Source organism: Variovorax sp. GW821-FHT10D07, assembly GCF_059415325.1.
Genome location: NZ_JBWKMZ010000003.1, coordinates 284,951 through 506,295 on the forward strand (window position 1 = coordinate 284,951; position 221,345 = coordinate 506,295).

Consider the following 221,345-nt stretch of genomic DNA (forward strand, 5'->3'; position numbering starts at 1 on the left):
TGCCCGAGCCGATCGACACCACCGCGACGAGCAGGAACACGCGGTCCCAGTTGCCGCCCGCGGCCAGCACGGTGCCCAGCGGCACGAACAGCGAGGCGGTGCCCTTGGCGGTGTACATGGTGCCGGCGTTGCCGGCGGCGTTCTTGATGCCGAAGGTGTCGGCCACCAGCGCCGGGAAGATCGAGTAGATCTCGCCCCAGAACAGGAACACCAGCGCCGCGAAGGTCATGAAGGCCACCGGCTCGTGGCCGTACTGGCGCAGGCCCAGCAGGGCCAGGCCCTCGCCGATGAAGACGATCAGCATGGTGTTCTCGCGGCCGATCTTGTCCGACACGAAGCCGCACAGCGGCCGCGTGAAGCCGTTGGCCAGGTTGTCGATGGCCAGCGTCATGGTCAGCAGCGGCATCGACAGGCCGAGGAAGTGCATCGGCAGCTTGTCGATGTGGTAGTCCTTGGCGATCGGGCCGATCTCGGCCGTGGCCATCAGGCCGCCCGCGGCCACCAGCACGAACAGCAGGTAGGTGAGCCAGAAGACGGGCGTCTTCACCATGCCGGCCGGCGTGTAGTCGACCTTGGTCATCACCAGCCGGGTCTGCGCCACCACGCCCTTGGGCACGAAGGGCTTCACCATGAACATCGCCATCACGAAGATGCAGGCGCCCTGCAGGATGCCGAAGTACAGGAAGGTGTGCTCGTAGCCCGAGGTCTGGATCATGTTGGCGATCGGGATCACGGTGAGCGCCGCGCCGGCGCCGAAGCCGGCGGCCGTGAGGCCCGCGGCCAGGCCGCGACGGTCGGGGAACCACTTGAGCGCGTTGCCCACGCAGGTGCCGTAGACGCAGCCGGCGCCGATGCCCGAGACCACGGCCGCGACGTAGAGCGCGCTCAGGCTGTCGGCGTAGGCGTTGATGATCCAGCCGCAGGCCGCGAGGATCGCGCCGCCGGCGATCACCGGCCGCGGGCCGAAGCGGTCGACCAGCCAGCCTTCGATCGGCACCAGCCAGGTCTCGACCACGACGAAGACCGAGAACGCGATCTGGATCGCGGCCAGCCCCCAGTGGTGCTTGGCCTCCATCGGCGCGACGAACAGGGTCCAGCCGTACTGGACGTTGGCGATCATCGCCATGCAGACGATGCCCAGCGAGAGCTGGATCCAGCGCGTCGCGGGATTGCGGGTGTTGGGGGTGGATGCCGAGGCGGAGCGCGGCGCGCTGCTGCTCTCGACGGCGATGGGCGAGGGAGTGGTCATGACGAACCTGTCCTTTGTCTCTGGGCGAGTCTGTAGTTATGGAAGGTGCTCGGAGCCTTCGCGTGGAGGGCTTCCGAAACGGTTTCCACTGTCGGAGCGTTCGCCTCAAAAACTCTTGACGTGCGTCAATTTCATGCCGATGGCGGCATGCTCGTTCTCCCTTATTCGCTGTCGTGAATGGATCGCCGCGCGCGCATGCATGCGCTTCGCCTCAGCGCAGGAACACGTGCTGCATGAACTGCTGGATCGGGTACTGCACCACCGTCTGCACGCGCGCGGGCAGCTCGAGCGGACGCATCAGCATCTTGAGCGTGGCGCCCGGGCTCAGGTGGGTGCGGATGGTGCGGTTCATGGTGGCGCCGAGGCCGCGCACGTAGGCGGCATCGTCGGCGCGCTCGGGCGAGCGCGCGCGCACCACGTGGCGGATCGCGCAGTCGGCGTCCTCGCTCTTGAGCTCCAGCGTGCGCCGGCCGATGGTGCCGAGCACGCGGAAGCGGCCCAGCCGCTCCTGCTCGCGGTAGCGGCGGAAGAAGCGGTAGAAGTGCTTGTAGTGGTTGACCTCGTCGGTCGCGATGCGCGTCGCGAGGTCGTGCAGCACGGGCTCGTCGGTGCTGCGCGCCATGGCCTTGTAGTAGGTGGCGGTGCCGGTCTCGACCACGCAGCGCGCGCTCATCTCGAGGCCGCGCGTGGGCGCCAGCAGCTCGACCTTGCAGTAGGTGGCGTACTCCTCGAGGAAGCCGCGGTAGGCCTGCTCCCAGGGAAACTCGGGCCAGACGTACTCGACGTAGGCGCGCAGTGCCTTGCCGTGCTGCAGCTCCTCCTGTTCCCACTGGGTGCTGAGCCAGGCGGTGACTTCCTCATCGCCACGAAAGAAATCGACCAGGTTGTGGGTGTAGAGGTCCGACCCGCTTTCGATGAAGGAGGCGGCGGCCACCAGGTAGAAGAGGTTCTCGTCGGAGCGCACTCTGTCGAGCGCGATGCGCGAGAAGTCGAGGTCTTCGATCGTCCAGTGCGCTTCCACCTCGTGGCTTGCCATGCGTGTTCCTTGATTCATGTCCAGATGAATAGGAGGAGCCCGGCCGGTTTTGGTTCTCGTCGGTCGCCGGATTCGCGTCAGGGCGCATATTAGCCCCGTGTCCGGGAGCGTGCAGGGCGGGCCGTCCGGGGGCGTGGGGGCCGGCCGCGGGGGATTGCATCCGGGCGGGCCGCCCGGCGGGCGCCAAACCTATAATCGATTGTTCAAGCAAATCAAGCAGTTAGGCCGGTTCGCCGCAGTGGGTTCGACATGAGGGTCGCCATCGCCGCGCCGCCCTCGACAGAAGACGAATCCAAAGATGAGCCAGCCCACATTCACTGTCGCGGACATCCGCAAGACCTTTCTCGATTTCTTCGCCTCCAAGGGCCACACGGTGGTGGCCTCGAGCCCGCTGGTGCCGGGCAACGACCCGACGCTGATGTTCACCAACTCGGGCATGGTGCAGTTCAAGGACGTGTTCCTCGGCGAAGACAAGCGCCCCTACGTGCGCGCCGCCTCGGTCCAGGCCTGCCTGCGCGCCGGCGGCAAGCACAACGACCTCGAGAACGTGGGCTACACCGCGCGCCACCACACCTTCTTCGAGATGCTGGGCAACTGGAGCTTCGGCGACTACTTCAAGCGCGAATCGCTGCACTGGGGCTGGGAGCTGCTCACGCAGGTCTTCAAGCTGCCGCCCGAGCGCCTGCTGGCCACCGTCTACCACGAGGACGACGAGGCCTTCGACATCTGGACCAAGGAAATCGGCCTGCCGCCCGAGCGCGTGATCCGCATCGGCGACAACAAGGGCGGCAAGTACAAGTCCGACAACTTCTGGATGATGGCCGACACCGGCCCCTGCGGCCCGTGCTCCGAGATCTTCTACGACCATGGCCCGCACATCCCCGGCGGCCCCCCGGGCAGCCCCGAGGAAGACGGCGACCGCTTCATCGAGATCTGGAACCACGTGTTCATGCAGTTCGACATGCAGCCCGACGGCAGCGTCGTCAAGCTGCCCGCGCCCTGCGTCGACACCGGCATGGGCCTCGAACGCCTGGCGGCGATCCTGCAGCACGTGCACAGCAACTACGAGATCGACATCTTCGACGCGCTGATCAAGGCCGCCGCGCGCGAGACCGGCGAGAAGGACCTCGCGAACAACTCGCTCAAGGTGATCGCCGACCACATCCGCGCCACCGCCTTCCTGGTGGCCGACGGCGTGATCCCGTCGAACGAGGGCCGCGGCTACGTGCAGCGGCGCATCATCCGCCGCGCGATCCGCCATGGCTACAAGCTGGGGCAGAAGAAGCCCTTCTTCCACAAGCTGGTGCCCGACCTCGTGAAGTTGATGGGCGAGGCGTACCCCAAGCTGGTGGTTGACGAAGCCAAGATCGCAGAGACATTGAAGGCCGAGGAGGAGGGATTCTTCCGAACCATTGCCAACGGCATGGCGATCTTGGAGGGCGAACTGCACCAAGGTGTGACGACGCTTTCAGGCGAGTTGGCTTTCACCTTGCATGACACCTTCGGCTTCCCGTTGGATTTGACTCAGGACGTTTGTCGCGAGCGCAACGTGTCCGTGGATGAAGCGGGCTTCTGGGAAGAGATGGAGAAGCAGAGGAAGAAGTCGCGTGAAGGCGGGGACTGGGTACAAGAGCGCAAGGTTGAGTACACCGGTGCTGGCAATGTCTTTACTGGCTACGAACATCTGGAAGAAAGCGCGAAGGTCCTCGCCTTGTACTTCGAAGGCTCCTCCGTCCAGGAACTCAAGGAAGGCCAACCCGGCATCGTGGTGCTCGACACCACTCCGTTCTACGCCGAGAGCGGCGGTCAGATTGGTGACCAGGGCTTCATCTCGGCCGAAGGCGTGCAATTTGGTGTCAAAGACACGCTCAAGATCAAGGCCGACGTCTACGGCCACCACGGCACGCAGACCCAGGGCACGCTCAAGGTCGGCGACAGCGTCAAGGCCGCGGTCGACGGCGCGCGCCGTGCCGCCACCATGCGCAACCACTCGGTCACCCACCTGATGCACAAGGCGTTGCGCGAGGTGCTCGGCGGCCACGTGCAGCAGAAGGGCTCGCTGGTCGATGCCGACAAGACGCGCTTCGACTTCGCGCACAACGCGCCGGTCACGCGCGAGCAGATCCTCGAGATCGAGCAGCGCGTGAATGCCGAGATCCTCGCCAACGCCGCCACGCAGGCGCGCGTGATGGACATGGAATCGGCCCAGAAGACCGGCGCGACGATGCTGTTCGGCGAGAAGTACGGCGAGACCGTGCGCGTGCTCGACATCGGCTCGAGCCGCGAACTCTGCGGCGGTACGCACGTGACGCGCACCGGCGACATCGGCCTGTTCAAGATCGTGAGCGAAGGCGGCGTGGCCGCCGGCGTGCGCCGCGTGGAAGCCATCACCGGCGCCAATGCGCTGGCCTACCTGCAGGACCTCGAATCCACCGTGCACAGCGCGGCCGCCACGCTCAAGGCGCCGGCCGCCGAGCTGCAGGGCCGCCTCGGCCAGGTGCTCGAGCAGATCCGCGCGCTCGAGCGCGAGGTCGGTTCGCTCAAGGGCAAGCTCGCTTCCTCCAAGGGCGACGAGCTGCTGGCGCAGGCCATCGAGGTCAAGGGCGTGAAGGTGCTGGCCGCCAAGCTCGACGGCGCCGACGCCAAGACGCTGCGCGACACCATGGACAAGCTCAAGGACAAGCTCAAGAGCGCCGCCATCGTGCTGGCCGCGGTCGACGGTGCCAAGGTGCAGCTCGCGGCCGGCGTCACGGCCGACGCGATGGGCAAGGTCAAGGCCGGCGAGCTGGTCAACTTCGTGGCCCAGCAGGTGGGCGGCAAGGGCGGCGGCAAGCCCGACCTGGCGATGGCCGGCGGCACCGATGCCGCGGCGCTGCCCGCGGCGCTGCAGTCGGTGCAGGCCTGGGTGAGCGAACGCCTCTGACCCCGGCGCTCTCGCGATGAACGACACGGTGCCCGGCGAAGTCCTCGTGATGGGTGCGGGCACCATCGGCTGCTTCGTCGGCGGCAGCCTCGCGGCGGCCGGCGTGCCGGTCACCTTCGTCGGTCGTCCGCGCGTCCTGCAGGCGCTGGCCGCGCAGGGCCTGGCCCTGACCGATCTCGAAGGCCGCAGCCACCGATTGCCGGCTGCCGGCCTGCACCTGATCGACCGCGTCCCCAGCGGCATCAAGCCCGCGCTGGTGCTGCTCAGCGTGAAGAGCGGCGCCACCGCCGAGGCGGCGGCCGAGCTGGCCTTCGCGCTGCCCGCGGGCACGCTGGTGGTCTCGCTGCAGAACGGCGTGTCGAATGCGGCGGTCGCGTCCGAGGCCGGTCCCACGCTCAACGTGGTGCCGGCGATGGTGCCCTACAACGTCGCCGAGCTCGGCCCCGGTGCCTTCCACCGCGGCACGCCGGGCCGGCTCGCGGCGCGCGACGACGCGGCGCTGCGGCCCTGGCTGCCGGTGTTCGAGCGTGCCGGTGTGCCGCTCGACCTGCATGCCGACCTGCGGCCGATCCAGTGGGGCAAGCTGCTGATCAACCTCAACAACCCGGTCAATGCGCTGTCGGGCCTGCCGCTGCGCGAGCAGCTGATGCAGCGCGGCTACCGGCGCTGCTTCGCGGCGCTGATGGACGAGGGCCTGCGCGTGCTGCGCCAGGCCGGCATCGCGCCGGCCCAGGTCACGGCCGTGCCGCCGCGCCGGCTGCCGGGCCTGCTGCGGCTGCCCGACTGGCTGTTCCGCATCGTCGCCGCGCGCATGCTGCGCATCGACGCCAAGGCGCGCTCCAGCATGGCCGACGACCTCGCGCTCGGACGGCGCACCGAGATCGATGCGCTCAGCGGCGAGATCGTGCGGCTGGCCGAGGCCTGCGGGCTCGAGGCGCCGCGCAACGCGCGCATGGTCGAGCTGCTCGAGGCCTGGCCCGAGGCGCGCCAGCGCTTCTCGGCACGGCAGTTGCAAGACGCTTTGAAGCTGTAAGTCGGCCGCTGTACCCTCGCGGCATGCCGGCTTCGGCAGCGGGAGGTCTTCGATGCGGGTTCTGGTCCTGGGCAGTGGTGTCATCGGCACCTCGGTGGCGTATTACCTGGCGCGCGACGGCCACGAGGTGACGGTGCTCGAACGCCAGCCGGCGCCGGCGCTCGAAACCAGCTTCGCCAATGCGGGCGAGGTCTCGCCCGGCTATTCGGCGCCCTGGGCCGGGCCCGGCGTGCCGCTCAAGGCCGTCAAGTGGATGCTGATGCAGCACAGCCCGCTGGTCATCAAGCCGATGCTCGATCCCGCCATGTGGCGCTGGGGGCTCGCGATGCTGCGCAACTGCACGCAGGCGCGCTACGAGGTCAACAAGGCGCGCATGGTGCGGCTGGCCGAATACAGCCGCGACTGCCTGAAGGCGCTGCGCGCCGACACCGGCATCGCCTACGACGAGCGCATGCAGGGCACGCTGCAGCTGTTTCGCAGCCAGCAGCAGCTCGACGGCAGCGCCAAGGACGTCGAGGTGCTGAAGGCCTCGGGCGTGCCCTACCAGCTGCTCGACCGCGACGGCTGCGTGGCGTACGAGCCCGCGCTGGCCGCGGTGCGCGAGAAGTTCGTCGGCGGCCTGCGGCTGCCGGGCGACGAGACCGGCGACTGCTTCAAGTTCACGCAGGCGCTCGCGGTGCTGGCCGAGGGCCATGGCGCCAGCTTCCGCTTCGGCGTGAACATCGAGGCCATCGAGCACGACGGCGGCGGCGTGACCGCGGTACGCACCGACGCCGGGCGCTTCGTCGCCGACCGCTACGTGCTCGCGCTCGGCAGCTACTCGCCCGCGCTCGCCAGGCCGCTGGGCATCGACCTGCCGGTGTATCCGGTCAAGGGCTTCTCGATCACGGTGCCGATCGCCGATCCGGCGGGCGCGCCCGAATCCACCGTGATGGACGAGACCTTCAAGGTCGCCGTGACCCGGCTCGGCGAGCGCATCCGTGTCGGCGGCACGGCCCAGCTTTCGGGCTTCGACCTGCGCCTCGATGCCGGCCGGCGCGACACGCTCGAGCACGTGGTGACCGATCTCTTCCCGCGCGGCGGCGACGTGGGCACGGCCAGCTTCTGGACCGGCCTGCGCCCGATGACGCCCGACGGCACGCCCGTGATCGGCGCCTGCCGCCTGCCGAACCTGCTGCTGAGCACGGGCCACGGCACGCTGGGCTGGACCATGGCGGCCGGCACCGGCCGCGTGATGGCCGACCTGGTCGGAGGGCGCGCGCCGGCGATCGACATGGAAGGCCTGACGGTCGCGCGCTACGGCGGCTGAGCGGCGCCGGTACGACGCACGGGCAGGGCGGTTCCGGAAGGAGCCGCCCTGTTTTCGCATGGGCAAAGCCGACTAGGGTTTCTACCTAGTTCTGAAGTTGTCTCGTTCGTTATCCTTCGTGGCGTTCCATTAATAAATCGTTGTTTCATTAGTAAAACAAACAGCGATTCACCCGAACCCCACGAACCCATGCCCCTCACTCGCCGCCACGCCCTTGCCGCCGCCGTCTGCGCGGCCGCCGCCAGCGCCACCGGGTCCGCCTGGGCCGATGCCTATCCGGCCAAGCCGATCACGCTGGTGGTCGCCTACCCGGCCGGCGGCGACACCGACGCGCTCGCGCGGCTGTTCGCCGAGAAGCTCGCCACGCGCGTCGGCCAGCCGGTGCTGGTCGACAACCGGCCCGGCGCCAGCGGCATCATCGGCAGCGCCTTCGTGTCGAAGGCCGCGCCCGACGGCTACACGCTGCTGCTCGCGCCCAGCACCTTCTCGATCGCACAGCTGGTGCTCAAGACCGGCGGCACCTCGGGCTACGACGTGCTCGCGGGCTTCACGCCGATCGTGCAGACCGGTAGCCAGCCGCTGTTCCTGGTGGCCGGTGCCGGCAGCGGCTTCGCGAGCCTGAAGGACGCGGTGGCCGCGGCCAGGCCGGGCAAGCCGCTCGGCTACGCGAGCCCGGGCAGCGGCTCGCCGATGCACATCCTCGGCGAGATGTTCGCGCGCGCCTCGGGCGCCAGCCTCGCGCACGTGCCCTACAAGGGCGTGGCGCCGGCGGTCAACGACGTGCTCGGCGGCCACGTGCCCGTCACCTTCATCACGCTGGGCCCGGTGGCGCCGTACTTCGCCAACGGCAAGCTGCGCGCGCTGGCCGTGGCCTCGGCCCAGCGCACGCCGCTCGCGCCCAACGTGCCCACGCTGGCGGAGCAGGGCTACAAGGACGTCGAGGTGACCGCCTGGAACGGCCTCTGGGGCCCGCGCAACCTGCCGCCGGAGATCGTGAAGACGCTCAACGGCCACTTCAACGAGATCCTCCGCATGCCCGAGATCGTCTCGCGCATGGCCGTGCTCGGCACCACGCCGGTGGGCGGCGAGGCCGAGGTGCTCGGCAAGACCAATGCCGCCGACTACGCGCGCTTCGGCAAGGTCATCAAGGAGCTCGGCATCCAGGCCGACTGAACCCGCCATGACCGAACTCAAGACCACTGCCGATCCCGCCAGCCTGCAGGCGCTGCTGGCCGAACTGCCGGCCAACCTGCTGGCCGGCCGCCGCGTGCTCGTCACCGGCGGCGCGCGCGGCCTCGGCCTCGCGTTCGCGCAATGCATCGCCGCGGCCGGTGCCGGCGTGGTGCTGGCCGACATCCTCGGCGAGCAGGCCGAAACGGAGGCCAAGGCGCTGCGCGACGCCGGCCGCCAGGCGCATGCGCTGGCCATCGACCTCGCGGACCCCGCCTCGATCGAGGCCGGCGCCGCCGAGGCGATCCGGCTGCTCGGCGGGCTCGACGGCCTGGTCAACAACGCCGCCATCACCAACTCGGGTGGCCGCGACGCGCACCAGCTCGAGATCGACATGTGGGACCGCGTGATGGCCGTCAACGTGCGCGGCAGCTGGCTCATGGGCCGCGCCTGCCGCGCGGCGCTGGCCGACAGCGGACGCGGCGCCGTCGTCAACCTCGCCTCCGACACCGCGCTGTGGGGCGCGCCGAACCTGCTGGCCTATGCCTCGAGCAAGGGCGCGGTGATCTCCATGACGCGCTCGCTGGCGCGCGAATGGGGCAGCGACGGCATCACGGTCAACGCCGTGGCGCCCGGCCTCACGCTGGTCGAGGCCACCGAGTACGTGCCGATGGCGCGCCACCAGAAATACCTCGAGGGCCGCGCCATCCCGCGCGAACAGCAGGCGGCCGACGTCTGCGGCGCCACCGTGTTCCTGCTCTCCGGCCTCGCGCGCTTCGTGACCGGCCAGTTGCTGGCCGTCAACGGCGGCTTCGCGATGCACTGAATCCCTTCCTCTTCGACCCAGGAGTCCCACACCATGAGCGATCTGTCCGAACAGCAAAAGATCAACGATGCCGGCAGCAACAGCCTGGCGCAGCCCGCAGGCAGCAGCCTCGCCGAGTGGATGGACAGCCGCATCGCGCGCTATTCGACCCGCAAGTACGACTGGGACGCGCTGAAGTTCCAGGCCGATTTCGATCCCAAGTTCCGCCGCGCCCAGATGCGCTACGTGGGCACGGGCGGCACCGGCGTCGCCAAGGACGTCAACACCGTGCCGGCCGAGCACTTCACCTTCTCGACCATGGTGATCCCCGCCGGCCACGAAGGCCCGCCGCACCTGCACACCGACGTGGAGGAAGTGTTCTTCCTGATCCGCGGCAAGCTCAAGGTGGTGATCGAGAAGGACGGCGAGCGCTTCGAGACCATCATGACCGACCGCGACCTGATCTCGGTGCCGCCCGGCGTCTACCGCGAGGAGATCAACATCGGCGACGAGGACGCGCTGATGTGCGTGATGCTCGGCGCCAAGAAGCCGGTGACGCCGACCTATCCGGCCGACCACCCGCTGGCCAGGATCAAGCGTTGAGCGCGACGGCCATGCAGACCATCGACATCCAGGCCTCGATGCCGCCCGCCGCCGAGCTGGCGCGGCTTGATGCGCGCTTCGCGGCCCGCGAGGTCGCGGTCGCGGGCGGTGCCCTGGTGTCGGTGCGCGAACGCGGGCAGGGCCCGGCGATCGTCTGCCTGCATGGCATCGGCTCGGGCGCGGCCTCGTGGCTCGAGGTCGCCGAGTTGCTCGCACCCGAAGCGCGCCTGATCGCCTGGGATGCACCGGGCTACGGCGCATCGACGCCGCTCGAGGCCGATGCACCGGTGGCCGCCGACTACGCGGCGCGCCTGGGCGCCTTGCTCGATGCGCTGCGCATCGAGTCATGCGTGCTGCTCGGCCATTCGCTCGGCGCGATCGTCGCCGCCGCGACCGCGCGCCGCGATGCGCGCATCCGCCGGCTGCTGCTGGTCAGCCCCGCCATCGGCTACGGCGCCGCGCAGCGCGCGGAGGCGCGCGCCAAGGTCCGCGCCGAGCGGCTCGCCACGCTCGAGCAGCTCGGCATCGCCGGCATGGCCGCGCAGCGCGCGGGCCGGCTGGTGTCCGACCAGGCCAGCGAGCTCGCGCGCCAATGGGTGCGCTGGAACATGGCGCGCCTGAACGACCGCGGCTACCGCCAGGCCGTCGAGCTGCTGTGCAACGCCGACCTGCTGGCCGAGCTGCCGCCGCCGATGCCGGTGCGCGTGGCCTGCGGCGCGCTCGATGCGGTCACGCCGCCGGCGGCCTGCGAGGAAGTGGCGCGGCGCTGCGGCGTGGCGCTCGAATTGGTGGACGATGCGGGCCACGCCGGCTATGTGGAGCAACCGCGGGCCGTCGCCGCGCTGCTGCGCGAATCGCTCGCGCACTGAGCGCCATCACCCCCTATCCAACCAAGGAAATCAAGAGACATGGCCACCAACGACAACGACGCGATGGACGAAGGCGCGGACCGCTACAACGTGCCCGCGCTCGAGCGCGGACTGCGCGTGCTGTGCGAGTTCAGCCGCGAGAGCCGCACGCTCTCGGCGCCCGAGCTGGCGCGCCGCTTCGACCTGCCGCGCTCGACCGTGTTCCGCCTGCTCACCACGCTCGAGAACATGGGCTTCCTCGAGCGCGCCGAGGGCGGGCGCGACTACCGCCTGGGCCTGGCCGTGCTGCGCCTGGGCTTCGAATACCTGGCCTCGCTCGAGCTCACGCAGCTCGGCACGCCGCTGCTCAACCGCCTGTGCGAGGAGCTGCGCACGCCCTGCAACCTGGTGGTGCGCGACGGCCGCTCGATCGTCTACGTCGCCAAGGTCGCGCCGCCCACTCCCTTCGCGAGCTCGGTCACCGTGGGCACGCGGCTGCCGGCCCATGCCACGGTGCTGGGCCGCATCCTGCTGGAGGACCTGACCCTGCCGCAGCTGCGCGCCCTCTATCCCGAGGACAAGCTCGAGACCTTCTCGCCGAGCACGCCGAAGACCGTCAACGAGCTGTTCGACATGGTGCAGGCCGACCGCCAACGTGGCTACGTGCTCGGCGAAGGCTTCTTCGAATCGAACATCTCGACCATCGCCGCGCCGGTGCGCGACCACGGCGGCCACATCGTGGCGGCGCTGGGCGCCACCATCACCTCGGGCCACATCGACGAGAACCGCATGGACGAGATGGTGCAGCGCGTGCGCGGCACGGCCGACGAGATCTCGGGCCTGCTCAACTACTCGCCCGCGCGCGCCGCCAAGGTGGTGCCGCTGCGCAGCGCCTGAGACCCATGGCCGCTTCTTCTTCCTCCTCCTTCTTCTTCGCCACCGATGCGCTGGCCGGCCGCGTGGCCGTGGTCACGGGCGGGTCGTCGGGCATCGGCCTGGCCACGGTCGAGCTGCTGCTGGCCTGCGGCGCCGCGGTCGCGCTGTGTGGCCGCAATGCCGAGCGGCTCGATGGCGCCGTGGCCGGCCTGCGCGCGCGCTTTCCCGAGGCGCGGCTGTTCGCGCAGTCCTGCGACGTGCTCGACGCCGCCGCGGTGCGCGCCTTCGCGGCCGCCAGCGAGGCCGCACTCGGCCCGGCCTCGATGTTGGTCAACAACGCGGGGCAGGGCCGGGTCTCGACCTTCGCCGACACCGACGACGAGGCATGGACGCAGGAGCTGCACCTGAAGTTCTTCTCGGTGATCCATCCCACGCGCGCCTTCCTGCCGCAGCTCGCGGCGCAGCGCGCCGTGCTCGGCGACGCCGCCATCGTCTGCGCCAACTCGCTGCTGGCGCGCCAGCCCGAGCCGCACATGGTCGCGACCTCGGCCGCGCGCGCGGGCCTCTTGAACCTGGTGCGCTCGATGGCGACCGAGTTCGCGCCGCAGGGCGTGCGCGTCAACGGCATCCTGATCGGCCTGGTCGAGTCGGGCCAGTGGCGCCGCCGCTTCGAGGCGCGCGAAGACAAGTCGCTGGACTGGGCCGCCTGGAGCGGCCAGCTCGCGAAGACCAAACACATCCCGCTGGGTCGCCTGGGGCTTCCGACCGAAGCCGCGCGCGCGATCCTGTTCCTTGCTTCCCCCCTCGCTTCCTACACGACGGGCAGCCACATCGACATCTCCGGAGGCCACTCCCGCCATGCATAACCCCCAGAACAACAACAGCCCCGTGACCGTGGGCGCGGTCGTCGCCGCCTTCCTCGAGCAGTGCGGCGTCAAGGCCGCCTTCGGCGTGATCTCGATCCACAACATGCCGATCCTCGATGCCTTCGCGCAGCGCGGCACGATCCGCTTCGTCTCGGCGCGCGGCGAGGCCGGCGCGGGCAACATGGCCGACGCCTATGCACGCTCCACCGCGAGCCTGGGCGTGTGCATCACCAGCACCGGCCCGGCCGCGGGCAACATCGCGGGCAGCCTGGTCGAGGCGCTGACCGCCGGCGCGCCGCTGCTGCACATCACCGGGCAGATCGAGACGCCCTACCTCGACAAGGGCATGTCGTACATCCACGAGGCGCCCGACCAGCTCACCATGCTCAAGGCGGTGTCGAAGGCGGCGCTGCGCGTGCGCAGCGTCGAGACCGTGCTCGGCACGCTCAAGCGCGCGGTGCAGCTCGCGCTGACCGCGCCCACCGGCCCGGTCAGCGTGGAGATCCCGATCGACATCCAGTCGGCGCTGACCACCATGCCGGCCGACCTGTCGCCGCTGCCCATCGAGCGGCCCGTTCCCTCGGCGGCCGGGCTCGACGCGCTGGCCGCGCGGCTCGCCGCCGCGAAGCGTCCGCTGCTGTGGATCGGCGGCGGCGCGCGCCATGCCCGCGCCGCGATCCAGCGGCTGCAGAAGCTGGGCTTCGGCGTGGTCACGACCACGCAGGGCCGCGGCACCGTGCCCGAGGACGATGCCGGCTCGCTCGGCGCCTACAACATCCAGAAGCCGGTCGAGGCCTTCTACCAGAGCTGCGATGCGCTGCTGGTCGTCGGCTCGCGGCTGCGCGGCAACGAGACGCTCAAGTACGAACTCAAGCTGCCGCGCCCGCTCTACCGCATCGATGCCGACGCGGCCGCCGAAGGCCGCTGCTATGCCTCCGAGGCCTTCGTCTGCGGCGACTCGGCGCTCGCGCTCGAGGGCCTGGCCGATCGCCTCGAGGCGGCGGGCTACCGCGCCGATCCGCAACTGCTGGTCGACCTGCGCGTCGCGCACGAGCAGGCGGTGGCGACGCTGCGCGACGGCCTCGGCCCTTACGCCGAACTCGTGCGCCGCCTGCAGTCGGCGGCCGGCCGCCAGTTCAACTGGGTGCGCGACGTGACGGTCTCCAACAGCACCTGGGGCAACCGCGAGCTGCGCATCTTCGAACCGAGCGCCGGCGTGCACGCCACGGGCGGCGGTATCGGGCAGGGCATGCCGATGGCGATCGGCGCGGCCATCGGTGCCGCGGTCACCGGTTCGGGCCGCAAGACCTTCTGCCTGGCCGGCGACGGCGGCTTCATCCTCAACCTCGGCGAGCTGGCCTGCATGGTGCAGGAGAAGGCGCCGATGGCCATCGTGCTGATGAACGACCAGAGCTACGGCGTGATCAAGAACATCCAGGACGCGCAGTACGGCGGCCGCCAGTGCTATGCCGAGCTGCACACGCCCGACTACGAACTGCTGTGCCGGTCGATCGCGCTGCCGCATGCGCGCGTGAAGGACCTGGCCGAGCTGCCGGCGCGGCTCGACGAGGCGCTGTCCACCGACGGCCCCTTCCTGCTCGAGATCGACATGCTGTCGATCGGCGGCTTCAAGACCAGCTTCGCGGGCCCGCCGACCAACACGGTCACGCAGATTCCCGCGCTCGGCACGGCCAAGTGACAGTAGAAGTGACAGCGAGCGAGGCCCGATCCATGACCGCCCCCACGCGCATCGCCCTGGTCGGCTGCGGCGCCATCGGCACCGCGGTGCTCGAACTGCTGCGCGACGACCCGGCCCTGAAGGTGACGACGATCGTCGTGCCCGCCGACGGCGCCGAAACCGCGCGCCAGGCCGCGCCCGGCGCGCAGGTGCTCGCCGCGGTGCCGGCCGAAGGCATCGACCTCGTGGTCGAGACCGCGGGCCATGCGGCCATCGAGCAGCACGTGCTGCCGGCGCTGGAACGCGGCACGCCCTGCGTGGTCGCCTCGGTGGGCGCGCTGTCGGCGGCCGGCTTCGCCGAACGGCTCGAGGCCGCGGCGGTCGCGGGCCGCACCCAGGTGCAGCTGATTCCGGGCGCCATCGGCGCGATCGACGCGCTGGCCGCGGCCCGCATCGGCGGCCTGGCCAGCGTGCGCTACACCGGCCGCAAGCCGCCGAAGGCCTGGAAGGGTACGCCGGCCGAGCAGGGGCTCGACCTCGATGCGCTGGCGCAGGCCACCGTCATCTTCGAGGGCAGCGCGCGCGAGGCGGCCTTGCTCTATCCGAAGAATGCCAACGTCGCGGCCACCGTCTCGCTCGCGGGGCTGGGGCTCGACCGCACGCAGGTGCGGCTGATCGCCGACCCGGCCACCGCCGAGAACGTGCACACCGTCGAAGCCGAGGGCGCCTTCGGCAGCTTCGAGCTGACCATGCGCAACAAGCCGCTCGCGGCCAATCCCAAGACCTCCGCGCTGACCGTCTACAGCGCCGTGCGCGCGCTGCGCAACCGCGTCGCGGCGCTCGCCATCTGAGCCATCCCATGATTTCTTCCGAACTTCTTCCGATCTGCATCGCCGGCGAATGGCGCCTGGGCGGCGGCGACATTTACGAGAGCCTTTACCCCGCCACCGGCGAACCGATCGCGCGCCTGCGCGCCGCGAGCCTGGCCGACGTCGAGGAGGCCATCGCGGGCGCCGACCGTGCCTTCCGCACCAGCGGCTGGGCCCAGCGCCTGCCGCACGAGCGCGCCACCGTGCTGCACCGCGTGGCGCAGCTGATCCGCGACGAGGCCGAGTCGCTGGCGCAGAAGCAGCGCCTCGACAACGGCAAGCCGATCAACGAGACGCGCAACCTCGTGGCGAGCGCCGCGGGCACCTTCCAGTTCTTCGCGGCCGCGCTCGAGACGCTCGAGGAAAGCATCACCCCGTCGCGCGGCGCCTTCGTCACGATGAGCGTGCACGAGCCCATGGGCGTGGTCGCGGCGATCACGCCATGGAACTCGCCGATCGCGAGCGAGGCGCAGAAGCTCGCGCCCGCGCTGGCGGCCGGCAATGCGGTGGTGGTGAAACCCGCCGAGGTCACGCCGCTGATGGCGCTCGAGCTGGCGCGCATCTGCGAACAGGCCGGCGTGCCCAGGGGCATCGTCAGCGTGCTGCCGGGCCGGGGCTCGGTGATCGGCGATGCGATCACCAAGCATCCGCTGGTCAAGCGCGTGTCCTTCACCGGCGGCACCACCACCGGCAAGCACATCGCCCACATCGCGGCCGACAAGATGATGCCGGTGTCGCTCGAGCTCGGCGGCAAGTCGCCGACCATGGTGCTCGAGGACGCGGACCTCGACCATGCCGTCAACGGCGTGCTCTACGGCATCTTCAGCTCGTCGGGCGAATCGTGCATCGCGGGCTCGCGGCTGTTCGTGGCGCGCGGCATCTACGACGAGTTCCTCACGCGGCTGGCCGAGGGCGCGAACGCGTTGCGCGTGGGCGACCCGGCCTCGGAGCGCACGCAGATGGGCCCGCTGATCACGGCGAAGCACCGCGAGGGCATCGAGCGCTACGTGGAACTCGGCGTGTCCGAGGGCGGCCGCATCCGCACCGGCGGCGTGCGTCCGCAGGGCGCCGGCTACGACAGCGGCTACTTCTACCGGCCGACCATCATCGAAGGCCTGGACAACCACGCGCGCACCAGCCAGGAGGAGATCTTCGGCCCGGTGCTGGTCGCGATGCCCTTCGACGACGAGGCCTCGCTGATCGCGCAGGCCAACGACAGCGTCTATGCGCTGGCTGCGGGCGTGTGGAGCCGCGACTTCAAGCGCGCCTGGAAGCTCGGCCGCGCGGTACAGGCCGGCACGGTCTGGGTCAACACCTACAAGCAGTTCTCGGTCTCCACGCCCTTCGGCGGCTGGCGCGACAGCGGCCTGGGCCGCGAGAAGGGCCGCGAAGGCATCTTCCAGTACATGGAGCAGAAGAGCATGTACTGGGGCACCAACGAACAACCGCTCGCGTGGGCGAACTGAACAGAGGCCACACCATGAGCGTTCTAGGCATCGACCAGATCACCTACGGGGCGGACGACCTGCCCACCTGCCGCCGCTTCTTCGAGGACTGGGGCCTCGCGCTGAAGTCCGAGGCGCCCGGCGAACTCGTCTTCGAGTGCCTCAACGGCTGCCGGGTCGTCGTTGCGGCGTCGAGTGACGTGAACCTGCCGCCCGCGATGGAAGAGGGCCCGACCCTGCGCGAGGTGGTGTGGGGCGTGGAGAGCGAGGCCGACCTCGAGCGCTACGCCGCCGCCATCGCGAACGATCCGGGCTTCCTCGACGCCAGCATCGACGGCGCGCGCCGCATCGGCTGCATCGATCCCAACGGCCTGGCCGTGCGCCTGCAGGTGAGCCGCAAGCATGCCGTCGAGGTCGACTGCGGCGCGATGAACACCTGGAACACCAAGCCGCGCCTCAACCAGCCGGCGCCGATCTACGAGCGCGCCACGCCGATCGAGGTCGGCCATGTGGTGTTCTTCGTCGGCGACGTGAAGGCCACGAGCGCCTTCTATGCCGAGCGCTTCGGCTTCGTCGGCTCCGACAGCTATCCGAACCGCGGCGCCTTCATGCGCTGCGCGCCCGACGGCGGCCACCACGACCTGTTCCTGCTGCAGATTCCCTCGGGCAAGCGCGGGCTCAACCATGTGGCGTTCACCGTGCGCGACATCCACGAGGTGTTCGGCGGCGGGCTGCACTTCTCGCGTCAGGGCTGGGACACGCAGCTCGGCCCGGGCCGGCACCCGGTCTCCTCGGCCTACTTCTGGTATTTCAAAAACCCGGCCGGCGGCCTGATCGAGTACTACGCCGACGAGGACCAGCTCACGGCCGACTGGCAGCCGCGCGAGTTCGAGCCGGGCCCGACGGTGTTCGCCGAATGGGCGGTCGATGGCGGCCTCGACGGCCACACGCGGCGCCAGAAGAACGCGGAGGGGCCGAAGGGCGCCTTCCTCACCGAGAAGAAATGACGGTTCCGATCACCATGCAACGACGCTTCTCCCTCTCCCTCCTGTTCGCGGCGCTGGCTACCATCGCCTTGCCCGCGGCTGCGCAAAGCGATGTGCACAAGCAACTGGCCGCCGAGCGCTTCACCATCGTCTCGCCGTTTCCGCCCGGTGGGCCGGTCGACACGCTGGCGCGCATGCTGTCCGACGGCCTCGCCAAGCGCTATGGCCAGGCGGCCGTGGTCGACAACCAGGTCGGCGCGGCCGGCAACATCGGCATGGAGAAGGTCAAGCGCGCCAAGGGCGACGGCCACACGCTGCTGGTGATCCCGGCCGGCAACGTCACGATCAATCCCACGCTGATGCCGAACTTCCCGTTCGACATGCAGAAGGACTTCGTGCCGATCACCATGCTGGCGAAGGCGCCCAACGTGCTGGTGGCATCGCCGGCCTCGGGCATCAAGAGCGTGAAGGAGCTGGTGGCGCAGGCCAAGGCCAAGCCGGGCACGCTGTCGTATGCCTCGCCGGGCGTGGGCAGCGGGCTGCACCTGGCGGGCGAGCTGTTCAAACAGCAGGCCGGCATCGACCTGCTGCACGTGCCCTACAAGGGCACGCCGCCCGCGCTCAACGACGTGCTCGGCGGCTCGGTGCCGCTGATGTTCAGCAACCTGCCCGCGACCCTGCCGTTCATCGGCAACGGCAAGCTGATCGCGCTCGGCGTGACCGAGGCCGTGCGCAGCCCCGCCGCGCCCGACATCCCCACCCTGGCGGAGCAGGGCATCCAGGGCGTGGCCGTGACCTCGTGGTACGGCCTGATGGCACCGCGCGGCACGCCGGCGGCGGTGGTCGACCAGCTCGCGAAGGACGCGGCCGAGATGCTGGCCCAGCCCGAGGTGCGCGAGCGCCTGAAGGCGCAGGGCATGACCGGCGCCGCGATGAAGCCGGCCGAGTTCGCCGCGCACATCCGCGACGAGACGGCCGTCTGGGCCCGCATCGTCAAGGCGCGAAACATCGTGGCCGAATGAGCCGCGAACAAGAAGGAAGAGACACACACCCATGAACACCAGCGAATCCACCATCGGCATCGTCGGCGCCGGCATCGGCGGCCTGGCCGCCGCCATCGCGCTGCGCCGCGCCGGCCACGACGTGGTCGTGTTCGAGCAGGCGAAGCAGTTCGCGCGCGTCGGCGCCGACATCAACCTCACGCCCAACGCGGTGCGCGCGCTCGACGGCCTCGGCGCCGGCGAGGCGGCCCGCGTGACCGCCGCGCGGCCCTCGCATCGCATCAGCCGCACCTACGACAGCGGCGAGGAGACCTCGCGCCTCGAGATGGCCGAATCGGCCGAGGCACGCTACGGCGCGCCGCAGCTCACGATCCACCGCGCCGACCTGCTGGCCGCGCTGGCCCAGATGTTCCCGGCCGAGCGCGTGGCACTGGCCAGGCGCGCCGAGCGCATCGCGGCCGACGAGGGCGGCGTGACGATCTCCTTCACCGACGGCAGCGAGGCCCGCGTGGGCGCGCTGATCGGCGCCGACGGCATCCACTCCTGCGTGCGCAACGCGATGTTCGGCGCCGAGAGCCCGCGCTTCACCGGCATCGTGGCCTACCGCGCCGTGGTGCCGGCCGAACGCGTGGCCGGCCTGCCGAACCTCGGCGCCTTCACCAAGTGGTGGGGGCCGAATCCGCAGAGCCAGATCGTCACCTTCCCGCTCAACCGCGGCAAGGACATCTTCATCTTCGCGACCACGCCGCAGGACAGCTGGCAGCTCGAATCCTGGACCGCGCCCGGCGACGTGGACGAGCTGCGCGCGCAGTACACGGCCTACCACCCCGAGGCGCGCGCGCTGCTCGATGCCTGCGACACGGTGCTCAAGACCGCGCTCTACGAACGCGACCCGATGCCCGCCTGGGCGCGCGGCCGCATGGCGCTGATCGGCGATGCCGCGCATCCGATGCTGCCGTTCATGGCGCAGGGCGCGGGCATGGCGATCGAGGACGCGGTGGTGCTCGCGCGCCATCTCGAGGGCGTGGCCATGGACGGCATCGCCGCCGCGCTGGCCGACTTCGAGACCGCCCGCATCGAGCGCGCGAGCCAGGTGCAGCTCGGCTCGCGCGGCAACAACTGGCTGCGCGAGGGCGACAACGCCGACTGGGTCTACGGCTACGACGCCTGGACCGCGCCGCTGGCGACGCCCGCGATGGCCTCGATGGCCGCGACCGTTTGAAGAATTCCACCTCACCCACGGAGGACCCCATGCCACAAGACCGCTACCTGCAACCGCACCAGGCGCGCCAGCGCCCGGCCACCACCTACGAAGACCTGCTGGGCGACGTGATCGAACGCGCCTTCGCCGACGGCATCCACGACCTGCCGGGCCTGGTGCAGCGGCTCAACGACAGCGGCCTGGCCACGCCCGGCGGCCTGGCCTGGACCGAGGCGCTGTACCGCAAGGAAATGGCCACGCTGGCCGGCTGAGGAGACACCCATGAGCATCGCCATCCAACCCGTTTCCGCAGACCCGGTCGACCACCTGCTCGAGATCGGCCTCAAGGACCTCTGGTATCCGATCTGCCCCTCGCACTTCATCAAGGAGAACCCCGTCTCGCTGCGCCGCCTGGGCCGCAAGCTCGCGCTGTGGCGCGACGGCGAGGGCGTGCTGCATGCGCTCGAGGACCGCTGCCCGCACCGCGGCGCGCCGCTGTCGCAGGGCGTGGTGCTCGGCGACCGGCTCTCCTGCCCCTACCACGGCGTGGAGGTGCGGCACGACGGCGTGGTCACGCGCGTGCCCGGCAGCCCGGGCTGCAAGCTCGAGGGCTCGAAGGCCACGCGCCACTTCCACGTGCAGGAGCGCGCGGGCGCGGTGTTCCTCTACAACGCGAAGGAGCCGGTCGACGTGCCGCCGCCGCTGGTGCTGCCCGAGCAGCTGACCGACGACGCCGAGTATTCGAGCTTCCTCTGCTACACCGAGTGGAAGGGCGACTACCGCTACGTGCTCGACAACGTGATGGACCCGATGCACGGCACCTACCTGCACAAGCAGTCGCACTCGATGGCCGAGGGCGACTCGAGCGCCAAGTTCGGCATCCGGCCGACCGACATCGGCTTCGTGTTCGAGAAGGAAGGCCAGCGCAACGTCAACTTCGACTGGACGGAATGGGCCGACACCGGCATCCACTGGATGCGGCTGGAGATCCCGTACCCGAAGACCGGCGGCCCCGGCGGCAACTTCATCATCGTCGGCGCCTTCTCGCCGATCGTGAAGGGCATGACCGCCACCTTCTTCTGGCGCGTGCGCAAGCTGGCGCCGGGCTGGCAGCGCGACACCTGGCGCTTCCTCTACCGCAACCGGCTCGAGGCGCGCCACTGGCACGTGCTCGAGCAGGACCGCGTGATGCTCGAGGAGATGGAGGCCGACGCCAACCAGCACGAGAACCTCTACCAGCACGACCTGGGCATCGTGCGACTGCGCCGCCACATGCGCAACCTGGCGGTGGCGCAGCTCGCGCAAGCGGCCGAGCCGGTCACCGCCTGAGCGAGGAAGCGATCGCCATGTCTTCTCCCACGCTGAACGCCCTCGTGCACACGATGCGCTACGAGGCCGACGGCATCGTGAGCGTCGAGTTCCGGCCGGCCACGCCCACGGTGGACTTTCCCGCTTTCGAGGCCGGCTCGCACATCGACCTGCACCTGCCCAACGGCCTGGTGCGCAGCTACTCGCTGTGCAACCCGGCCAGCGATCGCCAGCGCTACGTGGTGGGCGTGCTCAACGACCGCAAGAGCCGCGGCGGCTCGCGCTATGTGCACCAGCAATTGCGCGTGGGCATGACCCTGCCGATCTCGGCGCCGCGCAACAACTTCGCGCTCGAGGAGGACGCTCGGCGCTCGGTGCTGGTGGCCGGCGGCATCGGCGTCACTCCCATCTGGTGCATGCTGCAGCGGCTCGCGTCGCTCGGGCGGCCGGTCGAGCTGGTCTATTGCGCGCGCAGCCGCAAGGAAGCGGCCTTCGTCGAGGCCATCGAGGCGCTGGCGCGCGAGAAGGCCATCGAACTGAGCTGGCACTTCGACGACGAGCAGGGCGCGCCGCCCGATCTCGCGCAGCTGCTGGCAGGGCGCGGCACCGACAGCCATTACTACTGCTGCGGACCCACGCCGATGCTCGATGCCTTCGAGCGCAACTGCGAGCAGCTGGGCTATGCCAACGTGCACATCGAGCGTTTCGCTGCGGTCCACGTGGAGGCACCGGCCGCCACGCAAAGCTGCGTGGTGGCCTGCGCGAAGAGCGGGCGCGAGGTCGAGGTGCCCGCGGGCAAGTCGATCCTCGACAGCCTGATCGATGCCGGCCTCGACCCCGACCACAGCTGCAAGGAAGGCGTGTGCGGCGCCTGCGAGACGGCCGTGCTCGAAGGCGAGATCGACCACCACGACGGCATCCTCACCAAGGCCGAACGCGCGGCCAACAAGACCATGATGATCTGCGTGTCGCGCTGCAAGGGCGCGCGCCTGGTGCTCGATATCTGATTCCCCTCCCAGGCCTCAGGCCAGAAGAAAAACCACCCGAGACATTCCATGAAAAAGTACTTGCTCACGCTGGTTTCGATCAGCGCGGCTGGCGGAGCGCTGGCCCAATCCTCCCTCACGATCTTCGGCGTGGTCGACGCCGCCGTCACCTACACGCGCGGCAGCGGGCCCGGCGCGGGCAGCAAGACGCAGCTCACGAACAGCGGCAACATGTTCAGCCGGCTCGGATTCCGCGGCACCGAGGACCTCGGCGGCGGGCTGTCGGCGGGCTTCTGGCTCGAGATGGGGCTGCAGAACGACAGCGCGCTGGGCTTTCCGTCGAACTCGAACAACCAGGCCAGCGGCAACGGCACGCCCGGCGTGCTGAGCTTCAACCGCCGCGCCACCGTGAGCTTCGCGGGACCCTTCGGCGAGATCCGCCTGGGCCGCGACTACGTGCCGGCGTTCTGGAACACCGCGATCTACGACCCCTTCGGCACCGGCGGCGGCATCGGCGCCAACCAGCTCTACTTCTCGGGCCTGGGCGGCCTCACGGCGCCGACCGGCACGCGCGCCTCCAACAGCGTGGGCTACCTGCTGCCGGGCGGCCTCGGCGGCTTCTACGGCCAGGTGATGTACGCGATGGGCGAGAACGAGTCGACCTCGGTGCTGCCGGGCACGCTGGTGTCGAACAAGCGCGACGGCAACCACGCCGGCCTGCGCGTGGGCTATGCCGACGGCGGCTTCAACATCGCGTTGGCGACCGGCAAAACGCGCTACGCGAGCGGCGACCTGCGCGTGACCAACCTCGGCGCCTCCTACACCTTCGGCCCGTCGCTGATGAATTTCAAGCTCACGGGCGAGCTCTACGGCGAATCGAAGGGCAGCACCGATGCCAAGGGCGCGCTGATCGGCTTCCACCTGCCGATCGGGCCCGGCGAGATCAAGGGCTCGTATGCGCGCTACCGGCTCGAGCCCTTCGGCGCGCTGCGCAACCCCACCTCGTCGAAGCTCGCGCTGGGCTACGTGCACAACCTGTCGAAGCGCACCGCGCTCTACGCCACGGTGGCGCGCATCAGCAACAGCAACGGCGCGGCCGCGGCCCTCACGGGCGCGATCACGGCGCCGAACCGGTCCTCGAGCGGCACCGAGTTCGGCATGCGCCACATGTTCTGAGGGCCGCATCGCGCGCCCGGAAAGTCCCATGCGAAGCCAGAGCAAGAACCTCCGCTGGTACGGCGTGATCACGCTGTTCCTGATCGTCGCGATCTCCTACGTGGACCGCATCAACATCGCGGTGCTGATCACCGACGCCGACTTCCTGCGCCACGTGGGCATCGCGCCGGACGACCGGGTGCGCCAGGGCTTCCTCGCGACGGCCTTCATGCTGGGCTACGGCATCTCGGCCTTCGTGCTCACGCCGTTCTGCTCGGCGCTGTTCGGCGTGCGGCGCAGCCTGATCTTCGGGCTGGTGCTCTGGGGCGTGGTGACCTGGGCCTCGCCGCTGTTCCACAGCTACGGGCTGCTGCTGGCCTCGCGCGTGCTGCTGGGCGTGTCGGAGGGGCCGCTGTTCTCGCTGGCCTCGTCGTACATCAAGGCGCATTTCCGCGGCGACGAGAACGGCAAGCCCAACGCGATCGTCAACATGGGCACCGGGCTCGGGCTGGCGCTGGGCTTTCCGCTCGTGGGCTGGCTGCTCGCGCAGTACGCCTGGGACACCTCATTCCACGTGCTGGGCGTGCTCAACATCGTGCTGGGCATTCCGCTGGTGCTGGCCTTCGTGCGCATGCCGGCGGGGCAGGGCGATGCGATAGCTCCGAAGTCCTTCGGCGACGCGATGGCGCGCGTGGGCGGCATCGTGAAGGGCGCGCTGCAGACGCGCCACCTGTTCCTGATCACGCTGCTGACCTCGGCCGCGCTGGCCTACCTCTGGGGCAGCAGCAACTGGCTGCCGACCTACCTGCGCGAGGCACGCGGCTTCTCGCTGCGCGAGATGGGCTGGCTGGCCTCGCTGCCGCAGTACGCGACCGTGCTCGCGGTGTTCGTGGGCGGCGTGCTGGTCGACCGGCTGGGCCGCGCGCGCGTGCCCTTCATCTTCATGGGCGCCAGCGCGGGCGTGGCGCTGTCGGTGCTGCTGGCGATCAGCGCGCACGATCCCTACGTGGCGGCCTGCTGCCTGGTGGCGGCGAACTTCTTCTGGGGCCTGCAGAGCCCGGCGATCCCGAGCACGGTGCAGCACTGCGCGCGGCCCGAGCACACGGCCAGCGCCTTCGGCGTGACCAACGGCGTGGGCAGCCTGGTGGCGGGTTTCATGCCGGTGCTGATGGGCGGGGTGATCGGCGCGCTGTCGTCGGCCGGCGCGGCGGGCCATGGCGCCGGCGGTGGATCGGCGGCGGGCTTCTTCGCGGGCTTCGCGCTGCTGATCGGCACCCAGGTGGTGGTGTTCGGCTGCGGGCTGGCGCTGTGGCGGCGCGACCGCGCACCGGCCGTGGCCGGCCGCGCCGAAGCCGTCTCCCGGGCGTCCTAGCCCGGACCGGGATCAGGGCGCGACGCTCGCGCCCTCGATGCCGTGGCGCTGCAGCGCCTCGGCCACGAAGCCGCTGGCCTTCATCTCCTCGACGAAGGCCGCGAGCAGGGCCTGGGCCTCGGCGCCGCGGCTGGCCGGCGTGCCCATGGCCTGCTGGATCACCATGAAGCGGCCCGGCAGCAGGCGCACGCCCGAGGAGCGCTGCGCCTCGGTCTCGAGCAACTGGCGGATGCCGGCCGCCACGTCGACCTGGCCCGCGCGCAGCGCCGAGAGCACGGCCTGCGCGCCCTGCACGCGCACCAGCTCGGCCTGGTGGATCTCGCGCGTGAGGAACAGGTCGTAGGCGCTGCCCGCTCCGACCGCGATGCGGTGGCCGGGCGTGTCGACCTCGGCGTTGTCCTGCAGCTCGGAGCCGTCGCGCACCAGGTAGCTGCCCTCGATCAGCACGTAGGGCGCGGTGAAGCGCAGGCCCTCGCTGCGCGCCGGGTCGATCGCGAAGAAGCCGATGTCGGCGCGCTCGGCCCGGACCGCGTCGACCGAGGCCGCGGCCTTGTCGAACACCACCAGCTCGACGCCCACGCCGAGGCGGCGCGCGAACTCGTGGGCCAGGTCGATCGACACGCCGACCGGCTGGTAGCTCACCGGGTGCTTGTTGGCGAGGATCGGGTTGCCGAGGTTGATCGAGGCGCGCAGCGTGCCGCTGGGCGCGAAGGCGGTGACGAGGGCGGGGGAGATCTGGGTCATGGCAGTCCGTCGGAGGGAGGCGCGCGAGCGGCCGGCGCGGCCCTGGAGTTTACGGGCGCGGCGCCGGGCCCGCCGGTCGCCTGCCGTCCGGCGCGCCCGGGCGGCCGAAATTCCTACTTGGGCTGAAGGTTCTCGCTCACCGGATGTTCAGCCCTATCGCGTAGGCTCGCTGCATCCGAAAAAAATACCGAGGCTGTCGCCCATCGTGCCGATCTCCACCTTTCTCGTCGAAGACAACCCCCTCATCCGCCACAACCTGATCGCCGCCATGGAGGACGAAGCCGACATCCTGCTGGTGGGCACGGCCGCCACCGAGGCCGAGGCCATAGAGCGGCTCGACGCCTGCGATCCGCCCTGGGAGCTGCTGGTGGTCGACCTGTTCCTCGAGGAAGGCTCGGGCCTCGGGATCGTCAAGCGCTACCGCGAGCGCCGCGCCGGCCAGCGCGTGGTGGTGCTGACCAACTACGGCACCGACGACATCGCGGGCTGGGCGCGCGAGCTCGGCGCCGACGCGGTGTTCGACAAGTCGGCCGGGCTCGACGACTTCTTCTCCTTCTGCGCCGGACTCGGGGCCGAGGCCCCGGGCGCGCGCTGATGGCGGCGCCCGGACCGGCGGCCTCCGTCGCGCTGCAGCCGCTGCGCGAGGCCACGCGCGAACTGCACCACGCGCTCGACAGCCGGCTGCGCATCGGCGGCGAGGACGCCACGCTGGCCGACTATGCCGAGCACCTGCGCGCGCTGCGGCCCTGGCTGGGGGCCGTGCGGAGCGCGCTGGCGGCCTCGGGCGTCGCGGCGCTCGAGGCGGTGGCGCGGCAGCTCGCGCTGCGCCTCGAGGCGCTCGAACTCGACCTGCGCGATCTGCGCGATGCGCAGGCGGCCGGGCCGGCCACGCCGCCCGCCCTGCCGGACAGCGCGGCGCTCGCCGCGCAGGCCACCGACCCCGGCTTCGCCTGGGGCCTGGCCTACGTGGTCGAAGGCTCGCGGCTCGGCGGCAGCGTGATGCACCGCCGGCTGGCGCCGCGGCTCGCGCCGCATCCGATGCGCTACTTCGCGCCCGTCGGTGCCGAGGACGGCACGCCCGCGCACTGGCGCCGCTTCGTCGCCCAGCTCGGCGAGGCGCTGCGCGACCGCGCGGCCGTGCAGTCGGCGCAGCGCGGCGCGGTGGCGGGCTTCGAGGCGCTGATGCCGTGCTTCGGCCTCGCGCGCGACGGCGGAACCGCGCCGTCCCCAAGCCGCGCCGCCAGCCTGCATGCCGGGTAGGAATCGGCCGACGAAGCGGCCCCCGGGGCCGCTGGCATGATCGATCCGACCCCGATTGATCCCCCTCCAACCCCGTGCCGGCCGATCCGGCCCCGTCCTTCCCTTCGAAAGTGTCAGCACTTCCCACGTCCTCGAACCCTCACCAGCCCGCTGCCGTTTCCGGCTCGCCGGACGCGGCCGACCTGACGAGCTGCGATCTCGAGCCGATCCGCGTGCCGGGCTCGATCCAGCCGCACGGCCGCATGCTGGTGCTGGCGGCCGAGGGCCTGGAGCGGCTGGCCTGGAGCGACAACTGGCCCGAGGGCGAAGCCGCCGCCGCGGCGCAGAGCCTGCGCGGCATGGCGCTGCCGGTGCTGCAGCCCGGCGCCTCGCCGGTGTCGCTGGGCGCGTTCGAGATCGACGGCCGCCTGTTCGACGTGGCGGTGCACCGCACCGAACAGCACCTGATCGCCGAGTTCGAGGCCGCGAAGCCGGCCGCGGGCAACGAGGCGCCGATCTATGCGCTGAGCCGCGTCCTGCTGCCCGCGCTGCAGCAGGCGCGCGACGTGGACGAACTCACCGGGCTGGTCGCGCGCGCGATGAAGCAGCTCACGGGCTTCGGCCGCTGCCTGGTCTACCGCTTCGATGCCGCGGGCCACGGCGAGGTGCTGGCCGAGGCGGCCGACGCGGGCTACGACAGCTACGTCGGCCACCACTTCCCGGCCTCCGACATTCCGCAGCAGGCGCGCGCGCTCTACCTGGTCAACCACTTCCGGCTGATCGCCGACGCCAACTACCGCCCGGTGCCGCTGGTCTCGAGCGACGCGGCGCTGGCGCCGACCGGCATCGACCTCTCGCAGGCGCAGTTGCGCAGCGTGTCGCCGATTCACCTCGAGTACATGCGCAACATGGGCACCCTGGCCTCGATGTCGGTGTCGATCGTGGTGCGCGGCCAGCTCTGGGGCCTGATCTCCTGCCACGACCACGACCCGCGCTTCCTCGACACCGCGACCCGGCTGGCCTGCGAGCACATGGGCCAGCTGCTGTCGATGCAGATCGACGCCAAGCAGACCCACGGCGAGGTGGCCGACCGGCTCGAGCTGCGGCAGCTCACGCTGCAGACCGTGTCGCAGCTCGCCGACAGCGACGCCACCCTGCGCCGGCTGGTCGAGGAGGGCTCCCTGCTGTTGCGCGTGGCGCGCGCCACCGGCGCGGCCGTGGTGCTCGACGACGCGGTCTGGACCGTGGGCGACGTTCCCGACGAAGCGCGGGTCCAGGAGCTCGCGCATTGGATCGCCGGGCTCGGCGTCGAGGTCTACGACAGCGATTCGCTGGCCGGGCATTTCAAGCCCTTCGCCGACTGCGAGGCGGTCGCGGCCGGCGTGCTGGCGATCTCGATCTCGCAGGTGCACCGCCACCTGATCCTGTGGTTCCGGCCCGAGATCGTGCAGACGGTGCAATGGGCCGGCGATCCGCGCAAGCCGATGGTGCCGAATGGCCAGCGCATGCATCCGCGGCTGAGCTTCCAGAGCTGGGTCGAGCACATCCGCGGGCACTCCAATCCCTGGTCGGCGGCCGAGGTGGGCGCGGCCGTCGAGCTGCGCCAGGCGCTGATCGGCATCGTGCTGCGGCGCGCCGAGGAACTCGCGGCCGTGGCGACCGAACTGGGCCGCGTGAACCGCGAGCTCGAGGCCTTCTCGTACACCGTCTCGCACGACCTGCGCGCGCCCATGCGCCACATCGCGGGCTATGTCGACCTGGTGACCCAGACCGAGGGCCAGCAACTGACCGACCGCGCGCGGCGCTACCTGGGCCACGTGAAGGACGCGGCGGCCTTCGCGGGCCAGATGGTCGACGCGCTGCTCGACTTCTCGCGCATGGGTCGCGCCGCGCTGCAGAAGCGCACGGTCGACACGCCCTCGCTGGTCGAGGGCCTGGTGCGCGAGCTGGTGCGCATCGAGCCGGCCCGCGCCATCGAATGGCGCGTGGAGCCGAACCTGCCGCCGCTGTACGCCGACCCGCTGCTGCTGCAGGTCACGGTGCGCAACCTGCTGGCCAACGCGGTCAAGTACTCGCGCACCCGCGAGCCCGCCGTGATCACGGTGCGCGCGGTGCGCAACGACGCCGGCACCGGCCTCGAGGTCGAGGACAACGGCGTGGGCTTCCAGATGAAGTACGTCGACAAGCTGTTCGGCGTGTTCCAGCGGCTGCACCAGGCCGAGGAGTTCGAGGGTACCGGCATCGGCCTGGCCAACGTGAAGCGGATCGTGGAGCGGCATGGCGGCACGGTGTGGGCGCGCGGCGAACTGGGCGCGGGCGCCTGCTTCGGCTTCGTGCTGCCGGGCGCGGAGGCGGATGGAACGAATTCGAGCAACGCAACTGACGGAGAAGAGGATGCTTAAGCCGATCCTGCTGGTCGAGGACGACAAGCGCGACCTGGAACTGACCCTGGTGGCCCTGGAGCGCAGCCAACTGGCGAACGACGTGGTCGTGCTGCGCGACGGCGCGCAGGCGCTCGACTACCTCAAGCGCGAGGGCGAGCACGCCGATCGCGCCGAAGGCAACCCGGCCGTGATCCTGCTCGACCTGAAGCTGCCCAAGGTGACCGGCCTGGAGGTGCTGCAGGAAGTGCGCGCCTCGGCGACGCTGCGCAGCATCCCGGTGGTGATGCTGACCTCGTCGCAGGAGGAATCGGACGTGCTGCGCAGCTACGAGCTCGGCGTCAACGCCTATGTGGTCAAGCCGGTGGCTTTCGACCGGTTCGTCTCGGCGATCGCCGACCTCGGGGTGTTCTGGGCCGTGCTCAACGAACCGCCGCCGGGGTCGCTCAAGGCCACCCGGCGCCATGAGTAGCGGCACGGCTTCCACGACGGCCCCCGACATCCTCGTCCTCGAGGACTCGCGCTTCGACGTCGAACTGTTGACCGAGGCGCTGGTCGCCGCGCTCCCCGGGGCGCGCGTGACCGTGGTGTGCGACGAGGAGGGCTTCACGGGCGCGCTGGAGAGCGCGCGCTACCAGCTGATCCTGTCGGACTACGAGCTGCCGGGCTTCTCGGGCGCGCATGCGCTCGAGATCGCGCGCGCGGTGGCGCCGCTCACGCCCTTCATCTTCGTCTCGGGCGTGATCGGCGAGGACAACGCGGTCGAGCTGCTCAAGCGCGGCGCCACCGACTACGTGAGCAAGGGCCGGCTGGCGCGGCTGCCGGTGGTGATGGAGCGCGCGCTCAAGGAGGCGGCCGACCGCGAGGCCAAGCAGGCGGCCGAGGCCAAGCTGCGCGTGGCCCACGAGATCTTCGGGGCCGCCGAGTCGCGGCGGCTGGCGCTGATCGAGCTCAGCGACCGCATCCGCGACATGGACGGCATCTGCGAGATCGCCTACACCGCCTCGCAGATGCTCGGCATGCAGCTGCAGGTGGACCGCGCGGGCTACGGCGTGGTGAACAAGGCGGCCGAGACCATCGAGATCGAGCGCGACTGGACCGCGCCCGGCGTCAAGAGCCTGGCCGGCACGCTGCACTTTCGCGACTACGGCAGCTACATCGACGACCTGCGCCAGGGCACGACGGTGGCCTTCGCCGATGCCCACGACGACCCGCGCACGCGCGCCACCGCCCATGCGCTCGACGGCATCGGCGCGCGCGCCGTGGTCAACATGCCGCTGACCGAGCGCGGCGGGCTGGTCGGGCTGCTCTATCTCAACCACGGCAGCGCGCGCGCCTGGTCGCGCGACGAGCTCGACTTCACGCGCGAGGTCGGCGAGCGCATCCGCTCGGCGATCGCGCGGCGCGAGGCGCAGCTCGAGCTGCAGGCCTTCGCCGAATCGTTGGCGCGCGAGGTCGAGGTGCGCACGCGCGAGCGCGACCGCACCTGGGAGCTGAGCCAGGACCTGCTGGCCGTGGCCAACGGGCAGGGCAGCTTCGAGAGCGTGAATCCCGCCTGGGAGGCGGTGCTCGGCTGGAGCCGCCAGGAGCTGATGGCGATGCCGTTCCGCCAGCTGGTGCATCCCGACGACCTGGCCGCGACCGAGGCCGAGCTCGCGCGGCTGGCCAAGGGCGAGCGCACGCGCGGCTTCGAGAACCGCTACCGCGCCAAGGACGGCAGCTACCGCTGGCTGTCGTGGACCGCGGTGCCCGAGGGTGGCCTCAACTACTCGGCCGCGCGCGACATCACGCAGCAGAAGGAGCGCGCCGCCGAACTCGACGCGGCGCGCGAGCAGCTGCGCCAGAGCCAGAAGCTCGAGGCCGTGGGCCAGCTCACGGGCGGCCTCGCGCACGACTTCAACAACCTGCTGGCCGCCATCGGCGGCAGCCTGGAGCTGATGCGCCGGCGCGGGCTCGAGGGGCGGCAGGCCGACCTCGAGCGCTACATCGGCGTGGCGCACGGCGCGGTCAAGCGCGCGGCCGCGCTCACGCACCGGCTGCTGGCCTTCTCGCGCCGGCAGACGCTGGAGCCCAAGTCGGTCAACCTCAACCGCCTCGTGAACGGCATGGAAGACCTGCTGCGCCGGACCCTGGGCCCGGGCATCGCGCTCGAGAACGTGGCCGCCGTCGGCCTGTGGAACGTGCATGCCGACCCGAGCCAGCTCGAGAACGCGCTGCTCAATCTGTGCATCAACGCGCGCGACGCCATGCCCGAGGGCGGAACGCTGGTGGTCGAGACCGCCAACCGCTGGGTCGACGCGCGCACCGCGCCGGCCCGCGACCTGCCCGAGGGCCAGTACGTGTCGCTCACGGTCAGCGACAACGGCGTGGGCATGAGCGCGGAGGTGGCCGCGCGCGCCTTCGATCCCTTCTTCACCACCAAGCCCATCGGCATGGGCACGGGGCTCGGCCTGTCGATGATCTACGGCTTCGCCAAGCAGTCGGGCGGGCAGGTGCGCATCTATTCCGAGGTCGGCCAGGGCACCTCGGTCAGCATCTACCTGCCGCGCCACGACCGCACGGAGGAGAACACCACGGAGGCCGAACAGGTCGAGACCGCGCCGCGCGCCGACCGCGGCGACACCGTGCTGGTGGTCGACGACGAGGCCTCGCTGCGCATGCTGATCGTGGAGGTGATGCAGGGCCTGGGCTATGCCACGCTCGAGGCCGGCGACGGTGCCGATGCGCTGCGCATCCTCGAGTCGAACCAGCGCATCGACCTGCTGCTGACCGACGTCGGCCTGCCCGGCGGCATGAACGGCCGCCAGGTGGCCGATGCCGCGCGCACCCTGCGCACCGGCCTCAAGGTGCTGTTCATCACCGGCTATGCCGAGAACGCCGTGCTGAGCCATGGCCACCTGGCGCCCGGCATGCACGTGATGACCAAGCCCTTCGAGATGGATGCGCTGGCCAAGCGGGTCAAGACGCTGATCGAATCGCGCTGAGGGCAGGGATGTTCGCCCGCCGCTAGGATCGGCGGGTCCTTCTCGCATCCTCCTGCATCCTCCTCGGCGCCATGACCCAACTCTCGCCCCTGCTGCTCATTGCCGGCGTCTACCTTGCCGTGCTCGCGAGTCCGGGCCCCAACTTCTTCATCCTGAGCCAGATGGCGCTCGACGGCCGGCAGCGCGAATCGCGCTACGTGGTGCTGGGGCTCACGACCGGCTCGATCTTCTGGGTCGTGCTCTCGCTCGCGGGCATGTCCACCCTGATGGCGCACCACCCGTGGCTGGCCTCGGCCGTGCGCTTCCTCGGCGCGAGCTACCTGGTCTGGTATGGCGGCAGCCTGCTATGGCGGGCCGTGTCGCCGCCCGCGAAGACCGCGGCGGGGAGCGCCCGCCGCGCGCCCGCGGACACGCGCCGCGATGCACGCAGCGCCTACCGCGCCGGCCTGCTGACCGGCATCACCAACCCCAAGGGCGCGGCCTTCTGGACCAGCGTGTTCGCGACCCTGGTGCCCGCGCAGGCCGCGGGCTGGTTCTATCCCGCCACCATCGTGATGGTGGCCGTGCTCTCGCTGCTGTGGCACTTCGGGATCACCGTGGTGTTCGGCGCCGAGGCGATCCGCGCGCGCTACCTGCGCGTGGAGCGCTGGGTCGATGGCGTGGCCGGCGGCATGCTGGTCATGCTCGGCGTGCAGCGGATCGTCGCCCGGTAGAGCCTCAGGTCGCAGCCGTCTCCGGCAGCTTCGCGACCACCTTGATCTCGAAGTCGAAGCCGTAGAGCCAGGTCACGCCGATCGCGGTGGCCGTGGGATGCGGCGCCTCGCCCCAGAACTCGGCGAGCACCAGGTTCCAGATGCGCTCGAACTTCGAGGCCGGATCGACGATGAAGATCGTCACGTCGATCACGTCGGCGAAGCTGGCGCCGGCCGCCGCGAGCACGGCATTCAGGTTCTGGAAGGCCAGCCGGACCTGGGCCTCGAGCTCGGGTTCGGGCGAACCGTCGGGCCGGCTGCCGACCTGGCCCGAGACGAACAGCAGGCCGTTGGCGCGCACGGCCGGCGAGTAGCGGTGGCGCTCGTAGAGCGCCTGGCGGCCGGCGGGGAAGACGACATCGCGTGCGGAGGACATGGGATTCACTTTCTTCGATGGTTGCGGATGCAGTGAATCTAGGTGTTCGCTCTTTGCGGATAAACGGGCAAGACGCACAATGACTGTTTGGTAATCCCAAATAATCAAACGACGACATGGACCGTTTCGATGCGATGCAGGCCTTTGCGCGCGTGGTGGAAGCCGGCAGCTTCACCAAGGCGGCGCAGACCCTGCACATGAGCAAGACCACCGTGACCCAGCTGGTGCAGCAGCTCGAGGCACGGCTGCGCGTGAAGCTGCTGCACCGCACGACGCGGCAGGTCAAGGTCACGGCCGATGGCGCGCTCTACTACGAGCGCGTGGTGCGCCTGCTGGCCGATCTCGAGGATGCCGACACCAGCCTGGCCAGCGCCTCGGCCTCACCCAAGGGACGGCTGCGCGTCGACGTGCCGGCCCCGCTGGCGCGGCTGATCCTGGTGCCGGCGCTGCCGGCCTTCCATGCGCGCCATCCCGAGATCCAGCTCGACCTCGGCGTGAGCGACCGCGTGGTCGACGTGATCGGCGACAACGTCGACTGCGTGCTGCGCGGCGGCGAGCTCACCGACTCCTCGCTGGTGGCGCGCCGCGTGGGCGACCTTCGGCTCGGCGTCTATGCGGCGCCCGGCTACCTCGCGCGCGCGGGCACGCCCGTGCATCCACGCGAACTCGAGGACTCGCACCACCGCATCGTCGGCTTCCTGCGCTCGCGCAGCGGCACGCTGGCGCCGATCGCGCTGTCGCGCGCGGGCGAGCAGTTCGTGCCGCAGGGCCGTTACGTGGTCGCGCTCGACGACGGCAATGCCTATGCCGCGGCCGGCGTCGCGGGCATGGGCGTGCTCTGGCTGCCGCGCTACATGGCCGCACCGCACCTCGCCGGTGGCGAGCTGGTGCCGCTGTTCGAGGACTGGGAGGTGGCTTCGATGCCGCTGTACCTGGTGTTCCCGCCGAACCGGCACCAGAGCGCGAAGCTGCGCGTCTTTATCGACTGGGTCGACGAGCTGATGGCGAAGCATGCGCCGCTCGCCGTGGCGGGCGGCGCCTGACGCGGCGCGCGCCTCAACGCGAAGCGAGCGGCTCCAGTCCCGTCTTCGCGATCGTCGGCGCGCTGGCCGGCGAGTTCAGGTAGCGGATCAGTTCGCGTGCCGCCTCGGGCTGCGTCGACGCGGTGGCGATGCCGGCCGAGAACACGGTCACCTGCTGCACCTCGGCCGGCAGCGGGCCCACGTAGTCGATGCCCTCGATCGGCAGCAGCTCGCTGACCTGCTGCAGTCCGAGCGCGGCGTCGCCGCGCGCCACCACGCTGCCCACGCGCTCGCTGAGGATGCGGCGGCTCTTGGGCTTGACCTGGGCCTCGAGGCCGAGCTTCTTCAGCAGCTCGGTCTCGTAGTAGGTGCCGCTGGCACTGGCCGAATAGGCGATCGACGGCGCCGCGAGCAGGGTGCGCTTGAGCGCCTCGACGCTCGAGATGTCGGGCCTGGGCGCGCCCTTGCGCACCGCGAAGCCGATCGAGGAGCGCACCAGGTCGACCTGGCTGCCGGCCCGCACCTGGCCCTGCGCGACCAGCGCATCGAGCGCGGGCCGCGCCAGGATCACGACGTCGGCCGGCTCCTGGCGCGCGAGGCGGCTCGGGATGGAGTCGTTGGCATTGCCCATCGAGGCGCCGTAGGCGGTCTTCACCGCGCGGCCGCTGGCGCGCTCGAAGCCGGGGCGCAGTTCGTTGTAGGCGGCGGTGAAGCCGCCCGAGGTCATCACGTGGAGCTCGGGCTTCGGTGCCGGGGCATGGCCGGCGGGGCTGCCGCAGCCCGCGAGCGCGAGCCCGAGGGCCGCGCCGAGCAGGGCGCGGCGCGTGAAGGCCGCGAGGCGGGGGCGCTGGATGGTCATGGTGTCTCCTGTGTCGATGTCGCGCCCGCCATCGTAGGAGTCCTGCCTGTCAATCCGCCGTCAGCGCAGCGCGGGTCTTCACCGAGGCCGTGGCGCCCGGCTCGATGCCTTCGCGCGCGAGCGGTAGCCGCACCGTCACGAGCAGGCCCGGGCCGGGCCGCGTTTCGCCGAGCACGATGCTGCCGCCGTGCGCCTCGGTGGCCGAGCGCACGATCGCGAGGCCCAGGCCGCTGCCGGTCTGGGTCTGGTCGGGGTCGCGGAAGAAACGGTCGAACACGCGCTCGCGCAGCTCGGGCGGAATGCCCGGGCCATGGTCGGCCACGCTCAGCTCGGCCTGCGCGCCATCGCGCCGGATGCCCACGGTCACGGTCGATCCCGGTGGCGCGTACTTGGTGGCGTTGTCTATCAGGTTGTCGATCATGGACACCAGGCTGTCGCGATCGCCGGCCACCGGTGCCGGGTCGTCGCTCAGCAGCTCGACCTCCACGCCGCGCGTGCGCGCGAGCACCGACAGCGTGGCCAGCCGTTCCTGCACCAGATCATCGAGGCGCAGCAGCGCGGGGCGCGGCGCCGACACCTGGGCCGCGCTGCGCATCAGGTGCAGCAACTGGTTCACCAGCCGTTCGGCGCGCGCGCTGGCGCTGACCATGCGCGCCATCAGCTCGTGCTGGCGCGCGGGCGGCACCGTCCCGGGCTGCGCCTGCAGGCCCTGCAGCGCCTCCACGTTCACGCGCAGCGCCGCGATCGGCGTGCGCAGCTCGTGCGCGGCATCGGCGATGAAGCTCTGCTCGCGCTCCATGCTCGCGCGCAGCCGCTGCATCAGCGCGTTGAAGTTGTCGACCAGCGGGCGCAGCTCGTCGTGGCGCGTCTGCGTGGCGAGCGGCGCGAGCTCGCGCACGTCGCGCGACGCGATTTCGCGCGCCACCTTGCGCCAGGGGCGCAGCGCGAGCCGGATCGACAGCCAGGCCGGCAGCAGCAGGAAGGGCACGCTGATCACCAGCGGCAGGATGTAGTAGCCGCGCGAATGGAAGGTCAGCCACATCTGCGGGCCGGCCGGCAGCACCAGCGCGACCCGGGTGGCGCCGTCCTCGCTTTCCAGCGAGCGCGTGCGCCACTGCTTGCCCTGCGCGGTCACGTCCTCGGGCACGCCGAGGCGGCTGTTGGCGATGTCGGCCGGCACGCCGTCCGAGTGGTAGACCAGCCGACCGTGCTGCCACACCAGCAGGCTCGGCGAGAGCGAGGGATCGTTGTCGCTGCCCATGGTCTCGCGCAGCGCGATGTCCATGCGCTGGAGGCTCTCGGCCAGCGCGGCGGGGCGGTCGGCCAGGTTGTGCGCCACCGACAGCACGCTGCGGTGCGAGGTGTCGACCATGCCCATGTCCTCGGTCAGCGAGGTGCCGAGCACCAGGCCCACCGCGATGCTCCACAGCAGCGTGAGCATCGCCACCTGCGCCAGCATCAGCCGGCGCACCAGCGTGGGCCGCAGCAGCCGACGCCAGCCGCGCGGGGCGTCGGAGGCCGCCGCCGTGGCCGTCAAGACGGCGTTCCCGGCAGCTTCAGCGCGGCCTGGTCGATCACGTAGCCGATGCCGCGCACGGTGCGGATGTAGCCGTCGCCGATCTTGCGGCGCAGGTTCGAGATGTGGACCTCGAGCACGTTGCTGCCATGGGTCTGCCAGGCCGGCAGCACCTGCTGCTCGAGCATGCGCCGCGTGATCACGCGGTCGGTGCGCTTGATCAGCAGGCTCAGCAGCTTGAACTCGCTGCGCGACAGGTCGACCGGCTGGCCGTTGACCTGCACGCGCTGCGTCGGCTCGTGCAGCCACAGGCCGCGCACCTCGAAGGTCACGCCGTCGCTGCCGTAGCTGCGGCGCGCGAGCGCGCGCACGCGCGACAGCATCTCGGCGAGAACGAAAGGTTTCACCAGGTAGTCGTCGGCGCCGTTGTCGAGCCCGAGCAGGCGGTCGTCGAGCGCATCGCGCGCGCTGAGGATCAACACCGGCAGCCGCGATTCGGCGCGCCGCACGTGCTGCAGCAGGCCCAGGCCGTCGCCGTCGGGCAGGCCCAGGTCGAGCAGCAGCAGGTCGCAGCCCTCGCCATCGAGGATGCGCTGCGCGTCCTCGATGCGGCGCACCCACACCACCTCCATGCCCTGCGTCTGCAGCGCCACCCGGATGCCGGTCGCGAGGTCGAAATCGTCTTCCACCAGAAGGATCTTCATGAATGCAATCTAACCGGCGAAGCTGAAGGAATTCCTAATACTTCTCGATCGGGCCCGAAAGGTGCAAGGCGCTGCAAGACGCCGAATCTTCAGCCGATCTTCATCTGCGCCGCCCACGATGCCGCAGGCTCGCGCGTTGCTCACCGGCCGGCCCGTGCCGGCATGGCATTCCCCCCGTCTTCCTTCGCCTCCCGACGATGTCCCTCGACGCCACTTCCTTCCTGCCGCATTTCCGCTCGCCCCAGGCCCATGCGGCGCTCTCGCAGTCGTACGACCGCGTGCTCGCGCACTGGCCGGTGCCGGTGGAGTCGCGCCATGTCGACACGCGGCGCGGCCGCGCCCATCTGCTGGTGTGCGGCCCGGCCTATGGCGTGCCGGTGCTGCTGCTGCATGGCGAGGGTGGCAATGCCACCACCTGGGTCCACATGGCCGGCGTGCTCGCGGGCGCGCTGCGCGTGTACGCGGTCGACATCGTGGGCGATGCCGGCCGCAGCGAGGGCCGCCGGCCGGCCAGCGAGGACGACTACTGCGACTGGCTCGAGGACGTGCTGATCGGCGTCGGCCGGCCCAAGGTGGGGCTGTGCGGCGTCTCCTTCGGTGCCTGGCTCGCCGCCGCCTACATGCGGCGCTCGCTGCGCCGCGTCTCGAAGCTCGCGCTGCTCGCACCGCCGCGCATCGGCCCGCGGCGCGTCGTCCCCGCCGCCTGCGCGCTGCTGGCACGGCTGTGTCCCACCGACGGCAACCTGCGCCGCCTGCATGCACTGAGTTCGTCGCCGCGCGCCTGCCCGCTGCCCGAATGGGCGCTCGAGGACCTGCTCGTGCGCTGGCGCAGCCAGGGCGCCGGACTGCCGCGCGCCGCCGGCCTTAGCGACGCCGAGATGCGGCTGCTGCCGGCCGGCACCCGCGTGCTGCTCGGCGAGGACGATGCGCTGCATGCCATCGACATCGCGAGCCGAAGGTTGCGCGTCAATGCGCCGCGCGTGGAGCTGATGGTGGTGCCCGATGCGGGGCATGCGATCGAGTTCGATCAGGCGCAGCGCGTGGGGCAGATATTGCTCGACCACTTTCGGGGGCGGGGGTACGTGCTGTAGGTCGAGGAAGAGCGCCGGCGCCGTCGCGACCCTGCCTGGCCGTCGCCGCTAATCAACGGCGCAACCCCATCCGTCTCAGAAGAAGAGATACCCCGACAGATTGGCCATGTTCCGGGCATCGTCGATGCCTCGGTGCGGCGTACCTTCGAAAGGCAGACCGACGCGCCGCAGCGCCTGCTCGAGTCCGCAGGCCTTTCGCAGGTTGAGGCTGCTGGCAAAGCGTGTCTTGATGTTGATGTGTTCTTCGCCGAAGGGGTAGGGCACGTCGTGGTACGAGCAATCCTGTTGCAGCTGGTATCGGTCGTAGTCGCCCCAGCTGCAGAACACGGGCGAGTCGAAAGCCTGGATCCAGGCCGCGAATCGTTCGAGAACCGCGGGGAATGGATCCGCGGCCTCCACCTTCTTTTGCGTGATGCTCGTCAGGCGTCTGCAGAAGTCGGTGAGGACCGGGTGTCGGGTGGGCTTGACGAACGACTGGAACTCGCCGCGCAGATCCGGCCCGTTCTGCCAAAGGGCCACTGCACCGATCTCGATGATCTCCATTTCCTCGCGGGGCACCTCGTTCCGGTCCGAGCAGGTGGCCTCGAAGTCGACAATGATGTAGGTCACACGGCTCCTCGGGACTTCTTGTTTTCTCAGGCGTATCGGGCCTGCGGGTCGGATGAATTCTGCCGCATCGAATGTGCGTCGTCCTTCATGGCAGGTCGAGAGCAACCACCAGTTCACAGGCCCGGCCCGGATCGACCGGCGCATCACGGCCAAGCCGCAACCTCGCCATCAGCACCGCGAGTTCGAAGCGGATCACCGGCTTGGAGCCACTGAGCTCGGTCGATGCCTTGTCGGGGTGGGGATGGCGATAGAGCTCGAAGAGCGCGCCGAATTCATCGCGCGCAACCCGCGGGTCTTCGAGTTCCTTGTTGCCTTGCAGTCGCGCGACGTTGGCCAGCACGTCGTGCATCCCGATCGTCGCGGCGTGGTGCCAGCGCTTGCGGCTGCGCAGCGCCGAGAGCGCCAGTTCCGGCTCCTCGCCCACCAGCGCGATGCGCGCCGCGTCCAGCGCGTAGCCTTCGGCGAAATACGCGTCGCTCGAGTTCTCCCGCACGCTTCGCAGCGCCAGCTCGCAGGCCAGCAGCAGCCGGTCCTTCTCGAGGTGGCCGGTCTTCAGCCAGCGCGCATAGGTCTCCGCGCGTTCGAGCTGCAGGTGGCAACTGGCCGGCTGCGGCCTCGCATCGCACAGGCCATCGATGCGCACGCGCTGCGCGATCTGCAGCGCACGGTCCAGCAGTGCCTCGCAGGTCTGCGGTTCCTTGGCGACGTACTTGAGCATCAACGCCAGCTCGAGATCGAGCTCCACGTCCAGCGCTGGCAGCGCGCTCTTCGCGAGATGTTCGACGCGGTCGAACCCGGGCGCCAGAAGCACGGCCATTCCACCCGGCTGACGCGCATAGGCGCGCTGCCATGCGGCGGCGACGGTTTCCGAAGAGGCGTCGGCGGGCTGGCCGAGCACCTTCCTGAGCCAATGCAACATCTGAATCGTGCTTCCCGTTCGGTATGCGGTCCTCGACTCATCCAGGTCCGCGGATCGCGCGAATTCTGCCGCACCGATCCGCGCTGTCGAAAGACTGCATCGCAAGCCACGCCGCGCTCATGCGCGAACCAAAGAACGCATGTCTTGCCATTGATGCAACTGTGCTGCAGCAACGATTCTGCATCGCAAGTGTTGGCTGCGCGCATCGATGCACTCGCATCGCATCGCCGCGTTGTGGGGTCCATCTTCGTACCCCACGAAGCATCGCGCGGTCTTGACTCCATTCGTCGTATGACGCGCGAACAATTTGAGAGGGAAAAGTTCCGCGCTTCGTTGACGCACGGGGGGAGCGGCAGTTAGAACTGTGCGCACTCGATGGAGGGAGAACGCGTGAAGATATCGAACACCAAGCGCACACACTCCCGCCGTTGCGTCCTCGCTGCCGATCGCCTCGTGGCCGGTGCGGGAAGACGCAAGGCGGCCGATGGGTCCATGCCGATCGCGGCCTCGGCCCTCGCCCGTCGCGTGCATCGCACGCGCGCCCTGCGCTGAATCGAACGTCCCGGATCCTGGTGCGATTCATCCTCTGGCTGCCCCGCGCATCGTCGGGTATGCACATCCTCTTGCGCACACCGAATCCGCCGATGCCGCGGATCCTCGGCCCGCCGCATCGATCGCCGGTGCGGTCGCACGCGGCACGCGCTTGCCGCGTCCACTGAAACCGCTGCTCATGGCTGGCGCTGCCTGCCTGTCGAACGATCGGTTCGACGGGAGGGCGGGGTCTTGCCGCTGCGCGAGTCTTTCACCCCCTTAACCCGCGCGCGTTCCATGCATGGCCGGCCACACGCCGGCAGGTGCAGGACGGCGCATGTCCCTACAAGAGGCGATCATGAAGAAATTTCTCAAGCCCGCAGTCCCGTACTTTGCCATCGGTGCAGTGACCCTTGCCGCGCTCGTGGCTTGCGGTGGCGGCGGTGGCGGCACGCCATCGTTCGGTGGCACCGGCGCCGCGCTCGACACCGGCAACGTGGTGGCGCAGAACGGCAATGCCGACGCGCCCGACGATGGCAATCCCCAGGCCGCGCCCGACTCGGCCGCGAGCAACAACATCGATCGCTCGGCCCAGCCGATGGAGCTGCCCGACACGGTATGGCCGAAGAACTACAAGCTGTGGTTCCGGCCCGATGCGGCGCTCAAGACCTTCACGGGCCGTGGCGATGTCGAGATCGAGGTGCTGAAGCCGGTCGATGCGATCGTGGTGGCGGCGCACGACCTCAAGTTCGCCAACGGGCGCACCACGCTGCGCAAGCTCTCGAGCCCGGGCGAGGCGATCGCGCTGATCCCCACGCCGCAGACGCGCGGCGACTTCGTGCAGCTGCGGCTCAACGACGGCCAGATCGCCAAGGGCAAGTACCTGCTGCACATGGAGTGGGACGGCAAGATCCAGTTCTCCGACGCCGAGTACTGCCCGCCGGCCGAGATGATCAAGAACCCGCTGTGCTCGGCCGCCACCGGCGTGTTCAAGGTCGGCCTCTCCACGCCCGAGGGCGTGAGCAGCGATGCCATCGTGACGCAGGGCGAAACCAACTTCGCGCGCCAGTGGTTCCCGGGCTGGGACGAGCCCGCGTTCCGCCACACTTTCGAGATCTCGGCCGAGGTGCCGGGCGACTGGAAGACGGTGTCGAACGGCGCGCAGAAATCGCAGACCCGGCTGCCCGACGGCTACCAGCTGGTGTCGTTCGAGAAGACGCCCTCGATGCCCATGTACCTGACCTTCTTCGGCGGCGGCAAGTTCGACATCCTCGAGGACAGCTTCAAGAGCCCGCTCGACGGCAAGACCATGCCGCTGCGCTGGTTCACGCCGCCGGGCCGCTCGACCTGGGCCACCTTCGCGATGGAGTGGACCAAGGTCGCGATGGACTACTACTACAAGTACACCGGCATCCCGCTGCCCTTCGACAAGTTCGACACCGTGGCCGCCAACGACAGCTACGACAACAAGCCCAACACCGGCTTCGGCGGCATGGAGAACTGGGGCTCGATCTTCGAGTTCGCCGACTCGGTGCTGACCAAGCCCGGCGACACGCCCACGCTCTATTCGGTGACGGTGGTCACGCACGAGGTCGCGCACCAGTGGTTCGGCGACCTGGTCACGCTCGACTGGTGGGACAACGTGTGGCTCAACGAGTCGTTCGCGCGCTGGTTCGAAAGGCGCACCACGATCAAGTTCCACCCCGAGTACTACAGCTTCTCGGACTACGTGCTCGACAAGCACAGCGTGATCGTGGCCGACCTCAAGAACACGGCGGTGCCGGTGCAGCGCAACCTCAACGACGCGGGTTCGTTCGGCTTCATCAGCCCGTCGATCTTCGTCTACAACAAGGGCAGCCATGTGCTCGAGACGATCCAGAACTACATCGGCGAGGAGGCGATGCAGAAGGGCCTGCAGATCTACCTGAAGGACTATGCCTATGGCAACGTCACGCCCTCGCGGCTGTGGAGCTCGCTCGAGAAGGCGACCGACAAGAAGGTGAGTGCGATCGGCGACAGCCTGATCCGCCAGACCGGCGTGCCGCTGCTCACGGTCGACGCGCAGTGCGCGGGCGACCGCACCTACGTGTCGATCACGCAGGAGTCGTTCCCGAACCAGAACCAGTACCCGGCCTCGACCTGGACCGTGCCGGTCACGCTGGCCTATGGCGACGCGATGGCGCAGCGCAAGACCTTCGTGATGGACAACAACCGCACCAACCTCGAGCTGCCGGGCTGCACCGCGGTGCTGGCCGGGCCGACCGGGCAGGACTACTACGTGAGCAACTACAGCGCCGCCTCGTGGAGCGCGCTGCTCGCGCAGGCGCAGAACTTCGCCGACAACAAGCCGCTGCTGCTGAACATCGAGCGCGATGCCTTCCGGCTGCTCGGCGTGGGCCGCATCACGCAGGCGCAGTACGACCAGATCAAGGGCGTGCTGAACCTGCCGACCGCGCTGCTGGCCAAGACGCAGGAGAGCCAGCAGAAGATGGCGGCGGTGGACGCGGGCGCCAAGGAGGAGTACCCGCATGCGCTGCGCTTCCAGGGCAGCCTGAAGCTGCGCGAGAACCTGAAGCGCTGACGGCCTGAACCCACCGGGCGACGCGCCCGGTGGGCCACGCATCTTTCACCGGAGACCATCGATGAGGACATGGAACAACGCACTGCGCGCGCTCGCGTGCATCGCCTGCGCGCTGCTGCTGGCCGCCTGCGGCGCGCGCGGCGGCCCCGAGGCCGAGCTGGTCGGCATCTATGCCGTGAAGCAGGGCGGGGCGCTCAAGGAACTGATCAAGATCGAGCGCAAGGACGGCCGCTACGTGCTGCGCGACAAGGTGCGCACGCCCGAATGGAGCGAGCCGAAGCTGCAGCTCGCGCCGGCCACGCGCGACGACTGGCAACGCATCACCACCGACACCGCGCAGACGGCCTTCGTCGGCATGAAGAGCGAGCAGCTCGCGCTGTTCAAGGTGCCGCCGGGCTGGGAGAAGAACGGCTTCCGGACCTCGACCGGCTACTTCCTGTTCTATTCGCACGGACCGGTCGAGGCCTACAAGCTCTGAGCGCCGCCGTGCGCCAGCCGGTTCAGGCCGGCAATGCGAAGGTCGCGACCGCGGTCGCGAGCGTCTGGCCGGTGGAGGCCAGGTCCATGGTCACGCGCGCGAAGGCCAGCGAGCGGCCGGAGCGCACCAGCTCGGCATGGGCGAGCACGTCCTCGCCGCCGCCCGCGCGCATGAAGGTCATGTGCAGGTCGACCGTGGCGATCGGGCGGCGCCCGCGACCGTCGGTCCAGATCGCGAAGCACATCGCGCTGTCGGCCAGCACCGAGAGCGCCTGGCCGCCGAAGATGTTGCCCTCGCGCGTGGCCTGCTCGCCGGCCGGCATGCGCAGCGTGGCCTTGCCTTCGCCCAGCGATTCGACGCTGACGCCGAGGCTGCGCACGCAGCCCGGCAAGGCGGTGGCGAGGACGTCCCTGGCTTCTTCGAGGGTGAACGCGGTCATGGCTGGAGGTCTTTCCGTGGTCGATGCGGTGGAGGGGCGCCGCGCGCCGGCGCGGCGAAGGCCGGCAGCGTACCGCACCGGCGCGCCGCGATCGATTCCACGAAAGAGATAGTCAGCCGCGTGCCGATGCGAGGAAGGCCAGGATCTCTTCGCCCAGCCATTGCTCGCCGCTGTCGAAGTGGGCCATGACCGAGACGTGGTTGTGCCCGGGCACGCTCAGGTGGCGCGGCGCGCTGCCCTGGGCCTTGGCCATGCGCCAGGCGAACTCCGTCGCGTAGACGTCGAGCAGCGGGTTCTCGTACTCGGCATGCACGACGAAGGTGGGCAGCGCCAGCCGGTGGGCATGGGCCATCGGCGACCGGCCCTCGTAGGCCGCGGTGTCGTCGCCGAAATAGGCGCGCACGCCGGCCGCGTTCGGGTTCTCGGGCCGCGCGTCGGCGCGCAGCCGCGCCGACACCAGCACCAGCGCGCGCAGATGCCGGCCCATGAAGCCGAGCGAGGGATCGCAGGCATAGCTGGCCGCATGCGTGCCGCCGGCCGAATGCCCGATCAGGCAGATCGCATGGGGATCGCCGCCGTGCTCGGCCGCGTGGCGCGCGACCCAGTCGCAGGCCGCTGCCACGTCGAACGCGCCCTGCGGATGCATCGCCTCGGGCGCGAGCCGGTATTCGACGTTGATGCCCACGCAGCCCCGGCGCGCGAACCAGCGCAGCACGTTGCCGTACATCGCGGCATTGATGTCCTTGGCGCCGCGCACGAAGGCGCCGCCGTGCACGAACACGATCACCGGCGCGGCCCGTGCGCCGCGCGGCCGGTAGACGTCGAGCACCTGCCGCGGATGCGTGCCGTAGGGCAGGTCGTGGACGATCTCGCAGCCGTCCGCGGGCGCGGCCAGCAGCAGCGGCAGGTAGGCGGCCTTCACGCGGTCGCCGGCCGCGCGGATGTCGGCCTGCCAGGCCGGGCCGGTCTCGCGCAGCATCCGGTCGATGGCTTCGGAGCGTCCGTCGGGGCGCATGCCGTCTTCAGTCGGCACGGAAGGCCGAGGCCTCGACCTCGATGCGCCAGGCCGGCTGCGCGAGCGCCTGCACCACGAGCAAGGTCGAGGCCGGGCGCGCCTCGCCGAGGAAGCCGGCGCGCACCGGGCCGAGCCGCGGCAGGTCGGCGGCGTCGGTCAGGAAGGTCGTGACCTTGACCAGGTGCGACACGTCCATGCCGGCCGCGCGCAGCACGGCCACGAGGTTGGTCCAGGCCTGCCTGGCCTGCGCCTCGAAGCTCTCTGGCAGCGTGCCGTCGGCTGCGGTGCCGATCTGGCCCGCGATGTGCAGCCAGCGGCCGGGGCCCTGGGTGACGATGCCGTGGCTGTAGGCGCCGACCGGCGGCGCGACGTCCCCGGGTGCGAGGCGGGTGGCGGCGGTGTGCGTCATCAATGCACCGCGCCGTCGAGTTCGGGAATGAACGGGATCTCGACGCCATAGGCGCCGATGTCCTCGCGGATCTTGTCGACCCCGCGCTTGATGATGCCCATCTCCTCGTCGGGATGGGTGGCGCCCAGGCCGTGGTCGGCCGCCAGCGCGCGGTTGCGGCCCGAGCGCCGGCGTTCGTCCTCGGGCAGGTTGACCACCGCGTAGACGCCGTTGAGCAGGCTGCCGCGCAGCTTCTTCGCCACCTTCTCGCCGATGGTGCGCTTCTCGTCGGCCGGCAGCTCGCTGAAGAAGCGCCGCATGATGATGCGGCCGAACTGGATGTGGCGCGCCTCGTCGCGCAGGATCAGCCGGCAGGCCTCGCGGATCGAGCCGAAGCGCGCGTTCTCGTAGCGCGCCTGCAGCAGTTCGCCCGAGAGCTGCTCGAACAGCGTGTTGACCGAGAGGCCCGCGAAGAAGCTCATCGCCTTCTCGTCCTTCTCGTCGTGGAAGCGCGGAATGATGTCGCGGAAGTAGTCGGCCCGCGGCGTGGGCTCGTAGGCCGCGAGGTGCTCGGCGATGCGGAAGCTGGCCTCGTGGTGGCGGAACTCCTCGGCGATGAAGTTCGTGATGTGCTGCTTGATCTCGAAGGGCTGGTGGCCAAAGATCGCCTCGCGCAGCCGCTCGGCGCCATAGGGCGTGGCGCCATGCTCCATCCAGGCGCGCAGGCTCCACCATTCGGCGCCGGCCTGGCGCACCTCGGGCGGCAGCTCGGCCTCGCGCAGGTCGCTGTAGTCGATGTCGGCCACCGGGTCCCAGGCCAGTTCGCGCGCCTGGGTGCACAGGCGCCAGACCTCGGGGTATTCGACCTTCGAGACCACGGGATAGGGGTTCGGCACGGAAGGGATCTCTTCGAGCAGCGAGGCTTGCATGGGCGGTGTCCGTCGTGGGTGGGGGAAAGGCCATGCTAGGAAGCCCGCGCTCATACATCCAATACTGTTTAAAGTGGCTCGTCATTCGTCGCAGCTATCTCCACGCCCATGTTCGAATTCAGACAACTGCGCCAGTTCGTGGTGCTGGCCGAGGAACTGAACTTCGGCCGCGCCGCGATCCGGCTCCACATGTCGCAGCCGCCGCTGAGCGTGGCGATGCGCAACCTCGAGGAGCAGCTCGGCGCGGTGCTGTTCGACCGCAGCCGGCACCACGTGCGGCTCACGCCCGCGGGCCAGGTCTTCCACAAGGACGCGCAGCGCCTGCTGCAGCAGGCCCAGGCGGCCGGCGAGCGCGCGCGCCGCGCGGCGCAGGGGTTGGAAGGTTCGCTGCGGCTCTCGTTCGTGCCGAGCGCCGCGCTCGACGTGCTGCCCGCGATCTTCAAGCGCTTCCAGCACGACTACCCGACCGTGCAGCTGCGCCTCACCGCCGAAACCACCGCACGCCAGCTCGAGGACCTGCGCAAGGGCGAGGTCGAGCTCGCGCTGGTGGTGGGCCCGGTCTACGAATCGCGCGGGCTGGTGCTGGTGGACCTGCAGGCGCAGAAGTTCGTGATCGCCGTGCCGCGCAGCCATCCGCTGGCGGCGCAGCGCTCGGTGAAGATCGCGGCGCTGGCGGCCGAATCCTTCATCTCATTCCCGGCCGCCGAAGGCGCGGGCTTCGTCGCCGCGCTGCTCGGCGCCTGCCAGTCGGCGGGCTTCCTGCCGAAGGTGGTGCAGGAGGCCGCGCAGATGCAGTCGATCCTCACGCTGGTCGCGGGCGGCCTGGGCATCGCGCTGGTGCCGGCCGCCATGCGCGTGCTCGCGATGGCCGATGTCGCCTTCCTCGAGATCGCGGGCTCGCGGCCGCCGCCGACCTACAGCCTGGTGTTCGCGCATGCGAGCGGCAACGACAACCCGGTGGTGCAGTCGTTCCTGGCGGTGGCGAAGAAGGCGGTGGAGGGGGCGGGGCGCTGAGCCCGTTCGCCTCAACCCGGAATATCCGGCTCCACCAATTGCGCCAGCGCCACCAGCGACTCCTGCCAGCCCAGGTAGCACATCTCGACCGGAATCATCTCGGGAATGCCTTCCTGCACGATGGCCACGTCGGTGCCGCAGGACACGGCGGTCAGCGTGACGGTGGTCTTCATCGTGCCCGGCAGGTTGGGGTCGTCGAAAGTCGCGTCGTAGGCCACGCGCTGGCCCGGCACCAGCTCGAGGTACTTGCCGCCGAACGAGTGGCCATGGCCCGAGCTGAAGTTGGTGAAGGACATGCGCCAGCTGCCGCCGACCACCGGCTCCATCTGGTGGACCTTGCCGGTGAAGCCGAAGGGCGGCAGCCAGCGCTCGAAGGCGCCGGGCTCGGTGAAGGCGCGGTAGAGGCGCTCGGGCGGGGCGCGCAGCACGCGGTGCAGACGGACGGTGTGGGTAGCCATGGTGTGTTCTCCTGGTGAAGTGGTGCGGAGGACGGCCCTCCATTGACACGACGGATGAGCCTGCGGCACATCGACATGGGGCGACAAATATTTTTCGCGACGGCTCAGCGCGCGTTCGGATCGAAGAGCGCGGCGATGAAACGCCAGACGAGGCGGCGGATCTCGATGAGCAGGAAGAGGGCGATGCCGCCGATGGCGAAGCCTATGCCCTCGTTGGCGTGGCCGGACATCCACGCGATCAGCCCGACGATCAGCAGCACGGCGCAGACGATGCGAATCCCGTTGTGCTGGAGCCGGGCCACCTTCTGCTGCTTGCGCGCCTCGTGCTCGGCGCGCTCGATCTGCGCATGGAGGTCGGCGGTGGTGGCCTGCACTTCCTGGCGAAGCAGCGTCGGGTCCCGGCCGCCCAGCACGGTGCGCAGCGCATGGCCGGCCTCTTCAGAGAGACTGTCGCCGCGGGTGACGAGCAGATACGAGAGTTCTTCGTCGCTCATCCTGGCGTAACGGTCGAGAAAATATGCGGTCTGTGCCTGGTCCAAATGCGGGGCCCTCCTGCCGGCAGATTACCGCAGGACCGTGACCGCGGGCCCGGCGGCGGGTGCCGGGCTTTCGCCGGCGTGATGGCTATAGCCACCGGTGATTCATTTCATATATGAACGCCGGCCAGTGAACGTATTGGACAGACCGCCGCCCCCGTTCGCACCATGCGGTTCCCAACATGGAGTCCCCCGATGAATCTCCCTCGCACGCTGCTCGCGGGCCTGCTGCTCCTTGCCGCCGGCATCGCCGCGCCGGCCCTGGCCCAGGGCTTTCCCGATCGCCCGGTGACGCTGGTCGTGCCCTATCCGGCCGGCGGCTCGGCCGACATCCTGGCGCGCACGGTGGGGCAGAAGCTGGCGGCGCAGCTCGGGCAGCCGGTGGTGATCGAGAACAAGGGCGGCGCCGGCACGGCGATCGGGGCGCGCTTCGTCGCGGAAGCGAAGCCCGACGGCTACACGCTGCTGCTCGGCACGGTGAGCTCGCAGGCCATCAACCCGGCGATGTCCAAGGTCGGCTACGACCCGGTGAAGGACTTCGTGCCGGTCAGCGCGCTGGCGTCGATCCCGTTCGTGCTGGTGGCCCATCCGGGCGCGCCCTACGGCAGCGTGGCCGAGCTGCTCGCGGCGGCCCGGCAGGCGCCGGGATCGATCAGCTATGCATCGGCCGGGCCCGGCACCTCGAACCACCTGGCCGGCGAGATGCTCGCCTCGGCCGCGAAGCTCAAGCTGCTGCACGTGCCCTACCGCGGCAGCGCGCCGGCGCTGGCCGACGTGCTCGCGGGCCACGTGCCGCTGATGTTCGACCTGCAGACCACCTCGCTGCCCAACATCGCGACCCACAAGCTCAAGCCGCTGGCCGTGACCGGCAGCCGGCGCAGCCCGCTGCTGCCCGAGGTGCCCACGGTGGCCGAGAGCGGGCTGCCGGGTTTCGAGGTCAGCGCCTGGTTCGGCGTGTTCGCGCCCGCGAAGCTGCCGCCGCCGGTGCGCCAGCAGCTCTCGGCCGCCATGGCCAAGGTGCTCGAAGACCCGGCGCTGGCGCAGCGGCTGCGCGACATCGGCGCCGAGCCCGATCCGCGCAATGCCGCGCAGTTCACCGCCTATGTCGCCGAGGAGGCCGGCAAGTACGCGGCGGTCGTGAAGACCGCGGGTCTCGCGCCCTGACCGCTGCCTGACGAGCGCGCCCGCGGGCGCGCCGAAATGGCCGATACCGGCGAGAATCCGGCCGCATTCACTGCCGCCAAGGTTCCCGTGTTCCAACGCCTTTCCATTGCCGTCCGCACGATGGCCTTCGTGGCCGCCGTGTGCCTCGCGCTCGTGGCGCTCGACGTCTGGCACAGCTGGGAGTCGCGCACGGCGCTGCTCGAGCAGATGGGCGTGGCGACGGCGAACCTCTCGCGCGCGCTGGCGCAGCAGGCCGACGACACGATCAAGCAGGCCGACACGGTGCTGATCGGCGTGGTCGAGCGCCTCGAGAACGACGGCGCGGGCCCGGCCCAGGTCGAGCGGCTGCGCCGGGTGCTGGCCGCGCAGGCGGCCGAACTGCCGCAGATCGACGCGCTGCATGTCTACGACCAGGACGGCAACTGGGTCGCGAACTCGCGCGCGGTGCCGCCGCAGAACCTCAACAACGCGGACCGCGAGTACTTCGTGTTCCACCGCACGCACGCCGACCGCGGGCCGCACATCGGCATTCCCGTGAAGAGCCGCACCAGCGGCAAGCTGCTGATCCCGGTGTCGCGCCGCATCGACCATGCCGACGGCAGCTTCGCGGGCGTGGCGCTCGCGAGCATCGACGTCGACTTCTTCCTCCGCTTCTACGACAGCCTCGACATCGGCAAGGCCGGCGCCGCGGCGCTGATCCTCGACAGCGGCACGATGATGGTCCGGCGGCCCTACGGCCCCGAGATGGTGGGGCGCGACATGCGCGACTCGGAACTGTTCCGCGCCTACAAGGCCAACGGCCCGGTCGGCACCGCCTACATCAAGTCGGCGCAGGACGGCGTGCTGCGGCTCAACAGCTTCCGGCGCCTCGACAACTACCCGCTGTTCGTGGGCGCGGCGCTGTCCAAGGACGAGATCCTCGCCGGCTGGTGGAAGGACACCTTCTGGCATTCGGGCGGCGTGCTGGCGCTCAGCGCCGTGGTCGCCTTCGTCGGCCTGGGGCTGGTGCGCCAGATCGAGCGGCGCACGCGCACCGAGGCCGAGCTGCTGCGCGCGCGCGACGCGCTCGAGGCGCTCAACAAGACGCTCAACACGCTGGCGATGGAGGACGGCCTGACGGGCCTGGCGAACCGGCGCCAGTTCGACGTCACGCTCGACACCGAGTTCGGCCGCGCGGTGCGCAACGCCAGCACGCTGGCGCTGATCCTGCTCGATGTCGACCGCTTCAAGGAATACAACGACATCTACGGCCACACGGCCGGCGACGAATGCCTGCAGAAGATCTGCCGCACCATCGCCAACGTGGCGGCGCGCCGGCCCGGCGACCTCGCGGCGCGCTACGGCGGCGAGGAGCTCGCGGTGCTGCTGCCGGGCACCGACGTCGAGGCGGCCGCGCTGCTGGCCGAGCGCATCCGCGCCGCGGTGCGCGCGCTCGAGATCGAGCATGCCGGCACCGCCGACGGCTTCGTCACCCTGAGCGCGGGCGTCGACGCGCTGCGGCCCGAGGCCGGCAGCGTGCAGCCCAAGGAGCTGGTGCGCGGTGCCGACAAGGCGCTGTACGTGGCCAAGTCGGGCGGGCGCAACCGCGTGTGCACGAACGCGGAGCAGAAGGCCTAGCGCGAAAACGTCGTCATGCGTCAGCCTGCGCATGCAGCCAGGCGGCGCCTTGCGCATGGAGACGCTCCAGCGATGCGCTGCCCGGTGTGGGCAGGTCCGGTGTGATGCTTGCGCCATTCGCGGCCTGCAGATAGGCCAGGTGGCGATAGCCTTCCGGATGCGCCGCGAGCCGCCGCGGGTCCAGCATGATCGTGCGTGCGGGATCCAGCACGTCGAGCCGGTCCTTCTCGTAGATGGGCACGCGGTGCAGGATGCGCCACTGCCCCTGGTGCCGGACGAATTGATCGTGGAAGCGCCCGTGACAGGTCGCGTCGACCTCGATGCCATCCAGCCGCGCGCGCACCATGAGGATCATGCGGGTCTCCACCAGCGCCCGGTCGCCGTCGATCTCGATGCTTGCGGCGCCGATGAAATGCTGTGCGCGCGAGCCGCTCGCCGCCGCGGCGATGGAGCGCTCGACGAATTCGGTGGCGCTGCCCGCGAACCACGTCGTCCGCATCGTCGCGCCGGGCGCGAAGCAGGCGCGCAGCCGATCCCAGCGGCCGGTGTCCCGTGCCAGCCCCCAGTCCTGCACGACCTGGACCATGGCGGCACGGTCGAGCAAGTTTGACAGCTGCGGGTCGATGTAACTCGGTGAGCGGCCTTGGCCCATGGGGGTCTCGGGGTTCTGGGGTTGCTTCAAGGATAGGACTCCAGGGTGATCGCGAAAGATGAGTGGCTGCGTCCGGAACTGTAGAAGTGCATCGCAGCAAGCGGGAGATGACAGAAATGCGCGAATGCTGCGCGATTCGCATCGCCTGCCTGGCGCACCGCTCGGCGATGCTGCCGTGGCATCGGGGCGCTGTTTTTTTCATCTGTTCCCGGGCGGTCAGTATTCCTAGGATCGCTGAAGCGGGAGGGCGTGGATGTCGCGTCAACGTCCTTGATCGCTGGTCTCATCCTGAGGAGAGTCGTTTGAGTTTTACTGTCGAAATACGTCCGAGCGGGCGTACGTTCCAAGCCCAGGCTGGCGAATCGATCCTCGGCGCAGCCATCCGGGCCGGCGTCAATCTGCCGTACAGCTGCCGTGTCGGCATCTGCTCGTCCTGTAAATCGCGTGTGGCGAGCGGGACGATCGACCATGGATCGATCACCGAGGCCCACCTGCCCACGCCAGAACGCCAGAGCGGATTCACGCTCCCATGCCTCGCGAGGGCCGCGTCTGACCTCGTCATCGAGGCGTGCGAAGTCGAAGGCCTTCTCTCCGCGGAGCCGCGAAGCTATCCCGCGCGAGTGGTGGGCATGAGGCGCGTGGGGCCCGATGTGATGATCGTGACGCTGCGCATGCCGATGAATGAGGTCTTGCCATTCCGGGCCGGCCAGTACGTGCAACTGCAGCTTCCAGATGGCTGCACTCGCAGCTATTCCATCGCAAACAGGCCGGACGCGCACGAGATGCCGCATCTGGAATTCCATATTCGCCATGTGCCGGGCGGCAGTTTCACGGACCGTCTCTTTCGTGGCGGCATCAAGCTGCGCGACATGGTGCGTCTGGAAGCGCCCTGGGGCACCTTCTTCCTGCGCGACGCCAACCGACCCGCGATCCTGTTGGCCAGTGGAACGGGCTTCGCTCCGATCAAGGCCATCGTCGAGGATGCCATTCACCGGGGGGACCAAAGACCCCTGCATATCTACTGGGGGGGGCGCCAGCGTGCCGACCTCTATGGCGACGAGATGGCGCGCAGGTGGGCGCGGGACTGCGGCCATATCCACTACACACCCGTGCTTTCGGCATCTTCGGATGGCGACTGGCCGGGCCGCACCGGCCAGGTCCACAGGGCCGTGATGGAGGACTGGCTCGACCTGTCCGGTGCCGAGGTGTACGCATGCGGTGCGCCGGCCATGGTGGCCGCGGCCCGGCGCGATTTTTCCAACCACTGCGGTCTCTCGGCCAGCGACTTCCATGCGGATGCCTTTCTCTCTTCGATCGAGAAGGCCTCTTTCGAAATCCAACAGTGACCTTCCACTCTCATCACACCAACCCTATGCAGATTCCACAACCCGCCAGCGTCCCCCCTCCGAACGAGCGCGCCGTGATCCAGCCCTATGTGATGTCCCACGGGACGCTGGAAGTCGCCGACTTGGCCGTATCACGCCGCTTCTATGAAGACTTTCTGGGGCTGGAGTGCGTGCGTCATGCCCGGTCAGCCATGGCGGTGCGCTGCGGCCTGCGCTTTCACGTGATCTGCGTGCAGGTGGGCGAGCGTCTCAACCCCATGGGGCTGCTTAACCACTGGGGTCTGGACGTCGGTAGCCGGGAGAGCGTCGACGCGGCCTATACAGCCACATTGGCGATGAAGGATGCCTACGGAATCCGGGCAGTGACCGAACGCCAGAGCCAGCATGGCGTGTATGCGTTCTATCTGCAGGACATCGACCACAACTGGTGGGAGATCCAACACTACGAAGGCTTTCAGCACGACGACATCTTCGATTTCGGAGATCGCTTTCCGGAGTAGATGCCGAAAGGACGCCGATGGCGCGAGGATCCCCCGGGGTATCGATTCAGTCTGGGGTGATGTTGGCCGCCTTGACCACCTTCTTCCACCGAGCCAGGTCGCCTTGCATCAGGCTCTGGAGTTGCTGCGGCGTTCCGGTTCTCACCTGCAATCCCTGCCGCGAGAGTTCGGAGCGAACCTCGTCGGTATTCATTACCGCCACGAAGTCGGCATTCAGGCGCGCCACCAGCGCGGGCGGTGTACGTGCGGGTGCCAGAACCGCATACCAGGCGTCAATGGCGTCCACGTCGCCGAAGCCCTGTTCGCGAAATGTTGGCACCCCTGGCGCCTGGCTGCTGCGTTGTTCACCGGTCACTGCCAGCAACCGCATCCTGCCGGCCTGTACCTGTGTGCGTACCGAGGGCAACGAAGCGAACATCAGGTCAACGTGGCCGCCCATCAGGTCTGTGAGCGCGCCCGCGATTCCTTTGTAGGGCACGTGCGAAAACGAAACGCCCTGCGAGGACTTCAGCAGTTCCATTGCCAGGTGGTGCGGTGTGCCGCTGCCGGGCGTGGCGTAGTTCAGACGGCCAGGATGGGCCTTGCCATGAGCAATCAACGACTTCATGTCCGTCACCGGCAGGGCCGGGTTGGTCACGAGGGCCAGCCTGGCATCGGCGAGCTTGCCGATCGGTGCGAAGTCGCGCAGGGCATCGTAAGGAAGATTCCTGTAGACCGCTGGCGTGATGGTGTGGGTGTTGATCGTCATCAGCAGGGTGTGGCCATCGCCGTCGGCCTTGGCTGCGTAGGCCGTGCCGAGATTGCCGCTGGCGCCCGGGCGGTTGTCTACCACCACGGGCTGGCTCCAGCGCGTAGCGAGCCGTGGGCCGACGATGCGCGCGATAGTGTCGCTGCCGCTACCGGACGTGAAAGGCACTACCAGCGTGACGGGCCGCGACGGAAAGGACGGTGCATCCGCGGCGAGCGTGGGTGACGTCGCGCCGAGCATGCAGGCCAATGCCAGAGCGACATGGCTCTCGGGATTCACACCGCGCCCTTCGGCGTCGCCGGTGGCAACTTCAACAGCCGCTCGGCATTGCGGTACGCGACCTTCTCGCGATCGCTTTCGGCGATCGGAAGATGCGAGAACCAGCGCACCGCTTCCATATTCGATTCGAAGGGATAGTCGACCGAGAACAGGATGTTGTCCCATCCCATCACGCTGGCCGTGCACATGAGTTCCGGTGTGGAGAACACCCCTGAGGTGGTCACGCTGAAATGGTCGATGAAGGTGGCGCGCACCGATTTCTTCAGGTGCGGCGACTTCGGCGTGAGCCGTCCGTCGGCACGCCAGAGCGCAAAGGGCAGCAGTTCGCCCATGTGCCCGATGATCATGCGCAGGCCCGGAAAGCGGTCGAACACGCCCGACAGGATCAGCCTCAGCACGTGCGTGGCGGTTTCCACCGCATAACCCCACGAGGCGAAGCCCAATTGCGGATAGTCCTTGTAGTAAGCGTCGAACACTTGCGGGTGCGGGTTGGACGGGTGCAGATAGATGGGAACGTCGAGCGCTTCGGCCGCTTCGAAGATGGGCCAGAAGCGTTGCTCGTCCAGGTAGGCGCCGCGAGCGTGGCCGTTGATCATCGCGCCCTTGAATTGCATGCGCTGCACCGTGCGTTCGAGTTCGGCCGCTGCCGCTTGTGGCGCGCCGGTGGCCAGCGTGGCGAAAGCCGCAAGCCGCGTGGGATGGCGCGCGACCGCTTCGGCGAGATGGTCGTTGGCCGCTTGGGCCAGCGACGCGGCCTGCGCGCCGTTCTCGATCTCCTGCGCGCCAGGCTTGGTGTGCGATAGCACCTGCACGTCGATGCCTGCGCGGTCCATTTCCGCGATGCGCATGTCGCCCAAGTCGTGCAGCCCGGGCACGCGTGACGGCGACTGCAGGGCGCGGTCGGTGTCGTCGTAGGTCTCCAGCAGCCCATCGAACAGGAAATGCTCCTCGAGCGCGATGAGCCGTACGGGCGGCGGGGTGTAGATCTGAGTGAGCTGCGGGGTTCCGGATGGAGCGGTGCTCATGGGGTCTCCTTGTCGCGCCTCGGGTGCGCATTGGGTGGTCGTTCGAAGCCGCGGTGAGCGGCTGCTCGGGGTGGGTGATCAAGTCCTTGGGCGCGCATCGTAGGAAGGCGCCGCCGCCCGAAAAAGATGCTGGAAATGCGGCAACGATGCTGGAAGCGCATCGCTTGAAACCTGGCGGGTTCAGAACAGGTGTCGCATGCCGATCTGAAAGCCTCGGACATCCTGGCCGGCGATGGGAAAGCCGCTTGCGCCGATGTCCTGGCGAGCGGGCAGGAACACGATCCTCGAGCCGTCGTTCCAGATCTTGGAGACATTCGTATAGAGCAAGGTCCGCTTCGACAGGAAGTGGGAATAACCGAGCGTGAGCTGCGTCGCTCGCGTGGTGGCGGTGATGTTGTTCCTGCTGTAGCCCATGCGGACCTCGCCGGTGGCAACGGGCGCCACGGCACCGACCATCCAGCCGTCGATGTCCGTGAGCCGTTGCGCATGGTTCGTCTGGTAGTAGGCCATGATGCGGACCACCTTGAAGTCGTAGGAGGCGCCGAGCACCGTCGTGCGCGACCACAGGCTCGGTTGTGTCGCCGGCAATCCGACCGACGCGGCGGAAACCTTCAGGGCGTCGTGGGTCATTCCAAGCCACCATGGGCCCGCCTCGTATTCCAGGCCGAGGCTGCGCGTCTTGCTCAGGGCAGCACCTTCGGAAAGACCCAGCATGGCCCGCAGCATGAAGCCGCGCCATCTCGGGCTGGTGTACGCAGCCGAGTTGTTCTGAACCACCTGGTAGCCGCGCGGCCCACCCTGGAACAGGGCCACGACGTTGCCGAGTTGCGCGCGCTCGAAGGGACTGACCTTGAACGTGAGCCTGACATGCGGTGTGAGGTGGGACCCCAGGGTGAGCGTGCCGAACCTGTCGCTCTGCAGGCCCGCATAGCTGTCGCGATTGAAGTAGAACTCCTTGTTGCCCTGTGCCCCGGAGTCCACCTGGAATTGGCTTTCCATCTTGAAGAGGGCGCGAAGGCCCGCGCCGAGATCCTCGGTGCCTCGCATGCCCCAGTGGGACGAGTCGCTGGAAACGGTGCGCACGCTGGCCCGGTTCGGGCCGGAGAAGTGCAGCGAGTTGATGGAAGCGTCGAGGCGTCCATAGAGCGTGACGCTGGATTGCGCGAAGGCGGCCGATGTGCTGAGCGCGCATGCGGCGATCGCGCGCCTCCTGAGTTTTTTCATGAAGTCTCCCGAATTCGAGTCATGGGGTTTGCGGCGTGGCGCGGTGACGCCATGCGAACGCCCGTGGAATCTAGGCAGCATGAAATCGAACCAGAAGATGACAACTTCTTCTCAGCGATAGCACGGCCGCATCGCATGCGTCGGTTGGCTTCGACGATCCGCGCCGATGCGCACAGCGGCGATGCGAATCCGTTATCGCAGTCGGATGTTTTTCATCTTCTGCGGGTTCGGCTCGATTCCTAAGATCTGGAGACCGGACGTGGGCTGCTTGCGGCCCGGCGGACGGAGGACACGGCCCACATCGATGCCTTCGATGGCATCAACGATACGGAGACAGACAGTGACCCATGCGATGCGATGGCGCCGGGGATTTCCCCGGCACGGTTTCTTGACCCTGATGGCGGCCACGGTGCTGGTGGCTCTCGCGGTGCCCGCGCCTGCATCCGCGCAGGATGCTTCGAAGCGGCCGGTGCGGGTCGTTTCCGCGTTCCCCGCCGGAACCGGTCCGGACGTCGCCATGCGGCTTCTGGGCGAGCAGGTCGCCAAGCAGGGCGGCAGGCATTTCGTGATCGAGGCGATCCCCGGTGGCAACGGCGTGATCGCCGTGTCGGCGCTCAAACGCGCACCTGCCGATGGCAACACCTTGCTGCTGGTCAGCAATGCCCACCTCAGCATCGTTCCCGCACTGATGCCGAACGCGCCGTACAGCGTACAGCGCGACATGGTGCCGGTGGCGACGCTGTACAGCGCGCCGTTCTTCCTGGCGGTGAGCGCGAACAGCGGCTTCCGCAATCTGCAGGAGCTGCTCGCCAAGGCAAAGGCCGAGGAGCGCGGCGTCAGCTACAGCATTGCGTACTTCGGCGCGGCCCAGCACCTGGGCATCGAGGTGCTTGGCAATCTGGTCGGCGCAAGGATGCTCCCGGTTCCATACAAGGACGGGGGGCTCACATCGGTGGCCAAGGGGGAGGTCGACTTCAACATGACGGTCCTCAATTCGGTGCAGCCGTTCGTCGAAGCCGGCAAGGTGAGGGTCCTGGCGGTGTCGTCGCTCCAGCGTTCCGAACTGATGCCCGATGTGCCGACCGTGCAGGAGGCGGGAGGCCCCAAGGGATATCAGGCGGAAACCTTCGTCGGCCTGATGGCGCCGCGCGGCACGCCGGCCTCGGTGATCCAGGAGGCCAACGATCAGATCGCGCGCGCGTTGCGCTCGCCCGAATTGATCGAACGCTACAAGCGCGCTGGCGTGAGTGTCCTGTCGAGCACGCCCGCACAGATGTTGACGCTGATGCAGGACGACGCCGCGCGGGTCGCCGAGCAGGTGCGGCGCACCGGCATCAAAGTCGAATGAATCCGTCCGTTACTTCTTTATTTTTCTTCACATGCACACCAATCCATCGTTCAAGCTTCTGACGTACTCGCTCGGAGATAGCCGGCCGCCGCGCGCGGGCCTTCTGGTCGGCGAGGATGTTTTTGACGCGGCCCCCCTTCTTGGCGACGGGACTTCCCATGGCGGCGTCGACGTGTTGGCGCTGCTGGAGGACTGGGCCGTTTCCCTGGCCGCCATTGCCCGCTACCTGAAGAGCGGCCCGGAGCCCACGGCCGCGTTGGGCGACGTGGTGTTGCATGCGCCGCTGCTGTATCCCGGCACCGTCTACTGTGCCGGCGCAAACTACCGTGACCACATGCAGGAAATGGCGCGAGCCGCCGGCAGACCGAGTGCCGTCGATCCCAAGGCGGCTGGCAATCCTCCATGGCACTTCGTGCGACCTTCGCGTGGCTGCGTGGTGGGACAGGGTGCCACCGTCGTCGCGCCGCCGGGATGCGCAAAACTGGACTGGGAGGCCGAACTCGGCGTGGTCATCGGACGCAAGGCGAGACACGTGCGCGTGGACGACGCGTTGAGCTTCGTGGCGGGCTACCTTCCGGCCAATGACCTTTCCGCGCGCGACCTGTTCCGGCGCCCGAACGCCGAAGCCGGGACGCCCATGCATTTCGACTGGATGGGGCAGAAGGGGTTCGAGGGCGCCTGTCCCATCGGCCCCTGGATCACCCCCGCAGCCGAGGTCCCCGATCCGCAGAACCTGGCCTTGCGGCTGTGCGTCAATGGCGAGATCAAGCAGCAGTCCAACACCTCGGAGATGATCTACTCGGTCGCCGAGCAGATCGCCCATCTTTCGAAGCTCGTGACCCTGTATCCCGGAGACCTGCTCTTGACAGGAACACCGGCCGGTGTGGGTGCAGGACGCGGCGAATTCCTCGCGCCGGGCGACACGATGACGCTGGAGGTCGGCACCTTGGGAACCCTGGTGACGCACGTGCGCGGCTGACACAGGGCGTGTTGCGGGCATTCGCAAACGCGCACCGTCGCGATCCCGCTTGCTCGCCCCTGACGATGGCCAGGCCTGGCCATCGAAACGGCATTGGCGGGAAACGCGTCAGCGCGCGAGCGGCTGCACATGCAGCGCCGCGCGCCGCACCATGTCGCAGAAGTACTGCGCGGCCGGAGTCAGCGGCAGACCGGCGCGATGCACGAGGCAGATCGGTGCAGCGGCCAGGGGATCCACCACGTCGATGGTCTGAAGAAAGCCGCGGAACAGCGGTGTCTGTGCCCATTGCACCGGCAGCATCGCCAGCAGATCGGTATGGGCCACGACGAAGAAGAACGTGAGAGCCGAATGTCCCTGGATGACCGAACGGGGCTCAGGGAGGCCCTGCTCCCTGAAGATGAGGGTGAGCTCATCCTCGGGGTGGTGCACGCCCGACATCGTGATCCACTCGGCATCCGCGATCTCGCGCAGCGAGCGCGCCCCGGCCAGCGGATGCCCCCGGCGCCCCAGCACGACGCGCTTGTTGTCGAAGAGCTTCTCCACCGCCAGCTCGCTGGTGGGCTTTTCGGGGACCGGCCCGATGTAGAGATCCATCGTGCCGCCGATGAGTTCGAGCTGGACCCGCGGCAGCACGGCGTCGACAACCTCCAGCTTCACCGCGGGAAAGCGTTGCCGGAACGCGGGCAGCGAATCGGCGAGCAGCGCCATGTGCGCGACGCCGGACAGGCACATGCGGATGTGCCCGTGAACAGCACCCTTGAGCTGATCGATCTCCTCCTTGGCCCGAGCGAGTTCGCTGCGCACGGACCGCGCACGCCGCAGAAGGACATCGCCCATCGTGGTCAGCTGCACGCCCTTGGCGCGGCGCTCGAACAAGGTGGCGCCGAGCTCGCGCTCCAGCTCCTGGATGCTGCGCGTCATGGCCGGTTGCGCCAGGCCCAGGTGGCGTGCGGCGGAACGCAAGCTGCCGTGCTCTGCGACTGCGAGGAAGTCTCGAATGGAATTGATCTTCACGTGGGCTTTGCCGGTGATGCGAATTGGCTATCGTTTTGCCGATTTTCTGGAGTTTTGATATCGATCGACCATTGGAGCTATCCCGCATCGGCATGCCGTAACTGCACCGGCGTCTTGCTTTGCAATGCCTCCGATCGCCTTCGACACACAAGGTCGGCCGCTGTGCTTGTTACGGTCGACGTGTTGGTGAGCCTTGCATTTCGTCGAGGTGACTGCCGTATGAGAACTTGCGTATTGCTCGATCCCGCCAGGTGGCGCGCCCTCGCGCGGCGCTCTACGATCGCGCATCCCGCGCGCCGCGATCGCATCGCCATCCGGTGCGCCGCCCAACCCAACAACAGGAAAAGAACAAGCCATGTCATTCGCCGAAGTCGCCTTGCCCGAGCAGCTCGTGCGCGCGCTCGATGCGCAGAGCCGGATGCCGATCACGCGGATCGGCGAGGCGCTGGTCGCGCTGGGCATGATCACCGGCGACCAGCTCGCCGCCGGGCTGCGCCAGCAGCGCCGCGAACCATTGGTGCCGCTGGGCGAGACGCTGGTGCGCATGGGTGCCGTGAGCCGCGGCCAGCTGCAGACCGCGCTGGTGCGCAAGATGGGCTATCCGCTGGTCAACCTGCATGTGTTCCCGCCCGCGGCCGAGGCGCTGCGCAAGGTGGGCCACGCGGTGGCGCGGCGGCTGCAGGTCATGCCGCTGATGCTGCACGAAGGGCGGCTGGTGATCGCGATCGACGATCCCACGAGCCGCTATTCGGTGATCGACGAGGTGCAGTTCGTCGCGCAGATGAAGGTGATCCCGGTCGTGGGCCAGTGCCTGGACCTCGACAGCGTGCTGGCCGCGGCCTACGAGAAGATCGGCGACGTGGCCGACGGCGGCGGCGGCGGCGCGGCCAATCTCGACCCGATGCGTCCGCTCGAGTTCGACATGGCCGGCACCAGCGAGCTGCTGCAGACGCTCGAGAAGGAGGGCCCGGCGCCGGCGCCCGCGGAGTCGCCGATCGAGCAGTCGGACAACTCGCTGGTGCGCATGATCAACAGCATGATCCAGGAGGCGCACCGCGACGGCGCCTCGGACATCCACATCGAGAGCTACCCGGGGCAGGAGAAGACGCGCATCCGCTTTCGCCGCGACGGGCTGCTCTACACCTACCTCGAGCTGCCGCCGAGCTACCGCAACGCGATCGTGGCGCGCGTGAAGATCATGTGCGACCTCGACATCAGCGAGAAGCGCAACCCGCAGGACGGCAAGATCAACTTCGCCAAGTACTCGCCGCAGCACAAGATCGAGCTGCGCGTGGCGACCATTCCCACCAACAACGGCCTGGAAGACGTGGTGATGCGGATCCTGGCCTCGGCCAAGCCGCTGCCGATGCAGTCGCTGGGCCTGTCGCCCGACAACCTGCGGCGCCTGACCCACGCGGTGGAGCGGCCCTACGGCATGGTGCTGTGCGTGGGGCCCACGGGCTCGGGCAAGACCACCACGCTGCATTCGGCGCTCATGCACATCAACACGCCCGAGCGCAAGATCTGGACCGCCGAGGACCCGGTGGAGATCACGCAGAACGGGCTGCGCCAGGTGCAGATCAATCCGCGCATCGGCTGGACCTTCGCCAAGGCGCTGCGCGCCTTCGTGCGCGCCGATCCCGACGTGATCATGGTCGGCGAGATCCGCGACGAGGAGACCGCGAAGACCGCGATCGAGGCCTCGCTGACCGGCCACCTGGTGCTGTCGACCCTGCACACCAACAGCGCGCCCGAGACCGTGACGCGCCTGCTCGACATGGGCATGGACCCGTTCAACTTCGCCGACTCGCTGCTCGCGGTGCTGGCGCAGCGGCTGGTGCGCCGCATCTGTGGCCACTGCGTGCGCAGCGCGCCCGCGAGCGAGGAGGCGGTCGAGGAACTGCTGGCCGACTACCTGCACGCCTTCCCGGCCGAGGAGATCCCGGCGCGCCGGCAGGCCACGCTCGATGGCTGGCTGCAGCGCTTCGGCCGCGACGGGCGGCTGCACCTGCACAGCGGCGCGGGCTGCGAGCACTGCGCGAAGACGGGCTTTCGCGGCCGCGTCGGCATCCACGAGCTGATGACGGTCTCGAAGGAGCTGCGCCGGCTGGTGCAGAGCGGGGCGCGCGCCGAGGAGCTGCTGCAGGCGGCGCTGAAGGAAGGCATGCGCACGCTGCGGCAGGACGGCATCGAGAAGGTGCTGGCCGGCCAGACCACGATCGAGGAAGTACGCGCGACCAGCAACGCCTGAGAAGGGCGCCTTAGTCGAATTGCCCGCTGGCCAGCGCCGCGGCTGCCGCGCGCGTCTCCACGCCGAGCTTTTCGAAGATGTGCTCGAGGTGCTTGTTCACCGTGCGCGGGCTGGTGCCGAGGATCTCGCCGATGTCGCGGTTGGTCTTGCCCTTGGCGAGCCATGACAGCACCTCGGTCTCGCGCGGCGTGAGCGCGGCCTCGGCCAGCCGCGCCGACGAGGCGCCGCCCGCGCCCTCGCGCTGCACCGCGAACAGCAGCATGGTCTCGCCCAATGCGGCCGCGCCGAGGTTGCGCACCGACAGCCGGATGCCGGCCGCCGTGACCACGCCCAGGGTGGCGCCGGGCGCCAGCGCGGCCTCGAGCGCGCGCGGCAGCAGGCCCGGCGCTCGCGCCTCGCCCAGCGCATGCAGCCACAGGCCGGCCTGCGGCGAGCGCCAGGCGACGCGCCCGCGCGCATCGACGAAGACCACGCCCATGCCGGCCACGTCGACCGCGTCGCGCGCCATGCGCGTGATGCGGGCGTTGCGCGCATGGGTGTGCAGGCGCGCCAGCACCTCCTGCGCGCGGATCGGCTTCACCACGTAGTCGACGCCGCCGCATTCGAAGCCCTCGACCACGTCGGCGGTTTCCGAGAGGCCGGTCATGAAGATCACGGGGATGTGCGCGAGCGCCGCGTCGGCCTTGATGCGGCGGCAGGTCTCGAAACCCGAGAGGCCGGGCATCATGCCGTCGAGCAGGATGGCGTCGGGCACCACCAGTTCGAGCCGCTGCAGCGCCGATTCGCCGTCGGCCGCCACCAGCACGGTGTAGCCGCTGGCCTCGAGCGTGTCGCACAGCATGCCGAGGCTGCTGGGGGCGTCGTCCACCACCAGCACCACGGGGCGTTCGGCTTCAGGAAGGGGAGGCGAGGGTGTCTGCATCTTCGGCGAGGGCCTTGCGGAGGGAGTCGAGTTCGAAGCGCGCGACCATGCCGCGCAGCCAGGTGCAGGTGGCGGCCGCGCCCGGCGACTGGGCGGCCAGCCGGTCGAGCGCCTGGTGCAGGCCGCGCACGTGGCCCATCTGCACCAGCCGCATCAGCTCGGCGCGGTCGTCCTCGCCGAGCAGCAGCCGCGGCGGGCGAACGGGTGCGAGCTCCTCGTCGGCCCGCGGGCGCAGCGCGTCGGCGGCATCGAGCCATTCGAGGCCGAGATGCCGCTCGAGCGTGGCGATCAGTTCCGACTCGATCACCGGCTTGCCCACGAAGGCCTGGCAGCCCGCGGCGCGCAGCCGCTCGGCCTGGTTCTCGAACATGTTGGCCGAGACGATGATGATCGGCAGCGCATCCAAGCCCGAGGCCCGCACCAGGCTCGCGGTCTGCCAGCCGTCGAGGTCGTCCATGCTGAGGTCGAGCAGGATCGCCGAGGGCAGCTCCTCGCGCAGGCTGTCGAGGCACTCGGTGCCGCTCGCGGCCTCGCGCACCTCGAAGCCCAGCGGCGCGAGCATGCCGGCCAGCATCTGGCGCTGCACCGGCTGGTCGTCCACCACCAGCAGCGTGCGGCGCTCGCCGAGGTAGCCCGACACCGGCTGGCGCAGCGCGCCGGCCTTGGCCTGCGGGCCGGGGTCGGCCACCGCGCGCAGGTAGACGCGCACGCTGAAGGTGCTGCCGGCCGAGGAGGTGGCGGCCAGCTTGAGCTCGCCGCCCATCAGCGAGGTCAGCAGGCCGGTGATCGTGAGGCCCAGCCCGGTGCCGGGCTCGCCGCGCCGGCGCCCGGCCGCGCCGCGCTCGAACGGCAGGAAGATGCGCTGGTGGTCCTGCGGCGCCACGCCGATGCCGGTGTCGATCACGTCGAAGCGCAGCACCTCGCGGCGCGCGTCCACGTGCAGCGTGACGGTGCCGCTGTCGGTGAAGCGCACGGCATTGGTCAGCAGGTTGATGAGGATCTGGCGCAGCCACTTGGCGTCGGCATGCACCCAGGGCGGCAGCCGCCCGGCGTGGGTGTAGACGAAGGCCAGGCCCTTGTTCTCGGCCTGCGGCCGCACCATGTGCACCACCTGGTCGAGGAAGGCCGGCAGCGCCAGCGGCGCCGGCTCGAGCTGCAGTCGGCCGGCCTCGATGCGCGCCAGGTCGAGCAGGCCGTCGATCAGGCCCAGCATGTGCTCGCCGCTGCGGTGGATGGTCTGCACCGCCTCGCGCGGCGGCAGCGCGGCGTCGCCCTTGAGCAGGATCTGCGAGTAGCCCAGGATGCTGTTGAGCGGCGTGCGCAGCTCGTGCGTCATGCCGGCCACGTAGCGGGTCTTGGCCTGGTTGGCCGCCTCGGCCGCCTCCTTGGCGGCCTGCAGCGCGGCATCGGTGCGCTGGTGGGCCTCGATCTCGAGCGTGAGCAGGTGGTTGTGGCGGTTCGATTCCTCCTGCGCCATCTGCCGGCTCTCGCTGCCCAGCACCACCCACCAGGCCGCCACCGCCGCCACCAGCGACAGCAGGGTGAAGACCTTGAGGAAGGCGTCGCGCAGCCGCGGGTCGACCGCGCTGGCGCCGGTGATCGCCTCCTGCGCATAGACCACGCCCATCACCGTGGCCAGCAGCGCCACCAGCGAGGCCGCCACCATCAGGTAGTGGGCGACGCGGAAGTTGAGCCGCGCCGACAGCGCTGGCGGCAGCAGCGACTGCAGCCAGCCGCTCATCTGCTCGGCCGCGCGCGAGTCGGTCTTGCAGCGGTCGTGGCAGCGCGACTCGAGCGTGCAGCACAGCGAGCAGATCGGCGCGCTGTAGGCCGGGCAGTGCGCCATGTCCTCCGACTCGAAGCCGTTGTCGCAGACCGAGCACTTCACGATCTGCCCCGGCGTCCAGTGCGCGATGTCGCGCCGCGCGAGGTAGTAGCGCCCGCGCGTGCGCCAGGCCAGCAGCGGCGAGACCGCGAGCGCGGTGGCCAGCGCGATGAAGGGCGAGAAGGAGCGCGCCCACTGGCCGATGGCGCCCGAGTAGGCCAGCATCGCGAGCGCCGCCGCCACCAGCGTGGCGACCAGGCCCACGGGGTTGATGTCGTAGAGATGGGCGCGCTTGAACTCGATGGTCTTCGGGCTCCAGCCCAGCGGCTTGTTGATGACCAGGTCGGCCACCAGCGCGCCGACCCAGGCGATCGCGATGTTGCTGTAGAAGCCCAGCACGTGTTCGAGCGCGGCGAACACGCCCAGCGCCATCAGCAGGATCGCGATCACGACGTTGAACACCAGCCACACCACGCGGCCCGGATGGCTGTGCGTGAGCCGCGCGAAGAAGTTCGACCAGGCCAGCGAGCCGGCATAGGCGTTCGTGAGGTTGATCTTCATCTGCGAGACCACCACGAACAGCACCGTGATGCCGAGGATCCAGGCCGGGTCGCGCAGCACGTAGGCGAAGCCCGTGAGGTACATCTGCGTCGGCTCGATCGCGTGGTTGGCCGGGATCTCGTGCTGCAGCGCGAGGAAGGCCAGGAAGGCGCCGCCCATCATCTTGAGCATGCCCGGCACGATCCAGCCCGGCCCGGCCACCAGCACCGCGGTCCACCAGCGCGCGCGGTTGGCGGCCGTCTTCTCGGGCAGGAAGCGCAGGTAGTCGACCTGCTCGCCGATCTGCACCACCAGCGAGAACGCGACCGTGGCGGCGGCGCCGAACATCAGCGGATCGAAGCCGCTGCTGTTGGAGACCCGGCCCACGAGGCCGGTGAAGTCGGCATAGAGCTCGGGCTTCTTCACCAGCACCGCGACGAAGGGGCAGACGAACAGCACGATCCAGATCGGCTGCGTCCACAGCTGCAGCCCCGAGATCAGCGTGATGCCGCGCGCCACCAGCGGAATGATGACCAGCGAGGACACCAGGTAGAGCAGCCACAGCGGCCAGTCGAGGTACATCTGCAGCGCGAGCGCGAGGATGGCGGCCTCGAGCGCGAAGAAGATGAAGGTGAAGCTCGCGTAGATCAGCGAGGTGAGGGTGGAGCCCAGGTAGCCGAAGCCGGCGCCGCGCGTGAGCAGGTCCATGTCGACGCCGTGGCGCGCCGCGTAGTAGGAGATCGGCAGGCCGGTGAGGAAGGTGATCAGCCCCACCACCAGGATCGCCCACAGCGCGTTCGAGAAGCCGTAGCTCAGCGCGATCGCGCCGCCGATGGCCTCGAGCGCGAGGAAGGACGTGGCGCCGAAGGCCGCGTTCGCGACCCGGAACTCCGACCACTTGCGGAAGCTGCGCGGCGTGTAGCGCAGCGCGTAGTCCTCCAGCGTCTCGTTCGCGACCCAGGCGTTGTAGTCGCGTCGGATGCGGAAGATCTTCTGCCCGCTCACGGAATTGACGGAAGGCATCGGGGTGTCTCGTGGAGACGGCGACGGCGAGGGGATCGGCGGCATGGTGCAGCTGCATTGCAAGAAGCGCTCCGTGCCCGCCGTGCGCCCCCCGGTCCGTCGTCGTCGGTCCCGCGAGTCTGCGGGCAGGCGATGCGCAGGCCGCTACGTTGAATGACGTATTCGCGCAGCGGCCAGTGATTTCTAAAGTTCCAGCCATGGTGCCAGCCGCACCGTCCGATGCACTTCGATGGTGCGCGGCCTGTACTTTCCTCAACCTGCTGGAGTTCTTCGATGTCGCGTGATTCCGATCTTTCCCTCGATGCCCTGGCATTGCGTCGCCGCCGCCTGCTGCAAGGCGCCGCCGCGCTGCCCGTGATGGGCCTGAGCGGCCTGAGCTTCGGCCAGGGCCAGTTCCCCACGGCCAAGGTCAACACCACCAAGCTCGCCGTGACCGACACCGAGGTGACGGTGGGCCAGCTGCATTCGTCCACCGGCACGATGGCGATCTCGGAGACCGGCTCGATCCAGGCCGAGCAGCTCGCGATCGACCAGATCAACGCGATGGGCGGCATCCTGGGCCGCAAGATCAAGGTCATCAAGGAAGACGGCGCCTCCGACTGGCCGACCTTCGCCGAGAAGTCGAAGAAGCTGCTGGTCAACGACAAGGTGGCGGCCGTCTTCGGTTGCTGGACCAGCGCCTCGCGCAAGGCCGTGCTGCCGGTGTTCGAGAAGGAGAACGGCCTCTTGTACTACCCGACCTTCTACGAAGGCCTGGAGCAGAGCAAGAACGTGATCTACACGGGCCAGGAAGCGACGCAGCAGATCATCTGGGGCCTGGACTGGGGCGCGAAGGAGAAGAAGGCGAAGACCTTCTTCCTCGTCGGCTCCGACTACATCTGGCCGCGCACCTCGATGAAGATCGCGCGCAAGCACATCGAGAACTTCCAGAAGGGTTCGGTCAAGGGCGAGGAGTACTACCCGCTGGGCCACACCAACTTCAACTCACTGATCAACAAGATCAAGGTCGCCAAGCCCGACTGCATCTTCGCGGCGGTGGTGGGCGGCTCGAACGTGGCTTTCTACAAGCAGCTCAAGGCCGCGGGCATCACGGGCGACAAGCAGTTCCTGCTGACCCTGGCCGTGACCGAGGACGAGATGACCGGCGTGGGCGGCGAGAACTTCGCGGGCTTCTACTCGTCGATGAAGTACTTCCAGTCGCTCGACAACGAGAACAATAAGAAGTTCGTGGCCGCCTTCAAGGCCAAGTACGGCAAGGACGCGGTGATCGGCGACGTGACGCAGGCCGGCTATCTCGGCCCGTGGCTGTGGAAGGCCGCGGTCGAGAAGGCCGGCAGCTTCGACGTCGACAAGGTGGTGGCCGGCTCGCCGGGCATCGAACTCAAGACCGCGCCAGAAGGCTACGTGAAGCTCGACGCGAACCACCACCTGTGGAGCAAGGCGCGCATCGGCCAGGGGCAGCCGGACGGGACCTTCAAGGTGGTGGCGGAGTCGGCGGAGCTGATCAAGCCGGACCCGTTCCCCAAGGGCTACCAGTAATCCCCAACTGCCTGCCTTCTTGCCTTTCTCCCTCCCCCTCTGGGGGAGGGCAGGGGTGGGGGCAAGCGGCGTCACCACCGCGCACGCCGCATGCCCTCATCCCGACCTTCCCCCAGAGGGGGAAGGCGCCAACACCCCAACACCTGGAACTGTCGCCATGACGCTGTCGGACATGTGGAACATCGGCCTGATGCAGGGCTTCGCGGGGCTGAGCCTCTTCGCGGTGCTGCTGCTCATGGGCCTGGGGCTCGCGATCATCTTCGGCCAGATGGGCGTCATCAACATGGCGCACGGCGAGTTCATGACCATCGGGGCCTACTCGGTCTTCCTCGCGGCGCAGGTCACCGAGCACCTGGCACCGGCCTTCATGCCGTACTACTTCCCGATCTCGATCGCGCTGGCCTTCGTGTTCGCCTTCATCGTCGGCTGGCTGGTCGAATGGGCGCTGATCCGCCATCTCTACAAGCGGCCGCTCGACACGCTGCTCGCGACCTGGGGCGTGAGTCTCGGGCTGCAGCAGATCTTCCGCACCTTCATCGGCCCGAAGGAGGTGAGCCCGACCTTGCCCGAGTGGCTGATGGGGTCGTGGACGCCGCACGAGGGCCTCGACATCCCGATCAACGGCATGTTCGTGCTGGTGCTCACGGCACTGGTCACGGGCGGCGTGCTGATCGCGCTGCACCGGAGCCGCTGGGGCCTGCGGGTGCGCGCCACGGTGGCCAACCGCGTGATGGCCAACGCCACCGGCATCGACACCAAGAAGACCGACCGCCTGACCTTCGCGATCGGCTGCGGCATCGCCGGCGTGGCGGGCGCGGCCTTCACCACCATCGGCTCGACCGGGCCGACCTCGGGCTCGCTCTACATCGTCGACGCCTTCCTGGTCGTCACCTTCGGCGGTGCGGCCAGCCTGCTGGGCACCGTGGTCTCGGCCTTCGGCATCGCGCAGACGCAGTCGGTCTCGGAGTTCTTCATGACCGGCTCGATGGCCAAGGTGCTGACGCTGTCGCTGATCGTGCTGATCCTGATGATGCGCCCCCAGGGCCTGTTCGCCGTCAAGGTACGTCGCTGACTTTCGCTTTCCCGGAGAACTCCCGATGAATTTCCTCAAGGCCTCGATCCAGCGCTACCAGCTCGGCAGCCTGCTGCTGCTGGTGCTGCTGCTCGCGGTGGTGCTGCCGCTGTCGCTCGACATCTTCCGACTCAACCTGGTGGGCAAGTACCTCACCTATGCCTTCGTCGCCGTGGGGCTGGTGATGGTGTGGGGCTACGGCGGGGTGCTGAGCCTCGGGCAGGGCGTGTTCTTCGGGCTCGGCGGCTACGCGATGGCGATGTTCCTCAAGCTCGAAGCCTCCGATCCGGTGTCGACCAAGATCCAGTCGACGCCCGGCATTCCCGACTTCATGGACTGGAACCAGATCACGGCGCTGCCGGCGTTCTGGCTGCCGTTCAAGAGCCTGCCGCTGACCTTGATCCTGGTGGTGGCGGTGCCGATGGCGCTGGCCTGGCTGATCAGCTTCGCGATGTTCAAGCGCCGCGTGGGCGGGGTCTACTTCGCGATCATCACGCAGGCGGTGGCGCTGATCCTCACGGTGCTGATCATCGGCCAGCAGGGCTACACCGGCGGCGTGAACGGCATGACCGACCTGAAGACGATGCTGGGCTGGGACACGCGCACCGACAGCGCGAAGTACATCCTCTACTACGTCTGCGTGGCGCTGCTGGTGGCGGCCATCGTGCTGTGCCGCTGGGTCCAGACCAGCAAGCTCGGCACCTTGCTGCTGGCGATGCGCGACAAGGAGGACCGGGTGCGTTTCTCGGGCTACGACGTGTCGAACTTCAAGGTCTTCACCTTCTGCCTGGCCGCCGGGCTCTCGGGCATCGGCGGCGCGATGTTCGCGCTGCAGGTGGGCTTCATGTCGCCGAGCTTCGTGGGCATCGTGCCCTCGATCGAGATGGTGATCTTCTGCGCGGTGGGCGGCCGCATGAGCCTGGTGGGCGCGGTCTACGGCGCGCTGCTGGTGAACGCGGGCAAGACGCTGTTCTCGGAGAGCTTCCCGGACCTGTGGCTGTTCCTGATGGCGGGGTTGTTCATCGGCGTGACGATGGCCTTCCCGATGGGCCTGGCGGGCCTGTGGGAAGAAAAGATCCGCCCGTGGTGGAAGTCGCGCCGCCAGGCATTGCGCGAGGCCGCGGTCAAGCCGCCAGCGGTGGCTTCGGCTCCCGTCGCGCCCACACCCGAGCCCGAACCCACGCTGCCCGAAGGCGTGGGCAGCCAGCGCGCCTGAACCGGAGACCGACCATGAGCAACACCGACTTCGCACTCGCCGTGGAAGACCTCAGCGTGTCCTTCGACGGCTTCAAGGCCATCGACGACCTCACGCTCTACATCGACCGCAACGAGCTGCGCGTGATCATCGGCCCGAACGGCGCCGGCAAGACGACGCTGCTCGACCTGATCTGCGGCAAGACGCGCGCGAGCAGCGGCAGCATCAAGTTCAAGAACACGGAGCTCACGAAGATGGCCGAGCACAAGCGCGTGCGGCTGGGCATCGGACGCAAGTTCCAGACCCCCTCGATCTACGAGAACCTCAGCGTGTTCCAGAACCTCGAGGTGTCGTTTCCCAAGGGCCGCTCGGTGTTCGGCGCGCTGGCCTTCCAGTGCGACGACGAGGTCAAGGCACGCGTGCAGGCCGTGGCGACGGAGATCGGCCTGGCCGACCGGCTCGACACCGAGGCGGGCCTGCTGAGCCACGGCCAGAAGCAGTGGCTGGAGATCGGGATGCTGCTGATGCAGGAGCCCGAGTTGCTGATGCTCGACGAACCCATCGCGGGCATGAGCGCGCGCGAACGCGAGCTCACGGCCGAGCTGCTCAAGCGCATCTGCCAGAACCGTGCGGTGATCGTGATCGAGCACGACATGGCGTTCGTGAAGCAGATCGCGCACAAGGTGACCGTGATGCATCAGGGAAAGATCCTGGCGGAAGGGCCAATGGAGAAGGTGCAGGCGGATCCGAAGGTCATCGATGTTTATCTGGGGCATTGATGAGTTTTCTCGTTGTGTCGAGTGCTCATCGGTTGGGGCGGGCTCACGCCGACGGGGTACTCCCCTCCGCGAATGTCCCCCGGCCTGCGGCCTCCTCCTTTATTTCGCTGCGGGGAGTACCCCGCCGGCGCGCGCCAGACGCGCAGCAGTTAATCGGCCGGCACAACGACTGCGCCTCCGTGCACAGGGCAGTGGGTGCTTCCCGCAGCGAAATAAAGGAGGAGCCGAAGGCGGGGGACATTCGCGGAGGGAAGTACCCGCTGTCCTCTGCACGCGCCCCGAACCGTCGTGCTTCGAACAGCAGCGCCCCCCAAAAAGAACACGCAGGAACAAAGGCCCAACAATGAGCAACATCAACCTCAAGGTAGAAAACCTCCACGTAGCCTACGGCCAGAGCGAAGCCCTGCATGGCATCTCGTTCGAAGGCATGGCCAACGAAACCGTCGCCATCATGGGAAGAAACGGCATGGGCAAGACCACGCTGTTCAAGAGCCTCATGGGCGTGCTCCCCTTGAAGAGCGGCCGCATCGAGGTGGCGGGACAGGACGTCTCGCGCGATGAAAGTTTCAAGCGCGTCGCCAAGGGCATCGCCTACGTGCCCCAGGGCCGCATGATCTTCCCGACCCTGACCGTCGAGGAGAACATCGAGACCGGCCTCGAGAACTCGAAGACCCGCCGCATCCCCGAGGAGATCTACGCGCTCTTCCCCGTGCTGTGGGACATGCGCCGGCGCAAGGGCGGCAACCTCTCGGGCGGGCAGCAGCAACAGCTGGCCATCGCGCGCGCCCTCGTCACCGATCCCAAGGTGCTGCTGCTCGACGAGCCCACCGAGGGTATCCAGCCTTCGATCATCAAGGACATCGCCAAGGCGCTCAACGAGATCCGCAAGCTGCGCGGCCTGACCATCGTCGTGTCGGAGCAGGTGCTGAGCTTCGCGATGGACGTGGCCGACCGCCTGTTCGTGATCGAAGGCGGGCGCCTCGTGCACGAGACCGCGCGCGACAAGACCGATGTCGAGCGCATCAAGGCCTATCTCTCTGTTTAACCACAACCCCAACCAGGAGCCACTGCAATGACGGACACGCTGATCAAGGTCGATCTGACCAAGTCGCCCACCGAGAACGAGATGATCCACAACCGCTGGCACCCGGACATTCCGATGGCCTGCTGGGTCAATCCCGGCGACGACTTCATCCTCGAGACCTTCGACTGGACCGGCGGCTTCATCAAGAACAACGACAGCGCCGACGACGTGCGCGACATCGACCTGAGCACCGTGCACTACCTCTCGGGCCCCGTGGGCGTGAAGGGCGCCGAGCCCGGCGACCTGCTGGTGGTCGATCTTCTCGACATCGGCGCCAAGCAGGACAGCCTCTGGGGCTTCAACGGATTTTTCTCGAAGAAGAACGGTGGCGGTTTTCTCACCGATCATTTTCCCGAGGCGCAGAAATCGATCTGGGACTTCAAGGGTATGTTCACCAGTTCGCGCCACATCCCCGGCGTGAACTTCGCGGGCCTGATCCATCCGGGCCTGATCGGCTGCCTGCCCGACAAGCCCATGCTCGACATGTGGAACGAGCGCGAGAAGGCGCTGATCGCCACCGACCCCGATCGCGTGCCGGGCCTGGCCAACCCGCCGTTCGCGGGCACCGCCCACATGGGCAAGATGACCGGCGAGGCGCGTGCCAAGGCCGCGGCCGAGGGCGCGCGCACCGTGCCGCCGCGCGAGCATGGCGGCAACTGCGACATCAAGGATCTCTCGCGCGGCTCGAAGGTGTTCTTCCCCGTCTACGTCGACGGCGCGGGCCTCAGCGTGGGCGACCTGCACTTCAGCCAGGGCGACGGCGAGATCACCTTCTGCGGCGCCATCGAGATGGCCGGCTGGGTGCACATGAAGGTCTCGCTCATCAAGGGCGGCATGGCCAAGTACGGCATCAAGAACCCGATCTTCAAGCCCAGCCCCATCACGCCGCAGTACAACGACTACCTGATCTTCGAGGGCATCTCGGTCGACGAGAGCGGCAAGCAGCACTACCTCGACGTCAACGTGGCCTACCGCCAGGCCTGCCTCAACGCCATCGAGTATTTGAAGAAGTTCGGCTACTCGGGCGCGCAGGCCTACTCGATCCTCGGCACGGCGCCGGTGCAGGGCCACATCAGCGGCGTGGTCGACGTGCCCAACTCCTGCGCCACCCTGTGGCTGCCCACGGGCATCTTCGACTTCGACATCAATCCCAACGCCACGGGGCCGGTGAAGATGATCGACGGCAGCATCGACATGCCGCTGTCGCCCGACCTGCGCTGAGGCATTGAAGAAGGAAGCCGCATGCCCACCTACGACTACGACTGCGGGCGCTGCGGCGGCTTCGAGGCGCTGCGCCCCTCGGCGCTGCGCGACGAGCCCGCTGCCTGCCCCGACTGCGGCGGCGCCTCGCCGCGCGTGCTCGCGGCCGCGCCGCGCCTCGCGCTCATGGCGGCCGACACGCGCCTCTCGATGGCCACCAACGAACGCGCGCGGCACGAGCCCGCGAGCTCGCGCGACTACGCGCGATTGCGCCATCCATCGGGCTGCGGATGCTGCTCGACGAGTGCGCGCCGCGGTGCCACGGTGACCGCCTCGAACGGTGCCAAATCGGCACCGTCGCGGCGGCCGTGGATGATCTCGCATTGAGGATTCGGCAAGATTTTATGCATGCGTCATGCGCATGCAAAGAATGCGGGAAAGTAGTGCTTTCGACCAATCTCCCTCTGAAAAGGGTCGATTCAGTGTCTCACTCGCATGCGTGAAACTTGCCCAAAACTTTCTGGATTGTTTCGAAACGGCGAACGCCGTGATTCTTTTTGCGGTGATTCAAAAGGGTCGAACAGGATCAAACTTCTCCTCACGGACAAACCACCGTTCAACCTGAAGGAGATACCAAATGACCGCCTCGAAGATCCTCGCCGCCGTTGCCGTTGCCCTGCTTGCCGCCACCGGCGCACAAGCCGAAACCTATGACGGCGTCCACACCGTGCACTCCACGGTCTCGCGTTCCGAAGTCGCATCGCAAGCCGTGGCAGCCGCCCGTGCCGGCGATGCCTACAGCGAAGGTGCCACCGCCGGTGCGCAACCCTTCAGCTCGACCGCCGACCGCGCGACCATCCGTGCCGAAGCCGTTGCCAAGGCCCACGATCCGCTGCAAAGCCTCGACCGCCGCGCCTTCTACCGCGACGAAGTGCCGCAAGCCTACAAGAAGCCCAGCGTGTCGTTCACGCGTCAAGCTGGCCTCTGATCAGCCACGATGCCAAGCCGGTGCGACAGCATCGGCCGCGTGAAGGAAGCGAATGAGGAAAGGGCCTGCGGGCCCTTTCTTCGTGCGTGGTGCCTTCGTGCGTGGTGCGACAGCGCGCCGCTCACACCAGCGTCTCGCCTTCCTCGAGCACGCCCGCCTTGCGCAGTGCCGCGTCGAGCCAGCTGGCCGCCGTGTGGCCTTGCCTGATGGCTGCGATGCGCGCGGCTTCGTCCTCGACCTTCTTCTGCGCCGCGCGAAGCAGGGTGTCGACTTTCTCCCGCTCGACCACCACCACGCCGTCGGCATCGCCGATCACCAGATCGCCGGCACGCACGGCCACGCCACCGACCGACACCGAGTGCCCGATGCGCCCCGAGGCCAGCTTGGTCGGGCCGTTGGGATTGGTGCCGACCGAGAACACCGGGAAGTCCATCTCGTCGATCTCCACGCTGTCGCGCACCGCGCCGTCGATCACCACGCCGGCGATGCCGACCTGGCGGCAGGCATTCATCATGATCGTGCCCATCAGCGCCGCGCTGCGGTCGCCCTTGCCGTCGATCACCAGCACGTCGCCCGGCTGCGCGAGCGCGATCGCGGCATGGATCATCAGGTTGTCGCCGGGCCGCACCTCCACCGTGAGCGCGCTGCCCACCAGCTTCATGCGGTGGCGCAGGGCCTCGATGCGGCCGTGCAGCGCGCCGCGGCGGCCCGCGACGTCGGCGAGGATGGCCGGCTGGAAGGCCGCGGCGCGGCGCAGCAGCTCGGGGGATACGCGCGCGAAGTCGCGAACGATGTCGGGATGCGGGTTCATGGTCTGGTGTTCTCTCATTCGGCCTTGACGTCGGCGTCCTTCACCACGCGGCCCCATTTGCGCTTGTCGGCCGCGAGGAAGGCGCGGAACTGCTCGGGCGTGCTGCCCACGGGCTCGAGGCCGTCGGCCGTGAGGCGCTTGGCGATCTCGGGCTGCGCGAGCACCTTCGCGATCTCGCGCTGCAGGCGCTCGACCACGGCCGGCGGCGTGTTCTTCGCCGCGCAGATGCCGGCCCAGGTCACGGGCTCGACCTCGGTGACGCCGGCCTCGGCCACGGTCGGAATCTCGGGAAAGGCCGCGAGCCGGCGCGGACTGGCCACGGCGAGCGCACGCAGCTTGCCGGCGCGTGCGTACTGCATCGAGCTCACGGGCTGGTCGAAGATCATCGAGACCTGGCCCGCGATCAGGTCGGTCATGGCCTGGCCCGTGCCCTTGTAGGCCACGTGCACGATGTCGATGCCCGCGCGGCTCTTGAGCATCTCGCCCGCGAGGTGGCCGCCGGTGGCCGTGCCCGAGGACGCGAAGTTGATCTCGCCGGGCTTCTGCTTCGCGTAGGCGACCAGCTCCTTCACGTTCTTCACCGGCAGGCTCGCGTTGACCAGCAGCATGTAGGGCGCATTGACGACCTGCGTGACCGGCACGATGTCCTTCTCGGGATCGAAGGGCATGCTTTTCAGCACATGCGGCTGGATCGACAGCGTGCCCGTGGTGCACATCAGCAGCGTGTGGCCATCGGCCGGCGCGGCGAGCATGGCCGAGGCCGCGATGTTGCCGCCGGCGCCGGGACGGTTGTCGATCAGCACCTGCTGGCCCAGCCCCTCGGCGAGCCTGGGCGCGATCAGCCGCGCCACCACGTCGTTCGAGCCGCCGGGCGAGAAGCCCACGAGGATCTTCACGGGCTTCGATGGAAAGGTGTCGGCCGCGCTCGCGGTGGCGGCGCCGAGCCAGGCCGTGCCCGCGGCCACGACCGGCAGCAGCGTGAGAAGGGAGCGGAGTTTCATTGCGGTTCCTGGTGAAGCGGTTGGCCCGAGAGTTCGGCGCGGGCGCGCGCGATGCGCCGGCAGCCTTCGAGCAGCTGCCCGGTGCCGGCGGCGAACGAGAGGCGGAAGTGCGTCGGCACGCCATAGGCGCTGCCCTGCAGTGACGCGAGGTCCTGCGCGTCGAGCAGGTGCATCACCCAGTCGTCGCTGTCGGCGATCGTCGTGCCCTGGGGCGTGCGCAGCCCGAACAGCGCGCTGCACGAGGCGAAGACGTAGAAGGCGCCGTCGGGCACTTCGCAACGGATGCCGTCGATGGCATTGAGCGCCTCGACCACCGTGTCGCGCCGCGCGCGGTAGGCCTGGCGGTTGGTGGCGATGCTGTCCTGCGGCCCCGTGAGCGCCGCGATGGCGGCCGCCTGCGCGATCGAGTTCGGGCCCGAGGTGCTCTGCGACTGCAGCTTGACCATCGCCTTGATCAACGCCGCGGGCCCGGCGCCGTAGCCGATGCGCCAGCCCGTCATCGCATAGGCCTTGGAGACGCCGTTCACAGTGAGCGTGCGCTCCTGCAGGTCGGGCGCCACCTCGGCGAGGGTGGCGAAGGGTGCGTCGCCGTAGACCAGGTGCTCGTAGATGTCGTCGGTCAGCACCCAGACCTGCGGATGGCGCCGCAGCACCTCGGCCAGCGCCAGCAGCTCGGCGCGCGTGTAGGTGGCGCCGCTCGGGTTGTTCGGCGAGTTGAGCATCAGCCAGCGCGTGCGGCCGGTGATGGCGCGCTCGAGGTCGGCGGGCTGCAGCTTGAAGCCCGCCGCGGCCGGGCCGTCGACGAACACCGGCACGCCGCCGGCCAGCCGCGCGATGTCGGGGTACGAGACCCAGTAGGGCGCCGGCACGATGACCTCGTCGCCGGCCGCCACCGTGCACATCAGCGCATTGAAGATCACCTGCTTGGCGCCGGTGCCGACGATGATCTCGCCCGGCGCGTAGCGCAGCCGGTTCTCGCGCAGGAACTTGCCCGCGATGGCCTCCTTGAGCGCCGGCGTGCCGCCGACGTCGGTGTAGCGCGTCTGGCCCTCGGCCATCGCGCGGATGGCGGCCTGCTTGATGTGTTCGGGTGTCTCGAAGTCGGGCTCGCCGGCGGTGAGAGCGAGGATGTCCCGGCCCTGCGCGCGCAGCTCGCGCGCCCTCTGGCCGGCCATGGAACTCGGAGAAGGCTGGATCCGGTTCAGTCGTGGTGCGATGTGAAGCATGCGGCCAGTATCGAAGTGCCTTCGCCGCGGGACAAACGAGTAATCGGCGTGGCGCGGTATTCCTTTTTTTCCTGGCCGGTGGCGGGCGTACATTCCGCCGCATGAACTTCACCTTCAAGCAGCTCGAGGCCTTCCTGTTCAGCGCCAGGCTCCAGAGCTTCAGCGCCGCGGCGGTGAAGCTGCACACCACGCAGTCGGCCATCTCCAAGCGCCTGGCCGAGCTCGAGGAGTCGCTCGGCGGTCCCTTGCTGCACCGTACCTCGCACGGCCTGGAGTTGGCGCAGGCCGGCCGCGAGCTGCTGCCGCTGGCGGAAGAGGCGCTGCGGCTGTGGCAGCGCATCGAGCACGACATCAGCCTCGACAAGACGCTGCGCGGCAGCTTCCGCGTGGGCGTGACGGAGCTGATCGCGATGACCTGGCTCACGCGGCTGATCCAGCTGCTGCAGAAGCTGCATCCGCAGGTGACGATCGAGCCGGTGGTGGATGCCGGCCTCACGCTGTTCGAGCGGCTCGAGGCCAACAAGCTCGACCTGACGATCATGCCGGGCACCTTCTGGGGCCAGGCCTTCGAATCGGTCAAGGTGGGGCAGGTCGACCAGGCCTGGATCGCGAGCCCGCGGCTGCGCATTCCGCAGCGCGCGCTGAAGCCGCACGAGTTCGCCGACTACCCGGTGATCGAGCAGCCCGCGGGCGCCTCGAAGAACCGCTTCTACGAGGCCTGGCGCGCCGAGCACGGCTTCCGCTTCGGCAAGGTCATGCTGACCAACAGCACGACGGTGCTGCGCGAGCTGACGATCAGCGGCTTCGGCATCAGCCAGCAGGCGCTCGACTACGTGCGGCCCGACATCCGCAGCGGCCTGCTGCGCATCGTGCGCAGCGACCCGATGCCGCCGCCGCTGGTCTACAGCGCCGTGCACCGGTGCGACAACGCGAGCCCGGCGCTGGCGCGCATCGTCGAGCTGGCCGTGCAGACCTGCGACTTCAAGCTGCGCGCGAGCCAGCACGACGTGGCGCCGGCGGGGCCCGCGCGCGGCGCGGGCACGCGGCAGCGCGCGCTGCGCCCGGGCGCGAAGAAGCCCGTGAAGGCGGCCCGGCGCTAGGATCCGGGCGGGATTTTAGAAATATACGCATTGCGTATAAACTCGCGGCCCATGAACATGCCGCAGCAAGTGCTACTCCGCGACGCGATGCGTCAGCTCAACATGACGCGCGATGCCTTCGCCGAGCGCATCGGCAGCCGCAGAAGGGCGCTCGACGCCTGGCTGTTGCCCGACGAGTCGAACGAATTCCGGGCCATGCCCGAGGTGGCGCGGCGCTTCGTGAGCGAGATCCTGGCCTCGAGCGGGCGTCCCGGTGAATATACGCAGAGCGCACAGGATGGCGCGCTGCGCCGGTCGCTCCATGTCGACGGCGCGCAGCACCTGCTGTCGGTGGCCCAGTTCGACCGCGAGGCCATCGACGAGCTGTTCCGGCTCGCCGACGTGATGCAGCCGATCGCGCGCCGCCGCAAGGTCAGCCGCGTGCTCGAGGGCGCGGTGCTGGCCAACCTGTTCTTCGAGGCCAGCACGCGCACGCGCGTGAGCTTCGGCGCGGCCTTCTGCCGGCTCGGCGGCTCGGTCTGCGACACGACGGGATTCACCTTCTCCTCGATGGCCAAGGGCGAATCGATCCGCGACACCAGCCGCGTGATCAGCGGCTATGCCGACGCGATCGTGGTGCGCCATCCCGAACAGGGCTCGGTCGCCGAGTTCGCGCGCGCCACCAACGTGCCGGTCATCAACGGCGGCGACGGGCCGGGCGAGCATCCGAGCCAGGCGCTGCTCGACCTCTACACCATCCAGCGCGAGTTCTCGCGCCTGGGCAAGCTGGTCGACGGCGCGCATGTCGCGATGGTCGGCGACCTCAAGTACGGCCGCACCGTGCATTCGCTGATCAAGCTGCTCGCGCTGTACCGCGGCCTGAAGTTCACGCTGGTCGCGCCACCGCAGCTCGCGATGCCGGCGGAGATCGTGGAGCTGGTGAGCCGCAACGGCCACGTGGTGGAGACGGCCACCGCGCCGGCGCAGGCGCTGGCCGGCGCCGACGTGGTCTACGCGACGCGCATCCAGAAGGAGCGCTTCGCGCACGACGAGGTGCTGGAGGGCTTCGACCAGGCCTTCGCGATCGACCGCGCGCTGGTCGATGCGGCGTGCAGGAAGGACGTGGTGCTGATGCATCCGCTGCCGCGCGACGGCCGCCCGGGCTCGCACGACCTGAGCACGGATCTCGACAACGATCCGCGGCTGGCGATCTTCCGCCAGACCGACAACGGCATCCCGGTGCGCATGGCCATCTTCGCCACGCTGCTGGGCGTGGACCGGCTCGTGAGCCGCTCGATGCGCGACGCGGCCTGGACGCCGCCCTCGCACATCGGCCCCGACGACAGCAGCTTCCACGGCCTCGACTGAGGCTGGCGCGAAACCGCCATCGAGCGCGGGTAAGCTCGCCGCCCATGAAGCGCAACACCACCGCCAAGTCCACCAGCGTTCCCCCCGCCGCGAACGGCAAGGCCCCGGCCACCGATGCCTCCGGCGGCGCCCCGGTGTTCGCGGTGCTCGCGCGCATCGAGACCCTCTGGTCCTCGCTCGGCCCGGTGGGCCAGCGCATCGCCGACTTCATCGTGAAGAACCCGCGCGAGGTGGTCCACATGTCGGTCAGCGAGGTGGCCGAGCGCACCGGCTCGAGCGAGGGCAGCATCGTCGGCCTGTGCAAGAACCTCGGCGCCACCGGCTTCCAGCAGATCAAGATCGCGCTGGCGCAGGAGATCGTGCGGCCGGTGCAGTTCATCCACGAGGACCTCGATCCGCAGGACGCGGCCGAGGCGGTGATCCGCAAGATCTTCCAGAGCAACGTGCAGACCCTGCACGACACGCAGGCCACGCTCGATGCCGGCTCGATGGAACGCGCGGTGAAGCTGCTGCGCGACGCCGAGCGCATCGAGATCTACGGCATCGGCAGCTCCGCCACCATCGCCGAGGACGCGCACTACCGCATGCTGCGCATCGGCCTCAACGCGAAGGTGGTGGTCGATTCGCACGTGCAGGCGATCAGCGCCTCGCTCACCGACTCGCGGGTGGCGGTGCTGACCATCTCGCACTCGGGCAGCACGCACGAGACCGTGACCGCGACGCGGCTGGCCAAGGAGGCCGGCGCCTCGACCGTGTGCATCACCAACTTCGGCAAGTCGCCGATCCAGGCCTTCTCGGACGTGCTGCTGTTCACCATGGCGCGCGAGACCAACTTCCGCACCGAGGCCATGACCAGCCGCCTCGCGCAGCTCGCGATCATCGACGTGCTGATCGCCTGCCTGGCGCTGTCGGACTACGACACCTCGGTGCGCACGCTGCGCCAGACCTTCGACGTGCTGTCGCTCAAGCGGTACTGAGGCGGCTGCGCTCGGGCGGCCGCGCGGGCAGGGCGGTCACCTCGGCCGTGGCGCGCGGCAGCAGCAGGCCGGCGACCGAGGGCGCCACCGCCTCGGGCGCGGCGCCCACCAGCAGGCAGGCCATGCCCAGCCGCGCGGCGCCCGCGGCATCGGTGGCCGGGTTGTCGCCGATCACCACCGTGCTCGCGGGCTCGGCGCCCAGGCAGCGCAGGCCTTCCTCGAACAGCAGCGGCTCGGGCTTGCCGACGATGCGCCAGGGCTGCACGCCGCTGGCCGTGAGCACGGCCGCGAGCAGCGAGCCGGTCTCGGGCACCACGCGGCCGTGCGGGCCCGGATGGGTGGCGTCGGCATTCGTGACCACCAGCCGCGCGCCGCGCAGCAGCTCGTTGGCCACCGCGCCCAGCCGCGCATGGCTGAAGCGCATGTCGAGCGCGAGCAGCACGAACTCGGCCTCGGACGCGACCAGCCGGAAGCCGAGCGCGCGCGCATGGCGCTGCAAGGCGGGCGTGCCCACCACCATCAGCCGCGCCGTGGGGTGCTGGCGCGCGAGCAGGCTCACGGCGAGCTCGCCGGCCAGCACGATGCGCTCGGGCGGCGCGCGCAGGCCGAGCCGGCGCAGCCGCAGCGCGAGGCCCTGGGCGGTGTGGGTCGAGTTGTTCGACACGATCGCGAAGCGGCCCTCGAAACGCTCGAGGAGTTCGGCCGCGCCGTCGATGGCCTCGTTCTGGCGCACCAGCGTGCCGTCGAGGTCGAGCAGCAGGTGACGCGCCTGCGCGAGCGGTGTCAGGTCCGCTGCCGCGGGGCCTCCCGGCGCCCGGGTCTGGGTTGCGATGTTCTTCATGGATCTCCGGTTCGGGCCATCGGGGGAGCGGGGGTGCTGGCCGTGCGGCGGGATTGTATTGAACATTGCTCAGTCGTTTGCTAATTTTCAAATGAGCTTATTTCATTTGCTTGTCATCTTCGACTTCTAAAGTTCAACGCAACCGAGCGAGGCACTCGCCCGAGAAACGCCCCCGAACCGAAGGAACCGATCATGAAGAAACTCCTGGCCATCGCCGCCGCCGCCGTCTCGTTCAGCGCGCTGCTGGCCCTCCCGTCCCATGCCCAGTCCGTGGCCGACGGCTCGCGCGAACATCCGCTGCGCGTGCTGCTGATTCCCGCCGACGGCGGCACCGAGTCGGGCACCAAGGCCGACTACGCGCCGGTGTTCAACGCCATCACGCGCAGCACCGGCCTGAACTTCGACCTCAAGGTCGGCCAGTCGTACGGCGCCGTGGTCGAGGGCATGTGCAACCAGCTCGCCGACATCGCCTTCTTCGGCCCGGTGTCGTACGTGCAGGCCCACAAGCGCGGCTGCGCGCAGCTCTTGGCCGTGGGCGTGGAGAAGGGCGCCTCGGTCTACTACGCCGGCATGTTCGCCAAGGCCAATGCGCCGATCGCCTCGATCAAGGACCTGAAGGGCAAGCGCGTGGCCTTCGGCGACGTGAACTCGGCCTCGAGCTTCACCTTCCAGATCGCGATGCTGCTCGACGCGGGCATGGACCCGGCCAAGGACCTGTCGGCGATCCGCATGACCGGCAGCCACGCCAGCAGCCTGGCCGCGCTGGTGCAGGACCAGGTCGACGTGGCCTCGCTCTCGTTCGACTCGTACGAGAAGGCGGTCAAGCAGGGCGCGGCCGATCCGAAGACCATCAAGGTGATCGCCAAGAGCATGGCCATTCCCTATCCGCCGCTGGCGCTGAACTCCAAGCTGCCCGAGGCGCTGAAGACCAAGCTCAAGGACGCCTTCCAGACCGTGAACAAGGCCCCCGGCGTCACGCCCGACATGATCCGCGGCTACGGCGGCGGCAAGATCGACGGCTACGACACCAAGTTCTCCGAGGAGGAGTTCAACGTCGCCGCCGAGAAGCTGGGCCTGCTGACCGACGACCTCAAGGGCCGCATCCTCGCCAAGGCGGCCGAGCGTTGATCGCCGGCGATCGCACGCACGCCGCAGAGCCCGCCGCCGGAAGCACGCCCATGCTGCAGTTCGAATCGGTCGCCATGCGCCACCCCGACGGCACGCGCGCGCTCGGCGGCGTTTCGCTCGAGGTGCCCGCGGGCCAGTTCTGCGTGGTGCTGGGCGCCTCGGGCGCGGGCAAGTCGACCCTGCTGCGCACCGCCAACGGCCTGGTCGTGCCCACGCAGGGCACGGTGCGGGTCGAGGGCGTGCGCATCGCGCCGGGCTCGCTGGCACGCGTGCGTCCGCGCATCGGCATGATCCACCAGCAGTTCAACCTGGTGCTGCGCTCGAGCGTGGCCGAGAACGTGCTCGCCGGCGCCTTGCCGGCCCTGGGCACCTGGCGCGCGCTGCTCGGCCTGTTCACCGACGCGCAGCGGCGCAAGGCCTGCGAACTGGTCGAGTCGGTGGGCCTGGGCGAGGAGCACCTGCTGCGCCGCGTGAGCGAGCTCTCGGGCGGCCAGCAGCAGCGCGTGGGCATCGCGCGCGCCTTTATGCTCGATCCGCCGCTGGTGCTGGCCGACGAGCCGGTGGCCAGCCTCGATCCGCAGACCAGCCACGACGTGCTGTCGCTGCTGCGCCGGCAGGCGCGCGAGCGCGGCACCACGGTGCTGTGCAGCCTGCACCAGATCGAACTGGCCTGCGAGTTCGCCGACCGCATCGTGGCCTTGCGTCGCGGCGTGGTCGTGTTCGACGGCGCGCCGCGGACGTTCCAGCCGCAGGTCTTCGATGCGATCTACGGCCGCGGCGACACCGCGCCCGAGTCCGTGCCCGCGGCCCGGCCCTCGATGGCCGGCGAGCCCGAGGCGGCGTTGCCGCTGCACGCTGGCGCCCTGGAGCTCGCGCAATGAACACGATCTCTTCCTCCTCTTCCGACGCGCGCGCGTCGCGCCCGGCCTCGGCCTGGGACCTGCCGCGGCCCTTCGGCACCCGCACGCTGGTCGTGCTGCTGCTGGTGCTCGTGGTGGGCTTCTTCGCGGGCCAGCGCGTGGAGATGGGCCGCATGCTCTCGCTGACCGGCGAGGGCGTGCTCGCCGCGGTGGGCCTGCGCGACAACTCGCAGGTGCTCTCGGGCCTGGGCTCGATCGCGCGCTCGCTGTTCCCGCCGCAGATCTCCGAGCAGACCGAGGTCGCGCGCATCGAGGGCTTCGACCGCAACCGGCTGCCCTGGTTCTCGCGCGTCGAGACCCTCGAGACGCACGAGCCCAAGCTGAACCCCGAGACCCTGCAGATGGAGGACCGCGTCGAGCGTCGCGAGGTGCTGATCGAGCCGCTGGGCTACCTGTGGCACGTGGCGGTGAAGATGCTCGAGACCTTCGAGATCGCGGTCTGGGCCACGCTGATCGCGATCGTGCTGAGCGCGCCGCTGGCCTGGTGCAGCGCGAGGAACTACGCGCCCAACCGCCTGGCCTACGGCCTCGCGCGCAGCGTGGTCGGCCTGTTCCGCGCGGTGCCCGAGCTGGTGAGCGCGCTGTTCCTGGTGCTGGCCTACGGCTTCGGCCCGATCGCCGGCGTGCTGGCCCTCGCGCTGCACTCGGCCGGCTTCCTCGGCAAGTTCTACGCCGAGGACATCGAGACCGCCGACGACAAGCCGCAGGAGGCGCTGCGCGCCATCGGCGCCAACAAGCTCAAGGTGATGCGCTTCGCGGTGCTGCCGCAGGTGATGCCGCAGTTCATCGCCTACACGCTCTACGTGCTCGACCGCAACGTGCGCATGGCCACCGTGGTCGGCCTGGTCGGCGCGGGTGGCATCGGCCAGGAGCTCAAGGGCCGCTACGACATGTACAACTATGCGCATGTCGGCACGATACTGATCGCGATCTTCCTGACGGTGCTGGTGCTCGACCGCATCGCCGCCCGGCTGCGCAGCCGCTATGGCTGAGCCCTGAGTCCCCCGCGGGTACCGCGTTCGCGGCGCCCGCCCCCCATTCCCGCTTTCTGTCCGAACTCTCGCGCGGCTTGTCCGCCGCGCGGAGCGGCTTCGGCCGCGCCTTTGTCTCCCACGTCCCTCGATTCGAAAGGAACCCTCATGAAAACAGCATCTTCCCGGTACGGCCTCGCTGCGGCAGGCCTTCTCCTGTGCCTGAGCCTCGCCGCCTGCGGTGGCGGTGGTGGGGGCGGTGGCCTGCCGATCCTGCCGCCGGGACAGACCCCGCCGGCCGGCGACGGCAACAACGGCAACGGCAACAACCCGCCGCCCCAGCCCGCGCTCAAGTGCGCGCCCTGAGTCCGCGCCTTCCTCCAGAACTCCCTTCGCCCCTGCGTTGAAAGAACCCCCCATGAACACCACCTCCCGTCGCGATTTCTTCCGCAAGTCGGCCGGCGCCATCGGCGCGGCCTCGGCCCTCACCATGCTCCCGCCCGTGATCCGCAAGGCCCTGGCGGTCGAGGCCGCGGTCGACACCGGCTCCATCAAGGACATCAAGCACATCGTGATCCTGATGCAGGAGAACCGCAGCTTCGACCACTACTTCGGCACGCTGAAGGGCGTGCGCGGCTTCGGCGACCGCTTCCCGCTGCCGCTGGCCAACGGCAAGTCGGTGTTCTTCCAGCCCAACACCACCGCGGGCGCGCCCGAGATCCAGCCCTTCCGCCGCGACTCCACGATCGCCAACGCGCTGATCGGCTCGGGCGCGCCGCACAGCTTCCCCGACATGCAGGGCGCCTGGGCGCAGGGGAAGATGGACCGCTGGATCCAGTTCAAGAACCAGGTGACGATGGGCTACTACCTGCGCGAGGACATCCCGTTCCAGTTCGCGCTGGCCGATGCCTTCACGATCTGCGACGGCTACCACTGCTCGATCCTCACCGGCACCGATCCCAACCGCATCGTGTTCTGGTCGGGTTCCAACTTCAATCCCGAGCTGCGCAAGAAAGGCATCAACAGCACCGACACCGATTCGGAACCGGTCAACTCGCGCTGCTGGCCGAGCCCGTCGAACTGGATCGCGGGCAACCCGCAGGAAGCCGACGGCACGGGCCAGAAGAACGCGACCACGGGTGCCTACAACTACAAGTACGTCAACAATGCGTTCAAGTGGGACACGCTGCCCGACGTGCTGCAGAAGAACGGCATCAGCTGGCACATCTACCAGAACATGAACAACAACTGGACCGGCGCCATGAACGGCTGCCTGGCGTTCCAGAGCTTCCGCACCGCGCAGCCCGGCTCGCCGGTCTATCAGCACGGCCTGACCGGCGGTCCCGCCGCGGCCGACGGCGCCACCAACTTCCTGGCCCAGCTCAAGCAGGACGTGATGAACGACACCCTGCCGCAGGTCTCGTGGGTGCTGCCCACGCAGGCACTGGCCGAACACCCGGGCAGCAGCGAAGGCGTGGCCGGCGCGGCCGACTTCATCTCCGACGTGCTGAGCGCGCTGACCTCGAACCCCGCGGTCTGGAGCAAGACGGCGCTGTTCGTGACCTTCGACGAGAACGACGGCTTCTTCGACCACCTGGCGATGCCCGCGGTGCCCTCGTACGACGCCAACGGCAACCTGATGGGCAAGTCCACCGTGCCGCTGGACGGCGAGTACTTCGACGCCTCGGTGGGCAGCTACCTCAATGCCGCCGACACCGTCAGCGGCAAGATCCGCCCCTGGGGCCTGAGCTCGCGCGTGCCGATGTACGTGGTGTCGCCGTGGAGCAAGGGCGGCTGGGTCAACTCGCAGGTGTTCGACCACACCTCGATGGGCCGCTTCCTCGAGAAGCGCTTCGACATCACGATCGACGCCATCAGCCCCTGGCACCGCGCGGTCTGCGGCGACCTCACGAGCTGCTTCGACTTCGTCAGCCCGAACGACCCGGTGGTGCCCAAGCTGCCCGACACCAGCGGCTATCCCGCCATCAACACGGCGCAGAAGGCGCTGGGCAACACCGGCGTCATCACCAAGGCGCCCGTGCCCGCCACGCCGCTGTTCCAGGAGACCGGCACGCGCTTCTCGCGCGCGCTGCCCTACGAGCTGCACACCAGCGCGCGCGTCGAGGCGCGCGGCCTGGTCTCGCTGATCTTCAGCAACACCGGCGACCAGGGCGCGGTGTTCCACGTCTACGACAAGCTGCACCTGGACCGCATCCCGCGCCGCTACACGGTGGAAGCCGGCAAGCAGCTGCAGGACTACTGGGACACCGGTGCCACCGACGGCGGCAAGTACGACCTCTGGGTCTACAGCACCAACGGCTTCGTGCGCAGCTTCAGCGGCGACGCGATGGCCTTCAACGCGGCCGCCTTCAGGCCCGAGGTCCAGGTCTGCTACGACCCGGCCGCCGGCGACGTCTACGTGAAGGTGCACAACAACGGCAGCATCGACGGCGAGGTGACCGTGCAGTCGAACGCCTACCGCACCGACGGCCCCTGGACCCTCAAGGCGCCGAAGGGCGACATGGGCACGCTGCACTGGGAGCTCAAGGACAGCGGCCACTGGTACGACTTCACCGTGACCGCCGGCAACGCCGTGCGCCGCTTCGCGGGCCGTGTCGAGACCGGCAAGCCGACCGTGAGCGACCCCGCGATGGCGATGCACCTGCAGGCCTGAGCGCGCTTCCACCCCAACGAGGAGAAACACCATGAAGAAGAACAAGCGCATGCCGCGCGGCGCGAGCCTGCTCAGCGCGTCGCTGGCCCTGGCCGCGATCTGCGGCCCGGCCCTGGCCCAGACGGTGCCGGTGGTCTGGGATCCGGCCAAGGCCAACCTCGGCGTCGGCACCGATGCCGGCACCACGGTCGGCGGCAGCAACAACACGGCCGTCGGCACCAAGGCCGGCACCAAGGTGACGGGCGACGACAACCTGGCCGTGGGCCAGAACGCCGGCGCCGGCGTCACCGGCAGCAACAACCAGGCGATCGGCGAGGGCGCGGGCAACACGGTCAACGGCAGCGGCAACCAGGCCATCGGCCAGAACGCCGGCAACAACGTGACCGGCCCGACCAACCAGGCCATCGGGCAGGGCGCCGGCAACAACGTCACCGGCACCAGCGACATCTCGATCGGCCTGGGTGCCGGCAACAACGTCAGCACCAACTGGAACCTCGCGATCGGCAACAACGCGGGCACCAACGTGTCGGGCGGCAATGCCAACGTCGGCATTGGCTTCGAGTCGGGCCAGAACGTCAAGGGCGGCTGGAACCAGTCGATCGGCCGCAGCGCGGGCGACAACGTCACCGGCGACCACAACAACGCCACCGGCTTCCATGCCGGCAGCGGCGTGACCGGCAGCGACAACAACGCCACCGGCACCAACGCCGGCATGACCGTGACCGGCAGCAACAACAACGCCATGGGCAACGGCGCCGGCAACAAGGTCACGGGCAGCGACAACACGGGCATCGGCACCAATGCCGGCAGCAACGTGACGGGCAGCAACAACGTGTCGCTCGGCGAGGGTGCGGGCAACAACGTCGGCACCAACTGGAACCTGGCGATCGGCGAGGGCGCGGGCAGCAACGTGTCGGGCAAGAACGCCAACCAGGCGATCGGCTACTACGCGGGCACCAACGTCAACGGCGGCTGGAACCAGACCATGGGCCGCAGCTCGGGCCAGAACGTGACCGGCGACTACAACAACTCGACCGGCTACGCGGCCGGCTCGAACGTGACCGGCAGCCGCAACGACGCCACGGGCCAGAACGCCGGCCAGAACGTGACCGGCAACGACAACGAGGCTTACGGCACCGGTGCCGGCAGCAACGTCAAGGGCAACGGCAACCAGGCCTACGGCACGGGCGCGGGCAACAACGTCAACGGCAGCAACAACCTGTCGATGGGCCAGGGCTCGGGCGCGGGCGTCACGGGCGTGGGCAACCAGGCCTCGGGCATGCAGGCCGGTGCGGGCGTCTCGGGCAACAACAACATCGCCACCGGCCAGGCCGCGGGCGGTGGCGTGCAGGGCAGCAACAACGTGGCCTCGGGCACGATGGCGGGCCAGGCGGTCAGCGGCAACTCGAACCTCGCGCAGGGCAACAGCGCGGGCCAGCACGTGCGCGGCAACGACAACATCGCGATCGGCTCGGGCTCGGGCGCCTACGTGAGCGCCAACCAGACCGCCTCGATCGGCGCCGGCGCGCGCGCCAGTGCCGACAACTCGCTGGCCATCGGCACCAATGCGCAGGCCTTCGAGGACTCGGGCGTGGCGATCGGCAACGGCGCCGTGGTGAACCATGCGAACAGCGTGGCGCTCGGCGCCGGCAGCGCGACCACGCGCGGCGCGCTCAGCAACTACACCGCGATCGGCATGGCCGGCGTGCAGTCGTCGATGGGCGAGGTGGCGCTGGGCAACCGCCAGATCACCGGCGTGGCCCCGGGCAGCGCGCCCACCGACGCCACCAACGTCGGCCAGGTGCAGGGCATGGTGAAGGAGGGCGTGAGTCAGGCCAATGCCTACACCGACACCGTGGCAGCGCAGGGCCTGCCGGTCGGCAAGGCCTACACCGACCTCACGGCCGCCCGCCTGCAGAGCCAGATCGACGACACGGCCCGCCGTGCCTACGCCGGCATCGCCAGCGTGGCCGCGATGGAGGCCGCGCCGATGGTGCCCGGCAAGATCAGCTATGCCGTGGGCCTGGGCAACTACCGCAGCGAGAGCGCGATCGGCGGCTCGCTGCGCCACACCTCGCAGGACGGCCGCTACAGCGTCACGCTCGGCGTGGGCGCGAGCAGCTCGGGCGTGGTGACGCGCGTGGCGCTCACGGGCGTGTTCGACTGAGGACGGTGCCGGCGGGCGCAGGGGCTCTGCTATAACGCAGCGGCCCTGTTCAACCCGCCGCATCCCTCATGCACAACCCGTCGCTGACGCTGCTCAAGTGGATCTTCATCGCCGTCGGCCTGGGCCTGCTGGTCATCGCGATCGTGGTGCCCGACGAGGCCAAGTGGCTGCTCACGCTGCTGGGCCTGATGTTCACGGGCGTGGGCGGCGGCATCCTGTTCGTCGGCGAACGCAACGCGAAGCGCGCGGCCTGGCTGCTGCAGCACGGCCAGCGCATCGATGCCGAGCTGCGCGAGGTCGAGCTCAACACCTCGTTCCAGGTCAACGGCCGGCATCCCTACCGCGCCATCGTCGAGGCGCGCGCCGGCTTCGGCCGCGAGCTGCGGCAGTTCCGCAGCGCCAACATCTGGTTCGATCCCACGCGGCACCTGAGCGGGCGCCGGATCGCGGTCTACGTCGATCCCGCGAATCCGAAGCGCTACCACGTGGACCTGTCGTTCCTGCCGCCGCGCGGCTGAGCTTCAGCGCACTTCAGCGAACCAGCGCGAAGCGCGCGTGCAGTCCGCCCACGGCCGAGGGCGACACCCACAGGTCGAAGTCGCCGGGCTCCACCGTGGGCCGCAGGTCGCGGCCGATGAAGGCGAGGTCGGCCGCGCGCAGCGCGAACTCGACCTGCACCGAGGCGCCGGGCGCGATGCGCAGCTTGCGGAAGTCCTTGAGCTCGCGCACCGGCCGCGTCACGCTCGCGGTGCGCTGCGCGATGTAGAGCTGCACCACTTCCTCGGCCTCGCGCTGGCCGGTGTTGGTGACGGTGGCGCGCACGCGCAGCGTACCGTCCGTCATCGGCAACTGCTCGCTGTCGAGCGCGACGCCGTCGTAGCGCACCGGCGCGAAGCCCAGGCCGAAGCCGAAGGGATAGAGCGCCTCGTTGGGGGCCTCGATGTAGCGCGTCTTGAAGGCGGTGCCGGGCGCGTCGGGCGGCAGCGGCCGGCCGGTGCGCTTGTGGGCGTAGTAGTAGGGCACCTGTCCCGCCGCCTGCGGAAAGCTCACCGGCAGCCGGCCCGAGGGATTGAAGTCGCCGAACAGCACGTCGGCGATCGCGTGGCCGGTCTGCACGCCGAGGAACCAGGTCACGAGGATCGCGCGCGCATCGCGCACCACGGGCGGCAGCGCCATCGCGCGGCCGTTGCTCAAGAGCACGACGATCGGCTTGCCGGTGGCCGCGACGGCCTCGGCCAGCGCCTGCTGCACCAGCGGCAGGCCGATGTCGGCGCGCGAGCGCGATTCGCCCGACATGCGCTCGCCCTCGCCGATGGCCAGCACCACCACGTCGGCCTGGCGCGCCGCGGCCACCGCGGCCTCGATGCCGCCGGGCAGCAGCGACTCGACGTTCGAGCCGCGCGTGACCGTGAGCGAGGCCGCGTCGCCGAGCGCGGCGCGCAGGCCCTGGTCGATGCCCACCGGCGCGCTCTGGCCCGGGAACAGGCTCCAGGCGCCCAGCAGGTCCTGCGTGCCCGAGGCGAAGGGGCCGATCAGCGCGACCCGGGTGCCGGTCTTCGCGAGCGGCAGCAGCGCGCCCTCGTTCTTCAGCATCACGATGGAGCGGCGCGCGCTCTCGCGCGCCAGCGCGATGAAGGCCGGGTCCTCGGCGCGCTGCGCGGCCGGCGGGCCGTCGAGGCCGCGCATCGGCTGGTCGAACAGGCCGAGCCTGAGCTTGGCGTACAGCACGCGGCGCACCGCATCGTCGAGCCGCGCCATCGGCACCTCGCCCGCGGCCACCAGGCCCGGCAGCTCGCGCATGTAGAGGCCGCTCTGCATGCTCATGTCGGTGCCCGCGAGGAAGGCCTGCTTCGCGGCCTCGCGGCCATTGGCTGCGTAGCCGTGCGCGATCAGTTCCTCGTCGGCCGTGTAGTCCGACACCACGAAGCCCCGGAAGCCCCACTCGCCGCGCAGCACGCCGGTCAGCAGCGCCGGGTTGGCGGTCGAGGGAATGCCCGAGATCTCGTGGAAGCCGCTCATCAGCGACAGCGCGCCCGCGTCGAGCGCGGCGCGGAACGGCGGCAGGTAGACCTCGCGCAGCGTGCGCTCGGAGATGTCGACGGTGTTGTAGTCGAGCCCGCCCTCGGCCGCGCCGTAGCCCGCGAAATGCTTGGGCGTGGCGAGCATGGCATCGGCGCGCGACAGGTCGTCGCCCTGGAAGCCGCGCACGCGCGCGGCGGCGAAGCGGCTCGCGAGCAGCGGGTCCTCGCCCACGCCCTCGATGCCGCGGCCCCAGCGCGCATCGCGCGCGATGTCGACCATGGGCGCGAAGGTCCAGCGGAAGCCGTCGGCGCTGGCCTCGACCGCCGCCGCGCGCGCGGTGCGCTCGGCCAGCGCGGGTTCCCAGCTCGCGGCCTCGGCCAGCGGCATCGGGAAGATGGTGCGAAAGCCGTGGATCACGTCGGCACCGAAGATCAGCGGAATGCCCAGGCGCGATTCCTGGACCGCGATGCGTTGCAGCTCGCGCTTGCGCGTCAGGCCCTCGTTGTTGAAGAGCCCGGTCACGCGGCCCGCGCGCACCTCGTCGGCCTCGAGCTGCGCATTGCGCCGGTTGGCCTGCGGGTTGCCGGGAATGTTGGTATCGGCCGGGCCGTAGAGGCTCAACTGGCCGACCTTCTCCTCGACCGTCATGCGCGCGATCAGCGCCTCGATGCTCGGATCGGTGACGGCCGGGACGGGGGCTTGGGCGAAGGCGAGGAGGCTGGCGAGGAGACCGAGGGCAAGAAAGAGGAGCGGGGCTTTTTTTCCGACGTGCATGGGCGCCCATTCTGCAGACATCGCCCGCCGCGGCCGCAAGCGGGTTTCCGCCCTGCCCGTAGGGCGATGTCCGACCCGCCCGCGCGGGCTCCCAGGGCTATTCGGCCGTCGCGCCCGACTCCTTCGCGACCTTGACCCACTTGGTGGTCTCGCTGCCGATGAAGGCCGCGAGCTCGGCGGGCTTCATGCGGCCGGCCGTCACGCCCTGTTCCTCGAAGCGTTTGACCACGTCGGGTTGCTGCAGCGCACGCGCGAGCTCGGTGTTGAGCCGCTGCACGATCTCGGGCGGCGTGCCGTGCGGTGCCATGAGCGCGAACCAGGTCGTCATGTCGTAGCCCTTGAGGCCGGCCTCGTCGAGCGTGGGCACGCCGGGGTAGGCGGGCGAACGCGCCTTCGTGGTCACGGCCAGCGCATGCACCTTGCCGGCCTTGACGTGCGGCGAGGCCGAGGGGCTGGTCTCGATCGCCATCTGGATCTGGCCGCCCATCAGGTCGGCCATCATCGGCGCGCCGCCCTTGTAGGGCACGTGCACGATCTCGGTCTTCGTCATCGCGCGGAACAGCTCGCCCGAGATGTGCTCGGTGCTGCCGTTGCCGGCCGAGCCGAAGTTGACCTTGCCGGGATTGGCCTTGATGTAGGCCACGAGTTCGGCCACGGTCTTCGCGGGCACCTTGTCGTTGACGATCAGCACGTTGGGCGTGGAGGCCACCAGCGCCACCGGGTCGAAGTCGCGCTGGAAGTCGTAGGCCAGCTTCTTGTAGAGGCCCGGCGCGATCGAGTGCGCGATGGTGGCGAGGAACAGCGTGTAGCCGTCGGCCGGCGCCTTGGCCGCGAGGGTCGCGCCCACGGTGCCACCCGCGCCGCCGCGGTTGTCGACGATCACCGGCTGCTTGAGCGATTCCGACAGCTTCTGGCCCACGGTGCGCGCGACGATGTCGGTGGTGCCGCCGGCCACGAAGGGCACGACGAGGGTGATGGGCTTGCTCGGCCAGTCGGCGGCGAGCGCGGGCAGGGTGCCCGCGGCCAGCAGCAGGGTCGCGAGGGTGGTGCGGAGGAAGGCTTGTCTTTTCATGGTCGTGGGGGTCTTGGTGTTGTTGTGAAGAGGGTGGTCAGGCCACGCGGTTGCGCAGCGGCAGGCCGGCGTTCCAGCGCCGCAGGTTGTCGAGGAAGAGGGCGGCCACGCGCGCCTCGTTGCCGTCCGAATGGCCGGCCGTGTGGGGCGTGACGATGACGTTCGGCAGCGACCACAGCGGCGAGTCGGCGGGCAGCGGCTCGTGCGCGAACACGTCGAGGTAGGCGCCCGCGAGCGCGCCGCCGCGCAGCGCCTCGATCAGCGCGGCTTCGTCGACCACCTCGCCGCGCGCGACATTCACGAGCCGCGCGCCCGGTGGCAGCAGCGCGAGCGCGGCGGCATCGACGAGCCCGCGCGTGCGTTCGGTCAGCGGACAGGCGAGCAGCAGCCAGTCGGCACGCGGCAGCACCTGGCCGATGTCCTCGAAGCGCACGCTCTCGACGGCGGGTGCCAGCGGCGCATCGGCACTGCTGCGCACCGAGACCACGCGCAGCCCGAGCGCCGACAGCAGCGCGCCCAGGCCCTGCCCGATCGGCCCCCAGCCCACGATCACCGCGGTCTGGCCCGCGAGGTCGCGCGGCAGCCCGCTGCCCACGAGCGGCGCCCAGGTCTTGTCGCGCTGCGCCGCGAGCAGTTGCGGAAAGCGCCGTGCGAGCATCAGCACGCCGGCCAGCGCGGTCTGCACCACCACGCCCGCATTGGCGCCCGAGGAGGTCGTGACCTCGACGCCGCGCGCGCGCAGCTCGCCGTACACGGGCCGGTCGGCGCCCGAGGAATGGGCATGCACCCAGCGCAGCGAGGGCGCATGACGCAGCGCATCGTGGAAGCGCCGGGTGTGCGGCAGCAGCTCGTGCTTGGTCGACAGGCCCGTGACATCGCGCGAGACGAAGGCCACGTCGGCATCGGCGCCTTCGGCCACCACCACGTGCGCGCGGCCGGCCAGTGCTTCGGCCAAGCCGGTGCCGGCCTGAAGCGCGGCGGCCTCGGTCATCAGGATGCGCAGTGGCCCGCTCATTCGGCCGTCGCGCCCGACTCGCGAACGATGCTCTTCCATTTCTCGTACTCCTGCCGCGTGAACCTGCCGAACTGCTCGGGCGTGCCGCCCACCGGGTCGGCGCCCTCGCGGATCATCTGCGCTTCTAGCGAGGGCAGCGCGTCGTTGACCGATTTGTTGAGCAGCGCGATCACCGGCGCGGGCGTGCCCTTGGGCGCGAAGAAGCCGAACCAGGAGCCGGCCGAGAAATCGCCGAAGCCCTTCTCGGCCACGGTCGGCACGTCGGGCAGCGAGCGCGAGCGCTTGAGGCTGCTGACCGCGATGGCGCGCAGCTTGCCCGCGCGGATGTGCGGGATCACCGAGGGAATGGTCGCGAACATGAACTGGATGCGTCCCGCGAGCAGGTCGGTGAGCGCATTGGCGCCCTTGTAGGGCACGTGCAGCGTGTCGGCGCCGATGCGCTTGCCGAGCATGTAGCTCGACAGGTGCGAGGAGGTGCCGATGCCGGTCGAGCCATAGTTGAGCTTGTTCGGGTTGGCCTTGGCATAGGCGATGAATTCCTCGAGCGTCTTCGCGGGCACCTCGGGGTTCACCACCAGCACGTTGGGCACGTCGGCGATCTGTACCACGGGCACCAGGTCGCGCAGCGGGTCGTAGGGCAGGTTCTTGTAGAGCGTCTGGTTGACGGCCATCGGGCCCACCGAGTTGACGATCAGCGTGTAGCCGTCGGCCGGCGCGCGCACCACGAACTCGGTGCCGATGTTGCCGCCGCCGCCGGGCTTGTTGTCGATCACGAAGGGCTGGCCGAGCTTCTCGGACAGCTGCTGCGTGACGGCGCGCGCGAGGATGTCGGTGGTGCCGCCCGCGGTGAAGGCGACGACCACGCGCACGGGCTTGGCGGGATAGGCGGCCTGCGCCTGCGCGCGCGGCACGGCGCCGAGGCCGGCGGCCAGCAGCAGGGCCGCGGCCAGGCCCAGCAGTCGTCGCGGCAGGAGGGAAGGCTTGTCTCGTTTCATTCTTGTGATCCTCTGGGTGGGGATGGGCTCTACACGGGCGGGGGAAAGTCGTACAGCGCGGCCGGGTTGTCGACCAGCACGCGCCGGCGCTGCGCCGCGTCGGGCAGCCAGCGCGCCAGCAGGTTCAGCAAGGCGCCGTCGTCGGGCACCTGCTGCGCCTCGAAGTAGTTGATGTGCGGCCAGTCGCTGCCCCACACCACGCGCTCGGCATTGGCCTGCAGCAGCGCTTCGGCGAAGGGATCGATGTCGGCGTAGGGCGCGCCCATTCCGGTGTTGCGGTCGGCGCCCGAGATCTTGGTCCAGGCCTTGCCGTCGGCCAGCAGCCGGCACAGCGTGCGAAAGCCCGGGTCCTCGATGCCGCGCGCGGCCGCCATGCGGCCCATGTGATCGATCACCAGCGGCAGGCCCAGGCGCAGCAGGCGCGGCGCGAGCTCGACCAGGTCGGGCGCGTGGATCCAGATCTGCGCATGCCAGCCGCGCTCCGCGAGGCGCGGCGCGAGTGCCTCCAGCACCTCGATGCCCACGCCGTTGCGATAGACCGCATGGCCGTCGCGCTGGAACAGGTTGAAGCGCACGCCGCGGATGCCCGCCGCATGCCAGCGGTCGAACTCGGCGTCGCCGGTGTCGGCGCGCGGCACGGCGATGCCGCGCAGGCGCCCGGGGTACTGCGACAGGGCTTCGAGCACCGCGCCGTTGTCGGTGCCGCTCGCGCTGCCGGTCACCAGCACGCCGCGCGCGAGGCCAAGCCGGTCGAGGTGCGCGATGAAGGCCGCGCCCGGGTACTCGGCGGGCGTGTAGCTGCGGTCCTCGGCGAGCGGAAAGCGTGCGTAGGGACCGAAGACGTGGGCATGGCTGTCGCAGGCGCCGGGCGGCAGCGAGAAGGCCACGGGTGCGAAGGCATCGTGAGGGGGCAGGCAGGGGCGGGTCATGCGGCGTGCCTCCTCAGTCGACCTTGAGCTTGCCGCTCTTCGCGAGCAGCCGGGCGCCTGCGTCTTCCTTCTTCAGCGTGGCGAGCCACTCGTCGGGCGAGGAGGCCTGGCCGGGGCTGCCGACGGAGATCAGGCGGCGCTTCACGTTCTCGTCGGCCAGCGCCTTGCGCAGCGCGGCATTGAGCGCCTGCACCACGTCGGCGGGCGTGCCGGCCGGCGCGAGCAGGCCGGTGGCGGTGGTGGCGTCGAAGTCCTTGAGGCCGGCCTCGCGCAGGGTCGGCACGTTCGGCAACGCGGGGTCGCGTTCCTTCGACATCACGGCCACCGCGCGCAGCATGCCCGACTGGATGTGGGCGGCCGAGCTCGTGAGCTGGTCCACCACCAGGTCGATCTGGCCGCCCAGCAGGTCGGTGAGCGCCGGGGCCGAGCCCTTGTAGGGAACCGTGTTGAGGCTCAGCTTGCCGGCCTGCTCGAGCTGCAACAGCGCGATGTGGTTGGTGGTGCCCGGGCCCGCATGGCCGGCCGTGACCTGGCCGGGCTTGCCGCGCGCGGCGGTGAGCAGGCCCTCGATGTCCTTGTACGGACCCTGGCCGCGCACCGCGATCACCAGCGGCGTGGTGGCGGCGAGGCCGATGGGCGCGAAGTTGTCGAGCGCGTAGGTGGTCTTCGTCATCAGCGGCAGCACCACCAGCGCGTTGGGCGTGCTGACCAGCAGCGTGTAGCCGTCGGGCTGCGCGCGTGCCACGTAGGAGGCGCCGATGGCGCCGCCGGCACCGGCACGGTTGTCCACGATCACCGACTGGCCCAGGATCTGGCCGAGCGCGGGCGCGAGCGTGCGCGCGACCACGTCGAGGTTGCCGCCGGGCGCGAAGGGCACGACCAGCGTGACGGGCTTCTGCGGGAATTTCTGCGCGAAGGCGGGCAGGGCGATGGCTGCCGCGAGCATGGCCAGCACGGCGGGGAACAGTCTTCTTTTCATCGGGTGTCGTCTTGGTTCTTCGGGGGAGGCGGGGGCTTCAGTCGCGGAAGCCCGGATCCATGCGGTCGAGCTTGCGCAGCAGCGCCGGCCATTCCATGAGCCCGTAGGGGCGGCGCGTGCCGGGCTGGTAGTTGTTCCAGGTCTCCTCGAGCACGCTCTGCGGCACGGCCTTGAGCGGCGTGTTGCACGACATCGCGCCGATCTGCGCGCGACAGGCCAGCTCGAGCCGGTGCATCCAGTTGAAGGCCTCGCCCACGCTGCGGCCCACCACCAGCGCGCCGTGGTTGCGGAAGATCACGGCCTCGCGGTCGCCCAGGTCCTCGAGCAGCGAGGCCTGCTCGGCGGTGTTGAGCACCACGCCCTGGTAGTCGTGGTAGCCGATCTTGAGGAAGCGCATCGCGGTCTGCGTGAGCGGCAGCAGCCCGCATTCGAGCGAGGACACGGCCATCGAGGCCCAGCTGTGGGTGTGGATCACGCAGGCCACGTCGGGCCGCGCGGCATGCACCGCGCTGTGGATCACGTAGCCGGCCTTGTTGATGCCGTAGTTCAGCTCGCCGAAGTCGGGCGAGGACAGGATGTTGCCGTCCTGGTCGACCTTGATCAGGCTCGAGGCGGTGATCTCCTCGTACATCATCCCGTAGGGGTTGATGAGGAAGGCGCCCTTCTCGCCGGGCACGTGCGAGGAGATGTGGTTGGCCATCATGTCGGACATGCCGTAGAGGTCGACCAGCCGGTAGCAGGCGGCGAGGTCGATGCGCGCCTGCCATTCGGCGGGAGAGCACTGGTCCTTCATGGAGGGGATCTGGAGCACGCCAGGGTTGGTCATCGCGGAGGTCCTTTCTTCGATATCGGGTGTGGGTTCAGTCGGCGCCAAGCTGCAGGCGGCTGGGCAGGCGCTTCTCGATCGCGAACTTCAGAAGCGCCGCGCAGCGGAAGATGCCGTGCGCGAACTTGCCGTAGGGCAGCGTGAGGAACAGCGCCATCACCACGCCCAGGTGCACCGCCAGCAGCAGCGCCATGAATCGCGTGTCGCGCCAGGCCAGCAGCGCCAAGCCCGTGAGGCTGGTCAGCAGCAGCAGCGCGATGAAGCCGCGGTCCATGGGCCGCTGCGCGACGTCGCCATGGGCCGGGTCGCGCCGCAGGTTGAGCCACAGCAGGCCGATCGGGCCGACCACCAGGCCGATGCCGCCCGCGGTGCCCAGCAGCACCGGCAGGCTGGTCAGCGCATAGGGCGCATGCAGGTCGAACAGGTAGTGGTAGAGCGTGGCCACGCAGGTCGAGGCGAAGCACAGCATGAAGCCGTAGAAGGTGAAGTGGTGGAAGCGCCGGCGCCACAGCGTGAAGCGGTCGTCCTCGTTGTTGCAGCCCTCGCCATGGCCGCCGCCGAGGTACTTGAGGCGCAGCGCATCGTGCGCCGCTTCCGCGCTCGCGGGCCCGCGCACGCCCGCCATCGCCGGCGCGTTGCCGGGGTCGTTGGCCGGCGAGACCTCGCGCCAGAAGCGCCGCACGCCCAGCGCCAGCGCGAGCAGCACGAACAGCGACACCGCGCCGAACAGCAGCGCGAGGAAGTTGTGCGGGAAGATCGCGTAGAAGTTGCCGGCCAGCGGCTCGTGCAGCAGCGAGCCGCTCATCGCGACCGCGAGCACGAGGAACAGCGCGAGGCCGCCGGCCAGGGCCAGCGCGACCGTGAGCCCGGCCTTCTCGTAGAGCGAGCCCATCGCGGCGGGCCAGGCGTAGTCGTGGTAGGTCTGCATGCGCACCTGGGCCATGGCCTGCGGCACGTTGACCGCGAACTCGTGCGGCGGCGCGTACTGGCAGGCATGCAGGCAGGCGCCGCAGTTGTGGCAGAGGTTGGCCAGGTAGTGCGTGTCGGCCTTGCCGAACTCGAGGCGCCGCGTCATCGCGGGGAACACGGCGCAGAAGCCCTCGCAGTAGCGGCAGGCGTTGCAGATCTGCAGGATGCGCGCGACCTCGCCCTCGGGGGCGGTCAGCGGAAGGGCGGGCTGGATCGGGATCACGCGCGACGGGGTGGCGCCGATGCCGTCCGCATCGGCACGCGCGCGGGCGACGAGATCAGTGAGCTGCTGCAAGGGCGGTCTCCGGGGAATTCTTCGAAATGTTCTTGGCGGCCTTCGCTGCCTGCGTGCCGGCGATGCGGCCGAAGGCCGTGCCGATGCTCATGCCGACGCCCGCCGTGTAGCCCTTGCCGAGCACGTTGCCGGCCATCATTTCGCCGGCCACGAACAGGTTGGGGCTGGGCCGGCCGCCGAAGCGCACGGCCGCGGTCTTGTCCACCTTCAGGCCCAGGTAGGTGAAGGTGATGCCGGGGCGCACCGGGTAGGCGTGGAAGGGCGCGGTGTCGAGCGGGCGCGCCCAGTGCGTCTTGGCCGGTGCGAGGCCCTCGGTGTGGCAGTCGTCGAGCGCGGTGTGGTCGAAGCGGCCGACACGGCAGGCGGCGTTGTAGTCCTGCACGGTGCGCACGAAGGTGGCTTCGTCCAGGCCGATCTTCTGCGCGAGTTCGCCGAGCGTGTTCGCCTGCGTGCCGGTGAACACCGGCGGCATGAAGCGCCCGACCGCCTTCTGGTCGATGATCGACCATGCGATCTGCCCCGGTTGCTGTGCCACGAGCCGGCCCCAGATCGCATAGCGCTTGGGCCAGAAGTCCTCGCCCTCGTCGTAGAAGCGCCGTGCTTCGCGGTTGACCACCACGCCGAGCGACACGCAGTCGATGCGCGTGCAGATGCCGCCGTCGTAGAGCGGCGCGCGCGCGTCGATGGCGACCATGTGGCCCTGCGAGGGATCGCCGATGCTGTCGGCGCCCGCGGCGATCATGTGCTTGAGCAGCACGCCCTGGTTGAAGCGCGTGCCGCGGATCAGGAAGTTGTCGGCCGGCCATTCGCCGCGCTCGTTCCGGCCCCAGGCCTCGCGCAGCCATTCGCGGTTCGACTCGAAGCCGCCGGCCGCGAGCACGCAGCTCTTCGCCGCGATGCGTTCGCCGGCCTCGGTGCGCACGGCCACGAAGCGCTCGCCGTCGAGCTCGACCGAGGCCACGGGCGTGTCGTAGCGGATCTGCACGCCGAGCCGTTCGGCACTGCGGAAATAGGCATTGACCAGCGCCTTGCCGCCGCCCATGAAGAAGGCATTGGTGCGCGCCACGTGCAGTGCGCCCGACAGCGGCGGCTGGAAGTGCACGCCATGGCTGCGCATCCAGTCGCGGCAGCTCGACGAGGCGCGGATCACGAGCCGCGCGAGGTGCTCGTCGGTGAGGCCGCCCGTCACCTTCAGCAGGTCCTGCCAGTACTCCTCTTCAGGGTAGGCATCGACCAGCACGTCCTGCGGCGCGTCGTGCATGCAGCGCAGGTTGCGGGTGTGCTGCGAATTGCCGCCGCGCCATGCCTTGGGCGAGGCCTCCAGCAGCAGCACCGAAGCGCCGGCCTCGCGCGCCATCAGGGCGGCGCACAGCGCGGCATTGCCGCCGCCGACAACCAGTACGTCTATCACTCGTGGGTCTCCTTGGAATCCAGGAGACTTTAGGCAGCGCGGCCTTCACGCGAAAGGCCGGATGAGGCAACGGGTGTTCAGTTTTCGAGAAGACTGGCGCCGGTCCAGCGGCCGTCGCGAACGAGGCTGCGCGCGGTGTCGGCCACCACCACGCGCGTGGCCAGCGCGGCCGGCGAGAGCTCGTCGTCCGACAGGCTCACGAGCAGGTTGCGCCGGCCCACGTGGGCATCGGCGATCTGCGTGAGCTCGAGGTCGTCGCGGTCGTGGCGCGCGGTGGCGGCGCCGGGCTGCACGGTGGCGCCGTAGCCGGCGCGCACCGCGTCCATCAGCAGCGCGAGGCCGTCGACCTCGGCCACGATGTTCGGCTGCACGCGCGCGCGCAGGAAGGCCGCCATCAGGGTGGCGCGCAGGCCGTGGCTGCCGCTTGGCAGGATCAGCGGCACCTCGGCCAGCTGCGAGAGCCGCACCTTGGTGCCCATGGGGCGCCTGGCGAGCGTGGGCGAGGCGACCACGAAGAGCTTCTCGGCCAATAGCGGCGAGACGCTCCAGCGGCGCGGCGTGTCGGTCTGGAACAGCACGGCCAGGTCGAGCTGGCGCGCATGCAGCATGGTCGTGAGATGGCCCGACAGCGCCTCGACCATGTGCAGCCGCACCTCGGGATAGCGCTCCTGCATGGCGCGCATCAGCGGCACGCCGAGCACGGTGGCGGTGGTGGGCGCGAGGCCCACGCTGACATGGCCCGACAGCCGCGCCTGCTGCGCCGCGCGCACCGCGTCGTCGGCATGGCGCAGCGTGAGCTGGGCCTGCTGCAGGAAGGCCAGGCCGGCATCGGTGGGCGTGACGCCCGTGGAACTGCGCTGCAGCAGGCGGGTGGCGAGCTCGCTCTCGAGCCGGCTGATCTGCTGGCTCAGCGCCGAGGTGACCACGCCGAGCTCGACCGCCGCGCGGCCCATGCTGCGCAGTTCGCAGACCTTGACGAAGTAGCGCAGTTGCCTCAGTTCCATGCGCGCATCATCGCGCAGGCGCCACCTCGCTCGCGCGGCGGCGCAGCAGCAACCATCCGAACAGCGGGGCGGTGACGTACATCGCCACCGAGTACACCGCGGCCGGCAGCGCGAGCTGGAAGCTGCCGAGCACGCTGACCGCGACGAAGATCGCCAAGGTGGAGTTGTGGATGCCGATCTCGTAGCTGATGGCGGTGGCCAGCGGCTTCTCGAGGCCCGCGGCGCGGCTCAGGTAGTAGCCCGCGAGCAGGCTCAGCACGTTGAACAGCACCACCGGCAGGCCGATCTCGGCGAAGGTGGCGGCCATGGTCTTCCACTCGTTCGCGATCGCCAGCACCGTGACCACCGCGAGCACCACGCCGCTGAAGATCTTGGTCGGCTTCTCCATGCGCGCCGCGAAGCCGGGCCGGCGCGAGGCCACGAACATGCCGATGGCCACCGGGATCAGCACGATGGCGATCACCTCGACCAGCTTGCGCGTCTGCAGCGGCACCACCTGGCCGCTCTGCGCGAAATGGTTGATGGCCCAGTTGGCGATCAGCGGCAGCGTGACGATCGACAGCAGCGTGTTGACGGCCGTGAGCGAGATGTTCATCGCCACGTTGCCGCCGAACAGGTGCGAGAACAGGTTGGCCGAGATGCCGCCGGGCGAGGCCGCGAGCAGCATGAGCCCGATCGCGAACACCGGCGAGAGCCCGAAGCCCACGATGATCGCGTAGCAGGCCAGCGGCAGGCCGATGACCTGCAGCAGCAGCGCGATGGTCACGGCCTTCGGATGCCGGAACAGGCGCCGGAAGTCGTCGAGCGAGAGCGACAGCCCGAGCCCGAACATCACGAGCGCGAGCGCGCCGAACAGGAAGCGGGTCACGATGAGCGTGGCGTCCATGGGTCTTGTCTCCTCATTCGTCGTTCTAAAAAAATGGCTGCCGGCCCCCGTCGCGCGGGTGCTGGCAGCCTGGGAAACCGGGGTCGACGCGTCTTAGTTTTTGTAGCTGTCGTCGATGCGGTCGAGTTTGCGGATCAGCGAGGGCCAGACGAACATGCCGCCGAGGCCGCCGCTTTGCACCTTCATGGCCTGGCCCACGCCTTCGATGATCTGCGGGTTCACGTGCGTGAGTTCGCTGCCGCCCGATTGGGCCGCGATCTGGATCTGGCAGGTGTTCTCGAAGGTGTACATCGAAAGGAACGCGTCGGCAATGGTCTTGCCGCAGGTCAGCAGGCCGTGGTTGCGCAGCATCAGGAAGTTGGCGTGGCCCATGTCGGCCTGCAGCCTCGGCTTCTCGTCGTCGCGGAAGGCCACGCCCTCGTAGTCGTGGTAGGCCAGCGAGGCCAGCACGAAGGTCGACTGCTGGCTGATCGGCAGCACGCCGTTCTTCTGCGCGCTGACCGCGATGCCGGCCTTGGTGTGCGTGTGCAGCACGCACTGGATGTCCTCGCGCGCCGCATGCACGGCGCTGTGGATCACGAAGCCGGCCGGGTTCACGGGGTAGGGCGAGTCGATGATCTTGTTGCACTGCTGGTCGACCTTGACCAGGCTCGAGGCCGTGATCTCGTCGAACATCAGGCCGTAGGGATTGATCAGGAAGTGGTGCTCGGGGCCGGGCACGCGCGCGCTGATGTGGGTGAACACGAGGTCGCTCCAGCCGTACAGCGCCACCAGGCGGTAGCAGGCGGCGAGGTCGACGCGCAGCTGCCATTCCTCGGCGGAGACGAGCTTCTGGACTTCGGATTGGGTGGTGGCGTTCATGGTGTGGGTCCTTTGGAGGTATGGGTTCAGGCCGTGGCCGGCTCCTTCAGTGCCGACTTGTAGATGCTCTGCTTGGGCTGCGCCATCACGCGCCGCAGCAGCGGTTCGAATTCGGCGATCGGCAGGGTCTCGGCCTTCGGGTCGAAGGCCGGGTTGTCGTAGAGCGCGCAGAACTCGGCCGTGCGCTCGTAGTAGGGATGGTCCTTGAAGTTGTCGCGCATGTCGCGGTCCAGCCCGATGTGGTGGAAGAAGTAGTGGCCCTGGAAGATGCCGTGGTTCTGCACCATCCAGTGGTTGGCCTCGCTCACGAAGGGCTTGAGGATCGCGGCGGCGATGTCGGGGTGGTTGAAGCTGCCGAGCGTGTCGCCGATGTCGTGCAGCAGCGCGCACACCACGTACTCCTCGTCGCGGCCGTCGCGCAGCGCGCGCGTGGCGGTCTGCAGCGAGTGGGTGTAGCGGTCGACCGGAAAGCCGCCGTAGTCGCCCTCGAGGATCTGCAGGTGCTTGATCACGCGCTCCGGCAGGCCGCGCGTGAACTGCATGAATTCGCCGCCGATCAGCTGCCAGTCCTCGCGCGTGCTGTCCTGCATGGTCTTGAAGCTTGCCCGTGCATTCATCGTTGTCGTCTCCGGTGGGTCTCTCGTTCGTGGGTGAGGGCACTGTAGACCCGGGCTTGACGCTCAACTGTCAAGAATTTGACAATTGAGGCTGCTGGTAAACCCCGCCCGCGCCTGTCGCCGACTTGTCTCGCGCCATCGGCCTCCACCTTTTTCCGGCCACCGCCGCACCGCATGTCCGCTCCCGCCAAACCGCGCCTGTCCGCCGCCCATCGCGCGGCGATGGAGTCCAACCCCTGGTTCATGAGCATGCCGCGCGCGCAGCGCGAGAACCTGCTGGGCGCGGCCGAGCTGATCCACCTGCGGCGCGGCGCCATGGTGTTCCGCCAGGGCGATCCGGTGATCGCCGACGGCGGCTTCTTCGGGCTGGCGGCGGGCACCATCAAGATATCGTCGCTGCGCCAGGACGGCCGCGAGGCGATCCTCGCGGTGCTCGAGCCCGGCAACTGGTTCGGCGAGATCACGCTGATCGACGGCTCGCCGCGCACCCACGATGCCACCGCGCTCGAGGCGCTCGACCTGCTGGTGATTTCGCCGCAGTCCTTCGGCCTGCTGATGCGCGACGTTGTGTTCGCCAACGCGATCGCCGCCATGCTGGCCGCGCGCGTGCGCATGCTCTACGGCCTCGCCGAGGACGCCACGCTGCGCAGCCTGCGCGCGCGCGTCGCGCACCGCCTGCTGGTGCTGGCGCGCGGCGATGCCACGCAGTCGCAGCACACGCGCCAGCGCGTGGCGCTGCCGCAGGAGGCACTGGCGATGATGCTCGGCGTGACGCGCCAGACGCTGTCGAAGGAACTCAATGCGCTGGCGGGCGAGGGCGTGGTCGCGCTGGGCTACGGGCGCATCGAGCTGGTGTCGCTCGACGCGCTTCAGCAGCTGGTGCGTGCCGGCTGAACGCGCCGGCCCAGCAGCGCCACCGAACAGGCCGCCGCGACGACGATCGCCACGGCCACGGCCATCACCGCGAAGAAGGCCTGGTCGAAGGCCGTGTGCGCGAGCGCCACCAGCTGCGTGCCGATCTGCGTGGGCAGCGTCTCGGCCGCGAGCAGCGCGCCGTCGATGCCGTCGCGCGCCGAGGCCGGCACCGCCAGAGTGTCGGGAATGGCCAGCGTGGCCGTGTAGGTCGACGAGAGCACGCTGCCGAGCAGCGCGATGCCGAGCACGCCGCCCAGTTCGTACGACACCTCCTCGATCGACGCCGCCATGCCCGCGTGTTCGGCCGGCGCGTTGTTCATGATCGCGTTCGAGGCCGCCGTGATGGTCGCGCCCACGCCCAGGCCCAGCAGCACCAGCACCGCGAGCTTGAGCACGCCCGTGGCATCGACGGCCAGCGCCAGCCCGCACAGCGAGAGCGCGGTGGCCAGCAGGCCGCCGAGGATCAGCGGGCGCGAGCCGGTGCGCGACAGCACCATGCCCGCGAGCGGCCCCGCCACGAAGGCGGCGAGCGGCACCGGCAGGATCGCCAGGCCCGCCTGCAGCGGCGAGAGGCCGGTCACCAGCTGCAGCCGCTGGCTGAACACCAGCTCGACGCCGATCAGCGCCACCGAGGCCACGATGGCCGCGATCACGCCGCCCGAGAAATACGGGTCGCGGAACAGCCGGAAGTCGACCAGCGGGCTCGCGCTGCGCCGCTGGCGCCGCACGAACAGCGCCATGGCCAGCAGGCTCGCGGTGGCGCTGATACCCATCGCGAGGCCCGAGGGCACGGGCTTGGCGAATTCCTTGATCGCGAGCACCAGGCAGACCAGCGCCACGAACACCTGCACCGAGCCGATGACGTCGAAGGGCTTCGGCTGCGCGGTGGCGCCCGCGCGCCGCCCCGGCAGCAGCCAGGCGCCGAGCACCAGCGCGAGCACGACCACGGGCACGTTGATGAGGAACACGGAGCCCCACCAGAAGTACTCGAGCAGCACGCCGCCGACCACCGGGCCGAACGCGGCGCCGCCCGAGGCGACCGAGGCCCAGACGCCGATGGCGACCGCGCGCTCGCGCTCGTCGGCGAAGGCGAGCCGGATGATGGCCAGCGTGGCCGGCATCATCATCGAGGCGCCCACGCCCAGCAGGCCGCGCGCCGCGATCAGCGCCGCGGGGCTGCCGGCATAGGCGGCGCACAGCGAGGCCGCGCCGAAGACGATCAGGCCCGCGAGGAACATGCGCTTGTAGCCCACGCGGTCGCCGAGCGCGCCCATGCCGAGCAGGAAGCCCGACACCACCACCGTGTAGGCGTTGACGATCCAGAGCTTCTCGGACGAGGAGGCCGCGAGGTCGTGCGTGAGCGTGGGCAGCGCCGTGTAGAGCACGGTCATGTCGACCACGATCAGCAGCAGCGCCATCGAGACGATCACCAGCGTGATCCATTTCTTGAACACGGTATTCATCGCTCAGGCCTCCAGTTCCTTGAGCATCGTGACCGAGACCGGCATGCAGCCGCGCGCCTCGAAGAAACGGTGCGCGCCCTGGTTGCCGATGCCGCTCTCGAGGAACAGGCGCGCGATGCCGCGCTGCCGCAGTTCGGCGCAGACCCAGTCGAACAGCTGGCCGCCGACGCCGGCGGACTGGAACGGCGCATCGACCACGAGGTCGTCGAGCGTGGCGAAGGCGCGCGCGGCGCGCCGGGCCTCGTCGACGGACACCAGCGCGATCGCGGCCAGCGCATCGCCGGCATGCGCGGTGGCGATCAGCGAAGCGGCCGTCGCCGGCGGCAGCACGAGCGTTTCGCGCAGTTCGGCGCGCAGCACTTCGGGCAGGTCGCGGCGCCATTCGCCGGGCGCGACGGCGCGCGCGCCCTGCAGCTCGGAATGCGAGATGTAGCGCGGGCTCAGCTGGCGCATGAACAGCGCGGCGATGGCGGCTTCCTGCGCGGGGTCGTGGCACCAGCGCAGGGTCAGGGGGGCGGTGTGGATGCGGGGCATCGCGAGACGGGAGATCGGCATACGAACGGACTTCTCTTTTCAGGGACGGGGCGAGGTCGCCTCGCCTGGACCGCCGATCTTGCTTCAATAGAATGGATGAATAAAGATGAAACCCATCTGATAAATAGATAGAAGAGGCCGTGCCATGGAATGGACCGTCGACCAGCTGCGCCAGTTCGTCACCACCGCCGACTGCGGCTCGTTCTCGGCGGCCGCGCGCCGGCTCGGCAAGGCGCAGTCGGCCGTGAGCACCGCCATCGGCCTGCTCGAGGCCGACCTCGGCGTGGCGCTGTTCGATCGCTCGCGACGCAATGCGCAGCTGTCCGAGGCGGGGCAGGTGCTGCTGCTCGAGGCGCGCGAGCTGCTGCGCCAGGCCGAGCAGCTCGACCAGCGCGCGCGTTCGCTGCACGACGGCAGCGAGGCCGCGCTCTCGATGGCCTTCGACGAGGCGCTGCCGTACACCGCCATCGCCACGCTGTTGCGCGAGATCTCGGTGAAGTACCCGAGCCTCGAGCTCACGCTGCTCAACGGCACCGCCACCGAGGTGGCCGACTACGTGGAGCAGGAGCGCGCGAGCGTGGCCTTCCATTTCGACCGCGGCCCGGCGCGCGCCTGCTTCGAGCTGCGCCGCATCGGCAGCGTGCCGCAGGGCGTGTTCGTGGCGGTCGACCATCCGCTGGCCGATGGCCGCACCGTGCGGCGCAAGGACCTGGTCGGGCACCGGCAACTGCTGATGCATGCGGACGATGTGCACGAGGTGGCCTACAGCCCGCGCGTCTGGCGCTCCGACAGCTTCTACAGCACGGCCGAGATGGTGGCCGACAAGCTCGGATGGGCCGTGCTGCCCGTCAACATCGCGCACTACGAGGGCTACCGCCAGGCCCTCAAGGAACTGCCGTGCCCCGCGCTGGCGCTGCCGCGGCTGTCGGTGCGCATGCTGTGGCTGCAGGGGCGGCCGCTGGGCGCCACCGCGCGCTACGTGCAGCAGCGCTTCGCGGAACTGCTGCTCGACAGCACGGCCTGAGCCGCCGCGCGGCTTCGCCCCGACCTTCCTGAACCGATGCATTCCGCCCGCGGGCGGCGGCCTGCGCACGCCTGTCCGGTGGCATGGCTCTTGCGAAGAAGTCGCCCGATGGGAAACTTATTCACCAAATTTGGGCAACTCCTGAAACGGGATTTACCCCTGAAGCGGTGGATTTAGCTTCTCAGGGAAAGCGATATGTTTCCCATTGGGAAACAAAACTAATCTTCGCGCAGCTTCACCGCCCGTGCACGAAAACGGGCAACCCACGCCGCCGCCGCCCTCGAGGCGGGCGGTCCACGTCAGCAGAGCCATCAACCTCGCATCGGAGAGCCACCACCATGAATCACCCCGCCAATCCCGCGCTGGCCCAGGAGGGACGGTCGGCCGAGACCGACAGCTCCGAAGTCAGCCGTGTCGTGTTCGCCAGCTCGGTCGGAACCATCATCGAGTGGTACGACTTCCTGATCTACGGCACCGCCGCCGCGCTGGTCTTCAACAAGATCTTCTTTCCCGCCGACGACCCGCTGATGGGCACGCTGGCCGCCCTGGGCAGCGCGGCCGTGGGCTTCTTCGCGCGGCCTTTCGGCGGCGCGGTGTTCGGCTACTTCGGCGACCGGCTGGGCCGCAAGTCGATGCTGCTGCTGACGCTCGCGATCATGGGGCTCGGCACCTTCGCCATCGGCCTGCTGCCGACCTACCAGCAGATCGGCGTCTGGGCGCCGATCCTCTTGATCGTGCTGCGCATCGTGCAGGGCATCGGCCTGGGCGGCGAGTGGGGCGGGGCGGCGCTGATGGTGCTCGAGCATGCGCCGAAGCGCCGGCGCGGGCTCTGCGGCAGCCTGGTGCAGGTCGGTTTCCCGATCGGCCTGATCCTGTCGGCCGGCGTCTACTCGATGGTGTCGACCTTGCCCGAGGAGGACTTCATGGCCTGGGGCTGGCGCGTGCCCTTCCTGCTGAGCGTGGTGCTGGTGGCGCTCGGTGCCTTCATCCGCACGCGGGTGTCGGAGTCGCCGGTGTTCCTCGAGATGAAGGCCAAGAAGGAGATCGCGCGCAACCCCTTCGCCGAGGCCGTGTTCCGCGACCCGAAAAACTTCCTGATCGCGGTGGGCCTGAAGATCTGCGAGGTCTCGTGGGTCTACATGCTCACGGTGTTCATGGTGGTCTACGCGACCAAGAACCTCGGCCTGCCCAAGGAGATGCTGCTCAACGCGATCATGGTCGCGGCGGCGATCGAGGTGGTGACGATTCCGCTGTTCGGCTGGCTGTCGGACATCATCGGCCGCCGCCCGTTCTACTTCGCGGGCACGCTCTTCACCATCGTCTTCGCGTTCCCGCTGTTCTGGCTGGTCGACACGCGCGATCCGTGGATCATCATCGCCGCGACCGCGGTGGCGCTGAGCTTCGGCCACGGCCTGATGTTCGGCCCGCAGGCCACCTACTTTCCCGAGTTGTTCGGCGCACGCGTGCGCTACACCGGCGCCTCGTTCGGCTTCCAGGTGTCGGCCGCGCTCGGCGGCGGGCTGGCGCCGATCCTCGCCACCCTGCTGGTGGGCAAGCTCGGCGGCACCGCGGGCGTGTCGATCATGCTGATCGGCCTGGCCTGCGTGACCCTGGTGGCGGCCTTCTTCGCGCACGAGACGCGCGACGACTCGGTGCGCAACTTCTGAGCGCGGCCGCATGACCTTCGTCGTCACCGAAGCCTGCATCGCGTGCCGCTATGGCGAGTGCGTGTCGGTGTGCCCGCAGAACGCCTTCCACGAAGGACCGAACTTCGTGGTCATCGACCCGCGCGCCTGCGCCAACTGCGGCCTGTGCGAGATGGTGTGCCCGGTGCAGGCGATCCATCCCGCGGCCGACCTCGCGCCCGACCAGCGCGACTGGATCGCGCTCAATGCGCGGCTCGCGGCGCAGTGGCCGGTGGCGGTCGACACCCAACCGCTGGCCGATGCCGACGCGCATGCCTTCGACACGGCCAAGCGCGAGCGCCTGATCCTCGAACCATGAACCCCAACGCCTTTTCATCCAGAACGAAAGACCCGCGAATGCACATGACCTTCCTGCTCTACGAGGGCATCGAGCCCGTCGACCTCGCCGCCATCGGCGTGGTCTCGATGGCGCGGCGCGTGATCCCCGAGCTCGGCTACCAGACCGTGTCCTTCGACCGCGCGCCGGTCACGCTCGCCAACGGGCTGCAAGTGCTGCCGAACAGGAGCTTTGAGGAGGTGCGCGAGGTCGACGTGCTGCTGGTGCCCGGCGGGCCCGGCTGGCGCGCTGCTTCGCAGGACGCGCGCGTGCTCGAATTCGTGCGCCGCGTGGCGCCCGAAGCGCTGGTCTGCTCGGTCTGCACCGGCGCGATGATCCTGGCCGAGGCCGGCGTGCTCGACGGCCTGCGCGCGACCACCAAGTTCGAGGTGGTGCCGCCCGAGACCTCGCCGCTCGATGAGCTGCGGCAACGCTATCCGGCGATCCGCACCGAGCCCGCGCTCGTGGTCGACAACGGCCGCGTGGTCACCGGCGGTGGCGTCACGCTGTGCATCGACGCCGTGCTGTACCTGATCGAGAAACGCTTCGGCCCCGCACCCGCGGCCGAGGTGGCCCGGATCATGGAGTACGGCGCCGCGCGCGAGGCCAACCTGTTGCGCTTCGCGGCCTGAGCGCTTTCGATTTCAAAAAGTTGTCCAATGGGAAACTTCGATCTAGAATCGAATCCACCCGCTGCGGCGATGTCCCCCGTCCCCCACCCATCCATTCATCCACAGGAGTCAAACACCATGTCCGCCGTCTTCAAGGAACGCCTCTCCGGCAAACTGCAACCCACCCTCGGTGGTTCCGTCTACGTCGATCCCGCCACGCTCGAATGGCGGCCCTCGCAGTTTCCGAAGATCCAGATGAAGGTGCTCTACCGCAACGACGCATCGGGCGAGATGACGGTGCTGCTCAAGTGGGAACCCGGCGCGGTGCTGCCGTTCCACAAGCATCCCGAGATCGAGCAGAGCTGGGTGCTCGAGGGTTCGTTCTCGGACCACGACGGCATCTGCCGCGCGGGCCAGTTCGTCTGGCGCCAGCCGGGCTCGCTGCACGAGACGCGCTCGGACGAGGGCTGCACCATCCTCGCGATCTATCGCAAGCCCAATGTGTTCTTCAACGCAGCGGGTTTCGAAGCCGACAAGAACTGAGTTCTTCCCGCGCGGTGCCGGCCATCCGGGCAACCGGGTGTGCCGGCGGGTAAACCGGTTCCGTTAAATTCGGAGCATGGTTGCTTCAAAGAAAACCGTTCGCGCGCCCAAGCGCGCGGCGGCCCCCGCCGCTGCTGCCGTTGCAGCGGCCCCCGCCGAGGTGCCGGCCCATGTGGACCTCGGCGTGCGCCTCAAGCAGCGGCGCCTCGAGGCGGGCCTCACGCTCGCGGCGCTGGCCGAGCAGGCCGGCTTCGGCAAGGCCTATCTCTCGCGCATCGAGAGCGGCCAGAAGGTGCCGCCGATCGGCTCGCTGGCGCGCATCGCGAGCGTGCTGGGCATCGAGGCCGCGAGCCTTCTCACCGACAACACGCATGCGCAGCAGAGCTGGCGCGGCGTGAGCCTGGTGCGGCATGCCGACAAGCGCCCGACCGTGATGGGCGGCAGCGCCTTCGGCTACGACTACTTCGCGCTGACCGACGCCACCACCGACCGCGCGCTGCAGCCCTTCCTGTTCACCTTCCCCGACAAGGTCGACAAGTTCGTGTTCTTCGAGCACGAGGGCGAGGAGATGATGCACGTGCTCACGGGCCGCGTGGAGTGGCAGGTCGGGGTCGACAAGTTCATCCTCGAGCCCGGCGACACGCTGCATTTCGACGCGCGCATCCCGCACCGCGGGCATGCGCTCGCGGGGCCGGCCACGGCGCTGGTGGTGATCTATTCGCCCGTGGGCTACCACCCGAACCTGGCCTGAAGCCTCAGCGCAGAACGCGACCGTCGGCCGAGATGCTGATCAGGTCGATGCTGCGCACGTTGTCGCGCAGGCCGGGGCGCAGGTTGATGCGGAAGCCGCCGACGTCGTAGTCGGTCATCGCGCTCATCACGCGCTGCAGGCTCTGCGGCGTGAAGCCGCGGCCCGCGCGGCGCACCGCCTCGCCCACGGTCTTGGCGGCGATGAAGCCCTCGAGGCCCTCGTACGAAGGCGCCTGGTCGGAGTTGTCGACCGCGGCGCGGTACTCCTTGACGATCGGGATCGCCGAGGGCCGCGGCGAGGGCACGACCTGCGAGATCACGATGCCGCCGATGTCCTTGCCGAGCTCGGCGTAGAGCGGGTCGATGCCCACGATCGAGAAGGCCATGAAGCTGCCGGTGTAGCCGCTCTTGCGCAGCGCGCGGATGGCATTGGCCGTGGTGCCCGAGAGCGACACCAGCACGATGGCCTGGGGCGAGGGCTTCTGCACCGCCTTGAGCGCATCCTCGAGCGGCTTGCCGCCGCCCGCGGGCACCAGAGCGGTGGCGACCAGCGGCGGCAGCTTGAGTTCGCTCACGGCCTGCTGCACCGCCGCGAGGCCGGCATGGCCCATCGCGTCGTCGTCGCCGACCAATGCGATGCGGGTCTGCCCCACGGTGGCGCACTGGCGCACGATCTTCAGTGCCTCGTCGATCATGCCGGGGCGCACATGGAACACGTTGGGATGCGCGGGGCCGCGCAAGGTGTCCGAGGCCGCGAAGGGCGCGAACAGCAGGCTGCCCTGCTGGGTGGCGACCTCGGCGCCGGCATTGCTGCTGGCGGTGCCGACGAAGCCGAACAGCATGTCGGCCTTGTCGCGCGACAGCAGGGTGCGGGCGTTGGCCGCCGCGCGGCTCGCGTCGTAGCCATCGTCGAGCTGCAGCAGCTTGAGCTGCAGGCCGCTGGCGGCATTGCGTTCGTTGAAGTCGCTCACCGCGAGCCGGCTGCCGGCCGCGAAGGCCAGGCCGATCTCGCCGGCCGTGCCGGTCAGCGGCACCGACTGGCCCAGCAGCACCACGCGGGCGCCGCCGGCCGCGGCCGCGCGGGTGGTCTGCGCGAACGCGCGCGGCCCGGCCGTGCCCAGGGCCCACAGGGCGCCCGTCTTGATCAGCCACTGTCTGCGTGCGTCGTTCATCGGACACCTTTGCTCAAAATAGTAAAAAAGTGTAGCAATTTGGATGCCCGGCGGGAAGTTTTGCGCACTGCAGAATCGCTGGCATGAACAAGATCGCTGTGCTGGCACTGGGATGTGCCGTGGTGGCCGGTTGCACCGACCTGGCCCGGAACAGGGCGCCGGAGACGCCGGAGGCCGGTTTCTCGCAGGGCGGGACCGGGGCGCCCGTGCTGGAAGTCGCCGCGCCGCCCACGATCGCGCCCGCGCCGATGGCCGATCCCACACCGTCGCGCCGGCCGGCGCCGGTGTCCGACGCGCGCGTGCTGCAGCGCTCGATTCCGGGCTATCCCTCGCAGCTGGCCGAGCAGGGCGTGGCGGGCACGGTGGTCGCGGCCTTCGACGTGAACCCCGAGGGGCGCGCCGATCGCATCCGGATCGTCAGCTCGCCGCATCCGCTGCTGTCGCAGGTGGTGACGAAGTCGCTCGAAGCCTGGCGCTTCGAACCGGCGCGCGACGCGAACGGCCAGGGCCTGCGCAGCGCGATGCGGCTGCCGTTCCGCTTCGTCGTCGAAGACTGAGGAAGGGGCGCCGCGCTCAGGCGCGCTCGAACACCAGGTCCCAGACCCCGTGGCCCAGCTTGAGGCCGCGGTTCTCGAACTTGGTCAGCGGCCGGTAATCGGGCTTGGGCGCGTAGTCGGCGGCGGTGTTGCGCAGCAGCGGCTCGGCCGACAGCACCTCGAGCATCTGCTCGGCATAGGGCTGCCAGTCGGTGGCGCAATGGATGTAGCCGCCGGGGCGCAGGTGCTGCGCGAGCTTGGTCACGAACTCGGCCTGGATCAGCCGGCGCTTGTTGTGACGCTTCTTGTGCCAGGGATCGGGAAAGAACACGTGCACGCCGGCCAGCGTGGCGGGTTGCAGCATGTGGTCGAGCACCTCGACGGCATCGTGCGCGCAGATGCGGATGTTCGGGATGCTCTGCTCGCCGATGCGCTTGAGCAGCGCGCCCACGCCGGGCTCGTGCACCTCGCAGCAGAGGAAGTTGGTGTCGGGCCGCACGGTGGCGATGTGGGCCGTGGCCTCGCCCATGCCGAAGCCGATCTCGAGCACGGTCGGCGCCTCGCGGCCGAAGGCCGCGGCCAGGTCCAGCGTCTCCTCGCGGTAGGGCAGCAGGTACAGCGGGCCCAGCTCGGCGAAGGCGCGTGCCTGGCCGTCGGTGGTGCGGCCGCCGCGCTTCACGAAGCTCTTGAGGCGGCGGTGCAGCGGATGGGGCGTGGTGCTGTCGCCTGCGTCGTCGGCGGCGGGCGGAAGGTCGTGGGACACGGTGTCGGGAGAGGTCATTGCGGCCGCGAATTGTAGAGAGCGCGCCATGCGGGCACCCAGCCGGCCAGCGCCTCGGCGCACGAAGCACCTGCGGCCGGGCCCAGGCCGAGCACGCGCGCCGCGGCCTCGAGCGCGGCGCGCGCGGCCTCGGGCGTCGCGGTGTCGAAGGCCGCCGCGCCGTTCTGCTTCGAGAGCTTGTGGCCGTCGGCGCCGCGCACCAGCGGCGTGTGCAGGTAGCGCGGCGTCGGCAGGCCGAGCGCGCGTTGCAGCAGGATCTGGCGCGCCGTGTTGTCGGCCAGGTCCTCGCCGCGCACCACGTCGCTCACGCCCTGGTCGGCATCGTCGACCACCACCGCGAGCTGGTAGGCCCAGGGGCCGTCGGCACGGCGCAGCACGAAGTCGCCGACCTCGCGGCCCACGTCCTGGCCTTGATCGCCCAGGCGGCGGTCGGTCCAGTGGAGCTCGCCCGGCGCCGCGGCCTCGAACTTCTGCGTGGCGAAGCGCCAGGCGCGCGCGGGCTTGCCGTGCAGGCCGTCGCGGCAGGTGCCGGGGTAGACGCGCTCGCCATGGCGCTCGTGCTGCTGGCCCAGGCGCGCGAGCGCGGCGTCGATGTCCTTGCGCGAGCAGCCGCAGGGGTAGGCGAGGCCGCGTTCGCGCAGGCGCGCCAGCGCGGCCTCGTAGCGCGCGGTGCGCGCGGTCTGCCACACGGGTTCCTCGTCGGGGATCAGCGCGCAGTCGGCCAGCTGGCGCAGGATGCGCTCGCCCATGCCCGGCAGGCAGCGCTCGGTGTCGGCGTCCTCGATGCGCACCAGCCAGCGCGCCTGCGGTCCGCGCGCGCGCACGTCGAGCCAGCTCGCGAGCGCGGCGACCAGCGAGCCCGCGTGCAGCGGGCCGGTGGGCGAGGGAGCGAAGCGGCCGACGGGAGGCATGAAGAACAGCAGGGGCCGCGGCCGGCCCCGGAACGCGAACTACAGCGCCGCGAGCGCGAGCGACAGGCCCGAGACGAAGGCGTCCTCGACGCGGTGGCCGATGCACCAGTCGCCGGCCACGCCGATGCGCGCCTTGGCGTCCCACAGGTGGCTCTGGCCCACCGGCACCTGGGTCTGGGCCTCGGTCCAGCACAGCGCCTGCGCATGGGCCGGCGTGGCATGGATGCCGGTGATCTCGGAGAAGGCGCGCAGCAGCTTGGCCTCGATGCGCGGCGCGTCGTCGCGCAGGTGTTCCTGCGACCAGGTGGCGCTGGCCTGCAGGGTCCAGCGCTCGATGCGTTCGCGCCCGGGCTTGGACGATTCGCGCGCCAGCCAGGCCACGCGGTGGTGCGTGCTGCGCGCGGCATTCCATTGCGGGCCGAGGTGCGACATGGTCGGCTGGTTGGCCTGCGGGAAGGCGATCATCAGCGTCCAGCACGGCGCGATGCGCACCGGCTCGACCTGGCGGCTGATGCTGCGGGACAGCTTGCCGTCCTCGAGCAGCGCGCGGGCGCGCGAAGGCGGCACCGCCAGCAGCACCGCGTCGAAGCCCGAGTACACGCGCTGCGAGTCGCCGGCACCGGCGGTGCGCAGCTGCCAGCGCGCGGCATCGAGCGCGTCGGGCTCGATGCGCGTGACCTGCGTGCCGGTGACCAGGCTGTCGCCCAGCGGCCGGGCCCATTGCGCCACCAGCGAGTCCATGCCGGGCTGGGCCACCCAGTGCGATTCGAGCGAGGGCAGCGCGGCCTCGGCCACGCGGCCGTGGGCATCGAGCACGCGCACGAGGTTGGCGCTCCAGCGCCGGCACAGGCCGGGCACGGTCTCGAGCGCCAGCGCGAAGCGCGCGTCGCGCACGGTGAAGTACTGCGCGCCGCTGTCGAAGCGGCCGAAGGCGGTGTCGACGCTGGCCATGCGGCCGCCCGCTCCGTCGCCGCGCTCGAACAGCGTGACGCGGTGGCCGGCCTGCACCAGCGTGCGCGCGCAGGCCACGCCGGCCATGCCGGCGCCGACGACGGCGTAGTGGCGCGGTGCGGAGGCGGCCGTGTCGGGGGCTGTGTCGGGGGAAGGGGCCGGGGTTCGGTGGCGGTCTGCCTTGGCGCGAGGACGAGTGGTCATTGCTGGACCCTTTTCTTGTGACGAGGTGAAGACGGTGGATGCTGCGCCGACTCTAACCCGGTCTTCGCGCGCGCCGCAGCCACCCTGGGGCAAACGACGATGCGCGCCGCGCGGGCATCAGCGGCCGCGATGGCGTTCGAGCAGCGCGAGCCGCGTGCCCTCGTGCTCGAACTGCGCGAGCCACCATTCGAGCGCGCGCCCGGGCTTGCCGGCCGCGCGCACGCGCCAGGCGCAGTGCATGGTGCCCAGCGGCGGCTGGCGCTCGGTGCGGCGTTCGACCAGGTGGCCGGCCTCGATGTAGGGCCGCGCCATCGGCTCGGGCAGGAAGCCGCCGCCCAGGCCGTGCAGCTGCGCCGCGAGCTTGGCCTGCATCGTCGGCACCGTCAGCACGTCCTGCCCGCCGACCAGGTTGACCGTGAGGCCGGGACTGCTGCGCGCCGAGTCGGCCGCGGCCACGGCGCGGTACTGGCGCAGCACCGCGTCGCTCAGGGGCTCCTCGAGCCGCGCGAGCGGATGGTGCGGCGCCATCGCATAGACGAAGCGCAAGGTGCCCAGCGGCCGGCTGCGCAGGCCGGTGGCGGTCAGGGCCAGGCTGGCGGCGTCGAGCACCGCGCCGATCGCGAGGTCGGCCTCGCCGCTGGTCAGCGCCTCGATGGTGCCCAGCAGGGTCTCGTCGCGCAGCTTCAGGCGGGTCGGCGGCTCGAGCGCGAAGAAGGCGGTGGCGAGGTCGAGCAGCGGATCGCGCGCGATCACGCTGTCGACCGCGATCGTGAGCATCGGCTCCCAGCCGGTGGCCACGCGCTTCACGCGGTTGGCCACGGCGTCGATCTCGCCGAGCAGCCGCGCCGCCTCGCGCAGCAGCTCGGCGCCGGCCTCGGTCAATTTCGCCTGCCGCGCGCTGCGGTCGAACAGCAGCACGTCGAGCGCATCCTCGATCTGGCGCACGCGGTAGCTCAGCGCGCTGGGCACCAGGTCGAGCGCGCGCGCCGCCGCGGCGAAGCTGCCGGTGTGGGCCACGGTCTGCAGCATGGCGAGCGCATCGGGGGTCAGCACGTCGCGGGGGCTGGGCATGGTCGCGGCTCCATCATTCAAAAAATTTGAATGATGCCATCAAAGCGCGGCGCTTTTCCCTCGGGGGCGCGGGCCTAAAGTTCTTCCCATCCGCTGCGCATCCGGCGCGGCATACGAAGAAGGCCGAAGGTTTCCCCCACGGGGCCCGGCCCAAGGAGTCCGACGATGTTGCAAGTCCGTAAATCCCAGGAACGCGGTTATGCCGACCACGGCTGGCTGCGGTCGTTCCACAGCTTTTCCTTCGCCAACTACTACGACCCGGCCCACATGGGCTTCGGCAACCTGCGCGTGATCAACGAGGACCGCGTGGCCGCCGGCGCCGGCTTCGGCACCCATGGCCACAAGGACATGGAGATCATCAGCTACGTGCTCTCGGGCGAGCTGGCGCACAAGGACAGCATGGGCAACGTGGAATCGATCCCGCCCGGCGACGTGCAGCGCATGAGCGCCGGCCGCGGCGTGATGCACAGCGAGTTCAACCACAAGGCCGACGAGACCACGCACTTCCTGCAGATCTGGATCCAGCCCAACGTGCGCGGCATCGAGCCGGGCTACGAGCAGAAGCGCTTCGATGCTGCCGAGAAGCGCGGCAAGCTGCGCCTGGTGGCCTCGCCCGACGGCGCCGACGGCTCGGTGACGGTGCATGCCGATGCGCGCCTGTTCGCGGGCCTGCTCGATGGCGACGAGACCGCGAGCCTCGCGCTCGATCCGAAGCGCAAGGGCTACGTGCACCTGGTGCGCGGCGAGCTCGAGGTCAATGGCCGCAAGCTCGCGGGCGGCGACGCCGCGCTGCTCGAAGGCGAATCGCAACTGACGCTGGCCGCCGGCAAGGACGCCGAGGTGCTGGTGTTCGACCTGGCCGCCTGAGCGGTGTAGAAGGGGAGGCGCCCCGTCCGCGGGGCGCGTCTTCCTGCTCACCCTCCTTGTTTTTCACGTTTCCCGATCCACAACCACAGAGGAGTTCCCAGCAATGACCACCACCACCGCAACCCCCAACGGCGCGCAGGACACGCTCGCGCTGATCGGCCGCATCCTGATCGCCTACCTGTTCATCCCGGCCGGCATCGGCAAGCTCATGGGCTTCGGCGGCACCGTGGGCTACATCACCTCGGCCGGCCTGCCGCTGCCCGAGGTGGCGGCCGCGGTCGCGATCGTCATCGAACTCGGCCTGGGCATCGCGCTGCTGCTGGGCTTCAAGACCCGCTGGACCGCGATCGTCATGGCCATCTTCACCGTCGTGACCGCGCTGTTCTTCCACAAGTACTGGGCCGTGCCCGATGCGATGAAGATGATGCAGCAGATCAACTTCAACAAGAACATGGCCATCGCCGGCGGCCTGCTCGCCTTCGCCGCCTTCGGCCCGGGCCGCTTCAGCATCGACAAGCGCTGAGCCGCGCCCACCCATCCACCACGAGGAGCAACCGAACATGGCCAACATCGTCATCGTCTTCCATTCCGGCTACGGCCATACCCAGCGCGTGGCGCAGGCCGTGGCCGACGGCGCCGGCGCGCAACTGCTCGCCATCGACGCCGACGGCAACCTGCCCGAGGGCGGCTGGGAAACCCTGGCCGCGGCCGACGCGATCATCTTCGGCTCGCCCACCTACATGGGCGGCGTGAGCTGGCAGTTCAAGAAATTCGCCGATGCATCGTCGAAGGTCTGGTACACGCAGGGCTGGAAGGACAAGCTGTTCGCCGGCTTCACCAACAGCGCCACCATCAACGGCGACAAGGTCACGACCATGACCTACCTGTGGACGCTCGCGATGCAGCACAGCGGCATCTGGGTCAGCATGGGCATCCTGCCGACCAACAACAAGGCCGCCACGCGCGATTCGACCAACTACATCGGCGGCTACGGCGGCCTGCTGACGCAGTCGCCCTCGGACGCGAGCCCGGCCGAGATCCCCCGCGGTGACCTCGACACCGCGCGGTCTTTCGGCGAGCGCGTGGCCGCGGTGGCAAGATCGCGCGGCTGACCACCGCCTGCGCGGGCCGCCCCCGGCCCGGGGCACCCACGGAGAGAACACGATGACCGACGCCACCCCCACCACCCGTTTGCTGCAACCGCATGACAAGGACCTGGGGGGCGGCTTCAACGTGCGGCGCCTGCTGCCCGCGGCCGTGCGCCGCTCGGTCGGCCCCTTCGTGTTCTTCGACCATTTCGGCCCGGCCACCGAGCAGCCGGGCAACTCGCACGACGTGCGTCCGCATCCGCACATCGGCCTGGCCACCGTCACCTACCTGTTCGAGGGCGCGATGATGCACCGCGACAGCATCGGCAGCGTGCAGGAGATCCTGCCGGGCGCCATCAACTGGATGACCTCGGGCCGCGGCATCGTGCACTCCGAGCGCAAGCCCGAGCGCCTGCTGGCCGAGACCTTCGTCAATCACGGCCTGCAGCTGTGGGCCGCGCTGCCGCAGGCCCATGAAGAGGTCGAACCCAGCTTCGAGCACACCGCGTCCGACGCCATTCCTGCCCTGTTCGAGCAGGGCGTGGGCGTGCGCGTGCTGGTGGGCGAGGCCTTCGGCGTGCGCTCGCCCGTCACGACCTTCTCGCAGACCGTCTACCTCGACATCGCCCTGCCGGCCGGCGCGAGCTTCGCGTTGCCCGCGCTGGCGCCCGAGCTCGCGGTCTACCCGATCGATGGCGACGTCGGCATCGACGGCGTCGTGGCACCGATGCACATCATGGCGGTGCTGGCCGACGGGCAGGGTGCCAACCTCACGGCACCCGTGACCGCGCCGGTGCGGCTGGTGGTGATCGGCGGCGAGCCGCTCGACGGTCCGCGCTACATCACCTGGAACTTCGTCTCGAGCCGGCGCGAACGCATCCTGCAGGCGGGCGAGGACTGGGCCGCGCAGCGCATGGGCCACGTGCCCGGCGAGACCGAGTTCATTCCGCTGCCGGGCAAGCCCTTCGGCGTGCGCGAGCCCGACACGGGCAGCACGCCCACCTGAGTTCTACAGCGCGAGCTTGTAGCCCTCGTGGCTCGCCACGAAGCCCAGCCGCTCGTAGAAGCGATGGGCATCGGGCCGGCGCTTGTCGGTCGTGAGCTGCACCAGGGTGCAGCCCCGCTCGCGGCAGCGCGCGATCGCCCACTCGAACATCCGCTGGCCCAGCCCCGCATCGCGCCGCTGCGCCGCGATGCGCACGGCCTCGATCTGGCCGCGCCATGCGCCCTGGCGCGCGATGCCCGGGATGAACGAGAGCTGCAGCGTGCCGACCACCGTGTCGCCCTCGGTCACCACCACCAGTTGCTGGTTCGCATCGGCCGCGATGGCCTCGAAGGCGGCGACGTAGCGCGCATCGACGGCATCGGGTGAAGCACCCGCGGCCTCGCGTTCGCGGCCCAGCGGATCGTCGGCGAGCAGGGCGACGATGGCGGCCAGGTCGGCGCGCGTCGCGGTTCTGAAAACTATTGGGTTCACTTGTGAAACTCTGTTGCATCGTTCGCGCGCCAGGCGGCGCGAAATGCCATCGTCCGATAGTAAAGTGCGCCCGCCGCGGGGGAGGGAACACCGGCCTCGCGACCCACAACCACAACGACGTTGAAGAAAGCGAGCGAGGCGAGATGGCCATTCAGAAGACGCCGGAAACGGCACCGGGCGAGTACGGCGACCTGTTCGAATTCCTGATGAAGGAACTCAAGCTGTTCCAGCGCAAGCTGCTGGTGATGCTCAAGCACGTGAAGACCGGCGAGTCGCAGGTCTACAAGCAGGCCTGGTACGACTTCCACCTCAAGGACCGCCTGACCGCGCTGCTCAAGGCCGAGGACTATGCGGCGGTCGCGCAGTTGCCGATCAACAAGGCCGGCCAGACCGGCATCTACATCGAGACGCGCTACGTGAAGTCGGGCGAGGTGGTGGGCTTCCAGCTGGTGGAAGCGCGGCCGCACGAGGGCGGCCGCTATGTGGGGCTCACGCCGGCCGCGGTCTACACCGAGGCCGACGGGCGCCGCGTGCTGGCCTTCGCCGAAGGCCTCTGAACTACTTGCCCAGCGTCACCGCTTCGGCCGGTGGCGCACCGTCGGGCGCATCGGGCAGCAGCTGCGACTTGCGGCGCGAGCCGCGCCAGGCCGAGTAGCCCACGCCGATCAGCAGCAGCACGCACAGCCCGATGAAGGTGCCGCTGATCGGGCGCGTGACGAACACCGACATGTCGCCGCGCGAGAGCAACAGCGCGCGGCGGAAGTTCTCCTCCACCATCGGCCCGAGCACGAAGCCCAGCAGGATCGGCGCGACCGAGAACTCGAGCGACATCAGCAGCGCGCCGATGATGCCGAACACCAGCACCTCCCAGATCTGGAACAGGCTGTTCTGCGTGCTGAACACGCCCACCGCGATGAAGAACATCGCCGCCGGGAACAGGTACTTGTAGGGCACCTTCAGCAGCTTCACCCAGACCCCGATCAGCGGCACGTTGAGCACCACCAGGATCACGTTGCCGATCCAGAAGCTGGCGATCAGGCCCCAGAAGATGTCCGGGTGCTCGGTGATCAGCTGCGGGCCGGGCTGGATGCCCTGGATCAGCAGCGCGCCGAGGATCAGCGCCATCACCGCGTCACCCGGGATGCCCAGGCTCATGGTCGGGATGAAGTCGACCTGCGTCTTCGAATGCGCCGAGGCCTCGGGCCCGGCCACGCCTTCGATCATGCCGGTGCCGAAGGCCGCGGGCGTCTTCGACACCTTGCGCTCGAGCGCATAGGCGATGAAGGTGGTGATGGTCGGGCCGGTGCCCGGCATCGCGCCGAAGATCGTGCCCACGATGGTGCCGCGGATCATGGCGGGGAAGGCGCGCTTGAGCTCTTCCTTGCTCGGGCGCATGTCGCTGAGCTTGAGCGTGCCGGTGTCGCCGATGCTCTTCATGCGGTTCACGTTGAGCAGGAAGTCGGCCACGCCGAACAGGCCCATCGAGATCGCGACCAGCTCGAGGCCATCACTGAGCTCGGGCAGGTCGAAGGCGAAGCGGAAGCTGCCGCTGTTGACGTCGGTGCCAACCACGCCGCACAGCAGGCCGAACACCGTCATCGCCACGCCCTTGAGCGCCGAGCCGCGCGACATGGTCGAGCCCGCGAGCAGGCCCAGCATCATGATCGAGAAGATCTCGGTCGGGCCGAACTTGAACGCGATCTGCACCAGCAGCGGCGAGGCGAAGATCATCACCACGATGCCCACCGAGGCGGCGAAGAACGAGGAGATCATCGTCACGCCGAGCGCCACGCCACCCTTGCCCTGCTTGGTCATCGGGTAGCCGTCGAGGCAGGTCACCGCGTGCGGCGGGTGCGAGGGCATGTTCATCAGGATGGCGCCGATCGCGCCGCCGTACTGCGAACCGTAGAAGATGCCGGCCAGCATCAGGATGGCGGGCACCGGGTGCATCACGTAGGTGAGCGGCAGCAGGATCGAGATGGCCTGCAGCGCGCCCATGCCGGGCAGCACGCCGATGAGGTTGCCCACCAGCACGCCGAAGAAGGACCAGAGCAGGTTGGAGCCCTGGAACGCGACGCCGAAGCCGAACCAGAGGTCGTGGAGCGATTGTCCGATCATGGTCTCAGCCTCCCCACTGGAACAGCGGCAACTGCAGGCTCAGCGCCCACCAGAACACCACCACCGCGATGGCCATCATCGCGAGCGCGAGCAGCAGCGCTTCGCGCAGCGTGTTGTCGCGGTCGCCGAGCGCCGAGATGAACACGATCGCGAAGGTCGCGGGCAACAGCCCGCCGTACTCGCCGAGCAGCAGGAAGGCCAGGATGCCCAGCACGATGCAGACGCAGCCGCGCAGGTCGGGCAGGCCGGCGGGATGGCCGTGCGAGACGGCGGCCTCGGGCGCCGGTTGCTGGCCGCGCGCCGAGATCACCATCAAGAGGCCGATGAAGGCCAAAAGCAGCCCGAGCGCGACCGGGAAGAAGCCCGGTCCCATGTGCGCGAGTTCGCCGACGCGGTAGCCGTAGCCGGCGTAGGCGGCGGCCAGTCCGACGATCACCATCAGGGCTCCGCCGTAATAGTCTTTCTTGAATTTCGATGGGGCGCGCGATGCCTGCGAGGCCGCGCCACCACCCGTGCTGTGCTGCATATGTCTCCTTCGGGCTGAAGCAATGCAGTCTAGGAAGCGGGCCTTTCAATCCCCTTTCGCAACACGCTTGCAAGGGCCTTCGAGGCCCAAAATACGTGTTATCACGTACGAGCGAGCGGCAATCGGAGGATCGCGCGCAGCCCGCCGCCGTTGGCGCTCTCGGGCATGTCGGCGCTGTCGAGCAGGATCTCGCCGCCGTTGCGCCGCGCATAGCCGCGCGCGATGGTGAGGCCGAGCCCGGCGCCCTGCATCGCGGGTGCGTTCGCGCCATGCGGGGCCGGGTCGCGCTGGAAGCGCTCGAACACGCTGGCACGCCGCTCGGGCGCGATGCCGGGGCCGCTGTCGCAGACCTCGGCCAGCGCCTGCGAGGCATCGCGCCGCACCGTCACCGTGATGTTGCCGCCACGCGGCGTGTACTTGATCGCGTTGTGCACCAGGTTCGCGAGCAGCTCGTGCAGCTCCTCGGCGTTGGCGCGCACCGGGATCACGGGCGATGCCGCGTCCTCTTCCTCGTCGGGCGCGGCGAGGCCCTCGGCCGCGGTGTCGCCGCGCGCATCGACCCAGCCCAGGTCCTGGTCGTGCTCGCGCGCGAGCGGCAGGTACTGCAGCACCACGGCGCGCGCGATCGCGTTGAGGTCGACGATCCCGGGCGCGGCGGCCCCGGTCTCGTCCTCGTGCGTCGCGTGCGCGAGCGCCAGCAGTTGTTCGCTCAGGCGCCGCGTGCGCGCGAGCTGCGCGACGATCGCATGCAGCGATTCGCGCATGCGCTCGGGGTCGGTCTCGCGCACCGCGTAGCCGGCCTGGATCGACAGGATGCCCAGCGGCGTGCGCAGCTGGTGCGAGGCATCGGCGAGGAACTGCGAATGCTCGGCCACCATGCGGCGATGGCGCCCGATGTGGTGGTTGACCGCATCGACCAGCGGCACCACCTCCTGCGGCACGCCGGCCGGTTCGAGCGGCTTGATGTCGTCGCGCGCGCGCTCGCGCAGCGAGCGGCGCAGCCGCTCGAGCGGGCGCAGCGTCCAGGCCACGCCCAGCCACACCAGCAGCGCCATCACCAGCACCATGCGCGCGGCGCGCAGCAACTCCTGGCGCAGCGACTCGTCCACCGCGCGCTGGCGCGGGCCGGTGCCTTCGGCGGCCTGGATCAGCACGGTGTAGGCACTGCCCGCGTGGCTGTTGTAGACCGTCTGGCGCAGCGCGGCCACGCGCACCGGGTGCTGCTGGTAGACCGCGTCGTAGAACACCGGCGCGTCGTCGGCGCCGGTCGCGGTCTTCGCCGGCGGGGCGGGCAGGTCGGGCACGCCCATCAGCGTCTCCTCGGTGCCGGCCTCGCCCCTGGCCAGCGGCGCCGCACCCACGTGCAGGTACTTGTAGCGCAGGTGGGTCGACTCGAACATCGCCTGCACCGAGAAGGCCTCCTGCACGCGCACGCTGCCGTCGCTCGCGACCACGATGCCGTTGGCCAGCGCCTGCACGGGCTCGAGCAGGCTCTGGTCGTAGGCGTCGACCAGGCTCTCGGTCAGCGCCTGGTAGTTGCTCCAGCTGTCGAGCGCGAGCAGCGCGACCATGCCCGGCAGCAGCAGCGCCAGCAGGCGCGCGCGGATGCCGAAGCGCCAGCTTTCAGTGGGGGGTGGAGACGGCGGCGGCGCGTGCGGGTCCATCGGCGATGCCTTCGAGCATGTAGCCCAGCCCGCGCACGGTGACGATGCGCACGTCGCTGTCGGCGAGCTTGCGCCGCAGCCGGTGCAGCACCACCTCGATCGCATCGGGTCCGGCGGTGCTGTCGTTGGTGAACACCTTGCCGAACAGCTGCGACTTGCCGACCGGCGAGCCGCTGCGCATCAGCAGCGCGCTCAGCGCCGCGTGCTCGCGCGGCGTGAGCGCCAGCAGCGTGCCGCGCAGCGTGAAGGCATGGCTCTCGCCGTCGTAGGCCAGCGAGGCGCACTGCAGCCGCGGATGCTGCCGGCCGCGGCTGCGCCGCACCAGCGCGGTCAGCCGCGCCTCGAGCTCGACCAGCTCGAAGGGCTTGGTGAGGAAATCGTCGGCGCCGAGATGCAGGCCGCGCACGCGGTCCTGCAGCGCGCCCTGCGCGGTGAGGATCAGCACCGGCGTGCGGTCGTCGGCATTGCGCATGTCGGCCAGCACCGCGAGGCCGTGCTTGTCGGGCAGCCGCAGGTCGAGCACCACCGCGTCGTACTCGGTGCCGGCCATGAAGGCCTCGGCGGTGCGCGCATCGGGCGCATGGTCGGTGACGAAGCCGCTCTGCGTGAGCGCGCGCACCAGCCAGGAGGCCATGTCCAGTTCGTCTTCCACCAGCAGGATGCGCATCGCGGGGCGGTCGGCCTATCGTTTCTTGTGGAGATCGGGGTCTTCGGCGGCGCGCGCGCTGGCCTTGGCCGCGCGGGCGCTGAGGTCGGGCGCGAGCGCCTCGCGGCCGTCGAACACGAAGCAGTCGCCCTGGTAGTGGGCGCCGCCCACCAGCTCGAAGTACTTGAGGATGCCGCCCTCGAGCTGCAGCACGTTGTCGACGCCTTCCTCGCGCATCAGGATCGCGGCCTTCTCGCAGCGGATGCCGCCGGTGCAGAAGCTCACCACCGTCTTGCCCGCGAACTCGGCGCGGTGCGCGCGCAGCGCAGGCGGGAACTCGGTGAATTTCTCGATGCGCCAGTCGATCGCGCCCTCGAAGCTGCCGTGGTCGACCTCGAAGGCATTGCGCGTGTCGAGCAGCGCAATCGCGCGGCCCGCGTCGTCGTGGCCCTGGTCGAGCCAGCGCTTGAGCGTGGGCGCGTCCACGCCCGGCGCGCGGCCGGCCGCGGGCTGGATCGCGTGATGGTCCATGCGGATGATCTCGCGCTTGAGCTTCACCAGCATGCGCCGGAACGGCTGGGCGGCCGACCAGCTGTCCTTGGTCTCGAGGTCGGCGAAGCGCGCATCGGCGCGCACGCCGGCCAGGAAGTCCGCCATCGCGTCGGGCTCGCCGGCCAGAAACATGTTGATACCCTCGGGCGCGATCAGGATCGTGCCCATCAGGCCGAGCGCGCGGCTGCGCTCCAGCAGGCGTTCGCGCAGCACCGGGCCGTCGTCGATGGCCACGAACTTGTAGGCCGCGATGTTCAATATCTCTTGGGTCTCTTGCACGGCGGGAATTCTAGGCGCCGCAGGTTGACCCGTTCCTGACTCGGGCACTCCCGAACCACTGGCGGCCCGGGTGTCAATAGGGGCCGCGCCAACTCACATCGTGGAGGCCCGCCTTCCTACAATGGACGGATGTTCGTTCACCTGCGCCTGCACACCGAGTTCTCCGTCGTCGACGGCACCAACCGCATCGACGAAGTCGTCAAGGCCGCCGCTGCCGACAAGCAGCCCGCGATGGCCATCACCGATCTCAACAACCTGTTCGGCGGGATCAAGTTCTACAAGGAAGCGCGCGGCAAGGGCGTCAAGCCCGTGATCGGCGCCGAGATCTTCCTCGAGGGCATGGGCAAGGATGCCGCGACGCTCACGCGCATCGTGCTGCTGGTGCAGAACAAGCAGGGCTACCTCAACCTCTCGGAGCTGCTGGCACGCGCCTGGACGCAGAACGTCGGCCGCGGCCAGGCCCAGGCGGCCTGCAAGCTCGAATGGGTGGAGGAACTGCAAGGCGGGCTGATCGCGCTGTCGGGCGCGCAGGCCGGCCCGCTCGGCGCGCCGCTGGCCGCGGGGCAGGGCGAACGCGCGGCCGAGCTCGCGCTGCGCCTCGCGGGCATCTTCCCGCACCGCTTCTACATCGAGCTGCAGCGCGCCGGCCGTCCCGAGGACGAGCCGCACGTGCTGGCCGCGGTGCAACTGGCCGCGCGGCTGGGGCTGCCGGTGGTGGCCACGCACCCGGTGCAGTTCGCCACGCGCGAGGACTACGAGGCGCACGAGGCGCGCGTGTGCATCTCCGAGGGCGAGATCCTCGGCAACCCGCGGCGCGTGCGCCGCTTCACGCCCGAGCAGTACTTCAAGTCGAGCGCCGAGATGCAGGCGCTGTTCGCCGACATCCCGAGCGCATTGGCCAACACGGTCGAGATCGCCAAGCGCTGCAGCCTGACGCTGGTGCTCGGCAAGCCGCAGCTGCCCGACTTCCCCACGCCCTTCGTGAGCGAAGGCGTGCGCATGCCGATCGACGAGTTCTTCCGCCAGGAATCGTTCGAGGGGCTCGAGAAGCGCCTCGAGCACCTGTTCCCCGACGCGGCCAAGCGCGATGCGCAGCGGCCGCGCTATGTCGAGCGGCTCGAGTTCGAGATCAACACCATCCTGAAGATGGGGTTCCCGGGCTACTTCCTGATCGTGGGCGACTTCATCAACTGGGCCAAGCAGAACGGCTGCCCGGTCGGCCCCGGCCGGGGCTCGGGCGCGGGTTCGCTGGTGGCCTACGCGCTGAAGATCACCGACCTCGATCCGCTCGAATACAACCTGCTGTTCGAACGCTTCCTGAATCCCGAGCGCGTCTCGATGCCCGACTTCGACATCGACTTCTGCCAGGGCAACCGCGACCGCGTGATCGACTACGTGAAGGACAAGTACGGCCGCAATGCCGTGAGCCAGATCGCCACCTTCGGCACCATGGCCGCGCGCGCGGCCATCCGCGACGTGGGCCGGGTGCTCGACATGAGCTACATGTTCTGCGACGGCATCAGCAAGCTGATCCCGAACAAGCCCGGCATGTCGGTCACGCTGCAGTACCCGCCGGCGCAGAAGATCGAGGGCGACAAGAACAACTACGCGCTCGAGATGGAGCCGCAGCTCGCGGAGCGGCTCGAGAAGGAGGAAGAGGTCAAGACCGTGGTCGAGCTGGCGCAGAAGCTCGAAGGCATGACCCGCAACATCGGCATGCACGCCGGCGGCGTGCTGATCGCGCCCGGCAAGCTCACCGACTTCTGCCCGCTCTACCAGCAGCCCGGCAGCGACTCGGCCGTGAGCCAGTACGACAAGGACGACGTGGAGGCCATCGGCCTCGTGAAGTTCGACTTTCTGGGCCTGGCCACGCTGACGATCCTCGAGATCGCGCGCGAGTTCATCATGAAGCGGCACAAGGGCCGCGAGAACTTCGCCTACGAGAACATTCCGCTCAACGACGGGCCGACCTACCGGCTGTTCTCCGAGGGCAAGACCGAGGCCGTGTTCCAGTTCGAATCGCGCGGCATGCAGGGCATGCTGAAGGATGCGCGGCCGACCCGGCTCGAGGACCTGATCGCGCTCAACGCGCTGTACCGCCCGGGCCCGATGGACCTGATCCCCAGCTTCGTGGCGCGCAAGCACGGCCGCGAGGACGTGGAGTATCCGCACCCGGCCGTGGCCCAGATGCTCTCGGAGACCTACGGGATCATGGTCTACCAGGAGCAGGTGATGCAGACCGCGCAGATCCTGGGCGGCTACTCGCTCGGCGGCGCCGACCTGCTGCGCCGCGCGATGGGCAAGAAGAAGCTCGAGGAGATGGCCGAGCACCGCGAGAAATTCCGCGCGGGTGCCCTGAGCACGCACGGCATCGCGCAGGACAAGGCCGACGAGATCTTCGACCTGATGGAGAAGTTCGCGGGCTACGGCTTCAACAAGTCGCACGCCGCCGCCTACTCGCTGCTGGCCTATCACACGGGCTGGCTCAAGGTCCACTACACGGCCGAATTCTTCTGCGCCAACATGACGGTGGAAATGGACGACACCGACAAGCTCAAGGTGCTGTTCGAGGACGCGCAGAAGAACTTCGGCCTCACCTTCGAGCCGCCGGACGTGAACCGCGGCAACTACCGCTTCGAGCCGGTCACCGACAAGGTCATCCGCTACGGGTTGGGCGCCGTCAAGGGCACGGGCCAGCTCGCGGTCGAGGCCGTGGTGCGCGCGCGCGAGGAGGGCGGTCCGTTCAAGAGCCTGTACGACTTCTGCGTGCGCATCGACCGCCAGCGCATCAACAAGCGCACGGTCGAGGCGCTGATCAAGGCCGGCGCCTTCGATGCCATCCAGCAGAACCGCGCCTCGTTGATCGCCTCGGTCGACCGCGCCTTCGAATTCGCCAACGCGACCGCGGCCAATGCCGCGCAGGTCGACATCTTCGGCGACAGCGAGCACGGCTCGGCCACGGCCGAGCCCGAGCTGGTCGACGCCACGCCCTGGGGCGTGAAGGAACGCCTGACCTTCGAGAAGACGGCGGTCGGCTTCTACCTGTCGGGCCATCTGTTCGACGAGGTCTCGCACGAGGTGCGGCGCTTCTGCAAGCGCGAGATCACCGACCTGCTCGACAGCCGCGACCAGCAGGTGATCGCGGGCATCGTGAGCGACTTCCGCGTCATCAACGGCCAGCGCGGCCGGCTCGCGATCTTCAAGCTCGACGACAAGTCCGACTCGATCGACGCCACCGCCGACGAGGCGCTGATGAACGCCAACCGCAACACGCTCAAGGACGACGAACTCGTGATCGTCTCGGGCCGGCTGCAGCCTGCGCGCGGCGGCTTCGAGGCGCGCTTCCAGGTGCAGCAGGTCTGGGACCTGGCCAGCGCGCGCTGCCGCTTCGGCAAGTTCCTGCGCGTGGCGGTCAACGGCAAGGCGCCCGACATCGCGCGCCTGCTCAAGGACTTCCCGGCGCGCACCGAGCAGAGCGAGCATGGCGAGCTGGTGCAGGGCCTGCCGGTGCGCCTGTCGATGGCGCGTGGCGGCGCGCAGGTCGAGCTGCAGCTCGGCGAGCGCGCGAAGTTCTTCCCGACCGATGCGGCGCTCGCGAGCTGGACCGCGCAGGCCGAGGCGGGCAAGGCCGCGGTCATCTACGAATAACCGCGCGGCGCGCAGGGACGGCGAAAAGCGATAACGGGAACTCCTCGCGGGCCGGGCCTTCTTATGGGGGCAGGCCCCGCGCCTGCGCGTTTTCAACCGGCAGTTCGAGGAGGAACATTCGCCATGCCATACAAGACCGCCACCGGCACCCGCAACGCATCCATCAAGCAGGCCTTCCTGGCCACAGCCGCCCTGGCGCTGGCACTGCCCCTGAGCAGCCTGGCCCAGTACGCCGGCCCGAGCTCGGTGCCCGCCATGACCGTCAAGCAACTGCTCGACACCGGCAAGGACGACCAGCACGCCACCTTGCGCGGCTTCATCGTCTCGCACGACGGCGGCGAGCACTACACCTTCGCCGACGACACCGGCCGCATGAAGGTGGAGATCGACGCCAAGTACTTCCCGCCCGGCGTGAGGATCGACGACAAGGTGCGCGTCGAGATCACCGGCGAGTTCGACAAGGACCTCGTGGGCAACAAGGTCGAGCTCGACGTCAAGCAGCTGGTCGTGGTGCGCTGAGCGCGCCCTTCTCGACCAGCGCGTGCTCGATCCCGTCGAGCACCGCCTCCGGTGCGTGCAGCCAGTCCTTCGCGAGCACCTGCCGCACCTCCCAGCCGAAGGCATCGAGAATCCGCGGGCGCGAGACATAGCGCTCGAGCACGTTGCGGTTCTCGTAGTGGGCGGCCGTGTCCACGAGGATGCCGAGCGCGTAGTGGCTGTCCCCCGCATCTGAACCCGTGCCAGCGGCACGGATCGCCAGGTCGCAGCGAAAGCGCGACTGGCCCACCTGTTCGTCCACCGCATGGCCGCGCGCGCGCAGCGCGGCCGCGAGCTGCACGCTCACCGCATCGGCCAGCACCACGTGGCTTGCTCGCGCCGCGCCGCGCGTCAGCGGGTTCATGCCCTCGAGCACGCGCGTGGCGGTGGCATCGTCGCCGCGCGACAGGCACTCGGCATAGCGCAGGAAATTCTTCAGCGCCGCGGCGCCCTCGTTGTGGTCGTTGGTGATCGCCTCGTGGCGAATCGTCGAGACCACCGCCATGTGGTGGCGCGCGCGGCTGAAGATCACGTTGAGCCGCTTCTCGCCGCCGCGCTGGTTGATCGGCCCGAAGTTCATCAGCATGCGACCCTCGGCATTGGGGCCGTAGCAGATGCTCAGCAGGATGATGTCGCGCTCGTCGCCCTGCACGTTCTCGAGGTTCTTGATGAACAGGCCGCAGAACTGGTCGTCCTCCTCGCGCACGTACTCGGCCTCGAGCCGTGCCGCGAACTCGGCGTCGGCTGCGGCGAGGCTGTCGAGCTCGGCCTCGATCTCGCCCTGCTGCGCTTCCGAGAAGGCCACGATGCCGAGGCTGCGCCCGGTGCCGCGGCGCAGCAGCTCGCGCACCAGCTGCGCGATGTGGCGCGCCTCGCCGCTGTTGCGGCGGCTGTCGTAGACCGCGTCGGTCACGCGGTGGAAGCTGATGGCGCGCGAGAGCAGCGCATCGGCCTGCGCGGCCACCGACTCGGCCGAGGCGGCGCTCGACTGCACCAGGATCTCGGCGCGCTCCTCGCTCGGCAGGCTGCGGTCGGGGATGGTGTAGAGGTTGCCCGCGTAGAAGGCCGCGTTCGAGAAGCCGATCAGCGACTCGTAGCGGCTGCGGTAGTGCCAGGCCAGCAGGGTGGCCGGCAGGTTGCGCGCGCCCTGGTTCAGCAGGCTGTCGGCATCGAGCACCACCGCGATGCGGTCGCCCTCGTTGTCCTCGTCCTCGACCGACACGGTCTGGTCCTCGGCATCGCGGCCCGACGAGAAGAAGCTGGTCGGCGGCAGCTGCATCTCGTCGCCCACCACGATGATCTGCGGCGCGCGGTAGAGCGCGGGCACCGCTTCCTCGACCGGGATCTGGCTCGCCTCGTCGAAGATCACCACGTCGAACAGGTCGGCCGCGAGCGGCAGCGTGTCGGACACCGACAGCGGGCTCATGAGCCAGATCGGCTTCATGTCGCGCACCACCTGGCCGGTCTCGCCGCTCGCGAGTTCGCGGATCGCCTTGTAGCGCATGGTCTTGCCGAACTCGTGCTCGAGCTCGCGGCGTCCGGCGTTGTAGCTCTTCTTGAAAGCCTTGCCCTCGGCATCGAGCTGGCTCGCGGGCAGGGCGCTCTTCTGCACATGGTCGCGAAAGCGCTGGCGCACGGCCGCGGCCAGGGTGTGCGCATTGCGGCCGAGCAACTGGCGCTCGGCATCGCCCAGGCGCTGCGCATGGCGCGCGAGCGCGGCCGCATCGAAGCGCGGCAGCCAGCGCTCGGTGCGGTAGACGCGCTCGAGGCCCTCGCGCGCGACCGCGAACTCGATCGCCTCGGGAGCGAGCGGCAGGCCGCGCAGCGCGGCGGCCACGGCCGGATCGGCATCGGCGAGTTCCTGCAGCGGCGCGAGCGCCGCGGGCAGCGCATCGGCCTGGTCGTGCAGCGTGCGCGCGAGCTCTTCGAGCGTGGCCAGCGGCAGGGCTGCGGGATCGTGGACCAGGTCGCGCCACAGCGCATCGAGCGCGTCGCAGCGTGAGCCCGCGGCGACCAGGCGTTCGACGTCGCGGCTCGCGCCGGGCGCGCTGCGCAGATGGGCCTGGAAGGCGACGCGCAGGCTGCCGGCATCGTCCAGGCCGCGCAGCGCCTGCATCTGCTGCGCGTAGGCCTCGGGGTCGGTGCAGCCGTAGTCGGCCTCGAGCTGCGCGGCCTGCTTCTGCAGCGCGGCGCGGGCCGTGTGCTCGGCCAGCAGTTCCTCGAGCAGTTGCGCGGGCTTCGGCCGCACCGCATGCGCGGCGAAGTCGTAGCGGCGCTTGAGTTCGCCCGACAGCCGCCACCACGAGGGCTGGAGGAAGCGCAGCAGCGAGTGCTGCTGCGCGCGGGCCTGCGCGAGGCCGGCCTCGGTGTCGGCGGGCGAGAGCCTGTCGCGCCAATGGGCCGTGCGCTGCAGCCTCTCGTCGAGCGTCTGCTGCAGGCCGCGGCGTTCGGCCAGCGCGGCATTCAGCGCCTGGCTCGCGGGATGAGCAGCATCGAGCAGCGCGAGCTGCCCGCGCGAGGCCAGCGTCGCGACGCGGCGCGCATCGGCCACCAGCGCGAGCGCGTCGCGCCATGTCACGCCGGCTTCGGCCAGCGGTGGCCAGGCCTCGACCAGCGCATCGCGGCAGGCACCGCTTTGCGCCGCGGCGCGTTCCGAGCCTTCGACCAGCGCGGCCAGCGGCTTGGGCTGGCGCAGCAGCGCGGGCGCGAGCAGCGCGAACGGATGCTGCGCGAGCGTGGGCGCGCCCAGGCTCTCGGTCACGGCCAGGTGCAGCCGCGCGGCCAGCTCGGCATGGCGGCGCCAGGCCGCGTAGTCGGGCAGGGCCTCGGCCTGCAGCGGCGTGAGTTGGGGGTCGGCGGCTTTGAGCGCGACCAGCCGCGCCACCAGCTCGCGCAGCGTGACGGCCAGGTGCGCGGGCACCTCGCGCATCGCGGCATCGAAGCGCTCGAGCGCGCGCAGGTCGAGGTCCATCGCATCGAGCAGCCGCGTGCGTTCGCCGCCCTCGGCCTCGAGCGTGGAGGGCGCCTCGAGCCATTGCTCGTAGGTCTGGCGCAGGTTCTGCACGAAGGCCTTCTTGTCGCCCTGCGAGTCGTGGATCATGCAGCACAGCTCGTCCAGCCCCTGCTGGCGCAGGCGGTGGAACACCACGTCGATCGCGGCGCGCTTCTCGCAGACGAAGAGCACGCGCCGACCGCGCCCCACGTAGTCGGCGATCAGGTTGGTGATGGTCTGCGACTTGCCGGTGCCCGGCGGCCCCTGGATGATGTAGCTGGCCCCGGTGCGCGCCAGCGCCACGGCGGCGGTCTGGGTCGCGTCGGCCTGCACCACCGGCCATTGCTCGGCCAGCGGCAGCACCGCGGGCGTCTCGGCGTCGACCTGGCGCGGCTGCAGCGAGAACACGCGGTCGAAGGCCTCGCTCGCCATGTCCGATTCGACCAGCCCGCTGTAGTCGCGCACCAGCGACATCTTGCGATGGTTGAAGTTGCCGAGCGTCACGGCCGTGAGGTCCACGTCCCACTGGTAGGGATTGCCGGCGTTCTCGCGCAATGCGAAGGTCTGGCGCTCGGCCTCGGCGGGCGCCGTCTGCGGTGCCATCTGCGGCGCGCGCGGTGTCGGGCGCGCGCCCACCGCGCCGGCCAGCGGCAGCGGCACGCGCCGCACGCGGGCATGGAACAGCTGCAGCCCGCGCGGGCGGAAATCGTCCTGCGCATAGCTGTAGTCGGTGGCCGCGATGGGCACGGCCGAGGGCGCGTGTTCGCGCACGCGCCGCTTGAACTGCTCGAGCCGCTGGCGCGCGCGCTGGTGGATCAGCGCGATCTCGGGCTGCCGCAGCAGCCGCAACTGCACGCCGGGCTCGGTGCGCGCGATCTGCGCGGCCAGCTCGGCATGGAACTGCTCGATCGAGGTCTCGCGCAGGTCGATGCTCTCGGGCAGCACGATGCCGTAGAGCTGGCGCAGGTGATGGCGCAGCGTCGGGTTGACCTGGGCCTCGGGGCCCGCGGCCTCGAGCAGGTACTGGTCGCGCACGCCCTTCTTGCGCGAGAGCTCCACCGGCAGCATCAGCAGCGGCGAGACGATACGCTCGTTCGCGTCCTCCTTGAGGTTGTGCCAGCGCAGGAAGGCGATCACCAGCGAGAGCTGCGACAAGCCGTATTCGGCGCGGTCGCGCCGCGCCTCCTGCAGGATGCGGTCGAGCGCGCCCGGCAGGTAGGGCTGGTCCTCGAAGCGCAGCCAGCGCGCGAGCGGCACCGGGTCGCCGCTCGCGACCTCGGCGGCGAAGCGGCCGTCCCACACGCAGAGCTGGTCGACGCGGATGCTCTGCAGGTCGACCACCAGCGGCACGCTGGCCACCGTGAGGTTGACGTGCGCCTGCGTGGGCTTGAAGTACAGCAGCCGGTTGCGCCGCGAGAGGTCGAACAGCCGGTCGCGCAGGTGCAGCTGGATCGCCTGGCGGCGCTGGCCCGCGCCGTCCTTCGGGTTCGCGAGGCGCTCCAGGCCCAGGTCCAGCGGCTGGTCGCGGTAGGTCTCGAGGCGGCGGATCACCGAGGGCAGGTCGCGCGCGCGCTCGTGGCGGTCGAGCGCCGTCATCTCGACGATCACCGCGGCCAGCACCGGGTGCAGCCGGCGGTTGATCTCGAACAGGTTGCCGCGGTGCTCGGCGAAGCGCGCGAGTTCATCGCCCTGCGTGAAGTCGAGCCCGCAGGCCAGGCTGGCGAGCACCTGGCCCAGGCACAGCATGTCGCTGAGCGCGTCGTGGTGCGCGAAGCGCTGCTCCCAGGCGCCGTAGCCGGGCAGGTAGGCCGGGCGCTGCGGCACCGTGTCGGGCGTGGCCTCGGGCAGCACCTCGAGGTTCTCGCGCGCGACGCCGATGCCGCCTTCGACGGTGACGCGTTCCTCGCCCACCACGCGCAGCACCGAGGCCACCGGGCGTTCGAGCGGCGCGATCGCCTGCGGGTTGCGCTTCGGCTCGGCGCCCGCGGGCTGGGCCAGCTCCAGCGCGGGCACCTCGTTCACGCGGTAAGCCATCGCATGGCCCAGCGCGGCGACCCGGCCCTGCTCGTGCAGCGCCGAGACCTCGCGCAGCAGCGGCAAGGCGAGCGCGAGCACGTCGTCGGTCTGCAGGCCGCCATGGGCATCGGCGGTGTCGAGCAACTGCAACAGTGGTGCGATGCCCGTCATGCCGTGGCGCTCCGTGCGTGTTGGGCCCGGGCCTTGTCGAGCACGGTGGCGGCGTCGCGCTTGACGCGCGCGAGCGTGCGCTTGGCCAGCTTGAGGTCCTGCGCGAGCCGCTGTTCGAAGGGCGCGGCGCAGCCCAGCGGCTCGGCCAGCGCGAGCGCCGCGGCCAGCGCGGCGTCGTCGAGCTCGGGATCGGCCGCGACGAAATCGACCAGCACGCTGGCCATGTAGTCGTGCAGCCCGGCGGGCAGCGGATCGGGCGGCGGCGGTTCGACGGCCTGCGGCAGCGAGGGCACGAAGCCCGGGAAGAAGCGCCGCGCATGCGCGAGCAGCGGATCGGACTGCATGAAGGGCTCGCGCAGCAGCCGCGCGACCACGGCGCGCGTCAAACCGCCCACGCGCTCCTGGCCCAGCACGTCGAGCGTGCCGAGGTCGAGCGGGCCTTCGAGCGCACCGGCCAGCCAGGCATCGGCCTGCGGATCGCGCTCGCTCCACAGCCGCAGCGCGCGGGCGCGCACGAAGACCTCGGGATGGCTGGTGCCGCGCGTGGCCGCGTCGGGCCCGGCGCTGATCTCGTCGGCCTGGCGCAGGTAGCTCGCGGCATGGACCTGCGCGAGGCCGGTCTGCACCTTGACCAGCGCGCTGACCGCGGGCTCGAGCGCGCCGCAGCCCACGCAGGCGCCGCGGTCCGCGAAGGCCTCGGTGTAGAGGCTGTGGCGCCGCGCGGTCTGCAGGTGGCTCGCGTCGGCGCGCGGATCGGCCGCGGTCGCCTGCAGCAGCCGGTCGACCACCAGGTGGCGGCCGTCGTCGCGCGTCCACAGCAGGTGATGGGCCAGTTCGTGGCCGAGCACGGCCTGCAGCTCGGGCCCCTGCAGCCGTTCGAGCAGCGGACCCGAGAGCACGATGTGGGCCTCGCCCGGCAGCATGTGGATGGCGGCGTTCATCGCGCCGTCCTGGCCCTGGTAGAGCGTGATCGGTACCGTGACGCCGAGCCGCTGCGCGACCAGCGCGGCATGCGCATGCAGCTCGGGATGCGCGTCGGCGTCGAGCCGGTACGACTGGCGCAGCAGCTCGGCACGCACGGCGGCCGCATGCTCCTCGCGCGCCTCGGCCGAGGCGGCCCAGCGCCAGGCCTCGGGTTCGTTCGCCTGCAGGTGGGCGGCCAGCGCCTGCTGGTAGGGCAGCGGCACCAGGTCGGCCAGGCCGACGGAAGAAAGCGTGGGGGAGGGGGCGGCGGGAGAGGAGTCGACCATGTCGGGATCGCCGGTAACAAGAGTTGCCGACGATCCTAAACGAGCACCGTGGCGGCGCCGTCCTTCGTCAGTGCGCCATTGGTGCGACCGCGAGGTCGGGCAGCACGTTCATGATGCGCAAGGTCTCCTGCACCACCTGGCTGAACACGGGCGCGGCCACCAGCCCGCCGAAGTACTTGCCGGCGCCGGGCTCGTCGACCATCACCGCGACGATGATGCGCGGCTTGTCGATCGGCGACATGCCGGTGTACCAGGCGCGGTACTTGTCGGAGGCATAGCCCTTGCCGACCTGCTTGTGCGCGGTGCCGGTCTTGCCGCCGACCGAATAGCCCATGGTCTGCGCCAGCGGCGCGGTGCCGCCGGGCGCGGCCGCCAGGTGCATCATCTGGCGCACCTCGCTGGCCACCAGCGGCGAGAACACCTGCACGCCCGTGGGCGGCGTGCCGTCGTTCTTCAGCAGGCTGACCGGGATCACCTCGCCGTCGTGCGCGAAGGCGGTGTAGGCATGGGCGATCTGGAACAGCGAGGCCGAGAGGCCGTAGCCATAGGACATGGTGGCCTGCTCGATCGGCCGCCACGACTTCCACGGCCGCAACCGCCCGGTCACCGCGCCCGGGAACACGGTCTGCGGCTTCTGGCCCAGGCCGACCGCGGTCAGCGAGTTCCACATCTCCTGCGCCGACATGCGCTGCGAGATCTTGGTCGCGCCGACGTTGCTCGACTTCTGGATCACGCCCTCGACCGTGAGCACGCCGAAGTTCTCGTCGTCGTGGATGGTGGCGCCCGAGACGGTGATGCGGCCCGGGTTGGTGTCGATGATGGTCTTGGGCGTGACGCGGCCGAGCTGCAGCGCGGTCGCGATGGTGATCGGCTTCATCGTCGAGCCGGGCTCGAAGACGTCGGTCATGGCGCGGTTGCGCAATTGCTCGCCGCTGAGGTTGCGCCGGTCGTTGGGGTTGTAGCTCGGGTAGTTGGCCATCGCCAGCAGCTCGCCGGTGCGTGCGTCGACCACCACCACGCTGCCGGCGCGGGCCTTGTTCGCGACCACGGCGTCGCGGATCTTCTCGTAGGCCAGCGATTGCACGCGGTCGTCGATGCTCAGCTGGATGTCGCGCCCGTCGGTCGGCGGCACCTGGTCCTCGGTGTCCTCGACGATGTGGCCGAGCCGGTCCTTGAGCACGTGGCGCGAGCCGGCCTTGCCGGCCAGGTCCTTGTCGAAGGCCAGCTCCACGCCTTCCTGGCCGATGTCCTCGACGTTGGTGAAGCCGGCCAGGTGGGCCGCGGCCTCGCCCTCGGGGTACTGGCGGCGGTAGTCGCGGCGCAGGTAGAGGCCCTTGATGCCGAGCGCCGCCACCTGCTTGGCGATCGACTCGTCGACCTGGCGCCGGATCCAGACGAAGCTCTTGTCCTCGTCCTCGAGCTTCTTGTCGAAGTCCTTCTGCGGCATGCCGAGCAACCGTGCCGCTTCACGCAACCGGGCCTGCACGGCGGGGTCGTCGCGCTCGATGTCCTCGGGAATGGCCCAGATGCTGGGCGCGGGAATGTCGGAGGCCAGGATCAGCCCGTTGCGGTCGAGGATGCGGCCGCGGTTGGCCGGCAGCTCGAGCGTGCGCAGGTAGCGCACCTCGCCCTGGTGCTGGAAGAAGTCGTTGTCGAAGACCTGCACGTAGGCCGCGCGCACCGCGAGCAGCAGGAAGCCGAAGGCCACGGCGGCGACGATGAGCTTGCTGCGCCAGACCGGTGTCCTGCTCGCGAGCAGGGGGCTGCTGCCATACCGGATGTGTCCGTTGGGCTTCATCGTTCTTCTGAGGGAGCGCTCTTCCCCGCCGTGTTGTTGTGGGCGGTAGAGGGGCCCGGAGGCCGCGAGTTCCGGGCCGGCGCGCGCGCTCATTCGGCGCTAAGACTGCGGCGGCGCGGGGCCGAAGCACCGCGCCGCTCGCTTCCTTAGTGCATCACTGCGATTTCGGCCGCACGCTGATGATCGGGAACGGCGAGGGCACGCGGCCGTCGACGTCGCGCGGCATCACCTCGGTCTTCTGCACCGCGCGCAGGGCGGCGTCGTCCCAGGCGGCATTGCCGCTGGACTTCACGAGGCGCGGCGTGCCGACGATGGTGCCGTCGGGCGAGGTCTGGATCTGGATCTCGGCCGCGGGGTTGTCGCTGATCGAGTTCGGATCGAAGACCACGTTGCGCTTGATCAGCGCGGCCACGCGGCCGAAGTAGCCGGCCGACGGCCCGCCGCTGCCCGCGCCCTTGCCCGAGCGCGGCCCGGTGGTCTGCTCGGCCGTGGAGCCGGCCTGGCCCATCAGGCGGCGCAGGTTGTCCTGGCGGTCCTTGTCGAGCTGGGCCTTCTGCTGCTCGAGCTTCTTGGCGTCGTCGCGCTTCTTCTGTTCCGCGAGCTTCTGCTGCTCGGCCTGCTTCTGCTGCTGCAGTTCCTTCTGGCGGTCGTCCTCGCGCTTCTTGGCCTCGAGCTGGTCCTTTTCCTTCTTGGCCTGGGCTTCCTGGCGCTTCTTTTCCTGCTGGCGCTGCTGTTCCTGTTCGCGTTCGCGCTGTTCCTTTTCCTCGCGCAGTTTCTTCTCGCGCTCGAGCGCGATGTCGGGCGCCTTGGGCGCCGGCGTGGGATCGGGCCGCACGGCCTGCGGAGGAGGCGGCGGGGGCGGGGGAGGCGGCGGTGCGGGCGTGGGCTCGGGGGCCGGCGGCGGGTTGGCGATGCGCGGCGCGGCCACCTGCTGCGTGGGCGACCACAGCTCGGCTTCCACCGCGTCGTCGTCGCCTTCGCTCTTCCAGCGCACGCCCCAGGTCAGCGCGGCGATCAGCAGCGCGTGCGCGATCAGGGCGAGCACCACGGCGCGCGGCGTGCCGCGCTGCGGCGGCGGCGCGAACTCGGGGCGATCGAGGGCAAGTGACATGCGTTTCGGGGTCCGGCTGGCGCTACGGCTTGGCGTTGGTGGTCTGGACCGACAGGCCCACGCGCTCGATGCCGGCGCGCTTGAGCTGGTTCATGGCCTTCACCACGGTCTCGTACTTGACCGACTTGTCGGCGCTGATGACCACCGGGCGCTGGTCGTCGCCGTTCTGCGCGGCCTTGGCGATGCTGCCGATCTGCGTCATCGGCACCGAGGCGCCGCCGGTGCCCTGGGAGGGATCCTTCTTGACCTGGACCTCGTCGTCGCTCTTGATGACGATCTCGATCGGCTTGTCGGGCTGCTTGTTGGCGCGGTCGACCGTGGGCAGGTTGATCACGCTCGGCGTGATCAGCGGCGCGGTGACCATGAAGATGATCAGCAGCACCAGCATCACGTCGATGAACGGGACCATGTTGATCTCGTTGATCGTGCGGCGACCGCGGCCGCGGGACGAAACGGCGGGCATGCGTGCGCGCTCCGGTTCAGCGGTTGGTGGCCGAGGGGCCCGCCGGGGCCGCCGCGGACGGGTTGGAGGACAGGTTGCGCTGGAGGATGTTCGAGAACTCCTCGATGTAGGTCTCCAGGGCGATCGCGATCTTGTCGATTTCGCGCGCGAAGCGGTTGTAGCCCACCACGGCCGGGATGGCGGCGAACAGGCCGATGGCGGTGGCCACCAGCGCTTCGGCGATGCCGGGCGCCACGGTGGCGAGCGTGACCTGGGTCAGCGCGGCCAGGCCGGTGAAGGCATGCATGATCCCCCAGACCGTGCCGAACAGGCCGACGTAGGGCGAGACCGAGCCGACGGTGGCGAGGAAGGACAGGTTCTGTTCGGCCGCGTCGAGCTCGCGCTGGAAGCTCGCGCGCATCGCGCGGCGCGCGCCGTCGAGCAGCGTGGGGGCGTCGCTCACATGGCGTTCGCGCAGCTTCTGGTACTCGCGCATGCCCGAGGCGAAGATGCGTTCCATGGGGCCGGCGAACTTGGCGTTCTGCGCGGCCGAGGCGAACAGCTCATTGAGGCTGGTGCCCGACCAGAACTCGCGTTCGAAGTCGTCGTTGAGCGCGCGCATGCGCTTGAGCGCGAAGTACTTGCGGATGATCGCGGCCCAGCTCGCGATCGAGACGATCACCAGGAGGAGCACGACCGCTTGCACCATGAAACTGGCATGGAGCAGGAGATTGATGATGGAGAGATCTTGATTCATGGCTTGAAGGGTTGAGTCATGGAGCCGCGATAGCGTTCGAGGGTTCCCGAAACCTGCGCCGGAATCCGTGCCGGGCGCAGGCTGGCGGCGTCGACCCAGCCGATGCGGATCGTGCCTTCGCACAGCAGGGTGGGGGTGGCGCCCGCCTGCTCCGGCTTCAGCAGCACGGTCTGCGCGATTATCAGTGAGGCGGAGCCCATCTGGCGCAGGTCGGCGGTGACGATGAGCTGGTCGTCGAGGCGGGCGGGGCGGTGGTATTTGATCTGGGTCTCGCTGACGACGAACTGGCCGCCTGTTTCGTTGCGCAGCTTGTGCTGCTCTACGCCCAGGGAGCGGAGCCATTCGGTGCGGCCGCGTTCCATGAACTTGAGGTAGTTGGCGTAGAAGACGATGCCGCCGGCGTCGGTGTCTTCCCAGTAGACGCGTAGGGGGAACTCGTAGGTCATTGCTTTTGGTGTTCTTTTTTTAGGCTGTTGGCCGGGTCTCGCCCCGGCGGGCGAGTCACTTTCTTTTGCTTCGCCAAAAGAAAGTAACCAAAGAAAAGGCGACCCACTGTCTGCGACCCCTTCGCTGCGCTCCGGGGCAACCTGCGGTGCTCGCGTTTCGCGGGGTCTCGCAGAACTCGCTCCGCTGCGCTGCGCTCAGACAGCTGCGAGCCCTTATCCGCGAAACGCTGCGCTCCTCGGCGCAGCCAGAGGGGTGGTTCGGGCCGTCGCTGCGCTCGGCCACCAAGACCCAACGGGCCTTCGCTTCGCTCGGCCTCAATGAAAGATCCAAGGCCTACGCATGCGCACTCACCACACAAGGACGCGCCAAGGCGCGTTGACCCTGATCCCCTCTGGCTGTGCCGAGGAGCGCAGGCGTAGGCGGGATAAGGGCCGCAGCTGTCTGAGCGCAACGCAGTGGAGCGAGTTCTGCGGACCCCCGCCGTAGACGAGCACCGCAGGTTGCCCGTAGCGAAGCGAAGGGACACAGACAGCGGGGTCGCCTTTTCTTTGCCTACTTTCTTTTGGCGAAGCAAAAGAAAGTAGGTCGCCCGCCGGGGCGAAATCCCGGCCAACGGCCTCAACAAAAAAGCAGCGTCAAACCAGAAAGCCGAAACCTTCATCCAGCCAAACCACGCAACCGACCAATAGCTTCCTCAAGATGCGCCATAGAACTGGCAGTAGAGAACCGAATGAAGCTAGCAGTATCCGCAGTCCCGAAGTCGCGACCAGGAGTCACAGCCACATGCGCCCGCTTCATGGCCTCGAACGCAAAATCCCAGCTCCCCGAAATCCCGAGCCGAGCAGCCAGCCCCGAACAATCGGCCCAGGCATAGAACGCCCCATCGGGAACCACTGGAACCGGTAGCCCCAACGCCTCGAGCTGCGGAATGAACCAGTCCCGTCGCGCCTTGAATTCGCCGCGACGACGCTCGTACTCCGCAATGCTCTCCGCCTCGAAGCAAGCCAGCGCCGCGTACTGCGCCACCGTGCTCGCACAGATGAACAGGTTCTGCGCCAGCCGCTCCACCACAGGCACCAGCACATCGGGCACCACCAGCCACCCCAGCCGCCACCCCGTCATGTTGAAGTACTTGCTGAAGCTGTTGATGCTGATCACGTTGTCGTCGATCGCCAGCGCCGTCTGCCCGTAGGCATCGTCGTAGGACAGCCCCAGGTAGATCTCGTCGATCAGCGTGATGCCGCCGCGCGAACTCACCACCTCGTGGATGCGCCGCAGCTCGTCGCGCGCGATCGAGGTGCCGGTCGGGTTCGAGGGCGAGGCCAGCAGCACGCCGCGGGTCTTGTCGGTCCAGGCGGCCTCGACCTTGTCGGCGCTGAGCTGGAAACGCTCCTCGGCGGTGGTCGGGATCAGCACGGCCTTGCCCTCGGCCGCGCTCACGAAGTGGCGGTTGCAGGGATAGCTGGGGTCGGGCAGCAGGATCTCGTCGCCGGCCTCGATCAGCGTGAGGCAGGCCAGCTGCAGCGCGGCCGAGGCGCCGGCCGTGACCACGATGCGGCGCGCCGGCACGTCGACGCCGAAGCGGTCGCGATACCACTGGCTGATGCGTTCGCGCAGATGGTCGAGGCCGGTGGCCTGGGTGTACTGCGTGGCACCGGCGCGCACCGCGCGCGCCGCGGCTTCCTGCACCAGCGGCGGCGCGGTGAAGTCGGGCTCGCCGATGTTCAGGAAGATCATCGGCCGGTCGGTGTGGGCCACCTCGCGCGCCAGCTTGCCGGCGGCCTTGGCCACTTCCATCACGTAGAAGGGCTCGATGCGCTCGGCCCGGGTCGAAATCCTCATGCGGGGTGCTTCGCGAAAGAAGAAGGAGGAAGAGGAGAAGGCGAGGGGATCAGGGCCGCGCCTTGCCGGTCGCGCGGTCGGCCTCGACCTCGAGCGGACGCAACTGGGGCGCGAGGCCGTTGAGCACCGCGTTCACGTACTTGTGGCCGTCGGTGCCGCCGAACTCCTTGGCGAGCTCGATGCATTCGTTGAGCACCACGCGCCACGGCACGTCGAGGCAATGCTGGAACTCGTAGACGCCGATCCACATCACGGCATGCTCGATCGGCGAAATCTCGGCCAGCTTGCGGTCGAGCAGCGGCACGATCAGCGCGTCGAGCTGCTCGGCGCCTTCGATCGAGCCGTGCAGCAGCGCGTCGTAGTGCGCGGCGTCGGCCTTGTGGAAGCCCGCGAGGTCGCGCGTGAAGCTGTCGATGGCGGCCGCCTCGTTGCGGCCCACCAGGTGCTGGTAGAGCGCCTGCAGCGCGAACTCGCGCGCACGGGTGCGGTTGGACTTGGCCGAGGCCTTGCGCGCGCCGGTGGAGGTCAGGCCGGTGCGCGTCGCTCGCGCCTTGTCCGGTCGTGCGGAACGCTGCGGTGCAGCGCCTCCCTGGTCTTCTTGGGTGGTGTCGTCGGTCATGAAAGGTCGGCCAGCAGACGCGCCATTTCCACCGCCACGCGGGCCGCGTCGCGGCCCTTGTCGGTCTGGCGGGCGACGGCCTGCTCGAGGTTCTCGGTGGTGAGGATGGCGTTGGCGATGGGCAGCTTGTAGTCGAGCGCCACGCGGCTCACGCTCGCGCCCGATTCGTTGGCCACCAGCTCGAAGTGGTAGGTCTCGCCGCGGATGATGCAGCCCAGCGCGACCAGCGCGTGGTAGCCGCCGCGCTCGGCCAGCGCCTGCAGCGCGACCGGCACTTCGAGCGCGCCGGGCACGCGCACGTGGTGGATGTCGTTGGCGGCCACGCCCAGCGCCGCGAACTCGTCGAGGCAGGCGCTGGCGAGCGCATCGGTGATGTCGGCATTGAAGCGCGCCTGCACGATGCCGATGCGCAGTCCCTTGCCGCTGTTGCCGTCCAGCGGCTTGTCGGCCGCGCCCTGGTTTGCACCTTGCATGTCGTTCAGTCCTTTGCCAGATAGCCGGCGATCTCGAGGCCGTAGCCGGCCGCCATGCTCGGCATGCGCCGCGGCGTGCCGAGCAAAGTCATCTTCTGCACGCCGCATTCGCGCAGGATCTGCGCGCCGATGCCGTAGCTGCGCAGGTCCATGCGGCCGCGCTCGGGCGCCTGCGCGGGGCGCGCGGTGCCGTCGAACTGGGCCAGCAGCTCGTGGGCCGTTTCGCCGCAATTCAGCAGCACGGCCACGCCCCGGTCGAGCTGCGCGATGTGCGAGAGGCTGGCGTCCAGGCTCCACGAGTGCAGCGAGCGGTTGATCTCGAGCGCGTCGAGCACCGACAGCGGCTCGTGCACGCGCACATCGACCGTGTCTTCGGGCGCCCACTTGCCGCGCACCAGCGCGAGGTGCACGCCGCCGCTGGGCTGGTCGACGAAGGCATGGGCCGTGAAGGCGCCCCAGGCGGTCTGGATCTCGCGGCAGCCGACCTTCTTGATCAGCGATTCGGTGCGGCTGCGGTGCTCGATCAGCGCCGCGATGGTGCCGATCTTGAGGCCGTGCTCGGCCGCGAACAGCTGCAGGTCGGGCAGGCGCGCCATCGTGCCGTCCTCGTTCATCACCTCGCAGATCACCGAGGCGGGCGAGCAGCCGGCCATGGCGGCGAGGTCGCAGCCGGCCTCGGTATGGCCGGCGCGCATCAGCACGCCGCCGTCGACCGCCTGCAGCGGGAAGATGTGGCCGGGCTGCACCAGGTCGGCAGCCACGGCGTTGCGCGCCACCGCGGCCTGCACGGTGCGGGCGCGGTCGGCGGCCGAGATGCCGGTGGTCACGCCCTCGGCGGCCTCGATCGAGACCGTGAAGGCGGTCGCGTGCTTGGTGCCGTTGCGCGCCACCATTGGCGGCAGGTGCAGGCGTTCGCACATCTCGCGCGACAGCGTGAGGCAGATCAGGCCGCGCGCATGGCGGGCCATGAAGTTGATGGCTTCGGGCGTGATGTGGTCGGCGGCGACCACGATGTCGCCCTCGTTCTCGCGGTCTTCCTCGTCGACGAGGATGACCATGCGGCCGGCGGCCAGTTCGGCCACGATCTCCTCGACCGGGGAGATCGGCGCGGGCGTCCGATTGGCGCGCGAGGCGCCGATCGGCGTGACGGATGCGTTCATGATGGGGCGGGGTCCTTGGATGCGGGGAATGTCGGTGTCAGGCCGGCCGGGCCGGCTGCAGCACGCCCGCCTGGAGCATGCGCTCCACGTAGCGCGCCACGGTGTCGATTTCGAGGTTCACGCGCGAACCGGCGCGCAGGTCGCCCAGCGAGGTGTTCTGCACCGTGTGCGGAATCAGGTTGATGCTGATCTCGCTGCTGCCGTCGGCCGCGTCGGCGACGGTGTTGACCGTGAGGCTCACGCCGTTGATGGTGATCGAGCCCTTGTAGGCCAGGAAGCGCGCCAGCGCCTGCGGCGCGACCACGCGCAGCTCCCAGCTCTCGCCCACGGGCTCGAAGCGGCTCACGGTGCCGATGCCGTCGACGTGGCCCGAGACGATGTGGCCGCCGAGGCGGTCGCTCGCGCGCAAGGCCTTCTCGAGGTTGATGCGCGCACCTTCCTCGGTCAGTCCCGCTGTTTTATCGAGCGACTCGGCCGAGATGTCGATGGTGAAGAGCCTCTGCGCGGGGTCGAAACTGGTGACGGTCATGCAGGCGCCGTTGAGCGCGATGCTGTCGCCGAGACCGACGTCGTCGAGGTAGCCGTCGGGCGCCGCGATGCCGAGTCTCTTGCCGTGGGAGGAGGAGGAGCCGAGGTCGTGGATGGCGGCGATACGCCCCACGCCGGTGATGATTCCGGTGAACATCCGCGCATTTTCGCAGGTCCGGAAGGCCCGCGGCATTTCCTGGCACTTCGGGACCGCCGGCGCGGTCGCGCGGGCGTCTTGCCGGGCGGCTGTGGACGGCAGCCGGCGCGCCGCGGGCGGCGTCAGAAAGCGTCCCGGCCGGCCACGCGCGCCACGATCCGCAGGTCGGGCCCGATCATGTCGGCCGAGCGGAATGCCAGCGGCAGCGCCCCGGCCAGCGAGACCAGCGGGCCGTCGGCGTGGATCTGGCTCGCGATGTCGAGGCCGCTGCCGATCAGCTTGGGCGCGAGATAGACCAGCAGCTCGTCGACGCAGCCTTCGCGCAGCAGCGAGCCATTGAGCTTGTGGCCCGATTCCACGTGCAGCTCGTTGACGCCGCGCGCCGCGAGGTCGCGCAGCAGCGCGGGCAGGTCGACCTTGCCGTGGGCATTCGGCAGGCAGCTGACCGTGGCGCCGCGGGCTTCGAGCGCCGCGGCGCGGGCTTCGTCGCGCACTGCCGCGTAGATCCAGACCGCGCGGCCTGCTATGAAAAGGTGAGCATCGGGCGGGGTCTGCAGGTGGCTGTCGACGATCACCAGGTGCGGCTGGCGCGGCGTCTCGACCAGCCGCACGTCCAGGCGCGGGTTGTCCTCGAGCACCGTGCCGACGCCCGTCAGCACCGCGCTGGCCCGGGCGCGCCAGGCATGCCCGTCGGCGCGCGCGGCCTCGGCCGTGATCCATTGGCTCACGCCGTTGGCGAGGCCGGTGCGGCCGTCGAGCGAGGCCGCGACCTTCATGCGCACCCAGGGGGTCTTGCGGACCATGCGCGAGAGGAAGCCGAGGTTGAGTTCGCGCGCTTCCTCGGCGCCCGGACCCACCTCCACGGCAATACCCGCCGCGCGCAGCCGTTCGAAGCCCTGGCCCGCGACCAGCGGATTCGGATCGGCGAGCGAGGCGACCACGCGGCCGATGCCGGCCGCGATCAGCGCGTCGCAGCACGGGCCGGTGCGGCCATGGTGGGCGCAGGGTTCGAGCGTGACGTAGGCGGTGGCGCCCGCGACCGAATGCCCCTGTGCCGCCGCGTCGCGAAGTGCCATCACCTCGGCATGCGGGCCGCCGGCCTTCTGCGTGTGGCCCTGGCCGAGCACGCGGCCCTGCGCATCGGCGATCACGCAGCCCACGCGCGGGTTCGGATCGGTGATCAGCAGCGCCGACGCAGCCAGGCGCAGGGCGCTCGCCATGTGCTGCGCGTCGTGTTCGGGAGAGGGCATGGAGGCTTCGCGAGGAAAAGTTGACACGGGTGCGTCGGGATCATACGAGCGGCGCGCGAATGCGGATGGACGGCGCGGCGCTCGCGCCCGGTGCGCTCGTACGCTTGCCGTTCGATCGCGAGACACGCGACACCAGAAGAGAACGGGGGGAGGACGGATATGGCAAGGTCGAATCGAACGGCGCATGCCGCCGCGGGCTTTTCGCTCGTGGAAGTGCTGGTGTCCATCGCGCTGCTGAGCCTGGGGCTGCTCGGCGCGGCGGCCATGTTGCTGCATGCGGTGCGCGCGAGCGGCGAGGCCGCGAACTTCGGCGCGGCGCTGAACCTGGTGCGCGAGCTGTCGGAGAAGACGCGGCTCAACCGGGCCGTGGCGGCGCGGCGCGATGGGGCCAATGGCTACCTCGTGGCGCAATGGACGGCAGGGTCTGCCGCAGGCGAGGCGGGCGTCACCGATTGCGCGGCGGCCGGCGCCGCCTGCAAACCCGAGGACCTCGCGCGCTGGGACATGCAGGCGTGGAAGCGGCGCGCCGCGAAGGCCCTGCCAGGCGCGCGCGTCACGGTCTGCTTCGACGGCAATCCATGGAACGACGCAGCGGGCGCCCATGCCTGGGACTGCGAGGCCGACGGACCGTTGCTGGTCGTCAAGCTCGGCTGGTTGCCGCGCAACGCGAGCGAGGCGCAGCGCCGCGCGGGGGCATCGGCACCGCCGCGGCTCGCGATGCCGTTGATGCCCGCGCAGGCCGGCGAGGGGCCGCGCGGTGGCTGAGCGTGTCGAACCCGCAGGGCGCGCGCGGCTGCGTGGCGTGTCGCTGGTCGAGCTGATGGTCGCGCTGGCGCTCGGCCTGGTGGTGGTGCTCGCCGCCATGCTGGCTTTCGGCGGCGGCCGGCAATTGTTCGTTGCCGAGTCCGAAGCCCGCACGGTGGAGGAGTCGCTGCGTTTCGCGGCCTTCGTCGTGCGGCGCACGGTGCGGCAGGCCGGCTATGCCGATCGTGCGGCCGGCGATACCGTCATGGCCGCCGGAAACGATCCCCTCGAGCTCGACATCGTCGGCGCTCGCAACACGCGCGTCGGCGCCAGCGGCGAAAGCTATGGGAGACACAACGCACGCGGCGTGAACGACAGCGATTCGTTGCTGGTGCGCTTTGCCGGCAGCTCGCGCACCGACGACGACGGCAACGCCACGGAGGCCGACGGCACCATGGTCGACTGCATGGGTTTCGCGCAGCCCGCGCCGAGCACCGGCACCGCCACGCCGGCCGATCGCGCCTGGAGCATCTTCCACGTGGCAGAGGCGGCCGACGGGGAGCCCGAGCTCTATTGCAAATACCGCGGCGACCGGCGCGGCAACTTCCGGTCCGAGCCGCTGGCGCGCGGCATCGAGGTGTTCCGCGTGCTGTTCGGGCGCGATCTCGATGGCGACGGCACGCCCGAGCAGTGGCTCGATGCCGCGCAGCTCGATGCGGTGGCGGCCGCGTCGTCGCTGGGCAACTCGGCCTGGCGGCAGGTGGTGGCGTTGCGCATCGGGATGGTGGCGCGCAGCGCACGGCCGGGCAATTGGCCCCGGCCCGAGGAGGCGCAGCTCTATCCGCTCGGCCCCGAGTTCCCGGTGGTTCGCTTCCGGCCCGCGGCCGATGGGCGGCTGCGGCGTGTCGCGAGCTTCACGGTGGCGCTGCGCAACAGCCAACGCGAGGCCGCGCCATGAACCGGCCGGCGCGCGCCTCGCGTGGCTTCTCGCTGATCGTCGTGCTGATGCTGCTGCTCGTGGTGTCGGTGCTCGGCCTCGCCGCGGCGCAGAACGCGCTGGTCGGCGAGCGCATCGCGCGCAGCGACCGCGACACCGAGGTGGCTTTCCAGGCGGCCGAGGCCGCGCTGCTCGATGCCGAGCGCGACGTGCTCGGGCCCAACGACCATGGGGCGCAGCGGCTGTGCCTGTTCGACGGCCGCGATGTGTCGGCCTTCGCCGTCGATTGCGCCGGGACCGGCACACGGCTGGGACTCTGCGCGGCCGCGCCGGTGGGCGACCCGCCGGCGTGGACGCAGGTCGATTTCGCACTCGATGCGAACCGGTCGGTGGCCTATGGCCGCTTCACGGGGCAGGTCTATGCCACCGGTGCCGGTGGCCTGTCCGTGCGCGCGCCGCGCTACATCGTCGAGGCCCTGCGCAGCCGGGGCAGCGGCCCGCAGGGCGTGCTGCACAGCGCGAGCGCGAGCGCGGGCGTCGCGACACATGTCTTCCGCGTCACCGCCATCGGCTTCGGGCCGCGCGAGGAGACGCGGGTGCTGCTGCAGACCACGCTGGCCAAGCCGTCGGCGAGTCCTGGTTGTGCCGACGCTTCCTCTCCTTCTACCTGATCGGACTGCCATGCCCTCGCTTCGCGCATTCATCGTGTGCATCGCCCTGGTTTTCTGCGCGACGTGGAGCGCGCCGGCATGGGCCGGCATCGCATCCACGACGCCGCCCGATGTGCAGCTGACCAGCGTGCCGGTCCACGCGCTGGCCGGTCAGCCCGATCCCAACATCGTGATCGACCTGTCGATCAAGGCCTCGAACGCGGGACCGGCGTACCTCGGCAGCTTCGAGCCCGCCAAGGTCTACGAAGGCTATTGGGATGCGAAGGGCTGCTACGACTACCTGCGTGTCGAGGGCTACTTCCGCCGCACCGCGACGGCCACCACGCTCGCCGGTGGCGAGATCGCCTGCCGCGAGCAGTGGAGCGGCAATCTGCTGAACTGGGCCACGGCATCGCCGCTCGATCAGCTGCGCATGGCGCTGACCGGTGGCGACCGCGTGGTGGACACGCCGGAGCGGACCGTGCTGCAGCGAGCGACCTGGCCGATCGGGGCTGGCGTCGAGCTTCCCGTCAAGACCGTGCGCGGGCATCTCGAGCGGCTGACACCGCGCAGCGGGCTTCGCGCGGACGAAACGCTGCGCATTCGGAACTGCGGGGAGCGGTTGGTCGTCGATGCGGACACGCGCACCGATGCGGACCGTGGCTGCGTCTCGGCGGCCGGGGCCGATCTCCACTTCGCGCGTGTCGAGGTCTGCGCCGCCGATGAGGCCGCCGTGCGTCGTGATCTTTGCGCCGCGTATCCCAGTGGTCATCACAAGCCGGTAGGCGCCTTACAGGTCCATGCGGGCAACGCGCGTTTCGCCGTGTTCGACTACCTGCCCGGCAGCGATCCCAGGCGCCAGGGCGGCGTGCTGCGCGAAGCGATGAAGTCCATCGGGCCGGAGAAGACCGATGCCGCGTTCGACCGGGTCGAGAACCCGCGGGCGGAATGGGATGCGCGCACCGGCGTGTTCCGCGACGACCCCGCGGGCACCGCGCAGGGTGTCATCGCAGCGGTGAACCGCTTCGGACGCTCGGGCGACTACGCGCGCTTCGATCCCGCGGGCGAGCTGTTCCATGAATCGCTGCGCTACCTGCAGGCGAAGCTGCCGATGCCCGCGGACCCGGTGCTCGGGAACTGCCAGCGACACCACATCCTGAACATCGGCGACCTCGACACCGGGCGTGATGGTTCGGCGCCGGGCTCGGGCAGTGCGGCCTTCGCGCCCGACACCGCGCACTGGACCCGGCTCGTCGGTGCTTTCGAGAATCGAAAGGCCGGCGCGGCCCAGGGCTCCTTCGGCATGGCGGGGCTCGCCTATTGGGCGCACACGCAGCGGATCCGCGGCGACCATCCCGATGCGCGCGTGCAGACCTTCGCGGTCGACCTGGATGCCGACCGGAGCGCTGTGGTGGGTACGCGCCAGCGCGGCAGCGCGCTCTACCTGGCCGCGAAGTACGGCGGATTCGTCGACCGCAACGGCGATGGCGATCCATTCCGAAGCTCCGCGCTTTTCGGCGCCCCGGACGCAGCGGGCAAGTCGGCATGGTTCAGCAACGCCGAATGGGCGGAAGGGCTCGACCACGACGGGCAGCCGATGCCGGCCAATTACTTCCTTGCCAGCGATGCGCGATCGACGGCGGATGCGTTGCACGGCGTGCTTCGCCGTGCCACCGCGCCGCCGCTGGGCGCGAATGCCACGGCCGCGATCTCCTCGGACGCGGTGGGAGCGGCCGGCGCGAGCCTCTATCGCTCGCGCTCCGACAGCCGGCGCTGGGCTGGCACCTTGCTGTCGTTTCGCCTGTTCACCGATCCGGACACGGGCGCCTTGCGCGTGGCCGACACGCCGTCGTGGGATGCGGGCGCCTTGCTCGATGCACGCGTGGAGAAATCCGGTGCATCGGCGCCGCGAAAGATCTTCACACTGTCGACGGCAGGCGTCGGCATTCCCTTCGAATGGGAGGCGCTCGACGAACCGTTGCGGCGCTCGCTGCGTACGGAGACCGAACCTGCATCCCCGATGCCTGCCGGGGCCACCGACGCCCTGGCCCGCGACCGCCTGAACTACCTGCGCGGCGAGCGCCGAAACGAAGCCTCGTTCGCGGGTGGCCGGTTCCGTGTGCGCGACTCGGTGATGGGCGATGTCGCGCATGCGGCCCCGGTGTACGTCGGGGCGCCCGATCCCGCCCTGCGCGAAGCCGACTACCCGGCATTCCTCTCCACGCATCGCCAGCGCGAGCCCGCGGTCTATCTGGGTGCCAACGACGGCATGCTGCATGCCTTCTCGGCGCGCACGGGCGAGGAGCTTTTCGGCTATGTCCCGCGCCTGCTGTTTCCCACGCTGGGCCAGCTCGCGCAGCCCGGTGGCGCGCATCTCGCCTATGTCGACGGCACGCCCGCCGTGGCCGAGGCGCGCATGGCGAACGGCCGGTGGAAGAGCGTGCTGGTCTCGGGCCTGGGCGCGGGTGCCGCCGGTGTCTTCGCGCTCGATGTCAGCGATCCGCGGGCCTTCTCGGCCGACAAGGTGCTGTGGGAGTTCGGCAGCGCCGACGACCCCGACATGGGCCACCTGATGCAGCCGCCGCGCATCCTGAAGTTCCGCACCAGGGCCGCGACGGCGGGCCGTGCAGCCACCCATGCCTGGTTCGCGGTCGTGCCCTCGGGCTTCAACAACCGTAACCCCGAGAAACGCGCCGCGCTGTTCCTGCTGTCGCTCGACAAGCCGGCCGGCACGCCCTGGCGGCGCGGCCTCGACTATCACAAGATCCTGCTGCCCCGGCCCGCGGACACCCGCCTGGTCAATGCGCTCGCGAGCGCGCCCGGCGACCATGCGGCCGACGACGGAACGGTCCGCTGGCTCTATGCCGGCGATACCCAGGGCAATCTGTGGAAGTTCGACTTCGAGCGCGATGCGCCGTGGAGCGAGGCCAACGCGCTGGGCTTCGGCGGTGCGCCGCTGATGGTCGCGATGGACGGCGGCGCGGGCAGCCGGCGCCAGCCGATCACGGTGCCGCCGGAAGTGGGGCTCGGGCCCGGCGGCGGTGGCATCGTGCTGTTCGGCACCGGTCGATTCGTCGAGCCGGCGGACCTCGGCGCCTCGCGCCGCGGCGTCCAGACCGTGTATGCGGTGCAGGACACGGGCACGCCGATCCGTGCGGGCGAGGCGCGGACCCAGTTGATGGCGCGGCAGGCGCGATCCGTCGAGGGCGGGCTGACGGCCATCGAAGGCCCGTCCTTCGTCTACGGCGCCTTCGACCGCGCGACGACACGGCGGCGCGGCTGGTACCTCGACCTGCCGGCGTCGCTCGACCAGGGCGAGCGCCAGGTCGAGCGGTCCGTGCTGGCCGATGGGCGCCTGTTCTTCAACACGCTGATCCCGCCGCAGGCGGCCTGCGGCGAAGGCAGCGGCCGCAGTTGTGCCGTCGACGCGATGACCGGCCTGTCCAAGGGCGGCACCTGCGTGCCCTCGGAGGCGGGGCTGCTCGGTGCACCCTTCGTGGTCCAGCAGGGCGATGCGTCCTACGGTGCCGCCGATCCGGCCGGTCGGCGCGTCGAGACGCGGCGGCTCTCGGTCCTCAGCCCCGGCACCCGCAAGGGCACGGCGGTGTCGGTCGCGCAGCCGCCCGACGGTGCCACGGTGTCGCGCCGCGCCGGCCGTCTCAACTGGCGCCAGGTGCCGGACCCGCAAGGGACACGGCCATGATTACCCGCCAAGGCCATCGCGCGGGCGCGGCCCTCGGCTGGAGTCTGATCGAGGTGCTGATCGCACTCGCGATCGTCGCCATCCTCGCGGCCATCGCCTTTCCCTCCTACGTGGATGCGGTGCACCGGGGCTGGCGCGCCGAGGCGCGGTCGGCGCTGCTCGCGCAGATGCAGCAGCAGGAGCGCCACTTCACCGTCGATGGCCGCTACCGGCGCTACGAAGGCGATTCCGCCGAGAGCGGGCAGGGCGGCAAGTACCTCGTGCGCAGCGAGCATTGCGACGGCCAGCGCAGCCTCGACGACTGCCTGCGGCTCTCGGCGCGGCTCAAGCCCGGCTTCTCGGACCCGCCGGTCGGCAACCTGTGGCTGGACAGCACGGGCGGCCGCGGCTGCGATGGCGCGCAGCGTGCGAGGTGCTGGCAATGAAGCGCGCGGGACGCTCGCGCGGGCTCACGCTGGTCGAGCTGCTCACCGTGATCGCCATCGTCGCCATCCTGGCCGCCGTCGGCGTGCCGGGTTTTCGCGCGCTGCTGCTCCACCAGCGGCTGGCGGCCGTGTCGCAGGCCTTCGTGGCCGCGCTCGGGATGGCGCGGATCGAGGCGATCCGGCGGGGCGAGCCGGTCAGCGTGCTGGCCGACGGCGGCGCCGGCTGGGATGCGGGCTGGGTGGTGGTGGCCGATGCCGGCGGCGACCACGCGCCGCGCGTGCTGCGGCGCTTCGACGGGCTGCCGCCGGGCATCGCGGTCGACCGGGAACTGGGCGACGGGTTGGCGCAAGGGGTGCACTACGACGGCAATGGCTTCTCGCGGCGCGTGCGCAATGCGGGCTTCGGCGCGGGCTGCCTCGCGTTCAAGGCCGAGACGGGGCGGCGCGCGGCCATCGTTCTCTCGGCGTCGGGGCGGCCTCGAAGTTGCGACCCCGATCGGAAGGGGGAGTGCGGAACTGGAGTGTGCGGGCAGGGCGGTGGATAGCAGCCGTCCCGCGGCCCGGCGTCGACAGGCCGTGGCTCAGATGTCGCGCAGCAGCTGCCGGAACTCGTCCACGTCCTCGAAGCTGCGATAGACCGAGGCGAAGCGCACGTAGGCCACCTTGTCGAGCTTCTTGAGTTCGCGCATCACGAGTTCGCCGACCTTGGTCGACTCGATTTCGCGCAGGCCGCTGGCGAGCAGCTTCTGTTCGATGCGCAGCAGCGCGTTGTCGATCTGCTCGATGCTCACCGGCCGCTTGCGCAGCGCCAGCATCATCGAGGCGCGGACCTTGGTCGAGTCGAAGTCGGCGCGGCTGCCGTCCTTCTTCACGACGACCGGGAAATTGACGTCGGGGCGCTCGTAGGTGGTGAAGCGCTTGTCGCAGGCACCGCACTGGCGGCGCCTGCGAACGAAGTCGGCGTCTTCCGAAACGCGGGTCTCGACGACCTGCGTTTCGAGATGACCGCAAAAAGGGCATTTCATGCGGTCAGGGCTTCTTCTTCGAGGTCAGCGGTAGACCGGGAAGCGGCTGGTCAGCGCGTGGACCTTGGCGCGCACGGCGTCGATGTTCGCGGCATCGCGCGGGTTCTCGAGCACGTCGGCGATCAGGTTCGCGGTGATGCGGGCCTCTTCGTCTTTGAAGCCGCGCGTGGTCATGGCCGGCGTGCCGACACGCACGCCGCTGGTCACCATCGGCTTCTCGGGGTCGTTGGGGATCGCGTTCTTGTTGATGGTCATGTGGGCGCTGCCCAGCACGGCCTCAGCTTCCTTGCCGGTGATGCCCTTGGCGCGCAGGTCGACCAGCATCACGTGGCTTTCGGTGCGTCCGCTCACGATGCGCAGGCCGCGCTGCGTGAGCGTTTCGGCCACGATCTGGGCGTTCTTGACCACCTGTTGCTGGTAGGCCTTGAACTCGGGCGACAGCGCTTCCTTGAAGGCCACCGCCTTGGCGGCGATCACGTGCATCAGCGGGCCGCCTTGCAGGCCCGGGAAGATCGCGCTGTTGATCGCCTTCTCGTGCTGCGACTTCATCAGGATGATGCCGCCGCGCGGGCCGCGCAGGCTCTTGTGGGTGGTCGAGGTCACGATGTCGGCGTGCGGCACCGGGTTCGGGTAGACGCCCGCGGCCACCAGGCCGGCGTAGTGGGCGATGTCGACCATGAAGATCGCGCCGACGTCCTTGGCCACCTTGGCGAAGCGCTCGAAATCGATGCGCAGCGAGTAGGCCGAGGCGCCCGCGATGATCAGCTTGGGCTGGTGCTCGTGCGCCTTGCGTTCCATCGCGTCGTAGTCGATGGCTTCGTTGGCGTCCAGGCCGTAGCTCACCACGTTGAACCACTTGCCGCTCATGTTGAGCGGCATGCCGTGGGTCAGGTGGCCGCCTTCGGCCAGGCTCATGCCCATGATGGTGTCGCCGGGCTTCAGGAAGGCCAGCAGCACGGCCTCGTTGGCCGAGGCGCCGCAATGGGGCTGCACGTTGGCCGCCTCGGCGCCGAAGATCTGCTTCACGCGGTCGATGGCCAGCTGCTCGGCCACGTCGACGTGCTCGCAGCCGCCGTAGTAGCGCTTGCCCGGGTAGCCCTCGGCGTACTTGTTGGTGAGCTGCGAGCCTTGCGCGGCCATGACGGCCGGCGAGGCGTAGTTCTCGCTCGCGATCAGCTCGATGTGGTGTTCCTGGCGCGCGTTTTCGGCCTGGATGGCAGCCCAGATTTCGGGATCGGTCTGTTCGACCAGGATGTTGCGTTGGTACATGGCAGTCCTTTGAAGACGAGGTCCTTGTTCTTCAACCAAACAAGGGCTGCCCAGGCGAACGGCTGATCGCCTGCGCGTCTGGAGCGACGTCGCAGGCGGTACGCTTCCCAGTGGTAGTCCACGTCAGCGCGGGTGCCTTGTCGGCACCGCGCCTATCGCCAGTCGCGTACCCGGTCGAGTGTAGCGGATCGGACCGGCCCGGCGGCGGGCGAAAGGAGATTCAGGACACGGCCGACAGCAGCGCCACCTTGGGCGGCGTGGGGCCGTTGGCCGGCTCGGTCGCCTCGTCGGGCTTGGCCGGGGCCACCACCGGCAGGAGCAGCGGCTGCGGGCGCAGCACCGGCGGCGTCGGCGCGAACGGCGAGGGCGCGCGGCCGCTGGCCACCTGCAGCAGGCGCTCGCGCTCGGCCATCACCTTGCCGGCATAGCCACCGTCGTCCTCGAGGTTGGCCGCGCCCACGTAGTAGCGCAGGCCGCCTTCGAGCGAACCGGCGCGGGCGATGCATTCCTGCAGCACCTTCACGCCGACCCGCATGTTGGTCACGGGGTCGAAGGCGGTCAGCGTGCCGCCGGCCGGCTCGTACTTGTCGCCATGCACGCGGGTCATGACCTGCATCAGCCCCTGCGCGCCGACCTGGCTCTGCGCGAACGGGTTGAAGCTGGACTCGACCGCCATGATCGCGAGGATCAGCGTCGGATCGAGCTTGGTGTGCTTGCCGATGTTGTAGGCCTCGGCCACGAGCACGCTCAGCGGCTCGGCCGCGACGCGGTACTTCTTGCTGAGCCAGTAGGCCACGGCGGCCTGCTGCTTGGGCAGGTCGCCGGGGCTCGCGGCCGTCGTGCGCTCGATCGCGGTCGGCTCGAGGTCGGTGGCTTCGGGCGCGGGTTTGCGCGACTGCAGCCAGCCCATGAGCTGTTCTTCGCCTTGATGGCGCAGGTCGGGCCGCGCCACGAGGGCGAGGACCGCGAACACGATGGCCAGGCCCAGCAGGGCGAAACCGTTGTGCGTGATTTCAAAAAAGCCGTCTGCCACATCGGACACGAAGGTCCTCAGCCCGCGGGCCGTGGCATCAAACGCCTTGTTCATCGCTCTTCCTTTCTGTGCGGCACCTGTCGCAGCGCCGGGAAGGGCGATGGGATGGAGGCAGCGGCGCTTGGATTGGTACCAATCAGATTCCGCGCTCAGGGGGATAAGGTGCGCGGCCGTCTGATCAAGCCGGGGGGAGTCGGCAGCGGATACAGGGTGGTTCCGTCGCGTCGGGCGATCGGAGCAGGCGGGATTCTATCGTTGCTAAATACCCGGTCAAGCATAAGGAATTCAGTCTTAATTCTTAAAAGTGTCGAACAAATGTTTCAAATCCGTGTCCGGGACCGCATCCTTCTTAAGGGAAATCCCTTGAAAAATCGGGTTTGAAAAGCCGGGAAGGGGCGCCTAAGCTGAACAGGCCTGAGGTTTTCAGGTGCTTTCCGAAGCCAGGCAGTCACGGTGCAAGCCGAGGGCTCGAACGGCGGAGGATCCACGGCGGCAATCTCTTGCTGCCAGCACGACAGGAACCATCGACTTCCGGTCGAGCGAAACGATGGCAATGGGTCGTATGCCCGCCATCAAGCCCGGTGACATGACATTCGTCGCGTCACCGGGCTTTCTTGTTTCTGGCTTGCCGCCTGTTTGGGGCACACTCGCGCGAATGAATGCTGCCGCCTCGATACAAAGCTTAAGAAAGAACAAATGGGTGCGACGCGGGATCGTTGCACTGCTCGTGCTTCTGGGCCTTTGGGTCCTGGCCTGGCTGGCGGTGCCGCCGATCGCCAAGAGCCAGCTGCAGAAGATCGCGAGCGAGAAGCTGGGTCGTCAGGTCACGGTGGAGCGCATCGGCTTCAAGCCCTGGACCCTCGAGCTCACGCTCAACAACCTGCGCATCGCCACCGCCGACGGCAAGAACACCCAGGTCGCCGTGCGGCGCATCTATGCCGATGCCGAGCTGCAGTCGTTGTTCCGGCTCGCGCCCGTGATCGATGCGGTGACGGTGGAAGCGCCGGCCATCCTGCTGACCCACCAAGCCGACGGCAAGTACGACATCGACGACATCCTGGCCAAGCTGGCCTCCGGCCCGCCGCCCGATCCCAAGGCCGAGCCCGCGCGCTTCGCCATCTACAACATCGCGATCACCGAGGGCGCGGTCGACTTCGACGACCAGACCGTCAAGCGCCGCCATGAGCTGCGCGACTTCGTGCTCAAGGTGCCGTTCCTCAGCAACCTGGCCTCGCAGCGCGAGGTCAACACCGAGCCCAAGCTGGCCTTCGCGCTCAACGGCAGCAAGTTCGACTCGGCCGCGCTGACCACGCCCTTCGCCGCCAGCCGCAAGACCGACGCCCACGTGCAGTTCAAGGGGCTCGACCTCGCGCCGTACCTGGGCTACATCCCGGGCGGCCTGCCGGTGCAGCTGCAGGCCGGCAGCCTCGACGCCGACCTCAAGATCGACTTCCAGCAGGCCACCACGGTCGGCCTCAAGGTCACCGGCACGGTCGAGGCGCATGGCGCCAAGCTGGCCGATGCGCGCGGGCGCGACCTGCTGGCCTTCGACTCGCTCAAGCTCGCGCTGGCCGACGTGCGGCCGCTCGAATCGGTGTTCCACCTCAGCGAGGTCGCGCTGGCGAGCCCGCAACTGGTGGTGGCGCGCGATGCCTCGGGCCAGCTCAATCTGATGGCGCGCGATCCGGCCACGGGCCAGACCGAGAAGGTGGTCGCGGCCAAGCCGCCGGCACCGCCCGCTTCATCTGCCAGTGCCGCCAGCGGCGCCGCGGGCGCGGCGGCACCCAAGCCCACGCTCAAGGTTCAGGTCGACAAGGTCGCCCTCAGCGGCGGGCGCATCGGCTGGCGCGACGAGACCGTGCAGCCCGGCGCGGCGATCGACGTCACCGAACTCGGCATCGACGTCACGGCCCTCACCTGGCCGATGGAGAAGCCGGCCCAGTTCAGCGGCAGCACCGCGGTCGGCGGCGCCACGCTCAAGTTCAAGGGCAGCGGCACCGACAAGGCGGCCGACGTGCAGACCGAGGTCGACGCGCTGCCGCTCTCGCTGGCCGCGCCCTACCTGGCCCACAGCCTGGAACCCACGCTCGACGGCAAGCTCAGCGGCGAGATCGACGTCGCCTGGGCACCGCCGGACCTGCGCTTCAAGGCCAAACGGGTGGCGGCCGACAACCTGGCGCTGACCCAGGCCAAGACCGCGCTCGCGAGCGTCGGCCGCTTCGAGTTGCGCGATACCGAGGTCGACATGGTGAAGCACACGCTGGCCGTGGGCTCGTTCACCGCCACCAATCCCAAGGTCAGCATCGAGCGCGACAGCGAGAAGCGCTGGATGTTCGAGCGCTGGCTCAAGACGCCGGCCGCCGCGGGCGGCAAGCCCGAAGCCGAGGCCAAGGTGGCCGCGCCCAAGCCAGCCGGCAGCGGCCCCGAATCGGCACCGCCGGGCGCCAACACCAAGCCCTGGGCGCTGACCGTCGGCACGTTCGCGGTCGACAACGGCAGCCTCTCGTACGCCGACAAGGCCAGCGCCACGCCGGTCGCGGTCGAGATCACGGCCTTCAAGCTCAATGCCGAGAAGCTCGCGCCCGAGACCGCCACCAAGTCGCCGCTGCAGGTGTCGGGTCGCATCGGCTCGGGCCGCCGCGCCGATCCGGGCCGCTTCGACTACAAGGGCCACATCGTGCTCAAGCCGCTGGCCGCCGAAGGCCGGCTCGAGGTGGCCTCGTTCCCGGCCCATGCCTTCAAGGCCTACTACGCCGACGCGCTCAACGTCGACATCCGCCGGGCCTTCGTCAGCTACCGCGGCAGCGTGAACTACGCGACCGCCCCGGCGGGCATGACCGTCAAGCTGGCGGGCGACACCGCGCTCGACGACTTCCGCGCCAACAGCGTGTCGCTGACCCAGTCGCCGGGTTTCGACCGCAACAACAACCAGTTGCTGAGCTGGAAGACGCTGAGCCTGCGCGGCCTGCAGGTGGGTCTGGCGCCCAATGCGGCGCCCACCGTCGACGTGCGCGAGACCACGTTGACCGACTTCTTCGCCCGGGTGATCGTCGATCCGAACGGCCAGCTCAACCTGCTGAGCCTGACCAAGAAGGGCGAAGCCGAGGCCAACGCGGCCACGGCCGCGGCCGTCGAAACCCGTTCGCGCCGCAGCCTGGGCGGCACGACCACCACCACGCGCGGACCGGAGCGGCCCGCGGGTGGCGCGCCGGTGCCGGCCGAGCTGATGGTCGGCGGCGCCTCCGAACCGGCCAAGCCGGCCTCCGCGCCTGCCGCGGTGGCCCAGGCCGCGCCGGCCGCCGGCGGCCCGGCGCCGGTCATCAACTTCGGCCCGATGAGCCTGGTCAACGGCAAGATCGACTTCACCGACCTGTTCGTCAAGCCCAACTACTCGGCCGACCTCAGCGAGCTGACCGGCAAGCTCAGCTCCTTCTCGTCGAATCCGCCGAACGGGCAGGGCGGCCGGCCGGCGCTGGCCGAGCTCGAGCTGCGCGGCAAGGCGCAGCAGACCGCGGCGCTCGAGATCACCGGCAAGCTCAATCCGCTGGCCAAGCCGCTCGAGCTCGACATCACCGCGAAGATGCGCGACCTGGACCTCGCGCCGCTGTCGCCGTACTCGGTGCGCTACGCCGGCCACGGTATCGAGCGCGGCAAGATGAGCATGGACGTCAACTACAAGATCGCGCCCGACGGCCAGCTCACCGCCACCAACAAGCTGGTGCTCAACCAGTTGCAGTTCGGCGAGGAGGTCGCCGGCGCGCCCAACAGCCTGCCGGTCAAGCTCGCGGTGGCGCTGCTGGCCGACCGCAACGGCGTGATCGACGTCGACCTGCCGCTGCGTGGCTCGCTCAACGACCCGCAGTTCAGCATCGGGCCGCTGATCTTCAAGGCGGTGGTCAACCTGATCGTGAAGGCCGTGACCGCGCCGTTCAGCCTGCTGACCGGCGGCCTGGGCGGCGGCGGCAGCAGCGAGTCGAGCACCATCACCTTCGAGCCCGGCAGCTCCGAGCTGAGCGTCTCGTCCAAGGAAAGCCTCGACAAGGTCGTGAAGGCACTGGCCGAGCGGCCGACGCTCGAGATGACCGTGATCGGCACCGCCAGCCTCGAGAAGGAGCGCGATGCCTACCAGCGCCAGCGCCTGCGCCAGATGACCTTGGCCGAGAAGCGCCGTGCCGTGGTGCGCGGCGGCCAGGCCGGCACCGACGTGCCGCCGGTCACCGACGCCGAGTACCCCGAGCTGCTGACCGCCGTCTACAAGCGCGCCGACATCACCAAGCCGCGCAACATGGTCGGCCTGGCCAAGGACCTGCCGCTCAAGGAGATGGAGAACCTGCTGCTCGCGAGCGTGCCGGTCGACGAGGAGTCGATGCGCCAGTTGGCGGTGGCGCGCGGCGCCGCCGTGCGCGACTATCTGCTGTCGCAGAAGCTCACGAGCGAGCGCCTGTTCCTCGGCGCGGTGCGCACCACGGCCAGCGGCGACGACTGGAAGCCGGGCGCCGAGCTCAAGCTCGCGATGCGCTGAGCATCGAAAGGGGCGCCGCGCGGCGCCCCTTGGTTTTTCACGGGGCACTGCTATATATGCAGGCACCGTTTCCCCCTGCGGCGCGACCGATCCAGGCGTCGTTTCGCCGCATCGCCGGGCCGCGCCGCAAGGTGGATTTCGACGGCGCGCGGCAAGTGGGTCAAAATGGCGGTCTGCGCCGGCCTCTGCCGGCGCCTTCGCTTTCTCTCTTCAGACAACGATCTCGCGCACGTGACCTCTAATTCTTCCAAGCCACACGACCTTCAGGCCCTCGATTCGCTGACCGGCGGCGCCTTCACCGCGCCGACCTCGGGCGAGCGTGCCTCGCGCATCCGCGACTGGCTCGCGAGCAACCCGGCACCCGAGCAGATGCAGGAAGTCTTCAAGGAGTTGAGCGGCCGCGACAAGGGTGCCGCCCGCCTGCTGCGCGAGAAACTCGACGAGCTCAAGCGCGCCAAGGGGCAGGAGGCCATCGCCGCCGAATGGGCCCAGAAGGCCGAGGGGCTGCTGGGCCAGTCCAAGCTCAACATCGCCGACGCGCTCGCCTGGCAGCGCGATGCCGCCAAGGCCGGCGCGCCGCTGTCGCGCGAGCCGCTGGCCGGCTTCAAGGTGCGGCTGGCCGAGCGCATCAAGGGCATCGAGGACCTGCAGCACCGCGCCCAGGTCCACCGCGAGGCCGCCGTGCTGCTGGCGCAGCGCTTCGAGGTGCTGTCCACCAAGGGCTGGCAGGACGCCCAGGTCGCCGAGGAATCGCTGCGCACCGACGTCACCCACTGGCAGCAACAGGCCGCCGACATCGTCGCCGACGCCAACTGGACCAGCCTCGACGCCAAGTTCGCGCCGCAGCTCGAGTCGTCGAAAGCACAGCTGCTCGTCGTGTCCGACGCCTTCCACAGCGCGCTGGCGCAGGCCATTGCCGCCGCCGCCGATGCCGCCGCGCCGCTGCCGCCGGTGCCCGTCTGGGCCGACGAACTGCGTGCCGCGCGCGGCGAGGCCGTCGCGCCCAAGGCCGCGGCACCCGCGCGTCCGCCGGCCCCCAAGGTCGATCCCGCGGTGCGCGCCGCCGCGCAGGATGCCGTGCAGGCCGCGCTGGCCAAGCTCGAACAGGAAACCGCCGAGGGCCATGGCAAGGCCAGCGCCGGCGCCGCCGCCGCGCTGCGCGCGGTGCTGAAGGAACACGGCAAGCTGGTCGAGGCCCCGCTCGAGGCGCGCGTGCATGCCGCGCTGGTCGCGGCTGGCGAACTCGAAGGCTGGCAGCGCTGGAGCGCCGACAAGGTCCGTGAAGACCTCGTGGCCAAGGCCGAAGGCCTGCTCAAGCGCCCCGAAGGCCAGGCGCTGGGTGGCCGCAAGATGCAGGAAACCCTGCGCGCGCTGCGCGACCAGTGGAAGCAGGCCGACCAGGGCGGCGTGCCCAACCACGCGCTGTGGAAGCGTTTCGACGAGGCCTGCAACGAGGCCCACAAGGTGGTCGAGGCCTGGCTCGAGAAGGTGCGTGCCGACGCGGCCGAACACCGCGCGCTGCGCGTGGCCCTGATCGAGGAGGTCAAGGCCTGGGCCGCCGAGCATGCGGGCGCCACCGACCTGAAGGCGCACAACCGCGCGCTGCACCAGTTCGCCGACCGCTGGCGCGATGCCGGCCACGTGGGCGAGAAGGTGTTCGCCGAGCTGCAGCCGCAGTGGAACGAAGCCTTCGGTGCCGCCCGCGCGCCGTTCGAGACCGCGCAGAAGGCCAGCATCGAACGCCGCCAGGCCATGATCGCCGAGGCCACCGAGCTGGGCGCCCAGCCCGTGCTGCGCATCGATGCCGTCAAGGCGCTGCAGCAGCGCTGGCAGGCCGAGGCGCAGGGCGTGCCGCTCGACCGCCGTCAGGAACAGAAGCTCTGGGACGCGTTCCGCGCGCCCATCGACGAAGCCTTCAACCGTAAGTCGGCCGAACGCGAGAAGGCCTCGGCCGCGATGAGCGACCGCGACCGCCATGTGCTCAATGCCTCGAAGGCGCTCGACGCGGCCAATGCCAGCGGCGACGCGCAGAAGATCCGCAGCGCCATCGCCCAGCTCGAAGGCGCGCTGCGCGGCGAGGTGCCGCCTCCGGCGCCGGCGCCGCAGCGCGCGGCATCGGGCGACGGCCCCTCGGTCGGTGCAACCGAGGTGTCGGGACCGGACCAGGCCGCCGCCGAATTCGGCGAGAGCGCCGAGCAGGCGCCGTCGCCCAGCGATGCCGAGGCTTCGCCCGCGGCCGTGCCGGCCCATGAATCCGCCGCCACGCCCGACCTCGTGGCACCGGCCGATGGCGCCGACGCCTCGGCGCGCGCCGACAGCGAAGCGCACGATGCCGGCGAAGCCGCCGCTGCCGAACCCCCGGCACCGGCCGCGCCGCCGAAGCCCGCGCCCCGTCCGGTGGTGGCCGTGCGCGGCGACGACCGTCCGGGCAACCGCAAGTCCGAACCCGCGGCACCCGCGGCCCGCGGCGGCGGCCGCTTCGGCGACCGGCGCGGACCCGGCGGTCCCGGCGGCCCTGGCCGTCCGGGCGGCGACCGCGGTGGTCCGCGTCCCGATGGCCGCGGCGATCGCGGTGGCGACCGTGGCGCACCGGGCGGCCGCTTCGGCGACTACCCGCCGCGCGAGGACCGCGGTCCTCGCCTGGGCGACACCGCCTTCCGCGCCCAGCGCGAGGCGCTCGAGCGCGCCGACATGGCGCTGCGCAAGCTGGCGGCACAGGCCCATGGCGAAGCCCTGACCCAGGTGCTCGGCGCCTGGGAGCAGCGCGATGCCGCACGCCTGCCGAGCGTGCAGGAGCTTGGCCGCGCGGTCACTCCCGCGGTGCGCAGCAGCTGGTCGCAGGCGATCGGTGCTTCGCCGGCCGCGCGGGCCGACGAGGCCGCCGAAGCGCTGCTGCGCCTCGAAATGGCCGCCGAGGTGCCCACGCCCGCCGAGCAGCTCGAGGCGCGCCGTGCGCTGCAGCTCAAGCTGCTGACCAAGCGCGGCGATCCGGCGCCGGCCCAGACCTGGGGCCAGGACGCCGGCAAAGTGCTGGCGGCGGCGCACGACGCGACCAGCGCGCGCCGCCTGCAGAACGCGCTGAAGGCGCTGCTGCGCAAGTAAGAGACCGACGCGCCGCCGCGGGCCCGAGCGCCCGTGGCGAGCCCGGCATTCCTCGGGCCGCCTCGTGCGGCCCCTCCTTTTTTCGACTTCCGACGATCGCCGCATGGCTCCCACACCCGACGTTTCCCCCGTACTGATCGCCGGTGGCGGCATCGGCGGCCTTTCGCTCGCGCTGACCCTGCACCAGATCGGTGTGCCCTGTCGTGTGTTCGAGGCGGTGCCCGCGCTGCAACCGCTGGGCGTGGGCATCAACCTGCAGCCCAACGCAGTGCGCGAGCTGCACGAGCTCGGCATCGGCAACGACGTGCTCGACCGCATCGGCATCCAGGCGCGCGAATGGGCGCTGGTCGGGCGCAACGGCAACGAGGTCTATGCCGAGCCGCGCGGCCTGCGCGCGGGCTACCGCTGGCCGCAGTACTCGCTGCATCGCGGCGAGCTGCAGATGCTGCTGTACCGCACGGCGCTCGAGCGGCTCGGGCCCGATGCCATCCAGCTCGGCCAGCGGGTCGCGGGCTACCGCAACGGCGAGCACGGCGTCACCGCATTGATCGAGTCGCGCGACGGCCAACGCAGCGAGGTCGAGGGCCGCCTGCTGGTGGCGGCCGACGGCCTGCATTCGGCCGTGCGCGCGCAGATGCATCCGCAGCAGCCGCCGATCCAGTGGGGCGGCGCCATCATGTGGCGCGGCACCACGCCGGGCGTGCCGGTGCGCAGCGGTGCGTCCTTTGTCGGCGTTGGCTCGCTGCGGCACCGCGTGGTGCTCTATCCGATCTCGCCGGCCGATCCCGCCACGGGCCTGGCCACCATCAACTGGATCGCCGAGATCACGGTCGACAACGCCGAGGGCTGGACGCAGGGCGACTGGAACCGGCGCGTCGAACTGAGCGACTTCGCCCACCACTTCGAGGGCTGGGACTTCGGCTGGCTCGACGTGCCCTCGATGCTGCGCGGCGCGAAGGAGGTCTTCGAATACCCGATGATCGACCGCGACCCGGTGTCGACCTGGGTCGACGGCCATGTCGCGCTGCTCGGCGATGCCGCGCACGTCATGTACCCGGTGGGCTCCAACGGCGCGAGCCAGGCCATCGTCGATGCGCGCGTGCTCGGCGCTTCCATGCTCTCGCACGGCGTGACGCCGGCGGCGCTGCGCGCCTACGACGAGCGTCTGTGCGCCGACATCTCGGCGCTGGTGCTGCGCAACCGCGGTGCCGGGCCGTTCGGCCTGCTGGGCCTGGTCGACGAGCGCTGCGGCGGCGTGTTCGACGACATCGAGCAGGTCATTCCGGCGGCGGAGCGCGAGGCCTACATGGCGCGCTACAAGGCCGCGGCCGGCTTCGCGATCGAGACCCTCAACGCGGCGCCGTCGACGATCGCGCCGGGCGCGCGGGTCGTCGTCTAGCTTCTGCTCGGCGACGGGCCGAAGAAACGGTCGAAGAGTTCGAGCACGCCCGGAAAATCGCGCCCGAAGTTCGCGCGGTTCACGAAGTAGGCCTCGCAGGCCACCGCGAAGAATTCGCCGATCGAGGTCGCGCCATAGTCGTCGAGCCAGGGCGGCTCGGCGCCGAAGCGCTCGGCCATGATGGTCTGCTCGCGGAAGGCCTCGTAGGCGGGCTGCAGCACACCGAGCCAGGCCGCGCGGGCCTCGCGCGCAGTGCGGCTGCCCGCGAAGCCCGGCGGCAGCGGCGGGCAGCCATCGGCATCGCCACCGCGCATGTCGATCTTGTGGGCGAATTCGTGGATCACGACGTTGTAGCCGCCCTCGCTGGTGACGCCGCTGGCCAGCACGTCCTGCCAGCTCAGCATCACCGGGCCATGGTCCATGGCTTCGCCGGCCACCACTTCCTCGTACTCGTGGACCACCGAGGCCTCGTCGACCACCTTGCGCTGGGCGACCACCTCGGAGGGATGCACCACGATGCCGACGAAATCGTCGTACCAGACCAGGCCGCCGCGCAGGTGCAGCACCGGCAGCACGGCCTGCGCCGCGATCGCGAGCGCGACCTCGTCGGTGATGACGAAGCCCTGGGCGCCATGGAACTGCTTGTCGCGCAGGAACTGCGCCGTGAGCGCGCGCAGCCGCTCGACGTCGGCGGCCGGGCGCTCGGCCAGGAAGGCATAGCGCGCGAGCGTGGCCCGCCAGGCGGCTTCGGGAATCGGGGGCAGGGCGCGCGGATGGCGCAGGCGGCGCAGCCAGTCGAGCATGCGTCGGCAACCCCTAGCGCAGATCGACGCGCTGGGCGCCCGCGGGAGACAGGCACAGCAGCTGCGCGCGCGGCGGATGCGCGGCGGCATCCCAGTCGCTGAGCACGAGACGGCGCAGGCCGCCGCCGAGGTCGTGGTCGGCGGGGCGGTGCGTGTGGCCGTGGATCAGCGTGCGTGCATTGGCGCGCGCGAGCCAGTCGCGCGCGGCATCGGCATCGACATCGGCCCAGACCACCGAGGGATCGCGCTTGCGGTCCTCGCTCTGCACCCGCATCGCACGTGCGAGGGCGCGGCGCTCGGCGAGCGGGCGCGCGAGAAAGGCCGATTGCCATTCGGGCGTGCGCACCTGGGCGCGGAAGCGCAGGTAGTCGGTGTCGTCCAGGCACAGCGCGTCGCCATGGCTCAGCAGCCAGCGTTCGCCGTGCAGCACCAGCACCGTGGGATCGTCGAGCAGCGTGAGGCCACTCCGGGCGGCGAGCGCGGCGCCGACGAGGAAGTCGCGGTTGCCGTGCATGAAGAACACCGGCAGCCGCGCGGCCGTGTGGCGCAGCAGCTCGGCGCACTGGGCCTCGAAGCCCGGCTCGGCGGCCGCGTCGTCGCCGACCCAGACTTCGAACAGGTCGCCGAGGATCACCAGCGCGTCGGCCGGCGTGGTCTCGAGATAGCCGCGCCAGGCCTCGAAGGTGGCGGGCTCGCCGGCCTGCAGGTGCAGGTCGGAGATCAGGTCGACGGTGCGCCATGCGGCAGGCGCCACCAGTTCCGCGAAGGCCGCGGGAGGCGTGGCTGCCGTGTTCATGCCGCCGTCGGCCGTGCCGTCATTCGCCGACGACGACGGCCTTCTCGATCACGACGTCCTCGAGCGGCACGTCGTCATGGAAGCCCTTGCGGCCGGTCTTCACGGCCTTGATCTTGTCGACCACCTCGGTGCCCTTGACCACCTTGCCGAACACGGCGTAGCCCCAGCCCTGGGCCGAGGGCGCGGTGTGGTTGAGGAAGCCGTTGTCGGCCACGTTGATGAAGAACTGCGCGGTGGCCGAGTGCGGCGCGCTGGTGCGGGCCATGGCGACGGTGTAGACATCGTTCTTGAGGCCGTTGTTGGCTTCGTTCTCGATCTCGGCGCCGGTGGGCTTCTGCTTCATGCCGGGTTCGAAACCGCCGCCTTGCACCATGAAGCCGGGGATCACGCGGTGGAACACCGTGTTGTCGTAGTGGCCCTTCTTCACGTACTCGATGAAGTTGGCGGCCGACTTCGGCGCCTTCGCGGCGTCGAGTTCGAGCGTGATGACGCCGAGGTTCTGGATATGCAGGTCGACTTGGGGATTGCTCATGCTGATGCTCCTTGAAAGGGGTGGATGCCTGGCGGGGCCGGCTTACTTCGCCAGGGTGGCGGACTGGATCACGACGGGCGTGACCGGCACGTTCTGCATGCCGTTCTTGTTGCCGGTGGCGACGCCGCGGATCTTGTCGACCACGTCGGTGCCCGCCACCACCTTGCCGAACACCGTATAGCCGTAGCCGTCGGGGTTGGGGGCGTTGAGCGAGTCGTTGTTCTTCACGTTGATGAAGAACTGCGAGGTGGCCGAGTTCGGGTTGCCGGTGCGCGCCATGGCGATCGTGTACTTGTCGTTCTTCAGGCCGTTGCTCGCCTCGAGCGGGATCGGCGCGCGCGTGGGCTTCTGCTGCAGGTCGGCCGTGAAGCCGCCGCCCTGGATCATGAAGCCGTCGATCACGCGGTGGAAGACGGTGCCGTCGTAGTGCTTGTCCTTGACGTACTGCAGGAAGTTCTCGACCGTCTTCGGCGCCTTGGCCGCATCGAGCTCGACCACGATGTCGCCGGCCGAGGTCGCGAGCTTCACGCGCTGCTGCGCCTGGGCATGGGCCGTGGCGGCGATGGCGAGGGTGGCCGCGAGCACGAGGGCGCCGCGGCGGCTGAAACGGGAGAGGGCTTGGATCGTCAAGGAAGAGCTCCGTGTCCGAGGGATGAAAAGGATGAAGGCTGGCCGTGAGAGCGCGAGCCTGCGGCAAACGTTCCGGCGTGCGGCTGCGCGGGTGCGTGCGAGCGGCTGGCTTTCGCCGCCTACTTGCTGGTGCGACCCACCGGCTTGCGCACCACGGGCGCGGCGCCGGGCAGTGCGGCCGCGTCGGCCTCGGTCTTCGGCGTGAAGATCTGGCGGATCAGTTCCAGCTTCGGCGCGACGCTGGTGTTGGTGGTCGCGAAGCGCTGCGCCTTGGTGTAGGACTGAGCAGCCAGGCGCGCATACACGTCGCCGAGGTTTTCCTCGGCCGTGGCGTAGTTGGGGTTGAGCTTGAGCGCGGTCTCGAGCGCATCGCGCGCCTTGTCGAACTGGCTCTGCGAGGCATAGAGCGCCGCGAGGTTGTTGTAGGGCTCCGGCAGTTCGGGGAAGTCCTGCGTGAGCTGGGTGAAGGTCTTGACGGCCTCGTCCTTCTTGCCCTGCTCGGTGAGGATCACGCCGCGCAGGAAGCGCATCTGCGGATCGCGCGGCTTGCCGGCGATGTAGGTGTCGGCCTTGGCCAGCGCCTCGTTCGATTTGCCCTGGCGCAGCAGCAGGTTGACGTCGTCGTAGTCGTTGGCCTGGGCCGCGGAGGCCCACAGGCCGAACAGCAGGGCGATGGCGATCGAAAGTCTGGGAAACACGGCGTTCTTCATGAAGCCTCTGCAAAAGTGCGGCACGAATGCTGCGGAATTGGGGGCGGGGTGGAGCCGGGTCGGGAGCAAGCCTTGCGCTGCGCAAGGGCTCGAAAACACCCGGAAGAAGACTCGGCGGCAGCCGTTTATACTGCCCGGCATTGTAGCCGAGGGGCCCTGTCCAGCCGCCTCGTCGCCACAGCCCCATCACCCCTGAAAACACCGTCGTTCGCCCGCATCGCACGAGCGCGACACGACGCTTTCCGAATCTCATGAGTCTGCGCATCTACAACACGCTTTCGCGTGAACTGGAGGAGTTCTCCCCTTTGCGGCCCGGTCAGGTGCGCATGTACGTCTGCGGCATGACGGTCTACGACTTCTGCCACCTGGGCCATGCGCGCTCGATGATCGCCTTCGACGTGGTCCAGCGCTGGCTCAAGACCAGCGGCTTCGCCGTGACCTACGTGCGCAACATCACCGACATCGACGACAAGATCATCCGCCGCGCGGTCGAGAACGGCGAGAGCATCCGCGCGCTGACCGACCGCATGATCGATGCGCTGCACGAGGACGCCGATGCGCTTGGCATCGAGCGCCCCACGCACGAGCCGCGCGCCACCGAATTCATTCCGCAGATGCTGTCGATGATCGGCACGCTCGAGCAGAAGGGCCTGGCCTACCGCGCGCCCAACGGCGACGTGAACTACGCGGTGCGCAAGTTCCCCGGCTACGGCAAGCTCAGCGGCAAGTCGCTCGACGAGCTGCATGCGGGCGAGCGCGTGGCCGTGCTCGACGGCAAGGACGATCCGCTCGACCCGGTGCTCTGGAAGAGCGCCAAGCCCAGCGAGCCCGACGAGGTGAAGTGGGCCAGCGAGTTCGGCCCCGGCAGGCCGGGCTGGCACATCGAATGCTCGGCCATGGCCTGCGACCTGCTGGGCGAACGCTTCGACATCCACGGCGGCGGCGCCGACCTGCAGTTCCCGCACCACGAGAACGAGATCGCGCAATCCGAAGGCGCGACAGGCCAGGCGCCGTTCGCGCGCACCTGGATGCACAACGGCTTCATCAACGTCGACGACGAGAAGATGTCCAAGAGCCTGGGCAACTTCTTCCTGATCCGCGACGTGCTCAAGAAGTACGACGCCGAGACCATCCGCTTCTTCGTCGCGCGCACGCACTACCGCAGCCCGCTGAACTACAGCAACGTGCATCTCGACGATGCGCGCAATTCGCTCAAGCGTCTCTACACCGCGCTCGACGCGGTGGCGCCAGCGAGCGTGGCGATCGACTGGACGCAGCCGCACGCGGCGCGCTTCAAGGCCGCGATGGACGAGGACTTCGGCACGCCCGAGGCGATCGCCGTGCTGTTCGAACTCGCTGGCGAGGTCAACCGCACGCGCTCGGCCGAGAGCGCGGGCCTGCTCAAGGCGCTGGGCGGCGTGCTCGGCCTGCTGCAGGACAGCCCCCAGGCCTTCCTGCAGGCGGGCAGCGCGCTCGACGACGCGGCCATCCAGGTGCTGATCGCACAGCGTGCCGATGCCAAGGCCGCGAAGAACTTCGCCGAGGCCGACCGCATCCGCAAGGAGCTGCTCGACCAGGGCATCGTGCTCAAGGACTCGCCCACCGGCACCACCTGGGCCGTTGCCCAGTGAACGGAACGACCAATCCCATGCCCACCCTGCCCAAGACGAGCGTCGAGATCATCACGCCGGACTATTGGGAGGAGGCCTGCAGGCACCTGTCCAAGAAGGACCGCGTGATGAAGCGGTTGATTCCGCAGTTCGGCGACGCCTGCCTCGAATCGCATGGCGACGCCTTCGTCACGCTGGCGCGCAGCATCGTCGGGCAGCAGATCTCGGTGAAGGCCGCGCAATCGGTCTGGGACCGCTTCGCCGCGCTGCCGCGCAAGCTCACGCCGCGCAACGTGCTCAAGCTCAAGGTCGACGACATGCGCGCGGCCGGCCTGTCGGTGCGCAAGATCGACTACCTGGTCGACCTGGCGCTGCACTTCGACTCGGGCAAGGTGCACGTCGATGCCTGGAACGACATGGCCGACGAGCTCATCATTGACGAGCTCGTCGCCATCCGCGGCATCGGCCGCTGGACCGCCGAGATGTTCCTGATCTTCCACCTGATGCGGCCCAACGTGCTGCCCGTGGACGACCTGGGGTTGCTCAACGGCATCAGCGTCAACTATTTTTCGGGGGATCCGGTCAGCCGCAGCGATGCCCGCGACGTGGCCGTGGCCTGGGCCCCGTATTGCAGCGTGGCGACTTGGTATATTTGGCGCTCTCTCGACCCGGCGCCGGTCGTCGCATACTGAAAAACAGGAGAAGACGTTGGCGAAACGAACCTTCCTAGACTTCGAGCAACCCATCGCGGAACTCGAAACCAAGATCGAAGAATTGCGCTATGTGCAGACCGAATCCGCGGTCGACATCTCGGAAGAAATCGATCAGCTCGGCAAAAAGAGCCAGCAGCTCACCAAGGACATCTACAGCGACCTGACGCCCTGGCAGATCACCAAGATCGCACGGCATCCGGAACGCCCCTACACGCTCGACTACGTCCACGAGATCTTCACCGACTTCGTCGAACTGCACGGCGACCGCCATTTCTCCGACGACCTCTCGATCGTCGGCGGCCTCGCGCGCTTCAACGGCACGCCCTGCATGGTGCTCGGCCACCAGAAGGGCCGCGACACCAAGGAGCGCACCGCGCGCAACTTCGGCATGAGCAAGCCCGAGGGCTACCGCAAGGCGTTGCGCCTCATGAAGACGGCCGAGAAGTTCAAGCTACCGGTCTTCACCTTCGTCGACACGCCCGGTGCCTATCCCGGCATCGACGCCGAGGAGCGCGGACAGTCCGAGGCCATCGGCCGCAACATCTTCGAGATGGCGCAGCTCGAGGTGCCGATCATCGTGACCATCATCGGCGAGGGCGGCTCCGGCGGCGCGCTGGCGATCTCGGTCGGCGACCAGGTGCTGATGCTGCAGTACTCCGTGTATTCGGTGATCAGCCCCGAAGGCTGCGCATCGATCCTCTGGAAGACCAGCGAGAAGGCGCAGGAAGCCGCCGACGCGCTCGGCATCACCGCGCACCGCCTCAAGGCCCTGGGCCTGGTCGACAAGATCGTGAGCGAGCCGGTGGGCGGCGCGCACCGCGACCATCGCCAGATGGCCGCCTTCCTCAAGCGCGCGCTCAACGATGCGTTCCGCCAGGTCAGCGACCTGAAGCCGCGCGAACTGCTCGACCGCCGCTACGAGCGCCTGCAAAGCTACGGCCGCTTCACCGACACCAAGGCCGACGCCGGCCGCTGAGCCGGCCGCGGCACCGCCATGACCGCCGCCTTCGAACGGGCCATGGCCGCGTTCGAGCCGGCGCATCTGCCGCTGGTCGTGGGCTTCAGCGGCGGCGCCGATTCCACCGCACTGCTGGCGGCCTGCGCCGCGCGCTGGCCGGGTCAGGTGCGTGCCTTGCACGTGCATCACGGCCTGCAGTCGGCGGCCGACGATTTCGAACGCCATTGCCGCGCGGTCTGCGAGCGGCTCGGCGTGCCCGTGAGCGTGCGGCGCGTCGATGCGCGCCATGCGTCCGGCGACAGCCCCGAGGATGCGGCGCGGCGCGCGCGCTACGAAGCGCTGGCAGCAATGGCGCGCGAGGAGGGCGTGCGCGCCATCGTGCTTGGCCATCACGCCGACGATCAGATCGAAACCTTGCTGCTGGCCCTGTCGCGCGGCGCGGGGCTGCCGGGTCTTTCGGCCATGCCAGCGCATGCGCTGCGCGGCGGCATCGACTTCCACCGGCCGCTGCTCGCGGTGCCGGGCAGCGAGATCCGCGCATGGCTCGCGGCCACCGGGCTGCCCTGGATCGAGGACCCGACCAACACCGACGCGCGCTTCACGCGCAACCGCATCCGTGCCGTGCTGCTGCCCGCGCTGGCCGAAGCCTTCCCGCAATTCCGCGGCACCTTCGCGCGCAGCGCCGGCCATGCGGCGCAGGCGCAGCAACTGCTCGACGAGGTCGCGGCGCAGGACCTCGAGGCCGCCGGCGAGCCGCCGCGGATCGCCGCGCTGCAGGCGCTGTCGCGCGCACGCCAGGCCAATCTGCTGCGTCACTGGCTCGCGCGCACGCATGGCCGCGCACCGAGCGCGGCGCAGCTCGATCAGCTGCTCGACCAGGTCCGCGCCTGCACCACGCGCGGCCACCGGATCCGCCTCAAGGTGGCCGACGGTTTCGCCGAACGCAGGGGGGATCGGCTGCATTGGTACAATGCCCCGCCCTCGCCAGCAGCCTCGCGCTGACAGCCTGCGGGGCGCCGCCTTCGCCGCATGCGCCGCATATGGTTGAAGCGCGGGATTTTTCTTCTCTCAGAATTCACCCATGGCATTGATCGTTCACAAATACGGCGGCACGTCGATGGGCTCGACCGAGCGCATCCGCAATGTCGCCAAGCGCGTCGCCAAGTGGGCGCGCGCCGGCCACCAGATGATCGTGGTCCCGAGTGCCATGAGCGGCGAAACCAATCGCCTGCTCGGCCTGGCGAAAGAGCTCGCACCCAGCAAACCGGCCGAGGCGCACAACCGCGAACTCGACATGCTCGCCTCCACCGGCGAGCAGGCCTCGTCGGCGCTGCTGGCCATCGCGCTGCAGGCCGAGGGCGTGGAGGCCGTGAGCTACGCAGGCTGGCAGGTGTCGGTGCGCACCGACAGCTCCTACACCAAGGCCCGCATCGAGAGCATCGACGACGCCCGCGTGCGCGCCGACCTCGCGGTCGGCCGCGTGGTCGTCATCACCGGCTTCCAGGGCGTGGACGATGCCGGCAACATCACGACGCTGGGCCGCGGCGGCAGCGACACCTCGGCGGTGGCGATCGCGGCCGCGATGAAGGCCAACGAGTGCCTGATCTACACCGACGTCGACGGCGTCTACACCACCGACCCGCGCGTCGAGCCCGATGCGCGCCGCCTCTCGACCGTGAGCTTCGAGGAGATGCTCGAGATGGCGAGCCTGGGCTCCAAGGTGCTGCAGATCCGCTCGGTGGAATTCGCCGGCAAGTACAAGGTGCCGCTGCGCGTGCTGTCCAGCTTCACGCCCTGGGACATCGACATCAATGAAGAGGCCAAGTCCGGCACGCTGATCACTTTCGAGGAAGACGAAAACATGGAACAAGCCGTCGTATCCGGCATCGCTTTCAACCGCGACGAAGCCAAGATCTCGGTGCTCGGCGTGCCCGACAAGCCGGGCATCGCGTATCACATCCTCGGTGCGGTGGCCGACGCCAACATCGAAGTCGACGTGATCATCCAGAACCTCAGCAAGGACGGCAAGACCGACTTCAGCTTCACGGTGCACCGCAACGAGTACGCGCGCACCGTCGACCTGCTGCAGGCCAAGGTCATGCCCTCGCTGGGCGCGACCGAGATCGTCGGCGACACCAAGATCTGCAAGGTCAGCATCGTGGGCATCGGCATGCGCAGCCACGTGGGCGTGGCGAGCAAGATGTTCCGCGTGCTGAGCGAAGAGGGCATCAACATCCAGATGATTTCGACCAGCGAGATCAAGACCTCGGTCGTGATCGACGAAAAATATATGGAGTTGGCGGTGCGCGCGTTGCACAAAGCCTTCGATCTGGACCAACCAGCCGCCTGAGTGATGGCATAATCTCGGCTTCTTTCAGGAACTGTGACCGAGTGGCCGAAGGTGCTCCCCTGCTAAGGGAGTATGGGGTGTAGAGCCTCATCGAGGGTTCGAATCCCTCCGGTTCCGCCAAGACCCGTGCCGAGGATGAAAGTCCAAGGACGGAAAAGCCCAGAAGCATCGCTGCTTCTGGGCTTTTTTCTTGGCCGCTCGGAATGCGCTCTGGGTGGCGCTTCCTTCTTTTCGTTCCTTCGCGGCCTGACAGCACGGCAGCGGTATCGCACCGCCGCCCGATCGTTTCTCGCCTATTGCCCGAGCGCCGACAGCGGTGCAGCGGGCATGGCGGGCAGCACCGCCGGCATGCTGTCCACCAGCCGCACTTCCAGCGGATCGCAGGGCGCGCCATTCTGGCGGCCGTCGAAGCGCACGCGGATGTGCGAGTGGGTCGCGCCGGTGATGGTGCCCAGGCGTCCGTCGCAGAACACGCGGCTGCCGCGTTGGAACTGCAGGCCGAAACGATCGTTGATCTCCTTGAAGCTCATCAGTACCTCCTGTTGTCGATGGGCTGGAGCGATGGTCGGGCCGTTTAACAAACGTTGCCGTCAGTTACCTGATGTCTTCGGCTGTAGGCCGAATCGCGCACGTGACGAAGGTCAAAACCTTAGCGCCGGACTGCCAAGCCTTGTGAATCGAGCCGCTCCAGGGCGTGGAGTGGGCGCGATGGGGCTGTGAAAACGTGAACTGTGAATCCCCAAGCGTGTGTTATTCACAAACAGCCAGTGCAAAACGTAACCTGATTCTTCTCTGGCATGCGGGGAGGAATTAACTTACGTAACTCGTCACATAAAAAAGGTACAGGGAGTGACAAACACATTGCAGGACAGCTTCGCCTGTCGCGTCAGCATGCCCATCGCCACGGCCGAAGAGCGGTGTTTTCGTTATGTTCCGGCGGTCGCCATCTTTCGCCGGATTCCACACGAGACGCTCGACACCTGGTTGATGCCCAATGGAAAGGCCCGCGGCGACCGCGAGCTCGCGAGCGAGGTACTGATCGAGGTCAGGCACGCGGGCGACGACAGCGGCGCCACGCCGCAGCGTTTCGACCTGTCGGAGGTGCTCGACGTCGGTCGCGCCGCGTCGCTGTTCGTCTCGACCTTTCTCTCGAGCCTGCCGCGGCCCTGAGTCGGGGCCGTCGGTCACCCGCCGGCGGCCGAAGATCGGAACCTCCAGCGAAATCCGCCGGATTGCTAGCAAATCATTTCCGCTTTTGCGCGGGAAGCGTGACTTTGTTCCGGCGGGAATGTTAACTTTTGTTGTCGATTTCGGGCGTGCGTCCTAAGATTGGTCGCACATGCACGCCCCATCCCTCGTTCTCGAACTGCCGGACCACTGGACCGGCGCCTTCGAACCCACGATGAACGCCGACGGCTCCTGCGCCGGAGTGGCCGAGATCTTCCTGGACGGCGTCCCGCGCTGCGCCCTGGTGATTTCCGAGCAGCCGACCTGGGACATCGCCTTCCAGCGCGCCCAGTCCAAGGCCGTCCAGTTCGTGCGCGCCTGGACCTGCAGCGCCGACTGAGCCCGGCTCGGTCCCGGCGCCGCAGCGCTCAGCAGGTCACGCCGCCGTCGATGACCAGGCTCTGCCCGGTCATGAAGGCCCCCGCGCGCGAAGCCAGGAACACCGCCGCGCCCGCGATCTCGTCGGGCTCGCCGATGCGCCGCAGCGGCGTGCTCTCGGTGCGGCGGCGCAGGTTTTCGGGGTCATCCCAGAGCGCGCGCGCGAAGTCGGTCTTGATCAGGCCCGGCGCGATGCAGTTCACGCGCACGTTGTGCGGCCCGTACTCCACCGCGAGGTTGCGCGCGAGCTGGAAGTCGGCCGCCTTCGAGACGTTGTAGGCGCCGATCACGGGCGAGCCGCGCAGGCCGCCGATCGACGAGACGATGATGATCGAGCCTTCCTTGCGCTCGATCATCTGCGGCACCGCGAAGTTGATCAGCCAGTGGTTGGCGATCACGTTGTTCTCGAGGATCTTGCGGAACTGGTCGTCCTCGATGCCGGCCAGCGGGCCGTAGTAGGGGTTCGAGGCGGCATTGCACACCACGATGTCGACGCGCCCGAGCTGGCGCGTGGTCTCCTCGACCAGGTGGCGCAGCTCTTCCTTCGACGAGATGTTGGCCGGGATCGAGATCGCCGCGCCCGCGCCGTGCGCGGCGTTGATGGCGTCGCGCACCTCGGCGCAGGGCTCGGGCTTGCGCGACGAGATCACGACCTTCGCGCCGTGCTCGGCCAGGCGCTCGGCGATGGCGCGGCCGATGCCGCGCGAGGAACCGGTGACGATGGCCACCTTGCCGGCCAGCGAGAACAAGGACATGGTTTTGTGTCTCCTCGAAGTAGTTGTCAGTCCGCGTAGCGCCCGTACTCCATGCGCGCGATGGAGCGGTTGTGCACCTCGTCGGGTCCGTCGGCCAGCCGCATCGTGCGCATGCTGGCGTACTGCTTGGCCAGGCCGAAGTCGGTGGTGACGCCGGCCGCGCCATGGGCCTGGATCGCCATGTCGATGATGCGCAGCGCGGTGCGCGGCGCCGCCACCTTGATCATCGCGATCTCCAGCCGCGCCACCTTGTTGCCCACGCGGTCCATCAGGTCGGCCGCCTTGAGGCACAGCAGGCGCGTCATCTCGATGTCGATGCGGGCCTCGGCCACGCGCTGCTCCCACACCGACTGGTCGGCGATGCGCTTGCCGAAGGCGGTGCGCGACTGCAGCCGGCGCACCATCTTCTCGAGCGCCACCTCGGCGCTGCCGATGGAGCGCATGCAGTGGTGGATGCGCCCGGGCCCGAGCCGGCCCTGCGCGATCTCGAAGCCGCGGCCCTCGCCGAGCAGCAGGTTCGCCGCCGGCACGCGCACGTCGCGGAACACCACCTCGGCATGGGCGTGCGGCGCGTCGTCGAAGCCGAACACCGGCAGCATGCGCACGATCTCGATGCCGGGCGTGTCGAGCGGCACCAGGATCTGCGACTGCTGCGAATGGCGCGGTGCCTCGGGGTCGGTCTTGCCCATCACGATGGCGATCTCGCAGCGCGGATCGCCCACGCCCGAGGACCACCACTTGCGGCCGTTGATCACGTAGTGGTCGCCGTCGCGGCGGATCGAGGTCTCGATGTTGGTGGCGTCGGACGAGGCCACGTCGGGCTCGGTCATCAGGAAGGCCGAGCGGATCCGGCCTTCGAGCAGCGGCTGCAGCCAGCGCTTCTTGTGCTCGTCGCTGCCGTAGCGGATCAGCACCTCCATGTTGCCGGTGTCGGGCGCCGAGCAGTTGAAGACCTCGGAGGCGAAGCCGACCTTGCCCATCTCCTCGGCGCAGACGGCGTACTCGAGGTTGGTGAGGCCCGCGCCCTTGTAGGGGCTGTCGGAGGGCACCGAATCGAGCGGCAGGAACAGGTTCCACAGACCGGCCTCGCGCGCCTTGGCCTTGAGCTCCTCCACGATCGGCACGACCTGCCAGCGGTTCTCGCCGAAGCCCTGCATCTGCGCCATGTAGGTGGGCACGGCGGGGTGGACGTGCGCCTTCATGAACGCGATCACGCGATCGCGCCAGTGCACTTGCTTGTCGGACAGGGTGAAGTCCATGACGGTCTCCTCTTTCTTCGTTGGTCGGATCCGGCGCAAGCCGGGCCTGGCGACGATAGCAAGGGCGCCGTTTCAGTACAAACCGGTCATTCCAAAATGGTGGAACATAGGTGACTCGCATGGCTGATGCCGATGAATGCGCGAATACTTGTTCTTCGATTCCTGCTCGGTATCATCGCGGCCCATCGTCCTTCCCGCCGCCGCCGAAGAAGCTTGCCCCATGACCGCCGTCACCGCTCGCGAGCCGCAGACCGCGCGTTTCCAGGAAAAGCGCGATGCCATCCTCAACGCGGCCGCGGCGCAGTTCAATGCGCAGGGCGTCAAGGGCGCGACCCTGGCCGGCATCGCGGCCAGCGTGGGCCTGGTGACCAACAGCGTCACCTACTACTACCGCAAGAAGGAAGACCTGGCCACCGCCTGCTTCCTGCGCGCCATCGTGCTGTTCGACGGCATCGCCGAGGCCGCGGCGCGCGAGGCCACGGTGGAGGCGCGGGTGCGTGCCTTCCTCGCGGGCCATGCCGCGCTGCTGGCGGCGGTGGCGCTCGGCGAGCATCCGCCCGTGGTGGCCTTCAGCGACGTGCGCGCGCTGCCGAGCCCGCAGCTCGAGACGGTGCACACCGCCTACACCGGCATGTTCCGCCGCGTGCGCGGGCTGCTCAAGGACGAAGCCACTGCGCATTGGCCGCGCGAGATGCGCAATGCCCGCACCCATCTGCTGCTGTCGCTGGTGCACTGGCTGCCGGCCTGGTTCGGCCGCTACGAGGAGGCGCAGTACCCGCGCATGGTCGCGCGCGTGGCCGACATCGTGCTCAACGGGCTCGGCGCGCCGACGTCGCGATGGGAGGCTGCGGCGCTGTCCGATGAGGCCGTGCTGCACCTGCCCACCGACAACCCCGCGATGGATGCCTTCCTGCGCGCGGCCACCGCGCTGCTCAACGAGCAGGGCTACCGCGGCGCCTCGGTCGACAAGATCTCGGCGCGGCTCAACGTCACCAAGGGCTCGTTCTATCACCACAACGACAACAAGCTGGACCTGATCTCGGCCTGCTTCGAGCGCACCTTCGAGGTCATCCGCCGCGCCTTCGACCTCGCCGAGCAAACGGGCAACAGCGGCTGGCAGCGCGCGGGCCTGGCGGCGCGCATGCTGGTGCGCTTCCAGCTCTCGGCCGAGGGCCCGCTGCTGCGTCTCTCGTCGACCAGCGCGCTGCCCGAGGCGGCCGACCGCGCGCGGATTCACAGGACGCTGCAGCAGCGCATCGAGCGCATGGCGGCGATGCTGGTCGACGGTCTCGTCGACGGATCGCTGCGGCCGCTCGATGCCGCGATCGCGGCGCAGCTGGTGGTGGGCCTGATCAACGGCGCGGCCGAGCTGCACCGCTGGGTGCCCGACGCGAGCGAGGCCTCGGTGGTCGAGCTCTACGTGCGGCCGATCTTCATGGGGCTGCTCGGCGAGGCGAGCACGGCCGCCTGAAGCGCAGCAGGGCTCACATGCGCGCGCGATGCGCCTCGTAGCCGGGCTCGAGCTCGACGTCCATCGACTGGAGGAAGCGGCTCACGCAGACATAGAAGCTCGCGGTCAGCACCAGCTCGACCACGGCCGCGTCGTCGAAGCCGCGCTCCCTGAGCTGCGCCACGGTGGTCGCCGAGGCCGAGGGACCGCGCGTGACCTCCTCGGCGAGCTGCAGCACCGCGCGCGCGTCGGCATCGAAGAGATCGCTGTCGCGCCAGTGCGCGAGCGCGTCGATCTGCGCCTCGCTCACGCCGGCTTCGGTGGCCATCGGCAGGTGATGGGCCCATTCGTAGGCGGTGCCCGAGAGCTGCGCGCCGCGCAGGATCATCAGCTCGCGCAGCAGCCGGGGCGTCTTCGCATCCAGGCGCAGCGGCCACGCGAAGTCGAGCCAGCCGCGGAACAGCTCGGGCGCGGTGCCCAGCACGCGGTAGAGATGGGGCAGGTGGAAATCCGGCCCGCGCGCGGCGCGCACGCGCTCGAACAGCGCCGCGGCGGCGGGATCTTCGGGATGCTCGGGCAGCAGGGGAACGCGGGGCATGGCGCTGGGTCCTCGGTCGGTGGATGTCAGGCGGCGCGGGTGTCGGGCCGCAGGCCGGGGGAGGGCACGTTGCCGGCCGTGGCGCCCGCGTCGACCGGCAGGATCACGCCCGTGACCCAGCGCGCCTCGTCGCTCGCGAGGTAGGCCACGGCCTGGCCCACGTCCCAGCCCGAGCCCTCGGTCTGCAGCAGCGAACGCTTGCGGCGCTGCTCGCGCACCTCGGGCGTCATGCGGCCCGCGACCATCGGCGTGTAGACCATGCCGGGCGCCACGCAGTTGACGCGGATGCCCTCGACGCCGTGGTGCGCGGCCATGGCGCGGGTCATGTTGACCACCGCGCCCTTCGAGGTCGGATAGAGCAGCGCCGGCGTGCCGCCGATCAGGCCCGCGACCGAGGCGATGTTGACGATGGCGCCGCGGCCCAGCCTGCGCATCTCGGGGATCGCGTACTTCGCCATCAGCATCATCGAGGTGACGTTGACCCGCAGCGCGTGGTCCCACTCCTCGAGGTCGAGATCGACCGCATTGCCGGCCGGCCCGCCGATGCCGACGTTGTTGACCAGGATGTCGACGCGGCCCCAGGCCTCGACCGCACGGGCCACGGCCTGGCGGCATTGCGCGGCGTCGGACACGTCGCAGGCCAGGGCGAGCGCGCTGCCGCCCTCGGCCACGATCATGCGTTCGGTCTCGCGCGCGCAGTCGAGCTGCGCATCGAGCAGCAGCACCCGCGCGCCGCGGCGCGCGAGCAGCAGGGCGGCGGCGCGGCCGTTGCCGATCTCGGCGCTGCGCGAGCCGGCGCCGGTCACGATCGCGACGCGGCCTTCGAGGCTGCTGCCGGCGGCTTCGGCATGGGGTGTGGGGGCGGTGGAGATGTTCACGGTGCGGGCGCGGGGCCGGGGACGGTGGAGGGAATGGTCCGCAGCTTAAGTCGCGAGGCTGGCACCGGCGAACGGTGTTTCTCCCAGGGTGAATCGTTTCATCGATCGGTGTAGGGCGATCGGACGGGCCACCGTGGAAGAGGATCAGGCCGCGCGCTTGCGCGGCTTCGCGGAGGCCTGCGCGGGCACCGGCCCGCACGAACCGCGCAGCACGAACCGCATGGGCGCGAGCACGCGGCGCGGCGGCGCATCGGGCGCGTCGCGCATGCGCTCGAGCAGCATCCGCACGCCATCCTCGGCCGCGCGGTCGAGGTCCACCGTCACGCTGCTGATCGGCGGGTGGTGGCTGCGCGCGAAGTCCGGATCGCCCAGGGTGACCAGCGAGATGTCCCGCGGAATGCGCAAGCCCTGCGCGGCGATGGCGTTGAGCACGTCGGCCAGCACGCTGGTGCCGAGCGTGACCAGCGCGGTGGGCCGCACCGGGCCCTCGAGCAGTTGCGTGACCGCGTCGAAGGCGGGGCTGGTGGAGGTCGGCAGCCGCACGATGTGCGCGGGCCGCGCCGCCAGGCCGCCGGCCTCGAGCCCGGCCTCGAAGCCCTCGATGCGGCGGCGCATCGGCCGGTTCTGCATGTCGGCCACCACCAGGCCCATCTCGCGATGGCCCAGGCCCGCGAGGTGCAGCACGGCCTCCTTCACGCCGCGCGGATGGTCGAACAGCAGCTGGTCCTGCGCCACGTCCATGTCGCGGTCGAGGATCACGGCCGGGATGCCGAGCTTCTCGACCGCCTCGAGCACCGCCGGGTCGCGCTCGTTGCCCGGCGCGATGATCACGCCGTCCATGCGGCGGCCCTGGAACATCGCGAGGATCTCGAGTTCCCACTGCGGATCGTTGAGGCTGTTGGCCAGCAGCACCATGTAGCCGGCCTCGCGCAGCTTGGCCTCGAAGGTGCGGTAGAGCTTGGCGTAGAGCGGGTTGGCGACGTCGGTGAACATGCAGCCCACCGTGCGCGAGCTGCGCGAGCGCAGCGCCTGCGCCGCATGGTTGAGCCGGTAGTCGAGCTCGCGCATCGCGCGCTCGACGCGCTCGCGCAGCGCGGGGCTCACGTTCTCGACCTTGTTGATCACGCGCGAGACGCTGCCCAGCGACACGCCGGCGAGCGTGGCCACGTCCTTGATGCTCGCCTTGCCGGCCTTGGGTTTCATGCGCAGTGCGGTGCTCGTGCCCGAAAGCGCGAGATTCTATGCAGCGGGTCCGGCTCAGGGCGCCGCGGCCGCTGGCGCCACCATGCGCTGCAGGAAGGGCTGGCGCGCGAACACCGCGTCGCGCGGACCGGCATCGACCACGCGGCCGGCCTCCATCAGCACCACCGCGTCGAAGCGCTCGAGCAGGCTCAGCCGGTGCACCGAGGCGACCACGCAGGCGCGCGGAAAGGCCTGCGCGATGCGTTCGAGCACGCGCGCCTCGGTGGCGGCGTCGAGCGCGCTCGTGGGTTCGTCGAGCAGCAGCAGCGAGCTGCCCTGGGCCGCGAGCACGCCGCGCGCCAGGCACAGCCGCTGGCGCTGGCCGCCCGAGAGGTTGAAGCCGCGCTCCGACACCGCCGTGTCGAGGTCGCCATGCGTGGCGGCCAGCACCTCGTCGAAGGTGCTCGCATGCAGCGCGGCGCGCAGCGCCTCGTCGTCGAAGGGCAGGCCGAAGGCGAGGTTCTCGCGCACGCTGGCCTCGAACAGCTCGGTCTCCTGCGGGATCAGCGTGGCGATGCGGCGCAACTGCGTCCAGTCGGCGGGCTGGCCGTCGAGCGCGAGCACGCCGCCCTGCGGCGCATAGAGGCCCGCGAGCACGCGCAGCAAGGTGCTCTTGCCGCCGCCGCTCGGGCCGACCAGCGCCACGCGTTCGCCGCGGCGCAGCGCGAGCGACACCGCATGCAGGCCGCCGCGCGGGCGTTCCTCGCCGGGGGCTGTCATCGTTGCGGGTGCGCTGCCGCGCGGCGCGTAGTTCCAGTCCAGCGCATCGACGGCCAGCGTCTGCCAGGCGGCCTCGGCATCGATGCGCTCGGTCGCGGGCACCTGCTCGGGCGGCGTGGCCAGCGAGTCGCCCTTCGGCGCCTCCCAGATCGGCGCGGCGCTGCCGTAGTCGGTGTGCATGCGCGCGAAGAAGCTGAAGTTGGCCGCCACCGAGGTGACCACGCCCGCGGCCTGCTGCGCGTACTGGTAGATCATGAACACGCCGCCCAGCATCACGGCCTGGCCCGGCGTGCGCGACTGCCAGACGTAGATGACCACCAGCCCCCAGGTCAGCGCCAGGCCCATCAGGTCGACCGCGAACCACTTGCCCTCGTTGAGCACCACGGTGCGCTTCAGCGGCTCGGACACCGCGCGCATGCGCCGGCGCAGCAGCAGCCGCGAGGCGCCCTGCAGCCGCAGGCCGATCACGGTCGAGGCGTTGCCAAGGAAGTCGAGCAGCGCCGCCACGTAGCGGCGGTCGGCGTCGTTCTCGGTGCGCGCCAGCCGCATCAGCGCGCGGTCGATGCGCAGGATCACGACCGCGATCAGCACGTAGCCCGCGAGCGCCGTGGCCCCGCTGGTGCGCGACAGCAGCGCCAGCGCCACCAGCGGCCCGACGAAGTTGACGAGGTTGGTGAGCCAGATGAACTGGTTCTGCGCGAAGTCCGACAGCGCGCGGCTGGCCTGGTGCACCCGGTGCTGCAGCTCGCCCGAATGGTGGCCGTCGTGCCAGGCCAGCGGCGCCGCGGCGATGCGCGCATAGAGCTGGTCGGCCAGCGTCTCGCGCACCTTCACGCCCACGTTGCGCTCGAGGATGCGGCCCGGCCCGTGCAGCGCCCAGGCGCCCACGTAGACCCCGGCCAGCGTGGCGATCCAGCGGCCGGCGCCGCCGAAGTCGCCGCGCTGCAGCGCGTTGATGGCCTGGCCCGCGAGGTAGGGCAGGGTGAGGCGGATCAGCTGCGAGCTGGCCAGCAGCGCGGTGGCGCCCAGCAACTGGCCTCGCGCGCCGGCGGCGAAGTGCCACAGGGCTGCATAGAGTTCGCGGATGGCGCTGCCGGGCCGGGTGCTCGTGGATTGCATGGGGGCAGTGTGCCCAAGGCCGAGGGTCGCCCGGCGTAGGAGCGCGGCACGCACGCGTCGCTGATCCGCAACGAGGCGATGCAAAAGTAACTTTATGTATGGTTAAATCCGCCGCAACTTACGCGAAGTAGAGGACGAGGGATCCCATGAAGCTGCTGTTGAGCCTTGCGTGCGCGGTCGTGGCCCTGGCCGGCTGCGTCAGCACGCCGACGACGCCGACCGAGCCGGGAACCGGCCGCGGCCTGTCCTATGTACCCATGGTGGCGATGCAGGGCGTGGACAAGGCGCGCTACGACGCCGACGTGGCCGACTGCCGCACCTCCGCCCTGCGCATCACGGCACGCAACGAGGACAACAACGGCATGTGGGCCGCCTTCGGCCTGGGCCTGATCACCGTGCACGGCCAGGGCATCGCGGGCGCCGCCGCCTGGACCAGCGTTGCCGCGGTCGTGGCCGACATGACTTCGCGCCCGCCCGAAGCCGTGATCGCCGAGCACCAGCAGATCGCCGTGGTCCATTGCATGACCAAGCGCGGCTACCGCAACCTCGACCCCAACGTGCGCGACAGCTTCTATGCCTACGGCTACTCGCCGGTCGAATCGTTCGCGCCGCGCCGCACCGGCGTCGACACCTACAACGTCGAGCGGATCGCGAAGAACGGCCGCTGCAACCTGCAGCCGCGCGCCGAACTCACGGCCAAGGGCCCGGGCTACGAGGCCTACACCGTGCCGTGCGAGAACGGTGGCAGCTGGGCCGTGCGCTGCGAGTTCGGCCAGTGCCGCGTGCTGGCGCAGGCGCCCATGCGGCGCTCCTGAACCGGGTTCGACCGGTCAAGAAAAAAGCGGCGCCTCGGCGCCGCTTCTTCGTTGGGCTGGCTCAACGCCAGACGTAGTGCCCGCGCACCAGCCGGCCGTGTTCGCGGTGGGCCGGCACCCAGACCTTGTGCTTGCGGTGGTGCGGTGCCATGTGCGGCCGGTCGTAGCCGGGGCCGCCATGGGGCTGGGCCATGACGGCGCCGGAGGAAGCGAGCAGGCCGAGGGCGGCCGCGAGGATGAAGAGGGTCTTTTTCATGTTGGAGTCCTTCATGGGAGTGGATGCGCGGCGAAGCACCGTCGCAGGGGCTTCGATCCGCAAGGTGGAACCTTAGTTCGCTTCGGTGACGGCGTCGCGTAGGCGCTCGCGCAGTCCGTGCGCGGGCGCGCGGCCCTTGAAGGCGTGCAGCTCAGTTCACGACCAGCCCGCGCAGCGCGGGATCGGCCGGCGGCGGCTTCAGGTCCATCTCGTGCAGGGTCTTCACCAGCAGCTCGGCGATCATCAGGTTGCGGTGCCGCTTGCTGTTGGCCGGGATCACGTGCCAGGGCGCATGCGCGCTCGAGGTCGCGGCCAGTGCCTTGTCGTAGGCGCGCTGGTAGGCATCCCACTTGGTGCGCACCTCGAGGTCGGCCATGCTGAACTTCCATTCCTTGCCGGGCGTGTCGATGCGCGCCTGCAGTCGCTGGCGCTGCTCTTCCTTGTCGATGTGCAGCATGCACTTCACGATGGTGGTGCCGGTTTCCACGAGCAAGCGCTCGAAGTCCTCGATCTGCGCATAGCGGCGCTTCGTTTCGGCCTTGTCGATCCAGCCTTCGACCACCGGCACCAGCACGTCCTCGTAGTGGCTGCGGTTCCACACCATGACCTCGCCGGTGCGCGGCACCACGGCATGGCAGCGCCACAGGTAGTCGTGCGCGCGCTCCTCGTCGTTGGGCGCCTTGAAGGCGCTCACGCGCACGCCCAGCGGCGAGGTGCGCGAGAACACCCAGCGCACGGTGCCGTCCTTGCCGCTGGTGTCCATGCCCTGCAGCACCACCAGCAGCTTGCGCCGGCCTTCGGCATGCAGCAGGTTCTGCAGTTCGTCGAGCTCGATCGCCAGGGCGTCGAGGCGGTCGCGCTGCGCGGCCTCGTTGCCCTTGAGGAAGGGCGTGTCGCCGGGATCGATGCGGGAAAGCTGGAACTTGCTGCCGACGCGGTACTTCTTGAAGCTGGCCATGGCCTGCGGTCTCCGTTGAATGAACGAAGGCCACAGGGTACGCGATGCACGCGCCGCGGCTGTCAGCGCTCGTCGGGATCGATCGAGGCGCTCCAGCGGTTGTCCCACTCGGCATGGCGCGCCGCGTCGTCGAGCACGCGCCGGTCGCGCTTGGTCGGGCGGCCCTGCTCGATGGCGAGCGCGGGTTCGCTGCCCATGCGGCGCTGCTCGCGGAAGGCGGCCTGCGCGGCCAGGCTCTCGGGCGTTTCCTCGTAGAGCTGCTGGGCCACCGGCGCCGGGCCGCGCTGGCCGCTGAGGCCGCGCACGGCGACGGTGCGGGTCAGCGGCCCGAGCCGGATCGAGACGGTGTCGCCGACCTTGACCTCGCGCGAGGCCTTGGCGACATCGCCGTTCACCAGGATGCGGTTCTTGCCGATCTCCTCGGCCGCCAGCGAGCGGGTCTTGAAGAAGCGGGCGGCCCAAAGCCATTTGTCGATGCGAAGACGATCCATAAATCAGGAGGTGTGCCGGTCCAGGGGCAGGTGCACGACGGCGTCGAGCCCGGCGATATTGTCCCGCGTGTCGGGGCCCGTGCGGTTGTCGAGCGCGATCCGGCCGTCGAGCGCGAGCACGATCTCGCGGCAGATCGCGAGGCCCAGGCCCGAGCCGCTGGCGCTGTCGCCGGCCGAGAAGGGCGCGAACAGCCGCTGCCGCAGCTCGGCGGAGATGCCCGGGCCGCTGTCGCGCACCCGCAGCATCGCCTCGCCGGCCTCGGCGCGCACCGCCACCGACAGCGCGCCGCCGGCCGGCGACTGCTTGATCGCGTTGTGCAGCAGGTTGCGCGTGAGCTCCTGCAGCATCCAGCGGTGGGCGCGCACCGGCACCGGCGCGTCGGCATCGAGCTCGAAGTCCAGCGCCTTGTCGGCGATCAGCGGCGACAGGTCGAGCACGATCTGGCGCGCCACCTCGGCCAGGTCGAGCCGCACCGACTCGGGCTGCTGGCGCAACTGCTCCACCTTGGCCAGCGAGAGCATCTGGTTGGCCAGCGCGGTCGCGCGGTCCACGGTCTGATTGATCTCGACCAGCGCCTGCTCGGGCGCCAGATCGCCGCGGCGCGCCGACTGCACCTGGGCCTTGAGCACCGCCAGCGGGGTGCGCAGCTGGTGCGCGCTGTCGCGCACGAAGCGCTTCTGGTGGTCGAGCAGCCGCTGCAGCCGCCCCATGACCTCGGTGGTGGCATCGATCAGCGGGCGCAGCTCGCGCGGCGCATCGGGTGCATCGATCGGCGACAGGTCGTCCGCCGCGCGCCGGTCGATCGCTTCACCGAGCTGGCGCACCGGCCGGGTCGCGCGCTGCACCACGAACACCGTGACGGCCGCGATCACGCCCATCAGCAGCAGCTGGCGCCACAGCGTGTCGAGCAGCAGCTTGCGCACCAGGGTCTCGCGCAGCTCCAGGGTCTCGGCCACCTGCACCACGGCCATGCCGCGGCCGCGCGCGCTGGCCACCGGCTGCAGCAGCACCGCCACGCGCACCGGCTGGTCGCGAAAGCGCGCGTCGTAGAAGTCGACCAGCGCGGCGTAGGGCGTGCGATCGGGAATGCGGCCGTGCCAGAACGGCAGCTCGCCGAAGCCCGAGATCATCTCGCCATGCAGCGTCGAGACGCGGTAGAAGAGCCGGCTGCGGTTGTCGGCCTCGAAGGCCTCGAGCGCCGAGTAGGGCACGATCGCGCGCAGCTCGGCATGCTCGTCGTAGCCCTCCACGTCGAGCTGTTCGCCGATGGTCTTGGCCGAGGCGAGCAGCGTGCGGTCGTAGGCGGTGGTGGCGGCGGCCAGGCTCTGGCGGTAGAGGCTCACGCTGTTGATCACGATCAGCAGCGCGACCGGCGCGAGGATGCCGAACAGCAGCCTCGCGCGCAGCGACAGGTTGGTCGTCATGGCTCCGCGCGAAGCAGGTAGCCGAGCCCGCGCAGCGTCATCAGCGCGGCGCCGGTGCCCACGAGCTTCTTGCGCAGCCGGTACACCACCACCTCGACCGCCTCGTACTGCACGTCGGTCTCGCCCGGGAACACCAGCTCGAACAGCCGTTCCTTGGTGAGCGCGTGGCCGGGTTTCATCATCAGCGCCTTGAGCAGCGCGAGCTCGCGCGGCGTGAGCTCGAGCACCTCGGCGCGGTGGTAGATGGCGCCGCTGTCGGGCTCGAAGCGCAGGCCGCCGACCTCCTGCGGATTGAGCACCGGGTCGGGCCCGGCGTTCTGGTTGCGCCGGCGCAGCGCGCGGATGCGGGCCTCGAGCTCGTCGAGGTCGAAGGGCTTGGGCAGGTAGTCGTCGGCGCCGGCATTGAGGCCGACGATGCGGTCGCCCACGGTGCCGCGCGCGGTCAGCAGCAGCACCGGTGTGCGCAGGCCCTCGGCGCGTGCCTGCGCCAGCACCTGCAGGCCGTCGAGGTTGGGCAGGCTCAGGTCGAGCGCCACCACGTCGGGCTCGATCGCGCGCCAGTGCTCGAGCGCGAGCGCGCCGTCGCCGCAGACCCGCACGTCGATCTTGCGGCGCGCGAGGCTGCGCTGCAGCGTGACCTGCATCGAGGGATCGTCTTCGACCAGCAGCAACTTCATGGATCGGGGCGGCCGGTGGGGGGCGCGCGCAAAGCTCGGAAAGGGGCTCGGGGCGGGGGGAGGGCTTCGGTGTTTTCCCCAGTCCGGTGGACAGCCAACTGACAGCGGGGCGGCGCATGATAGCGGTTCAGGTCCAAGTCAGGTTCCGTTCCTTTTCCCCCTCAGGAGACACCAACGATGCGTCGCGATACCTTTTTGAAGTCCCTGGCCGCGCTGGCCGCCGCCGGCGCGCTGCCGCTGTCGGCACGCGCCGCAGCCAACGTCAAGATGATGATTCCCGCCAACCCCGGCGGCGGATGGGACACCACGGGTCGCGCGCTGGGCAAGGCGCTGACGGACGCCAAGGTGGCCGATACGGTGGCCTACGACAACAAGGGCGGCGCGGCCGGCGCGCTGGGCCTGGCCCAGTTCGTCAACGGTTCCAAGGGCGATCCGAACGCGCTGATGGTGATGGGCTCGGTCATGCTGGGCGGCATCATCACCGGCAAGCCGCCGGTCAAGCTCGAGCAGGCCACGCCGATCGCGCGCATGACCACCGAATACAACGTCTTCGTGCTGCCCTCGAACTCGCCGTTCAAGACCATGAAGGACGTGGTCGAGCAGCTCAAGAAGGACCCGGGCAGCGTCAAGTGGGGCGGCGGTTCGCGCGGCTCCACCGAGCACATCGCCGCGGCCATGATCGCGCAGAAGGTCGGCGCCGATCCCTCGAAGATCAACTACGTGGCCTTCCGCGGAGGCGGCGAGGCCACCGCGGCCATCCTCGGCGGCAACGTCACGATCGGCGGCAGCGGCTACAGCGAGTTCGCCGAATACATCGCGGCCGGCAAGATGAAGCCCATCGCCGTCACCTCGGCCCAGCGCCTGCCCGGCATCAACGTGCCCACGCTCAAGGAGCAGGGCATCGACGTCGAGATCGGCAACTGGCGCGGCGTGTACGGCGCGCCCGGCATCAGCGCCGAGCAGCGCAAGGCCCTGACCGAGATGGTGCTGGCCGCGCTCAAGAGCGCCTCGTGGGCCGAGTCGCTCAAGAAGAACGACTGGACGCCGGCCGTGCTCTCGGGTGACGCCTTCAGCAAGTTCGTCGACGACGACTTCGCGAGCCTGCGCGCCATCATGGCCAAGTCCGGCATGGTCTGAGCCTCCGCTCCACCCAGCCCACACGGCGCGCTGTCCCCCACGACAGCGTGCCGTTTTCAAATCCAGCCCGTCTCGCTCGAATCCGGGAGCCAGAAATGACAACACCAAATCCCTCGATGGCGCCGCCCGACCCGGGCGCCGCCCCCGCCGCGCCGTCCGCGCCGTGGCCTCAAACGGTCGTCGGCGTCGGCGTGCTGCTGACCGGCGCCGCGCTGGCCTTCGGCGCCATCGGCATTTCCTCCGAGGCCGGCTACGGCGGCGTCGGCCCCAACTTCCTGCCCTGGCTGGTGTCCATCGTGCTGATCATCTGCGGCGCCTGGATCACCTGGGAAGCGCGCAGTGGCGGCTTCCGCGAACTCGAGGCGCCCTCGGGCGACGACCGCGCCTACTGGCCCGGCTTCGTCTGGGTCTCGGCCGGGCTGCTGCTCAACGCGGCGCTGATCACCACCATCGGCTTCATCCTGAGCTGCGCGCTGTGCTACCTGCTCGCGGTGCAGGGCCTGCGCCGCGCGAGCGGCCAGTCGGCCGCCGGCTCGGCGCGCACCTGGGTGGTCGATTTCCTGACCGGCGTCGCGATCTCGGCGCCGGTGTTCTGGATGTTCACCAAGTTCCTGGCCATCAGCCTGCCGGGCCTCACTGCTACCGGGTGGATCTGACATGGACATCTTCAACGCCCTCATGAGCGGCTTCGCAGCCGCGATCACTCCGATCAACCTGCTGTGGTGCCTGATCGGTTGCGCGCTGGGCACGGCCGTCGGCGTGCTGCCCGGCATCGGCCCCGCGGTCGCGGTGGCGATGCTGCTGCCGATCACCGGCAAGGTCGACATCACGGCCTCGATGATCTTCTTCTCGGGCATCTACTACGGCGCCATGTACGGCGGCTCGACCACCTCGATCCTGCTCAACACGCCCGGCGAAACCGCCAGCATGGTGACGGCGATGGAGGGCAACAAGATGGCCAAGAGCGGCCGCGCGGGCGCGGCGCTCGCCACCGCGGCCATCGGCTCCTTCGTCGCCGGCACCATCGCCACCGTGGTCGTCACGCTGTTCGCGCCCTTCGTGGCCGATTACGCGGTGCGGCTCGCGGCGCCCGAGTATTTCCTGTTGATGCTGCTGGCCTTCACCACCGTGAGCGCGGTGCTCGGCAAGAGCACGCTGCGCGGCATGACGGCGCTGTTCGCGGGCCTCGCGATCGGCTGCGTCGGCCTCGACCAGATCTCGGGCCAGGGCCGCTACACGGGCGACATGCCCGAGCTGCTCGACGGCATCGAGATCGTGCTGGTGGCCGTGGGCCTGTTCGCGGTGGCCGAGGTGCTCTACGCGGTGCTCTACGAAGGCCGCGTGGTCGAGGGCCAGAACAAGCTGACCCGGGTGCACATGACGAAGCGCGACTGGAAGCGCTCGATCCCGGCCTGGCTGCGCGGCGCGGCCATCGGCACGCCCTTCGGCTGCATCCCGGCCGGCGGCACCGAGATCCCGACCTTCCTGAGCTATGCCACCGAGAAGAAGATGGCGAAGGACGCGGACGCCAAGCAGGAGTTCGGCACCACCGGCGCCATCGAGGGCGTGGCCGGTCCCGAGGCCGCGAACAACGCCACCGTGACGGCGGCGCTGATCCCGCTGCTCACGCTCGGCATCCCGACCTCGAACACCACGGCCATCATGCTGGGCGCGTTCCAGAACTACGGCATTCAGCCGGGCCCGCAGCTGTTCACCACCTCGGCCGCGCTGGTCTGGGCGCTGATCGCCTCGCTCTACATCGGCAACCTCATGCTGCTGGTGCTGAACCTGCCGATGGTGGGCCTGTGGGTCAAGCTGCTCAAGATCCCGAAGCCGCAGCTCTATGCGGGCATCCTGATCTTCGCGACCGTCGGTGCCTACGGCATGCGCCAGAACACCTTCGACCTGTTCCTGCTCTATGCCATCGGCCTGCTGGGCGTGGTGATGCGGCGCTTCGACTTCCCGACCGCGCCGGTGGTGGTCGGCATGATCCTGGGCCCGCTGGCCGAGGCCAACCTGCGCAACGCCATCTCGATGGGGCAGGGCAGCCCGGTGGTGTTCTTCCAGCGGCCCGAGTCGATCGTGATCGTCATCGTGATCGTCGCCGTGCTGGTGCTGCCGCGCGTGGCCAAGCGCATGAGCGAGAAGAAACTCGCGCGGCTCGCGGCCTCGAGCTGAGGCCGGTCGCCAACCGACACAGCGCCGCGGGCAGCGATGCCCGCGGCGCTTTTTCTTTGGGTTGCCGCCCTGTGCGCGAACACGAACGGTTTCAGGTACCGGCCGAATTCCATAAAATGAGAACTATTCTTATTCGTTGATGGGTGCCCGGCACTCGTTGGAGAAGTGCCATGGCCGCGGCCGAATCCGCCTTGCAGCAGGAAGTCCGAAGCTTGTACAGCGACCATCACGGCTGGCTGCAGGGCTGGCTGCGCCGTCGCCTGGGCAATGCCTTCGATGCCGCGGACCTCGCGCACGACGTCTTCCTCCGCCTGCTGGCGCGCCGCGAACCGGTGGGCATGAAGGAGCCGCGCGCCTACCTGTCGTCGGTGGCGCGCGGCCTGGTGATCGACCACTGGCGCCGCCGCGAGCTCGAGCAGGCCTGGCTCGAAACCCTCGCGCAGATGCCCGAGGCCACCGCGCCTTCGCCCGAGCAACGCCTGCTGATCCTCGAGGCGCTGGTCGAGATCGACCGCATGCTCGACACGCTCAAGCCCGCCGTGCGCAGCGCCTTCCTGCTGGCCCAGTTCGACGGCCTGAGCTGCCGCGAGATCGGCGAGCGGCTGGGCGTCTCGCTCGCCACCGCCGAGCGCTACGTGGCGAAGGCGCTGCGGGCCTGCTACGCCTTCCGCTTCGAAGCATGAGCGTGGTTCTGCCCGACAGCGTGATCGACGCCGCCATCCTGTGGTCGGTGCGGCTGGCCCATGGCGAACCCACGCCGAAGATGCAGCGCGCGCACGCGCAATGGCTGGCGGCCGATCCGCGCCATGCGCAGGCCTGGCAGCGTGTCGGCGACCTGCGGCGCGGCTTTGCCGGTGTGCCGGCCGGCCCCGCGCGCGACACCCTGCAGGCCGCGCAGCTGCATCGGCAGCAGCGCGGCCGCCGTGGCGCGCTCAAGCTGCTGTCGCTGGCCGGGGCGGCGCTGGGCGCCGGCTGGCTGCTGCGCGAGCATGCGCCGTGGCAGCGCCTGCTGGCCGATGCCAGCACCGGCACCGGCGAGCAGCGCACGCTGCGGCTGGCCGACGGCACGACGCTGGTGCTCAACACCGACAGCGCGGTCAGCACCGACCTGAACGGCGAGCGCCGCCTCGTGGTGCTGCGGCGCGGCGAGATCATGGTCAGCACCGGCGACGATGCTGGCGCCGCCGCCAAACGCCCGTTCTGGGTCTACACGCCGTTCGGCCGGATGCAGGCGCTGGGCACGCGCTTCGTGGTGCGCATCGACGAACGGCGCGCGCGCGTCAGCGTGCAGCAGGGCGCGGTGGCGCTGCATCCGGGCGACGGTCCCGCCGAGGCCGTGGTGCAGGCGGGCCAGAGCCGCTGGCTCGCCGAATCGGGCAGCACGCCGGCCGCCAGCCGCGGCTTCGACGAGGACGGCTGGGTCGACGGCGTGATCGCCGGCCGGAACATCCGCATGGCCGACCTGCTGGCCGAGCTCGGCCGCTACCGCCATGGCGTGGTGCTGTGCGATCCGGCCGTGGCCGAGCTGCGGGTTTCGGGCGTGTTCCATGTGCGCGACAGCGACCGCGCGCTGCAGTTCCTCGCGCAGACGCAGCCGATCTCGGTGCGGCTGCGCACGCGCTACTGGGTGTCGGTCGGGCCGCCGGCCTGAGCGGGCTTTTAAAAAAAATTTCGAGGATGGCGCGAAAAAACTGAGGGGATCGCGTTTCTCGTCCGACCTCCTGGATGAACCCGCTCGGCGACGAGCGCCTTCCATCCTTCGAGCCTGTCCAGACCCATGAGCCTTTCCCGATTCCGCGCCGCCGGCGCGCCGACCTTCGCGCTGCACACGGCGCTGCATGCCGCGCTGGCCCTCGGCGTGTTCGCCGCCGCCGCGCTGCCCGAGGCGGCGCGCGCGCAGGCACTCGACGAGATCCGCAGCTTCAGCGTGCCCGCCGGCCCGCTCGATGCCGCGCTCGACCGCTTCGCGCGCAGCGCGGGCGTCAACCTCAGCTACGACCCGGTGCTGGTCGCGGGCGCCGTCACGCGCGGGCTCGAGGGCCGCCACGACATCGCGAGCGGACTGGCCGCGCTGCTGGCCGGCAGCGCGCTCGAGGCCGTGCCGCGCCAGGGCGGCGGCTTCTCGCTGCGCCGGGTGGAGGCGCGCGCGCCCGTGGTCCCCGGCGCCGGCGGCGCGGCACTGGCGCCGGTGACCGTCACGGCCGCCGGCCCCGCGGCCGAAGTGCTCGCGGCGCCCTACGCGGGCGGGCAGGTGGCGCGCGGCGGCCGGCTCGGCATGCTGGGCACGGCCGACATCTTCGAGACGCCGTTCAGCACCAAGGCCTACACGGCCGAGCTGATCCGCAACCAGGGCGCGCGCAACGTCAACGACATGGTGGCCAACGATCCCTCGATCCGCACCAGCCTGTCGGCTACCTCGCCGCTCGACCAGAGCTCGATCCGCGGCTTCCTCACCAACAGCGACGCCTACCTGTTCGATGGCCTCGAGGGCCTGTTCGCGTACAGCAACATCCCGATCCAGCACTACGAGCGCCTCGAGGTGCTCAAGGGGCCGGCGGCCGGGCTGGTCGGCGCCTCGGGCTACGGCAGCACCACCGGCGGCAGCTTCAACCTGGTGCCCAAGCGCGCCACCGACACGCCGGTGCGCTCGATCACGCTGTCGGCCAACCAGCGCTCGCTGCTCGGGACGCATGTCGACCTGGGCCAGCGCTTCGGCGCCGACCACCAGTTCGGCGCGCGCATCAACCTCAGTGCCGAGGACGGCCGGGTCTACGACGGCGCCGACCGGCGCCTGGCCGCGGCCCAGATCGCGCTCGACTACCGCGGCGACCGCTTTCGCGCCGTGCTCGATGCCGGCTACACGCGGCGCACCTCGTCGCCGCTGTTCAACCACTGGCTGCTGCAGCCCGGCGCCGCGCTGCCGCCGCCGCCCGATCCCAAGGTGCATCCCAAGCCCTCATGGGAAATGCTCGAGGTGCGCCAGCCCTTCGCGCTGCTGAGCACCGAGTGGGACTTCGCGGACAACTGGACCGCCTATGCGCGCTTCGGCAAGCTGCGCGAGACCGCGCCCGAGCGCCGCTACATCGACCAGACCACCATCAACGGCCTGGGCCAGGTCAACTACAGCAGCGCCTCGAGCCTGCTGTGGACGCAGTCCAACCAGGTGGCCGACGTCGGCGTGCGCGGCAGCTTCTCGCTCGGGGCGACGAAGCACAAGCTCGCGCTCAGCGCCGTGTCGCAGCGCCAGCAGCTGCTCGACATGCGTTCGCAGTCGCTGCCTCTGCCCCAGCGCGTGGTCGGCAGCATCTACACGCAAAACCTGGTGCCGAATCCCTTCGCCTTCGGCGTGCCGGTGGTGCAGGGCGTCGACAGCCCGGCGCTCGACCTCGACAGCCTCGCGGTGGCCGACACCATCTCGGCCTTCGACGATCGCCTGTTCGTCACGCTGGGCGCGCGCCACCAGCGCATCAGGAAGCTGCCCTACGACCAGTCGAAGACCACGCCCACGGTGGCCGCGCTCTACAGGTTCGACAACGGCATCTCGGTCTACGGCAACTACGCCGAGTCGCTGGCCCAGGGCGCGGTGGCGCCGGCCGGCGCGCGCAACGCGGGCGAGCAGCTCGCGCCCTACCTGTCGCGCCAGCACGAGTTCGGCCTCAAGTGGGACCGCGGCAGCCATGGCCTCACCGTCGCGTACTTCGACATCCGCAAGGCCACGGCCTTCGTCGACAGCGACAACTTCTTCCGCGCCGCCGGCCTGCAGCGCAACAAGGGCGTGGAGATCGAGAGCTTCGGCGAGATCGGCAAGGGCCTGCGCCTGCTGGGCGGCGTGGCCTGGATCGACGCGCGCATGTCGAAGACCGCGGGCGGCGCGAGCGACGGCAGGAAGGCCATCGGCGTGCCCGAGTTCACCGCCAATCTCGGCCTGGAGTACGACGTGCCCGCCATGCCCGGCCTCACGCTGACCGGCCGCTACATCTACACCGACAGCGCCTGGGTCGACCTCGCGAACACGCAGCGCGTGCCCTCCTGGAAGCGCATCGACATCGGCGCGCGCTATGCCACGCGCGTGAACGGCGTGGCCACCACCCTGCGCGCCGGCATCTCGAACCTGCTCGACGACCGCTACTGGACCATCGCGGGGCGCAACTTCATCTCGGTGGCGCCGCCGCGGACCTGGCAGGTGCAGGCCAGCTTCGACTTCTAGGGCGCCTTCGCCAGGTCGTCGTCGATGTGCGGATCCGGCGGCTGCCCGCGCAGCCTGCGCACCGTGCGCCGGATCCAGTGCTCGATGTCGTCGACGTAGGTGAACACGGCCGGCACCACCAGCAGGCTCAGCACCGTCGAGGTGATCAGCCCGCCGATCACCGCCATCGCCATCGGCGAGCGGAAGCTCGAGTCGGCGGCGCTCCAGCCGAAGGCGATCGGCGCCATGCCGGCGCCCATGGCCAGGGTGGTCATGATGATCGGCCGCGCGCGCTTGTGGCAGGCATCGAGCAGCGCCTCCCAGCGGTTCATGCCGTGGTCGCGGCGCGCCACGATCGCGTACTCCACCAGCAGGATCGAGTTCTTGGTCGCGATGCCCATCAGCATGATCAGGCCGATCAGCGAGGGCATCGACAGCGCCTTCTGTCCCAGCAGCAGGCCGACGAAGGCGCCGCCCAGCGCGAGCGGCAGCGCGCACAGGATGGTCACCGGGTGCAGGAAGTCCTTGAACAGCAGCACCAGCACGATGTAGATGCACAGCACGCCGGTCAGCATCGCCAGGCCGAAGCTGTTGAACAGCTCGGTCATCACCTCGGCGTCGCCGACCTCGGTCACGCGCACGCCCGGCGGCAGGTTGCGGATCGAGGGCAGGGCCATCGCGGCGTTCTTGGCGTCGCCCAGGCCGACCGAGGAGAGCTCGATCTCGAAGTTGACGTTGCGCGAGCGGTCGTAGCGGTCGATCACGGCCGGGCCGCCCTCGACCGTGAGCTGCGCCACCTGGCCCAGCATCACCGGGCCGCGGCTGCCGGGCACGGTCAGGCGCTCGAGCAGCGCCAGGTCCTGCCGCGCGCTGTCCTCGAGCTTCACCAGGATCGGCACCTGGCGCTGCGCGAGGTTGAGCTTGGGCAGCGACTGGTCGTAGTCGCCCAGGGTGGCCACGCGCAGCGTCTCGGCGATCGCGCTGCTGGTCACGCCCAGGTCGGCGGCGCGCGCGAAGTCGGGGCGCACCGCGATCTCGGGCCGGATCAGGCTGGCCGTGGAGGTGATGTTGCCCAGGCCGGCGATGGTGCGCAGGTCGCGCTCCACGTCGCGCGCGGCGCCCACCAGCGTGGCCGGGTCGTCGCCCGACAGCGAGAGGATGTACTTCTCGCCCGAGCCGCCCAGGCCCACCGTGCTGCGCACGCCGGGCAGGGTCTCGAGGGCGCGGCGGATCTCGTTCTCGATCACCTGCTTGCGCGGCCGGTCGCCGCGCGGATCGAGCTTCACCGTCAGCGTGGCCTTGCGCGTCTCGGGCGTGCCGAAGTTCGCGAACGGATCGCCGCCCGCGCTGCCGCCGCCCACCGTGGTGTAGACGCTGCGCACGTGGCGCACCTCCATCAGCCGGCGCCGCGTCTCCTCGGCCGTGGCCTGCGTCTGCGCCAGCGTGGCGCCGGGCGCGAGCGACAGGTAGACCTGGGTCTGCGAGTTGTCGTCGGGCGGGATGAAGCCGGTCTTCAGCAGCGGGATCATCGCCAGCGAGCCGAAGAAGAACAGGGTGGCCAGCACCATGGTCTTGAAGCGGTGCGTCATGCACCAGGTGACCCAGCGCATGTAGACCGACAGCCAGCGCGGCTCCTTCTCCTGGTCGACGATGGGCTTGAGCAGGTAGGCCGCCATCATCGGCGTGAGCACCCGCGCCACCACCAGCGAGGCGAACACCGCGAGCGAGGCGGTCCAGCCGAACTGCTTGAAGAACTTGCCGGCCACGCCGCTCATGAAGGCCGTGGGCAGGAACACCGCGATCAGCGTGAAGGTGGTGGCGATCACCGCCAGCCCGATCTCGTCGGCCGCCTCCATCGCCGCGTCGTAGGGCGACTTGCCCATGCGCAGGTGGCGCACGATGTTCTCGACCTCCACGATCGCATCGTCGACCAGGATGCCGATCACCAGCGACAGCGCCAGCAGCGACACCACGTTGATCGAGAAGCCCAGCAGGTGCATGCCGATGAAGGCCGGAATGGCCGACATCGGCAGCGCCACGGCCGAGACGAAGGTGGCGCGCAGGTCGCGCAGGAACAGCCACACCACCAGCACCGCGAGGATGGCACCCTCGTACAGCAGGTGCAGCGAGCCGTCGTATTCCTCCTGCACCGGCTCCACGAAGTTGAAGGCCTCGGTGAGCTCGATGTCGGGATGCTGGGCCTTGAGGTCGTCGAGCGCCTTGTGCACCAGCGCGCCCACCTCCACCTCGCTGGCACCGCGGCTGCGCGCCACCTCGAAGCCCACCACCGGCTTGCCGTCGAGCAGCGCGGCCGCGCGCGGCTCGGCGATGGTGTCGCTGATGCGCGCCACCTGGTCGAGGCGCACGCGCCGGCCGTCCGACAGCGCGATCTGCATCGCGTTCAACTGGTCGGCCGAGGTCACGGTGGCGAGCGTGCGCACCGGCTGCTCGCTGCCCGAGAGGTCGAAGCGGCCGCCCGCGCTCTCCACCTGCACCTGGCGCAGCTGGCGCGAGATGTCGGCGGCGGTGGCGCCTAGCGCCTGCAGCTTGTTCGGATCGATGTCCACGTGCACCTGGCGCGTGACGCCGCCCACGCGCGCGACCGCGCCCACGCCGGGCTGCGCCAGCAGCTTCTTGCTCACGTCGTTGTCGACGAACCACGACAGCGCCTCGGCGTCCATGTGGCTCGAGGCGATGGTGAAGGCCAGCACCGGCTGGGCCGCGAAGTCGAGCTTGGTGATGACCGGGTCGCGCAGGTCGGCCGGCAGGTCGGCGCGCACCTTCTGCACCGCCGAGCGCACGTCGTCCACGGCCTCCTGCACCGGCTTCTCGAGCCGGAACTCGACGATCAGCGTGACCGCGCCGTCCTGCACCTTGGTCGTGATGTGCTTGAGGCCCTGCACGGTGGCGATCGAGTTCTCGATCTTGCGCGCGACGTCGTTCTCGAGCTGCGAGGGCGCGGCGCCCGGCAGCGAGGCCGAGACGGTGACGGTCGGCAGGTCGATGTCGGGGAAGTTCTGCACCTTCATCGCGTTGAAGGACAGCAGCCCGCCGAAGGTGAGCAGCACGAACAGCATCACCGCCGCGATGGGGTTGCGGATGGACCAGGCGGAAACGTTCATGGCGGTTTCTCCGGGGCTGGCTTACTTGCCGTTGCCGGCGGACGGCGCGGCCGGGGCCGATGCCGCGGCGGCCGGGGCGCGCGCGGGCGCATCGACCACCTTCACCAGGTCGCCGTCGTTGAGAAAGCCCGCGCCCTGGACCACCATGCGCGCACCTTGCGGCAGCGCGCTCGTGATCTCCACGCGGTCGCCGACGCGGCGGCCGGTCTGCACCTTGAGCTGCGAGACGCGGTTGTCCTCCTTCAGCAGGAACAGGTTGTTGAAGCCGTCGCGCGGCACGATCGCGCTCTGCGGCACCGTGGGCGCGCTGCTGCGGCCAAGCTCGAAGTCGCCGCGCGCGAACATGCCGGCCTTGATGCCGGTGTTCTGCTGCACCGGCGGCAGGTCGACGTAGACCAGCGCCGCGCGCGTCTGCGGATCGACCGTGGGCGCGATGCTGCGCACCTTGCCCTGCACCTGCGCGCCGCTGGCGCCCACCACGAACACCGGCGTGCCGAGCGCGATGCGCGCGATCTCGGCCGAAGTGACCTCGGCGCGCCATTCGAGCCGGCCCTGGCGGATCAGCCGGAACAGCTCGGTGCCGGCCGACACCACGCTGCCCACGGTGGCGCTGCGCGCGGAGATCACGCCGTCGTCGGGCGCCAGCACCTGCGTGTTGCGGCCGCGCACCTGCTGCGCCGCCAGCACCGCCTCGGCGGCCTCGACGCGCGCCTTCGCGGTCTGCTCGCTGGTCTGGTACTGGTTGATCTGCTGCTGGCTCAGCGCGCCCGTGGCCTGCAGGGTGCGCGCACGCGCCGCGTTGCCGGCCGCGTCGGCCGCGGTGGCGCGGGCCTCGGCCAGCGAGGCCTTGGCCTGCGCGATGTCGGCCTGCACCGTCTCGGGCGAGAAGGTGGCGAGCACCTGGCCCTTCTTCACCAGGTCGCCGACGTTGACGCGCACCTCGGCCAGCCGCAGCCCGTTCGATTCCGAACCCACGCTGGCCTCCTGCCAGGCCGCGACATTGCCGTTGGCCGCGAGCGTCACCGCGAGCTCGGTGGTCTCGGGCTGGCCGATGGTGACCGTGAGCACGGGGCGCGACGGGGCGGCCTTGCCGTCCTTGGCGGGCGCCTGCTGGCCTTGCTGCGCCGGTGCGTCGGCGGGCTTGCCGCGGCCGAACAGGAACAGCGCCGCGGCGACGGCGGCGACGACGACCAGGACGACGATGAGGGTGGAGCGGGAGGGGCTTTTCATGGCGACGTCGCGACCTTGGCGGCCGGGGTGGAGGAGCGGTAGATGGTGAGGGTGCGGCCCGGCGTGGTGATGATGGTCACGGGGACGCGCTTCGGCGCGGCTTCGGCGGCGGCTGCCGCGGTGCCCGGGCGGGTCCAGCCGCCGCCCATGGAGCGGTACAGCGCGACCCAGGCCTCGGCGCGCTCGCGCTGCAGCGACACGCGCGCGGTCTGCGCGCTGAACAGCGTGCGGCGCGAATCCTCGAGCTCGAACAGGCTCGCCAGGCCGCTGTCGAAGCGCGCCTGCGTGGCATTGAACGAGGCCTGATAGTTCTGCACCGCGGTGTCGGCGTCGCCGGTGCGCGCATCGGTGGCGTCGAGGTTGACCAGCGCCTCCTCGACCTCGCGCACCGCCTGGCGCACGTTGGCGCGGTAGAGCGCCACGGCCTCGGTGTAGCGCGCCTTGGCCGCGTCGGCATTGGCCGCGCGCGCGCCGCCGTCGAGCAGCGGCACGGTGAGCGCCACCGGCCCGACGGTCCAGGTCTCGATCGATTCGCGGAAGCCGCTGACGCGAAAGCCGGTGCGGCCGATGTTGCCGGAGATGGTGAGCCGGGGATAGCGCTCGGCCTCGGCCGAACCCACGTCGGCGCTGGCGGCCGCCACGCCGAGTTCGGCCGCGTAGACGTCGGGCCGCTGGGCGATGGCGTTGGCCGGCACGCTGTCGATGCGGCCCACGGCCGGCAGCGCGCGCTGCGCGGGCGCGGCCGCGAGCCGGGTCTCGAGCTCGGTCTCGGCGATGCCCGTGAGCGCCACCAGCGCCTTGCGCTGCACCGCGCACTGCGCGCGCTGCTGCGTCAGCCGGCCCGAGGCGTCGGAGGCACTGGCGCGTGCGAGCGCGGCATCGGCCGGCGCGGTGAAGCCGGCGCGCATCGAGAGGTCGGTCAGGCGCGCGGTCTCGCCGCGCGAGCGGGTGTCGGATTCGGCCACGCGCAGCTGCTGCTGGCAGGCGCGCTCGGCGAAATAGGCGTTGGCGGTCTCGGCCGCGACCGACACGCGCGCCTCGTGCCACTTGGCATCGGCGCTGCGCTCGCGCTGCACGGCCGCGTCGCGGTCGGCGCGCAGGCGGCCGAACAGGTCGATCTCCCACTTGGTCTGCAGGCCGGCCTGCAGCGTGGTGATGGGCGTGGTGGCCGAGGTGCTGCCGGAGCCCGAGCTGGCGCCACCACTGCTTCCCGATGGCGTGCCGCCCGTGAGCCCCGCGGTGCCCCGGCTCGCCGAGCCCGTGGCATCGAGGCTGGGCAGCAGCGCGGCGCCGGCCTGCACGCGGGTCGAGCGCGCCTCGGCCAGCCGCGCCGCGGCGCTCGCCACGTTGGGGCTCGCGCCCTCGGCGGCCGCGATCAGGTCGACCAGCAAGGGATCGTCGAGCTGGCGCCACCATTCGGCCAGCTGGGCGAGCGAGCCGCCATGCGGCAGCGGCGCATGCCATTGCGCGGGGGCGGGCGCGCCGACCGCGGCGGGCGGGCGGGTCAGGCCGCAGCCGGCGAGGCCGGCGGCCAGGCCGAGCCCGAGGCCTGCCTTCAGGCAGAGGATGGCGATCGGTCGTGGAACTCGTCTCATGCTGTCTTTCTCCCGGAGCGGGATGGAGGGCGGGGCGCCTGCGTGCGCGCAGGCGGCACCGGGTCGGCGGCGCGGCGCAGCGCCTCGGCCTCGACCAGCGCCACCGCATAGCCGGCGAGGCGCCGGGCCCAGGTGTCGACGGCGCGCGGCGTGCGCAGCAGCGCGGGACGGATCGCCTCGATCACGTCCTGGCTCACGAACAGCTGCATCGCGAGGCCCGTGATCGCGAAGGTCAGCCGGTGGATGTCGTCGTCGGCGCGCGCCACGCCGAGATGGCGGCACAGCATCGCCGCGATCGCGCGGTGCGGGTCCTTGATGTCGCGCTCGAGCTCCTTGGCCCACAGGCTGGTGGGCTCGAGCATCTCGCGCATGTGCAGGTGGATGCACTGGCGCACCACCTCGCCCTGGTCGAAGGGCTCGACCATCTTGGCGAAGAAGATGCGCAGCGATTCCTCGAGCGAGAGGCCGGGCGCGGCGTAGAGCGCCACGAAGTCGCCCGCGTTGCCGCCCATGGGCTCGCTGAAGGTGGCGGCGTAGAGGCCGGCCTTGTCGCCGAAGTAGTAGCTGATGGCCGAGATGTTGACCCCGGCCTCGCGCACGATCTCGCGCGTGGAGGTCTTGGCGAAACCCTTCTGCGCGAACAGCCGCAGCGCGGTGTAGAGCAGCCGCTGGCGCGCCTCGGCGCCGTCGCTGCGGGGCGCGCGCGGGGCGGCGGCGGTCTTGCGCGCTGGCGGCGTCGAAGGAGGGGCCGTGGACTTCATGCGGGCGATTACACCATGCCGAAAATCAAACGATTGATTAACTTAGGCTCGCCTGAGGCGATGCTGAAGGTCTCCTGAAGACAGGTGCAACGCAGGACGGTGGGCACACGGGGGCGGGGCGCAGCGTTCTGGCGTGGCGCGTGGGTGGCGGGGAGGAGGCCCATCGCTGCCTGGCGGCGGCACCCTGTTCCTGGTGTGGTTTTCGATCGCGGTGCCGGCTCGCGCGCCCGTGCATTCTGACCCGGCCGCGCCGGCCGGCGATGCCGGATTTGTTGCGGATTGATGCAGGCTACGATCCGCGCATGCCTGCCTCCACCGCCGCCGCGCCCTCCGCCCTGCCGCTCGATGCCGACGGCATCCTCGCGCTGGCCGCGCGTTCCATGTTCCACCTGTTCTCGCGCATGAGCCAGGGCATGTTCCTGGTCGACCGCAGCGGGCGCATCGTCTGGGTCAACGAGGGCTACCGCCGCTTCCTGCCCGCGCTGGGCTTCTCGTCGATCGACCAGTTCCTTGGCCACATGGTGGAGGACGTGATCCCCAACACCCAGATGCGCCGCGTGCTCGAGAGCGGCGAGCCGATCCTGATCGACCTCTTGACCAACAAGGCCGGCACCTTCGTCGTGAGCCGCATCCCGCTGCGCGAGGAGCGTGCCGACGGCGCGGGCGAGGTGATCGGCGCCATCGGCATCGTGCTGTTCGACCAGCCCGAGACCACCCTGCAGCCGCTGATCAGCAAGTTCGCGCTGCTGCAGCGCGACCTCGACGATGCGCGGCGCGAGCTCGCGAGCCAGCGCAACAACCCGCTCTACCAGCAGGCGGCCGAGGGCCAGCGGCGTTCCAAGTACACCTTCGCGAGCTTCATCGGCAGCAGCCCGGCCGCGGTCGAGGTCAAGCGCCATGCGCGCCGCGCGGCGCAGTCGGCGAGCCCGGTGCTGCTGCTCGGCGAGACCGGCACCGGCAAGGAGCTGCTCGCGCATGCGATCCATGCGGCCTCGGCGCGCGCCAGGGGCCAGTTCGTGAGCCTCAACATCGCGGCCGTGCCCGACACCCTGCTCGAGGCCGAGTTCTTCGGCGTCGCGCCGGGCGCCTTCACCGGCGCCGACAAGCGCGGGCGCGAGGGCAAGTTCAAGCTGGCCGACGGCGGCAGCCTGTTCCTCGACGAGATCGGCGACATGCCGCTGGGCCTGCAGGCCAAGCTGCTGCGCGCGCTGCAGGAAGGGGAGATCGAGCCGCTGGGTTCGAACAAGCTGATTCCCTTCGATGCGCGCGTGATCGCCGCCACCTCGCGCGACCTGCCCGAGCTGGTGCGCCGCGGCCAGTTCCGCGAGGACCTCTACTACCGCCTCAATGTGCTGCCGCTGCGCGTGCCGCCGCTGCGCGAGCGGCGCTCCGACATTCCGGCGCTGGTCGAGGCGCTCGGCGAGGACATGGCGCTGCGCAGCGGCGAGGCCCCGCCCGAGCTCACGCCCGACGCGCTCGCGCTGCTGGCCGGCCAGCACTGGCGCGGCAACATCCGCGAGCTGCGCAACGTGCTCGAGCAGGTGACCATGCGCAGCGACTCGCAGCGCATCGACGCGGCGCAGCTCGAGCGCATCCTGCGCGAAGCCGGCCTCGAGCAGATCGCGCAGCCCGCCGCGCTGCGCGACGCCCACGATGCCGACGAGGAGGCCGCGCTGCTGCGGCCGCTCGCGCAGCAGGTGGCCGAGCTCGAGCGCCGCGCGATCGGCGCGGCGCTGGCGGCGACCGGGGGCAACAAGCTCGCGACCTCGCGGCTGCTGGGCATCTCGCGGGCGACCTTGTACGAGCGCATGACGAACCAGGCGGATTGACCCGCGCGCCGAGCGCGGACCACGAAGGAGGAGAGCATCGATGAAGGGCTTGTTGACGCGATTGAAGGGGGCGCTGGGCCGGCCGGCGCCAAGCCGCGCCGAGGAGGCCGGGCAGGGCGAGCGGGTCCTGGTCAACGCCTACTGCACGCGCGCCGATGTACCGGCGCTCGAGTTTCCCCATGCCCTGCAGGGTCGCCGCGATCTGTCGGACCCCGAACTCGCGCCCCACCTGGCCGGCTTCGTCGGCTACGTGCTGAGCCGCGGCGACGGCACGATGTCGCGCAACCGCTATCACGTGATGCGTCATGTCCAGCGCGTGCGCCAGCACCTGAGCCTGTCGATCGACGAGGGCCTGCTCGATGCGTTCTCGGACTGGGCCGTGCGTGCGAACGCGATCGTGTTCCTGCCCGACGGCAGCATTCGCGATCCCCGGGGGCGCATCCTCTTGTCGGCGGCGGGCGAGGAGCCCGATGGCGAAGCCGCGCTGCCCTATCCGTCCGAGGCCTGGGAGCGAAAGGCGCGCACCGAGGCAGCGCTCGCGGCGCGGGGCATCGAGGTCCCGCGGCACCTGCCGCCGCTGGTCTGCGAGCCCGAGCTGCGGCTGCGCGCGCCGCAGGAGATCGCGGGCCGGGCCTTCGCGCTGCTGGCGGTATCGGCGCGGGCCGAGTCGCTCGCGAGCAAGGAGCCGCTGGCGCCCGAGGACCTGTTCGAGCGGCTGCCCTCGGCACGGGCGCAGCTCACGCCGGCGGAGCAGGCTTTCCTCTCGGACCCCGAACCGCTGGCGTCCGATGTCGTCCAGTTCGGCTGGCGCTACGAATGCCTGTATCTGCTCGAGTGGGCGATGGGCCTGGTCGATGCACTGCCTTTTCCCGGCGCGATCTGCGACGTGCCGCTCGCCGCACGCACGATGCTGGAAGCTCGCGACCTGCCGGGCGCGCTGCGTTCGCTGCGCATGCGCGGCGAAGGCGAAATCCTCGATGGGCTCGACCTGCATTACCGCCTGCACTGGCGCGTACGCCAGGCCGGGCTCCAGCAGGTCCCCGTGCCGCCGGGACTCGATGCGGGCGTGATCGCCGAGCGGCATCGCGCCTTGAACTGGCTGGTGCGCTTCGAGGACCGCGAGTGGGACGAGGTCGACACGCCCACCTGACAATGCGGCCTCCATCCGCCTGCGAACCTGCCTTCCACCAGAGCCTTCCATGAAGACACCGATCCGCTCCCTCGTCCTCGCCGCATCGTGCGCCTGTGCCGGCGCCGCCCTGGCCGCGCCGCCCTGCGCCGACGAGGCGGTCGCGCGCGCGAAGAAGCTGCTGGTGTTCCATTTCGGCGAGGACGATCGCATCCGCGTCGGCTCCGAGGTCAAGGAGCTGCCGCCGCTGCGCAACCCCGCCAACAAGGCGCAGCAGTTCCGCGTGCTCGAGGTCTGGGGCTCGATCTACAAGGGCAACTACCGCATGCGCCTGATCTATCACGTGGCGGGCAAGGACTGCACGCTGATGGGCCAGGAAATCCTCGAGTACGCCAGCCTGTGAGTGTCCGCGCCCTGCGTTCCACCTTCGGCCCCAACTGCCACTGGTGCGGCCTGCCGATGGACTTCGAGGAGCCGCATGGCCGGCCCGAATCGGCCACCATCGAGCACCTGGTCGACGCCACGCTGGGCGGCGTGCGCTCGCCCAAGCACCGGCGGCTGGCCCATGCGGCCTGCAACCACGCGCGCAACGAATTCCGGCTGCAGGCCGAGCGGCAGTTCAGGCAATGGATCGAGGAGCGCCGGGTCTCCGCGAAAACCCTGACTGAAAAATAGACAGTCGCCTGAAATTCAGACACGACAACTGTTCTGAATTCAGCCGAATCGCGCGTTCCCCGAATGGGGAAACCTTTGTTATCAACGGCTTAGCGCGTGGCACGAAGTGTGCAATATTCAGTCATCTTTATCAGGAGACAACGAATGAACCGTCGCCACCTCGTCGCCCTGGCCGCGCTCGCCGCCTGCGCCGCCGCCGCACCCGCCTGGGCCCAGTCCGGGGAGATCCGCATCGCCCACATCTACAGCAAGACCGGCGCGCTCGAGGCCTACGGCAAGCAGACGCAGACCGGCTTCATGATGGGCCTGAACTACGCCACCGAGGGCACGATGACCGTCGCGGGCAAGAAGCTGGTCGTGATCGAGAAGGACGACCAGGGCAAGCCGGACCTCGGCAAGTCGCTGCTGGCCGCGGCCTATTCCGACGACAAGGCCGCGCTGGCCGTCGGCCCGACCGCCTCGGGCGTGGCGCTGGCGATGCTGCCGGTGGCCGAGGAGTACAAGAAGATCCTGCTGGTCGAGCCCGCCGTGGCCGACTCGATCACCGGCGACAAGTGGAACAAGTACATCTTCCGCACCGGCCGCAATTCGAGCCAGGACGCGATCTCCAACGCGGTGGCCGTCGACAAGGCCGGCGTGACCGTCGCCACGCTGGCGCAGGACAACGCCTTCGGCCGCGACGGCGTGAAGGCCTTCGGTGCCGCGCTCAAGAAGGCCAAGCTGGTCCACGAGGAGTACCTGCCGCCCGCCACCACCGACTTCACGGCCGGCGCCCAGCGCTTGATCGACAAGCTCAAGGACCAGCCGGGCCGCAAGATCATCTGGATCGTCTGGGCCGGCGCGGGCAACCCGTTCAAGATCGTCGACCTCGACCTCAAGCGCTACGGCATCGAGATCGCCACCGGCGGCAACATCCTGCCGGCCATGGCGGCCTACAAGGCGCTGCCGGGCATGGAAGGCGCGGCCTACTACTACTTCGGCATTCCGAAGAACCCGGTGAACGAGGCGATGGTCGCGGCGCACTACAAGGAATTCAAGACGCCGCCGGACTTCTTCACGGCCGGCGGCTTCTCGGCCGCGATGGCGGTGGTGACGGCGCTCAAGAAGACCAACGGCGACACCAACACGAACAAGCTCATCAGCACCATGGAAGGCATGAGCTTCGACACGCCCAAGGGCAAGATGACCTTCCGCAAGGAAGACCACCAGGCGATGCAGTCGATGTACCACTTCAAGATCAAGGTCGACCCGGCCTTCGCCTGGGGCGTGCCGGAGCTGGTGCACGAGATCAAGCCAGAAGAGATGGACATCCCGATCAAGAACAAGCGCTGAGTCCGGCGCTTCCCGCCACCTGAACGCGGCGCCGCGCGCCGCCACCGTTTTCTTTCTCTTTCGCCCCGGATGGCCGCCGGGCGAAGCGCCAGCCTGCGTCCGCGCGGGCGGCGTGCTCCACGGCCGAGTCCTCGATCAGCCAAGCAGCGTTCTTACACCCATAACGGAAGGAGACAGCGATGCCAGCGATGAATTGGAACTGGAAGAGATTGGCCATGGCCGCGGCCATGGCGGTGGCCGCGCAGGGCGCGGCGGCGGCGGTGCCGCTGCCGGCGCTCGGCGCGAACCCGGCGGAGGTCAGCGTGTCCGGCCTGTCGGCCGGCGGCTTCATGGCGGTGCAACTGCACGTGGCCTATTCGGCCACCTTCAAGCGCGGCGCCGGCGTGGTGGCCGGCGGCCCGTACTACTGCGCCGAAGGCTCGGTGCTCAACGCCACCGGCCGCTGCATGACGCATGCGAGCAGCATCCCGGTGTCCACGCTCGTGAGCACCACCAACAGCTGGGCCGCCAGCGGCGCGATCGACCCGGTGTCGAACCTCACGGGCTCCAAGGTCTACCTGTTCTCGGGCACCTCCGACAACACGGTCAAGCAGCCGGTGATGGACGACCTCAAGACCTACTACCAGAGCTTCGTGCCGGCGGCCAACACGGTCTACAAGAACAACCTCGGCGCGGGCCATGCGATGGTCACCGACGACTACGGCGGCGCCTGCGCCACCACGGCCTCGCCCTACATCAACAACTGCGGCTTCGATCTCGCGGGCGAGATTCTCAAGCACCTCTACGGCCCGCTCAACGCGCGCAACAACGGCACGCTGGGCGGCAGCTTCACCGAGTTCAACCAGGGCGAGTTCTCGGGCGGCTCGGGCATGGCCGCCACCGGCTGGCTCTACACGCCCGCGGCCTGCGCGGCCGGCAGCGGCAACAGCTGCCGCGTGCACGTGGTGCTGCACGGCTGCAAGCAGAACTACACGGACGTGGGCGACCAGTACGTGAAGAAGACCGGCTACAACCGCTGGGCCGACACCAACAACATCGTGCTGGTCTATCCGCAGACCAGCACCGCGGCCACCAACAGCTGCTGGGACTGGTGGGGCTACGGCAGCGTCAACTACGCCAAGAAGTCCGGCCCGCAGATGGCGGCCGTCAAGGCCATGGTCGACCGCCTGACCGGCGGCGGAGGCGGCAGCGCGCTGCCCGCGCCCACCGGCGTGGGCACCTCGGGCGCGACCAGCACCAGCATGGTCATCGGCTGGACCGCCGTGGCCGGCGCCAGCGGCTACAACGTCTATCGCGGCGGCAGCAAGGTCAACGCCTCGCCGGTGACCGGCACCAGCTACACCGACACCGGCCTGGCACCCTCGACCAGCTACAGCTGGACCGTGACCGGCCTGACCGCTGCCAATGCCGAGGGCGCGATGTCGGCCGCCGCCACCGGCACCACCACCGGCGGCAGCAGCGGCGGCGGCACCTGCTTCACCGCGAGCAACTACACCCACACCGTGGCCGGCCGTGCCTATGCGCTGTGGGGCCTGACCTATGCCTACGGCTCGGGGCAATCGATGGGCCTGTGGAACATCTACGTGACCACCACGCTGAAGCAGACCGGCCCCAACTACTACGTGATCGGCAGCTGTTGAGGCCGGTCGACCTTCCTGGACTTTTCGTTTTCGCAATGACCAACGATGCTTGAGACCCGAGATCTGACCATCCGCTTCGGCGGGCACGTGGCCGTCAATGGCGTGAGCTGCGCATTCGCGCCGGGCACGCTGACGGCCATCGTCGGCCCGAACGGCGCGGGCAAGACCACCTACTTCAATCTGATCTCGGGCCAGCTCAAGGCGAGCGCGGGCACGGTGTCGCTCGACGGCCAGCCGCTGTCGGGGCTGTCGCCGTCGGCCCGCACCCGCGCCGGGCTGGGGCGGGCCTTCCAGCTCACCAACCTGTTCCCCAACCTCACGGTGCTGGAGAACGTGCGCCTCGCGGTGCAGGCCACGCGCGAGGGCGCGCACCGCCGCGGGCTCAACCTCTGGAGCATCTGGAGCGACCATGCGGCGCTGACCGCGCGCGCCGACGAGCTGCTGGCGCAGACCAACCTCAAGTCGCGCGAGCACGCCACCGTGGCCAGCCTGCCGCACGGCGACCAGCGCAAGCTCGAGGTGGCGCTGCTGATGGCGCTCGAGCCCAAGGTCTTCATGTTCGACGAGCCCACGGCCGGCATGAACGCGGCCGAGGCGCCCGTGATCCTCGACCTGATCCGCCAGCTCAAGCAGGACCGCAGCAAGACCATCCTGCTGGTCGAGCACAAGATGGACGTGGTGCGCGAGCTCGCCGACCGCATCATCGTGCTGCACAACGGCACGCTGGTGGCCGACGGCGATCCGGCCACCGTGATCGCCTCGCCGGTGGTGCAGGAAGCCTACCTGGGCATCGCGAAGGAGGCCGCCGCATGAGCACGAACCTGCTGACCCTCGAGGGCGTGCACACGCACATCGGGGCCTATCACATCCTGCACGGCGTCGACCTCGCCGTGCCCAAGGGCCAGCTCACGATGCTGCTGGGCCGCAACGGCGCGGGCAAGACCACCACCCTGCGCACCGTCATGGGCCTGTGGCATGCGTCGCAGGGCAGGGTGCGCTTCGGCGAGCGCGACATCACGGCCCTGCGCACGCCCCAGATCGCCGAGCTGGGCATCGCCTACGTGCCCGAGAACATGGGCATCTTCTCCGAACTCACGGTGAAGGAGAACATGCTGCTGGCCGCGCGCGGCGCGAAGAACGCGCAGCAGATGGACGACACGCGCCTCGCGTGGATCTTCAAGCTGTTCCCCGCGGTCGAGAAGTTCTGGAACCATCCCGCGGGCAAGCTCTCGGGCGGGCAGAAGCAGATGCTGGCCGTGTCGCGCGCCATCGTCGAGCCGCGCGAGCTGCTGATCGTCGACGAGCCCAGCAAGGGCCTCGCGCCGGCCATCATCAACAACATGATCGACGCCTTCGACGAACTCAAGCGCAGCGGCGTCACGATCCTGCTGGTGGAACAGAACATCAACTTCGCGCTGCGCCTCGGCGATGCGGTCGCGGTGATGGACAACGGGCGCGTGGTGCACAGCGGCTCGATGGCGGCCTTCGCGGCCGATGCGCAACTGCAGCAGTCGCTGCTCGGATTGGCCCTATGAAAATCGAATTCGACTGGAAGCCGCTGCTGCTGGTGCCCGTCCTCGCGCTGGTCGCGCTGCCGCTCACCGGCTCGTTCTCGACCTGGCTCACGCTCACGGTCGCGGGCCTCGCGATGGGCATGATCATCTTCATCATCGCCTCGGGCCTCACCTTGGTGTTCGGCCTGATGGACGTGCTGAACTTCGGCCACGGCGTGTTCATCGCGCTGGGCGCCTTCGTGGCCAGCAGCGTGCTCGGCCTGATGGGCGACTGGACCGGCTCGCAGGAACTGTGGCGCAACTTGGTGGCGGTATTCCCCGCCATGCTGGTCGCGATGGCGGTGGCCGGCGCGGTCGGCCTGGCCTTCGAGCGCTTCATCGTGCGGCCGGTCTACGGCCAGCACCTGAAGCAGATCCTCATCACGATGGGCGGCATGATCATCGGCGAGGAACTGATCAAGGTGATCTGGGGTCCGGCGCAGGTTCCGCTGCCGCTGCCCGAGGCGCTGCGCGGCTCGCTGCTGGTGGGCGACGCGGCGATCAGCAAATACCGGCTGCTCGCGGTGGCGGTGGGCGTGGTGGTGTTCGGGCTGCTGGCCTGGACCCTGAGCCGCACCAAGATCGGCCTCCTGATCCGCGCCGGCGTGCAGGACCGCGAGATGGTCGAGTCGCTCGGCTACCGCATCGGCCGCCTGTTCGTCGGCGTGTTCGTGGTCGGCAGCGCGCTGGCCGGGCTGGGCGGCGTGATGTGGGGTCTGTTCCAGCAGAACCTGGTGCCGCAGATGGGCGCGCAGGTCAACGTGCTGATCTTCATCGTCATCATCATCGGCGGCCTCGGTTCCACCGGCGGTGCGCTGCTCGGCGCGCTGCTCGTGGGCCTGATGACCAACTACATCGGCTTCGTGCTGCCCGCGCTCACGCAGTTCGCGAGCATCTTCCTGATGGTGGCGGTGCTGCTGTGGCGTCCGCAGGGCGTGTATCCGGTGGCGAACCGCTGAGGACCGAGCCATGTTCCTGAAACGACTCCTCTCCAACGACATGCCCCGAAGCCGCCTGCTGGCGGTGCTGCTGGTGGCGCTGTTCCTCGCGCTGGCGTTCGCGCCCTTCCTGTTCCCGGGCGTGAAGGCGCTCAGCGTCGCGGCCAAGATCCTGGTGTTCGTGGTGCTGGTCGCGAGCTTCGACCTGCTCTTGGGCTACACCGGCATCGTGAGCTTCGCCCACACCATGTTCTTCGGCATCGGTGCCTACGGCATCGCGATCTCGGCCTCGCGGCTCGGGCCCGACTGGGGCGCGGTGCTGGTGGGCCTGGGCGCCTCGCTCGCGGTCTCGCTGGTGCTCTCGTTCGCCATCGGCCTGTTCTCGCTGCGCGTGCGCGCGATCTTCTTCGCGATGATCACGCTGGCCGTGGCCTCGGCCTTCCAGACCCTGGCCTCGCAGCTGTCGGACTTCACGGGCGGCGAGGACGGCCTGACCTTCAAGCTGCCCGAGCTGATCTCGCCGAGCTTCGAGTTCGCGGAGGAGCCCTTCCTCGGCGTCTCGCTCGACGGGCGCCTGCTGTGCTACTACCTGCTGTTCGTGGCCGCCGTGGTGCTGGTGCTGGCGATGCTGCGCATCGTGAATTCGCCCTTCGGCCGCGTGCTGCAGGCGATCCGCGAGAACGAGTTCCGCGCCGAGGCGATCGGCTACCGTGTGGTGGTCTACCGCACCACGGCCGCGGTGCTGTCGGCGCTGTTCGCCACGCTGGCCGGCGCCATGCTCGCGATCTGGCTGCGCTACAACGGCCCCGACACCTCGCTGAGCTTCGAGATCATGGTCGACGTGCTGCTGATCGTGGTGATCGGCGGCATGGGCACGATCTACGGCGCAGCCATCGGCGCCGTGCTGTTCGTGGTCGCGCAGAGCTACCTGCAGGACCTGCTGCGCATGGGCAGCGAGGCCGCGAGCGGCCTGCCGTGGCTGGCGGCGCTGCTGTCGCCCGACCGCTGGCTGCTGTGGCTCGGCGTGCTGTTCGTGCTGTCCGTCTATTACTTCCCCACCGGCATCGTCGGCAAGCTGCGGGCCCGCCGCGCCAGCGCCGCGCGATGAGCGACCTCATGACTTCCCGCATCGTTCCTTCCTCCCACTACGCACGGCTCGCGGGCCGCGAGATCCACTGGCTCGACTGGCCCACGGCCGAGCCCGACCCGCAGGTGCTGATCGCCTGGCACGGCCTGGCGCGCACCGGCCGCGACATGGACGAGCTGGCCGAGCATTTCGCCGCGCGCGGCTTCCGCGTGATCTGCCCCGACACCATCGGCCGCGGCCTGAGCCAGTGGAGCCCGCTGCCCGACGAGGAGTACCGACTCGCGTTCTATGCGCAATTGGCCGAGGCGCTGTGCGACGAGCTGCAGCTCGAGCGCGTGCACTGGGTCGGCACCTCGATGGGCGGCGCGATCGGCACCGTTTGCGCCGCGGGCCTGTTCGCGCCGCGCATGAAGGCGCGCATCGCGAGCCTGGTGCTCAACGACAACGCGCCCGAGCTCGCGCAGGCCGCGATCGAGCGCATCCGCGCCTATGCCGGCAACCCGCCGGCCTTCGACACGGTGAGCGAGCTCGAGACCTTCTTCCGCGGCGTCTACAAGCCCTACGGCTGGCTCAGCGACGCGCAGTGGCGCCGGCTCGCCGAGACCTCGACGCGCCGGCTGCCCGACGGCCGCGTCACGCCGCACTACGACCCGGCGATGGTGCGCCAGTTCAGCACGCGCGAGGACGACTACCTGATCTGGCCGCACTACGACGCCATCGAGGCGCCGGTGCTGTGCCTGCGCGGCGCGGAGTCCGACCTGGTGCTGCCCGAGGTGGTCGAGGCCATGCGGCAGCGCGGCCCGGGCGCGGCGGGGCGGCTCGAGGTGGTCGAGATCCAGGGCTGCGGCCACGCGCCCGCGCTCAACGTGCCCGAACAACTGGAGTGCATCGAAGGGTTTATTCGCGCCGCCGGCCGCTGAGGGGACGGCGGCCTCCACAATCGCCGCCGGTCATCACCCACAGCAACACACAGAGGCATTCGCACCATGGCGCTTTCGATGTACGACATTTCCGTGCCGGTCTTCACCCGCGGGCTGGCCCAGCTCCGCCACGTGCTCGGCAAGGGCCTGGCCCATGCGCAGGCCAACGGCATCGATCCCTCGACCCTGGTCGATGCGCGCCTCGCGCCCGACATGCTCACGCTGGCCGGCCAGGTGCAGCGCGCGAGCGATGCCTGCAAGCTCGGCACCGCGCGCATCGCGGGCCTGACCGCGCCCAGCTTCCCCGACGAGGAGAAGAGCTACGACGAGCTGCTGGTGCGCATCGCGAAGACCGAGGAGTTCCTGCTCGGCGTGGACCGCGCGCAGATCGATGGCCACGAGGACCGCCCGGTGGTCATCACCGCGCGCGGCACCGAGGTGCATTTCACCGCGCAGCGCTACCTGCTGCAGTTCGCGCTGCCCAACTTCTTCTTCCACGCCACCACCGCCTACGACGTGCTGCGCAACGCCGGCGTGCCGGTGGGCAAGATGGACTATCTCGGCAAGTTCTGAGACCGCGAAGGCCGGCGACCTTCACGCTGCCGGGACAACCTTCAAATTGCCGTGACACCTGCGCACGCACGGCGCGTGCCGCGAACAATCGCGCCTGACCGCTGTCGGTCTGACATTCGAGCGAGGTTCGCGATCATGAACATGTTGTCCAGAAGGGCGTTCTCGGGGCTGGCCGCCGGCGCTTCCGCGTTCGTGGCGGCCGTGGGCGGCGGATGGCCGGTGCGCAGCGCGCTGGCCGTGTCGCCGGGCCTGCGCGACTATGGCAAGGCCCCCGAGTTCGCGGGCATCGACAAGTGGCTCAACTCGGAGCCGCTCACCCTGCGGGGGCTGGCCGGCAAGGTGGTGCTGGTCGATTTCTGGACCTACTCCTGCATCAACTGCATCCACACGCTGCCGCACGTGGTGCGCTGGTACGAGAAGTACAAGGACCAGGGCTTCGTGGTGGTGGGCGTGCATTCGCCCGAGTTCGCCTACGAGAAGTCGACGCGCAACGTGCAGGACGCGATCCAGCGCTTCGGCATCCGCTACCCGGTGGCGCAGGACAACGGCTTCGCCACCTGGAAGGCCTACGACAACCAGTACTGGCCCGCGTTCTATCTGGTCGACGGCAAGGGGCAGGTGATGCGGCGGCATTTCGGCGAGGGTGAATACGCCGAGATGGAAGCCGCGATCGAGGCGCTGCTGGCGCGCCGGGCCGCGAGCTGAGCGCGGCACCGGCGGCAGGTCAGGGCTTGCGTGCGCGGATCGAATACATCAGCGGAATGCGCGGCATGCCCTCGGGCGGCGCCATGCGGCGGCCGCCGATGTCGCGCATGCCCTCGAAGGGCTTCCAGCCGTTGGCGTACGGGTACTCGTCGAGCCGCTCGATGACCAGTCCGGCCTGCGACAGCGCCGTCGTCACCTGGCCCAGGCCCCAGGTGAATTCGAAGCTCGGGTGCGGGTTGCTGAAGTTCTCCACGCCGCGCTCATAGCCTTCGCGCACGAGGCCATCGCCCGACGCGGCCACGTAGTCGCCCACGCCTTCCTCGGGCACGGGGGCGTCGTTGAAGTAGTCGTAATGGAATTTCCAGGCCGGGTCGAACACCAGCGCGAACGGATGGAACTCGACGAAGACGAAGCGGCCGCCGGGCGCGAGCAGCTGCGCCACGCCGCGTGCCCAGGCCGCGATGTCGGAGAGCCAGCACAGCGTGCCGTACGAGCAGAACACGATGTCGTGGCGCTCGCCGCGTGCCTGCGCGTCGCGGAAGTAGTCGTAGACGTCCGAGCGGACGAAGCGCGCCGCGATGCCCGACTGCCGCGAGAGCCGGGTGGCGAAGTCGATGGCCTCGTCGGAGATGTCGACGCCCGTCACCTCGGCGCCGAGGCGCGCGATGCTCAGGCTGTCCTGCCCGGCATTGCATTGCAGGTGCAGCACCGACAGGCCCTTCACCTCGCCGAGCAGGCCGGCCTCCTCGGGGAACAGGGTGCTGCCGCCGTCGCGGAAGAAGGCCGCCTGGTCGCCCTTGTGGCTGTTGTGCGCGAGCGTGGCGGCGTTCCACGAGAGGCGGTTGGCCTCGTGCAGCTCGGGCTTCATCGCGTGCTCCAGCCCGCGAGATGGCGCTCGGCGATGTCGGCGAGGGCGTCGATCCAGGCCGGTCCGTCGTTGAGGCAGGGGATGTAGCTGAACTGCTGGCCGCCCGCATGCAGGAAGGCCTCGCGGCCTTCCATCGCGATCTCCTCGAGCGTTTCGAGGCAGTCGGCCGGAAAGCCCGGGCAGGCCACGTCGACGCGCTTCACGCCCGCGGCGCCGAGTTCGCGCAGCGTGGGTTCGGTGTAGGGCTCGAGCCATTTGGCCTTGCCGAAGCGCGACTGGAAGGTCACGCGGTATTGCGCGGGTGCCAGGCCCAGGCGCGCGGCGAGCAGGCGCGCGGTCTCGAGGCACTGCGACTGGTAGGGATCGCCGAGCTCGATGTTGCGCGCGGGAATGCCGTGGAAGCTCAGCAGCAGCACCTCGCCGCGGCCCTGGTCCTGCCAGTGCGTCTCGATGCGCCGCGCGAGCGCCTCGATGTAGCCGGGGTCGTCGTGGAACTGGTTGACGAAGCGGAACTCGGGCACGCTGCGCTGCGCGCGGCTCCAGTCGTTGACGGCGTCGATCACGCTCGCGGTGGTGGTGGCCGAGTACTGCGGATAGCCCTGCAGCACGAGCACGCGCTCGACGCCTTCGGCTTGCAGCGCATCGAGCCGCGCGCCGATCGACGGGTTGGCATAGCGCATCGCATCGCGCACCGCCACGCGGTGGCCGCGCCGGCCCAGCGTGTCGCCCAGGCGCTGCGCCTGCCGTTCGCTCCAGACCTTGAGCGGCGAGCCCTCGGGCAGCCAGATGCTCGCGTACTTGGCGGCCGACTTCGCGGGCCGCACGCGCAGGATGATGCCGTGCAGGATCGGCAGCCAGAGCAGGCGCGGGATCTCGACCACGCGCGGATCGCCGAGGAAGTCCGCGAGATAGCTGCGCACGGCGGCGGCGGTGGGGGCATCGGGCGAGCCCAGGTTGCACCAGAGGACGGCGGTGCTGCGGGGAGCGTTGCCGGGGGCGAGCGAGGGACTTGGAGGCATGCGATATTCTCGGGCATGACTTCCGACCCCACGGTCCCCGCGAGCAACGCGCCGCTCGATCTCAAGCGCATCAGCGCCATCACCCTCGACCTCGACGACACCCTCTGGCCGATCTGGCCGACCATCGAACGCGCGGAGGCCGTGCTGCATGCCTGGCTGCTGCGCGAGGCGCCGAAGACGGCCGCGCTGCTGGTCACGCCGGGCGTGCTGCGCGAACTGCGCGAAGCCACGGCCAAGGAGCGCTCCGACCTCGCGCACGACCTGAGCGCGCTGCGCCGCGAATCGATACGCACCGCGCTGCGCCGCGCGGGCGAGGACCCGGCGCTGGCCGATCCGGCCTTCGATGCCTTCTTCGCCGAGCGCCAGCGCGTGACGCTCTACGACGATGCGCTGCCCGCGCTCAAGTGGCTCAGCGAACGCTATCCGCTGGTGGCGGTGTCGAACGGCAATGCCGACATCCACAAGACCGGCGTGGCGCGCTGGTTCCGCACCGCCTTCAATGCGCGCGCCTTCGGCAGCGGCAAGCCGCATGCGCCGATCTTCCGCGCGGCCGCGGCCTCGGTCGGCCTGCTGCCCAAGGACGTGCTGCACGTGGGCGACGATGCCGAGCTCGACGTGGTGGGCGCGCTCAACGCCGGCATGCAGGCCGCCTGGCTGGTGCGCGACGAGCGGCCCTGGGTGCATGGCGCGCGGCCGCAGCTGATCGTGCCGAACCTGCACGCGCTCTGTGTGGCGCTCGGCGCCTGATCCTCAGGCGAAGACCGGACGGAAGAAGCTGCGCTCGTAGCTGAGGAAGCAGCGCGTTTCCTCGGCATAGCGGAAGGCGGCCTGGCAGTCGGCGTCCTGCATCGAGTCGGCGCGGTACTGCTCGTAGGCCGCGAGGCTGGGAAAGCTGAACATCGCGAGCGCCACATTGCTGACGCCTTCGGAAGGCAGGAAGTAGCCGTGGTGCTTGCCGCCGAACTTCTCGACCAGCGGGATCCAGAGCTTGCCGTAGTGCTCGAACTCCTTGAGCTTGTAGGGGTCGACGATGTAGCGCAGGTAGCAGGTGACCATGGTGCGTGACGGGGAGGATGGGCCGTGAGGGCAATTTCCGCCGCGGCTGCGGCGAACGGGTGGCCCGACTATAGTTTTGCTTCCCCGGCCTGCGGCGCGAGCGCGCCGCGCGAAAGCTCCCCATGCATCTGTCCAACTGGCTCCTCTTCTGCGGCGTGACCCTGCTCGTCGCCTTCACGCCCGGCCCCGCGGTGCTGCTGGCGGTGTCGAACTCGATGTCCGTGGGGCCGCGCCGCGCGATGATCAGCTCGCTGGGCAATGCGACCGGGCTCTTCATGGTGTCGGCCGCCGCGATGGCCGGGCTGGGCGTGGTGCTCTCGACCTCGGCCCATGCCTTCATGGTGCTGAAGCTGGCCGGCGCGGCCTACCTGATCTACCTCGGCATCAAGCAGTGGCGCAGCCAGGGCAGCGTGTTCGCCGACCTGCAGGGCGCCTCGGCGGCGGGCTCGCCGCGTTCGAGCTGGCGCCTGTTCGGCCATGGCCTGACGGTGGCGCTGACCAACCCGAAGAGCATCCTGTTCTTCTCGGCGCTGTTCCCGCAGTTCCTCACGCAGGACGCGCCGATCGCCACCCAGTTCGCGGTGCTGACCACCACCTTCGCGGCCGCCTCGGTGCTGTCGCATGCCTTCTATGTGCTGCTGGCGCGCCTGCTGCGCAAGCAGCTGTCGGACCCGCGCCGCACGCGGCTGTTCAACAAGGTCTCGGGTGGCGCCTTCGTGCTGCTGGGGCTGAGCCTGCTGCGGTTGCGCAACAAGACGGCCGCTTAATCCAGGCCGAAGCGCTCGCGCAGCGCGGCGCAGAAATCGGCCGTGCCGCTCAGCGAGAGGGCCAGGGTCTCGAAACGCGCATCGTCGCGCGTGTGCTGCAGGTCATAGTCCCACACCGCTCCCTCGTCGAGCGCGCCGCGCGCATCGGGAAAGGCGGCCTCGGCCCAGGCCAGCACGCGGTCGATCTCGGCTTGCACTTCGCCCAGGCGCTCGGGCGCGACCGAGGCCATCGCATCGAAGCTGCCATGGCCGTCGGCGTCCTCGCTGTAGTCGAAGTCGAGGTAGCGCAACTCGCCGCTCATGCCGTCGCCCTCGCAGCGGCCAGGCCGCTGAGCACCGCGCCCTCGAGCGTGGCGGGGTAGGGGCCTGCGACATAGTCGCCGCAGGCCAGCAGGCCGGGCGCGATGGTCGCGGGCGGACGGGCCAGCCCGGGCGTGCAGGCAAAGGTCGCACGCTTCTCGACCACGGTCTGCACCACCTGCAGGCTGGCCTGGCCCAGTTGCGCGGCGGCCTGCGCGAGCGCCTGCGTCTCGAGCAGCTCGCGCGGCGTCTCGTTGGCGCTCACGA

At 69.7% G+C, this 221,345-nt stretch carries 205 protein-coding genes, 1 tRNA gene and 1 riboswitch (2 of these 207 running past the window's edge); of the genes, 111 read left to right on the forward strand and 95 right to left on the reverse strand.

Annotation, left to right across the window (positions count from 1 at the left end):
• Together oxlT and AC07PU_RS11720 are read right to left on the reverse strand one after the other, a co-directional pair.
• Window positions 1–1,249: the 5' portion of an oxalate/formate MFS antiporter gene (oxlT, locus tag AC07PU_RS11715; protein WP_495317636.1), read on the reverse strand. The gene continues 77 nt to the left of window position 1, outside the view; the window shows 1,249 of its 1,326 coding nt (coding positions 1–1,249); the start codon lies at window positions 1,247–1,249; its stop codon lies beyond the left edge, outside the window.
• Window positions 1,250–1,460: 211 nt separating this feature from the next.
• A complete protein-coding gene (locus AC07PU_RS11720; protein ID WP_093344573.1) occupies window positions 1,461–2,285 on the reverse strand; it encodes a ferritin-like domain-containing protein in 825 nt (274 codons plus the stop codon).
• Window positions 2,286–2,583: 298 nt separating this feature from the next.
• Here AC07PU_RS11720 and alaS point away from each other — a divergent pair, with 298 nt between their 5' ends.
• From alaS to AC07PU_RS11820, 20 genes are all read left to right on the forward strand, one after another.
• Complete coding sequence (gene alaS / locus AC07PU_RS11725) at window positions 2,584–5,208, forward strand: alanine--tRNA ligase (RefSeq protein ID WP_495317638.1); 2,625 nt, start codon at window positions 2,584–2,586, stop codon at window positions 5,206–5,208.
• A 16-nt stretch (window positions 5,209–5,224) separates the two neighbouring features.
• Window positions 5,225–6,241 carry a 2-dehydropantoate 2-reductase gene (locus AC07PU_RS11730; protein WP_495317641.1) on the forward strand — a complete coding sequence of 339 codons (1,017 nt, stop codon included), beginning with the start codon at window positions 5,225–5,227 and terminating at the stop codon, window positions 6,239–6,241.
• A 52-nt stretch (window positions 6,242–6,293) separates the two neighbouring features.
• Window positions 6,294–7,550, forward strand: coding sequence for a D-amino acid dehydrogenase (locus tag AC07PU_RS11735; RefSeq protein WP_208511936.1), 1,257 nt, complete (start codon window positions 6,294–6,296; stop codon window positions 7,548–7,550).
• Window positions 7,551–7,739: 189 nt separating this feature from the next.
• A complete protein-coding gene (locus tag AC07PU_RS11740; protein ID WP_296785064.1) occupies window positions 7,740–8,723 on the forward strand; it encodes a Bug family tripartite tricarboxylate transporter substrate binding protein in 984 nt (327 codons plus the stop codon).
• Between the two features lie 7 nt (window positions 8,724–8,730).
• On the forward strand, window positions 8,731–9,546 hold the full coding sequence (locus tag AC07PU_RS11745; protein ID WP_495317644.1) for an SDR family oxidoreductase: 816 nt from the start codon (window positions 8,731–8,733) through the stop codon (window positions 9,544–9,546).
• A gap of 33 nt (window positions 9,547–9,579) precedes the next feature.
• Window positions 9,580–10,128: a cupin domain-containing protein gene (locus tag AC07PU_RS11750; RefSeq protein WP_296785067.1), complete on the forward strand. Its 549-nt coding sequence runs from the start codon at window positions 9,580–9,582 to the stop codon at window positions 10,126–10,128.
• A gap of 11 nt (window positions 10,129–10,139) precedes the next feature.
• Window positions 10,140–10,997: an alpha/beta fold hydrolase gene (locus AC07PU_RS11755; RefSeq protein ID WP_495318286.1), complete on the forward strand. Its 858-nt coding sequence runs from the start codon at window positions 10,140–10,142 to the stop codon at window positions 10,995–10,997.
• 39 nt (window positions 10,998–11,036) lie between these two features.
• Entirely contained in the window at window positions 11,037–11,873 is an 837-nt protein-coding gene (locus tag AC07PU_RS11760; RefSeq protein ID WP_093344539.1) for an IclR family transcriptional regulator, read from the forward strand.
• A 5-nt stretch (window positions 11,874–11,878) separates the two neighbouring features.
• Window positions 11,879–12,718: an SDR family oxidoreductase gene (locus AC07PU_RS11765; protein ID WP_495317647.1), complete on the forward strand. Its 840-nt coding sequence runs from the start codon at window positions 11,879–11,881 to the stop codon at window positions 12,716–12,718.
• Window positions 12,711–14,417, forward strand: a complete 1,707-nt coding sequence (locus AC07PU_RS11770) for a thiamine pyrophosphate-binding protein (RefSeq protein WP_495317649.1) — start codon at window positions 12,711–12,713, stop codon at window positions 14,415–14,417. Before AC07PU_RS11765 ends, AC07PU_RS11770 begins: the two co-directional genes overlap by 8 nt.
• A gap of 32 nt (window positions 14,418–14,449) precedes the next feature.
• Complete coding sequence (locus AC07PU_RS11775; RefSeq protein WP_495317651.1) at window positions 14,450–15,247, forward strand: aspartate dehydrogenase; 798 nt, start codon at window positions 14,450–14,452, stop codon at window positions 15,245–15,247.
• Between the two features lie 8 nt (window positions 15,248–15,255).
• Window positions 15,256–16,731 carry an aldehyde dehydrogenase gene (locus tag AC07PU_RS11780; RefSeq protein WP_208511445.1) on the forward strand — a complete coding sequence of 492 codons (1,476 nt, stop codon included), beginning with the start codon at window positions 15,256–15,258 and terminating at the stop codon, window positions 16,729–16,731.
• A 14-nt stretch (window positions 16,732–16,745) separates the two neighbouring features.
• Window positions 16,746–17,717: a VOC family protein gene (locus AC07PU_RS11785; protein ID WP_495317653.1), complete on the forward strand. Its 972-nt coding sequence runs from the start codon at window positions 16,746–16,748 to the stop codon at window positions 17,715–17,717.
• Window positions 17,718–17,731: 14 nt separating this feature from the next.
• Complete coding sequence (locus AC07PU_RS11790; RefSeq protein WP_495318288.1) at window positions 17,732–18,718, forward strand: Bug family tripartite tricarboxylate transporter substrate binding protein; 987 nt, start codon at window positions 17,732–17,734, stop codon at window positions 18,716–18,718.
• A 31-nt stretch (window positions 18,719–18,749) separates the two neighbouring features.
• Window positions 18,750–19,919 carry an FAD-dependent monooxygenase gene (locus AC07PU_RS11795; RefSeq protein WP_495317655.1) on the forward strand — a complete coding sequence of 390 codons (1,170 nt, stop codon included), beginning with the start codon at window positions 18,750–18,752 and terminating at the stop codon, window positions 19,917–19,919.
• A gap of 29 nt (window positions 19,920–19,948) precedes the next feature.
• Window positions 19,949–20,170: a recombinase-like helix-turn-helix domain-containing protein gene (locus AC07PU_RS11800; RefSeq protein ID WP_057595700.1), complete on the forward strand. Its 222-nt coding sequence runs from the start codon at window positions 19,949–19,951 to the stop codon at window positions 20,168–20,170.
• A gap of 10 nt (window positions 20,171–20,180) precedes the next feature.
• Entirely contained in the window at window positions 20,181–21,227 is a 1,047-nt protein-coding gene (locus tag AC07PU_RS11805; RefSeq protein WP_495317657.1) for a Rieske 2Fe-2S domain-containing protein, read from the forward strand.
• A gap of 17 nt (window positions 21,228–21,244) precedes the next feature.
• Window positions 21,245–22,213, forward strand: coding sequence for a PDR/VanB family oxidoreductase (locus tag AC07PU_RS11810; RefSeq protein ID WP_495317659.1), 969 nt, complete (start codon window positions 21,245–21,247; stop codon window positions 22,211–22,213).
• A gap of 48 nt (window positions 22,214–22,261) precedes the next feature.
• The gene (locus AC07PU_RS11815) at window positions 22,262–23,368 is read left to right on the forward strand and encodes a porin (protein WP_495317661.1); all 1,107 of its coding nucleotides are present in this window, start codon (window positions 22,262–22,264) and stop codon (window positions 23,366–23,368) included.
• Window positions 23,369–23,396: 28 nt separating this feature from the next.
• The gene (locus tag AC07PU_RS11820) at window positions 23,397–24,719 is read left to right on the forward strand and encodes an MFS transporter (RefSeq protein ID WP_495317663.1); all 1,323 of its coding nucleotides are present in this window, start codon (window positions 23,397–23,399) and stop codon (window positions 24,717–24,719) included.
• Between the two features lie 12 nt (window positions 24,720–24,731).
• On the opposite strand, the gene AC07PU_RS11825 is transcribed toward AC07PU_RS11820, so the two are convergent.
• On the reverse strand, window positions 24,732–25,463 hold the full coding sequence (locus AC07PU_RS11825) for an ABC transporter substrate-binding protein (RefSeq protein ID WP_093344510.1): 732 nt from the start codon (window positions 25,461–25,463) through the stop codon (window positions 24,732–24,734).
• Window positions 25,464–25,668: 205 nt separating this feature from the next.
• Here AC07PU_RS11825 and AC07PU_RS11830 point away from each other — a divergent pair, with 205 nt between their 5' ends.
• The 6 genes from AC07PU_RS11830 (at window position 25,669) to AC07PU_RS11855 (ending at window position 32,780) form a co-directional block, all read left to right on the forward strand.
• Window positions 25,669–26,058: a response regulator gene (locus tag AC07PU_RS11830; RefSeq protein WP_093344508.1), complete on the forward strand. Its 390-nt coding sequence runs from the start codon at window positions 25,669–25,671 to the stop codon at window positions 26,056–26,058.
• A complete protein-coding gene (locus AC07PU_RS11835; RefSeq protein WP_495317666.1) occupies window positions 26,058–26,723 on the forward strand; it encodes a biliverdin-producing heme oxygenase in 666 nt (221 codons plus the stop codon). The genes AC07PU_RS11830 and AC07PU_RS11835 overlap by 1 nt, the downstream gene beginning before the upstream one ends.
• A gap of 110 nt (window positions 26,724–26,833) precedes the next feature.
• Entirely contained in the window at window positions 26,834–29,104 is a 2,271-nt protein-coding gene (locus AC07PU_RS11840; protein ID WP_495317668.1) for an ATP-binding protein, read from the forward strand.
• The gene (locus AC07PU_RS11845) at window positions 29,097–29,555 is read left to right on the forward strand and encodes a response regulator (RefSeq protein WP_093344502.1); all 459 of its coding nucleotides are present in this window, start codon (window positions 29,097–29,099) and stop codon (window positions 29,553–29,555) included. Before AC07PU_RS11840 ends, AC07PU_RS11845 begins: the two co-directional genes overlap by 8 nt.
• Entirely contained in the window at window positions 29,548–32,067 is a 2,520-nt protein-coding gene (locus tag AC07PU_RS11850; RefSeq protein WP_495317671.1) for a response regulator, read from the forward strand. Before AC07PU_RS11845 ends, AC07PU_RS11850 begins: the two co-directional genes overlap by 8 nt.
• A 71-nt stretch (window positions 32,068–32,138) precedes the next feature.
• Window positions 32,139–32,780 carry a LysE family transporter gene (locus AC07PU_RS11855; protein ID WP_495317673.1) on the forward strand — a complete coding sequence of 214 codons (642 nt, stop codon included), beginning with the start codon at window positions 32,139–32,141 and terminating at the stop codon, window positions 32,778–32,780.
• A gap of 4 nt (window positions 32,781–32,784) precedes the next feature.
• On the opposite strand, the gene AC07PU_RS11860 is transcribed toward AC07PU_RS11855, so the two are convergent.
• The gene (locus tag AC07PU_RS11860; RefSeq protein WP_495317675.1) at window positions 32,785–33,195 is read right to left on the reverse strand and encodes a RidA family protein; all 411 of its coding nucleotides are present in this window, start codon (window positions 33,193–33,195) and stop codon (window positions 32,785–32,787) included.
• A 116-nt stretch (window positions 33,196–33,311) separates the two neighbouring features.
• Here AC07PU_RS11860 and AC07PU_RS11865 point away from each other — a divergent pair, with 116 nt between their 5' ends.
• Window positions 33,312–34,238 (forward strand): LysR family transcriptional regulator, encoded by a 927-nt coding sequence (locus AC07PU_RS11865; protein ID WP_495317677.1) that lies wholly within the window; start codon window positions 33,312–33,314, stop codon window positions 34,236–34,238.
• Between the two features lie 13 nt (window positions 34,239–34,251).
• On the opposite strand, the gene AC07PU_RS11870 is transcribed toward AC07PU_RS11865, so the two are convergent.
• The 3 genes from AC07PU_RS11870 to AC07PU_RS11880 are packed head-to-tail and all read right to left on the reverse strand — an operon-like array spanning window position 34,252 to window position 37,296.
• A complete protein-coding gene (locus AC07PU_RS11870) occupies window positions 34,252–35,076 on the reverse strand; it encodes a substrate-binding domain-containing protein (protein ID WP_495317679.1) in 825 nt (274 codons plus the stop codon).
• A 49-nt stretch (window positions 35,077–35,125) separates the two neighbouring features.
• Window positions 35,126–36,613, reverse strand: coding sequence for a sensor histidine kinase (locus AC07PU_RS11875; RefSeq protein ID WP_256222610.1), 1,488 nt, complete (start codon window positions 36,611–36,613; stop codon window positions 35,126–35,128).
• Entirely contained in the window at window positions 36,610–37,296 is a 687-nt protein-coding gene (locus AC07PU_RS11880) for a response regulator (RefSeq protein ID WP_093344488.1), read from the reverse strand. Before AC07PU_RS11880 ends, AC07PU_RS11875 begins: the two co-directional genes overlap by 4 nt.
• Window positions 37,297–37,493: 197 nt before the next feature.
• On the opposite strand from AC07PU_RS11880, the gene AC07PU_RS11885 reads away from it, so the two are divergent.
• Window positions 37,494–38,387 carry an alpha/beta fold hydrolase gene (locus AC07PU_RS11885; RefSeq protein ID WP_177239365.1) on the forward strand — a complete coding sequence of 298 codons (894 nt, stop codon included), beginning with the start codon at window positions 37,494–37,496 and terminating at the stop codon, window positions 38,385–38,387.
• A 75-nt stretch (window positions 38,388–38,462) separates the two neighbouring features.
• On the opposite strand, the gene AC07PU_RS11890 is transcribed toward AC07PU_RS11885, so the two are convergent.
• Both AC07PU_RS11890 and AC07PU_RS11895 read right to left on the reverse strand, forming a co-directional pair.
• A complete protein-coding gene (locus AC07PU_RS11890) occupies window positions 38,463–38,996 on the reverse strand; it encodes a 3'-5' exonuclease (RefSeq protein ID WP_218159377.1) in 534 nt (177 codons plus the stop codon).
• Between the two features lie 85 nt (window positions 38,997–39,081).
• Window positions 39,082–39,915, reverse strand: a complete 834-nt coding sequence (locus AC07PU_RS11895) for a hypothetical protein (RefSeq protein ID WP_093344482.1) — start codon at window positions 39,913–39,915, stop codon at window positions 39,082–39,084.
• A gap of 889 nt (window positions 39,916–40,804) precedes the next feature.
• On the opposite strand from AC07PU_RS11895, the gene AC07PU_RS11900 reads away from it, so the two are divergent.
• Together AC07PU_RS11900 and AC07PU_RS11905 are read left to right on the forward strand one after the other, a co-directional pair.
• Window positions 40,805–43,027 carry a M1 family metallopeptidase gene (locus tag AC07PU_RS11900; RefSeq protein ID WP_495317683.1) on the forward strand — a complete coding sequence of 741 codons (2,223 nt, stop codon included), beginning with the start codon at window positions 40,805–40,807 and terminating at the stop codon, window positions 43,025–43,027.
• Window positions 43,028–43,088: 61 nt separating this feature from the next.
• Window positions 43,089–43,505, forward strand: coding sequence for a hypothetical protein (locus AC07PU_RS11905; RefSeq protein ID WP_495317685.1), 417 nt, complete (start codon window positions 43,089–43,091; stop codon window positions 43,503–43,505).
• A 22-nt stretch (window positions 43,506–43,527) separates the two neighbouring features.
• Here AC07PU_RS11905 and AC07PU_RS11910 read toward each other — a convergent pair whose 3' ends face one another.
• The 4 genes from AC07PU_RS11910 to AC07PU_RS11925 form a co-directional block, all read right to left on the reverse strand.
• Complete coding sequence (locus AC07PU_RS11910; RefSeq protein WP_057593094.1) at window positions 43,528–43,944, reverse strand: PaaI family thioesterase; 417 nt, start codon at window positions 43,942–43,944, stop codon at window positions 43,528–43,530.
• A gap of 112 nt (window positions 43,945–44,056) precedes the next feature.
• Window positions 44,057–44,977 (reverse strand): alpha/beta hydrolase, encoded by a 921-nt coding sequence (locus tag AC07PU_RS11915; protein WP_495317688.1) that lies wholly within the window; start codon window positions 44,975–44,977, stop codon window positions 44,057–44,059.
• Window positions 44,967–45,368, reverse strand: coding sequence for a RidA family protein (locus AC07PU_RS11920; RefSeq protein ID WP_495317690.1), 402 nt, complete (start codon window positions 45,366–45,368; stop codon window positions 44,967–44,969). The genes AC07PU_RS11915 and AC07PU_RS11920 overlap by 11 nt, the downstream gene beginning before the upstream one ends.
• The gene (locus AC07PU_RS11925; protein ID WP_208511549.1) at window positions 45,368–46,276 is read right to left on the reverse strand and encodes a ferritin family protein; all 909 of its coding nucleotides are present in this window, start codon (window positions 46,274–46,276) and stop codon (window positions 45,368–45,370) included. Before AC07PU_RS11925 ends, AC07PU_RS11920 begins: the two co-directional genes overlap by 1 nt.
• A gap of 108 nt (window positions 46,277–46,384) precedes the next feature.
• Here AC07PU_RS11925 and AC07PU_RS11930 point away from each other — a divergent pair, with 108 nt between their 5' ends.
• Window positions 46,385–47,290, forward strand: coding sequence for a LysR family transcriptional regulator (locus AC07PU_RS11930; RefSeq protein ID WP_208511548.1), 906 nt, complete (start codon window positions 46,385–46,387; stop codon window positions 47,288–47,290).
• A gap of 11 nt (window positions 47,291–47,301) precedes the next feature.
• Here the strand turns inward: AC07PU_RS11930 and AC07PU_RS11935 are convergent, their stop codons facing one another.
• Both AC07PU_RS11935 and AC07PU_RS11940 read right to left on the reverse strand, forming a co-directional pair.
• Window positions 47,302–47,748, reverse strand: coding sequence for an SRPBCC family protein (locus AC07PU_RS11935; RefSeq protein ID WP_296785123.1), 447 nt, complete (start codon window positions 47,746–47,748; stop codon window positions 47,302–47,304).
• Between the two features lie 104 nt (window positions 47,749–47,852).
• A complete protein-coding gene (locus AC07PU_RS11940; RefSeq protein WP_495317693.1) occupies window positions 47,853–48,287 on the reverse strand; it encodes a hypothetical protein in 435 nt (144 codons plus the stop codon).
• A 192-nt stretch (window positions 48,288–48,479) separates the two neighbouring features.
• On the opposite strand from AC07PU_RS11940, the gene AC07PU_RS11945 reads away from it, so the two are divergent.
• Window positions 48,480–49,448 (forward strand): tripartite tricarboxylate transporter substrate binding protein, encoded by a 969-nt coding sequence (locus AC07PU_RS11945; RefSeq protein ID WP_093344466.1) that lies wholly within the window; start codon window positions 48,480–48,482, stop codon window positions 49,446–49,448.
• Window positions 49,449–49,568: 120 nt separating this feature from the next.
• The gene (locus tag AC07PU_RS11950; protein ID WP_495318290.1) at window positions 49,569–51,065 is read left to right on the forward strand and encodes a sensor domain-containing diguanylate cyclase; all 1,497 of its coding nucleotides are present in this window, start codon (window positions 49,569–49,571) and stop codon (window positions 51,063–51,065) included.
• A 13-nt stretch (window positions 51,066–51,078) separates the two neighbouring features.
• Here the strand turns inward: AC07PU_RS11950 and AC07PU_RS11955 are convergent, their stop codons facing one another.
• On the reverse strand, window positions 51,079–51,747 hold the full coding sequence (locus tag AC07PU_RS11955; protein ID WP_296785127.1) for a nuclear transport factor 2 family protein: 669 nt from the start codon (window positions 51,745–51,747) through the stop codon (window positions 51,079–51,081).
• Window positions 51,748–52,019: 272 nt separating this feature from the next.
• Between AC07PU_RS11955 and AC07PU_RS11960 the strand changes: the two genes are divergently transcribed.
• Together AC07PU_RS11960 and AC07PU_RS11965 are read left to right on the forward strand one after the other, a co-directional pair.
• Window positions 52,020–53,063: a CDP-6-deoxy-delta-3,4-glucoseen reductase gene (locus tag AC07PU_RS11960; protein WP_093344461.1), complete on the forward strand. Its 1,044-nt coding sequence runs from the start codon at window positions 52,020–52,022 to the stop codon at window positions 53,061–53,063.
• A gap of 26 nt (window positions 53,064–53,089) precedes the next feature.
• Window positions 53,090–53,563 (forward strand): VOC family protein, encoded by a 474-nt coding sequence (locus AC07PU_RS11965; protein WP_444852662.1) that lies wholly within the window; start codon window positions 53,090–53,092, stop codon window positions 53,561–53,563.
• 46 nt (window positions 53,564–53,609) lie between these two features.
• On the opposite strand, the gene AC07PU_RS11970 is transcribed toward AC07PU_RS11965, so the two are convergent.
• From AC07PU_RS11970 to AC07PU_RS11980, 3 genes are all read right to left on the reverse strand, one after another.
• Complete coding sequence (locus tag AC07PU_RS11970; protein WP_143129181.1) at window positions 53,610–54,590, reverse strand: Bug family tripartite tricarboxylate transporter substrate binding protein; 981 nt, start codon at window positions 54,588–54,590, stop codon at window positions 53,610–53,612.
• Window positions 54,587–55,615, reverse strand: a complete 1,029-nt coding sequence (locus AC07PU_RS11975) for an amidohydrolase family protein (protein ID WP_093344455.1) — start codon at window positions 55,613–55,615, stop codon at window positions 54,587–54,589. Before AC07PU_RS11975 ends, AC07PU_RS11970 begins: the two co-directional genes overlap by 4 nt.
• Window positions 55,616–55,795: 180 nt before the next feature.
• Window positions 55,796–56,839, reverse strand: coding sequence for a porin (locus AC07PU_RS11980; protein WP_177239364.1), 1,044 nt, complete (start codon window positions 56,837–56,839; stop codon window positions 55,796–55,798).
• Between the two features lie 340 nt (window positions 56,840–57,179).
• On the opposite strand from AC07PU_RS11980, the gene AC07PU_RS11985 reads away from it, so the two are divergent.
• Entirely contained in the window at window positions 57,180–58,187 is a 1,008-nt protein-coding gene (locus AC07PU_RS11985; RefSeq protein ID WP_177239363.1) for a Bug family tripartite tricarboxylate transporter substrate binding protein, read from the forward strand.
• Window positions 58,188–58,218: 31 nt separating this feature from the next.
• Entirely contained in the window at window positions 58,219–59,166 is a 948-nt protein-coding gene (locus tag AC07PU_RS11990; protein ID WP_093344450.1) for a fumarylacetoacetate hydrolase family protein, read from the forward strand.
• A gap of 108 nt (window positions 59,167–59,274) precedes the next feature.
• Here AC07PU_RS11990 and AC07PU_RS11995 read toward each other — a convergent pair whose 3' ends face one another.
• Window positions 59,275–60,180, reverse strand: a complete 906-nt coding sequence (locus AC07PU_RS11995) for a LysR family transcriptional regulator (protein WP_093344449.1) — start codon at window positions 60,178–60,180, stop codon at window positions 59,275–59,277.
• A 355-nt stretch (window positions 60,181–60,535) separates the two neighbouring features.
• Here AC07PU_RS11995 and AC07PU_RS12000 point away from each other — a divergent pair, with 355 nt between their 5' ends.
• On the forward strand, window positions 60,536–62,431 hold the full coding sequence (locus AC07PU_RS12000; protein ID WP_296798870.1) for a GspE/PulE family protein: 1,896 nt from the start codon (window positions 60,536–60,538) through the stop codon (window positions 62,429–62,431).
• Between the two features lie 10 nt (window positions 62,432–62,441).
• On the opposite strand, the gene AC07PU_RS12005 is transcribed toward AC07PU_RS12000, so the two are convergent.
• On the reverse strand, window positions 62,442–63,353 hold the full coding sequence (locus AC07PU_RS12005; RefSeq protein ID WP_093344446.1) for a response regulator transcription factor: 912 nt from the start codon (window positions 63,351–63,353) through the stop codon (window positions 62,442–62,444).
• On the reverse strand, window positions 63,325–66,741 hold the full coding sequence (locus AC07PU_RS12010) for a hybrid sensor histidine kinase/response regulator (protein WP_495317700.1): 3,417 nt from the start codon (window positions 66,739–66,741) through the stop codon (window positions 63,325–63,327). Before AC07PU_RS12010 ends, AC07PU_RS12005 begins: the two co-directional genes overlap by 29 nt.
• Window positions 66,742–67,014: 273 nt before the next feature.
• On the opposite strand from AC07PU_RS12010, the gene urtA reads away from it, so the two are divergent.
• From urtA to AC07PU_RS12050, 8 genes are all read left to right on the forward strand, one after another.
• Window positions 67,015–68,280 (forward strand): urea ABC transporter substrate-binding protein, encoded by a 1,266-nt coding sequence (urtA, locus tag AC07PU_RS12015; RefSeq protein ID WP_057593105.1) that lies wholly within the window; start codon window positions 67,015–67,017, stop codon window positions 68,278–68,280.
• Window positions 68,281–68,437: 157 nt separating this feature from the next.
• Window positions 68,438–69,352 carry an urea ABC transporter permease subunit UrtB gene (urtB, locus tag AC07PU_RS12020; protein ID WP_093344444.1) on the forward strand — a complete coding sequence of 305 codons (915 nt, stop codon included), beginning with the start codon at window positions 68,438–68,440 and terminating at the stop codon, window positions 69,350–69,352.
• Between the two features lie 25 nt (window positions 69,353–69,377).
• Complete coding sequence (gene urtC, locus AC07PU_RS12025; protein ID WP_495317702.1) at window positions 69,378–70,568, forward strand: urea ABC transporter permease subunit UrtC; 1,191 nt, start codon at window positions 69,378–69,380, stop codon at window positions 70,566–70,568.
• A 14-nt stretch (window positions 70,569–70,582) separates the two neighbouring features.
• Entirely contained in the window at window positions 70,583–71,326 is a 744-nt protein-coding gene (gene urtD, locus AC07PU_RS12030; RefSeq protein WP_057593108.1) for an urea ABC transporter ATP-binding protein UrtD, read from the forward strand.
• 343 nt (window positions 71,327–71,669) lie between these two features.
• Window positions 71,670–72,371, forward strand: a complete 702-nt coding sequence (gene urtE, locus AC07PU_RS12035; RefSeq protein ID WP_431509253.1) for an urea ABC transporter ATP-binding subunit UrtE — start codon at window positions 71,670–71,672, stop codon at window positions 72,369–72,371.
• Window positions 72,372–72,398: 27 nt separating this feature from the next.
• Window positions 72,399–73,631: a formamidase gene (gene fmdA / locus AC07PU_RS12040; RefSeq protein ID WP_057593110.1), complete on the forward strand. Its 1,233-nt coding sequence runs from the start codon at window positions 72,399–72,401 to the stop codon at window positions 73,629–73,631.
• Window positions 73,632–73,652: 21 nt separating this feature from the next.
• A complete protein-coding gene (locus tag AC07PU_RS12045) occupies window positions 73,653–73,997 on the forward strand; it encodes a zinc ribbon domain-containing protein (protein ID WP_495317706.1) in 345 nt (114 codons plus the stop codon).
• Window positions 73,998–74,247: 250 nt separating this feature from the next.
• On the forward strand, window positions 74,248–74,598 hold the full coding sequence (locus AC07PU_RS12050; protein WP_208511540.1) for an alpha/beta hydrolase: 351 nt from the start codon (window positions 74,248–74,250) through the stop codon (window positions 74,596–74,598).
• 121 nt (window positions 74,599–74,719) lie between these two features.
• Here AC07PU_RS12050 and AC07PU_RS12055 read toward each other — a convergent pair whose 3' ends face one another.
• From AC07PU_RS12055 to AC07PU_RS12065, 3 genes are read right to left on the reverse strand one after another with little or no spacing between them, the layout of a single operon-like run.
• Window positions 74,720–75,409: an RraA family protein gene (locus tag AC07PU_RS12055; protein ID WP_495317708.1), complete on the reverse strand. Its 690-nt coding sequence runs from the start codon at window positions 75,407–75,409 to the stop codon at window positions 74,720–74,722.
• Window positions 75,410–75,423: 14 nt separating this feature from the next.
• Entirely contained in the window at window positions 75,424–76,410 is a 987-nt protein-coding gene (locus tag AC07PU_RS12060) for a Bug family tripartite tricarboxylate transporter substrate binding protein (protein ID WP_495317710.1), read from the reverse strand.
• On the reverse strand, window positions 76,407–77,636 hold the full coding sequence (locus AC07PU_RS12065; protein ID WP_495317712.1) for a pyridoxal phosphate-dependent aminotransferase: 1,230 nt from the start codon (window positions 77,634–77,636) through the stop codon (window positions 76,407–76,409). Before AC07PU_RS12065 ends, AC07PU_RS12060 begins: the two co-directional genes overlap by 4 nt.
• 101 nt (window positions 77,637–77,737) lie before the next feature.
• On the opposite strand from AC07PU_RS12065, the gene AC07PU_RS12070 reads away from it, so the two are divergent.
• From AC07PU_RS12070 to AC07PU_RS12080, 3 genes are read left to right on the forward strand one after another with little or no spacing between them, the layout of a single operon-like run.
• A complete protein-coding gene (locus tag AC07PU_RS12070; protein WP_495317714.1) occupies window positions 77,738–78,736 on the forward strand; it encodes a LysR family transcriptional regulator in 999 nt (332 codons plus the stop codon).
• A gap of 51 nt (window positions 78,737–78,787) precedes the next feature.
• A complete protein-coding gene (locus AC07PU_RS12075; RefSeq protein ID WP_495317716.1) occupies window positions 78,788–80,083 on the forward strand; it encodes an aspartate carbamoyltransferase in 1,296 nt (431 codons plus the stop codon).
• Window positions 80,084–80,127: 44 nt separating this feature from the next.
• A complete protein-coding gene (locus AC07PU_RS12080; protein WP_296793813.1) occupies window positions 80,128–81,060 on the forward strand; it encodes a MurR/RpiR family transcriptional regulator in 933 nt (310 codons plus the stop codon).
• Here the strand turns inward: AC07PU_RS12080 and AC07PU_RS12085 are convergent.
• Window positions 81,047–81,901 carry an HAD-IIA family hydrolase gene (locus AC07PU_RS12085; protein WP_495317719.1) on the reverse strand — a complete coding sequence of 285 codons (855 nt, stop codon included), beginning with the start codon at window positions 81,899–81,901 and terminating at the stop codon, window positions 81,047–81,049. The two genes, AC07PU_RS12080 and AC07PU_RS12085, sit on opposite strands and share 14 nt — an antisense overlap.
• A 192-nt stretch (window positions 81,902–82,093) precedes the next feature.
• Between AC07PU_RS12085 and AC07PU_RS12090 the strand changes: the two genes are divergently transcribed.
• The 7 genes from AC07PU_RS12090 (at window position 82,094) to AC07PU_RS12120 (ending at window position 90,279) form a co-directional block, all read left to right on the forward strand.
• Window positions 82,094–83,029: a phosphate/phosphite/phosphonate ABC transporter substrate-binding protein gene (locus AC07PU_RS12090; RefSeq protein ID WP_495317721.1), complete on the forward strand. Its 936-nt coding sequence runs from the start codon at window positions 82,094–82,096 to the stop codon at window positions 83,027–83,029.
• A 50-nt stretch (window positions 83,030–83,079) separates the two neighbouring features.
• Window positions 83,080–83,910 (forward strand): phosphonate ABC transporter ATP-binding protein, encoded by an 831-nt coding sequence (locus AC07PU_RS12095; RefSeq protein WP_208511574.1) that lies wholly within the window; start codon window positions 83,080–83,082, stop codon window positions 83,908–83,910.
• On the forward strand, window positions 83,907–84,941 hold the full coding sequence (phnE, locus tag AC07PU_RS12100) for a phosphonate ABC transporter, permease protein PhnE (protein WP_495317723.1): 1,035 nt from the start codon (window positions 83,907–83,909) through the stop codon (window positions 84,939–84,941). Before AC07PU_RS12095 ends, phnE begins: the two co-directional genes overlap by 4 nt.
• A 147-nt stretch (window positions 84,942–85,088) precedes the next feature.
• Window positions 85,089–85,286, forward strand: coding sequence for a hypothetical protein (locus AC07PU_RS12105; protein ID WP_143129180.1), 198 nt, complete (start codon window positions 85,089–85,091; stop codon window positions 85,284–85,286).
• A gap of 52 nt (window positions 85,287–85,338) precedes the next feature.
• Complete coding sequence (locus AC07PU_RS12110; protein WP_495317726.1) at window positions 85,339–87,594, forward strand: phosphocholine-specific phospholipase C; 2,256 nt, start codon at window positions 85,339–85,341, stop codon at window positions 87,592–87,594.
• A 31-nt stretch (window positions 87,595–87,625) separates the two neighbouring features.
• Window positions 87,626–89,761, forward strand: coding sequence for a YadA family autotransporter adhesin (locus AC07PU_RS12115; RefSeq protein WP_495317728.1), 2,136 nt, complete (start codon window positions 87,626–87,628; stop codon window positions 89,759–89,761).
• A gap of 68 nt (window positions 89,762–89,829) precedes the next feature.
• Window positions 89,830–90,279, forward strand: coding sequence for a DUF3592 domain-containing protein (locus AC07PU_RS12120; RefSeq protein WP_495317730.1), 450 nt, complete (start codon window positions 89,830–89,832; stop codon window positions 90,277–90,279).
• A gap of 13 nt (window positions 90,280–90,292) precedes the next feature.
• Here AC07PU_RS12120 and AC07PU_RS12125 read toward each other — a convergent pair whose 3' ends face one another.
• From AC07PU_RS12125 to AC07PU_RS12185, 13 genes are all read right to left on the reverse strand, one after another.
• On the reverse strand, window positions 90,293–92,557 hold the full coding sequence (locus tag AC07PU_RS12125; RefSeq protein WP_495317732.1) for a glycoside hydrolase family 3 N-terminal domain-containing protein: 2,265 nt from the start codon (window positions 92,555–92,557) through the stop codon (window positions 90,293–90,295).
• Window positions 92,558–92,654: 97 nt separating this feature from the next.
• The gene (locus AC07PU_RS12130; RefSeq protein WP_495317734.1) at window positions 92,655–93,629 is read right to left on the reverse strand and encodes a tripartite tricarboxylate transporter substrate binding protein; all 975 of its coding nucleotides are present in this window, start codon (window positions 93,627–93,629) and stop codon (window positions 92,655–92,657) included.
• Window positions 93,630–93,666: 37 nt separating this feature from the next.
• Entirely contained in the window at window positions 93,667–94,644 is a 978-nt protein-coding gene (locus AC07PU_RS12135; RefSeq protein ID WP_495317736.1) for a D-2-hydroxyacid dehydrogenase, read from the reverse strand.
• Entirely contained in the window at window positions 94,641–95,639 is a 999-nt protein-coding gene (locus AC07PU_RS12140; protein WP_093344407.1) for a Bug family tripartite tricarboxylate transporter substrate binding protein, read from the reverse strand. Before AC07PU_RS12140 ends, AC07PU_RS12135 begins: the two co-directional genes overlap by 4 nt.
• 29 nt (window positions 95,640–95,668) lie before the next feature.
• Window positions 95,669–96,568 (reverse strand): amidohydrolase family protein, encoded by a 900-nt coding sequence (locus AC07PU_RS12145; protein WP_495317739.1) that lies wholly within the window; start codon window positions 96,566–96,568, stop codon window positions 95,669–95,671.
• Window positions 96,569–96,581: 13 nt separating this feature from the next.
• On the reverse strand, window positions 96,582–97,547 hold the full coding sequence (locus AC07PU_RS12150; protein ID WP_495317741.1) for a tripartite tricarboxylate transporter substrate binding protein: 966 nt from the start codon (window positions 97,545–97,547) through the stop codon (window positions 96,582–96,584).
• Window positions 97,548–97,584: 37 nt separating this feature from the next.
• Complete coding sequence (locus AC07PU_RS12155; RefSeq protein WP_208512833.1) at window positions 97,585–98,373, reverse strand: class II aldolase/adducin family protein; 789 nt, start codon at window positions 98,371–98,373, stop codon at window positions 97,585–97,587.
• A gap of 34 nt (window positions 98,374–98,407) precedes the next feature.
• Window positions 98,408–99,637, reverse strand: coding sequence for a tricarballylate utilization 4Fe-4S protein TcuB (gene tcuB, locus AC07PU_RS12160; RefSeq protein WP_281078644.1), 1,230 nt, complete (start codon window positions 99,635–99,637; stop codon window positions 98,408–98,410).
• On the reverse strand, window positions 99,621–101,048 hold the full coding sequence (gene tcuA / locus AC07PU_RS12165; protein ID WP_495317744.1) for an FAD-dependent tricarballylate dehydrogenase TcuA: 1,428 nt from the start codon (window positions 101,046–101,048) through the stop codon (window positions 99,621–99,623). The genes tcuB and tcuA overlap by 17 nt, the downstream gene beginning before the upstream one ends.
• A gap of 77 nt (window positions 101,049–101,125) precedes the next feature.
• Complete coding sequence (locus AC07PU_RS12170; RefSeq protein ID WP_057597474.1) at window positions 101,126–102,052, reverse strand: LysR family transcriptional regulator; 927 nt, start codon at window positions 102,050–102,052, stop codon at window positions 101,126–101,128.
• A 7-nt stretch (window positions 102,053–102,059) separates the two neighbouring features.
• Window positions 102,060–102,938, reverse strand: a complete 879-nt coding sequence (locus tag AC07PU_RS12175; protein WP_296785197.1) for a bile acid:sodium symporter family protein — start codon at window positions 102,936–102,938, stop codon at window positions 102,060–102,062.
• Window positions 102,939–103,031: 93 nt separating this feature from the next.
• Entirely contained in the window at window positions 103,032–103,799 is a 768-nt protein-coding gene (locus AC07PU_RS12180; RefSeq protein ID WP_093344395.1) for a class II aldolase/adducin family protein, read from the reverse strand.
• A gap of 26 nt (window positions 103,800–103,825) precedes the next feature.
• Complete coding sequence (locus tag AC07PU_RS12185) at window positions 103,826–104,416, reverse strand: HD domain-containing protein (RefSeq protein WP_495317747.1); 591 nt, start codon at window positions 104,414–104,416, stop codon at window positions 103,826–103,828.
• Between the two features lie 174 nt (window positions 104,417–104,590).
• Between AC07PU_RS12185 and AC07PU_RS12190 the strand changes: the two genes are divergently transcribed.
• Complete coding sequence (locus tag AC07PU_RS12190; protein WP_495317749.1) at window positions 104,591–105,310, forward strand: Crp/Fnr family transcriptional regulator; 720 nt, start codon at window positions 104,591–104,593, stop codon at window positions 105,308–105,310.
• Here AC07PU_RS12190 and AC07PU_RS12195 read toward each other — a convergent pair.
• Together AC07PU_RS12195 and AC07PU_RS12200 are read right to left on the reverse strand one after the other, a co-directional pair.
• On the reverse strand, window positions 105,286–106,794 hold the full coding sequence (locus tag AC07PU_RS12195; protein WP_495317751.1) for an MFS transporter: 1,509 nt from the start codon (window positions 106,792–106,794) through the stop codon (window positions 105,286–105,288). The genes AC07PU_RS12190 and AC07PU_RS12195 overlap by 25 nt on opposite strands.
• A 3-nt stretch (window positions 106,795–106,797) precedes the next feature.
• Window positions 106,798–107,349: a GNAT family N-acetyltransferase gene (locus AC07PU_RS12200; RefSeq protein WP_495317753.1), complete on the reverse strand. Its 552-nt coding sequence runs from the start codon at window positions 107,347–107,349 to the stop codon at window positions 106,798–106,800.
• Between the two features lie 124 nt (window positions 107,350–107,473).
• Here AC07PU_RS12200 and AC07PU_RS12205 point away from each other — a divergent pair, with 124 nt between their 5' ends.
• From AC07PU_RS12205 to AC07PU_RS12230, 6 genes are all read left to right on the forward strand, one after another.
• On the forward strand, window positions 107,474–108,352 hold the full coding sequence (locus AC07PU_RS12205; protein ID WP_093344386.1) for a LysR family transcriptional regulator: 879 nt from the start codon (window positions 107,474–107,476) through the stop codon (window positions 108,350–108,352).
• A 338-nt stretch (window positions 108,353–108,690) separates the two neighbouring features.
• Window positions 108,691–110,019 carry an MFS transporter gene (locus AC07PU_RS12210; RefSeq protein WP_093344384.1) on the forward strand — a complete coding sequence of 443 codons (1,329 nt, stop codon included), beginning with the start codon at window positions 108,691–108,693 and terminating at the stop codon, window positions 110,017–110,019.
• 10 nt (window positions 110,020–110,029) lie between these two features.
• The gene (locus tag AC07PU_RS12215) at window positions 110,030–110,356 is read left to right on the forward strand and encodes a ferredoxin family protein (RefSeq protein WP_495317756.1); all 327 of its coding nucleotides are present in this window, start codon (window positions 110,030–110,032) and stop codon (window positions 110,354–110,356) included.
• A 38-nt stretch (window positions 110,357–110,394) separates the two neighbouring features.
• On the forward strand, window positions 110,395–111,006 hold the full coding sequence (locus AC07PU_RS12220) for a DJ-1/PfpI family protein (protein ID WP_495317758.1): 612 nt from the start codon (window positions 110,395–110,397) through the stop codon (window positions 111,004–111,006).
• 117 nt (window positions 111,007–111,123) lie between these two features.
• A complete protein-coding gene (locus AC07PU_RS12225; protein WP_490876934.1) occupies window positions 111,124–111,528 on the forward strand; it encodes a cupin domain-containing protein in 405 nt (134 codons plus the stop codon).
• Between the two features lie 76 nt (window positions 111,529–111,604).
• Window positions 111,605–112,279, forward strand: coding sequence for a helix-turn-helix domain-containing protein (locus AC07PU_RS12230; RefSeq protein ID WP_093344376.1), 675 nt, complete (start codon window positions 111,605–111,607; stop codon window positions 112,277–112,279).
• 4 nt (window positions 112,280–112,283) lie between these two features.
• Here AC07PU_RS12230 and AC07PU_RS12235 read toward each other — a convergent pair whose 3' ends face one another.
• Complete coding sequence (locus AC07PU_RS12235) at window positions 112,284–113,450, reverse strand: ABC transporter substrate-binding protein (RefSeq protein ID WP_495317761.1); 1,167 nt, start codon at window positions 113,448–113,450, stop codon at window positions 112,284–112,286.
• An 83-nt stretch (window positions 113,451–113,533) separates the two neighbouring features.
• On the opposite strand from AC07PU_RS12235, the gene AC07PU_RS12240 reads away from it, so the two are divergent.
• Window positions 113,534–114,007 carry an energy transducer TonB gene (locus AC07PU_RS12240; RefSeq protein ID WP_495317763.1) on the forward strand — a complete coding sequence of 158 codons (474 nt, stop codon included), beginning with the start codon at window positions 113,534–113,536 and terminating at the stop codon, window positions 114,005–114,007.
• A gap of 16 nt (window positions 114,008–114,023) precedes the next feature.
• Here AC07PU_RS12240 and trmB read toward each other — a convergent pair whose 3' ends face one another.
• From trmB to AC07PU_RS12260, 4 genes are all read right to left on the reverse strand, one after another.
• On the reverse strand, window positions 114,024–114,767 hold the full coding sequence (gene trmB / locus AC07PU_RS12245; RefSeq protein WP_495317765.1) for a tRNA (guanosine(46)-N7)-methyltransferase TrmB: 744 nt from the start codon (window positions 114,765–114,767) through the stop codon (window positions 114,024–114,026).
• Window positions 114,764–115,678, reverse strand: coding sequence for a tRNA glutamyl-Q(34) synthetase GluQRS (gluQRS, locus tag AC07PU_RS12250; protein WP_495317767.1), 915 nt, complete (start codon window positions 115,676–115,678; stop codon window positions 114,764–114,766). The genes trmB and gluQRS overlap by 4 nt, the downstream gene beginning before the upstream one ends.
• Before the next feature lie 39 nt (window positions 115,679–115,717).
• The gene (locus AC07PU_RS12255) at window positions 115,718–116,833 is read right to left on the reverse strand and encodes an NAD(P)/FAD-dependent oxidoreductase (protein WP_495317769.1); all 1,116 of its coding nucleotides are present in this window, start codon (window positions 116,831–116,833) and stop codon (window positions 115,718–115,720) included.
• Between the two features lie 117 nt (window positions 116,834–116,950).
• Window positions 116,951–117,904: a LysR family transcriptional regulator gene (locus tag AC07PU_RS12260; protein WP_093344364.1), complete on the reverse strand. Its 954-nt coding sequence runs from the start codon at window positions 117,902–117,904 to the stop codon at window positions 116,951–116,953.
• A 165-nt stretch (window positions 117,905–118,069) separates the two neighbouring features.
• Here AC07PU_RS12260 and AC07PU_RS12265 point away from each other — a divergent pair, with 165 nt between their 5' ends.
• From AC07PU_RS12265 to AC07PU_RS12280, 4 genes are read left to right on the forward strand one after another with little or no spacing between them, the layout of a single operon-like run.
• Window positions 118,070–118,771 (forward strand): pirin family protein, encoded by a 702-nt coding sequence (locus AC07PU_RS12265; RefSeq protein ID WP_208512820.1) that lies wholly within the window; start codon window positions 118,070–118,072, stop codon window positions 118,769–118,771.
• 43 nt (window positions 118,772–118,814) lie between these two features.
• Window positions 118,815–119,294 (forward strand): DoxX family protein, encoded by a 480-nt coding sequence (locus AC07PU_RS12270; protein WP_495318293.1) that lies wholly within the window; start codon window positions 118,815–118,817, stop codon window positions 119,292–119,294.
• A gap of 37 nt (window positions 119,295–119,331) precedes the next feature.
• Window positions 119,332–119,883, forward strand: coding sequence for a flavodoxin family protein (locus tag AC07PU_RS12275; protein ID WP_208512818.1), 552 nt, complete (start codon window positions 119,332–119,334; stop codon window positions 119,881–119,883).
• 52 nt (window positions 119,884–119,935) lie between these two features.
• On the forward strand, window positions 119,936–120,865 hold the full coding sequence (locus AC07PU_RS12280) for a pirin family protein (RefSeq protein ID WP_495317772.1): 930 nt from the start codon (window positions 119,936–119,938) through the stop codon (window positions 120,863–120,865).
• A 3-nt stretch (window positions 120,866–120,868) separates the two neighbouring features.
• On the opposite strand, the gene AC07PU_RS12285 is transcribed toward AC07PU_RS12280, so the two are convergent.
• Window positions 120,869–121,336 carry a GNAT family N-acetyltransferase gene (locus AC07PU_RS12285; protein WP_093344355.1) on the reverse strand — a complete coding sequence of 156 codons (468 nt, stop codon included), beginning with the start codon at window positions 121,334–121,336 and terminating at the stop codon, window positions 120,869–120,871.
• A gap of 143 nt (window positions 121,337–121,479) precedes the next feature.
• Between AC07PU_RS12285 and AC07PU_RS12290 the strand changes: the two genes are divergently transcribed.
• Window positions 121,480–121,893, forward strand: a complete 414-nt coding sequence (locus AC07PU_RS12290) for a hypothetical protein (RefSeq protein WP_093344353.1) — start codon at window positions 121,480–121,482, stop codon at window positions 121,891–121,893.
• Window position 121,894: 1 nt separating this feature from the next.
• On the opposite strand, the gene AC07PU_RS12295 is transcribed toward AC07PU_RS12290, so the two are convergent.
• The 5 genes from AC07PU_RS12295 to AC07PU_RS12315 form a co-directional block, all read right to left on the reverse strand.
• The gene (locus AC07PU_RS12295; RefSeq protein WP_093344351.1) at window positions 121,895–123,454 is read right to left on the reverse strand and encodes a tripartite tricarboxylate transporter permease; all 1,560 of its coding nucleotides are present in this window, start codon (window positions 123,452–123,454) and stop codon (window positions 121,895–121,897) included.
• 4 nt (window positions 123,455–123,458) lie between these two features.
• A complete protein-coding gene (locus tag AC07PU_RS12300) occupies window positions 123,459–123,980 on the reverse strand; it encodes a tripartite tricarboxylate transporter TctB family protein (protein WP_371268817.1) in 522 nt (173 codons plus the stop codon).
• A gap of 101 nt (window positions 123,981–124,081) precedes the next feature.
• Window positions 124,082–125,644, reverse strand: a complete 1,563-nt coding sequence (locus tag AC07PU_RS12305; protein ID WP_495317776.1) for a sensor histidine kinase — start codon at window positions 125,642–125,644, stop codon at window positions 124,082–124,084.
• Complete coding sequence (locus AC07PU_RS12310) at window positions 125,604–126,311, reverse strand: response regulator (RefSeq protein ID WP_093344346.1); 708 nt, start codon at window positions 126,309–126,311, stop codon at window positions 125,604–125,606. Before AC07PU_RS12310 ends, AC07PU_RS12305 begins: the two co-directional genes overlap by 41 nt.
• A gap of 15 nt (window positions 126,312–126,326) precedes the next feature.
• Window positions 126,327–127,121 carry a sulfurtransferase gene (locus AC07PU_RS12315; protein WP_495317778.1) on the reverse strand — a complete coding sequence of 265 codons (795 nt, stop codon included), beginning with the start codon at window positions 127,119–127,121 and terminating at the stop codon, window positions 126,327–126,329.
• A gap of 129 nt (window positions 127,122–127,250) precedes the next feature.
• On the opposite strand from AC07PU_RS12315, the gene dnaE reads away from it, so the two are divergent.
• The gene (dnaE, locus tag AC07PU_RS12320; RefSeq protein WP_093344342.1) at window positions 127,251–130,769 is read left to right on the forward strand and encodes a DNA polymerase III subunit alpha; all 3,519 of its coding nucleotides are present in this window, start codon (window positions 127,251–127,253) and stop codon (window positions 130,767–130,769) included.
• A 123-nt stretch (window positions 130,770–130,892) separates the two neighbouring features.
• Window positions 130,893–131,288, forward strand: a complete 396-nt coding sequence (locus tag AC07PU_RS12325; RefSeq protein ID WP_093344340.1) for a YgiW/YdeI family stress tolerance OB fold protein — start codon at window positions 130,893–130,895, stop codon at window positions 131,286–131,288.
• Here AC07PU_RS12325 and AC07PU_RS12330 read toward each other — a convergent pair.
• The 13 genes from AC07PU_RS12330 to ribD all read right to left on the reverse strand — a co-directional run bounded on the left by AC07PU_RS12330 (window position 131,263) and on the right by ribD (window position 148,319).
• Complete coding sequence (locus tag AC07PU_RS12330) at window positions 131,263–136,485, reverse strand: DUF4011 domain-containing protein (protein WP_495317781.1); 5,223 nt, start codon at window positions 136,483–136,485, stop codon at window positions 131,263–131,265. The two genes, AC07PU_RS12325 and AC07PU_RS12330, sit on opposite strands and share 26 nt — an antisense overlap.
• Window positions 136,482–137,735 (reverse strand): M48 family metalloprotease, encoded by a 1,254-nt coding sequence (locus tag AC07PU_RS12335; RefSeq protein WP_495317783.1) that lies wholly within the window; start codon window positions 137,733–137,735, stop codon window positions 136,482–136,484. Before AC07PU_RS12335 ends, AC07PU_RS12330 begins: the two co-directional genes overlap by 4 nt.
• Before the next feature lie 67 nt (window positions 137,736–137,802).
• On the reverse strand, window positions 137,803–139,533 hold the full coding sequence (locus tag AC07PU_RS12340) for a peptidoglycan D,D-transpeptidase FtsI family protein (protein WP_495317785.1): 1,731 nt from the start codon (window positions 139,531–139,533) through the stop codon (window positions 137,803–137,805).
• Window positions 139,534–139,687: 154 nt separating this feature from the next.
• Entirely contained in the window at window positions 139,688–140,644 is a 957-nt protein-coding gene (gene tolA, locus AC07PU_RS12345; protein ID WP_495317787.1) for a cell envelope integrity protein TolA, read from the reverse strand.
• A 22-nt stretch (window positions 140,645–140,666) separates the two neighbouring features.
• The gene (locus AC07PU_RS12350; RefSeq protein WP_093344332.1) at window positions 140,667–141,107 is read right to left on the reverse strand and encodes an ExbD/TolR family protein; all 441 of its coding nucleotides are present in this window, start codon (window positions 141,105–141,107) and stop codon (window positions 140,667–140,669) included.
• 16 nt (window positions 141,108–141,123) lie between these two features.
• Window positions 141,124–141,843: a protein TolQ gene (gene tolQ, locus AC07PU_RS12355; protein WP_093344331.1), complete on the reverse strand. Its 720-nt coding sequence runs from the start codon at window positions 141,841–141,843 to the stop codon at window positions 141,124–141,126.
• Window positions 141,840–142,289: a tol-pal system-associated acyl-CoA thioesterase gene (gene ybgC / locus AC07PU_RS12360; RefSeq protein ID WP_057594488.1), complete on the reverse strand. Its 450-nt coding sequence runs from the start codon at window positions 142,287–142,289 to the stop codon at window positions 141,840–141,842. Before ybgC ends, tolQ begins: the two co-directional genes overlap by 4 nt.
• A gap of 658 nt (window positions 142,290–142,947) precedes the next feature.
• Complete coding sequence (locus AC07PU_RS12365; RefSeq protein ID WP_093344328.1) at window positions 142,948–144,132, reverse strand: pyridoxal phosphate-dependent aminotransferase; 1,185 nt, start codon at window positions 144,130–144,132, stop codon at window positions 142,948–142,950.
• Window positions 144,133–144,181: 49 nt separating this feature from the next.
• Window positions 144,182–144,751: a transcription antitermination factor NusB gene (gene nusB / locus AC07PU_RS12370; protein WP_495317791.1), complete on the reverse strand. Its 570-nt coding sequence runs from the start codon at window positions 144,749–144,751 to the stop codon at window positions 144,182–144,184.
• Window positions 144,748–145,224: a 6,7-dimethyl-8-ribityllumazine synthase gene (gene ribH, locus AC07PU_RS12375; RefSeq protein ID WP_057594485.1), complete on the reverse strand. Its 477-nt coding sequence runs from the start codon at window positions 145,222–145,224 to the stop codon at window positions 144,748–144,750. The genes nusB and ribH overlap by 4 nt, the downstream gene beginning before the upstream one ends.
• A gap of 5 nt (window positions 145,225–145,229) precedes the next feature.
• Window positions 145,230–146,384, reverse strand: a complete 1,155-nt coding sequence (gene ribBA, locus AC07PU_RS12380; protein ID WP_093344326.1) for a bifunctional 3,4-dihydroxy-2-butanone-4-phosphate synthase/GTP cyclohydrolase II — start codon at window positions 146,382–146,384, stop codon at window positions 145,230–145,232.
• Between the two features lie 37 nt (window positions 146,385–146,421).
• Window positions 146,422–147,069: a riboflavin synthase gene (locus AC07PU_RS12385; protein WP_057594483.1), complete on the reverse strand. Its 648-nt coding sequence runs from the start codon at window positions 147,067–147,069 to the stop codon at window positions 146,422–146,424.
• Window positions 147,070–147,191: 122 nt separating this feature from the next.
• Window positions 147,192–148,319 (reverse strand): bifunctional diaminohydroxyphosphoribosylaminopyrimidine deaminase/5-amino-6-(5-phosphoribosylamino)uracil reductase RibD, encoded by a 1,128-nt coding sequence (gene ribD / locus AC07PU_RS12390; protein ID WP_495317794.1) that lies wholly within the window; start codon window positions 148,317–148,319, stop codon window positions 147,192–147,194.
• 159 nt (window positions 148,320–148,478) lie between these two features.
• Between ribD and pilV the strand changes: the two genes are divergently transcribed.
• The 6 genes from pilV to AC07PU_RS12420 are packed head-to-tail and all read left to right on the forward strand — an operon-like array spanning window position 148,479 to window position 155,323.
• Window positions 148,479–149,084 carry a type IV pilus modification protein PilV gene (pilV, locus tag AC07PU_RS12395; RefSeq protein WP_495317796.1) on the forward strand — a complete coding sequence of 202 codons (606 nt, stop codon included), beginning with the start codon at window positions 148,479–148,481 and terminating at the stop codon, window positions 149,082–149,084.
• Window positions 149,077–150,021 carry a PilW family protein gene (locus tag AC07PU_RS12400; RefSeq protein WP_495317798.1) on the forward strand — a complete coding sequence of 315 codons (945 nt, stop codon included), beginning with the start codon at window positions 149,077–149,079 and terminating at the stop codon, window positions 150,019–150,021. Before pilV ends, AC07PU_RS12400 begins: the two co-directional genes overlap by 8 nt.
• Window positions 150,018–150,671, forward strand: a complete 654-nt coding sequence (locus AC07PU_RS12405) for a pilus assembly PilX family protein (RefSeq protein WP_495317800.1) — start codon at window positions 150,018–150,020, stop codon at window positions 150,669–150,671. Before AC07PU_RS12400 ends, AC07PU_RS12405 begins: the two co-directional genes overlap by 4 nt.
• A 10-nt stretch (window positions 150,672–150,681) precedes the next feature.
• Complete coding sequence (locus AC07PU_RS12410; RefSeq protein ID WP_495317802.1) at window positions 150,682–154,353, forward strand: pilus assembly protein; 3,672 nt, start codon at window positions 150,682–150,684, stop codon at window positions 154,351–154,353.
• Window positions 154,350–154,778, forward strand: coding sequence for a type IV pilin protein (locus AC07PU_RS12415; RefSeq protein ID WP_296792992.1), 429 nt, complete (start codon window positions 154,350–154,352; stop codon window positions 154,776–154,778). The genes AC07PU_RS12410 and AC07PU_RS12415 overlap by 4 nt, the downstream gene beginning before the upstream one ends.
• A complete protein-coding gene (locus AC07PU_RS12420; RefSeq protein ID WP_495317804.1) occupies window positions 154,775–155,323 on the forward strand; it encodes a GspH/FimT family pseudopilin in 549 nt (182 codons plus the stop codon). The genes AC07PU_RS12415 and AC07PU_RS12420 overlap by 4 nt, the downstream gene beginning before the upstream one ends.
• Before the next feature lie 36 nt (window positions 155,324–155,359).
• Here the strand turns inward: AC07PU_RS12420 and nrdR are convergent, their stop codons facing one another.
• The 3 genes from nrdR to AC07PU_RS12435 all read right to left on the reverse strand — a co-directional run bounded on the left by nrdR (window position 155,360) and on the right by AC07PU_RS12435 (window position 158,159).
• The gene (gene nrdR, locus AC07PU_RS12425; RefSeq protein WP_057594475.1) at window positions 155,360–155,803 is read right to left on the reverse strand and encodes a transcriptional regulator NrdR; all 444 of its coding nucleotides are present in this window, start codon (window positions 155,801–155,803) and stop codon (window positions 155,360–155,362) included.
• 24 nt (window positions 155,804–155,827) lie between these two features.
• Window positions 155,828–157,072, reverse strand: coding sequence for a serine hydroxymethyltransferase (gene glyA / locus AC07PU_RS12430; RefSeq protein WP_093344314.1), 1,245 nt, complete (start codon window positions 157,070–157,072; stop codon window positions 155,828–155,830).
• Window positions 157,073–157,113: 41 nt separating this feature from the next.
• Window positions 157,114–157,248: riboswitch (ZMP/ZTP riboswitch) on the reverse strand.
• 44 nt (window positions 157,249–157,292) lie between these two features.
• Window positions 157,293–158,159, reverse strand: coding sequence for a lytic transglycosylase domain-containing protein (locus tag AC07PU_RS12435; protein WP_495317807.1), 867 nt, complete (start codon window positions 158,157–158,159; stop codon window positions 157,293–157,295).
• A 601-nt stretch (window positions 158,160–158,760) separates the two neighbouring features.
• Here AC07PU_RS12435 and AC07PU_RS12440 point away from each other — a divergent pair.
• From AC07PU_RS12440 to AC07PU_RS12450, 3 genes are all read left to right on the forward strand, one after another.
• The gene (locus AC07PU_RS12440) at window positions 158,761–162,627 is read left to right on the forward strand and encodes a DUF748 domain-containing protein (protein WP_495318295.1); all 3,867 of its coding nucleotides are present in this window, start codon (window positions 158,761–158,763) and stop codon (window positions 162,625–162,627) included.
• Between the two features lie 231 nt (window positions 162,628–162,858).
• Window positions 162,859–165,729 (forward strand): DUF349 domain-containing protein, encoded by a 2,871-nt coding sequence (locus tag AC07PU_RS12445; protein WP_495317809.1) that lies wholly within the window; start codon window positions 162,859–162,861, stop codon window positions 165,727–165,729.
• A 103-nt stretch (window positions 165,730–165,832) separates the two neighbouring features.
• Window positions 165,833–167,128, forward strand: coding sequence for a flavin-dependent oxidoreductase (locus AC07PU_RS12450; protein ID WP_495317811.1), 1,296 nt, complete (start codon window positions 165,833–165,835; stop codon window positions 167,126–167,128).
• Here the strand turns inward: AC07PU_RS12450 and AC07PU_RS12455 are convergent.
• The 5 genes from AC07PU_RS12455 to AC07PU_RS12475 all read right to left on the reverse strand — a co-directional run bounded on the left by AC07PU_RS12455 (window position 167,125) and on the right by AC07PU_RS12475 (window position 170,599).
• The gene (locus AC07PU_RS12455; RefSeq protein ID WP_495317813.1) at window positions 167,125–167,931 is read right to left on the reverse strand and encodes a M90 family metallopeptidase; all 807 of its coding nucleotides are present in this window, start codon (window positions 167,929–167,931) and stop codon (window positions 167,125–167,127) included. The two genes, AC07PU_RS12450 and AC07PU_RS12455, sit on opposite strands and share 4 nt — an antisense overlap.
• 13 nt (window positions 167,932–167,944) lie before the next feature.
• Window positions 167,945–168,727: a UDP-2,3-diacylglucosamine diphosphatase gene (locus tag AC07PU_RS12460; protein ID WP_495317815.1), complete on the reverse strand. Its 783-nt coding sequence runs from the start codon at window positions 168,725–168,727 to the stop codon at window positions 167,945–167,947.
• 19 nt (window positions 168,728–168,746) lie between these two features.
• The gene (locus AC07PU_RS12465) at window positions 168,747–169,259 is read right to left on the reverse strand and encodes a peptidylprolyl isomerase (RefSeq protein WP_093344304.1); all 513 of its coding nucleotides are present in this window, start codon (window positions 169,257–169,259) and stop codon (window positions 168,747–168,749) included.
• A 42-nt stretch (window positions 169,260–169,301) separates the two neighbouring features.
• Entirely contained in the window at window positions 169,302–169,889 is a 588-nt protein-coding gene (locus AC07PU_RS12470) for a peptidylprolyl isomerase (protein ID WP_093344303.1), read from the reverse strand.
• A 119-nt stretch (window positions 169,890–170,008) separates the two neighbouring features.
• A complete protein-coding gene (locus tag AC07PU_RS12475) occupies window positions 170,009–170,599 on the reverse strand; it encodes a tetratricopeptide repeat protein (RefSeq protein ID WP_093344301.1) in 591 nt (196 codons plus the stop codon).
• Between the two features lie 251 nt (window positions 170,600–170,850).
• On the opposite strand from AC07PU_RS12475, the gene cysS reads away from it, so the two are divergent.
• The 6 genes from cysS (at window position 170,851) to AC07PU_RS12505 (ending at window position 176,350) form a co-directional block, all read left to right on the forward strand.
• Window positions 170,851–172,230, forward strand: coding sequence for a cysteine--tRNA ligase (cysS, locus tag AC07PU_RS12480; RefSeq protein ID WP_296792976.1), 1,380 nt, complete (start codon window positions 170,851–170,853; stop codon window positions 172,228–172,230).
• Window positions 172,231–172,247: 17 nt separating this feature from the next.
• On the forward strand, window positions 172,248–172,901 hold the full coding sequence (locus AC07PU_RS12485; RefSeq protein ID WP_093344298.1) for a DNA-3-methyladenine glycosylase family protein: 654 nt from the start codon (window positions 172,248–172,250) through the stop codon (window positions 172,899–172,901).
• Between the two features lie 16 nt (window positions 172,902–172,917).
• On the forward strand, window positions 172,918–173,898 hold the full coding sequence (locus AC07PU_RS12490; RefSeq protein WP_093344296.1) for an acetyl-CoA carboxylase carboxyltransferase subunit alpha: 981 nt from the start codon (window positions 172,918–172,920) through the stop codon (window positions 173,896–173,898).
• 18 nt (window positions 173,899–173,916) lie between these two features.
• Window positions 173,917–174,882 carry a tRNA lysidine(34) synthetase TilS gene (gene tilS, locus AC07PU_RS12495; protein WP_495317819.1) on the forward strand — a complete coding sequence of 322 codons (966 nt, stop codon included), beginning with the start codon at window positions 173,917–173,919 and terminating at the stop codon, window positions 174,880–174,882.
• Window positions 174,883–174,961: 79 nt separating this feature from the next.
• A complete protein-coding gene (locus AC07PU_RS12500; RefSeq protein WP_057594462.1) occupies window positions 174,962–176,230 on the forward strand; it encodes an aspartate kinase in 1,269 nt (422 codons plus the stop codon).
• 27 nt (window positions 176,231–176,257) lie between these two features.
• Window positions 176,258–176,350: transfer RNA gene (locus AC07PU_RS12505), tRNA-Ser, on the forward strand.
• Window positions 176,351–176,523: 173 nt separating this feature from the next.
• On the opposite strand, the gene AC07PU_RS12510 is transcribed toward AC07PU_RS12505, so the two are convergent.
• Entirely contained in the window at window positions 176,524–176,760 is a 237-nt protein-coding gene (locus tag AC07PU_RS12510) for a hypothetical protein (protein WP_093344293.1), read from the reverse strand.
• Window positions 176,761–177,091: 331 nt separating this feature from the next.
• On the opposite strand from AC07PU_RS12510, the gene AC07PU_RS12515 reads away from it, so the two are divergent.
• Both AC07PU_RS12515 and AC07PU_RS12520 read left to right on the forward strand, forming a co-directional pair.
• Window positions 177,092–177,400, forward strand: coding sequence for a hypothetical protein (locus tag AC07PU_RS12515; protein ID WP_444814290.1), 309 nt, complete (start codon window positions 177,092–177,094; stop codon window positions 177,398–177,400).
• Window positions 177,401–177,569: 169 nt separating this feature from the next.
• Entirely contained in the window at window positions 177,570–177,797 is a 228-nt protein-coding gene (locus AC07PU_RS12520) for a hypothetical protein (RefSeq protein WP_093344290.1), read from the forward strand.
• Window positions 177,798–177,825: 28 nt separating this feature from the next.
• Here AC07PU_RS12520 and AC07PU_RS12525 read toward each other — a convergent pair whose 3' ends face one another.
• Window positions 177,826–178,590 (reverse strand): SDR family oxidoreductase, encoded by a 765-nt coding sequence (locus AC07PU_RS12525; RefSeq protein WP_495317822.1) that lies wholly within the window; start codon window positions 178,588–178,590, stop codon window positions 177,826–177,828.
• A gap of 26 nt (window positions 178,591–178,616) precedes the next feature.
• Window positions 178,617–179,849: an acyl-CoA dehydrogenase family protein gene (locus AC07PU_RS12530; protein WP_495317824.1), complete on the reverse strand. Its 1,233-nt coding sequence runs from the start codon at window positions 179,847–179,849 to the stop codon at window positions 178,617–178,619.
• A gap of 220 nt (window positions 179,850–180,069) precedes the next feature.
• Here AC07PU_RS12530 and AC07PU_RS12535 point away from each other — a divergent pair, with 220 nt between their 5' ends.
• Window positions 180,070–181,320, forward strand: a complete 1,251-nt coding sequence (locus AC07PU_RS12535; RefSeq protein WP_495317826.1) for a TetR/AcrR family transcriptional regulator — start codon at window positions 180,070–180,072, stop codon at window positions 181,318–181,320.
• A 13-nt stretch (window positions 181,321–181,333) separates the two neighbouring features.
• Here AC07PU_RS12535 and AC07PU_RS12540 read toward each other — a convergent pair whose 3' ends face one another.
• The 4 genes from AC07PU_RS12540 to AC07PU_RS12555 form a co-directional block, all read right to left on the reverse strand.
• Complete coding sequence (locus tag AC07PU_RS12540; protein ID WP_495317828.1) at window positions 181,334–181,897, reverse strand: carboxymuconolactone decarboxylase family protein; 564 nt, start codon at window positions 181,895–181,897, stop codon at window positions 181,334–181,336.
• Window positions 181,898–181,923: 26 nt separating this feature from the next.
• On the reverse strand, window positions 181,924–182,775 hold the full coding sequence (locus AC07PU_RS12545; RefSeq protein WP_495317830.1) for an SDR family NAD(P)-dependent oxidoreductase: 852 nt from the start codon (window positions 182,773–182,775) through the stop codon (window positions 181,924–181,926).
• A 144-nt stretch (window positions 182,776–182,919) separates the two neighbouring features.
• Window positions 182,920–183,978 (reverse strand): LacI family DNA-binding transcriptional regulator, encoded by a 1,059-nt coding sequence (locus tag AC07PU_RS12550; RefSeq protein ID WP_495317832.1) that lies wholly within the window; start codon window positions 183,976–183,978, stop codon window positions 182,920–182,922.
• A 54-nt stretch (window positions 183,979–184,032) separates the two neighbouring features.
• A complete protein-coding gene (locus AC07PU_RS12555) occupies window positions 184,033–185,856 on the reverse strand; it encodes an ABC transporter ATP-binding protein (RefSeq protein WP_495317834.1) in 1,824 nt (607 codons plus the stop codon).
• A gap of 146 nt (window positions 185,857–186,002) precedes the next feature.
• On the opposite strand from AC07PU_RS12555, the gene AC07PU_RS12560 reads away from it, so the two are divergent.
• Window positions 186,003–186,671 (forward strand): hypothetical protein, encoded by a 669-nt coding sequence (locus AC07PU_RS12560; protein WP_495317836.1) that lies wholly within the window; start codon window positions 186,003–186,005, stop codon window positions 186,669–186,671.
• Window positions 186,672–186,732: 61 nt separating this feature from the next.
• Here AC07PU_RS12560 and AC07PU_RS12565 read toward each other — a convergent pair whose 3' ends face one another.
• The 5 genes from AC07PU_RS12565 to AC07PU_RS12585 all read right to left on the reverse strand — a co-directional run bounded on the left by AC07PU_RS12565 (window position 186,733) and on the right by AC07PU_RS12585 (window position 190,478).
• The gene (locus AC07PU_RS12565; protein WP_143129176.1) at window positions 186,733–186,927 is read right to left on the reverse strand and encodes a hypothetical protein; all 195 of its coding nucleotides are present in this window, start codon (window positions 186,925–186,927) and stop codon (window positions 186,733–186,735) included.
• Between the two features lie 151 nt (window positions 186,928–187,078).
• Window positions 187,079–187,885 (reverse strand): PPK2 family polyphosphate kinase, encoded by an 807-nt coding sequence (locus AC07PU_RS12570; protein ID WP_057596507.1) that lies wholly within the window; start codon window positions 187,883–187,885, stop codon window positions 187,079–187,081.
• Between the two features lie 62 nt (window positions 187,886–187,947).
• A complete protein-coding gene (locus tag AC07PU_RS12575) occupies window positions 187,948–188,376 on the reverse strand; it encodes an RNA-binding S4 domain-containing protein (protein WP_203201325.1) in 429 nt (142 codons plus the stop codon).
• 3 nt (window positions 188,377–188,379) lie between these two features.
• Window positions 188,380–189,801, reverse strand: coding sequence for a sensor histidine kinase (locus AC07PU_RS12580; RefSeq protein WP_495317839.1), 1,422 nt, complete (start codon window positions 189,799–189,801; stop codon window positions 188,380–188,382).
• Window positions 189,798–190,478, reverse strand: a complete 681-nt coding sequence (locus tag AC07PU_RS12585) for a response regulator (protein WP_495317841.1) — start codon at window positions 190,476–190,478, stop codon at window positions 189,798–189,800. Before AC07PU_RS12585 ends, AC07PU_RS12580 begins: the two co-directional genes overlap by 4 nt.
• 177 nt (window positions 190,479–190,655) lie before the next feature.
• Between AC07PU_RS12585 and AC07PU_RS12590 the strand changes: the two genes are divergently transcribed.
• The 6 genes from AC07PU_RS12590 (at window position 190,656) to AC07PU_RS12615 (ending at window position 198,000) form a co-directional block, all read left to right on the forward strand.
• A complete protein-coding gene (locus tag AC07PU_RS12590; RefSeq protein ID WP_093344272.1) occupies window positions 190,656–191,615 on the forward strand; it encodes a Bug family tripartite tricarboxylate transporter substrate binding protein in 960 nt (319 codons plus the stop codon).
• A 116-nt stretch (window positions 191,616–191,731) separates the two neighbouring features.
• Entirely contained in the window at window positions 191,732–192,271 is a 540-nt protein-coding gene (locus tag AC07PU_RS12595; protein WP_296781936.1) for a tripartite tricarboxylate transporter TctB family protein, read from the forward strand.
• 1 nt (window position 192,272) lies between these two features.
• A complete protein-coding gene (locus AC07PU_RS12600) occupies window positions 192,273–193,793 on the forward strand; it encodes a tripartite tricarboxylate transporter permease (RefSeq protein ID WP_093344269.1) in 1,521 nt (506 codons plus the stop codon).
• A gap of 170 nt (window positions 193,794–193,963) precedes the next feature.
• Window positions 193,964–194,476 (forward strand): sigma-70 family RNA polymerase sigma factor, encoded by a 513-nt coding sequence (locus AC07PU_RS12605; protein WP_208507840.1) that lies wholly within the window; start codon window positions 193,964–193,966, stop codon window positions 194,474–194,476.
• On the forward strand, window positions 194,473–195,444 hold the full coding sequence (locus AC07PU_RS12610) for a FecR domain-containing protein (RefSeq protein ID WP_495317844.1): 972 nt from the start codon (window positions 194,473–194,475) through the stop codon (window positions 195,442–195,444). The genes AC07PU_RS12605 and AC07PU_RS12610 overlap by 4 nt, the downstream gene beginning before the upstream one ends.
• 126 nt (window positions 195,445–195,570) lie before the next feature.
• Window positions 195,571–198,000, forward strand: a complete 2,430-nt coding sequence (locus AC07PU_RS12615) for a TonB-dependent receptor (RefSeq protein ID WP_495317846.1) — start codon at window positions 195,571–195,573, stop codon at window positions 197,998–198,000.
• Here the strand turns inward: AC07PU_RS12615 and AC07PU_RS12620 are convergent.
• From AC07PU_RS12620 to AC07PU_RS12635, 4 genes are read right to left on the reverse strand one after another with little or no spacing between them, the layout of a single operon-like run.
• A complete protein-coding gene (locus tag AC07PU_RS12620; RefSeq protein ID WP_495317848.1) occupies window positions 197,997–201,101 on the reverse strand; it encodes an efflux RND transporter permease subunit in 3,105 nt (1,034 codons plus the stop codon). The two genes, AC07PU_RS12615 and AC07PU_RS12620, sit on opposite strands and share 4 nt — an antisense overlap.
• A gap of 21 nt (window positions 201,102–201,122) precedes the next feature.
• Window positions 201,123–202,331: an efflux RND transporter periplasmic adaptor subunit gene (locus tag AC07PU_RS12625; protein WP_495317850.1), complete on the reverse strand. Its 1,209-nt coding sequence runs from the start codon at window positions 202,329–202,331 to the stop codon at window positions 201,123–201,125.
• Window positions 202,328–203,926: an efflux transporter outer membrane subunit gene (locus AC07PU_RS12630; protein ID WP_495317852.1), complete on the reverse strand. Its 1,599-nt coding sequence runs from the start codon at window positions 203,924–203,926 to the stop codon at window positions 202,328–202,330. Before AC07PU_RS12630 ends, AC07PU_RS12625 begins: the two co-directional genes overlap by 4 nt.
• Window positions 203,923–204,687: a CerR family C-terminal domain-containing protein gene (locus AC07PU_RS12635; protein ID WP_495317854.1), complete on the reverse strand. Its 765-nt coding sequence runs from the start codon at window positions 204,685–204,687 to the stop codon at window positions 203,923–203,925. The genes AC07PU_RS12630 and AC07PU_RS12635 overlap by 4 nt, the downstream gene beginning before the upstream one ends.
• A gap of 302 nt (window positions 204,688–204,989) precedes the next feature.
• Here AC07PU_RS12635 and AC07PU_RS12640 point away from each other — a divergent pair, with 302 nt between their 5' ends.
• From AC07PU_RS12640 to AC07PU_RS12660, 5 genes are all read left to right on the forward strand, one after another.
• On the forward strand, window positions 204,990–206,516 hold the full coding sequence (locus AC07PU_RS12640; protein ID WP_296781900.1) for a sigma-54 interaction domain-containing protein: 1,527 nt from the start codon (window positions 204,990–204,992) through the stop codon (window positions 206,514–206,516).
• Between the two features lie 40 nt (window positions 206,517–206,556).
• On the forward strand, window positions 206,557–207,666 hold the full coding sequence (locus AC07PU_RS12645) for a DUF4272 domain-containing protein (RefSeq protein ID WP_495317856.1): 1,110 nt from the start codon (window positions 206,557–206,559) through the stop codon (window positions 207,664–207,666).
• A gap of 49 nt (window positions 207,667–207,715) precedes the next feature.
• Complete coding sequence (locus AC07PU_RS12650; RefSeq protein WP_057594309.1) at window positions 207,716–208,048, forward strand: hypothetical protein; 333 nt, start codon at window positions 207,716–207,718, stop codon at window positions 208,046–208,048.
• Window positions 208,045–208,320 carry a hypothetical protein gene (locus AC07PU_RS12655; protein ID WP_495317858.1) on the forward strand — a complete coding sequence of 92 codons (276 nt, stop codon included), beginning with the start codon at window positions 208,045–208,047 and terminating at the stop codon, window positions 208,318–208,320. The genes AC07PU_RS12650 and AC07PU_RS12655 overlap by 4 nt, the downstream gene beginning before the upstream one ends.
• Window positions 208,321–208,464: 144 nt before the next feature.
• Window positions 208,465–209,652: a substrate-binding domain-containing protein gene (locus AC07PU_RS12660; protein WP_057594307.1), complete on the forward strand. Its 1,188-nt coding sequence runs from the start codon at window positions 208,465–208,467 to the stop codon at window positions 209,650–209,652.
• Here AC07PU_RS12660 and AC07PU_RS12665 read toward each other — a convergent pair.
• Window positions 209,636–209,869, reverse strand: coding sequence for a hypothetical protein (locus tag AC07PU_RS12665; protein ID WP_495318320.1), 234 nt, complete (start codon window positions 209,867–209,869; stop codon window positions 209,636–209,638). The genes AC07PU_RS12660 and AC07PU_RS12665 overlap by 17 nt on opposite strands.
• Between AC07PU_RS12665 and AC07PU_RS12670 the strand changes: the two genes are divergently transcribed.
• The 8 genes from AC07PU_RS12670 (at window position 209,832) to AC07PU_RS12705 (ending at window position 217,068) form a co-directional block, all read left to right on the forward strand.
• Complete coding sequence (locus AC07PU_RS12670) at window positions 209,832–211,292, forward strand: extracellular catalytic domain type 2 short-chain-length polyhydroxyalkanoate depolymerase (protein WP_495317860.1); 1,461 nt, start codon at window positions 209,832–209,834, stop codon at window positions 211,290–211,292. The two genes, AC07PU_RS12665 and AC07PU_RS12670, sit on opposite strands and share 38 nt — an antisense overlap.
• Window positions 211,293–211,337: 45 nt before the next feature.
• Window positions 211,338–212,105, forward strand: a complete 768-nt coding sequence (locus AC07PU_RS12675) for an ABC transporter ATP-binding protein (RefSeq protein WP_208508136.1) — start codon at window positions 211,338–211,340, stop codon at window positions 212,103–212,105.
• Complete coding sequence (locus tag AC07PU_RS12680; protein WP_495317862.1) at window positions 212,102–212,827, forward strand: ABC transporter ATP-binding protein; 726 nt, start codon at window positions 212,102–212,104, stop codon at window positions 212,825–212,827. The genes AC07PU_RS12675 and AC07PU_RS12680 overlap by 4 nt, the downstream gene beginning before the upstream one ends.
• On the forward strand, window positions 212,824–213,804 hold the full coding sequence (locus tag AC07PU_RS12685; protein ID WP_209545137.1) for a branched-chain amino acid ABC transporter permease: 981 nt from the start codon (window positions 212,824–212,826) through the stop codon (window positions 213,802–213,804). Before AC07PU_RS12680 ends, AC07PU_RS12685 begins: the two co-directional genes overlap by 4 nt.
• 10 nt (window positions 213,805–213,814) lie before the next feature.
• The gene (locus tag AC07PU_RS12690; protein ID WP_208508138.1) at window positions 213,815–214,891 is read left to right on the forward strand and encodes a branched-chain amino acid ABC transporter permease; all 1,077 of its coding nucleotides are present in this window, start codon (window positions 213,815–213,817) and stop codon (window positions 214,889–214,891) included.
• Window positions 214,892–214,899: 8 nt separating this feature from the next.
• Window positions 214,900–215,790, forward strand: coding sequence for an alpha/beta fold hydrolase (locus AC07PU_RS12695; RefSeq protein ID WP_495317865.1), 891 nt, complete (start codon window positions 214,900–214,902; stop codon window positions 215,788–215,790).
• 66 nt (window positions 215,791–215,856) lie between these two features.
• Window positions 215,857–216,363 carry a DUF1993 domain-containing protein gene (locus AC07PU_RS12700; RefSeq protein WP_495317867.1) on the forward strand — a complete coding sequence of 169 codons (507 nt, stop codon included), beginning with the start codon at window positions 215,857–215,859 and terminating at the stop codon, window positions 216,361–216,363.
• Window positions 216,364–216,504: 141 nt separating this feature from the next.
• Entirely contained in the window at window positions 216,505–217,068 is a 564-nt protein-coding gene (locus AC07PU_RS12705; RefSeq protein ID WP_495318298.1) for a thioredoxin family protein, read from the forward strand.
• Between the two features lie 19 nt (window positions 217,069–217,087).
• Here the strand turns inward: AC07PU_RS12705 and AC07PU_RS12710 are convergent, their stop codons facing one another.
• A complete protein-coding gene (locus AC07PU_RS12710; protein ID WP_093344244.1) occupies window positions 217,088–217,936 on the reverse strand; it encodes a class I SAM-dependent methyltransferase in 849 nt (282 codons plus the stop codon).
• On the reverse strand, window positions 217,933–218,955 hold the full coding sequence (gene hemH, locus AC07PU_RS12715; protein WP_093344242.1) for a ferrochelatase: 1,023 nt from the start codon (window positions 218,953–218,955) through the stop codon (window positions 217,933–217,935). Before hemH ends, AC07PU_RS12710 begins: the two co-directional genes overlap by 4 nt.
• A 15-nt stretch (window positions 218,956–218,970) precedes the next feature.
• On the opposite strand from hemH, the gene AC07PU_RS12720 reads away from it, so the two are divergent.
• Complete coding sequence (locus AC07PU_RS12720; protein ID WP_093344241.1) at window positions 218,971–219,702, forward strand: HAD family hydrolase; 732 nt, start codon at window positions 218,971–218,973, stop codon at window positions 219,700–219,702.
• A gap of 3 nt (window positions 219,703–219,705) precedes the next feature.
• Here the strand turns inward: AC07PU_RS12720 and AC07PU_RS12725 are convergent, their stop codons facing one another.
• The gene (locus AC07PU_RS12725) at window positions 219,706–220,011 is read right to left on the reverse strand and encodes an NIPSNAP family protein (protein WP_296781884.1); all 306 of its coding nucleotides are present in this window, start codon (window positions 220,009–220,011) and stop codon (window positions 219,706–219,708) included.
• 122 nt (window positions 220,012–220,133) lie between these two features.
• Here AC07PU_RS12725 and AC07PU_RS12730 point away from each other — a divergent pair, with 122 nt between their 5' ends.
• Window positions 220,134–220,778, forward strand: coding sequence for a LysE family translocator (locus AC07PU_RS12730; RefSeq protein WP_093344238.1), 645 nt, complete (start codon window positions 220,134–220,136; stop codon window positions 220,776–220,778).
• Here the strand turns inward: AC07PU_RS12730 and AC07PU_RS12735 are convergent.
• Both AC07PU_RS12735 and hpnE read right to left on the reverse strand, forming a co-directional pair.
• Window positions 220,775–221,080 carry a hypothetical protein gene (locus AC07PU_RS12735; protein ID WP_495317870.1) on the reverse strand — a complete coding sequence of 102 codons (306 nt, stop codon included), beginning with the start codon at window positions 221,078–221,080 and terminating at the stop codon, window positions 220,775–220,777. The genes AC07PU_RS12730 and AC07PU_RS12735 overlap by 4 nt on opposite strands.
• A protein-coding gene (gene hpnE, locus AC07PU_RS12740; RefSeq protein WP_495317872.1) for a hydroxysqualene dehydroxylase HpnE crosses the window boundary here: on the reverse strand, window positions 221,077–221,345 show its final stretch. 985 nt of this gene lie beyond the right edge of the window; the window shows 269 of its 1,254 coding nt (coding positions 986–1,254); its start codon lies beyond the right edge, outside the window; the stop codon is at window positions 221,077–221,079. The genes AC07PU_RS12735 and hpnE overlap by 4 nt, the downstream gene beginning before the upstream one ends.

What these genes read in the sequence shown, in the direction of transcription:
- AC07PU_RS11730 (WP_495317641.1), top strand. Translation starts at nt 5,225, where the DNA reads ATGAACGACACGGTGCCCGGCGAAGTCCTCGTGATGGGTGCGGGCACC.
- AC07PU_RS12610 (WP_495317844.1), top strand. Translation starts at nt 194,473, where the DNA reads ATGAGCGTGGTTCTGCCCGACAGCGTGATCGACGCCGCCATCCTGTGG.
- AC07PU_RS12530 (WP_495317824.1), bottom strand. Translation starts at nt 179,849, where the DNA reads ATGGACTTCACCCTGTCCGACAAGCAAGTGCACTGGCGCGATCGCGTG.
- AC07PU_RS11910 (WP_057593094.1), bottom strand. Translation starts at nt 43,944, where the DNA reads ATGACCGCGTTCACCCTCGAAGAAGCCAGGGACGTCCTCGCCACCGCC.
- AC07PU_RS12010 (WP_495317700.1), bottom strand. Translation starts at nt 66,741, where the DNA reads ATGCCTTCCGTCAATTCCGTGAGCGGGCAGAAGATCTTCCGCATCCGA.
- AC07PU_RS11810 (WP_495317659.1), top strand. Translation starts at nt 21,245, where the DNA reads ATGTCTTCTCCCACGCTGAACGCCCTCGTGCACACGATGCGCTACGAG.
- AC07PU_RS12300 (WP_371268817.1), bottom strand. Translation starts at nt 123,980, where the DNA reads ATGCAGCACAGCACGGGTGGTGGCGCGGCCTCGCAGGCATCGCGCGCC.
- AC07PU_RS11935 (WP_296785123.1), bottom strand. Translation starts at nt 47,748, where the DNA reads ATGGCTACCCACACCGTCCGTCTGCACCGCGTGCTGCGCGCCCCGCCC.
- AC07PU_RS12095 (WP_208511574.1), top strand. Translation starts at nt 83,080, where the DNA reads ATGCTGCAGTTCGAATCGGTCGCCATGCGCCACCCCGACGGCACGCGC.
- AC07PU_RS11820 (WP_495317663.1), top strand. Translation starts at nt 23,397, where the DNA reads ATGCGAAGCCAGAGCAAGAACCTCCGCTGGTACGGCGTGATCACGCTG.
- AC07PU_RS12670 (WP_495317860.1), top strand. Translation starts at nt 209,832, where the DNA reads ATGCCAGCGATGAATTGGAACTGGAAGAGATTGGCCATGGCCGCGGCC.
- AC07PU_RS12240 (WP_495317763.1), top strand. Translation starts at nt 113,534, where the DNA reads ATGAACAAGATCGCTGTGCTGGCACTGGGATGTGCCGTGGTGGCCGGT.
- AC07PU_RS12185 (WP_495317747.1), bottom strand. Translation starts at nt 104,416, where the DNA reads ATGAATGCACGGGCAAGCTTCAAGACCATGCAGGACAGCACGCGCGAG.
- AC07PU_RS12170 (WP_057597474.1), bottom strand. Translation starts at nt 102,052, where the DNA reads ATGGAACTGAGGCAACTGCGCTACTTCGTCAAGGTCTGCGAACTGCGC.
- AC07PU_RS12405 (WP_495317800.1), top strand. Translation starts at nt 150,018, where the DNA reads ATGAACCGGCCGGCGCGCGCCTCGCGTGGCTTCTCGCTGATCGTCGTG.
- AC07PU_RS11965 (WP_444852662.1), top strand. Translation starts at nt 53,090, where the DNA reads ATGCAGATTCCACAACCCGCCAGCGTCCCCCCTCCGAACGAGCGCGCC.
- AC07PU_RS11990 (WP_093344450.1), top strand. Translation starts at nt 58,219, where the DNA reads ATGCACACCAATCCATCGTTCAAGCTTCTGACGTACTCGCTCGGAGAT.
- AC07PU_RS11740 (WP_296785064.1), top strand. Translation starts at nt 7,740, where the DNA reads ATGCCCCTCACTCGCCGCCACGCCCTTGCCGCCGCCGTCTGCGCGGCC.
- AC07PU_RS12190 (WP_495317749.1), top strand. Translation starts at nt 104,591, where the DNA reads ATGTCCGCTCCCGCCAAACCGCGCCTGTCCGCCGCCCATCGCGCGGCG.
- AC07PU_RS12645 (WP_495317856.1), top strand. Translation starts at nt 206,557, where the DNA reads ATGAAGGGCTTGTTGACGCGATTGAAGGGGGCGCTGGGCCGGCCGGCG.
- AC07PU_RS12735 (WP_495317870.1), bottom strand. Translation starts at nt 221,080, where the DNA reads ATGAGCGGCGAGTTGCGCTACCTCGACTTCGACTACAGCGAGGACGCC.
- AC07PU_RS12635 (WP_495317854.1), bottom strand. Translation starts at nt 204,687, where the DNA reads ATGAAGTCCACGGCCCCTCCTTCGACGCCGCCAGCGCGCAAGACCGCC.
- AC07PU_RS12155 (WP_208512833.1), bottom strand. Translation starts at nt 98,373, where the DNA reads ATGACCAACCCTGGCGTGCTCCAGATCCCCTCCATGAAGGACCAGTGC.
- AC07PU_RS11745 (WP_495317644.1), top strand. Translation starts at nt 8,731, where the DNA reads ATGACCGAACTCAAGACCACTGCCGATCCCGCCAGCCTGCAGGCGCTG.
- AC07PU_RS12255 (WP_495317769.1), bottom strand. Translation starts at nt 116,833, where the DNA reads ATGACCACTCGTCCTCGCGCCAAGGCAGACCGCCACCGAACCCCGGCC.
- AC07PU_RS12625 (WP_495317850.1), bottom strand. Translation starts at nt 202,331, where the DNA reads ATGAAAAGCCCCTCCCGCTCCACCCTCATCGTCGTCCTGGTCGTCGTC.
- AC07PU_RS12085 (WP_495317719.1), bottom strand. Translation starts at nt 81,901, where the DNA reads ATGAAGAACATCGCAACCCAGACCCGGGCGCCGGGAGGCCCCGCGGCA.
- AC07PU_RS11825 (WP_093344510.1), bottom strand. Translation starts at nt 25,463, where the DNA reads ATGACCCAGATCTCCCCCGCCCTCGTCACCGCCTTCGCGCCCAGCGGC.
- AC07PU_RS11880 (WP_093344488.1), bottom strand. Translation starts at nt 37,296, where the DNA reads ATGAAGATCCTTCTGGTGGAAGACGATTTCGACCTCGCGACCGGCATC.
- AC07PU_RS12435 (WP_495317807.1), bottom strand. Translation starts at nt 158,159, where the DNA reads ATGAACAAGGCGTTTGATGCCACGGCCCGCGGGCTGAGGACCTTCGTG.
- AC07PU_RS12195 (WP_495317751.1), bottom strand. Translation starts at nt 106,794, where the DNA reads ATGAATACCGTGTTCAAGAAATGGATCACGCTGGTGATCGTCTCGATG.
- AC07PU_RS12575 (WP_203201325.1), bottom strand. Translation starts at nt 188,376, where the DNA reads ATGGATCGTCTTCGCATCGACAAATGGCTTTGGGCCGCCCGCTTCTTC.
- AC07PU_RS11975 (WP_093344455.1), bottom strand. Translation starts at nt 55,615, where the DNA reads ATGAGCACCGCTCCATCCGGAACCCCGCAGCTCACTCAGATCTACACC.
- ribBA (WP_093344326.1), bottom strand. Translation starts at nt 146,384, where the DNA reads ATGAACGCATCCGTCACGCCGATCGGCGCCTCGCGCGCCAATCGGACG.
- AC07PU_RS11805 (WP_495317657.1), top strand. Translation starts at nt 20,181, where the DNA reads ATGAGCATCGCCATCCAACCCGTTTCCGCAGACCCGGTCGACCACCTG.
- AC07PU_RS12475 (WP_093344301.1), bottom strand. Translation starts at nt 170,599, where the DNA reads ATGAAGAACGCCGTGTTTCCCAGACTTTCGATCGCCATCGCCCTGCTG.
- AC07PU_RS12230 (WP_093344376.1), top strand. Translation starts at nt 111,605, where the DNA reads ATGGTTGCTTCAAAGAAAACCGTTCGCGCGCCCAAGCGCGCGGCGGCC.
- AC07PU_RS12570 (WP_057596507.1), bottom strand. Translation starts at nt 187,885, where the DNA reads ATGGCCAGCTTCAAGAAGTACCGCGTCGGCAGCAAGTTCCAGCTTTCC.
- AC07PU_RS12410 (WP_495317802.1), top strand. Translation starts at nt 150,682, where the DNA reads ATGCCCTCGCTTCGCGCATTCATCGTGTGCATCGCCCTGGTTTTCTGC.
- AC07PU_RS12305 (WP_495317776.1), bottom strand. Translation starts at nt 125,644, where the DNA reads ATGGACCCGCACGCGCCGCCGCCGTCTCCACCCCCCACTGAAAGCTGG.
- AC07PU_RS12260 (WP_093344364.1), bottom strand. Translation starts at nt 117,904, where the DNA reads ATGCCCAGCCCCCGCGACGTGCTGACCCCCGATGCGCTCGCCATGCTG.
- AC07PU_RS11925 (WP_208511549.1), bottom strand. Translation starts at nt 46,276, where the DNA reads ATGCAAGCCTCGCTGCTCGAAGAGATCCCTTCCGTGCCGAACCCCTAT.
- AC07PU_RS12630 (WP_495317852.1), bottom strand. Translation starts at nt 203,926, where the DNA reads ATGAGACGAGTTCCACGACCGATCGCCATCCTCTGCCTGAAGGCAGGC.
- AC07PU_RS12060 (WP_495317710.1), bottom strand. Translation starts at nt 76,410, where the DNA reads ATGAAACTCCGCTCCCTTCTCACGCTGCTGCCGGTCGTGGCCGCGGGC.
- AC07PU_RS11930 (WP_208511548.1), top strand. Translation starts at nt 46,385, where the DNA reads ATGTTCGAATTCAGACAACTGCGCCAGTTCGTGGTGCTGGCCGAGGAA.
- AC07PU_RS12520 (WP_093344290.1), top strand. Translation starts at nt 177,570, where the DNA reads ATGCACGCCCCATCCCTCGTTCTCGAACTGCCGGACCACTGGACCGGC.
- cysS (WP_296792976.1), top strand. Translation starts at nt 170,851, where the DNA reads ATGAGTCTGCGCATCTACAACACGCTTTCGCGTGAACTGGAGGAGTTC.
- AC07PU_RS11775 (WP_495317651.1), top strand. Translation starts at nt 14,450, where the DNA reads ATGACCGCCCCCACGCGCATCGCCCTGGTCGGCTGCGGCGCCATCGGC.
- AC07PU_RS12050 (WP_208511540.1), top strand. Translation starts at nt 74,248, where the DNA reads ATGACCGCCTCGAAGATCCTCGCCGCCGTTGCCGTTGCCCTGCTTGCC.
- AC07PU_RS12415 (WP_296792992.1), top strand. Translation starts at nt 154,350, where the DNA reads ATGATTACCCGCCAAGGCCATCGCGCGGGCGCGGCCCTCGGCTGGAGT.
- AC07PU_RS12055 (WP_495317708.1), bottom strand. Translation starts at nt 75,409, where the DNA reads ATGAACCCGCATCCCGACATCGTTCGCGACTTCGCGCGCGTATCCCCC.
- AC07PU_RS12590 (WP_093344272.1), top strand. Translation starts at nt 190,656, where the DNA reads ATGCGTCGCGATACCTTTTTGAAGTCCCTGGCCGCGCTGGCCGCCGCC.
- AC07PU_RS12325 (WP_093344340.1), top strand. Translation starts at nt 130,893, where the DNA reads ATGCCATACAAGACCGCCACCGGCACCCGCAACGCATCCATCAAGCAG.
- AC07PU_RS11950 (WP_495318290.1), top strand. Translation starts at nt 49,569, where the DNA reads ATGGCCTTCGTGGCCGCCGTGTGCCTCGCGCTCGTGGCGCTCGACGTC.
- urtE (WP_431509253.1), top strand. Translation starts at nt 71,670, where the DNA reads ATGAGCAACATCAACCTCAAGGTAGAAAACCTCCACGTAGCCTACGGC.
- fmdA (WP_057593110.1), top strand. Translation starts at nt 72,399, where the DNA reads ATGACGGACACGCTGATCAAGGTCGATCTGACCAAGTCGCCCACCGAG.
- AC07PU_RS11865 (WP_495317677.1), top strand. Translation starts at nt 33,312, where the DNA reads ATGGACCGTTTCGATGCGATGCAGGCCTTTGCGCGCGTGGTGGAAGCC.
- AC07PU_RS11980 (WP_177239364.1), bottom strand. Translation starts at nt 56,839, where the DNA reads ATGAAAAAACTCAGGAGGCGCGCGATCGCCGCATGCGCGCTCAGCACA.
- AC07PU_RS11905 (WP_495317685.1), top strand. Translation starts at nt 43,089, where the DNA reads ATGAGGACATGGAACAACGCACTGCGCGCGCTCGCGTGCATCGCCTGC.
- ribH (WP_057594485.1), bottom strand. Translation starts at nt 145,224, where the DNA reads ATGCAAGGTGCAAACCAGGGCGCGGCCGACAAGCCGCTGGACGGCAAC.
- AC07PU_RS11835 (WP_495317666.1), top strand. Translation starts at nt 26,058, where the DNA reads ATGGCGGCGCCCGGACCGGCGGCCTCCGTCGCGCTGCAGCCGCTGCGC.
- AC07PU_RS12065 (WP_495317712.1), bottom strand. Translation starts at nt 77,636, where the DNA reads ATGCTTCACATCGCACCACGACTGAACCGGATCCAGCCTTCTCCGAGT.
- AC07PU_RS12090 (WP_495317721.1), top strand. Translation starts at nt 82,094, where the DNA reads ATGAAGAAACTCCTGGCCATCGCCGCCGCCGCCGTCTCGTTCAGCGCG.
- gluQRS (WP_495317767.1), bottom strand. Translation starts at nt 115,678, where the DNA reads ATGCCTCCCGTCGGCCGCTTCGCTCCCTCGCCCACCGGCCCGCTGCAC.
- AC07PU_RS11900 (WP_495317683.1), top strand. Translation starts at nt 40,805, where the DNA reads ATGAAGAAATTTCTCAAGCCCGCAGTCCCGTACTTTGCCATCGGTGCA.
- AC07PU_RS12385 (WP_057594483.1), bottom strand. Translation starts at nt 147,069, where the DNA reads ATGTTCACCGGAATCATCACCGGCGTGGGGCGTATCGCCGCCATCCAC.
- AC07PU_RS12105 (WP_143129180.1), top strand. Translation starts at nt 85,089, where the DNA reads ATGAAAACAGCATCTTCCCGGTACGGCCTCGCTGCGGCAGGCCTTCTC.
- AC07PU_RS12115 (WP_495317728.1), top strand. Translation starts at nt 87,626, where the DNA reads ATGAAGAAGAACAAGCGCATGCCGCGCGGCGCGAGCCTGCTCAGCGCG.
- AC07PU_RS12175 (WP_296785197.1), bottom strand. Translation starts at nt 102,938, where the DNA reads ATGGACGCCACGCTCATCGTGACCCGCTTCCTGTTCGGCGCGCTCGCG.
- AC07PU_RS12335 (WP_495317783.1), bottom strand. Translation starts at nt 137,735, where the DNA reads ATGGTCGACTCCTCTCCCGCCGCCCCCTCCCCCACGCTTTCTTCCGTC.
- AC07PU_RS12290 (WP_093344353.1), top strand. Translation starts at nt 121,480, where the DNA reads ATGGCCATTCAGAAGACGCCGGAAACGGCACCGGGCGAGTACGGCGAC.
- AC07PU_RS12595 (WP_296781936.1), top strand. Translation starts at nt 191,732, where the DNA reads ATGGCGCCGCCCGACCCGGGCGCCGCCCCCGCCGCGCCGTCCGCGCCG.
- phnE (WP_495317723.1), top strand. Translation starts at nt 83,907, where the DNA reads ATGAACACGATCTCTTCCTCCTCTTCCGACGCGCGCGCGTCGCGCCCG.
- AC07PU_RS12280 (WP_495317772.1), top strand. Translation starts at nt 119,936, where the DNA reads ATGACCGACGCCACCCCCACCACCCGTTTGCTGCAACCGCATGACAAG.
- AC07PU_RS12135 (WP_495317736.1), bottom strand. Translation starts at nt 94,644, where the DNA reads ATGAGCGGGCCACTGCGCATCCTGATGACCGAGGCCGCCGCGCTTCAG.
- AC07PU_RS12510 (WP_093344293.1), bottom strand. Translation starts at nt 176,760, where the DNA reads ATGAGCTTCAAGGAGATCAACGATCGTTTCGGCCTGCAGTTCCAACGC.
- tolA (WP_495317787.1), bottom strand. Translation starts at nt 140,644, where the DNA reads ATGTCACTTGCCCTCGATCGCCCCGAGTTCGCGCCGCCGCCGCAGCGC.
- AC07PU_RS12685 (WP_209545137.1), top strand. Translation starts at nt 212,824, where the DNA reads ATGAAAATCGAATTCGACTGGAAGCCGCTGCTGCTGGTGCCCGTCCTC.
- pilV (WP_495317796.1), top strand. Translation starts at nt 148,479, where the DNA reads ATGGCAAGGTCGAATCGAACGGCGCATGCCGCCGCGGGCTTTTCGCTC.
- AC07PU_RS12200 (WP_495317753.1), bottom strand. Translation starts at nt 107,349, where the DNA reads ATGCCGATCTCCCGTCTCGCGATGCCCCGCATCCACACCGCCCCCCTG.
- AC07PU_RS12140 (WP_093344407.1), bottom strand. Translation starts at nt 95,639, where the DNA reads ATGAAACGAGACAAGCCTTCCCTCCTGCCGCGACGACTGCTGGGCCTG.
- AC07PU_RS12465 (WP_093344304.1), bottom strand. Translation starts at nt 169,259, where the DNA reads ATGAGCAATCCCCAAGTCGACCTGCATATCCAGAACCTCGGCGTCATC.
- urtA (WP_057593105.1), top strand. Translation starts at nt 67,015, where the DNA reads ATGTCGCGTGATTCCGATCTTTCCCTCGATGCCCTGGCATTGCGTCGC.
- AC07PU_RS12700 (WP_495317867.1), top strand. Translation starts at nt 215,857, where the DNA reads ATGGCGCTTTCGATGTACGACATTTCCGTGCCGGTCTTCACCCGCGGG.
- AC07PU_RS12615 (WP_495317846.1), top strand. Translation starts at nt 195,571, where the DNA reads ATGAGCCTTTCCCGATTCCGCGCCGCCGGCGCGCCGACCTTCGCGCTG.
- AC07PU_RS12130 (WP_495317734.1), bottom strand. Translation starts at nt 93,629, where the DNA reads ATGAAAAGACAAGCCTTCCTCCGCACCACCCTCGCGACCCTGCTGCTG.
- tolQ (WP_093344331.1), bottom strand. Translation starts at nt 141,843, where the DNA reads ATGAATCAAGATCTCTCCATCATCAATCTCCTGCTCCATGCCAGTTTC.
- AC07PU_RS11760 (WP_093344539.1), top strand. Translation starts at nt 11,037, where the DNA reads ATGGCCACCAACGACAACGACGCGATGGACGAAGGCGCGGACCGCTAC.
- AC07PU_RS12070 (WP_495317714.1), top strand. Translation starts at nt 77,738, where the DNA reads ATGAACTTCACCTTCAAGCAGCTCGAGGCCTTCCTGTTCAGCGCCAGG.
- AC07PU_RS12620 (WP_495317848.1), bottom strand. Translation starts at nt 201,101, where the DNA reads ATGAACGTTTCCGCCTGGTCCATCCGCAACCCCATCGCGGCGGTGATG.
- AC07PU_RS12540 (WP_495317828.1), bottom strand. Translation starts at nt 181,897, where the DNA reads ATGCCCCGCGTTCCCCTGCTGCCCGAGCATCCCGAAGATCCCGCCGCC.
- alaS (WP_495317638.1), top strand. Translation starts at nt 2,584, where the DNA reads ATGAGCCAGCCCACATTCACTGTCGCGGACATCCGCAAGACCTTTCTC.
- AC07PU_RS12450 (WP_495317811.1), top strand. Translation starts at nt 165,833, where the DNA reads ATGGCTCCCACACCCGACGTTTCCCCCGTACTGATCGCCGGTGGCGGC.
- AC07PU_RS12565 (WP_143129176.1), bottom strand. Translation starts at nt 186,927, where the DNA reads ATGAAAAAGACCCTCTTCATCCTCGCGGCCGCCCTCGGCCTGCTCGCT.
- AC07PU_RS12120 (WP_495317730.1), top strand. Translation starts at nt 89,830, where the DNA reads ATGCACAACCCGTCGCTGACGCTGCTCAAGTGGATCTTCATCGCCGTC.
- AC07PU_RS11920 (WP_495317690.1), bottom strand. Translation starts at nt 45,368, where the DNA reads ATGACGCACACCGCCGCCACCCGCCTCGCACCCGGGGACGTCGCGCCG.
- AC07PU_RS12205 (WP_093344386.1), top strand. Translation starts at nt 107,474, where the DNA reads ATGGAATGGACCGTCGACCAGCTGCGCCAGTTCGTCACCACCGCCGAC.
- AC07PU_RS12225 (WP_490876934.1), top strand. Translation starts at nt 111,124, where the DNA reads ATGTCCGCCGTCTTCAAGGAACGCCTCTCCGGCAAACTGCAACCCACC.
- AC07PU_RS11885 (WP_177239365.1), top strand. Translation starts at nt 37,494, where the DNA reads ATGTCCCTCGACGCCACTTCCTTCCTGCCGCATTTCCGCTCGCCCCAG.
- AC07PU_RS12310 (WP_093344346.1), bottom strand. Translation starts at nt 126,311, where the DNA reads ATGCGCATCCTGCTGGTGGAAGACGAACTGGACATGGCCTCCTGGCTG.
- AC07PU_RS12675 (WP_208508136.1), top strand. Translation starts at nt 211,338, where the DNA reads ATGCTTGAGACCCGAGATCTGACCATCCGCTTCGGCGGGCACGTGGCC.
- AC07PU_RS11800 (WP_057595700.1), top strand. Translation starts at nt 19,949, where the DNA reads ATGCCACAAGACCGCTACCTGCAACCGCACCAGGCGCGCCAGCGCCCG.
- AC07PU_RS12295 (WP_093344351.1), bottom strand. Translation starts at nt 123,454, where the DNA reads ATGATCGGACAATCGCTCCACGACCTCTGGTTCGGCTTCGGCGTCGCG.
- AC07PU_RS12560 (WP_495317836.1), top strand. Translation starts at nt 186,003, where the DNA reads ATGAAGCTGCTGTTGAGCCTTGCGTGCGCGGTCGTGGCCCTGGCCGGC.
- AC07PU_RS11945 (WP_093344466.1), top strand. Translation starts at nt 48,480, where the DNA reads ATGAATCTCCCTCGCACGCTGCTCGCGGGCCTGCTGCTCCTTGCCGCC.
- AC07PU_RS12730 (WP_093344238.1), top strand. Translation starts at nt 220,134, where the DNA reads ATGCATCTGTCCAACTGGCTCCTCTTCTGCGGCGTGACCCTGCTCGTC.
- AC07PU_RS11850 (WP_495317671.1), top strand. Translation starts at nt 29,548, where the DNA reads ATGAGTAGCGGCACGGCTTCCACGACGGCCCCCGACATCCTCGTCCTC.
- AC07PU_RS12705 (WP_495318298.1), top strand. Translation starts at nt 216,505, where the DNA reads ATGTTGTCCAGAAGGGCGTTCTCGGGGCTGGCCGCCGGCGCTTCCGCG.
- AC07PU_RS12220 (WP_495317758.1), top strand. Translation starts at nt 110,395, where the DNA reads ATGCACATGACCTTCCTGCTCTACGAGGGCATCGAGCCCGTCGACCTC.
- AC07PU_RS12535 (WP_495317826.1), top strand. Translation starts at nt 180,070, where the DNA reads ATGACCGCCGTCACCGCTCGCGAGCCGCAGACCGCGCGTTTCCAGGAA.
- AC07PU_RS11870 (WP_495317679.1), bottom strand. Translation starts at nt 35,076, where the DNA reads ATGACCATCCAGCGCCCCCGCCTCGCGGCCTTCACGCGCCGCGCCCTG.
- ribD (WP_495317794.1), bottom strand. Translation starts at nt 148,319, where the DNA reads ATGCCCTCTCCCGAACACGACGCGCAGCACATGGCGAGCGCCCTGCGC.
- nusB (WP_495317791.1), bottom strand. Translation starts at nt 144,751, where the DNA reads ATGACCGACGACACCACCCAAGAAGACCAGGGAGGCGCTGCACCGCAG.
- AC07PU_RS12525 (WP_495317822.1), bottom strand. Translation starts at nt 178,590, where the DNA reads ATGTCCTTGTTCTCGCTGGCCGGCAAGGTGGCCATCGTCACCGGTTCC.
- AC07PU_RS12680 (WP_495317862.1), top strand. Translation starts at nt 212,102, where the DNA reads ATGAGCACGAACCTGCTGACCCTCGAGGGCGTGCACACGCACATCGGG.
- urtD (WP_057593108.1), top strand. Translation starts at nt 70,583, where the DNA reads ATGAGCAACACCGACTTCGCACTCGCCGTGGAAGACCTCAGCGTGTCC.
- tilS (WP_495317819.1), top strand. Translation starts at nt 173,917, where the DNA reads ATGACCGCCGCCTTCGAACGGGCCATGGCCGCGTTCGAGCCGGCGCAT.
- AC07PU_RS12725 (WP_296781884.1), bottom strand. Translation starts at nt 220,011, where the DNA reads ATGGTCACCTGCTACCTGCGCTACATCGTCGACCCCTACAAGCTCAAG.
- AC07PU_RS12695 (WP_495317865.1), top strand. Translation starts at nt 214,900, where the DNA reads ATGACTTCCCGCATCGTTCCTTCCTCCCACTACGCACGGCTCGCGGGC.
- urtB (WP_093344444.1), top strand. Translation starts at nt 68,438, where the DNA reads ATGACGCTGTCGGACATGTGGAACATCGGCCTGATGCAGGGCTTCGCG.
- AC07PU_RS11765 (WP_495317647.1), top strand. Translation starts at nt 11,879, where the DNA reads ATGGCCGCTTCTTCTTCCTCCTCCTTCTTCTTCGCCACCGATGCGCTG.
- nrdR (WP_057594475.1), bottom strand. Translation starts at nt 155,803, where the DNA reads ATGAAATGCCCTTTTTGCGGTCATCTCGAAACGCAGGTCGTCGAGACC.
- AC07PU_RS12605 (WP_208507840.1), top strand. Translation starts at nt 193,964, where the DNA reads ATGGCCGCGGCCGAATCCGCCTTGCAGCAGGAAGTCCGAAGCTTGTAC.
- AC07PU_RS11785 (WP_495317653.1), top strand. Translation starts at nt 16,746, where the DNA reads ATGAGCGTTCTAGGCATCGACCAGATCACCTACGGGGCGGACGACCTG.
- AC07PU_RS11855 (WP_495317673.1), top strand. Translation starts at nt 32,139, where the DNA reads ATGACCCAACTCTCGCCCCTGCTGCTCATTGCCGGCGTCTACCTTGCC.
- AC07PU_RS12275 (WP_208512818.1), top strand. Translation starts at nt 119,332, where the DNA reads ATGGCCAACATCGTCATCGTCTTCCATTCCGGCTACGGCCATACCCAG.
- AC07PU_RS12150 (WP_495317741.1), bottom strand. Translation starts at nt 97,547, where the DNA reads ATGAAAAGAAGACTGTTCCCCGCCGTGCTGGCCATGCTCGCGGCAGCC.
- AC07PU_RS12350 (WP_093344332.1), bottom strand. Translation starts at nt 141,107, where the DNA reads ATGCCCGCCGTTTCGTCCCGCGGCCGCGGTCGCCGCACGATCAACGAG.
- AC07PU_RS12455 (WP_495317813.1), bottom strand. Translation starts at nt 167,931, where the DNA reads ATGCTCGACTGGCTGCGCCGCCTGCGCCATCCGCGCGCCCTGCCCCCG.
- AC07PU_RS12125 (WP_495317732.1), bottom strand. Translation starts at nt 92,557, where the DNA reads ATGCACGTCGGAAAAAAAGCCCCGCTCCTCTTTCTTGCCCTCGGTCTC.
- AC07PU_RS12215 (WP_495317756.1), top strand. Translation starts at nt 110,030, where the DNA reads ATGACCTTCGTCGTCACCGAAGCCTGCATCGCGTGCCGCTATGGCGAG.
- AC07PU_RS12080 (WP_296793813.1), top strand. Translation starts at nt 80,128, where the DNA reads ATGAAGCGCAACACCACCGCCAAGTCCACCAGCGTTCCCCCCGCCGCG.
- AC07PU_RS12000 (WP_296798870.1), top strand. Translation starts at nt 60,536, where the DNA reads ATGTCATTCGCCGAAGTCGCCTTGCCCGAGCAGCTCGTGCGCGCGCTC.
- ybgC (WP_057594488.1), bottom strand. Translation starts at nt 142,289, where the DNA reads ATGACCTACGAGTTCCCCCTACGCGTCTACTGGGAAGACACCGACGCC.
- dnaE (WP_093344342.1), top strand. Translation starts at nt 127,251, where the DNA reads ATGTTCGTTCACCTGCGCCTGCACACCGAGTTCTCCGTCGTCGACGGC.
- urtC (WP_495317702.1), top strand. Translation starts at nt 69,378, where the DNA reads ATGAATTTCCTCAAGGCCTCGATCCAGCGCTACCAGCTCGGCAGCCTG.
- AC07PU_RS12640 (WP_296781900.1), top strand. Translation starts at nt 204,990, where the DNA reads ATGCCTGCCTCCACCGCCGCCGCGCCCTCCGCCCTGCCGCTCGATGCC.
- AC07PU_RS12110 (WP_495317726.1), top strand. Translation starts at nt 85,339, where the DNA reads ATGAACACCACCTCCCGTCGCGATTTCTTCCGCAAGTCGGCCGGCGCC.
- AC07PU_RS12210 (WP_093344384.1), top strand. Translation starts at nt 108,691, where the DNA reads ATGAATCACCCCGCCAATCCCGCGCTGGCCCAGGAGGGACGGTCGGCC.
- AC07PU_RS11770 (WP_495317649.1), top strand. Translation starts at nt 12,711, where the DNA reads ATGCATAACCCCCAGAACAACAACAGCCCCGTGACCGTGGGCGCGGTC.
- AC07PU_RS11750 (WP_296785067.1), top strand. Translation starts at nt 9,580, where the DNA reads ATGAGCGATCTGTCCGAACAGCAAAAGATCAACGATGCCGGCAGCAAC.
- AC07PU_RS12005 (WP_093344446.1), bottom strand. Translation starts at nt 63,353, where the DNA reads ATGCAGACACCCTCGCCTCCCCTTCCTGAAGCCGAACGCCCCGTGGTG.
- AC07PU_RS12235 (WP_495317761.1), bottom strand. Translation starts at nt 113,450, where the DNA reads ATGAACGACGCACGCAGACAGTGGCTGATCAAGACGGGCGCCCTGTGG.
- AC07PU_RS12580 (WP_495317839.1), bottom strand. Translation starts at nt 189,801, where the DNA reads ATGACGACCAACCTGTCGCTGCGCGCGAGGCTGCTGTTCGGCATCCTC.
- AC07PU_RS11815 (WP_495317661.1), top strand. Translation starts at nt 22,262, where the DNA reads ATGAAAAAGTACTTGCTCACGCTGGTTTCGATCAGCGCGGCTGGCGGA.
- AC07PU_RS11845 (WP_093344502.1), top strand. Translation starts at nt 29,097, where the DNA reads ATGCTTAAGCCGATCCTGCTGGTCGAGGACGACAAGCGCGACCTGGAA.
- glyA (WP_093344314.1), bottom strand. Translation starts at nt 157,072, where the DNA reads ATGTACCAACGCAACATCCTGGTCGAACAGACCGATCCCGAAATCTGG.
- AC07PU_RS12440 (WP_495318295.1), top strand. Translation starts at nt 158,761, where the DNA reads ATGAATGCTGCCGCCTCGATACAAAGCTTAAGAAAGAACAAATGGGTG.
- AC07PU_RS12690 (WP_208508138.1), top strand. Translation starts at nt 213,815, where the DNA reads ATGTTCCTGAAACGACTCCTCTCCAACGACATGCCCCGAAGCCGCCTG.
- AC07PU_RS11735 (WP_208511936.1), top strand. Translation starts at nt 6,294, where the DNA reads ATGCGGGTTCTGGTCCTGGGCAGTGGTGTCATCGGCACCTCGGTGGCG.
- AC07PU_RS12720 (WP_093344241.1), top strand. Translation starts at nt 218,971, where the DNA reads ATGACTTCCGACCCCACGGTCCCCGCGAGCAACGCGCCGCTCGATCTC.
- AC07PU_RS12420 (WP_495317804.1), top strand. Translation starts at nt 154,775, where the DNA reads ATGAAGCGCGCGGGACGCTCGCGCGGGCTCACGCTGGTCGAGCTGCTC.
- AC07PU_RS12045 (WP_495317706.1), top strand. Translation starts at nt 73,653, where the DNA reads ATGCCCACCTACGACTACGACTGCGGGCGCTGCGGCGGCTTCGAGGCG.
- AC07PU_RS11780 (WP_208511445.1), top strand. Translation starts at nt 15,256, where the DNA reads ATGATTTCTTCCGAACTTCTTCCGATCTGCATCGCCGGCGAATGGCGC.
- AC07PU_RS12550 (WP_495317832.1), bottom strand. Translation starts at nt 183,978, where the DNA reads ATGAAACCCAAGGCCGGCAAGGCGAGCATCAAGGACGTGGCCACGCTC.
- AC07PU_RS12330 (WP_495317781.1), bottom strand. Translation starts at nt 136,485, where the DNA reads ATGACGGGCATCGCACCACTGTTGCAGTTGCTCGACACCGCCGATGCC.
- AC07PU_RS12145 (WP_495317739.1), bottom strand. Translation starts at nt 96,568, where the DNA reads ATGACCCGCCCCTGCCTGCCCCCTCACGATGCCTTCGCACCCGTGGCC.
- AC07PU_RS12180 (WP_093344395.1), bottom strand. Translation starts at nt 103,799, where the DNA reads ATGAACGCCACCACCCAATCCGAAGTCCAGAAGCTCGTCTCCGCCGAG.
- AC07PU_RS12500 (WP_057594462.1), top strand. Translation starts at nt 174,962, where the DNA reads ATGGCATTGATCGTTCACAAATACGGCGGCACGTCGATGGGCTCGACC.
- AC07PU_RS11795 (WP_495317655.1), top strand. Translation starts at nt 18,750, where the DNA reads ATGAACACCAGCGAATCCACCATCGGCATCGTCGGCGCCGGCATCGGC.
- AC07PU_RS12600 (WP_093344269.1), top strand. Translation starts at nt 192,273, where the DNA reads ATGGACATCTTCAACGCCCTCATGAGCGGCTTCGCAGCCGCGATCACT.
- AC07PU_RS12340 (WP_495317785.1), bottom strand. Translation starts at nt 139,533, where the DNA reads ATGAAGCCCAACGGACACATCCGGTATGGCAGCAGCCCCCTGCTCGCG.
- AC07PU_RS12265 (WP_208512820.1), top strand. Translation starts at nt 118,070, where the DNA reads ATGTTGCAAGTCCGTAAATCCCAGGAACGCGGTTATGCCGACCACGGC.
- trmB (WP_495317765.1), bottom strand. Translation starts at nt 114,767, where the DNA reads ATGACCTCTCCCGACACCGTGTCCCACGACCTTCCGCCCGCCGCCGAC.
- AC07PU_RS11720 (WP_093344573.1), bottom strand. Translation starts at nt 2,285, where the DNA reads ATGGCAAGCCACGAGGTGGAAGCGCACTGGACGATCGAAGACCTCGAC.
- hemH (WP_093344242.1), bottom strand. Translation starts at nt 218,955, where the DNA reads ATGCCTCCAAGTCCCTCGCTCGCCCCCGGCAACGCTCCCCGCAGCACC.
- AC07PU_RS12365 (WP_093344328.1), bottom strand. Translation starts at nt 144,132, where the DNA reads ATGAGGATTTCGACCCGGGCCGAGCGCATCGAGCCCTTCTACGTGATG.
- AC07PU_RS12650 (WP_057594309.1), top strand. Translation starts at nt 207,716, where the DNA reads ATGAAGACACCGATCCGCTCCCTCGTCCTCGCCGCATCGTGCGCCTGT.
- AC07PU_RS12555 (WP_495317834.1), bottom strand. Translation starts at nt 185,856, where the DNA reads ATGCAATCCACGAGCACCCGGCCCGGCAGCGCCATCCGCGAACTCTAT.
- AC07PU_RS11860 (WP_495317675.1), bottom strand. Translation starts at nt 33,195, where the DNA reads ATGTCCTCCGCACGCGATGTCGTCTTCCCCGCCGGCCGCCAGGCGCTC.
- AC07PU_RS12075 (WP_495317716.1), top strand. Translation starts at nt 78,788, where the DNA reads ATGAACATGCCGCAGCAAGTGCTACTCCGCGACGCGATGCGTCAGCTC.
- AC07PU_RS12485 (WP_093344298.1), top strand. Translation starts at nt 172,248, where the DNA reads ATGCCCACCCTGCCCAAGACGAGCGTCGAGATCATCACGCCGGACTAT.
- AC07PU_RS12460 (WP_495317815.1), bottom strand. Translation starts at nt 168,727, where the DNA reads ATGAACACGGCAGCCACGCCTCCCGCGGCCTTCGCGGAACTGGTGGCG.
- AC07PU_RS12665 (WP_495318320.1), bottom strand. Translation starts at nt 209,869, where the DNA reads ATGGCCAATCTCTTCCAGTTCCAATTCATCGCTGGCATCGCTGTCTCC.
- AC07PU_RS11755 (WP_495318286.1), top strand. Translation starts at nt 10,140, where the DNA reads ATGCAGACCATCGACATCCAGGCCTCGATGCCGCCCGCCGCCGAGCTG.
- AC07PU_RS12585 (WP_495317841.1), bottom strand. Translation starts at nt 190,478, where the DNA reads ATGAAGTTGCTGCTGGTCGAAGACGATCCCTCGATGCAGGTCACGCTG.
- AC07PU_RS11790 (WP_495318288.1), top strand. Translation starts at nt 17,732, where the DNA reads ATGCAACGACGCTTCTCCCTCTCCCTCCTGTTCGCGGCGCTGGCTACC.
- AC07PU_RS12710 (WP_093344244.1), bottom strand. Translation starts at nt 217,936, where the DNA reads ATGAAGCCCGAGCTGCACGAGGCCAACCGCCTCTCGTGGAACGCCGCC.
- AC07PU_RS12660 (WP_057594307.1), top strand. Translation starts at nt 208,465, where the DNA reads ATGAACCGTCGCCACCTCGTCGCCCTGGCCGCGCTCGCCGCCTGCGCC.
- AC07PU_RS11895 (WP_093344482.1), bottom strand. Translation starts at nt 39,915, where the DNA reads ATGTTGCATTGGCTCAGGAAGGTGCTCGGCCAGCCCGCCGACGCCTCT.